We start from the raw sequence: 230,686 nt of genomic DNA on the forward strand, positions 1-230,686 counted from the left end.
GAGGAGTGATTTGACTCATATATAACCTTCAATAATGTCATACCCGTTATTTTTCAAGTTACTGCTTTGTGAGCTACACTCACCCCTCAATCATTACCCTAATCACAATTTTCCTAACCGCGTAGTCATGATCTATGTGCTTTTAGATTTTTTCCCTGTCGCCGCGAGGTAACTCGAACATTCTTCACCGGTTTTGAACTTGATTGTTATGGACAAAGTAACGCATTTATTTCAGATGGAATGTGAGAAGAGCTTGTTATTCATGTAACCGGTTTCATGAAGTGTGAAAATGTGACTTTAGTTGCTTTTTTTATCTTGTTGATCACTGGAAAAAATCAGCACCGTAGGATCACGTTCCCAGTCGGTGCTGGTTATCCGATTTGCAATAATTACACTTTGCTTGTAGTGAAACGCCGTACCCACAACAAGACCAGACTAATACTGTCAGTGGCAAGCCGTGGAATAAGTTGTGGCTACGTAGCTGGTAGCTCGCCAATCGTGCGCCACTGAATGACTATTTTCCTGGCTTGACATTATTATTCGCTCATTTGTTATTCAGGAATATGCCGGAAAGTTACCAACAACAAATCCCGAAATGCCGCATTTGTAGGAGATATTTGTCGAACATTGCTTGCCCGATGATAAAGTTGTTTATCGTCTATTGCGAGTGTTTCAAGAAAATGTCCCATTGCGGTGTGTAATAAGGGCGGAGATTTATTTAAGAAGAGTACCAAAATGACTGAAGTACAGTTCAATTTTTTATTGAATAAAATGATATGTTTGATTTGAGTTATAGGAAATAAAAACAGAAAGTAAAATGGATGAATGTTTAATAAAAACACTCATCCATTATTAGAGATTATTTAGCCAGATATTTCTCGATACTATTTTGAATACCCGCCGCATCCAGCCCTAAATCAGCATGAAGTTCTTGTTGCGTTCCTTGTGGAATAAAGTCATCCGGTAAACCCAGATTCAATACGGGAACTGACAACTTTTCCTGCATCAGCAGTTCGTTAACACCACTGCCTGCACCGCCCATAATGGCATTCTCTTCCAAAGTCACCAGCAGCTCGTGGCTGGCTGCGATTTCCAGCACCAGCTCTTTGTCCAGCGGTTTGACAAAACGCATATCTACAACGGTTGCGTTCAGGGTTTCAGCCGCTTGCAGCGCATAGGATAATAGTGTGCCAAAGTTCAGGATCGCAATGCGCTCTCCCTGACGGCGGATTACACCCTTGCCGATTGGCAATGTTTCCAGTGGCTGGAGTTCAGCACCTGTACCTGTACCACGAGGATAACGAACAGCAGCAGGGCCTGCTTGATAATGATATCCGGTATGTAGCATCTGACGGCATTCGTTTTCATCGCTGGGTGCCATAATCACCATATTCGGGATACAACGCAGGAAGGAAAGATCGAATGCCCCTTGATGGGTCTGACCATCTGCACCGACAATGCCGCCACGGTCGATGGCAAATAAAACAGGCAGGTTTTGGATGGCGACATCGTGGATCACTTGATCATAAGCGCGTTGCAGGAAGGTGGAATAAATGGCAACGATAGGTTTATAGCCGCCAATAGCCAGACCTGCGGCAAAAGTGACGGAATGCTGCTCGGCAATCGCGACATCAAAATATTGTTCAGGATATTCGCGGGAGAAGCGCACCATACCGGAACCTTCGCGCATGGCTGGGGTGATCGCCATCAGTTTTTTATCATGGGCGGCTTCTTCACACAGCCAGTCACCGAAGATTTTGGAAAATGTCGGACGAGTATCTGCGCTTTTGGGCAAAGAACCCGCAGAGGGATCGAATTTGGGGACGGCATGCCAACTGATAGGATCTTTTTCCGCTGGTGCATAACCACGACCTTTTTTAGTCATGATATGCAGGAATTGTGGCCCTTTCAGTTCACGCATATTTTTCAAAGTTTGGGTTAGCGCCAGTACGTCATGGCCATCAACAGGCCCGATATAGTTAAACCCAAGCTCTTCGAACAGCGTTCCAGGAACAACCATGCCTTTCAGATGCTCTTCCGTTTTTTTCAATAACTCTTTGATAGGAGGCAGGTTGGAAAAAACTTTTTTACCACCTTCACGCAGGGTTGTATACAGCTTGCCTGACAGGATCTGTGCCAGATGGTTATTCAATGCTCCCACGTTTTCAGAGATAGACATTTCATTATCATTGAGAATAACCAGCATGTCGGGATCGATATCGCCGGCATGGTTCATAGCTTCAAAAGCCATACCCGCAGTAATGGCTCCATCCCCAATGACGCATACCGTTTTGCGGCCTTTGCCTTCATGTTCGGCAGCAATAGCCATACCTAAGCCAGCGCTGATTGATGTGGATGAGTGGCCGACGCACAAGGTGTCGTACTCACTTTCTTCCCGCCAGGGGAAGGGGTGAAGGCCATTTTTTTGCCGAATGGTATTAATGCGATCACGACGTCCAGTTAAAATTTTGTGCGGGTAGGCCTGATGACCAACGTCCCAGACTAAATTGTCAAAAGGGGTTTTATAAACATAGTGGAGTGCGACGGTTAATTCGATAGCGCCAAGGCCGGAAGCAAAGTGACCACTGGAGCGGCTGACACTGTTCAGCAAAAATTGACGCAGTTCATCGCATAACTTTGGCAAGGTTTCTTTGGGTAGCAGGCGAAGCTCTTCTGGAGTTTCTGCCAATGCCAATGTTGGATATTTCGCTATATCAATGCTCATGCTATGCCTGTGTAAAATGCTATATCCGTTAGAAGTTGAATATTAAGAACCCTGTTATTATCAGTATGTAATTTCTGGGTTCACCCCATAAGGCGCTTTACCGGTTTTTTAGCTGTTTCTCTCAATGATAAAACCAGCCAATTTCTTCAAGGTTGCGGTGTCATATGACCGTTTTTCCAGTTCTGTAAGGGCAATGAGCGCTTCTTCATACAGATCCCTGGCTTTTTGTTGGGCTTGTTCTAAACCTAATAATGCAGGATAAGTATTTTTGCCGAGCTGCTGATCGTTGCCCTGACGCTTACCAATCACTTCAGTATTGCCAATGATATCCAGAATATCGTCATGTACCTGAAATGCCAGACCGATGGCTTGGGCATATCGCTCCAGCAAAGGCAGTACTTCACGGCCCCGTTGTCCTGCACTATAAGCAGCCAATCGAACGGATGAGCGTATTAGTGCACCTGTTTTATGTCGGTGGATCTGTTCCAGTGAAGCGAGATCGATCTGTTTACCTTCTGCTTCCAAATCCAGTGATTGCCCGCCACACATGCCGGCAAAGCCACTGGCGCTTGCCAGTTCAGCGATCATGGCAAGACGATCGGATAAGGCCACATTGGGCATATCCTGTTTTGCCAAAATCTCAAAGGCCAGTGATTGTAATGCATCACCGGCTAAAATAGCCTGGCTTTCACCAAATTTGATATGACAGGTGGGCTGCCCACGACGTAAATCGTCATTATCCATTGCGGGTAAATCATCATGGATCAATGAATAGGCATGGATGCACTCTATCGCGATGGCTGCGGCATCAAGACTCTTTTTGGGGAGGCCAAACATTTCTCCCACGCTGTAAACTAAAAATGGACGCAGCCGTTTTCCACCCAGTACTGCACCATATTGCATTGCTGTACCTAATGGGCTGTTTAAAAAGGGCAATGAAGCAAATATTGCCATCAGTTTGTCATTAGTATGTTGCTGACAAGCGAGCAATTTTTCTTCAAAAGGAGCCTTATATTGTTCAGACATAAATTTACTCAGCATCGGACGAAAATTCATCAAGAGGCGATTGTGCATCATGGTTCAGTAAAATTTGCACTCGTTGCTCCGCTTGTTGAAGCGTTTTCTGTCCTTGTCTTGCAAGTTGAATACCACGTTCAAATTCATTCAACGCATCTTCTAATGGGAGTTCCCCGGATTCCAGCCGAATCACAATTTCTTCCAGCTCTTTAAGAGAGGTCTCGAATGCTGGGATTTGTTCGGTTGCTGATGTTTGATTTGCTTTAGACATAATGACTTAACATATGGTTATTTAACGAATTACAGCAAAGCAAGTTCGTTACAGAATTGCAGAGTACCCTACTACACCAAGAAAAATAAATCATGTGTTACCACTATTTTTTTATAATCGGTTTTTGCGGTCGATTTTTTACAGGTGATAAGCCAGATGGTGTTATACTCTGCGCCCTATCCAACTGAACACTTAAGAACAATCATTGATGTTGTTGATGATAGTTCAACATTGAATGACTACTATATCTTACTATGAAGTTTATCATTAAATTATTCCCAGAAATTACGATTAAAAGCCAGACCGTTCGGTTACGCTTTATTAAAATTCTTGCCAGCAATATCCGCAATGTGTTGAAGACCTTCGGAGAAGGCATTGCTGTTGTTCGCCATTGGGATAATATCGAAGTTCGGGTTAAGGATGATAACCTTGGTGCGGAAATTTGTGACGCACTGACACGCATTCCAGGTATCCACCATATCCTGCAAGTAGAAGAGCGGGATTTTCGTGATCTGCATCATATCTTTGAGCAGGCCTATGAAACTTACGGCCATTTACTGCATGGTAAAACATTTTGTGTTCGCGCAAAGCGCCGTGGTAAACACAATTTTACATCCAATGAAGTTGAACGCTATGTTGGTGGCGGCTTGAATCAACATATTGAATCAGCCAAGGTGAAACTGACTAAGCCTGATGTCACCGTGAATCTGGAAATTGATCAGGATAAGTTGATTCTGGTTAAAGCCCGTCATGAAGGGATTGGCGGGTTTCCTATCGGTACACAGGAAGATGTTCTGTCATTGATTTCCGGCGGATTTGATTCCGGCGTTTCCAGCTATATGCTGATGCGTCGAGGCTGCCGTGTGCACTACTGTTTCTTTAATCTTGGTGGCGCAGCCCACGAAATTGGCGTAAAGCAGGTTGCCCATTATTTGTGGAACCGGTTTGGCAGCTCGCATAAAGTCCGTTTCGTTGCTGTTAATTTTGAACCTGTCGTGGCTGAAATTCTGGAAAAAGTTGATGACGGGCAGATGGGGGTTGTGCTGAAAAGAATGATGGTCAGAGCGGCTTCCAGGGTTGCAGAACGTTATGGTGTACAGGCGATTGTAACCGGTGAGGCTCTGGGGCAGGTATCCAGCCAGACCTTGACTAACCTAAGGTTGATTGACAATGTTTCAGATACGTTGATCCTCCGTCCCCTGATTTCCCATGATAAAGAGCACATTATTAAGCTGGCCCGTGAGATTGGCACTGAAGATTTTGCCCGCACTATGCCGGAATTTTGTGGGGTGATATCAAAAAGCCCGACAGTGAAAGCCGTTAAAGCCAAAATTGAAGCAGAGGAAAACAATTTTGACTTTGAGATCTTAGAACGCGTGGTTAGTGAAGCCCAGAATCTGGATATTCGCCAAATTGCGGAGCAATCCAGTGAGCAAGTGGTGGAAGTGGAAATGGTATCTGCACTTTCCCCTAATGATGTGTTATTGGATATCCGTTCCCCCGATGAACAGGATAATCGTCCGTTAAATATAGAGGGTATTGAAACTCAGTCATTGCCTTTCTATAAACTGGGCACTCAGTTTGGTGATTTGCCGAAAGAAAAAACTTATCTGCTTTATTGTGAGCGTGGTGTGATGAGTCGTTTACAGGCACTTTATCTGCGAGAACAAGGCTTCGACAATGTGAAGGTATATCGGCCTTAATGTGTTCTTAAGGAACCAGGCTGCTTGCGGAACTGATCCGATAGGCAGCCTATGTTGTATCTCACCTTTATAAGGTGAGATGATTATTGAATGTTTTGGTAATTATTAATACCGGGTGGTAAAACGAGTTGGGCGGCAATTTCTGCGGCTTTTTCTTTTCCTTTCAACAATTCAATCAGTTTCAAGGCAAAGTCAAAAGCTGTGGCAGGTCCTTGGCTGGTCAGTAAGTTAACCCTTTCGTCAAAATAAACTCGTTTATCAATCCATTTTTCTGGTGCAATCTTATCTTGCATACTGGGATAGCCAGTCATATTTCCGACAGGAAAAAGTTGATGATATTCCAATACAATGGCCGGAGAAGCACAGATTGCCGCAATGATTTTCCCCTGACTTTGTGCGGTTCGAATTTTTTCTACTACCAGTAAGCTGTCACGAAAACATTCTGCGCCTTTTATTCCTCCCGGCAGAATAATGGCATCAAAATCTTCGTCAACGACATTAACCAAGGGGACATCAGCAACGATTTTGACGCCGCGTGAGCAGGTTAATGTGAGGGAACCATCGGTTTCCGCACTGGCTACGGTAACATTAACCCCTGCCCTAACGAGTAAATCAATCGTTGTGACAGCCTCGGTTTCTTCACTACCGTGGGCGAGACAAATAAGGGCTGAGGCGCTCATATTCTTCCTCTTTGCGTTTAATGTAATGATAAACAGCGGTATTTTCTGCAATTGACAAACCGTGAACACGAGCCCGACGCATTAAAAAACCGGTAATGTAGTCTATTTCTGTATGTCGCTGTGCCCTTATATCTTGCAGCATGGATGAGTAATTTTCAGAGGTTTGCTCAATCACGTTCATAACGTAATCAATCAATGTTTGTTTGGTTGTATGGATACTGTCATGTTCCATAACTTGGTAAATTTCGCCACATAATGCCTGAATTTGTGTCTGATGATGCCGTAAGTCACCATTTTTGCAGTCATAGATGACGGTAAGGGGATTAATGACACAGTTGACGGCAAGTTTCATCCAACTGATAGCATGTATTTCATTGTGCCATGCTACATCGGGCAGGGCACTGTGTAAAATATCGGCCAGATTGCTGAGTTTGGCGGCATTGGCGGTTATGGCACCGATGTGAGTCATCCCTTGTGACTTATAATGCACAATACTATTTTTTCGATAGGCTCCATGCGTAGTTACGCCAAGTAAAATGGGGTTGGGTAAAGACCTGAATTCTTCTTGGGTTCCCATTCCATTATGTAATAACAGGATTGGGCAATGGGGAGGAAGTTTGTCAGCAAGGTGATTGATTGCGTCGGAAACTTGCCACGATTTTAAACAAACGAGGAGTAACTTACTTTCAGCAAGGTGTTTTTCGCTGTTGGCAGGAAATTGTTGATTAAAAACCTGGCCATTAAAGTTTTCGATCTGGACGGAAATAACAGGCTGTGGAACCCTTAGCCATCCCTGAACACTATGATTTTGTTGGGATAGGGCGGCAAGCCACAGTTTACCGATAGCGCCACAACCAAGAACGGTTATTTTCATATTTCTTCCTGATCTGAAAATAGGGTAGTTGCAAAAAGATCGCTGAACTTCCCGAGTATAGAGCTTTTGCCAATAATGGAAAGCGGTTATCATGCCGATTTATTGATTAGCTGGAGGTGACGGGTAATGCCATCATTTGACATTGTTTCTGAAGTTGATATGCAAGAAGTGCGCAATGCAGTAGAGAACGCACAGCGGGAGTTAAGTAACCGTTGGGATTTTCGTAACGTCCCCGCGAGTTTTGAATTAAACGAAAAGAATGAATCGATCAAAATTGCCAGTGAATCTGATTTTCAGGTGAACCAACTCGTCGATATTCTGCGTGAAAAGTTTGCTAAACGTGGAATTGATGGCTCTGTAATCAACATTCCTGAAAATATGGTTCATAGCGGCAAAACGTACAGTGTAGAAGCGACCTTACTGCAAGGTATCGATACGCCGTTAGCGAAAAAGATTGTGAAGCTGATTAAAGACAGTAAGCTGAAAGTACAGGCTCAAATTCAGGGTGAGCAAGTGCGGGTAACTGGTAAGGCACGCGACGATTTGCAAAGTGTTATTGCATTGGTTCGTGGTGCAGAATTGGGGCAGCCTTTCCAGTTTACTAATTTCCGCGATTAATTTCCGTTATTATTCTAATAGTGAATAATTAATCATAGTACGGTGTCTGGTAACACCGTACTTGTTATAAATACTCAAGCTATTTATGGGATAATACAAGTTGTTCTAACTGTTTGCGATTGGTTAGTTTAGTATCGACTTTGATATACGCACTGTGTTCTTCTAGTGCGATGACAACATCTTTTATACCAGCTTGCGCCAATATCTTTTTCTCCAAAACTTCAGCGTTGCTTAGTTGTTCTGGCAAAATAAGCCTGATGCTGCTGACATAGGGTGGTTGCTGTAAGGTCAGGCTGATAATAAACCAGAGTGCGGTCAGCGCGATGCCTCCCATAAAGACGAGTGATGCACCTTGCCATTCGTAAAGTATTCCCCCAAGGAAACCTCCCAAAGCAACGCCAAGGAATTGACTGGTAGAGTAAACGCCCATAGCAGTGCCTTTGTAACCCGCAGGTGCTTCTTTGCTGATGAGTGAAGGCAAGATGGCCTCCATGATATTAAATGCAAGGAAGAAAATTTGAATGCCTGCAAAGATCCCCCAGAGATGCGATCCCTGAGACCATAAAACGGTTTCAGCGATGAATAGCATACCTATACACAGCAAAAATACCTGTTTCATGCGACGTTTTGTTTCTGCGTAAATAATGAAAGGCAGAACGGCGACAAAAGAGATAAGTGTAGTAATTAAATACACTTTCCAGTGTTGTTGTGGAGGAAAGCCCACTTTTTCCATAATCAGGGGAAGGGCAACAAAGCTCGACATCAATAAGGTATGCAGGCAGAGAATACCAAAATTGAGTTTGATTAGTTGGGGATCGAAAAGCACACGTTTGAAGCTGCCGCGTGCGATACCTGACTCACGATTTAATAAATGCTTGTGTGTATTTGGTACAGCAAACAGTGTGATAAGTATTCCGCAGCCAGCAAGGATTGCAATTGCTCCAAATAGGCCATTTAAACCGATTTGGTGGGTGATAATAGGGCCGACGACAATTGCAAAAGCGAATGTAATGCCAAAGCTAATGCCGATAAATGCCATTGCTTTTGTTCGATTCTGCTCACGGGTCAAGTCTGAAAGTAATGCCATGATAGCAGCGGATATTGCCCCTGTGCCTTGCAAGGCTCGCCCGATAATAATTCCCCAAATAGAGTCGCTTAAGGCGGCAATAACACTGCCTAACGCAAAAATAAGAAGCCCGCCGATGATTAAAGGTTTTCTGCCAATTTTGTCTGAAAGAAGCCCAAATGGGATCTGGAATATTGCTTGTGTTAAGCCGTAGATGCCAATGGCAATTCCAATAAGCGCTTCAGTCGCATCACGTAACGCTAAACCATAGGTCGTCAGAACAGGCAGAACCATGAACATGCCTAACATGCGCAGGGAGAAAACAGAACCTAAGCCCCATGTTGCCCGAAGTTCAAGCGGAGTCATTTTATTATCGTTCATGGATACCTCAAAAAATCTGGTATGACATTTCAATTAGGTGAGAACAAACGAAAAAGAAGCGTTTGTAACCGAATAAGTTGTCATCGAATAGAGATAAAAGAAAGGAAAAAGATGGCAGGGTTTACCCTGCCATCTAAATATTACCAGACGTAAGTCAGTAGGTTTTCTGGAGATGCCGTTGAATCTACAGACATCATGACGCTTAATGACATGATAGCGACGATAGAAAACAGAAATAACTTACGGGCCCAAATACGGTCATCAGAGGTTTTATAACCTGATAATGCCATACCCAACCACCAGATGCTCACTGCGGCAGCTACGATAAGGTATTTATAACCCGCATAACCACTGATGGTCAGCATCAAAGTGGCAACCATAAAGGCCAGAATATACAGAGTGATGTGGTTTTTCGCGACGGAAATACCTTTAATCACGGGTAATACTGGGATGTTGGCCGCTTGATAATCTTTGAACCGAAAAATAGCAATGGCATAAGAGTGGGGCATTTGCCACAGGCTGAAGATCAGCAATAAGATCAACGCGCCTGTATCAAAATGCCCTGTTACTGCACAGTAACCAATCACGGGAGGTGCGGCACCTGACAAGCTACCAACCAGCGTGCCATAAACAGATTTTCTTTTCATGTAGAGGCTATAAACCCCAACATAAACGATAAACCCGATGAGAGCTAACTGCATTGCTAAGACATTGGCCGCTACATAAAGCAGCACTATGCCAACAATACCTAACACTGAGGCGTAAATCAGGCTGATTTTCGGATCGATAAGCCCTTTCACAAGGACTCTTTCTTTCGTTCTTTCCATGATACGGTCAATATCGCGGTCGATATAGTTGTTGAATACACAACCTGATGCTACCACCAGCGATACCCCGGCCATCGTTGCAAAGAACAAGGGGTAATCTATTACGCCCTTGGAAGCGAGTAGAAAACCACCAATCGCAGAAATTAGGTTTCCGAAAATAATTCCTGGTTTGGTCACTTGCAGGTATTGCTTAATCATTCAAATCAACCCTTAATCAACCATCATATTGATGTTCAGGTTGTACATAATCCACAGGGAGCCAACAACAACGATAGCGATGACCACTAATGTGAATATTAAGGCAACGAGGTTCCAACGCTCTTCAGACGATGTATTCATGTGCAGGAAGCAGATGAAATGAACAAAAATCTGAATAACAGCCATAGCGACTACTGTCACTAGAATTGTGCTGTGTGAAGCAGTGCCATCCATCACCATCCAGAATGGGATCACGGTCAGTATGACTGACAGAACAAAACCAATCAGATAGGTTTTGAAGCTACCGTGGCTTGCGCCGGAATGAGAAGTATTTGGATGACTCATTACATAGCCCCCATCAGATAAACGACAGTAAATACACAGATCCATACAACGTCAAGGAAGTGCCAGAACAGGCTCAGGCAGTTCAGACGCATACGGTTCACATCAGTCAGGCCACGGCGTGAAACCTGAATCATCAGGATGACGATCCAAATCAGACCGCAGGTTACGTGTAGACCGTGAGTGGCAACCAGTGCGAAGAAGGCAGACAGAAACGCACTACGGTCAGGGCCAAAGCCTTCTAGGATCAGTTTATGGAATTCATAAACTTCCATTGAAACGAAGCCAAGGCCAAACAGGAAGGTAATGAATAGCCACAAATTAACCTGACCAGCTTTACCTTTGTTCATGCTCAGCATGGCGAAACCATAGGTGATACTACTAAATAGCAGCAAAAAGGTTTCTACCAGTACAAATGGCAGTTCAAAAATATCCTTACCAGACGGGCCACCCGCAGTGCCGTTAACTAACACTGCGTAGGTAGCGAACAGACTTGCAAACAGAATCAAGTCACTCATCAGGTAGACCCAGAAGCCAAATATCTTGTTGGCTCCTGTATCGTGGTGCCCATGAGCATCATGGGCGGCTGTGTTGTTAAGGGTTTGAGTCGACATTATTTCACACCTGCCTTTCTCAGATCTTCATAACGCTGATTTTCAACTTTCTCGACTTCAGCTACAGGAACGTAATAATCAACGTCTTCGTCAAAGCTTTTCACGATGCAACTGATGATGATGCCAGCGAAGCTTGCAATAGCCATCCACCAGATATGCCAGATCAAAGCAAAGCCTAAGGTCAGACAGAAAGCACTGATGATCACACCTGCACTGGTATTTCTAGGCATATGAATTTCTTCATATTTCGCCGGGCGCTTATATTCAGTGCCTTTTTCTTTCATATCCCACCACGCATCACGAGTCTGGATGTGTGGAACTTCCGCAAAGTTATAGAACGGAGGTGGAGATGAAGTTGACCATTCCAGAGTACGGCCACCCCATGGATCACCGGTCAGATCACGGTTCTGCTCACGGTCACGGATACTGACGTAGAACTGGATAACCTGACACAGAATACCAAGAGCGATAAGAACAACACCGCCTGCTGCAACAACCAGCATAGGGTGGAATTCTGGGTTGATATCCTGGCTCAGACGACGAGTCATGCCCATGAAGCCCAGCGCATACAGCGGCATAAAGGCAACGAAGAAACCCGTGATCCAGAACCAGAATGCACGGACGCCCCATTTCTCATTCAGCGTGAAACCAAATGCTTTCGGGAACCAGTAAGTAGTACCAGCGAAACAGCCGAATACCACACCACCGATGATAACGTTATGGAAGTGAGCGATCAGGAACAGACTGTTATGCAGAACGAAGTTTGCACCTGGTACTGCCAGCAGAACACCCGTCATACCACCAATGGAGAAGGTAACCAAGAAGCCAACAGTCCACAGCATTGGGGTTTTGAATTCAATACGACCACGGTACATAGTGAACAGCCAGTTGAAGATCTTAACCCCAGTTGGGATGGAGATAATCATCGTGGCGATACCAAAGAAGGCATTAACGTTCGCGCCGGAACCCATGGTAAAGAAGTGGTGCAACCATACGATGAACGACAGAATAGTAATAACGATTGTCGCCCACACCAGTGAGGTATAACCAAACAGGCGTTTTTTCGAGAAGGTTGCAGTGACTTCGGAGAAAATACCGAAGACAGGTAGGACCAGAATGTAAACTTCAGGATGGCCCCAAGCCCAGATCAGGTTGATGTACATCATCATGTTGCCGCCCATATCGTTGGTAAAGAAATGGGTGCCCAGATAACGATCCAGGGTTAGCAACGCGACGGTTACTGTCAGGATTGGGAACGCAGCAATAATAAGGATGTTGGTGCACAGTGAAGCCCAAGTGAAGACTGGCATTTTCATCATGGACATACCTGGAGCACGCATACGCAGGATGGTCACGAAGAAGTTAACACCGGTCAGCAATGTACCGACACCAGAGAGCTGAAGACTCCATATCCAGTAGTCAACACCGACTCCTGGGTTGTACTCCAGACCGGATAGAGGCGGGTATGCCAACCAACCGGTTTGTGCAAACTCACCCACTCCCAGAGAGATGTTGATCAGTGCGACACCGACAACAAATAACCAGAAGCTCAAAGAGTTTAAGAATGGGAATGCAACGTCGCGTGCGCCGATTTGCAGAGGAACAACAATGTTCATCAGGCCGACAACGAAAGGCATCGCCATAAAGAAGATCATGATAACGCCGTGAGCGGTGAAGATCTGATCATAATGGTGCGGGGGTAGGAAACCGGCTTCACCAGCGGAAGCTAAGGCTTGCTGTCCACGCATCATGATGGCGTCAGCGAAACCACGGAGCATCATCACCATGGCAACGACGATGTACATGACACCAATTTTCTTATGGTCAACGCTGGTTAACCATTCACTCCAAAGCCATTTCCATTTACGGAAATAAGTCAAGGAACCAACAACTGCCAGTCCCCCAAGCAAGATCCCAAGTAATGTCACCACAATAATGGGTTCATGTAATGGGACCGCATCCAGTGTTAATTTTCCCCACATGCCTTTATTCCTCAACACCTGAATGAGCCGGCTGACTCATATTCATATTATGACCCGCAGCTTCACCATGTTCTGTTTTGCCGTGACCTGCCATACCATGCATACCACCATGGCCCATGTCACCCATGAATTTGGCGATAGTCTCTTGGAACAGTTTTGGTTTCACGCTTGAGAAGTATTCAACGGGATTGTTTTGGCTAGGTTTAGCCAAGTCATTGAATGCTTGTACGGTATCCAGGGTTTTCGGTGATGCTTTCACTTTCTGCACCCACTCTTCAAAACCTGCACGATCATCAGTCGCTGTTGCAGTGAATTTCATGCCTGAGAAGCCATGACCACTGTAACTTGCTGAGAATCCATCGTATTTACCCGCTGAGTTAGCAATCAGGTGCAATTTTGTCTGCATGCCCGCCATTGCATAAATCTGACCACCTAACTGTGGGATGAAGAAAGAGTTCATCACAGAGTCTGAGGTGATTTTGAAGTTAATTGGAACATCTTTAGGGAATACGATTTCGTTTACAGTTGCGATACCCTGTTCCGGATAGATGAATAGCCATTTCCAGTCAAGGGAAATAACTTCAATTGTCACCGGTTTTACATCACTGTCCAATGGCTTATATGGATCGAGTTCATGCGTCGTTTTCCATGTAATCGTCGCCAAGGTGATGATAATCAGGATAGGCACAGTCCAAACGACAAGCTCAATTTTATTTGAGTGTGCCCAGTTTGGACGATAAGTTGCAGATTTATTGGCTTCCCGGTAACGTAAGGCAAAAATGATTGCCATTACAATAGCCGGTATAACAACGATCAGCATCAAACCAAACGCTGTTAGTATCAGCGTTTTTTGTTCGACGCCGATCGCCCCTTTGGGATTCATCAATACCATATCACAACCACTTAGCATTAAGGTGGCTGCGAGTAATGACGATAACCCAATAGTTTTTTTGTATTTCATAAGTCTCATTGAGCGACCCCAGATAACAAAAGCTTTATTGTCGTTTCATCAGTGCGGGCATTCTACGGTAAGGTTACCGGAGTGTAAACAATTGTAATAGAAGCAGGTTGGCTTGTGGGCTTTTTATGTTAGAGGGATCACATGTGATTCTAAATTTAACAAAACGTTAATTTCGGTTAGTTATCTTAACCAAAAAATCAAAATAGACAATTAATTTCAAATAACTCGCTATTATACAAGGAAAAACTTTGGTAAAAATCAAAGAAAAAATCCAAAATTATGCTTTGTTATCGATAGGATAACTATTATTTATTGGTTTCAATGAGCAGCATCAGGCTGCTCACCGATTAAATTAATTATTAGAAATTATATTTTACACTGTAAACAATACCATCCTGCAAGAAATCTTCTCCCAGTTTGTTATCCGCATAACGGTACTGAACCCCGGTGGTAAAAGAAGGATGTGGAGTCCACCATAATGCGATAGCGCCATTAATGCCTTCACGTCCGCCGTTGCCGTAGCGTTCATTGCGGTTCAATTCAATTTCATTCCAGTTTGTAACACTGAATTTTTGCTCCCAAAGGTTGAAATCGTATCCTGCAACCCAGCCTACGACATAACCGTTATTGCCTGAATAAAAAGTTTGGTCAACATAATGCAATGCGACAAAAGGCTTGAACCACAGGCCTGCAATATTAGCATTATAGCCTAATCCATAGAGTGTATTGACTTCATGGAAGTTTCCACCATTTGCTTTGCCTGGTAATGAATAGGTTCCATAAACATGGCCATAAAGGTTAAAACCTGTTTCACCCAGATAGAAACGGCCTGTTGTCTTGAAAGTATAACGTTGGTTATCACCCGGTTGGGCTGTTTTACTGTTAAAAGGATTCTCTAAATCAGCGAAACCATAGAGTTCGCCCCAGCTAAATCCTGCTCCACCTTCCAGTTCTAAATAAGCAAAATCATCCTTATGTGAGGTTTGTCCGGTTTTATGAGTGGTATGCTTGCTCCAGTCAAGGTAGTTCATGCTGACATTGCCGAACCCCCACTGGTATTCCGCACTGGCTGAAGCAGAAACTAAAGCTGCGGCAACTGCGGTGAGTGTCAAAATACGTCTTTTCATAAATTCCCTTTATATGGTTTTAAGGTGGTTAACGATATTTCGAATAGTTCGAAATAATATGCGTTCAAATAATAATATTTGTTAGTTCAAATATAAATAATTCCACTTTGAAAAAATGTTTTTCAGGCCACATAATTGTAGGTTTTTACTCTTCTTGTGAAGTTTGTCACTATATAAACCAAATAAGCCAGCAATATAAACTGGTGACAGAAGGTTGAGCTTTGTCAACCTTCTGCTGTAGACAGGAGTGAAAAAATGTTGAATGGGAACATTAAACTAAGCGAGCCGACTTTTCTTTAAAGCCAAATAATCTAATATTCCACCTAAAAGAAAGCCCAAGGTTCCAATGATTACACTCCAGGATAACAGTGGGGATATCCATTCACTGATTTCATGCAGATATAGCATGTATTCTGGCGACATAGTGTATACCAGAGAAACTAAATGAATGATGATAAACAGTACGCTGCTGATAATTAACCAAACTATAAATATCAAGGCGGCCAATATCATGATAGTAAAGGCAAATTTATAAGCGTTCTTGAATAGTGTTCGAGGCAGAAAGTCATCATTTTTCTCGGTATAAGCCAGTGTTTTACGGCAGATAAACAACAATACAAGCCCCGGCAATCCGATAATAACAGAAAATAGATAAAACATTGGCCAACCATAAGCTTCTGCAAACCATCCTGCTACTGGGCCAACATAAACTCGGCCAACTGCTGATAATGCAGAAAGCAACGCGAACTGTGTTGCTGAAAATGATTTATTACATAAGGTCATTAGAAGAGCAACAAAAGCCGCTGTTCCCATGCCGCCACAGATATTTTCCAGAAAAATCGCCGAACCCATTAGGTAGATGTCTTTAGGGGTAATGGCAAGTATCCAATAACCGAAGTTTGAAACAGTTTGAAGGATGCCAAAGATCATCAGGGCACGGAACAAGCTCAAGCGATGCATCAAATAACCGCCGTACAATGCACCGACAATGGTTGCAGCGAGTCCGAGGGTTTTGTTGATCATACCGACTTCGGCCGGATTGAAACCGACACCACGAATAAGGAAAGGTGTGCTGAGTGAGAGTGCAAAAGCATCTGCCAGTTTGTACAATACAATCAGTAGCAGGATAAGCCAGGCATTGTTGCGGTTGAAAAAATCAAACAATGGCTCGAATACCGCCTGATGTAATGTTTTTGGTGGTGCGGTATTGATTTCTGGTTCTTTGGCTATAAGCGTGGCATAAACGCCGATCAGCATCAGGCCAGCCATAACCCAATACATATTTTGCCAGCCAATATAGGTGGCGAGTAACAAAGCCAATCCACCAGAAACCAGCATAGCTAACCGATAACCCAGTACAGAAATGGCGGCACCTGAGCCTCGTTCTTCCTGTGATAACAAGTCGGTTTTATAGGCATCAAAAATAATATCTTGGGAAGCTGAGAAGAATGCAACAACAACAGCCAATGCAGCAAGCCACCATAAATGCTGGGAAGGTTGTAGGAACCCCATTGCTGCAATACTGGCGATCAATAAAAGTTGAGTAGCGAGCATCCACCCCCGGCGGCGTCCTAAAAAGGAGGGAGTATATCGATCCATTGTGGGTGCCCAGAGAAACTTAAAAACATAGGCTTGACCAACCAAAGTGAAAAAACCGATAGTTCGGATATCGACGTTTTCGACAGTCATCCATGCTTGTAACGTTCCAGCCGTGAGCGCAAGAGGCAGACCTGAGGCAAAGCCTAGTAATAGAAGAGTTCGATAGTTGCGTAATGCAGATAGGTTTAAATAACGGTGGTTAGTCATGGGCCTCCCAAAACTTTCTGCATATTATCTAATTTTGTCAGAATTAGGCAGAAAGTTTGTTCATTATCCTGTTAGTGGACGTTTTGTTTGATAAAGGTGCTGATTGACGCATCCTGAGCCATGTCTGCGATCACATCAGATAAGACAGTATTGACTGCATCAGCAATTTTTGTGTTTGTTGCTGCCAATGGTCCCTGAGCATTGTAGCTGGTACGATAATTTTTGATTTGTTTACTACCGTCTTGAGCATAAGCAATGATAGAGATTTCAGCTTTGGCTGAAATATCATGACGAAGACTGCCTTCTTTCACATTGGCGTAGAGTTGATTTACAACGACCTGCAAATTGGCATTGGCGGGAGAGCCAATCATATAGCCGCGAGCCACCATTTGTTTTTCCAGTGCTTCTTGTAGTAAAAAGCGTAAATCACGGGAAGGAACCAAGGTAACTAATCGCGCATTACGATTAATTTGGGCCAGGGCTTGAGATTGACGCTGGTCGACCCCACTAATACTGACTGTGATCGCTTTCATGGTTGGATCTGTTGGTGGTAGGGTAATTTTAGGCTGAATGGCTAATGTGTTACCTGAGTCTGCACAGCCAGATAAAAAGAAAAGCGTAATCAATGGAATAAATATTTTCTTTAGCATGTAGGTTTTCTCAATTCAAGATTCGGATACTCAATATTAATACTGATAATTTAAACCGTAGTTTAAACCGCCGTAATCATAGCATCGCCATGGGTAGCGGCATATCCCTGATGATTGAAACATGATTTGAAATATCGAGGGAAATACCTGACGTAAATTCTGTGAAGGATATTTGGTTACCCCGATGTTATAAATCACGGGAAATAATCTAAAATCAATGACGTGGTTGATAAATAACCTTTGGTGATTTAGGAGAATGGGATGGTTCGTCAAGAAATAGAAACAAAGTTACAGGCGGCATTTAAGCCTTCTCATCTGGAAGTGACCGATGAAAGTTATCGTCACAATGTGCCAGCGGGTTCTGAAAGCCATTTTAAAATTGTTATCATAAGCAATGAATTTGTTGAACAAAGAATGCTTAGTCGTCACCGCTCAGTATATAGCGTCTTGGCTAAAGAATTAGAGGAAGGTGTACATGCTTTGGCACTGCATACTTATACGGAGAAGGAGTGGACAGAACTAGCAGACACTGTTCTGGCCTCTCCGGCATGTCGCGGTGGAAGTACAACGACATCAATCTTGTGATTTTTCGAGTTAATCTCATAGCTTGTTTGTCTCTATTTTATTAATCTGGATTTAATTTTAGCCAGCAGCCTTCGGGCTGTATTTTTGTTTATATGCATATTGCATAAACAGTATCATCATAAACAATATTGTGACGTAGTCATTGAGCAACGTTTATCACATAAGTCAACGAATCATGCATGCTTTTGTTTGCAATTCTCGACTCATACTGTCTGCGCCGCTATAATGTTGCGTCTAAATTTTTAGAATGGTTTCGGGACGCTTCTGATCACAGGGATTCTCGGTTTTTAAATGCGACCGCCCCGGTTCTTAAAGAATACTGCAATCAGCTTGTTTTAAGCCTTGCAGCCATTCTGAAGTTGACCGAGCACTATGATTTTTTTGAGGTAACAAGATGCAAGTTTCTGTTGAAACCACTCAAGGCCTTGGGCGTCGTGTGTCAATCACCGTTCCTGCTGCCGATATCGAAAAAGCAGTTGACAGTGAACTGGTTAATGTAGCAAAGAAAGTCCGTATCGACGGCTTTCGTAAGGGCAAAGTGCCAATGAAGATCGTTAAGCAGCGTTATGGCGCTTCTGTTCTTCAGGATGTTCTGGGTGATCTGATGCAGCGCAATTTCATCAATGCGATCATTGAGCAGAAAGTCAATCCAGCAGGCGCACCAAGCTACAAACCTGAACAGTTTAAAGAAGGTGAAGACTTCACTTACGCAGTTGAATTTGAAGTTTATCCAGAAATTGAACTGAAAGGTCTGGAAGAAATCGAAGTTGAAAAACCTGTTGTTGAAGTAAAAGATGCAGACGTTGACAACATGCTGGACACACTGCGTAAACAGCAGGCAGATTGGAAAGAAACCGCTGAAGCAGCGGCTGCGGAAGATCGTGTAACTGTTGATTTCACTGGCTCCATTGATGGTGAAGAATTCGAAGGCGGTAAATCAACTGATTTCGTTCTGGCAATGGGCCAGGGCCGTATGATCCCAGGTTTTGAAGATGGTATCGTTGGTCACAAAGCAGGCGAAGAATTTACTATCGATGTGACTTTCCCAGAAGATTACCATGCAGAAAACCTGAAAGGTAAAGCGGCGAAGTTCGTGATCAACTTGAAAAAAGTTGAACAGCGTGAACTGCCAGAGCTGACTGAAGAGTTCATCAAGCGTTTTGGTATTGCTGATAGTACTGTTGACGGTTTGCGTGCCGAAGTTCGCAAGAATATGGAACGTGAACTGAAAAATGCTGTTCGCAACAACATCAAAACTCAGATTCTGAACGGTCTGGTTAAGGCTAACGAAATTGAAGTTCCTGCGGCTGTTGTTGATGGTGAAATTGATGTACTGCGTCGTCAGGCTGCTCAGCGTTTTGGCGGTAGCGAAACACAAGCGCTGGAACTGCCACGTGAACTGTTTGAAGAGCAGGCTAAACGCCGCGTTGTTGTTGGCTTGCTGTTAGGCGAAGTTATCAGCAGCAATGAGCTGAAAGTCGAAGAAGATCGCGTTACTGCGTTGATCGAAGAGATGGCTGCAGCTTATGAAGATCCAAAAGAAGTTGTTGAGTACTACAGCAAAAATAAAGAAATGATGAACAACATTCGCAACATTGCTCTGGAAGAGCAGGCTGTTGAACTTGTTCTGAGCAAAGCGAAAGTTTCTGAAAAAGAAACTGGCTTCAATGAACTTATGAATCAAAATCAATTGGCATAAGTTTCATTTATTGATTGCCTGAGATGATGAAACCTCACTTTCAATGAAGTGAACCGAAGTAAACCCGCAGGCTGTGCTTGCGGGTTTTTTTATTGTTCTTGAAAAAAACAGATTTAACCTCATATCCTTTCTTACTATTATGTAAGAGCTTACTACTTTTTAGAGGGGAAAAGCCCCTTGTTAGTTAACTTTGGATCATGGTCATCATCGCTTATCTCAAGTAGAATCAGTTATGAATGGCACCAGCGTGAGTTCTATTAGGAGACGGAAATGTCATACAGTGGCAAGCAAGATCAATATGCACCTAACATGTCTTTGGTGCCGATGGTGGTTGAACAAACAGCACGTGGCGAGCGAGCATTTGATATCTTCTCCCGCTTATTAAAGGATCGTATTATTTTTCTGACTGGGCCTGTTGAAGATCATATGGCGAACTTGATCGTTGCCCAAATGCTATTCTTGGAAGCAGAAAACCCAGAAAAAGATATTCATTTATATATCAACTCACCTGGTGGAGTTATTACGGCAGGCATGTCTATTTATGACACGATGCAGTTTATCAAACCAGATGTGAGTACTATTTGTATGGGGCAGGCCTGTTCAATGGGAGCATTCCTGCTGACTGCTGGAGCAGAAGGGAAGCGTTTCTGTCTGCCAAATTCCAGAGTTATGATTCACCAGCCATTAGGCGGTTTCCAGGGACAGGCGACTGATATTGAGATCCATGCGCAGGAAATCCTCAAGGTTAAAGCGCGTATGAACGAATTGATGGCGCAACATACTGGACAGCCACTTGAGAAGATCGTTAAGGATACAGAACGCGATCGTTTCTTGTCAGCTGAAGAATCCGTAGAATACGGGTTGGTTGATAGTATATTCACCCAGCGCAGCTAATTATTAATAATTACTTTATTACTCCGATGCTGGCCTTTTCTCTAAGTTTGATGTTGACGCCAATCTAAGCGGAGTAATAGCGTTTTTTCTGTTATGCCGGACAAACTGGGATAACAGTTCATAAAGTGAGGTTGACTGATGACAGATAAGCGCAAAGACGGTTCAGGAAAGCTGCTGTATTGCTCTTTCTGCGGGAAAAGCCAACATGAAGTACGGAAATTAATAGCCGGCCCGTCAGTGTATATCTGCGATGAATGTGTCGATTTGTGTAACGATATCATTCGCGAAGAAATTAAAGAACTGGTACCACATCGTGAGCGAAGCGCGTTGCCTACTCCTCATGAAATTCGACAACATCTGGATGATTATGTTATCGGCCAGGAAACAGCGAAAAAAGTGTTAGCAGTTGCGGTTTATAACCATTACAAGAGATTGCGTAATGGTGATTCCACTAACGGTGTGGAACTCGGCAAAAGTAATATTCTGTTGATTGGCCCGACAGGTAGCGGTAAGACGTTGTTGGCAGAGACATTAGCTCGCTATTTAGACGTTCCGTTTACTATGGCTGACGCCACGACATTAACCGAAGCGGGTTATGTTGGGGAAGATGTAGAAAATATTATCCAAAAACTTCTGCAAAAATGTGACTACGATGTGCAGAAAGCACAACGTGGTATCGTGTATATTGATGAAATTGATAAAATTTCCCGTAAGTCTGATAATCCATCAATTACTCGCGATGTGTCAGGAGAAGGGGTTCAGCAGGCCCTGTTGAAACTGATTGAAGGCACTGTGGCAGCGGTTCCTCCTCAAGGTGGTCGTAAGCATCCACAGCAGGAATTCTTGCAAGTTGATACTTCCAAAATTCTATTTATCTGCGGTGGTGCATTTGCCGGTTTGGATAAAGTTGTCAGCCAGCGTTTGAATATCAGTTCAGGTATTGGTTTTAGTGCTACAGTTAGGGGTGAATCAGAGAAAGCCACAGAAGGTGAATTGCTGTCTGAGGTTGAACCGGAAGATTTGATTAAATTTGGGCTAATTCCCGAATTCATTGGCCGTCTGCCAGTCGTGGCAACGCTGACCGAACTTAATGAAGAAGCACTGATCCAGATCCTACAGGAACCGAAAAATGCGCTGACCAAACAGTATCAAGCCCTGTTTAACCTTGAGGGTGTTGAACTGGAGTTCAGAAAAGAAGCATTGACTGCCATAGCGAAAAAAGCAATGGCACGTAAAACGGGTGCTCGTGGTCTTCGTTCAATTGTTGAGGACGTTTTACTGGATACAATGTACGATCTGCCATCGATGGAACACGTAGAGAAAGTTGTCGTTGATGAAACGGTTGTTGAAGATAATTCCGCACCATTATTGATATATAGCAAGCCGGATGCCCAAGTTTCTGGTGAGTGAAGAAATGGAGTAGGAAGCACCGATTATCAATATGCATTGAAAAAACAAATGAGGGATACTCCCTCATTTTGTTTTTTGCCGGTATAGGCTATTGAATGTCAGATTCCTGTCCCCATATATTTTATATTCTTTGAAGTGAAACTCGTGAAAACCGTGTTTCACGAGATTCCTAAAACTGGCGAAAGCTAAACGAAGAGAGAGCTCTATGAATCCTGAGCGTTCTGAACGCATAGAAATCCCTGTATTGCCTTTGCGCGATGTAGTGGTTTACCCACATATGGTGATCCCTCTGTTTGTTGGGCGTGAGAAGTCGATTCATTGCCTGGAAGCAGCAATGGAGCATGACAAACAAGTCATGTTGGTCGCGCAAAAAGAAGCATCTACTGATGAGCCGGGAGTCAATGATCTTTTCTCCGTAGGTACAGTGGCTTCTGTTTTACAGATGTTAAAGTTGCCAGATGGCACAGTAAAAGTTCTGGTTGAAGGCTTGCAGCGTGCTCGCATTACCACGTTGACGGATAATGGCGAGTATTTCTATGCACAAGTTGAATACTCTGAATCTCCTGACGTTGATGAACGTGAGCAAGAAGTTCTGGTAAGAACGGTTATTAACCAGTTTGAAGGTTACGTCAAACTGAATAAAAAGATCCCGCCAGAAGTATTGACATCGTTGCACAGTATTGAAGATGCGGCAAAATTAGCAGATACCATCGCTGCACATATGCCTTTGAAAATCAATGACAAACAGACGGTTTTAGAAATGTCTAATGTTGTTGAACGCATTGAATATCTGATAGCAATGATGGAATCAGAAATCGATCTGTTACAGGTAGAAAAACGTATCCGTAATCGCGTTAAAAAACAGATGGAAAAAAGCCAGCGCGAGTACTACCTGAATGAGCAAATGAAAGCGATTCAGAAAGAATTGGGTGAGATGGATGATGCACCTGATGAATATGAGACGCTGAAACGTAAGATCGAAGACGCGAAAATGCCGAAAGAGGCTCACGAGAAAGCCGAAGCTGAATTGCAGAAATTAAAAATGATGTCTCCGATGTCGGCTGAAGCAACGGTTGTTCGTAGTTACATTGACTGGATGGTGCAAGTTCCTTGGGTTTCACGTAGCAAGGTAAAAAAAGATTTAGTAAAAGCTCAGGAAGTGCTGGATACAGATCATTATGGTTTGGAGCGTGTCAAAGAGCGTATTCTTGAATATCTTGCGGTACAGAGCCGCGTTAGCAAGCTTAAGGGGCCAATACTTTGTTTGGTAGGGCCTCCTGGTGTGGGCAAAACCTCATTGGGCCGTTCTATCGCGCGTGCAACTGGGCGTAAATATGTGCGTATGGCATTAGGTGGTGTACGCGATGAAGCGGAGATCCGTGGACATCGTCGTACTTATATTGGCTCAATGCCGGGCAAATTAATCCAGAAAATGTCCAAAGTAGGGGTTAAAAATCCACTGTTCTTGCTGGATGAAATCGACAAAATGTCATCCGACATGCGTGGCGACCCAGCTTCAGCATTGTTAGAAGTGCTTGATCCTGAACAAAATGTAGCATTTAACGATCATTACCTTGAAGTTGATTACGATCTCTCCGATGTCATGTTCGTGGCAACATCTAACTCTATGAATATTCCGGCTCCATTGCTGGATCGTATGGAGGTTATTCGTCTATCGGGCTATACCGAAGATGAAAAATTGAATATTGCCAAACGTCATCTGCTGCCAAAACAGATCGAGCGTAACGCTCTGAAGAAAGACGAATTGACTATCGATGATGGTGCAATTATTGGCATCATCCGTTACTACACGCGTGAGGCCGGCGTTCGTAGTTTGGAACGTGAAATCTCTAAATTGTGTCGTAAAGCGGTTAAAGCATTACTGATGGATAAGAAACTTAAGCACATCGAAATTAATGCGGATAACTTGAAAGATTATCTGGGTGTGCAAAAAGTGGATTATGGTCGTGCTGATACAGAAAATCGGGTTGGTCAGGTAACTGGCTTGGCATGGACAGAAGTGGGTGGTGATTTGCTGACGATTGAAACAGCCAGTGTACCAGGTAAAGGTAAATTGACTTATACCGGTTCATTGGGTGAAGTGATGCAGGAATCCATCCAGGCGGCATTGACAGTCGTTCGTGCCCGTGCTGATAAGTTGGGTATCAGCTCTGATTTCCATGAAAAACGTGATATTCATGTTCATGTTCCGGAAGGAGCAACGCCAAAAGATGGCCCAAGTGCGGGGATTGCAATGTGCACCGCGTTGGTCTCTTGCCTGACGGGTAATCCGGTTCGTGCTGACGTAGCCATGACAGGGGAAATTACTCTGCGTGGTTTAGTACTGCCAATCGGTGGCCTGAAAGAGAAACTGCTGGCAGCGCATCGTGGGGGAATTAAAACGGTTTTGATCCCAGATGACAATAAACGAGATCTGGAAGAGATCCCACAGAATGTGATCCAAGATCTGGAGATCCATCCCGTTAAGCGTATAGAAGATGTTTTATCTATCGCTTTGCAGGAACCCGCATTTGGCGCAGAAGTGGTATCACTAAAATAGTACAAAAATAGTGAGCTAACTCAAGAACTATGTATAAAATTCAGGTTGGTGAGCACATCCAGGCTTGCCAGCCTTTTTTTGTGTCATTAAGTTAGATTAGTCTAATTATCTGATTAAAAATTTTGCTGTTCCATGATTTCTTGCTAATACTGGAAAAGGATTGATATGACGGCATAACTGTCGTGTTATCTGTTGTAAATCGGTTTCCGTTACGATAGTAATACTAAAATGGGGATGATAAGAGTGAATAAGTCACAACTGATCGACAAAATTGCTGCTGATGCCAACCTTTCTAAGGCAGCAGCCGGACGTGTAGTAGATGCATTCATTTCTTCCGTATCTGGTGCATTGAAAAACGGTGATGATGTCGTTTTAGTGGGGTTCGGTACGTTTACTGTACGTGAGCGTGCTGCGCGTACAGGACGCAACCCTCAAACAGGCAAGGAAATCAAGATCGCAGCAGCAAAAGTACCTGCTTTCCGAGCTGGGAAGGGGTTAAAAGACGCGGTTAATGGCTAATGAGCAGGAAACAGACCCTAGTTTTTGTTATTGCCATAAACTTCAACTGACTGGGGCGTGTTGATAGGCTAGAATATAAGCGCATCAATTGATTGGTGCGCTTTTTTTCTCTTAGCGTTTGAATTGTCGTAATATGACAGTTTCTTTTTCACTAAAGCGGAGTTTTACGTCTTTATGATGGACAACCTACGCACGGCGGCGAACGGTCCTGTGCTCAAAATTGTGTTGGCTCTAATTATCCTGACTTTTTTGGTGACGGGTGTAACCGGTTACTTATCAAGCGAAAGTGGTAGTTATGCTGCCAAAGTGAATGGCCAAACCATTAGTCGTGCTCAGCTAGAGCAGGCATTTTTACAAGAAAAAAATGCTCAGCAGGAAAAGCTGGGAGATGAATTCTCAACGTTGTTAAGCGATGAACAGATGCTACAACAGCTTCGGCGCCAATCATTGGAGAGACTTATCAATGCTACTCTGATTGAACAATATGCCCGTAAGCTGGGTTTATCGGCAAGCGATAATCAGGTTGCGCAGGAGATGCGTAATCTACCGTTTCTCCAGACTGACGGCCAATTTGATAACAACAAATATCAGGAGTACTTAAGCTGGCTTGCCCATTCAAACATCAGCCCTGATAGTTTTGCGGAACAGGTTCGTCAGGAACTGATTAATCGTCAATTGAAGCAAGTTGTTATAGGTGCGGAAATTGCCTTACTGCCAGAAATAAAACGGGAAGCGGCATTACTTTTGCAAGAAAGGACAGTACGTTTTGCGACTCTTGAATTGAAGTCAATTGAAGAGAAGCAAACAGTTACCGATGAAGAGCTGAAAAAATACTATGACGCAAATAGTAAGCATTTCACTGTGCCGGAAAAAGTGAAAGTCAGTTACATCAAAATGGATGCTGCCAATGAACTGAAAAATGTCACCGTATCTGATGTTGATGTTGAAAAATACTATAAAAACAACCTGGCAAAATACACTAAACCTGAACAGAAGAAGTATAGCTTTATTCAACTGGATTCAGACTCTGCTGCTAAATCGGTTTTGGATGAGTTAAAAAAAGGAGCTGATTTTAGTCAATTGGCGTCAGAAAAATCGACTGACAAATTTTCTGCTCAAAAGGGTGGTGATTTGGGGTGGATGGAAGAAAGTTCTCTGCCTAATGAGCTAAAATCAGCGAATTTGACACAGAAAGGGCAATTTTCCGATGTGGTCAAATTAGCCAATGGATATGCCATTTTCCGTTTAGATGATATTAAGCCTCAGGAAGTCAAACCGTTGGCAGATGTGCGTTCGGAAATAGAAAAAATTGTTAAGCAGGAAAAAGCAGTTGATGCTTTCTATGCATTACAGCGGAAAGTAAGTGATGCCGCAGCTAATGATAATGAGTCTTTGGCAGCAGCAGAAAAAGCGGCGGGTTATCAAGCTGTGACCACGGACTGGTTTGATCGCGATCAGGTTCCCACTGATATTAATTTCAACCAAGTTGTTCAGGCTATTTTCTCTGGCAATTTGATTGATGATAAAGGCGCAACAGGAATTAACTCTGATGTCATTTCGGTTGAAGGCGATAGAGCTTTTATTCTGCGTGTTGACAATGTTAAGCCTGAGAAAATCCAGTCGTTTGAACAGGCTAAACCTGAAGTTACTGAATTGGTGAAACGCCAGAAAGCAGAAAAACAACTTCAGATTGAAAGTGAAAAACTACTGACTGCCCTGAAAGAAGGCAAAGGTGAGCAAGCATTGAAAACCGCGGGAATTCAGTTCGAGCAACCTACCGTGATAAAACATCTGCCACAAACCAATCAGGCTACCGATGTGGCATTCACTTTACCTCATCCTAAAGAGGGTAAGCCTGTATATGGATTAGCTCAAGATGAATTGGGTAACGCGGTGCTTATCCAATTGGATCAAGTCGTTCCTGGATCTGTTACAGATGATTTGCTCAAACAATATATGGTGGGTTATCAGTATCAGACCGGTAATATCATGCTGGAGTCATTAATAATGAATTTACGTGATGATGCGGATATTAAATTTGGTCAACTTGAATAAAATTGCGAAGTTACTCGCATCTGTTTTTGCAAAATAGTAATTGAAAAAGGCCACTTTCGTGGCCTTTCGCATATCTAAACCTTGCCTGTTGCCCAGAAATATTATTGTGGCAATCTTTCTTTCACCAACAAAACATACACCCATAAAACATGGAGAGATTTACATGAAATATTTAAGGATATTATTTAATTCATTCATGATGGCATTGTGTATCAGCATGCCATTAACTTATGCAGCTACCGTTAATGAATCTACTGATAAAATGGTGAAACAACCTGTTAAAACCACCGTTGAAGACAGTAAGGTGAAAGAAGGGGGAGAGCAAGTTTCAGGTCAGCAATTACAGGGAAAAGATGTTGTTAATATTAATACTGCAAATGCTGAAGAGTTAGCGAAAGAACTCAATGGGATTGGAGCTAAAAAAGCACAGGCGATTATTGAGTATCGTGAAAAATATGGTCCTTTTACAGCAATAGAACAATTACAGGAAGTACAAGGTATTGGTCCGATTTTTATAGAGAAAAATCGAGATAAATTGACTTACTAAGTGTTATGCCCTCTTGTGCATTGCCAGTCATTTAATCAAGAGGGCTGTGATATCGATCAAGAATAATTGATTAAACACTATTGGAATTAAATTGTTTTGCTATTGTTACATCTTGTCTGGTCGGATGAGTGTAAGGAAAAAAAGCAATGAGCACGATTATCAAAGTCAGGGGTTACCATATTGATCTTTTCCAGCATGTGAACAATGCTCGTTATTTGGAATTTATGGAAGCAGCTCGCTGGGATTTACTTACTGAAGATGACACGCTGGAATGGTTAAATAGTAAGAATATTGGTTTTGTTGTGGTGAATATCAATATTAATTATCGCCATCCAGCCGTGATTACAGATGAGCTGGAGGTGAAATCTTCGATGCGAGAGTTACGTAACAAAAGCGGTACATTTTTTCAGGAAATTATACGCAGAGGTGATAATCAAATTATTGCAGATGCTTTAACCACATTTGCTTGTATTGATTTTAAAACTCAAAAAGCATTAGTTTTAGAAGGTGAATTACGAGAAAGGATGGAAGCATATAAAAACAATGCCGAATAACGATAAAATAAAAATGTGGAATGAGAGGTTTCACGAACCTCTCACAGATCACGTTAATGAGATCGTTTTGATTAACTAAGATGGGTTTTGGATTTCATATCTAACATCGTGGCTTGGACATTGTTTAAATAATGCTTTAATCCCTGAGCCCTGAGATGGCAGGCAGCGCATTCACCGCATCCATCACCCTGAATACCGTTATAACACGTAAGGGTTTTATTGCGAACAAAGTCCAATTTTTGATAATAATCTGCCAATGCCCAAGTTTCTGCTTTGTTTAACCACATTAGAGGGGTTTCGAAACGAATATCACGAGCGATACCAAGGCTGACTGCTTTATTGAGTGCTTTGACAAATTCATCACGGCAATCTGGGTAGCCCGAAAAATCTGTTTCACAAACGCCAGTAATAACGACTTCAGCTTCAACCTGATAAGCATAAATTGCCGCCAGAGTTAAAAATAATATATTACGGCCAGGCACAAAAGTACTTGGGAGACCACTTTTTTCACTTTCACTGAAATCGGGTACGGGAATGCTGTCTCTTGTCAGGCTACTGATTGCGAGCTCGTTCAATAAAGTAACATCAAGTACTTTGTGGGCAGCAGTACCCAATTCTTTGCTTATACGACACGCTACATCAATTTCAGCATGATGACGCTGTCCATAATCAAAGGTGACACAGTGAACTTCGTCATATTGATGGAGTGCCTGAATTAAACAAGTGCTGGAATCCTGTCCACCACTGAATACAACAACGGCTCGTTTCATGATACCTACCTCTGTAAATTGAAGGAGATATGTTACTTATAACCATCTAACTTGGGTAGTTGTGTTAGGTACTGTGTGATATCACCGATATTATTTCGAACCCACTCTGGGTTGTAATAAGTATCAAGGTAGCGCTCTCCACTATCACAGAGTAATGTCACAATTGCCCCTTTTTGGTTGTTATCGTGCATTTGCTTGGCGAGTTGTAAAGCTCCCCAGACGTTAGTTCCTGTTGATGCGCCGGTTTTTCTGCCAATTATTTTTTCAAGCCAATAAATGGTAGCAATCGTGGCAGTATCGGGAACCTGGATCATGTCATCGATAACCGTAGGAATAAAAGAAGGCTCTGCGCGTGGGCGGCCAATTCCTTCTATTTTACTGCCAGTACTTCCGCAAATATCGTGGCGGTTCTGATGGTAGCAATCGTAGAAGACGGAGTTCTCTGGATCGACAACAATGAGTTTAGTGTTGTATCCCTGATAGCGGATATAACGACCAAGTGTCGCAGATGTGCCACCTGTTCCTGCACTCATAACGATGTAAGTTGGTTCAGAAAAAGGCTCTAGTTGCATCTGGCGGAAAATACTTTCTGCAATATTATTGTTTCCTCGCCAGTCAGTTGCTCGCTCGGCATAGGTAAACTGATCCATGTAATGGCCATTAAGCTCTTTTGCCAGACGCTCTGATTCTTGATAAATCAAGGCGGAATGCTCTACAAAATGGCATTTACCGCCATAGAACTCAATCTCTTGAATTTTGCGCTTAGCAGTACAGGAAGGCATAACTGCAATAAATGGTAAACCAAGTAAGCGGGCAAAATAAGCTTCCGAAACAGCAGTACTTCCGGATGAGGCTTCAATAATAGGTGTTCCTTCCTGGATCCAACCATTAGTGAGCGCATAAAGGAACAGGGAACGCGCAAGTCGATGTTTGAGGCTACCAGTAGGATGAGTGCTCTCATCTTTGAGATAGAGGTGAATACTCGGAAATATTGGGAGATTAAGACGAATGAGATGTGTATCAGCGCTGCGTTGATAATCAGCTTGGATAGCTTTTATGGCATTTGTAGCCCATAAAGACGACATAAATTGACCCTAAATAATAATACCGTAGTGGTATATAGATTACCCTTACATTCGGAGAAATAGATTATTATTTTTCTGAGAATATCCGTTATATTTGGGAAATATTTCTATAGGATTTAGATATGTTAGATAAAATAGACCGTAAGCTACTGGAACTGCTCCAACAGGATTGTAGTCTATCCTTGAACGCACTGGCTGAAGCCGTTAATTTGACTTCGACACCTTGCTGGAAGCGCCTTAAACGACTTGAAGATGAAGGTTATGTTGTTGGCAGGGTTGCCTTGTTAAATGGGGAAAAACTCGGTCTGAGTTTGACAGTGATAGTGATGATTAAAACCCAGCAACATAGCAGTGAATGGTATGAACAGTTTGTCACCTTTATAAAAGAGATGCCAGAAGTCTTAACATTTTATCGCATGGCTGGTGAATATGATTACCTGATGCATATAGAAGTTGTTGATATGAAGAGTTATGATCATTTCTACAAACGTATGGTAAATGGGGTTTCTGGTTTGATTGATGTTACCTCTAACTTTGCTATGGAAAAGATCAAATATACAACGGCGCTGCCAATACCAGATTCAGTAACATCATAAAGATCCCTTTGGTCGGTAGGTGCTAACTCTTTCATTTTTTACCTTGGGAATAGGTGTGTGAGATTATTTTCACAATTAAGCTGGTATTTTATTCGTGAATGGCGGTGTTATCTGGGAGCTGTCATTTTCCTCGTTTTGATTGCGGTGCTGCAACTCATTCCTCCCCACTTAGTTGGGATTATCGTTGATGGCATTAGCACAAAAACAATGATCTTCCGCCAGCTATTAATGTTGCTGGGGTTAATGCTGTTCATTGCTTTGGCAATCTATGGTCTGCGATATGTTTGGCGTGTATGGTTGTTCGGTGCTTCTTATCGGCTAGCTGTTAAGCTGCGTGGTGACTTCTACAAGCGTTTGAGTAGTCAGAATCCTGAATTTTATTTACGTTATAGAACAGGCGATCTCATGGCGCGCGCAACAAATGATGTTGACAGAGTTGTTTTTGCCGCAGGTGAGGGAGTCCTTACTTTGGTTGATGCTTTAGTTATGGGGTGTTCTGTCCTAATTGTAATGAGCGTCGAGATCAGTTGGCAATTAACATTGTTGTCATTATCACCGATGCCCATTATGGCCTTGGCGATTAAGCATTATGGGAATCAGCTTCATCATCGTTTTAAATCTGCGCAAGGCGCATTTTCTGTACTGAATAACCATGCGCAGGAAAGTTTGACTAGTATCCGTATGATAAAAGCGTTTGGATTGGAAGAACTTCAATCTAATCAGTTTGAAGAAGTTGCTATTGATGCTGGGCGTAAGAATATGCATGTTGCGCGTGTAGATGCGCGTTTTGACCCCACCATTTTCATTGCTATTACTGTTGCAAACCTTTTGGCTGTCGGTGGAGGGAGTTGGATGGTGGTGAATGGTTCCATGACCCTTGGTGAATTGACCAGTTTTGTCATGTATCTGGGATTGATGATCTGGCCTATGTTGGCATTGGCATGGATGTTCAACATTGTTGAGAGAGGAAGTGCTGCTTATACACGCATCCGCAGTTTGTTGCAGGAACCACTGGTAACCGAAGATGGCGTGTTGTCTTTGTCTTCAGAACGGGGGAGCTTGCAGGCAAATATCAACAAATTTACCTATCCTCAAAGTGATAAACCTGTTTTGGAAAATATCCATTTCCAACTAGAGCCTGGTCAGTTATTGGGGCTTTGTGGATCAACGGGGGCAGGGAAGAGTACTTTATTGGCTTTGTTACAACGGCAGTTTGATGTAACTGATGGAGCTATTCTTTTCCAGTCAAAAAATATCTCTGCGCTTCGAATGGAAGAGTGGCGTTCACGCTTGGCTATTGTCAACCAAACTCCTTTCCTGTTTTCGGATACGGTTGCAGGTAATATTGCGTTGGGACGACCCGATGCAACCCAAGAGCAAATAGAAGAAGTCGCTCGCTTAGCAAGTGTACATGATGATATTTTGCGATTGCCTCAAGGTTATCAAACGGAAGTGGGAGAACGCGGTGTGATGCTTTCCGGGGGGCAAAAACAGCGTATATCCATTGCCAGAGCTTTGCTGTTAGAGACGGAGATTTTAATCCTTGATGATGCTCTATCAGCCGTTGATGGTCACACGGAACACCAGATTATGAAAAATCTTAGCCAATGGCGGCAACAGCGCACTGTTATTATCAGTGCGCATCGGCTGTCGGCATTAACGGAAGCAGATAATATTTTGGTTATGCAACATGGCTCGGTTATACAACACGGCCAGCATAAACAGCTTATCACCCAATTAGGTTGGTATTCCGATATGTACCATTACCAACAACTAGAAGCTGCATTGGGTGGAGAAAATGACTAAAACTCATATAGGTAAGCTATGGCCGTCATTAAAGCGCTTGCTTTCTTACGGCAAAAATTACCGCAAACCGATGCTCATTGCTGTATTGATGTTGTGGATTGCTGCATTGGCAGAGGTAAGCGGACCTCTGCTTGTGAGCTATTTTATCGACAATATGGTTGCAACGGGAAATTTACCGCTCGATATTGTCGGTGGGCTGGCCGCAATATTCTTGATTTTGCAGCTTATTGCTGCCGCTTTACACTATTATCAAACATTATTTTTTAATCAGGCATCTGTAGGAGTGGTGCAGAAGCTTCGTACTGATGTGATGGATTCAGCATTACGTCAGCCATTAAGTGCTTTTGATAATCAACCGGTTGGACAACTGATATCCCGTGTAACAAATGATACTGAGGTCATTAAGGATCTGTTTGTTAATGTGATTCCAATGGTATTTCGCTGTGTTGCACTAATTGGTGCCATGCTGATAGCCATGTTTGTTTTAAATTGGCGTATGGCATGTGTTGCAATCGTAATATTTCCGGCAGTCTTGCTTGTAATGTTGATCTATCAGCGTCTTAGTACCCCAATAGTTAGGCGGGTTCGTGGTTATCTGGCTGACATTAATGATGGTTTCAATGAAGCCATTAATGGAATGAGTGTGATTCAGCAGTTTCGTCAGCAAGCCCGTTTTGGCGAGAAAATGTTGGCTACCAACCGAGCTCATTATCAGGCTCGTATGCAGGCTTTACGGTTAGATGGCATCTTATTAAGGCCATTATTGAGTTTCTTTTCTGCCGCAATATTGTGTGGTTTGCTCTTATTGTTTGGTATCAAAGGTACTGAGGTTATTGGCGTTGGTGTACTGTATGCCTTCATTAACTATCTTGGGCGATTAAATGAGCCACTGATTGAGTTGACTTCACAGCAATCGGTATTGCAGCAAGCGGTGGTTTCAGGAGAACGCGTTTTCGAATTGATGGACAGTCCACAACAGCAATATGGCAATGATTTGCGGGCGTTAGAAAGTGGCAGAATTGATATTGAAAACTTAAACTTTGCTTATCGTGGTGACAAACTTGTCTTAAGTGATATTAACCTGCATGTTCCTCCACATGGGTTTGTGGCTTTGGTTGGGCATACAGGGAGTGGAAAAAGCACTTTGGCTAATTTGATTATGGGGTACTATCCGTGGCAAGACGGTGAGATCTATCTTGACCGGCGTTCTATATCTTCGCTTTCTCACACAGTACTGCGTAATGGGGTGGCAATGGTGCCGCAAGATCCTGTTGTTTTGGCAGCGTCATTCCTCAACAATATCACGCTAGGGCGGGATATCAGTGAAGAGAAAATATGGGAAATACTAGAATTAGTTCAATTAGCTGACTTTGTTCGTAATTTACCAGATGGTTTGAATTTCGTTTTGGGAGAACAAGGGAATACACTTTCAGCAGGCCAAAAACAGCTTTTAGCAATGGCTAGAGTTTTAGTGCAAACACCACAGATCCTTATTTTGGATGAGGCAACCGCGAATATTGACTCTGGGACAGAGCAGTCAGTACAGAGAGCTCTGAGAATGATCCGCAAACAGACAACATTGGTGGTGATTGCTCATCGTCTTTCAACCATTATTGAGGCTGATTCCATATTAGTGCTGCATCGTGGTGCAATTATTGAGCAAGGTCAGCATCAACAGCTACTGGAAAAGCGTGGACGCTATTATCAAATGTACCAACTCCAGCAAGTTGGCGAGACGTTGAATGAATCAGTGCACGTTTAGTGTGCATATTTAGGCAGCGTATAGGGAGCAGATGTATTCTCTGTTCCCTTTTTTATCCCTTCTTTAGAGATGTTTTTCGATAACAAACTGATTACACATCATTTTTAACTTTTGGCATATCCCTTGCAAATATTCCCTTGTACTAACGTAGCGAAAAACGGGGGAAATATGAAACTTATTACCATCATCATAAAACCATTTAAGCTGGAGGAAGTGCGGGAAGCGCTTGCTGATATAGGTATACAAGGTATGACTATAACAGAAGTAAAGGGATTTGGACGTCAAAAAGGTCATTCCGAACTTTATCGAGGTGCTGAATACAACGTTAATTTTTTGCCCAAAGTTAAGATTGATATTGCTACCAATGATGAACGAGTTGAAGAAATTATCCATGTTGTTCAGCAGACTGCTTTCACCGGAAAAATGGGGGATGGAAAAATCTTTCTCTTTGAATTGCAGCATGCCGTCCGGATCAGGACGGGTGAAACGAATGATGCAGCACTGTAAATGAGGGGCAAAAATGAAGAATAAATTTTTATCCATAGTGTGTATTGCGGCCAGTTTTCCTTCGCTTGCTATTGCTGCGGAAAGTAATCTCAATAAAGCAGACACGGTATTTATGTTAATAAATACGATACTTGTACTTTTTATGACAATACCTGGCATTGCCCTATTTTATGGGGGATTACTACGCAGCAAAAATGTGTTGTCACTAATGTCACAGGTGATTGTCAGTTTTTCATTGGTTTGTGTGCTTTGGATTATTTATGGATACAGCATGACCTTTGAGATAGGCAACTCTTTTTGGGGTGGTTTTGGTCAGGTTATGTTAAAAAATATATCCATAACTGATCTCACTGGTAATTTTTATCAGTTAATTCATGTCGTTTTTCAAGGTGCATTTGCATGTATTACTGTTGCTTTGGTGGTGGGCGCGTTATGTGAAAGAATTCGTTTTTCTGCATTGCTGATTTTTAGTGTGTTATGGCTGACAGTATCTTATATCCCTATGGCGCATATGGTATGGGGTGGCGGCTGGCTTGCTCAGGATGGAGCTTTGGATTTTGCTGGCGGGACTGTTGTTCATATTAATGCGGCAGCAGCAGGCTTAGTTGGTGCTTACTTACTTGGGAAGCGCTCAGGCTTTGGGCGGGAAGCATTTAAACCTCATAACCTACCAATGACTTTTATTGGAACAGCGATCCTTTATATTGGATGGTTTGGCTTTAATGTGGGATCTGCTGGTGAAGTAAATGCTATTTCGGCGCTGGCTCTAGTGAATACGGTGGCAGCAACGGCGGGAGCAGTGTTGTCATGGGTTTTCTGTGAGTGGCTATTTCGCCAGAAACCTTCGCTTTTAGGAGCATGTTCCGGGTGTATTTCGGGTTTAGTGGTTATTACGCCAGCTGCTGCAACAGTTGGTATCGGTGGTGCATTGGTGATGGGGTTGATTGCAGGTATTGCTGGCTTATGGGGGGTAGTCATACTGAAGAAATGGTTACGTGTTGATGATGTTTGTGATGTATTTGGGGTACATGGAGTATGCGGCATTATTGGTTGTTTGTTGACCAGTATTTTTACTGCATCCGCTTTAGGTGGAACAGGGTTTGCTGAAGGAATGACAATGCTAAGACAGCTCGGTATTCAGGCTATTAGTATATTGGTATGTATAGTTTGGTCATCAATAGCGGCTTATATTTCATTTAAGATCGCTGATAAGTTGGTTGGGCTACGTATTAATCTTGAGTCAGAAAGAGAAGGACTTGATATTACTTCACATGGTGAAAGCGCTTATAACTGAGCACTTTTATTTATTTGCAAATAGGTATGCCGTAGTAACAGAAAAGTTGATTACGGCATACGGTTATTATTGATTTAATTCATCATAGCTTACGAATTACTCCCTCCTGAACCGCAGAAGCGATAAGCACGCCTGCACGGTTATAGATATGCCCCCGGACGAAACCACGCGCTCCTGATGCTGATGGGCTTTCGATTGAATAAAGTAACCAATCATCCATATTGAAAGGACGGTGATACCACATTGAGTGATCAATCGTGGCTATTTGCATATTTTCCGCCATAAATTTTACGCCATGGGGCTGTAGTGCCGTAGGCAGAAAATTGAAATCTGATGCATAACCCAGCAAACAATGATGAATGAATGGATCTTCTGGCATTTTTCCGTTGCTACGGAACCAAACATAACGTACAGGGACTTGGGATGAATGATTAGGTATATTTTGAAGAGGAACGAATTTCATCTCCAAGGGTGGTGTGGCAAAAACTGTTTTTAATTTTGTCGGGAGTGAGTTAGCCATTTTTTTTACAATTTCTTCTTGGGAATCTAACTCTTCGGGAGAAGGGACTAGAGGCATAGTATTTTGATGTTCAAAACTTTCTTCATGTCCTTGAAAGGACGCTGTCATGTAGAAGATAGGATGACCATTTTGTATTGCGCTGACGCGGCGGGCACTGAAACTTTTTCCATCACGCAATACTTCAATATCATAAACAATGGGTTTATGGCTATCACCTGGACGTAGAAAATAGCTATGAAAGGAGTGGATCATTCTATCATCCGCGACGGTTTGTTTTGCTGCATATAGCGCTTGGCCTATTACTTGCCCACCGAAAACTTGAGGAAATCCTAAGTCTTCACTTTGTCCTCGGTAAATTCCTTTTTCTATTTTTTCTAAATGTATCAAGTTAATTAAGTTTTGTAATGCTTGACTCATAACATGCCTTTACTTTTAGAGCATTTGAAAAGCATAAATGAAAGATATGGATAATAAACTTTTATTTATTTGAAAATAAATGGATTAAGTTGTAAATGAAATTATCCTTGAGTTTTTATTTTAGATGTGAATTATCACTGTTAATTTCATCAATGCTTATCAAATAATGCGAATGTATTGTTTTGTAGTTTTATCTTTTGATTTGTATGATTGTTTTTATTTTAAATGCTAAGGGTAGGGAAATTGTTATTTAACTTAGGTTGAAGTTGTGAAATTATGTGGTTTTTATATGACATGGCAATGATTCATTAGTGTTATTAAATATATCTATTGTTGCACCTGTTTACTGTTCGTCTACTGTTACTGTGAGTTATAGCTTGAAAAAAATGCTAAAGGTATTCTGTTAAGTAAAATTATTAAATTTTTGATGTTTTTTACAACGTTATGAGTAATAAATCAGCATTCAAATGAAGTTGCCTTGCTATTTCATAATGTTTGGAAGATAATGACCACCGCTTCGAAATTTGAAGCTAACATCAATGGGGGCTCTGTTGGTTCTCCCGCAACGCTAACTTGTTAACTTGGTCAGGTCTGGAAAGAAGCAGCCATAGCAAGGGGTGTGTGTGCCGGGATGTAGCTGGTAGAGCCCTCACCAATTCCAAACTTATCATAAGATTATACTGTCAGCCGATAATAGCTACCGGCTCAAGTCACTTTCTATCTGAACATTACAGCTTAGCGGACAAATTTCCAAACAGATGATGGGATTTTATCATAGAGTTTATTCATGGTAAGTTCAGCCAAACGGTGATCAGCCGCGGAGTAGAACAATTCAAGTTCATCTTCCGAAAGCTCGTATTTATTTTTTTCAATTACACGTTCCAGTGTTTCAATAGAAGTGCATTTTCTTAAACGCATCAGATAGTCAGTTTTAGTCATAATCGCCTTATCTTATTTGGTATAAAAAAATAGTTAGGAATATATTTATCAGATTTTACTTAGAGAAGCGTTCAAATCATGTAACAGAACGTTAGTTAAGTGTTCGTTTGTTTTTTGCCATTTTGTAAGTTCAAAAAAGCTTATCTTATCACTTCCAAATAAATTATATGTTTCATCTAGATAGTCATCAATTAAGGTGCTCAGAGTGTGGTTGTCTGAGTATTTAATTTTAAAGCTCCAAACAAAAGCTGCAATGTGTTCAATCAATTCGTTTAGTTTTAAACTTTTCTCGGAGGTTAGGTCGTGAATCCAATGATTATCAGTGCGATTCAGGACGGAAAAAGCCTCATGAATTAAATTCTCGCATAAGTATTTTAATTCAGCAATATCATGTCTTCTTGGTGAATATTCATCCATAATCACCTCCGTAAACGATGTACAGCTTATTTGAACTAAGGCTTATACATGCTAATTATTATAGTCATTCTTTTAGAATAGAGCCTATCAAAACATGATTATTATTTATTAATGTTAATGCTCTATTTTACCTATCTGCCAACTAGTTTTTTTAACAATAGCTCATTTACGTTTAGTTATGACAAAAACACTAAATTCTGGCAAAGCCCCGTTTCTGGCAAGCACTAACAGTCTACTATGAAGGATAGTCATATCCACATATGCTGTGAAATATATTAAATTATACTAATACAGTAGATGCTGTAGCAATAGCACAGCAATCATTATAGGCGATTGTATTGAGACTTTCAAAATCAATATGGCGTCATTATTACATATGTCACCATCGAGATGGAACACTTTTTACCATTAAAGGTGTAATCAAGAGAAAAACAAGGAGAGTTACCAACTTATCTTCTATTTATTATAAAAAACAGAAGATGTTGTCTTTTAAATCTACTTTTTCATTCATAAGTATTTATTTTAATTAGACTATGAATGAATTTTAACGCAGATATTGTCATCCTGTAATTTGCTGTTCGAAGGAGTTTTTGCCCGTTAAAAAGGCCACATAAGTGGCCTTTTTAACATAGCTGAATTTAGTGAGAGGTTGAAATGTGTTCAAGCTCCTCATTTTTTTTCGTAAACCGCCGCTTAATGACAACGAAAAATACAGGGACGAAATAAATTGCTAACGATGTAGCTGCGATCATTCCACCCAATACTCCCGTTCCTACGGCATTTTGTGCACCTGAACCTGCGCCATTGCTCAATACCAGAGGCATAACGCCAAGCATAAAGGCTAAAGAAGTCATTAGGATTGGGCGTAAGCGCATTCTGGCTGCTTCAAGAGTTGCTTCTATTAATCCCTTGCCTTCTTTTTCTATCAAATCCTTGGCGAACTCGACGATAAGGATGGCGTTTTTCGCAGACAACCCGATGGTAGTCAGTAAGCCAACCTTAAAGTAAACGTCGTTATCCAGCCCACGTATTGATGTTGCCAGTAATGCACCGATAACCCCCAGAGGGACGACTAACATGACCGAGAACGGAACAGACCAGCTTTCATATAATGCTGCCAGGCAAAGGAATACGACAATCAATGACAGCGCATACAGAGCAGGAGCCTGATTACCGGATAGACGTTCTTGATAAGACATTCCGGTCCAGTCATAGCCAATTCCTGGCGGTAATTGTGATGCCAGTTGCTCCATAAGAGCCATTGCGTCACCAGTACTTTGGCCAGGCGCTGCTTCTCCCACAATTTCCATGGAAGGAAGACCGTTGTAGCGTTCCAGACGTGGTGAACCATAAATCCAAGGTTCTTTCGATGCATCTATGAACGCAGAAAACGGCACCATTTCTCCATGATAGTTACGAACATACAACTGGCTGATATCGCTTGGTAACATGCGGTAAGGAGCATCAGCTTGAATATAGACTTTTTTGACTCGACCGCGGTCGATAAAATCATTGACGTAAACACCGCCAAACATCGTGCTCAGGGTTGAGTTGATATTTGTCGTGGATACAGCCAAGGCTTCTGCTTTTTCCTTATCGATATAAACGCGATATTGTTGTGTGTCATTTTGCCCATTGGGGCGGACACTCGTCAGAATATCTGGGTGTTGTGCAACCATACCAAGCAATTGGTTACGTGCTTCTGTCAGTGCTGCATGCCCCAGATTTCCTTTATCAATCAACTGGAAGTCAAATCCGCTGGCAGAACCCAACTCTACAATTGAAGGAATATTGAACGCAAAGATAAGTCCTTCCTTGATTTGAGCAAAATTCGCATTTGCTCGAGCAACAATGGCCGGAACCTTATCTTTCGAATCCTTGCGCAGTTCCCAATCTTTTAAGCTAATAAATGCCAGACCTGTATTTTGCCCTTGACCACTAAAACCAAAGCCATTAACTGTAAATACAGATTTAACAACGTCTTTCTCTTTGGTATAGAAGTAGTCATTGATCTCATTCAGTACTTTTTGTGTCTGTTCCTGAGTTGAGCCAGGTGGTAATTGGACCATTGCTAGTAAAACCCCCTGATCTTCTTCTGGCAAGAAGGAGGATGGCAGACTTTTAAATATCCAAGCCATGCCAGCGATCAACATGACATAGATCACCAAATAACGCCCTGTACCACGTAACATCCGGCCGATACTATCAGTATAATGATGTGTGCTCTTTTCAAACAGATGGTTAAACCAACCAAAGAATCCGGTGTGAGTTCCATGGTCACCTTTGGCAACAGGCTTAAGCATCGTTGCACACAATGCCGGAGTCAGGATTAATGCCACCAGCACAGACAATATCATTGCTGAAACGATCGTGATTGAAAATTGGCGGTAAATCGCTCCTGTTGAACCTCCGAAGAATGCCATTGGTACAAATACAGCGGACAGCACCAGCGCGATACCGACCAGAGCGCCTTGAATCTGCCCCATTGATTTTTTGGTGGCTTCTTTCGGTGATAGCCCCTCTTCCTGCATGATTCGTTCGACGTTTTCCACTACCACAATGGCATCATCCACGAGCAGGCCTATGGCAAGTACCATAGCGAACATGGTCAATGTATTGATGGAATAGCCAAACGCAGCAAGAATGGCAAATGTACCAAGTAGTACAACCGGAACCGCAATCGTTGGGATAAAGGTAGCTCGGAAGTTTTGCAGGAACAGGTACATGACGATAAACACTAACAGAATGGCTTCTGCCAATGTTTTCACCACTTCGAAAATAGAAATTTTAACGAATGGCGTGGTGTCATACGGATAGACAATAGTCAACCCATGTGGGAAGAAAGGTTGCATTTCAGCCAGTGCTTCTTTAACGGCTTTGGAAGTATTTAAGGCGTTAGCATCAGTTGCCAGTTTGATACCAATTCCTGCTGCCGGTTTGCCATTGAAGCGACCAATGATACTGTAATTTTCCGCGCCTAATTGAATGGTAGCGACATCATGCAAACGAATTTGTGAACCGTCGGGGTTCATGCGCAGCAAAATATTGCCAAATTCTTCTGCCGAATTCAGGCGAGTTTGTGCGATGATCGAAGCATTCAAACGCTGACCTGGAACCGGTGGTGTCCCTCCTAATTGTCCGGCAGCAACCTGATTATTCTGAGCCCTGATTGCACTAATAACATCCTGAGTGGTGATCTTATAGTTGAGCAGTTTGTCAGGATTGAGCCAAATACGCATGGCATACTGCGTGCCAAAGAGCTGTGTTTCACCCACGCCAGCAACACGGCTCAATGCATCTTTGACACTACTTCCGATATAATCAGCGATGTCATCTTGAGTCATGGAACCATCTTGAGAGATGAAACCAGCCACCATCAAAAATGAACTGGTGGTTTTATCAACACTAACACCTTGTTGCTGAACTTCTTGAGGTAATAGTGGCATGACAAGTTGCAGTTTATTTTGAACCTGAACTTGCGCGATGTCTGGATCTGTGTCTGCTTCAAAGGTCAGCATGATATTCATGCTTCCCGCAGAATCGCTGTGGGAAGACATATACACTAGGTTATCGATACCATTCATATTCTGTTCAATAACCTGTGTTACAGTATTTTGTACTGTTGTCGCGTCAGCTCCTGGGTAACTTGCTGAAATGGAAATAGTAGGTGGCGCAATAGCAGGATATTGCTCCACGGGTAATTTCATGATTGCCAACAAGCCAGATAGCATAGTGATAATCGCTATTACCCATGCAAAAATTGGCCGTTCGATAAAAAACTTAGGCATGAATCACCGACTCCTTATTGAGGCTTTTTTGCAGACTCAGCTTGATTAGCCGTAGGATTAGCATTCAAATCTGTTTCCGTTGGCTTGACCGTTATTCCCGGCGCTATTTTCTGCAACCCTGTGACGATTACTCTATCTCCAGCTTTCAGACCTTCTGTCACCAACCACTTGTTACCAATTGCCTGAGTAGCGTTGATATTGCGTAATTCTACTTTGTTATCTTTATCTACAATCAGTGTGGTTGCTTGACCGCGAGGTGTTCTGGTAACAGCTTGCTGAGGAACCAAAATCGCATTTTTGCGCACACCTTCTTCTAACTTGGTGCGAACAAACATACCTGGCAGTAATTCTTCATTCGGGTTTGGAAATACAGCACGCATAGTGATAGAGCTTGTTGTTTCGTCAACCGTCACGTCAGAAAATTCAAGGTAACCTTCTTGACTGTATTCTTGCCCAGTGTCAGTTATTAGGCGGATTTTGGTTTTTTTGTTCTCTTTCTGAACGGTTCCTTTTGCAATTTCATTTTTGAGTCTCAGATAGTCGTCACTTGATTGAGTGATATCAACATAGATAGGATCTAATTGCTGAACAATCGTTAGGGCTGTTGGCTGACCCGCAGAAACCAGCGCTCCTTCTGTGACGGTGGATTTACCCGCCCGCCCAGAAATAGGGGAGGTTACCTTGGTGTATGCCAGGTTGATTCTGGCATTTTCCAACGCAGCCTGAGAGGACTGGACATCTGCTTTTGCCTGAGCATATTCTGAATTTGCTTTATCAAATTCCTGCTTACTCACGTATTGTGTGCCTAGCAAGGATTGATAACGTTCAACGGTTAAGTGGGAAACATTCTCATTGGCTTGCGCTCTGGCTAAGCTTGCTTTGGCTTTACTGTATTCTGCTTGATAAGTTGCGGGATCTATTTGGTATAACGACTCACCAGCAACCACATCACTTCCTTCTTTATAGTTACGTTTTAGTATGATGCCGCCGACTTGAGGACGAACCTCGGCAACACGATAAGCCGATGTACGGCCTGGTAATTCTGTGATGACCGTTAGAGGTTCTGCCTTCAGCGTTACGATACCAACTTCAGGAACATGCTGGCCAGCAGCCCCTTGCTGTGTATTTTTATTGTCATTACATCCTGAAAGAATGAAACTGCCTGAAATTACCAGTAATGTGGCCAGAGGCAAAACTCCCCTGTTCTTTCGCATAAGTAAACCTCAATTTTTCAATGTTGATTCGCTAATCTAACAAGTGAAATCATTACTTCGTTGGTTAATGGGTGCTATAGTACAAACATACATGAATGTATGTAAATCAGCCTCCGTCAAAAACAAAGTTTATGGCACTAAAATGGCACGAAAAACTAAACAGCAAGCAAATCAAACTCGTCAGCAAATCATAGATGCTGCGATAAAGACCTTTTCTGAGCGTGGAGTTTCTGCTACCTCGCTATCCGATATCGCAACTGCCGCTGGTGTAACGCGCGGAGCAATTTACTGGCACTTTAAAAATAAAACAGATCTACTTTCTGTTGTTTGTAGAATGCCAGAGCATAAAATAGACGAACTAGAGAAAGAGTATCAATCAAAATATCCTGATAATCCACTTATTGCGTTGAGATATTTATTAATTTCCATGTTAAAAATGATGATTGATGATTCTCAGGTTCGGCAATTAATGGAAATTTTTTTCCATAAATGTGAATTCGTTGGAGAAATGTCTCCATTAGTAGAGGATATTAGGGAAATGTGTATTTCCGATTACAAGAAAATTGAAAAAATGTTATTTTCTTGTATTCAATCTGGAGAGCTACCCTATAATCTTGATTTCAAACGTTCTGCCATCATGTTGAGAGCATTGATGACTGGGATATTTGAGAATTGGTCATTCTCACCGGACAGTTTTAATATTCAAGAGCAATCTGCTTATTTGGTGGATAGTTTCATTGATACACTTAAATACAGCCACCATTTGCGGAACATTGAAGAAAACGAATCTTGAAGGAAGCCCGCAGCGAACTGAAATTGTTCTTGATGTCTAAGCTACAGTTGCTGGTTTGGCCGGGCAAACGTCTAAAGAAGACTATAATTTAAAACAAATGCTGGAAATTTTGACGGCACAAGGTGTCGAAGTTAAATTGTGCAAAACCTGCACTGATGCCAGGAGAATGAGTGAACTGGCATTGGTTGATAGCGTGGCAAATGATGAGTAGATGAGTTCATGGTTTCAGTTAACCGATATTTGGGTGTTTTACCCAATAAGGGGAGTTTGTGTAACAAATTCTCTGCGATACGTTTCTCCACAATACTGTTTTTTCTCCTGTCACCTTTCTTTTTTTCGGTCAATGCGGCTGCCGGCAGCGATGTTCCAACCCGTAATAATATTCAAAATCAGCTTAAGATTCTGACGGAACGTAAGGAGCACACAGTTGAAGAAAAGGTATCGATAGCTGATTTGGAAAAGGCGCTCTCTTTCTTTGACAAAATAGATCAACTGAAACTGGATTTCGATCTACTTAGGAAAAATGTGCAAAATGTGCCACAAAAATCACATCAGGTTACGACTGAACTAGAGAATTTGAAAAATAACGATCAGCAGGATGCATATAAACAAACTCTGGAAACACAGTCTTTAAAGCAGCTCGAATCGAAACTGAATAGTACATGGTATAACTTGCAGCGGGCACAGGAAAATCTTGCCAGCTACAACAGTCAGTTGATTGGGCTGCAAACTCAACCAGAACGCGTGCAGAATGTGCTATTCCGTAACATGCAGAGATTGCAGCAAATTCGCAACCAACTCAATAATGTATTGACTGAGCAGTCAGAATCGAGTTTTACCCAGATAGAGTTATTGCAGGTAGAACAACTTTTTCTGACTCAGCAAAATGAGTATCAAAGAGAATCTCTACAGGCGAATACTCAGTTACAAGCACTTTTACAGCGGCAACGGGATTACACGATTCTCCAAATTGAGCAGTTGGAACGTCATGTTCAGTTTATTCAAAATGTGATGAGTGGAAAGCGCTTGGTTCTTTCTGAAGAAACCGCGAAAGAAGCGCAAACTAAGGATGGTAAAAATTTACATATTCAAGATAACTCATTAGTTCAGGCAGAGATTGAACATAATCGTGAATTGAGTAAACGGTTAATTGCAGCAACACGTGATAATAACCAACTGGCGCAGAAAAGTATTCGCGTTAAGAACTTTCTGGAGCGGACCATCCAATCAGAGCGTAATCTTAAAGAGCAAATTAAGGTGTTACGTGGCAGCTTATTGTTATCACGCATTCTGTTTCAGGAACAGTTGAAAATACCACAGGATGTGTTGACAAAAGATTTACCAACGAAAATAGCAGACTTGCGCCTGGAGCAATTTGAAATTACTCAGGAGCGAGATCGACTCTGTCAAGGGAATGACTATTTCAATAATTTATTGAGTAATAATCGTAATCAAATTAAAAATGTATCCAATGAAATGGTGGATGAAATCCATAATGCTATCAAGCAGATCCTGGAAGTTCATTGTGAGCTTTTAGAGCAGCTCAATAATCAGTTGGGAAATCAAATTACTTATGCCATTAACTTGCAAATGGATCAGCAGCAGTTGTTGGATGTCTCTGAATCACTGGAACAAACCCTTGTCCAGCAAATCTTTTGGGTTAACAGTAACAAGCCAATGAACGTGGCGTGGTTGAAATCCTTGCCTGAACTAATTCAAGAAGAACTGAGTCATTTGGATATTAGTTTAACGTTTAATGGACTGATTACGGGGCTGAAAAACTCTATCCATTTCGTTATTCCTCTTGTGTTAGTCGGCCTGTTTTTACGCTGGCAAACCAAAGGCATTAACGAACAGTTGAAAAAAATAGCGGGCGAAGTGGGGCAGTTTCGCCGTGACAGTCAACTACATACCCCATTGGCACTGATACTGACATTAATAAAAACATTGCCACTCGCTTTTATCGTGTTGGCGATAGGTTATTGGTATTCGAAATCAGGTGATGATTTTGGGGATTTGATTTGGGGATTCTCCCGTCAGTTGGCGCTTTTTTGGATTATGTATAGTTGCAGTTACCAGATCCTGGTGAAAGGTGGGATTGGAGAACAGCATTTTTCTCTGGACAGTGCTGTTTGTCACTTATTCCGTAAAAATCTTGTTCGCCTGTCGATGACACTATTACCCATTTTGTTCTGGATAACATTGGGGGCTAAATATCCTTTACGGCTGTCTGATGATGTTATTGGACAATGTACAGTATTGATCTGCCTGTTCTTTGTTTTTCTATTTGTTTTTCCATTCTGCCGTTATGTATGGCGTGAAAAAAGCTCACATATGATCCGTACCATCGTAGTGACGGTATTAACTTTTGCTCCGTTGGTTCTGATGGTGTTGATGATATCGGGTTATTTCTATACAACTTTACGTCTGGCAGAACGTTGGCTCTATAGTTTGTATTTACTGTTTCTCTGGCATATCAGTTATCAAGTCTGTTTGCGGGGATTGGGAATTGCGGCGCGCAGCATTGCCTATCGACGTGCTGTCGCTCGTCGTCAGTCCCTCACGAAAGAAGGGGCAGAAGGCGAAGTGACGGAAGAACCGCCAATGGCTTTAGATCGCATTAATCAGCAATCATTGCGTTTAACTACTATGGTGCTGTTTTTGATCTTTTTAGGTGCATTTTATTGGATTTGGTCTGATCTGGTGACGGTATTTTCTTATCTTGATGGGATCAACTTGTGGCAATACAGCACTACAACAGAACTGGGCAATGTCCTGAATCACGTGACTTTGAAAGATTTGGTACTTTCAGTAGCAATGTTGGTTATTTCTTGGGTCATGATGAGAAACTTGCCAGGTTTGCTGGAAGTGTTGGTGTTATCCCGCTTGCAGTTGCAACAAGGTTCGTCGTATGCCATTAAAACGACACTGACTTACCTAATCATTGGCATTGGCGGAATTACAGCATTAGGAACATTGGGTGTTTCGTGGAATAAATTACAATGGTTAGCGGCGGCACTTTCGGTCGGTTTAGGTTTTGGTTTACAGGAAATTTTCGCTAACTTTGTTTCGGGTTTGATTATTTTGTTCGAACGTCCCGTCCGGATTGGCGATACAGTAACGATAGGAACTTATTCCGGTTCTGTCAGTAAAATCCGTATTCGTGCGACGACAATTACAGATTTTGACCGCAAAGAAGTGATTATCCCTAACCGGGCATTTGTGACGGAGCGTCTGATAAACTGGACACTTTCCGATACCATTACGCGGATTATTATTAAGGTTGGCGTCGCATACGGCTCTGATCTTGATAAGGTCAAAGAGGTTTTGTTAAAAGCGGCAAGCGAAAACGCCCGTGTAATGAGTGAGCCAGGGCCGCAAGTCTACTTTATGAATTTTGGCGCCAGTACACTGGATCATGAATTGCGGCTTTATGTCCGAGAATTGGGGGATCGTAGCCGTACTGTAGACGAAGTTAACCGCAGTATTGATAAATTATGTCGGGAAAACGACATCAATATTGCATTTAATCAGCTGGAAGTTTACTTACACAATGGGCAGGGTGATAGTTTGCAAGAAGTACAGAAGCCATTGAATGATGGGAGCCAATAACCAGATAAATGAGGAGTAAGCATTCGTTGGGTTTATTCCTCAGATTGCCGGGGCTGCTTTTTCAATTTCCCCTGAAAATCGTGTTTAACGATTTCTAGTGCTGCCAGCGCGATAGCAGGAGAAATTTCGTTACATTCAAGCAGATAAATAAGATCTACTGCGAGTTGTACTTCAGGTGGTGCTTGTTCCAGAGCCATAGCTACTTCTTCCTTTGTGATTAATCTGAATGCTCTTGCTTTTCTATCGATTTCTCGATTCGCATTAATGCTTGACGGCAGCGGGTGAGTCTGCCAGCCAAGGCTGCAATTTCTTTTTGCAGTTTGTGCTTATTGGCAAGTGTAGTTTGCTTATTTAACTGTAATTCCCTGTCATCAATCATTGCCATTAAACGACGTTCATAATCTTGATGTTCTGCCAGACGTTGATAAAGATCCTGTTTTTGTGATCGACGCTCAAATTTATCTTCCTGTTTTCGTAGATCTTTGGTCAATATCTCGCGTTTAAGTGCCTCGATTTGTGTTACCAAACGCTCGGCAAGGAACTTCACTTGTTCAATCCGATAATCGCTTACACAGGCTTTCAATTGTTCCAGATTTTGTCTGATCTCTTGCAGGTATCCACCGAGTTTATTGCTGCGGTGGTGAAATAACACTTTATCAAAACGGGCAGTGGAAAAAGGGGGATCAGGCAGTAAAGCGAGTTCTTTTTCCAGAGTACTGACTTGTTTTTCAAGCGCACTTAATAAATTTTGTATGCCCATTAGCATCTCATTATCATTAATAATCTGTCTGTTAAAGCCCTTTCATTGGCTTGGCAGTTGCTTTTTTTCGGTAGTTTGAATAAATTTTACTGTTTTCTTTTTAAACCTGGCTGGCATCAATTATGACCGCTAACGCACAACAACTGCAATTAATTAAAGATAGTATCGAAACAATTCCTGATTATCCAAAGGTGGGAATACTTTTTCGTGACATTACCACATTGCTCGATAATCCAGCCGCCTACCAAGCTACGATAGATTTATTGGTAGCTCGTTATCAGAATAAAGGCATCACGAAAATTGTTGGTACTGAAGCACGTGGTTTCTTATTCGGAGCGCCTGTTGCACTGCAACTGGGGGTTGGTTTCGTTCCTGTTCGTAAAAAAGGTAAATTACCGCGTGAAACGCTGAGCGAAACTTACGATCTGGAATATGGTACAGATACATTGGAAATCCATAAAAGCAGCATCAAGGAAGGGGATAAAGTTCTGGTTATTGATGATCTGCTTGCAACGGGGGGCACCATTGATGCGACGGTTCGTCTGATTCGTCGTCTGGGTGGTCAAGTTTCCGAAGCAGCATTCGTTATTGGATTGCCAGATTTAGGTGGTGTTGAACGTTTGAAAAAACAAGGCGTTGACAGCTACACTATCGTTGAATTCCCCGGTCACTGATTATTCTGTTTTTTGCATTATTGATACATCAGCCTCGCCGTTAGTGGTGAGGCTGTGCTAGCATGTTAGACAGTCATGTTCAATTTCCTCGGTATTCATGAGCTATCAGGTACTTGCCCGTAAGTGGCGCCCACAAATATTTTCTGATGTGATTGGTCAGCAACATGTGCTGACTGCATTGGCGAATGGTCTCGAACACCAACGCCTTCATCACGCTTATCTTTTTTCCGGCACTCGTGGCGTGGGAAAGACCACTATTGCACGTCTGTTGGCAAAAGGACTGAATTGCGAAGCGGGTATAACCAAGACTCCGTGTGGTCAGTGTACCAATTGTCTTGAAATTGAGCAGGGGCGGTTTGTGGATCTGATTGAGATCGACGCTGCTTCCCGAACAAAAGTAGAAGATACCCGCGAGTTGTTGGACAACGTCCAGTATGCGCCTGCCAGAGGTCGTTTCAAAGTTTACCTTATTGATGAAGTTCACATGCTTTCTCGCCATAGTTTCAATGCATTGTTGAAGACATTGGAAGAGCCACCAGAACATGTGAAATTCCTTTTGGCAACAACAGATCCACAGAAACTGCCAGTGACTATTCTTTCACGCTGTTTGCAATTCCACTTGAAAACACTTGATGTGGATCAAATTAGTAGCCAATTGGAACATGTCCTTAATGCAGAGCAAATAGAAAGCGATGCTCGTGCCCGTCAGCTACTTGCCCGTGCAGCAGATGGCAGTATGCGTGATGCCTTGAGTTTAACGGATCAAGCCATTGCTCTTGGTGGAGGGAAGCTGACATCGGATATCGTCAGCCAGATGTTGGGAACGCTGGATGATGACCAACCATTAGCGATGATTGAATCGTTGGTGCGTGCAGATGGTCAACAAATGATGGCATTGGTGGAACAAGTGGCAACTCGTGGTGTAGATTGGGAAAATCTGCTGGTTGAAACATTGTCGCTGTTGCATCGGATTGCCATGCTCCAGCTATTGCCTCAGCAACCTGAAAGTGAGCCTTCTTCAACAGAAGGGCGCTTGCGTTTGCTGGCAAGGGCAATTTCCCCGACCGATTTGCAGCTTTATTATCAAGCGTTACTGGTGGGACGCAAGGAACTTCCTTATGCACCAGAACGACGGATGGGGGTGGAGATGGCGTTATTGCGCGCCTTGGCTTTTCATCCCAAAACAGTCATTGAGGAAATATTACCACCTGCTGCTGTGGAAAACCCTGTAGCGCCAATTGGGGTAGCACCATCTTCGGCCCAGTTATCTTCAAATCAATTTACTTCAAATAAAGAAGAAAATGAGTGTCGTGGGCAGACAATACCGCAATCAATGGGCAGTGAGTCTTCCGTTGCAAACAGTCCAACAGCGAAACTACTGCAAGCGAGAAGTTCGCTGACTCGTCAAGGAAATACGCCACCAAAAAAGCCTGAGCCGGCAGAGTCTGCGAAGGCGAAGCCGGCAAGTTCGGCGCTGGAGCGACTGGTAGCGGTGGCAGAACAACGGTCTCAATCTCATATCCCTAAAACACGGGAGCCTAAGCCGGTTAATTCGGTAAAAAAAGAAGCTTATCGCTGGCGGGCAACAAATACTGGAGAAGAGAAACAGCGCCCGACTGCGACACCAAAAACGATCAAAGCGGCGCTGGAACACGAGAAAACAGCAGAATTGGTAGAAAAGCTGGCCATTGAATCGAAACAAAGGGACCCATGGGCTGCGGAAATTGATAAACTGCATATTCCAAAATTGGTTCAGCAGGTAGCACTGAATGCATTTAAAGAACAGATTGATGAAAATCGTCTTTGTCTGCATTTACGTTCAAAGCAGCGCCATCTTAATTCAGCATCGGCTCAGAAAGTGTTGACCGAAGCATTAAGTGCATTGCATGGAAAACCTATTGAACTCAATATCATTGAAGATGATAATCCTGCGGTAAAAACGCCTCTGGAGTGGCGACAAGCCATTTATGAAGAAAAATTGGCACAAGCGCGTCAATCCATTATTTCGGATAAAACGATTCAAACACTTCAGCAACTATTCGATGCAGAATTGGATGAAGAAAGTATCCGGCCTGTTTAACTGCCGTAGTGTATTTTATGCTGTGGCTATAGCGAAGAGAGAGAATTATGTTTGGTAAAGGTGGTTTGGGCAATTTGATGAAACAGGCCCAGCAGATGCAAGAAAAAATGCAGAAAATGCAGGAAGAAATTGCAAATCTGGAAGTTACAGGCGAATCTGGCGCGGGCTTGGTAAAAATCACTATTAATGGTGCACATAACTGCCGTCGGGTTGAAATCGATCCAAGTTTAATGGACGATGACAAAGATATGCTGGAAGATCTGATCGCAGCGGCATTCAATGATGCAGCTCGCCGTATTGAAGAAACCCAGAAAGAAAAAATGGCCAGTGTTTCCAGCGGAATGCAATTACCACCTGGGTTTAAGATGCCATTCTAATGCAAACCAGTCCTCTTCTTGAATCTCTGATGGAAGCCCTGCGCTGTTTGCCCGGCGTAGGCCCAAGATCTGCACAACGGATGACATTTCATCTATTGCAGAGAGATCGCAGTGGTGGGATGCGATTGGCACAGGCACTGACACGAGCGATGTCTGAAATTGGTCACTGTGAGGATTGCCGGACATTCACGGAACAGGAACAGTGCACAATTTGTGCTAATCCCCGTCGTCAGCAGAATGGTCAGATTTGTGTAGTGGAAAGCCCTGCAGATATTCATGCCATCGAACAAACGGGTCAGTTTGCGGGACGTTATTTTGTCCTGATGGGGCATTTATCGCCACTGGATGGTATCGGGCCAATGGATATTGGTTTAGATCGTTTAGAAGAACGCTTATCTTCTGAAACCTTGTCAGAAATTATTCTGGCAACTAATCCAACTGTCGAAGGAGAGGCAACGGCAAACTATATTGCAGAAATGTGCTCTCAATATGGTGTGACAGCCAGTCGAATTGCTCACGGTGTCCCTGTGGGTGGCGAGCTTGAAATGGTGGATGGCACAACACTGTCTCATTCGCTGGCTGGCCGTCAAAAAATCACGAACTTGTGATTTTGTTCCCAATTAGTAGGTGATTTTATGGATGGTGTTGCTGATTATGCCGCCATCCATAGCTGATTTACCCGATTATCAAACTAATTTTACATTCTTCTTGTTATCTTAGCTTGAAACTCTCCGTATCTATCCCCATTTGATGATCATCGTCCGATTGTACATATCTGAACTGGATTTAGATTGAGGTAATAAATGAGCATGAAAGATCAGGAAACCCGTGGATTTCAGTCTGAAGTCAAACAACTGTTGCAGTTGATGATCCATTCTCTCTATTCCAATAAAGAAATTTTTCTCCGTGAACTGATTTCAAACGCATCTGATGCGGCTGACAAATTGCGCTTCCGTGCATTATCTGCCCCTGAGCTGTATGAAAATGATGGTGAATTGCGTGTTCGTCTGTCTCTTGATAAAGAACAGAAAACTATCACCATCAGCGATAATGGTATCGGTATGTCCCGTGATGAAGTGATCGATAATCTGGGAACGATTGCAAAATCTGGTACTAAAGCATTTCTTGAATCCATTGGTTCCGATCAAGCAAAAGACAGCCAATTGATTGGTCAATTCGGTGTAGGCTTCTACTCTGCCTTTATCGTCGCTGATAAAGTCACCGTACGTACTCGTGCAGCAGGAACTCCCGCTGAACAAGGTGTGTTCTGGGAATCAACGGGAGAAGGTGACTACACGGTTGCTGATATTGAAAAAGCAGGTCGTGGTACAGAAATTACCCTGCATCTGCGAGATGGGGAAAGCGAATTCCTTAATGACTGGCGTCTGCGTTCTATCATTGGCAAATATTCTGATCATATTGCCTTGCCAGTTGAAATTGAAACCCAAACTAAAAACGAAGAAGACGACTCAGTTACCGTTACATGGGAAAAAATCAACAAAGCCCAAGCCTTGTGGACTCGTAATAAAGCTGAAATCAGTGATGAAGAGTACCAAGAGTTTTATAAGCACATCTCCCATGACTTTACTGACTCTTTGATTTGGAGTCATAACCGCGTTGAAGGTAAGCAGGAATACACCAGCCTGCTATATATCCCTTCCCAGGCACCGTGGGATATGTGGAACCGCGAACATAAACATGGCCTGAAACTATACGTACAGCGTGTATTCATCATGGATGAAGCTGAACAGTTCATGCCAAATTACCTGCGTTTTGTCCGTGGTCTGATCGATTCCAACGACCTGCCATTGAACGTTTCCCGTGAAATTTTGCAAGATAGTTCAATCACACGTAATCTGCGCAGCGCGCTGACTAAACGTGTATTGCAAATGTTGGATAAACTGGCAAAAGACGACGCAGAAAAATATCAGACCTTCTGGCAGCAGTTCGGCCTGGTGATGAAAGAAGGTCCAGCCGAAGATGGCGCAAACAAAGAAGCTATTGCTAAGTTACTGCGCTTTGCTACGACTCATAATGATAGCTCCGCTCAAACTGTTTCTCTGGAAGATTACGTTGGCCGCATGGCAGAGGGGCAGGAGAGGATTTATTACATTACTGCGGATAGTTATGCTGCGGCGAAGAATAGCCCACACTTAGAGCTGTTCCGTAAGAAAGGCATTGAGGTTCTGTTACTGTCTGACCGCATTGATGAATGGATGATGAGCCACCTGACTGAATTCGATGGTAAGTCATTCCAGTCTGTCAGCAAGGCTGATAAATCCCTCGATAAACTGGCGGATGAAAACAAGGCTGAGCAAGAAGAAGCAGACAAAAAACTGGAGCCATTTGTTGAGCGCGTGAAAACTCTGCTGGGTGAACGCGTGAAAGAAGTGAAGCTAACTCATCGTCTGACAGATACTCCCGCTATCGTAACCACTGATGCCAATGCGATGAGCACCCAAATGGCGAAGCTATTTGCAGCAGCGGGTCAGACTGCGCCAGAAGTTAGTTATAACTTTGAACTGAATCCGGAACATCTTCTGGTTAAGAAAGCGGCTGATATTGATGATGATGCTCAATTTGCTGATTGGATAGAATTGCTGTTGGATCAAGCACTATTTGCTGAACGTGGCACATTGGATGATCCAAACCAGTTTATTCGTCGGATGAATCAATTATTATTAGCTGAAAAAGCTTAAACTTATTGAGATAATGACAAAAACCACGCCTCAACGAAAAATGAGGCGTGGTTTATTTTTTAGTTAATGCGGAAACGTTTACCTGTTTTCTTGAGCCATCCCCTATTCAAATGGTATGGTGGTACGTTTTCTTTAAAAAATATGAAAAGCAAATAGCAAGGGGATTTACGCAATGCGTATTATTCTACTGGGCGCGCCAGGCGCCGGTAAGGGGACTCAGGCACAATTTATCATGGAGAAATATGGGGTTCCCCAAATTTCTACAGGTGACATGCTACGTGCTGCGGTAAAAGCTGGCACCGAATTGGGTTTGCAAGCAAAAGAGCTGATGGATAATGGCAAGCTGGTAACTGATGAGCTGGTCATTGCATTGGTTAAAGAGCGCATCAAACAAGATGACTGTCATAGTGGCTTCTTGTTGGATGGGTTCCCACGCACTATTCCTCAGGCCGATGCCATGAAAGCAGCTGGTATCAAGGTTGATTATGTGCTGGAATTTGATGTTCCTGATGAAATCATCGTTGAACGTATTATTGGTCGTCGTGTGCATGCGCCGTCCGGTCGTGTTTACCACATCAAATTCAATCCACCAAAAGTGGAGAATAAAGATGATGTTACAGGTGAAGAGCTGACTACCCGTAAAGATGATCAGGAAGATACTGTCCGTAAACGTCTGGTTGAGTATCACGCACAAACAGCACCTCTGGTTTCTTACTATCAGCAAGAAGCACAGGCCGGTAACACAAAATACTTCAAACTTGATGGTACTCGTCAAGTAGCGGAAGTTAGCACAGAGCTGGCTAATATTCTGGGCGAATGATTTCGTGTTCTCTTGAGTTGTTATAACAGGCGGCCTTCATACCGCCTGACTTTTTTGTAGTTCACGCTAACCTAGAGAAATTTACTCCATGAAATGTTACATGTAACTATCATTCATGTTTTATACTAGATTGTCAGTCATGTTAATGGAGCTCTGAGGAATGAGTAGCAAGAAGTATGGTGTCCTATTAGTGAACCTTGGTACACCTGATGCGCCAACACCAGCAGCAATAAGATGTTATCTGGCAAAGTTTCTGAGTGACAGAAGGGTAGTTGATATCTCGCCATTGATTTGGAAACCTATCTTGAATGGTCTTATTCTTCCTTTCCGTGCTTCTCGAATTGCTAAGCTTTACCAAGAAATTTGGATGGAAGAAGGTTCCCCTTTATTAGTGTATAGTCGTCGTCAGCAGAAATTGCTGGATGAAAAGTTGGCGGATATCCCTGTTGCTTTGGGAATGACTTACGGCTCCCCTTCTTTATCTCAGGCCGTAGAGAGTTTGTTACAACAGGGCATTGAGGCTCTCATTATACTGCCACTTTATCCTCAATATTCCAGTACAACTTCGGCAGCAGTTTTTGACAGGATCAGTAAAATATTGCAGGAGTATCGGACAATTCCTACCCTGCATTTTGTTCGCAGTTATGCCACACATCCTGCCTATATTGCGGCATTAAAGGAAACCATTGAGCAGAGTTTTGAAAAACATGGTCAGCCTGATCGGTTAATTATTTCCTATCATGGTATTCCTGAACGTCTGGCAAAGATGGGTGATATTTATCCGCAAGATTGTCAGGCGACAACTGAACTGTTGAGTCAGGCACTGGATTATCCCACAGATAAAATTATGATGACATATCAGTCGCGTTTTGGTTGCTTACCGTGGTTATCTCCTTATACAGATAAAACCATGGCATCATTACCCAGGCAAGGTGTGGAACATGTTCAAGTGATGTGTCCAGGGTTTGCGTCAGATTGTTTGGAAACGTTGGAAGAGATTAAGCAACAGAATAAAGTTATCTTTTTAGAGGCTGGTGGGAAAAAGTTTGAATATATCTCTGCACTTAATGATAATAAAGCCCACATTTCTCTGCTTGAACAATTGGTAAATAATGTCATGAAATAACATGCAATTGCTAGTTATGAGACATTATCACACATGATGAATAGCCGACATTGATTGTCGATCGTCGTATGATTTTAAGGATATGGTTTTTTAACCAATGAATACGATAAGCGAGAGAAAGGGCTTGCATATCAATGAAAAGCAAAATTATTTGGATTGGACATATAGATAATGAGTAATAAACCTATTAAACACCCTGATTTTTACCAAGAACATGCAAACTATTATCCTCCAGCGCGGGAGGATGAAATTGATTTGTTTGAACTATTCTCTATATTCTTCCAATCAAAATATTTGATCATTGCAGTATCTTTTGTCTTTGCAATTATTGGTTTCGGTATCGCGTCATTTTTACCACAAAAATGGACCAGTACAGCGGCTGTAGTGAAACCAGGGCTGGAGGAGTTTCAGCCATTGAAAAATACATTAACGGATTTACATGTTCTGAGCATAGATCCCAAAGTCACAGAAGGGTCACTGTATAAGCGGTTTATTGAAAATTATAACTCACGTGTATTACGTGAAGAATATTTGGTTAATACCGATTACTTCAAGACTTTGCTTGCTAAGAATCAAGAGAGTTCTGAGCAGGAAAAAAGAAAACTAATCGAGAGAATTGTCAATAACAACATTGTCATATCTTTACCTAAGAAAGAGAAAGATGATGAAGTTGTCGATGAAGCCAGACTCTCTTTCAGTGCTGATAATGCAGAAGATGCTTACAATCTATTAAGTGGCTATATCAAATTCGTTTCTTCGGTGGTTCGCGATCAAGTGAAAGAGGAGCTGAGTGATATGGTTCATGAGAAACTGGAATACTCGCAAAAGCTTTATGCTCTCGATTTGGAACGTATCGCTAATATGCGCAGTGTAGATATTGAGCGATTGAAGTATGCGATTTCTCTTGCTAATTCTGCCGGAATTAAAAAACCAGTATCAAATGGCGGGGCTATGATCAAGGATGACCCGGATTATTCGATTGCGCTGGGTTCTGATGCACTGCAACGTAAGTTACAGATTACTGAAGAAATTACTGATTCAACTAAGATTGATGCAGACCTGCGTAACCGTCAGTTGTATATCAAAAATTTGGAAAAAGTGAATGTGAACACCGTTGATTTTGTGCCATTCAAGTATATGCAGGAACCTTATGAGCCAACTTCAAAAGATTCACCTAAGCGTTTGCTGATTTTGATTGGAGCTGGCTTTATCGGATTTATTTTATCCATCATGTATGTTCTGTTTCGCCACATGGTACGTAGTCGCCAGAAACAAGAGGCTTAATATTCTTTATAACTCGAATATGTTATAGATAATGCTCTGATAGCTAACGTATTGACAGCCAATGTTGAAATAACATTGGCTGTCTTCATTTTTGTCGCTGTATTTTTTGTTTCTCTTCGGTATTGTGACACACTGTATTATGCTAACATGCTGCATATTTTAGCTCTACCGCAACAATTAATTATGAAATTCCCTGGTAAACGTAAATCTAAACACTATTTTCCTGTCAGTTTAAGAGATCCTCTGCTCCAACCCATCAAAGAGATGATGGATACCGAAAATAATCAAGCCTATATTGTTGGTATTGACCAGACATTGGTTGATATTGAAGCCAAAGTTGATGAGGATTTTATCCAGCGTTATAACCTAAGCCAGGGACATTCGTTAGTTATTGAAGATGATGTAGCTGAGGCTCTTTACAAGGAGCTGACAGAGAAGAATCTTATCAGCCATGAATTTGCGGGTGGCACTATCGGCAATACTTTGCACAACTATTCTGTGCTGGCTGACGATAAATCCGTCCTGCTTGGTGCGATGTGTAATAACATCCAAATAGGAAGTTATGCGTATTGTTATCTTTGCAATACCTCCAGTCGTATGGATTTAAATCACCTTCAGGGGGTTGATGGCCCAATTGGCCGCTGTTTTACCTTAGTAACGGAAAACGGTGAAAGAACATTTGCTATCAGTCCGGGGTTAATGAATCAGCTTCGCCCAGAAAGCATTCCTGAACATATTATTGCGGAAGCGTCAGCTTTGGTGATTACTGCTTATTTAGTGCGTTGTAAACCGGGTGAGCCAATGCCGGAAGCAACAATGAAAGCCATTGAATATGCGAAGAAGCATAATGTGCCTGTTGTATTGACGTTAGGAACAAAATACGTCATTGCTGATGATCCGCAATGGTGGCGTGATTTTTTGGCTGAAAATGTTTCTGTTGTTGCAATGAATGAAGATGAAGCTTGTGAATTGACAGGTTTCAGCGATCCTTTATTAGCGGCTGACATGGCACTAAATTGGGTGGATTTGGTGTTATGTACCGCTGGACCTGCTGGATTATATATGGCGGGTTACACTGAGGAGGAGCACAAGCGCCAAACATTGCATCCTTTGCTACCGGGTGCGATTGCAGAATTTAACCGTTATGAATTCAGCCGGGCGATGCGTAAAGTGGATTGCCAAAATCCAATGCGGGTTTATTCCCATATTGAACCTTATATGGGAGGGCCTGAAAAAATCATGAATACTAATGGTGCTGGGGATGGCGCGTTATCTGCATTGCTGCATGATATTACTGCCAACAATTATCATCGCATGAATGTACCTAACTCCAGCAAACATGCGCGCTCTTATTTAACCTATTCTTCTTTGGCTCAGGTATGTAAGTACGCTAATAGAGTGAGTTATCAGGTATTGAGTCAGCATTCTCCGCGTCTAACCCGAGGGTTGCCGGAGAAAGAAGATAGTCTGGAAGAGTCTTACTGGGAACGTTGATTCTGCTAGCCTGAGATATTGTCTTAATTGTTTTTATGGGAATATCCCCACGTTATGGGGGATATTCCTTGGCTCGTCAGTTATGTTGGAGATGAAGTCGCTGGTGAATGTAATGATGGTGGCTCTATTGGGCAACCCTCTTCATATTCAGGTAATGCATCAGCCATTGCCCGTGCTATTTCATGTTCACCAATGATAATGTGATTAGTGCCACGTTCCGTAATGTAAGTGACTTCATCATCATAATGGGCTCGAACAATAATATTGATATCTGGCCTGATTTCTCTGGCATTTGCAACAATCTCACCCGCTTCATAACCATTAGGGATTGTCAGGAATAAAATACAAGCGCAATCGAGCCTTGCTAGAGCCATGATTTCTTTATTGGCGGCGTTCCCCATTACGGCACTGATACCCATTTCGCCTAACTCTTCAAATCGGGCACGTGTATCTTCAATGATCACAACTGGAAAATTTTTTTCTTGTAAACGCTGACAAAGCTGATGCCCTACTCGGCCATAACCCACCACAATAGCATGACCACAAATATCGACAGGGATCTGGGTTTCTTCTTCCAGTGTTTCTTCGAGTAATTGTTCTTCAATGGTTTCTGTTTTTTCCAAATAGCGATCCAGTAAGCTGAATAGAACAGGATTTAACATGATTGAAATGATGGCGCCAGCCAGTACAAGGTTACGGGCTTCCCCATCCAGGAATCCCAGCGTGACACCAAGCCCAGCGAGAATAAAGGCAAATTCACCAATTTGGGCGAGACTGGCTGAAATGGTTAGGGCTGTACGTCGTGAGTGCCCAAACATCCTGACTAGTAGCAAAGCAGCTAATGACTTACCAATGATAATAATGGCAAGGGTTCCTAAAATCGCCAGAGGCTGTTGGAGTAAGACCATAGGGTCAAACAACATGCCAACGGAAACAAAGAAAAGAACCGCGAAAGCATCCCTTAGCGGTAAAGTATCTTGCGCTGCCCGATGACTCAATTCTGACTCATTCAGTACCATACCAGCGAAGAAGGCACCGAGAGCAAATGAAGCATCAAACAGTGTCACCGCCCCATAAGCAACACCTAATGCAATGGCAAGTACAGCCAGCGTAAACAGTTCACGGGAACCTGTCCCAGCAGTTTTCGCCAGTAACCAAGGAATGACACGCCGTCCGACGAAAATCATCAACAAAATAAAGGCAACAACTTTTCCAACTGTGATAGATATCTTTAACAACAATTGCCCAATGTTTGCGTTTTGACTGTCCATAATTCCTGCTGCCGCAGGAAGTAATACTAACGTCAGTACCATAGCCAGATCTTCAACAATTAACCAACCAATGGCAATTTGTCCTCTCTGACTATCAACGAGCTGTCGTTCTTCTAATGCCCTGAGCAATACTACCGTGCTGGCGGTAGACAGGCAAAGACCAAATACAATGCCGTTGAGTAACCCCCAACCGAGCAGCATTGATAATCCGGCGCCTAATAAGGTTGCAACTGCAATTTGGGCGATAGCACCAGGAATGGCAATTGATTTGACGGCTAACAAATCTTTAAGTGAAAAATGTAGACCGACACCAAACATCAGCAAGATCACGCCAATTTCTGAAAGTTCTGGAGCTAAAGATGTATCGGCAACAAAACCAGGAGTGAAGGGACCCGCTAGTACACCTGCTACGAGGTATCCTACCAGAGGTGAGATTCTCAGGCGCTGCGCAAGCATGCCAAGCAGATAGGCAAGAACAAAACCGCCAACAATGGTCGTGATAAGAGGTGTCGAGTGCTCCATCAAGGCTCCTTCTGGGTAGCGAGTATATAAATTGTGTAGTTAGGTGAGGTAATAATATATTTTATAAATAGTTAAAGATTACAAAAAAATATATTGAGTGGTAAAAACGAGAGTGATCTACATAAATACTATTTTAATGTAATTTTATGTAGATATTGCCATTATTTACGCTAGTTTACAAAGAAAAATAGTCTAATAATTATGGTGTTTATCCAGGATTTTCCTTGTCTTTTTTAAGCGTTCTTTTCTATTTTTGGCAAAAACAACGTAAAAATACCAAGAAGTGGCAGAAAAGCACAAATTTTGTAAACCAATTCTATACTGGTTTTATCTGCGACATAACCAAGTACGGCAGCCCCAATGCCCCCCATACCAAAGGCCAGGCCAAAGAACAAACCTGCGATCATGCCTGTTTTACCGGGAATTAGCTCTTGGGCATAGACTAAAATAGCAGAGAACGCAGAGGCCAATATTATACCAATAATAACCGTTAGTATGCTTGTCCAGAATAAGGAGGCATAAGGTAACAGCAGGGTAAAAGGTGCAACGCCAAGAATTGAACCCCAAATGACATATTTCCGACCTATCTTATCTCCGATCGGCCCTCCAATCAGGGTACCTGCCGCTACGGCAAATAAAAAGATAAATAGGTGGATCTGGGCGTTTTGCACTGACAAGCCAAATTTCTGCATCAGATAAAAGGTATAGTAGCTACTGATACTGGTTAGGTAAAAGTACTTGGAGAAAACCAGTAACAGAAGAATGGCAAAAGAATTTATGATAGTTTTTCTAGGTAGCTTTGGCAGGGAATTGGTATGAGAAGATAGCGGGGTTATAACCCGATGCTGCATCTTATACCACTGGCTGACTTGCAAGAGGATTACGATAGCTAACAATGCTGCCAGAGAAAACCAACCGACGTTTCCTTTGCCGTAAGGCGCAATAAAAATAGCTGCTAACAGTGGACCTAATGAACTTCCTAAATTTCCCCCTACTTGAAATAAAGATTGGGCCAGGCCATGACGTCCACCTGAAGCCATGCGTGCGACTCGTGACGATTCTGGATGAAAAACGGATGACCCCGTACCGACCAATGCGGCGGCTATTAATATAATTGAAAAACTTTCAGCGTAAGCTAATAGAAGCAAACCAGATAAGGTAAATCCCATACCGATAGGCAATGAATAGGGTTGCGGATGTTTATCAGTATACAAACCGATAAGGGGCTGCAATAGGGATGCTGTTACCTGATAGGTTAGAGTTATCATTCCAACCTGAATAAAACTGAGAGTAAATTCAGATTGCAGCAGTGGATAAATAGCCAGAATCAACGATTGAATCATATCATTCAGCATATGGGATAAGCTGATGGCACCAAGAATTGAAAAGACTGTCTGATGTGTTTTTGTTGGTGATGTTGGAAAAGAGGTCGTTTTACTTTTTTCACTCATATTTATTCGCTTATCAATGTCATTATCAATAAAGTTTGCAGGGGTAATTTTTTTAGGTTTGTTGATTTACTGTTTAATTTTTACACCATAATACATCTTAGATAATTAACAAAATTTTTATTTATACCTATATAATTTGACCGCAATCTCAAAAAGGTGAAATCTTTTAAGCAGCGGCTTAAAAGGGATAAACCATTATCATCATATAACTAATAAAATTTTGAAATACATGGAGATACCCCATGAAATTATCGTTTAAAGCGTCAATTTGCGCCCTTGCAGTTTCGCTGTCACTGGCACCGTTAATTGCAAACGCCTGGGAAAAAGATAAAACCTATGACATTACCATCTTGCATACTAACGATCATCATGGTCACTTCTGGCATAACGATTATGGTGAATACGGTTTGGCAGCCCAAAAAACGGTGGTAGATTCCATTCGTCAGGAGGTTGCCAGGAAAGGGGGGAGCGTATTGTTATTGTCAGGTGGTGACATTAACACCGGCGTACCGGAATCAGATATGCAAGATGCTGAGCCAGATTTTAAGGGTATGAATCTGGTGGGATATGATGCGATGGCATTGGGGAACCATGAATTTGATAAGCCCTTAAATGTATTGTTCCAGCAACAAAAATGGGCAAATTTCCCATTTCTCTCTGCCAATATTTACCAAACCAGTACAGGCAAGCGTTTATTTAAGCCATATGCCATTTTTGATGAGCAAGGTGTGAAAGTAGCGGTTCTTGGCCTGACAACCGATGATACAGCGAAAATAGGTAATCCGGCTAATTTTCCGGATGTCGAATTCCGCGTTCCTGCTGAAGAAGCCAAAAAAGTTATTGAAGAGCTGAAAAAGAATGAAAAGCCAGATGTAATTATTGCGGCAACCCATATGGGGCACTATGACGATGGGCATCATGGCACGAATGCGCCAGGAGATGTTGAAATGGCACGCAGTTTGCCTGCGGGTTATTTAAATATGATCGTGGGTGGCCATTCACAAGATCCGGTATGTATGTCTGCGGAGAATAAAAACTATAAACAAGTGGATTATGTTCCGGGCACACCTTGTTCTCCCGATCGCCAAAATGGCACATGGATTGTTCAGGCTCATGAATGGGGGAAATACGTAGGTCGGGCTGATTTTCAATTCCGTAATGGTGAATTCAAGTTGGTTCATTATCAATTGATCCCTATTAATTTAAAGAAAAAGGTGACAAAAGAAGATGGCAGTACGGAACGTGTTTACTATACGCATGAAATTAAACAAAATCCTGAAATGCTTAAGTTGCTGACACCTTATCAGGACAAGGGCAGCCGGATACTTAATGTAAAAATAGGCTCAGTAGATAAAAAATTAGACGGTGATCGCAGTAAGGTACGTTTCGTTCAAACAAATATGGCACATCTTGTATTGGCTGCCCAGATGGAACGAACAAACGCTGATTTTGCAGTGATGAGCGGTGGTGGGATTCGTGACTCAATTGAAGCAGGAGATATCACTTACAAAGATGTCCTGAAAGTTCATCCATTTGCTAACCAACTGGTTTATGTGGACTTCAAAGGTAGCGAAGTTTTGCCATATTTGACGGCTGTTGCAAATATGGAAAAAGATTCAGGTGCCTATGGGCAGTTTTATAAGGTGAGCTTTGTGAAGAATGGTAAGAATATCAGTGATGTAAAAATCGGTGGTAAGCCATTAGATCCAAATAAAACTTATCGAATGGCGACGTTGAACTTTAACGCGATTGGAGGGGATGGTTATCCACGGATTGATAATTTGCCTGGTTATGTTGACACGGGATTTATCGATGCTGAAGTATTAAAAGGATATATTGAAAAACATTCTCCATTAAAAGACTCTGATTATGAACCGAAAGGTGAAATTCGTATAAATAATAACAATTGATCAATAGATTGCTGCTAGTTATCTGTATAAAAAGACCATCTGAAAGACAGATGGTCTTTTGTTTACTATCAATAAGGCGTGTTATGCATAATCTATAATAGGAACGGTTAAGACTGAATAATAATCTAATTATTAAATGGCATAGTAATTAATGAATTGTTTTCTCCTTTGGTTGGTTGTTTTTCAAGTCCATTTTTTCATATAAGGTGATAATTTTTTGAATTGCTTTGGTATTTCAAAAATAGTAATTCTTCCTCCTGTTAACTCTTGATTTTTTTCAATGGTGACATTGATATGAAATAAAATATCTTTAAGTTTTATTGGGTTTTTACGTAATAAAAAGTTTTTGGCTATTTGACCAATTAAATAAACTTTTAGAGAATTTTCATTTTTACTAATACCGTTAGATTTTTTTATCTTTGTCTTTGAAATGGCAAAATTGCTTGTTGATATCTCCTTAAATGTTAAAGAAAAATAAGCCAGTAAAAATCCTTCTTTATCTACAATCAAATAGGTTCTTGTTGCGTTTTCTTGTTCAAATCTAATTGATTTTAAATGTAAAAATGATTCTACGTCATGGTTAGATGGACAGGAGAATGAGAGCAAATATTCTTTTGTTCTGTCACTACCAAAGGCTGCAAGAATTTTACTTAGAGTGAGAATTTTCGTTTTAATATCTCTATTGCCTCCTTTTGCTGTGCTTCAAAGTCTATTTTTCAAAATCATCTTTTGGTTGTTTCCTATTAGCCTTTCTCAGCATTTTAATTGCTTTGGGATCAGTAATAACAATTTGTCGAAAAAATGATGAGGTGGCCATTTCATTCTTCTTCTATTTAAATAAACTAAGTTAATTGAAATAGTAATTAGTGATTTTTGCGCCATGAGGGAAGTATATCGGCATTATTGTTTATCACAAGGCCCTGTTTTAAAGAAAACAGAGCCAGCTCGAAAAAATTAAGCGGGAATTACAATTTATTTTCAAATTTTAGCAATGTCAGAAAATGAACAATTAAGTAATTGGCATAAGTCTATGGGGGACAATTCAATATCTAAACCACGTTTACCACCAGAAATAAATAGGGTTGGCAAGGTTTGCGCCTGACTGTCAATCACGGTAGGTAGACGTTTTTTCTGTCCCAACGGGCTAATGCCACCCACTAAATAACCCGTTACCTTTTGTGCCAGTTGAGGATCGGCCATATCTGCTTTCTTGGCCTTGAAAACTTTAGCCACTTTTTTCAAATCGAGTTGCCCAGAGACAGGCGTAACAGCGACAGCAAGATTTTTAGGATCACTATTCAATGAAACCAACAATGTCTTAAAAACCTGATTAGCATCTAAACCGAGTTTTTTCACCACTTCATCACCAAAATTATGTTCATTGACATCGTGGTCATAAGAATGAAGTTTGAAATTAATTTTTTGTTTTTCCAGCAAGACAATAGCGGGAGTCATATTTTTTCCTATAACGATCAATTTATAACTGCTTATCTGTAATAGTTAGCTTTCAGTATGAAACAGGTGAAGTTGCTATGCTTGTATTTTTGCCAGCATCTGCCGTAAGTTATTCTTGCCGTGAAGGTGTAAGGCGCCTACTGCAACCAAATATTTTCCTGCCGGTAAGCGATGTAATTGCTCACTCCATTGACGGTTGCGTTCAGACATTAGGGTTTGATAAATCTCTTCGCAGAATGTCATTGGTATTACCTGATTTTGTTTCTCAGGTTTGTAATTCATCCACCAGCTAATCATAGTCTGTAAAGCACGGGCATTGGTATGCCAATGAGTGATGGTATCTTCCAATAGTGAGATCCCACCGTTTGGCAAATTGGTGAGAAGGCTAACTTGTGCATCAGTTCCTTCCAGCTCGATAATGGGTTTATTGATAGCTTTTGCACTGTTCAGTAATTGGCAATCGATACCATATTGAGGTTGTAACCCCAAATATTGGGCTTGGGCTGCCTGTAATATCAATGCAACTTGCCACGACGGCAATGAATCCAGCAACGTGACTGGATGTTGAATTTCTCGGCAATAGTGTTGTAAACAGGCAAAATGTTCGGGAGATAAACGTTGTGATAGTTCGGGCTGTTCAGGAAACGTTTCCTTGAAAGGGGAATTGACCTGAGTGATATCTGCCTCGACAATCAGCGCATCCACTTGCTCTAGTTGTTCCAACAATACCTCAGAAAGTGGATACATGTTTTTAGTACCCATATGAATGCTGCCAACAATATGTAATTGTTTGTTTTTATTTAAATTGATGTCAAAAGCAGGATAAGGGTAATACTGTTGGGAATTGAACCCTAATATATTACTGAAATATGACATTAATTTTCCCATATTGCATACTCCAATAGCTGGCATTGGGTGGTATGCTAACCTGTTAATGGCTAACAAGAAAGAGAGAAAAGTGCGGGATGAAAAGCTAAACATATTCCGTTTAGCTTTTCATGGGGGGAAAATAAAATTTCCTGGATGTTAGGTCAGGACTTAGGCTTGAAGCGCAATAAGCGATTGGCGTTACTGACAACAGTAATAGAAGACAATGCCATGGCTGCACCTGCAACGACAGGGTTTAATAAAGTGCCTGTGAAAGGGTATAAAATGCCGGCTGCAATTGGAATGCCTAAAGTATTATAGACAAATGCACCAAATAGGTTTTGTTTCATATTACGCAATGTACCGCGGGATAATTCAACTGCATCAGCAACCCCGTGCAGGCTATGGCGCATCAGGGTAATTGTTGCGGTTTCTATGGCGATATCACTACCGCCTCCCATTGCAATGCCAACATCCGCTTGTGCCAATGCAGGAGCATCATTTATGCCATCACCGACCATCGCCACTTTCCTGCCTTCTGATTGAAGTGACCGAATGGCCGCTGCTTTGCCATCAGGTAAAACACCAGCAATTACCTGGTCAATACCCGCTTCCTGGGCGATAGCATTCGCTGTGGTGGGATTATCTCCGGTTAACATAACTAAACGATAGCCTTGGTGATGTAAGCGTTGCAGGGTTGAAACGGTATCCTGGCGCAAGGGATCACGAATGGAAAACAAGGCAGCGATTTTCCCATTGGCTGACAGAATAACGGGGGTAATGCCTTTTTCTGCCTGTGCCACAATAAATGGCTTTAACTCTGCGGTTGCAATCTGATGCTGCTCAAGTAATTTTTGGTTACCCAATAACAGAATAATATCGCCGACTTCCCCTTTAACACCCAATCCCGCCAAGGTACGGAATGCTTGTACTTCAGGTAATTTGTGTCCCTCAACCTTAAGTAAAATAGCTTTTGCCAAAGGGTGATTAGAGCCATTTTCTAATGCACCGGCCCACAGCAATACTTGCTCTTCGGTGAAACCATTAAAGGTGTGGATCTCTGTGACTTGTGGCATACCTTCAGTTAAGGTACCTGTTTTGTCAAAGACAATCGTATCCAGTTGACTGGCATGTTGCAGAGCATCAGCATCACGCACCAATACACCTAATTCGGCTGCCCGTCCTACCCCTGAGATGATGGACATGGGGGTTGCCAATCCAAGCGCGCAAGGACAGGCGATAATCAAGACTGTTGTTATGATGACCAGTGCGTACATAATTTGTGGGGCAGGGCCGACAACATACCAAATCATGCCAGCAATCAGGGCGATAGCAACAACAATAGGTACGAATATTGATGATATTTTATCCGCCAATTGGCCGATTTCAGGTTTACTGCTTTGTGCCTGACGCACTAATTTGATAATGCGTGCCAGGGTTGTTTGGCTGCCAACCGCATTGGCTTTAAACAGTACCGTACCATCCTGAACTACAGTGCCGGCATGGACGGTATCGCCAGTTGTTTTTTGCTGAGGAATGGGTTCACCTGTCAGCATGGCTTCATCCAGCCAAACTGTACCCTGAGTAATTTCACCATCAACCGGAACACGATCTCCTGTTGTCAGGCGCAGTACCATATTAGGCATCACATCGGCCAGTGGCACTGTTTTTTCACCTTCAGAGGTAACTATCCGCGCTGTTGGCGGGGTGAGATCCAATAATCGCTCAAGGGCCTTGGAAGAACGTTGACGGGCACGTTGTTCCAAGGCATGGCCGAGATTGATCAAACCAATGATCATGGCACTGGCTTCATAATAAAGATGGCGCGCTTGGGGTGGAAAAATTTCTGGCCATAAATTGACGCTCATTGAATAGAGCCAAGCTACGCCAGTACCCAGAGCGACAAGGGTATCCATTGTTGCACTGCCATTTTTTAGGCTTTGCCACGCATTGCGATAAAAATGCCCACCTGCAAATACCATGACACCCAGTGTTATCAAACCAATAGTTAGCCAAATGGCGTGGTTTGCCGGTGTAAGTATCATATTGTCGCCTATCATTCCCCACACCATGACAGGCACCCCAACCACTAACGCAAGGGCTGATTGCCAGCGAAAGCGGCGCATATTAGCTTGTGCTACTTGTTGCTGGCGTTCACGGCGTTCTGTTTCATCCTGAATGATTTCCGCACCATAACCGGCCTTGATGGCTGCTTCAACTAAAGCGTTTGGTGATGCGTGGCCTGTGACCAATGCGCTTCTTTCCGCGAGATTGACTCTGGCATGTTCCACGCCATCAACGGATTGCAGGGCTTTTTGTACCTTGCTGACACAGCTTGCACAGCTCATGCCATCCAGCAGGAGCTGAATACTGTCATTATCACTCGCATCATTTTTGTTGTTGTGCTCAACAGAAACTGTTTCTACCGGAGTCGAAGATATTGCCGCTGCCAAAGACTCCGGAGTCTGTGGAACATATATTGCCAGCGGCTCAGTTTTTGGGCAATCGGCTTCCGTGGCTAATTCAGCGTGATATCCGGCTTGTTCGACAGCATGAATTAAAGCACTGTTCTCTGCTTTACCATAGATTTTTGCTGTTTGGGTATCAACTTCTGTGGCGATAACACCTTCTACTGTTTCCAATGCCTTTTGTGTCTTATTTGCACATTTCATGCAGTTTAAACCTGACAGGCGCAATACAACATCGGGCAGGGTGGCAACAGTGGCTTGATAATCTTCGGTAACAATGGCGGCAATCAATTCATCAGATGAAACATTACTGATAACTTTGGCATAATTGAGGTTCACATCCGTCAGCTCAACGCCGGGTATTCTTTCCAGCGCTTTTTTAACCCTGCCGACACAATGCATACAAGTTAGGCCTTGAAGTGCGAGAATGGTGGTTGTGGACATAACAATATCTCCTGATACAGAGTGATATACTTATCATTAAGGCTAAACCTTCCTGCAAGGGGAAGGTCAAGGGGAAATAATGAATATCAGTGAAATTGCCCGTAAGACCGGTTTAACCAGTAAAGCAATTCGGTTTTATGAAGAAAAAGATCTCATTACTGCGCCGGAGCGGGGAGATAATGGCTATCGTTATTACCAGAAAAGGCACATTGACGAACTGATGCTTTTGCGTCAGGCGAAAGAAGTTGGATTTACATTGGAGGAATGTCGCGAATTGCTGCGATTATTTCGCAATCCTCACCGTCACAGTGCCGATGTAAAAATGGCGACCCTGCAAAAAGTGGCGGAAATAGAAAAAACGATGCTGGAATTGCAAAAGATAAAGGAAAAATTACTGGTATTGGTGGCTGAATGCCCGGGAGATGATGGGGCTGATTGTCCCATCATTGAGCATTTATCTGGCTGCTGTAAGCATCACGGTTGATGGGGAATAGGTCTCACCTTTAATGTGATTCCGTCAACGGCGATAACTTCAACTTCGGTATTGGCTGGAAGCTCTTGGTTACAATAAACGCGCCAACTGCCATCGGCCAGTTTGATTCGGCTAAAACCGTTTTCAGTATCCGTGATTAAACGGGCACGCATTCCAATTAACTGGTGGTTTTTCTGATTGAGCGTCTTATCACTAGCCTGACGTGGGCGATGGCGTAGCCAGCTACGCCATGCAATAACAGAAAGCAAGGTCAAGACAGCAAACAGCGTGCCTTGCAGTTCCCAGCCCATATTAGGGAAAATCCATGTGATCAGGGCAACAACGACAGCTGCACTTCCTGTCCACAACAGATATCCTCCCGTTCCCAGCAATTCTGCAATCAGAAGCAGGCCACCAAAACAGAGCCAGAACCAGGCTGGCTGAGTGGCGATCTGTTCAATCATAACAATTTATCCTGTATGGCTATTTATCCTGTTTGCTCTTCTTGCTTTCGGTAATTAATTCGGCAATACCACCAATGGCGCCCATCAAATTGCTGGCTTCCAGCGGCATCATAATAACTTTGCTGTTATTTGAGGCACCAATATTGGTGAGGGCATCGGTATATTTTTGGGCAATAAAGTAGTTAATTGCCTGCATATCGCCATTAGCAATAGCGTCAGAAACCATTTTGGTTGCACGCGCTTCTGCTTCGGCGGCACGTTCACGGGCTTCCGCCTGAAGGAAGGCTGATTGGCGCTCACCTTCTGCTTTCAGGATTTGCGACTGTTTTTCTCCTTCCGCTTTCAAAATGGCTGCCTGCCGAATACCTTCTGCCTCAAGAATATCTGCACGTTTGGTACGCTCTGCTTTCATCTGGGCGTTCATTGCGGAGATCAACTCTTTAGGTGGACGCACATCGCGGATCTCAATACGCGTGATTTTGACACCCCATGGGTTAGTGGCTTCATCGACGATTGCCAGCAACCGGCTGTTGATGGAATCGCGTTGGGACAGCATTTCATCCAGTTCCATTGAACCCAACACAGTACGGAAGTTGGTCATGGTCAGGTTGATGATGGACAGCTCCAGATTGCTGACTTCATAGGCAGCACGTACGGGATCGACAACCTGAATAAAGCAGACAGCATCAATGGTGACATTGGCATTATCGCGAGAAATGATTTCCTGCGATGGTATATCCAGAACCTGTTCCATCATATTGATTTTACGACCGATACGATCAACAAATGGCATGATAATGTGCAGGCCTGGTGTTAATGTACGGGTATAACGTCCAAAACGCTCAACAGTCCATTGATAACCCTGTGGAATGGTCTTAACACAAGTAAAGACGATAGCAATCGCAATAACGATTAAAATCGGTACAGCACCAAAAGAGAGTAAATCCATAACAATTCCCTTACTTAGCTAATTATGGAATATATAAGTTTTCTTTACTTAATAGAGTAAAGAGTATACATGACGACGGTATTTAGATGCCAGAGCATCTCCAGTGCCTAGTGCAGAGAGAATCTCCATCATCGTCTTTTTCACTGCACCCTCGGCAGCAGAAAGATCCTTTTTCAGAAAACTAAATAATAATTCCAAGGCTTCTTCATTACGGCCAACTTCGTGTAATTTCGCAGCCAGTTGTACGGCTAATTCTGCATTCTCTGCTTGAGTTGCCAACTCTTGTTGCAGTTGTCGAATCTCAGGTGAATCAGCCGCCTCTTTCTGGGACTTAAGGCATTCAAGCAATTCATGATAGCGTTCATCTTGTGCTTCTAATGGAATGGTATCCACTATTTTTTGGGCCTCTTCAAGATGATTGAGTGAAAGGTTCACTTGGGCTAGCAATAGGGTAATCTCTGTATCTTGCGGGTTTTCTTGATGGATTTCTTTCAATAAAGGTAATGCCTCCTGATCCTTACCTTCTACAAGTAGCTCGTTAACTTGCTCTAATGGTGATTTTTCCATTTGAGGAAGGAGAGTGGCAAAAATTTTTCTGATAGCCTCATCGGTCTGGATACCTTCAAAACCCTGAACAGGACGAGCTTCTTTTACAAACAGTACGGTAGGCAAGCTACGTACACCAAATTGTGCAGCAATATGGTAAAGTTGGTCACAATTGACTTTGGCCAGAGCAAATTGCCCTGCATATTCATGGGCTATTTTATCAAGCGTGGTTTCTAATTCATGGCAATGTAGGTCCTGTGGAGACCAGAAGTAGAATACGACAAGCTGGTTGAGAGAGTGCTGTACAACTTCGGCAATATTCGATTCATCAATATTAATGATATGGGCAGTATTGTTGTTTGTATTTACGGTTGGTTCCATGGGATTTTTCTCTGAGTCGTTGTAAGGTGATTACATGAATAAATAAGACTTGTTTGTCCGTTTTTCAATGTCTATTTACTTTGCCAGCGCAAGATTCTATCGAGCCATCGCTCAGGGAGTAGACGGCGCATCATTTTTACTCCATGAGTCAATAAGGTAACGGAATAGCGTAATTTCGGGTTAGGGCTTTCCAGTGCATGAATGAGTTTAGAAACGACATCCTCAGGCATCAACGTAAAACGACGAGCAAGGCCTGGATTCTCAACCGGACGATCCTGCTGTGTTTGATTGACATTCTTCGTAAAACGGGTATGGATTGGACCAGGTTCTATCAGGCTGACTTTAATGTCTGTTTTTGCCAATTCTCCACGTAAGGCATCCGACCATGCTTCAAGGGCATATTTACTGGCAGCATACGCCCCACGACCTGGTGTCGAGATCAATCCCATAACAGAGCTGGTTTGGACAATCCGCCCTGCGCCATAAGCGCGTATAGCTGGCAGTAGCAGGCATGTCAGTTGGTGGGTGCCAAAGAAATTGGTGGAAAACTGTTTTTCCATCTGTTCGCGGGAGATACTTTCTAATGGACCGTAGACACCAAATCCCCCATTATTGAATAGCCCGAACAAACGGCCGTCGGTTAATTTGATGACTTTCCTGGCGGCGCACTCTACGCTTTCTTTATCATCTAAATCCAATTCGATGGGTTCGAACCCCAATTCATGCATATGTGCCAAATCAGAGGGTTTGCGGCAAGCTGCGAGTACGCGGTAACCACGTTGGTGGAGCGTTTTAGCCGCGACTAACCCGATCCCGCTAGAACACCCAGTAATAAAAATAGCTTTTTGCATAACTTTACCTGTTCACCTGCATCAATTTATGGAAATAAATGATTTACTATTAAGAAATATTTTTACTTAAGGAGAGTTGATATATACCGACAATTTGTTGGACATCCAATCAGCGATAAAGGGTTGTGCGGCTTGATTGGGGTGCAACCCATCATCTTGCATCCATTCTGGTTTGATAGCAACGTGCTCCATGAAAAATGGCAGCAGAGGAATTTGGTTGTGTTCAGCAAGCTCAAGATAAATTTTGGCAAAGGATTCGGTATATCGCTTTCCATAATTAGGTGAAATTCGGATTTGCATTAACAACGGTTGTGCGCCGGCTTGTTTAATCAAAGTAATGCCCTGTTGCAAATCTTGTTCTATGTTTTGAATGGGAAAACCACGCAGTCCATCATTCGCACCAAGCTCTATCAAAACCCATTTTGGATTGTGCTGTTTCAATAATTCAGGCAAACGTTCAAGCCCTTGTGCGGCAGTATTACCACTAATACTGCCGTTAACAATGACTGTTTTTTTGCCGGTTTGTTGCCACTGTTTTGCCATCAGTGCAGGCCATGATTGCTCAACTGGCAAACGATATCCGGCACTGAGGCTATCACCTAATATTAGCAGGGTATCTGCTGCCGCTGCTCTGGCACTGCATAGCACCAACAATAAAAGGAAAAATACATGGCTGTAGAAAGTATTCTTGAAGTTCATCATCTCACTAAACATGTCGGTCAAGGGGAACAGGTAATTAATATATTGCAAGGTATTGAGTTAGTTGTCGAGCCAGCACAGACAATTGCATTAATTGGTGAATCAGGCTCCGGTAAATCAACGCTTCTGGGTATTATTGCCGGATTGGATGATGGTAGTGGAGGAGAAGTTCATCTATTGGGACAAAATATCAGTCGCATGAATGAAGAGCAGCGCGCGCAGTTAAGGGCAGAAAATGTAGGTTTTGTTTTTCAGTCATTTATGTTGATCCCCACTTTGAATGCATTGGAGAATGTCCAGCTTCCGGCATTATTGCGTGGTGAATCAGAAAACCAAAGCCGTGAACAAGCCATTGATCTACTGGGGCAATTGGGGTTAGGGAAACGCCTGAAACACATGCCAGCCCAGCTTTCAGGGGGAGAACAACAGCGGGTGGCTTTGGCTCGGGCATTCTGTACTCGTCCCAAAATCCTGTTTGCTGATGAACCAACGGGTAATCTTGATCGCCAGACAGGAGATCGCATCGCCGATTTGCTGTTTTCCCTGAATCATGATTACGCCACCACGTTGATTTTAGTCACGCACGATAATCAACTTGCGGCGCGTTGCCAGCGTCGCTTACGCCTGGTAGATGGAAAATTGCGGGAGGAAGCATGATCTGGCGCTGGTTTTGGCGTGAGTGGCGTACACCTTCTCTCCTGATTGTATGGTTATCCCTGACCTTAGCGGTGGCCTGTGTGCTGGCATTAGGGCGTATTAGTGATCGCATTGATCAAAGTGTGCATTATCAAAGCCGTGATTTTTTGGCGGGTGACCTTGTTTTAAGGGCTTCGTATCCCGTTGATGAAACCTGGTTGCAAAGGGCACAAGAGCAGAAGTTAACACTCAGTCGCCAAATCTCATTTTCGACCATGACGTATGCGGGAGACATTCCACAACTGGCTCAGGTGAAAGCCGCAGATGAGCGCTATCCTTTGTATGGAGAACTGGAAACCAATCCGCGTGGGTTAAAGCCAGAAAAAGGTTCTGTATTGGTGGCTCCACGATTATTGACACTATTGGGCGTTAGGATAGGAGATAATATTGACGTGGGAGATACCACGTTGAAGATTCGTGGGGAATTATTGCAAGAGCCTGACAGCGGTTTCAATCCTTTTCAGATTTCTCCCCGAATTTTAATCAATATTGAGGATGCTCAGGCTACCGGGGCGATTCAACCCGGCAGCCGCTTGACTTACCGTTATATGTTTGGGGGTTCTCCTGCCGCCATCCAATCATTCCAGCAATTCGTTGAACCGCAACTAAAAGCGGATCAACGCTGGCTGACATTGAAACAAGATAATAGTGTCATGGCGCAATCCATTGAGCGTGCCCAGCAATTTTTATTGCTATCAGCTTTGTTAACATTACTACTTGCTGTAGCGGCAATGGCAGTTTCCATGGCGCATTACTGCCGCAGCCGACATAACCTGATTGCTATCCTGAAAACATTAGGTGCAGGGCGCTGGGCCTTGCGTCAATGGATCATTGGACAATGGTTGGTGATATTGCTTGCCGCCATAGTGGTAGGTTCCATTTTGGGGTTGGTTTTTGAATCTGCATTGATTCGAATCCTGGCAGGAATGTTACCTAAGATGTTACCGGCTGCGGGAATGTGGCCGTGGGTATGGGCGATAGCTGCTCTGTTTGGTATTGCCGTGTTGGTAGGTATTCGTCCTTATCGCCAACTCATGGCTACCCAGCCTTCACGGGTATTGAGAAGTGATGTAACGGTATCCATCTGGCCATTGCGTTATTATTTACCCATGGTGGCATTAATCATAACAGGAGGATTGGTCTTACTGGCAGGCACTAAGCCGTTGTTATGGTCACTGTTAGCCGGAGTGCCGATTGTCGCGTTGTTTTTGGCACTATTGGGATGGGGAGGATTATGGCTACTGCGCCGCGTGACGTTCCGCCAGTTAAGCCTGCGTCTGGCGGTCAACCGGTTACTGTGTCGGCCATTTCAGACCATGACCCAATTGGCGGCATTTTCCCTGTCATTCATGTTATTGGCTTTGCTGATTATGGCAAGGGGAGATTTATTGAACCAGTGGCAACAGCAATTACCACCGGATAGCCCTAATTATTTCCTGATTAACATGACCCAACCCCAAACGGCTCAAATTAATGACTTATTGGCTAAATATCAGGTAGAACCTACCGATTTTTATCCCGTAGTGCTGGCACGTTTGACGGAAGTGAACGGACAATCTGCGCTGGAATGGGCGAATGAAAAACACCCTAATAGTACTACCGTGCGTCGCGAACTGAACTTAACTTGGAAAGAAGAACTGCCGCCTTTTAATACCCTGGTTGCGGGGACATGGCCGCCAAAATCGAACGAAGTTTCTATGGAACAAGGTGTCGCTGAACGGTTAAACATTAACCTGGGAGACAGGCTCACATTCACCGGAGATACCCGAACGTTTCATGCCATAGTAAGCAGTATTCGCAAGGTGGATTGGGAGAGCATAAATCCGAATTTCATTTTTATTTTCGTCAAAGAGACGTTAGAAAATCAGCCCAGAATGTGGTTAACCAGCTTTCATTATCAAGGGGATGGAAGGCTGTTAACGGAAATTAACCGCCATTTCCCGACCGTTAGTATGCTGGATATTGGTTCGATACTCAAACAAGTACAAGGCATCTTGCAGCAAGTTAGCAAGGCATTAGAAATTATGGTTGTTTTGGTAATGATTTGTGGCGGGTTACTGTTATTGGCACAAATTCAGGTAGGTATGAGCCAGCGACAACTTGAATTGGTGGTATACCGCACATTAGGGGCGAGCAAAAAGCTTTTGCGGCGTACATTATGGAGTGAATTTGCCCTGCTTGGTTTTATGGCGGGTTTGGCAGCGGCATTTGGTGCAGAAATCGCACTTTGGTTGTTACAGACTCAGGTCTTTGACTTTCCGTGGCAGCCACAATGGCAGATGTGGTTTCTGCTTCCCATCATCAGTAGCTTACTGCTTTCACTATGTGGTGGCTGGTTGGGAGTCAGGTTATTACGAAAGCAAGGGCAATATCGGCGCTTGCCTGAGTAATCTCTACATCTTTGATAAACCTCGTTGGTTTAAGCGAGGTTTATCAGCGATCTATTTGACCAGATATTATCAGGCAAATTCTTCTCTTAACTTGGGCAGTATCCGATCGCCAAAAATCTTTAACCCTGTTATGTAATCGGGGAAAATCAACATAACGCCATCCAACTCACAAGTACGCATTAAACCTGTTAGTTGCTTGTAGCAGGTATCTGGCGTACCGATGGCAGTATGAGTCATAAAGGCGTTTTGGGAGCCTTCTACCATCGCATTGCTTTTTCCATCCGTATTGACGCCAAAACTATGCATCATATTTTTGACAGCTTCCACATCCAAGCCCTGGCGATAGAACTGTGCGAGGGTTTCAGCATAGGCATCTGTTTCAGCGTAAATGACAGTACACATGCAGAATGTTTTAGTTGACGCACACTGAAACGTAGCCCTTGTTCGGATTGGCAGGCACAAACGAGATTTGTTCAAATTCGTCTCGGAATGAACCGGAAACAATATTCAGCCTCGCACGTCCCTGACTAATGTGATCCAGCGTGGCGATCATTTTGGTCGTAACCGCCGGATTATGCAGCCCGGCATGAACAGTTGCGATTAATTTTGCGCGGTGGGTCACTTCGGCAATCCCCGCCAAACCCGCACCATTTTCCCATGGACATAATGAAATCAAGGCCAATCTGGTCGGCCAAAATAGCAGCCTCTCGGTTCTGTTTATAAGACGCATCCAGTGGTGGTATGTTTTTGGAGATGATCCACCCACTTTTGGCGATGGGCAGAAATACATCGAACGCTTTCTTTGACATCACTATTTCCTTGTTTGTACGTTATTTCAGTTCATTTTTACCTTATTCAGTAGATTGGGTGTTTTCTCATTTTATGAGCAGGTGGTTTCATCATTAATGTTACGACAAGAACAACAAATACAGGAATGGCAATAATCAGGAATGCAGAGGTAAAACTGCCTGAATAATCTTTGATGGCACCCGCAAAAAAAGGCGCCAGACAAGCCAAGGTAGATATCAGGTTCATGATAGAAAACAGTTCCAAATAAGGCTTGCGGCCAAAATAGTTAGCCAGCAATACACTGGATGCAAGGAAGGTCATGCCATATCCCATTCCGACACACAGCGTGAACGCAATCAAGAACGGCCATGACGAGGCGATACTCAGTGCAATCAAGCCAAGGATAATAATAAACAGGCTGATAATCAGTAACTTTTTGGGTTCTACCCACTCTCCCACTGCACCGCCGGCTAATCTGGAAAATGCATTGATAAAAGCCATTGTGCTCAGTAATCCAGCGGCGATAGCTTCGCTGAAACCATTTTCGATAATATGAGCAACCGCAAAACTGTTGACGGTAATGCCACACCATAAAAATGCGGTGTAAGTTGCAGCAATCACATAAAACTGCCATGTCCGTAGTGCTTGACGTGCGGTCCAATGTTGCTTGGTACGATAAATGCTGGGAGTATCCTGATTGTTATGTTTCTGGTTTACGGCCTTGGCGTGGGCGATTTCCCGTTTACCTTCCTGAAGAATAATAATCGTCAGGATAACGAAGATGGAGAGGATAATGGCGGAAATCATCCAATGCATTCGCCATGTTCCCCAAATACGGGTCGCCAGAAAGTAGATCCACGGGCCAATTACCCCACCTAGTCCACCTATCGTGAAATAGAAACCAAAAGCAAGGGCCTGTTTCTCATATAGCCGTGAAATCACATAAGTGCCTGGTACTGTTGCCAAAAAAGTAAAACCGATACCAATTAAAGCCGTACCAATAAAGTACGATGAAATAGCGTATGTGTGATAAAGATTGTAGAAACCTGCCAGAAAAATCAGCAGGCCAATAGACAGGGTAAAACGAACGCCAACTTTACGGATAAATACTGTTGGCAGAAAACTGGATAGCCCGCAAGTCAGGCCAAGCAGTGTGAACCCCAAACCTGCATTTGTCCAACTCCAGCCCAGTTCATTAATCATACTCGGCAGGACAACACCCAATGATGTAAAGGTTGTTGCTGTGGATAAAAAATAGACCATGCCTAAAAGTATCAGCAAAAACCACTGATAAGTACGCCCAAATTTGTCGTGTTGAATAGACATTGTGACTCCATCAAGGATGTAAACGATTAAAAGCAGCACTATTTTATGTGTTTATTAGAAAAAGCTATATCGAATAAACATGCATAAAGAAAATGGCGGGCACAATCTTTATGGGCATATAGAGGGTATGGCAGAAGTAGCAGAGTTTACTGCAACCGGTGAAACTGGATGAAGAAAATAAGACAATTGCTTTAAACCTGATCCCGGAAACATTAAGAATGACCAATCTCAGCAAGATTAAGGTCGGTGATTTCCTCAATGACGAGATAGATCAAACGACAAGAACCATTGTGGACACATTATCCCGAACGCTGTCAAGAATGCGATAATCTCTAACAGGAATGGGAAGTGGTAGTTGATTTTAATCATTACCACTGCCCAGAGTTGGTTATCAAAAATAACCGATCAGCTTAATTTCTCTTGTGCCCACTTAAGGCTGCTTTGATATTCTGTTGGTAATAATGAAGCTAACGTTTGCAATGTCGTTTTCAAGGCTTCTTTATCCGCATGAGTCACATTTAAGTGACCTACCTTACGTGCAGGACGAACTTCTTTTTCATACCAATGTAAACGAACCAGCGGCAAACTTAGCCATGCGGGATTTACCCCCGTGCCGATCAAATTGATCATGACGGATGGTGCAAAGATTTCTGGTTGTGGCATAGGAAGATTCAAGATCGCCCGCAAGTGAAGTTCAAACTGGCTGATGGAAGCGCCGTTTTGCGTCCAGTGACCGCTATTGTGAACCCGCGGAGCCAATTCATTGATCAACAAATTATTGCCAACAATAAAACACTCCATCGCCATAACACCAACATAGTTCAGGTGATCCATGATGGTGGATAACATCTGCTCTGCTTGCTGTTGAAATGGCTTATCGGCACCATTATCAGGCAAAGCAATACTGGTGCGTAAAATACCTTCCTGATGCAAATTATGAGTTAGCGTATAGAATACAGATTCACCTTTGGCATTACGGGCTCCAACCAGCGAGACTTCCCCCGAAAATGGAATTCCCTGTTCTACAATACATTCACCGTAAATTTCAGATGGAAGAGTTGTTTCATCACCCGGCCGGATACGCCATTGACCACGTCCGTCATAGCCCCCAGTCCGTCGCTTAACAATGATAAAATCCCCTAATTCCGCAAATAGTTGTGGCCATTGTTCGGGAGAGGAAAGTAATTTCCATGGCGCAGTTGCCAGGCTCAACGTCTCCATGAGCTGCTTTTGTGGCAAGCGATCCGCCAGTTGCGGAAAAATATCGCGATTGATAAAAGCCTGATGATGAGCCAGTTCGCGGGTTAATGCGGTTTCGGGCCAACGTTCAATTTCTGCGGTGATCACGCTGCTTTGGTAAGGCACTGCCTCCGGTTCAGCATCCAACCCAACAGGATAGACAGCGATCCCCAAAGGTTCACCGGCTTGACGCAGCATTCTGCCTAACTGACCATTTCCCAATACACAAACGGACTTCATGCATCCTCCCGTGGATCTGGGTTATCCAAAACAGCCTGGGTTTGTGCGCTGCGCCAATCTGATAAACGTTGAAACAGTGCACTATCATGCAACGCTAGCACCTGGGCCGCCAGCAATGCGGCATTTGCTGCTCCTGCCTTGCCGATAGCCAGTGTACCAACAGGAATGCCCTTTGGCATTTGGACGATAGAATACAGGCTATCAACACCACTAAGCGCCGCGCTTTGTACAGGCACCCCAAACACAGGCACTAAGGTTTTGGATGCCAACATCCCCGGTAGATGTGCTGCTCCACCTGCACCAGCGATAATGACATCAAAACCATTTTCTTTCGCCTGTTCTGCAAAACGAAAAAGTTTATCTGGCGTTCGGTGTGCCGAAACAATTTCAACATGAAAAGGAATAGCGAGATCGGTCAGGATATCGGCCGCATGTTGCATTGTTGCCCAGTCGCTTTTAGAACCCATGACAATGGCGATTTTAGCGTGGTTTTGGGGTTCTATTTCTGTTGGAAAAGTCATTGTCGGAGTAATAGCTATTGTGGGATCAGAGCTGGACGTCATAAATCAGATGCTCCTGTATTGGGTATCTACCAGAACAAAGATGAAATTTCAGATGGCGGATCATATCACGCTAATTGCATAAGGAAAACGTTTGCGTCGTTTGATCTGTCGATTTTTACAAAATAAGTAAAGGAGCTTAGAAGGGAAAGGATATCAACTCAATAGCCGTTTCTGTAACTTTGAACATCGAACCTTGGTCATGCCATGCTCCTAATACACCACGATGCACGGTTTTATCGCCAAACTGAATATCGTGTATTGCGGGGCAGTGAGTATGCCCGTGAATTATCCAATCTGCCTGATATTTTTTAAAATGTTCGATAACAGCCTCTTGATTGACATCCATAATAGATGTGGATTTTTGGCTGTTAGCATATTGGCTACCCGCTCGCATTTTAGCGGCAATTTTCAAGCGGATAAATAAAGGGAGAAACAGGAATAGCCGTTGTATCCAAGGAGTATGCACTCGCTTACGATATTGCTGATAGTTGATATCATCGGTGCATAGTGTATCGCCATGCAAAATCAAAATACGTTTACCATACAACTCCAGCACTTTTTCCTGTGGTAGCAGAATCAAGCCGCTCTCTCTGGCAAAATGGGAACCGAGCAAGAAATCACGATTGCCATGAATGAAATAACAGGGAATACCTTGTTGTTTCAATCCATTAAGTGCCTGGGCGATTTTAGTATGCAATGGGTTGGGATCATCATCACCAATCCAGTAATCAAAAAAATCACCGAGGATATAAAGACTTTCAGCGTGGATTGCATCCTCACGTAAAAAACGCAGAAAACCGGCAGTAATTGCCGGCTCTTGTTCACTGAGATGCAAGTCTGCAATAAACAGTGTATTCATGTAGCGTTTAACAGCAATTATTCGCCAACAGTAACACGTTCAATGATCACATCTTCATGTGGTACATCTTGGTGCATACCGCTGCGACCAGTGGAAACACCTTTAATTTTATCAATCACGTCCATACCTTCAACAACTTCGGCAAATACGCAGTAACCCCATCCATCTGGACGCTCTGAACGGAAGTTCAGGAAATCGTTATCTACAACGTTAATGAAGAACTGGGCAGTTGCAGAGTGCGGATCATTGGTGCGTGCCATAGCGATAGTGCCACGGCTGTTTTTCAGGCCATTGTTGGCTTCGTTTTTGACAGGAGCCTTAGTTGTTTTCTGCTTCATGCCTGGTTCAAAGCCACCGCCTTGAATCATGAATCCATTGATAACACGGTGAAAAATTGTGTTGTCATAAAAACCTTCCGAGCAGTAACTCAGGAAGTTTTCAACAGTTGCAGGTGCTTTATCAGCGAAGGTTTTGATTACGATATCGCCAAAGTTGGTGTGGAAAGTCACCATAATAAAAATCCTAGTAATAGTTTTGATTGACCCTGTATTTAGGGGATTCGGAACAATCGCTGTTATATCATATCTCAGATTTTGAGTCAGTACTCTGGGACGTATCAATACAACGCGGTTTACGGCACTTGCAAAGCATTGCATATCAAGGTGAAATATCTCATCTGGCTTCTCTATATTCTCGTTTATTTATCTTGCTGATAAAGAAGCCTATAATCAGCCAATTCATTTGATTTTATTACACGTACATTAATTTTTACGGAAACCCACTGATGCTAAAAATTTTCAACACTCTCAGCCGTCAAAAAGAAGAATTTAAGCCGATTCACGAAGGAAAAGTGGGCATGTACGTGTGTGGCATTACCATTTATGACTTGTGTCATATCGGTCATGGCAGAACATTTGTGGCATTTGATGCGATTGCCCGTTACCTGCGTTATCTGGGATATGATCTGACATATGTCCGTAACGTCACAGACGTGGATGATAAAATTATTAAACGCGCCATCGAAAATAACGAAAGTTGTGACGATTTGACCGCACGCATGTTGGCAGAAATGCACAGCGATTTTGATGCATTGAATATTCTGCGTCCTGATTTAGAGCCTCGTGCAACGCAACATATCCCAGAAATCATTGCAATCACGGAAGAGCTGATTAAGCGCGGGCACGCTTATGTTGCTGCTAATGGTGACGTTATGTTCTCCATTGACACCAATTCTAATTATGGCCTGCTTTCCCGCCAGGATTTGGAACAATTGCAGGCTGGCGCCCGTGTTGAAGTGGCAGATGTAAAACGTAACCCGATGGATTTTGTATTATGGAAAATGTCCAAACTGGGTGAGCCGAGTTGGGAATCTCCGTGGGGAGCAGGCCGTCCGGGTTGGCATATTGAATGTTCCGCCATGAACGGTAAGACGCTGGGTCACCACTTTGATATCCACGGTGGCGGTTCTGATTTGATGTTCCCGCACCATGAAAATGAGATTGCTCAATCCACTTGTGCCCATGATGGTCCTTACGTCAATTATTGGATGCATTCCGGCATGGTTATGGTGGATAAAGAGAAGATGTCCAAATCATTGAATAACTTCTTTACCATCCGTGATGTGCTGGCGTATTACGATGCTGAGACCGTGCGTTATTTCTTGCTGTCAGGCCACTATCGCAGCCAGTTGAATTATACGGAAGAGAACCTGAAACAGGCGCGCACTTCCCTTGAACGTCTGTATACCTCCCTGCGTGGTACAGATAAATCTGCCCAACCTGCTGGTGGAGAAGCATTTGAAGCCCGTTTCGTTGAAGCAATGAACGATGATTTCAACACACCGGAAGCGTATTCAGCCTTATTTGATATGGCGCGTGAGCTGAATCGGCTGAAGACAGAAGACATGACCATAGCTAATGGTCTGGCGGCAAGACTACGTAAATTGGCAGGTATTCTTGGCCTTTTGGAACAAGATCCAGAACACTTTTTGCAAGGCGGAGCACAGACTGATGGCGATGTTGCCCGAATCGAAGCATTAATCAAACAGCGTAACGATGCTCGTAAAAACAAAGAATGGGCATTGGCTGATGCGGCGCGTGACCAGTTAAATGACATGGGAATTGAGCTGGAAGATGGCCCACAAGGAACAACATGGCGCCGTAAATAATCGATTTTTGATTTATTGAACACCAGAACCGCCCCTTAGATGGGCGGTTCAGTTTTTAATATCTTTGCACTTTCATAGCAAGATTTTTTAGTTGTAGTGCTTGTTATATAAATGAGCGGAATAAAAACCGACAAATTTATTGATAACGACTTAAGTGCTTAGGATAGAAAGCGTTTCCAGCGTGATACGTGATTTTTCCAGAAACTGCATCCCGTTTCATGGCAACAAAAGAAGAATTACTCAGATGCTCTGGTATTTGATGTGTGCTATCACTGGAAGCAGGATTAAGAAGAGAAATTTTTACTCTACGTTTAGAATTACTTAATTTATAAGACAAACCCAACAACCTTCTTGCAGCTCTATTACTTAACATAATTAACTCCGTTTCAGTTGTACATAAGCTTCCCAGTATAGCGACTTATTAGAAAATTGATATGATTGTTTGTCAATATATTGTCAATTTCACATATCTTGCGAACTAAGATCAGATAACTCTGTAACCAGAAAAATGATATTATGGTGCTTATTTTTATCTGCTTGTACTATGGGACTCTTGGGGATCTTTATATTAGAATCAGTTGTAAATCATGATGGTAAGGATAACTGCCAATAATATTGGCCTTATTATTGACATTATATTGTCTAATATTTATATATCACCTTATTCTGGTTTATATAAATCAGTGATAAAAAATAATAAAATTATATTTATGAAATAAAAGACAATACCTTAATACACAAGGTACTGTCTTTCTGAAAAGTATTAGTGGTAATGTTTACCTACTGATTTATTCTTCAACGCGAACAGATTCGCCATTAAAGGCAACAACTTTCCCGGCAGTAATTTTGCAGCGTTTGCGAGTTTCGAGTTGGCTATCAACTTGTACCAAACCTTCTGCAATCACGGATTTCGCCGTAGCACCACTCTCACACCATCCTTGAAATTTCAGCAAATCACATAACTCGACATAAGGGTGGCCATCTAAATAAAAAATTTCCATCAATAACCTTCAGTTGTATCTACATCATGATATTCCTCGCAAGCTTGCAAGGTATTTTGAATCAATGTTGCAACGGTCATCGGTCCGACACCACCAGGCACAGGGGAGATCCAACTGGCGCGTTCTGACGCCTTATCGAAATCCACATCACCGATGACTTTGCCATTTTCCAGTCGATTAATGCCAACATCAACTACAATTGCACCCGGCTTAATCCATTCACCAGGAATAAAGTTTGGCTTACCAACAGCAACGACCAATAAATCTGCCTGCTCAACATGCTGACGTAAGTTTTTGGTAAAGCGATGCGTTACTGTAGTTGTACAGCCTGCCAACAGCAATTCAAGGCTCATCGGGCGCCCAACGATATTAGAAGCGCCAATAATAACTGCATTTAGCCCATAGGTATTGATATTGCAGCGTTCAAGCAGGGTTACAATTCCACGGGGAGTACAAGGGCGCAGTTTCGGGGCGCGCTGGCACAGACGACCGATATTATAAGGGTGGAAACCATCCACATCCTTATCGGGATGAATGCGTTCCAGTACTTTGACATTATCAATGCCGGCAGGTAAAGGGAGTTGAACTAAAATACCATCGATTTGCGTATCGGTGTTCAGATCATCTATCAGGGAGAGTAATTCAGCTTCGCTGGTAGTATCAGGTAGGTCATAAGAACGGGACATAAACCCGACCTCTTCACAGGCGCGGCGTTTGCTGGCGACATAAATTTGAGAAGCAGGGTTTTCTCCCACTAAAACGACGGCAAGACCTGGCGCTCGTTTTCCGGCGGCAACACGCTGCCTGACTTTTTCTGCAACTTCGTTTCTGATTGTCTGCGCAATCGTTTTCCCATCAATAATTTTTGCTGACATGTATTTAAGATTCCACTATCAAGTATAGGAATAGGGACTATTTTGTCAGAACATGAACCGCCTGTCAGTTTTATTAATAATCATAAAATGAACATATGAGCGAAAAGGGCATTGACTCATTCCATTATGCCCGTATAATCCGGTGCTGCATTAAGGCATTAATAATGTTTCTTATTCTATATACCATAATGCGCCCTTAGCTCAGCTGGATAGAGCAACGGCCTTCTAAGCCGTAGGTCACAGGTTCGAATCCTGTAGGGCGTACCATCCATTCATATCGTAACGTCTTCCGAAGTCTACAAAATCCCAATAAATACGCAGTGTTGGCCTTTTTCCGTTCTCCTATAGTCTAGTAAGGTATGTTGAAATCTACGATCTTATAGGGGTATATTTAGGGGTACATTCAGGTTCAATGAAGTGAGATACCCCCATGAAGCTAACAGCCCGACAGGTGGACACTGCAAAGCCGAAAGAAAAACCCTACAAACTTGCAGATGGTGGCGGACTATATCTATTGATTAACCCTAATGGCTCTCGTTATTGGCGGTTAAAGTACCGGATCGCAGGTAAAGAAAAATTGCTCGCATTAGGGGTATACCCTGAAATCTCCCTTGCCGAAGCGCGAACCAAGAGAAATGATGCGCGGCGGACATTATCGGGTGGTAATGATCCGATAGAGGAAAAGAAAGCGGAGAAGGCAGCCAAAGTATTTGCGGTCAACAATAGTTTTGAATCTATAGCTATTGAGTGGCACGAGTATAAACGCCCAAACTGGTCACAAGGGTATGCCGAAGACATTCTAGAATATCTGAAAAAAGACATCTTCCCGTATATTGGTAAACGTGCTGTTACCGAGATTAAACCTGCTGAAATGCTGGCTGTGCTCCGAAAAATGGAGCAACGCGGCGTTTTGGATAAATTGAAAAAAACCAGACAGGCCTGTCGGCAAATCTTCACCTATGCCGTTATTACCGGACGGGCAGAGTTCAATCCCGTTACTGATCTTGCCAGCGCACTCAAAGCTCCCAAGCAAAAACACTTCCCACACCTTTTAGCCGACCAGATGAATGATTTCCTCATCGCCTTGAGTGGTTATAGTGGTAGCCAAGTGACGCAATCAGCGACCCGTATGCTGATGCTGACCGGAGTACGTACTATTGAGCTGAGAGAATCGGAATGGACTGAATTCGATTTTGATAACGATCTCTGGCAAATCCCCGCCGAGCGAATGAAAATGCGCCGCCCTCATATTGTCCCACTGTCAAATCAGGTTAAAGGCATTCTTATTAAACTGCATGAGATTACAGGACGCGGAAAATACGTTTTCCCCGGTCGTAACGATGCGGGTAAGCCAATGAGTGAGGCAGCTATCAATCAGGTTATTAAGCGAATTGGTTATGACGGACAGGCAACAGGCCACGGCTTCCGCCATACCATGAGTACCATCCTACATGAACAAGGCTATAACACAGCTTGGATTGAAACTCAGCTTGCTCATGTTGACAAGAACAGCATTCGTGGTACTTACAACCACGCTCAGTATCTGGATGGTCGCCGGGAAATGCTGCAATGGTATGCGGATCATATGGAGATGCTGGAACGAGGCGAAAATGTGCTGATTGGAAAATTTGGCAAAAGGGCGTAAATATATGATGTTTTTTTACGCAAGTGTGACCGTGACACACGAGCTTATTTTTTATACATAATGCCAATTCAAAGCCAAAATTTCCTGAAAAAATAAATTCAACAAATTGGAAAAACAATTAACGCTGTTCATTTAGTCTTGCTTTTTAAATAATCCGCCTGTCATCAAATAACGTCCACAATGAGCGCCCAAGGACTCGGTAACAGGAGAAAAAATATGACAATGACAGCACCGAAGGAAAACCTTATCCGTTTGCCGGAAGTTCAACGCAGAACGGGTTATAGCAAAGCGTGGATCTACAAACTGATTAGTGCCGGAGAGTTTCCTAAACAAGTCAAACTCGGCTCCCGCTCCGTCGCCTTTATTGAATCAGAAATTGATAACTGGATTGCGCAGCGGATCGCGGAATCGCGAGCGGCATAACATAGAAAAGAACATGGCATAAGAAAAGTAATATAAAAAGCAACGCCCCAGAGTGCGCGAACACATCTGAGGCGTCTGACCAACAACCGTTAAATGAGGTAACGATGATGGCTGATATACAGCATACCCAAACTCACCCTAAATTTATATCCTCAGATATCACAGGCAACCAGAAACCGCTTGATCTGATCCAGACCGTGAAAAAATCCGCTATGTATCATTGGGAAAACCTATTGCCTGCCTGTGGCATCAATATCCCGGCAAAGGGAAAACATGGTGCTTGTCCTGTCTGCGGTGGCACCGACCGTTTTCACTTTATTGATGATCACCATCATGGCAACTGGCATTGTCGCCAGTGTGATACCCCGAACTATGGTGATGGACTGGATTTAGTGGCAAGAACCAAAGGAATTTCCATCACTGAGGCAGCAAAAATCATTGCAGGCGTACTGGCATTGCCTTTGCCAGAACCCAAGTCCGCCAGAGAAACCATTCAAACTACGCAGTCAATTGCCGAAAAAGTGGCATCACTAATGGCGCAAACTGTCGCTGGTCAATCGCCCTATCTGGCTGCAAAAGGGCTGGATTTTCCTAATCAGCGGCTATTGCTCAATAATTCGACTTTGTTGGCACTGACAACACTGGATAAAAAAGTAACAGGTGCACAAATTATCGAACCCAATGGAGAGAAAAAATTACTGTCCGGCAGCCAGAAAAAAGGCGCATTTATTGCTCTGTCAGAGCTGGAAGCGTTCCCTGACACAGTGATTATTACCGAGGGCTATGCTACGGCACTTACAGTTAGCCAGCTTTATAAAGGCACTGTTCTGGCAGCATTGGATGCTGGCAATTTATCTTCGGTTGCCAACGCTGTTCGGGAACGTTGGTCAGGTACAAAAATTATTATTGCAGCAGATAATGACTGGCATCATCCCGACGAGCTGGATAAGAATGGTAAACCGAAAGTGAATATCGGCAGGATTTCAGCAGAAAAAGCTGCTATTGCGGTTAGTGGTTGGGTTACGTTACCACCGACAGAGTACAAAGCTGACTGGGACGATTATCGACGACAACATGATGTGGAAAGGGCAAAGCTGGCCTTTTCTCAGGGGCTTTATCGACCAACATCAACCAAGAAAAAAACAGCCACTCAGCCCAATGATAGTGAATCTTCAAAACTGACATTATGCCAAATGGGAGCCAGTCAGCGCGGAGAAGTATTACTGGCGCGTTATGATAGTGATTTAGCGCTGGATGGCGCTTCGGAAACCGTGCATCACTATGACGGCATTGTCTGGCGTCCGGTCAGTGACCGCGATTTAAAACGGGAAATGGTCGCAGCCTTTATGGAAGAAAAATTGCCGTACTCACCACATGGTATCAGTTCTGCGGTGGATGCCCTGAAATTGCAGCTTCCTATGATGCAGCCACCAGAATGCCATTTAATCGGATTCAGTAACGGCGTGTTTGACCTGAAAACGTGCCAATTCCGGCCTCATCGCAAACATGACTGGTTGCTACTGGCGAATGACGTTGAATTCAATTCCCCTGCTTCGGGGGAAACTCTGAAAAATCATGCCCCGCAGTTCTGGCGCTGGCTCAATCGAGCAACAGCCAATTGTGAGAATAAGTTTGAGCGGGTACTGGCAGCCCTGTTTATGGTTCTGGCAAACCGTTACGACTGGCAGTTGTTTCTGGAAATCACCGGTGCTGGAGGCAGTGGCAAAAGCATCCTTGCTGAAATCTGTTCAATGCTGGCCGGCAAAGGCAACACTGTTTCTGCGAGTATGGCTGCACTGGAAAACCCACGGGAACGGGCACTGATTGTGGGATATTCGTTGATTATCCTGCCAGATCAAACTCGCTATGTGGGCGATGGCTCCGGCATCAAAGCCATTACAGGCGGGGATGAAGTCGCTATCGACCCGAAGCATAAACAACCTTATTCAACCCGCATTCCTGCTGTGGTACTGGCGGTGAATAATAATGCCATGAGTTTCAGCGATCGCAGTGGTGGCGTATCACGGCGTCGGGTAATCTTCAATTTTTCCGAAGTCGTACCGGAGAGTGAACGTGATCCATTGTTGCGAGATAAAATCGCAGCAGAATTGCCCGTGATTATCCGGCATCTCCTGCATCGGTTCGCTGACCCACAAACTGCAAGGCGTTTACTGACTGAGCAACAGAAGTCAGAAGAAGCACTGGATATCAAACGTGGCACAGATCCACTGGTCGATTTTTGCGGCTACCTGATTGCATCCGATGAAGCTGACGGCCTGTTAATCGGTAATGCAGAGATTGTGCCGTTCAATCCCCGCAAGTACCTTTATCATGCCTACCTTGCCTATATGAAAGGTAATAACCTGAATAAACCTGTTTCCGTAACCCGCTTTGGTATGGATATGCCGGGCGCACTGGCGGAGTACAGTCAGCATTACCTGCGTAAGAAAAGCAAATACGGCATTCGTAGCAATCTGAACCTGAATATCGACACGGCTATTGAATGGATGCCAAAACTGGCAAGGGATAACCTGCCAGAAGAATAATTTCTTTCTTTATTGATGATAATTTTCAAAGAAATATAAAAAGTATTCACTACTGTTCACCTTGTAATTTAAACATATATATCAATACATTATAGGGTGAATAGTTATTTTTAAACTGTTCACAAGTCTTCATCACTATTCACCTTTTCCTGATTTGAAGGTGAATGGTTGGTGAAGAGTGGTGATGAGTTTGATTTCAAGTTATCACCATTTAACAACATGAATTTAAATGAAAATATTAATAGGTGAATAGGGTGAACAGTTTTATCCCTAATTCTTTAGGGGATGGGGGTAAGTGAAAAGTTTTTTCTGGCAGGTGTTTTTTCAGCTCTCTGGGTTATCGGGGTAATGCATTAGCCCGGTAACCCGGAGAAGACAAGCGCAGCGCGTCAGGATGATTTTAATCTGTTGTATTACGTGAAATTAAAATTATGTAATTAACTGATTTTATTTTAGAAGAGAAGTTAATCACAATTTTCCTTATAGACTCTTATTCGCTCTGGAATGCGTAAGTGGTGACGTTATATTCTGCTTCATTAATGTGCTAATAACATGTCCCTATCATCAATGAGGCAAGGAAATATGGAAACACGCTCGCGTTGTCAGTTTACTGAAGGCAGCATCACCATACCGGAAGGTTATCAGGAACAGACCGTCAATATTATCATCGCGCACAATGTTCCCGCATTGAATATCAGCCGCGACCAGTTAAATGAAGGGGAAGATTTAGCTGGTTATATCACCCGCCAGAAAACGTTGTTGAAAAACGGTCTGCGAGACTGGCAGCTCCTTGAAGAACAACCCGCCATATTAGGTGACAACTTGCTGCAAGGCCATTTGTTGCTTTCACGTTATCGCCCCAAGAAAGGGCAACAGGTCTATCAGTGTCAGGCGGTATTTCTGCGGGATGAGAAAAAGGTGCTGATTTTTACCCTGTCATCCCAGCAGGCATTTACGGGATCACAGCGGCAGTGGCTGGATGACTGCCTGAAAAGTTTTCAGTTCTAGGGAGAGAATATTATGCCAGAAGCGGCAAGGCTTGGGGATACGATAGGTCATTCCAGTGCAATGGCCGGGTTAGTTGCAGGTACGATTATTGGTTCATTGATTTCAGCCGCAGGCGGGATTGCCGCAGGTTTTCTTTTTGTGGCTGGAGTAGCCGCCTCCTGTGTCGGGGTTGGTGTTTTGTTGATCGGCCTTTCCATTGCGGTGGGAATGGCAGCAGGTTCGTTAGGGAATATGGCACGCGATGCCTGTGTTTCGGCAGGTGCTTCGTCACGAAGTCCCAGCGGAACCATTACCAGTGGTTCCACGAATGTTCTTATCAATAATAAACCGGCTGCAATCGCAAAACGAAGTATGGTGGTTTGTAGCAAAGAGATCGGTCCCCGCCAGATGGCACAAGGCTCTGATTCCGTCTTCATTAATGGATTACCTGCCTCACGGGTAGGAGATAAAACGACCTGTGATGCGGCCGTAATGACGGGTTCTTCAAATGTTATTATTGGTGGAGGAACAAAGACAGAAGCAAAAATTACTCCAGAAATTCCCCAATTGGCTTATAACATCTCAGACGCAACTATGTTTTTGGCTGGATTTACCAGTTTCGGTGGAGCAGCATATAAGGCATTAGGTGCATTGCCAAAGCTGTTCAGTAAAATCCCGAATGCAGCCAAAATTAGTAAGACTCTTTGCCGATTAAGTAATTTAGCGGTTGGTGCTTCACTTGTAGGTATCATGTCAAGACCAGTTGAAGTCATTGCCGGTCAGAAATTCCTTAATGACGACGATGAATTGGATTTTGTTTTTGAAGCTGAATTCCCGTTGTACTGGCAGCGTAGCTATTTGAGCAGTTATCAGTATGACAGTGTGCTGGGGCAGGGCTGGAATCTGTTCTGGGAAAGTCGATTAACTCGCGTGGAAGAAGGTATTCTCTGGCGTAATTTATCCGGGGATATTATCCCGTTCCCGGATGTACCGGAAGGCCATTGCTGTTTCTGCCCTGATGCACAAAGCTGGCTGATACACACCGAAGGCGGAGAATGGGAAATCCATGATGCAGGTGAGCTGGTTTATTACTATATCGCCTTTGATAATGATGGTATCAGCCGGTTAAGCCATATCCGTGATAATGTCGGCAATGAACAGCGGTTCCATTACAACGACCAGCATCAGATGATTAATATCACGGGGTGCGGTGGAATGAATCTGCACTGTGATTATGCAGTCATAGAAATCGATGGCAAAACGGTTTCCCGATTAAGCAGGGTCTGGCGGGAGCTGTATAACGGTCAGCGCATTCGCCTTTGTCACTATGATTATGATGACAATGCCCGTCTTGTTGGCATCAATCACCGCAGTGACCATTTCCAACGTCAATTCGGCTGGACAGATCACGGCATCATGGCGTGGCATGTGGACAAACGTGGCCTGCGCTGTGATTATGAATGGGAACTGACCGAAGATGGGCTATGGCGCGTTATCAGCCAGAAAACCAATGAGGGTGCAAGTTACCGACTGGATTATGATGATAAAAATCTGATCCGCACCGCACACTGGTATGATGGTTCCCACTCCATCTGGGCACTCAACGAAGAACATCAGATTATTCACTGTGTTGATCGTAATGGGACTGAGCACCATATCTTATGGGATGAATTCGGTCTGCCAAACGGATACAAAGATGCTGAAGGTCATACCCGGCAGGGAGAATGGGATAAATTCGGCCGTCTCCTGAGTCTGACCGATGGCAACGGTGACAAAACGCAGTGGCAATATCAAAATGACACTGACAGATTGACTTTTATTTTCTGGCCGAATGGTGCAGAAATGTCGCTGGATTATGATGAATTCGGTCGCCTAATCAGTGAAACCTCACCACTTAAGCAAACCATTCTTTTTCATTACAGCCCAAATACCCTACGGCCTTATCAACGCATTGATGCCAAAGGCGGAGAAAGCCGTTTTATGTGGAATGGTCAGGGGCAGTTGATCCGCCATACCGACTGTTCAGGCCAGAGCAGCGACTGGCAGTACGACAATGAGAATCGGCTGAGCCGCTTTACTAATGCCCTGATGGAAGCTGTCCGCTATAGCTATAACGATGATGGTCAGTTGGTGCTTGTTACCTATCCCGATGGTTCAACAGAGCAGATGAACTGGGATAGTGCCGATCAACTTATTCATCACCAGCGTAATGAGAATGTCTCTCATGCTTGGGAATACAACACATTAGGACAAATCGTCTGTACAACAGACCGCCTGCAACGGCAGGTTCGTTACCAATACAGTCCCGAAGGGCATCTGGTGCAGATTGAGAATGCTAATGGTGGCCGTTATCTGTTGAATCGTGATGCTGAAGGGCGCTTGATTGAAGAAATTCGCCCTGACGATACATTGATCCAGTATGAATACAATATTGCTGGTTTGTTGAGTACTGAAAAACGGATGGGAGATCGAGTATTTCGGCAACCAGTGCGCCCGGTTTATCTGCATTACGATGCGGCGGGTAATCTTATCAAAAGGGAAACTGATACCGACAGCTACCAGTATCAGTGGGATAATATGGGGCGTTTGTTGGAAGCGAATCGTGTTCCTAATGCCTCCGGGAAACAGTTAGGATTGCTTCCGAATACGATTAGCTTTGAATATGATATGCTGGGGCGCGTGATTAGGGAGCAGAACGGCGAGGACGTGACCCAGTTCAGTTATGATGAAATGGATAATCTGACTGAATTGACTCTTCCGCAGGGTGATACTCTGCGTTGGCTCTACTATGGTTCCGGTCATCTCAGCGCTATTCGCCATAATCAACAGATGATTACGGAATTTGAACGTGACAACCTGCATCGTGAAACCTGCCGGACACAAGGTAAATTATTTCAGTTTCGTGAATATGATCCATTAGGACGTCGCATCAGCCAATACAGCGTCAGGGATAAATCAGCATCCATCGAACAGGGCAAACCGTGGCGGGCATGGCATTATGACAGGCAGGATGATCTGTGTCTGATGGAAGATCATTACCGTGGTTGGGTGGAATACCTGTATGACTCTGAAAGCCGACTGAAAAAAGTCACCAGCGTAGACAGTTTTGAGGAAATGCTGTGGTACGACCGTGCAGATAACCTGCTCGAACATCCACAATCTATAATGGAAAAAGAGGCGGAAGAGAATAAACACCTGACACCACAAGGCGACAGGCTGACGCAGTGGAATCAGTGGCGTTATGAGCATGATGCACATGGAAATGTTATTACTCGTGGAACAAGCATCGGTAACAAGCAAACGTATCGTTATGATGGCGATAATCGTCTGATTATTGCCGAAGGCAACGGAATGAAGGCCTGTTATCATTATGATGCACTGGGTCGGCGTATTCGCAAGGTAGTCACTACATGGCCGACAGGTACGCTTCAGCAAGAACAAACGGATTTTGTTTGGTACGGCCTGAAATTGTTGCAGGAACACAACGTCAACACAGGCAAAACCCAGACCTATTGCTACGAATCCGATGGTAGCTACATGCCATTATCCTGTATTGTTGTTAAAGGTTCTGTGTGTAATTATTTTTGGTATCACGCGGATGTTAATGGTGCGCCATTGGAAGTCACCGATGAAGAAGGCAAAATTGCGTGGTCAGGTAAATATGATGCCTTTGGTGCGGTTAACAGTATCACGGTAGCATTTTTTACTGATAAGGAACGTTCACCGAAAAATTTTGACCAGAATCTACGTTATGCCGGGCAATATTTTGACAAAGAGACGGGGCTGCACTTCAATACTTATCGGTATTATGCGCCTGAAATTGGTAGATTTATCACGCCTGATCCTATTGGTCTAAACGGTGGGTTAAATGTTTATACATATGCACCGAATCCAATAAACTGGATAGATCCTTGGGGATTAGCTAAAGATAAAACCTATACTGTTACCCGAAATATGAATGCCGCAGAAGCAGAAAAAACAAGAAATGCGGGAGGATTAGTTCCGGGTGAAACAAATGGAGTTCCTGATAGAAGAGCTAAATGGGTTAATATTGATGGCGCTAATTATGATAGAACGACGAATCCAAAACCAACACATACAGCAACTCTTGAAGTCACAAAAGAGGGATATGATATGTTGAACAGCAAAGATGTTGTTGAAGCTGGACAAGAATCTAAACAGACAGGAAAAATACTACATAAACCAACAAATGAACCCGGTGCAAGGGGAATAGGTCGTGACTTATTAGATAAATTTAATAAAACGATAAAGAAAATAAGTGTAAATCCTATATCAACTTGTGGCGGTAATAAAAAGAGAAGGAAATAAAAATGGAGCTAGCACCATTTTTTCAGCAGTACATTGATTTTAAATGTAGTGAATCCCCTGTTTCTAGTAAACTTGATAAGTTTGAATATTACCAATGTGAAAGTGGCGGGACTGAACTGTTCTTTATTGAAAGTGATGATATTGTCTTTCCAGAATGGAACTATCACTTATTTCCAGAAGATCCTCATTACTATAAAGAGTGTAACTGGAAACCTATTTTATCTGAGAGATTTGGAAATGTAAATTTATATGATGAACAAGTCTTCTTATATCTATTATTCACTATAAATAGTGTTACATCTATTGTTGAAATAAATCCCAATAATAGATCTAGAGATTTTGTGAAAAATTATTCATTTTTACAACTTTCTAAAATAAACAGTTTTTCATCTATTTCCAAAAGAGATAAAAATAAATTAAGAAATTTATTTTTTTATTCATTTTTGTATTCACATCCTGTTAACTACGAAACCTTATATGCGTTTTCAATTAGAAATGGTGATGTTTTTCATATTAAAAGTGGTGTGTTAGTTAAGGATTATTTTGATGCCTATTATGACTTCTTTGTTAATAACTATGAAAAGTATAAAAGCAAAATCCCAATTACAATTGATGAACTAATAAGTTGTAAGAAATTAACTGCTTTATTGTTGGATAATGTTGAAGGGAAATGTAATGGACTTAACTTACCAAGTGGATATAACGATAATGGAATTATTGAGGTCATTAATAATTTTGATGGTCTTATTAAGATTTACAACCAAGATAAAGGAATGTTTTATGATGAGTTAAAAAAACATTTATTGAACAATAATAGAGAAAACATCTTTGTTGATTTTTTATTGCAAAATTATGTTTGTTATATTCTTTATTCTGATATGGATGAAATTAATAATTTCTTAGACTGCTTTTCAAAAGAGTTTGATTTATGTGGTGTTTTGATAAATAAAATTTTTTACAATCCAATTTTTATAAAAAAAATACTCATCGATCAAAAAAAAGAACTTATCTTCATATGGCCGAGTGCTTTGTTTCTTAGATGAGGAAACGATTAACATATATAGTCATGATTGAGTTTTGATTTATCCTTTATCTTTAGCGACTCACTATTTTTCCATTTAAAAATATGAGTCGCTATAAATTTTAGAGATAATAGTCTATCGATACCTTTTTAATGTCAAAAATTTCTCTTGTCGCAATTCAAAAAAATCGCTAATCTGAACCGACTACTCACCATCACAGATGGTTACTTAGCTGTAATGGCAAAAAACTCCCGTAGCCTGAAAGGGAGAGCAAGATTGCGGTACATCTGCGCACTTTTGGAAGCAGATATCATCAAACATAAACCCCTTGTTTGACGATGAAAATCCCTTAAACTAAAAAAGACCTCAGAAGGGTGTTTTTATCTTGTCACCCAAGTGTATTGAACGTTGGGTCATGCACTTATTTTTCATACCAACATCAGGCTATGCCTCCGTTTGGCTTTGACCTTATGAGCGATGTTTTGATCCCATTTCATGTCATAAACATCACGTGGGTTTCACGCATCTGGTTCATATTCTTACTATCTCTGCTTGAATGATTCAGCGGACAGATTTTCTACACACAAACAATTAATCCATAGCTACCGTTTGACATCGGATCCTGCACCGTTTTGCTGTGCCTATCGGCATTTCAACGTCCGCACGACTTTTGCTGACTATTTGCTGAATTTAAGGCGTCACTTTTTGTCGGTTTACCGCTGAAAGTGACGCCGCAGCCAAAGAACCACACAACCATTACAGGCTCATGCCTGCTTAACCACACAGTGAATCTGACACTGCATTTTTAGATTGAAAAAGGAGAACTTGACGATATAGAGGCTGGCTTTTTTGCCAGTGGGGATGACCTGTTTATACAGGCGGCAGTACCGCGTACTCAACCGATACCCCGCAATACCTCAACCTGCGTTCACTCTGGCGCACAGATATCCGTCAAGGGCAAGGCAGATACTTTTTGTTTTGCCGCATTGTCGCGCGCCAGAGACCGTAGGTTGTCAGATATCAGTAAGGGGAAGCTAATGAGCCGATTGATTAAGGAATTAAAATTTTTTGCCCGGAAAGGTGGAGGCAGTCATAAGACCTGTCACGACCGTATTCGGATCGCCGGGCGTTTGGGTGCGTTGTTATTGAGCCTGAATATTCAGGTGAAAAGCCTCAGTAATTTGAAAGCCAAACATGTAGAACAGTATGTTGATGCTCGCTTATCTCAGGGGATTGCCAAACGAACGGTGCAAAATGAAATGTCCGCACTGCGTAATATCTTCCACATGGCAGGCCGGGAAAAATTGGAAACTTCGCCCCGTTTAAGTAATCAAGCATTGGGATTAAGCGGAACCAGCCGCGCCGGAACGAAACAGGCGCTCCCTGATGCTACGTTTCAGATTGTTTATCTGAAAGCGCTTGAGCGTGATGCCGGATTTGCCATCACATTGAAACTTGCCCGTTTGATGGGATTACGTTCTCAAGAAGCGGTGCAATGCAGCGCTTCATTGAAAAGCTGGCGAAAACAATTAGATCAACCAGAACCGAAACTTCATATTGTTTTTGGTACAAAAGGAGGCCGGCCAAGGCAAACACGCGTATTGGATATCGCAGTAGTAAAAGAGGCTATTGAACAGGCAATTGTTGTTGCAGAGCAACGAGGTGGCAGACTGATTGATAAACCCGACCTCAAGCAGGCCATGAATTACTGGCGGACACATACCACAAGGATTGGTTTAACAGGCTGTCATTCTCCCCATAGTTTGCGCTATGCGTGGGCGCAAGATGCGCTGAGTTTTTATCAACAGAATGGCTTTAGCCAGCAGGAAGCACGGGCACTGGTTTCAATGGATTTGGGGCATGGTGATGGTCGCGGGCGTTATGTAGAACGTGTTTATAGTCGTTAAACTTAGCCGTTCAGTTATTGAGTAAGCTAAAACAATCAGTTAAAGTATTCCCGCCATTAGCAAAATCTAATGGTCAAGGCGTCGCGGCCTTGTGTAACTATACACTGGTAGGAAGTTTCTACCAGTGCGCCTGTTATCACCTTTTCAATGGTGGTTCAGGCAGGGAAGGCTTCGGCCTTGCCGGTCATAGTTACCCGGTCCGCGAACCCTGTCTGAATCGCCACCATCAATATTAATTAATGGAAGGGGTAGCAGGAATGAATAACAACATTAGAAATGACTGGCATCAAGCCGATATTATTGCTGCATTACGTAAGCGTGGTACAACCTTAGCGGCGGTTTCCCGTGAAGCGGGACTCAGTTCATCGACACTGGCAAATGCTTTCAGCAGACCATGGCCGAAAGGCGAATGGATAATTGCGAATTATCTTGGTATCCATCCCTCTGAAATTTGGCCGAGTCGGTATTTTGATAAGAAAGGTCAACTTATTGAGCGTAAGGTTCGCAAAGCTTCTACTGAATAGTTTGATGCCAATGAAATAAGCCATGAGATAAAATGATCTTTGCGGTTATTGGTTTTATGCTCATGGCTATATATTTTTGTTAAGTTATTTTATAAATATAAATTATTAAGGAATGTATTTTGAAACGTTATCAAAGATCACCCGCATTCTCAAAAATAAAACGGATAATAAAAATTATGCTAGAAATATGAATAATTGGTGGGGAAGTTTACAGAATTATTCAATTGCGCAATGGTCATTATTAGTTGGTATAGGATGTTGGGGAGTTCTAAATAAAAAATTCAAATGGTTGCTTTCCTATTTAGCTTGGTGTTCTTCTTTGATAAGGTTTTTCCATTGGTTATAAATCTAATTTCAAAAAAATAGAAAAGAACATAAAGGGAAAATAATAAATTCATATATATCTGATTGTGAAAGAGAAGTTTTATTTAAAAAATTAGATAATGTAAGAATATTTAGAAGTGCTTGAAATTCTCGGTATGTATTTAAACAGAACTGGAAATTTATATTAGGATATGCTTTTCTTGCAATTTTATTTACCAATTGATTGTGAATTATTTAAATGAAAATATTGATTATGTAATTAATGTGTTGAAGTATATGATTTAAGTGAAAGTTTATGATTGGATTTTTACTAAAATTTATATGCACTATTGCATTCACATAATAAGTACAATGCATTATATATTTTGAATGTTTGAATATATATTTAAATTGGAAATTTTTGGTTGTTTTTATATTATAATAATTTCAGTTTAATGGAGGAGATCAAATTTTTTGGATTCTAGTAGGAATCCCAAGTCATAGATTAATAAAACTCTGTTGTTGTATCCAGAGTAAATTAGGAAGATATTTTTACGTGAACTTTGCCATCATCCTTTATAGAAAAATCCCTATTGAAACTTGCACGTTTAAATTCCAGCAATAAAATATTGGAATTTTCCTGATCATTGAGATTCAGTGTGGCTATTTTCTTATTAGTAAAAATTTTGCTAAATTATTTTTCATTTAAATATTCAATAAGAACCGCAATGTTTTCGGTCATGTATTAAATAGTTAGATCTCTTATTAAAAATAGTTCTCACGCTCAATGAAAGTACCAATCACTTTATCGTGCATTTCCTCTGATTTAGAATACCCTATCGTTTTTCGATTCAGTCTTTTTATCCGAGTTCGATGCGTTAAATTGTTTCGTTCTAAACGTTGGGTGAATGTCTTCCCGGTCAGGTATTCTTCTTCTGGGAGGCTGTCATACACAGCATAATCATCCGTACAACAGGGCGCGATCACACTATTTTAGGTGCTTTTCGAAGATGATTGTTTCTTAAATATCAAATTTAATAGTGTTTTTATCGAGTGAAATTTAATCACAAAAGTAATTCATTACACTCTTTTAGCAAACAAAAATGTTATCCCCGTCTCAAGAGGAAGCGTCGTCACGTTTCGGAGGGTAAGTTTTTAGCGTTGTCATGCGGTGCTTGTGGCCACTTTCAAGACATGGGCGGTGTCGCGGATCCCTCCGTTATTCATTGCCATATCGATAGTCTGTTCTTTAACACCGAGTTTACAGGCTTGATGGGTGTATTCCAACTGAAAGACCTTACAGCAGGCATAACAGCGATAACGGGGATGGCCGCCATTTCCTTTTCCATGCCCTTTGACATGTTCTGATGTGTGACAATAAACGTCAACTTTAGCCATACTCCACCATTAAAAAGTTAGAGCATATCACAATAACTAACTATTCAATACATGACCGAAATAAGCATGCCCCTCCATTATTTTTAATTTAATTTATGTTCTAATTTATTTATATCTTCACTATTATAACTACGACTTAGAGCATTTAGCAGAGTAGCGTTTATAACTTTAAACAAACTATCCTTATGATCTAACTCACTTAGTTCCAATCCAACGCATTGTAACGATGGGGTAACTGGATCAGCGCTTAACACATCATGCTCAAAAGAATGGAAGCTATAGAGATTACCCTGCGAATCTGGGTATAATATTGTAAATGCATCAACAACCGTTGAACCACTCCCTTTCAAGTGTATTCCGTGAACATATTTCATCGTACACTCAGGCAAATACTTCTCCACAGCCAATTTATCACTAGTATATTTAGCATCTAAAACAAGTAGCTTACGTGAACCATTTGGTAATTTAATTTCAATAACTATATCTGGGCTTCGATGAGAGTATCTATGTGAATGTTCTCGCTTTCGAATGCCTGTTTTCGTGGAAATAAGACCTTCAGTATTAATAAAGTTTGAATCTGCCACATTGCGATTTTTACTCATCCAATAAATAGGCTCACGAAATAATGTTATTTCATTTCCAATACTATCCTCCCAGTAATTACCTATTTTATGTTTACCATCAAAAATATCAGATAACGCTTCAGCTACTCTATAAAAAGAGTATGACTCAAATAAAATAGGAATACTTTTGATAGCAAATAAATTCTCATAAACTGACCAATCAGGAGAGCTTTTTTCAAACCAATTGATAAAATTAATAAAAATAGAACGATAAGAGGTATTTGCCGCAGCCTTTGGTGTAAGGATAGGTCTTTGTTTCAATACCTGACTAACTGGAAGATAATTATCTAAATGAAATTTTAACTTTGTAGCAGAACTAGCTAACTTCTCACACCTTGTTATTTGACTATTTAATAGATTCTTTCTAAATTTGTTAATTTGATCAAAAAATGAAGAGTATCCTTCTGGTTTTGGAGTTGATAACTTAGATGATTGAGGAAAAATATTATTGTATGAGGAAATTTGATTGGAAATTTCAACAATCAGAAGGTCTAAAAAACCATGAACGACCCAGTTTTCATAAACATCAGGATTTTCTTCGAGTTCTGACACTTGAAGCGAAGATGCTCTATACATTCTTGTGCCATATATTAAATGGGATTGATTTATATCATCGCACTCATCCAATACAGAGAGATTTGACATTAGCCAACCTAATGATGAATCATCAAAAATATTATAGTCATTAGGACTAATTATCTTCTGAACAGGTAAAAGTTTAGTTATAGGTTTTTTCAAAATCTCCGGTAATAAAGCGCAAACAAGTTGGAATGTATATTCCAATCGCTCCAAGTTACTTCGAGGAGAGTTTACTCCGTCTTTAAAGCCAGAATTATATTTCGTAGTTTGGAAAATAGAATGGAGTTCATCATCATTTAATTTTGCCAGATAAGATAACATATATTCTACATTTTGAGAATTAGCTTTAGATGCAAGTACTTCTATAGGCTGAAAGTTTATGAAATCAGGGTCATTGTAAGAATGACTAAAAAGTTTTACCGTAAACTCTGCAATGCCAAAATAATTAAAGAATAAGTACTCATACTGTTCTCCCCACCTACGTTTAGGTTTCCAAACAAAAACCGTACGCCCTTCTTCTTCGAGGATTTCCGTTGCTATGATCTGATGATCATACAACACAATCTCAGCTTCTGAATACGAACCTGTAACTTCTAGACGCAACTCTAATGCTTCATTTTCCTTTACCCACGAAGTAATGGAACTGTGTGAGCTTAGCTCACCCAATTGTATTACTAACCCACTACGACTACCTGAAAGTACTACAATCTCAAGTTGCATATTCACGTCCCGCATTTAAAAGTATGAGAAAGAGCTCGTAAACTCATTTCCACTAGTAATAATTCTTTCTAGTTGTGCGGATGACCTAGGGTAAGAACGCCCAAGAATATCCGAGAGTTCTTCTAAACGTTTCTTGAAGCCCTGACCATATCCCTCTATATGAGGTAATATATGTTGTTCAATTGAGAAGTCCATCGCAATCTCATTATCTAAAATAGGGCTAACAACGGAACAGTAATTCGTAATAGCATTAACCTTTCGCTTACTAATATGGACTAAATTGCCTAGTTTTGAGTCTCTTTTTGATAAATGTTCAATAATGCGATTCAATATTAAGTCATTTGCTTTTGATAATTCAACTTCTTCTCTAGGAGAGAATAGTTTATTTAAAGTCTCGGATCTTATTGTTCCTTCTAATATTTTTCCTGAGAAATTGTGTGCCATCTTATTCGAAATATCTAAATTTATAATAGGAGCCCTATCAATCAATCTAGGTGATAATCTTTCAGTTGTTGAATCATTATTTATAGTTGCAATAAACTTAACGGAATTATCAATTTTTATAAATCTTAGATCATCTTTTGGTATACCTGTATCTATAGCCCTTGAGCAATATTCGGCATCACATAGTCCAATAAAATCGGACCAATAATGCTCCATTGACGATAAATTTGCTTCATCTAGAAGTATTAACTTCTGAGCACCATTACTCTTATGCTGTAAAAAACTGTATAGCCCTGTACGCGATTCTTGGTAGACACCTTTAAGAGAGTTATAAAAGCCCAAAATATCTCGGCTTGATACCCAGCCGCGCCCTACAGGTACAAACAAAAAGTTTTTATCGCCCGCAGGGTTCCCTAAATGTAGAGACTCAGCAAGCCTCGTAGCAGTAGATGTTTTCCCCGTTCCAGGAGGGCCACTTAGAACTGTAAGGAAAGACTGATTAACTGAAACTATAAGATTGGTCATTTCCTCTTGAGAGAAATCTCTACCACCATCCTCGGAAAACTTAGAGCATAAACAATCAATCAGGTCTTCGGCTCGCTCAGGTTCATTACTAGTAAATACAACAGGCTTAGCATCAAACATTGTAGTATCTAGATATGACTGACCATTTAACACTTTATTAATAGCTTCCATTTCACCAATTTTTTTAGCAAGATCTTGGTTGTTTGTAGCCCTTAAAATATCTTGATATCCATCGGCAGTAGATTTGAGAACCATATTATGTTCTTCAAGATAATCTTTTCTTTTATTTAATTGTACAGCCTCATCAGCGACATTAAGTATATTAGTTCTTTTTTCGATATCTATGTTTATCTGGGCTAGCTTTTCTTTAGCCTTGTCAATTTCAGTTGAAAGTTTTAATTGTTTTTCTTCTAGTTTCTTCTTTATAGCATCTTCTTTTTCAGCTTCAAATTCAGCAATCTTATTCTCAACTTCACGCTTCTTGCTTTCAATTTTTTGTTCATATTCATGTAACTGAGTTTCTTTACTAATTAATGTTTCCTCAAGGCGACTCAGGCTGGAACGAATTCGACTTTCCTCTTGTTCAACATCATCTCTTACTTTTTCCAAATGTTCTTGCAAGAGTGAAGACTTATTATCCTCAATATACGTTTCTAAAAAACGCACTCCAGCATTTGTATTTAAATACTCTTTAATCAATGAATAACCAATATCAGACTCTGATAAGTACCGATCTAGTAAATTTTTTAAGCGCTCAATTCTTTCATATTGTTTAAAAATCTGATTGTTTTTTTCACTTTCAGCAATTATTTGTTGGAGACGCTGGGCTTCTTTTTTTCCTAAAGCTTGAGATTTCTTGCCAAAACCTTGAGCATTAACAACTTTAATTAATTGATCGTCAGAAAGATAATCAATACTTTTTGATTTATATTTTGAGATAGCTTTGAAAGACGATACATATAATGTTTCAACATTATTTTCAATAACTGTAACAAGTGCTTTATCTAAATCATCAACATCGAAGCACCCTAAAAAACCTTTTCCATAACTTAGTAATGAATGGACATGAGGTTCAATTATATAACGTTTGTCGTCATTTTGAGTACTCGTTAGCGGACCATATAAATCATTACCATCAAGAATAAAAAATGGCTGTTTTAACGGAATAACCTCCTGCGGTAGCATTCCATCTTGTTTATCCGGCAGGCTAGTTACTAATATTGGTAATAGCGTATTTTGAGCAAGATTTTCTGCATCAGAGCCCATAGCCCAGTATCGTGATTTTCCATCCTTTATACTTTTCGTCTCATCGTAAGAGTGGGTAGCTAATACGAATAAATCAGTTACTCCAAAACGCTCGTCAACACTGGGGAAACCCTTTGTAATCAGTATATCACTTGGATAATCCTGCCTACTTACAGGTCTAAAAACATCTGATTCAATTTCTACCAGAAGTGGGATTACAAACCCCTGATTCTCGTTTAACGCCGTTGATTTTTTTACGATAAGTTTTGGCAACGGATCTTGATGTCCCATAGGTAGCCTCATTAAATTACATAAAATACCAATTTTATACATTAGCTGATGTACGAGGAGATTCGCAAGTATTCGTTAATAATTTGACCCATGTTTTCAAAACGTTAAAAGGTAAAAGCCTGTATGTTATTCAATAAGAAGTCCATTAATTGCATTGTACCTGTTGCAGGCTACTTGATTGGGCCACATATCCTAGAGGTATCCAATATGCTCCCGAAGATAAATACCCAATCAACTCCTAGAATCATATGGCTAAAGATTGAACAACCGTTGGATTTGTAGGCATTACCATTCTTTTGTTGCACATGAACAAGCCGTCTGTACAGGATGCCATACTGAAGCAGTATACTGTGCAACTAGGCTGCGTCCCTTAATTATATAACCGCTTGTAAAAGAGTCGAATACAGCCTAATTTCACCATGGACAAATAGTTTCGGGCGGTTTTTTCGTAACAGGTTGCAATACGCCGATTTCCTTTCAGAAAACCGAAACAGCGTTCGACAACATTGCGGTCATGATAAGCCTGTTCATCAAATTGCGTGCGACTATCAGTACTGCCTTTTTCATTGATTTTATACGGAATAATGCTCTTGATCCTCAATTTACGCAGATATCTTGAAGTTATCATTGCATTTTTAGCAACATTTATGTTTTTGATGATATTTTTGCAATATTAAACGCAAAGCCTACTCTCAATTAATACTGATCAGAAAGCAATCTGGTAGACAGAGGCAAAATAATATGGGGGTATAGTTGGGGGTATTGTAGATAATTGAACAAAATAAAATTCATTAAAAATAATTAGTTAAATTACATTATCTAATCATGTAGGGGTACCATTTAAAATCAACATGTTACGCCAATCTCAGACCCGCTTGATTTTTTCCTTGTGTCGTATTTGTGTCGTTATCTTCAAAAAGTACATCAATTTTGCAGGCATGCTCACTCAAATGGTTGGGCGCTAAATGTGCATATCTTCTAACCATTTCGATTGATTCCCATCCGCCCATTTCTTGCAGTGCGGAAAGTGGAACCCCTGATTGTATCAACCAGCTTGCCCATGTGTGGCGTAGGTCGTGAAAACGAAAATCTTCTATGCCTGCTTTCTTAAGGCCAATATTCCAGGCACTATTGTCATCAACCCTCATTTTTCTCACTGCTGGGGTTAATGTTCCGTCTGGTCGGTGCTTGGCTTTGGTATGCACAAATACCCATCTTGAGTGCTTACCTATCTGATCCCGTAACACTCGGCATGCGGTATCATTCAGAGCTACGCCTATCGCTTTCCCCGCTTTTGCGTTCTCTGGATTTATCCATGCCACTTTTCTTTGCATATCGACCTGCTGCCACTCCAGATCGATGATGTTAGAACGCCTAAGTCCGGTTGCTAACGCAAAGATAACAATCGGCTTTATACTTTCAGGCATACACTCTATGAGCCTTGCGGCTTCATCTTTTGTCAGCCATCTTATGCGCTTACTGACGGGCTTCTTAGTTTTGATAACAGGCGCTGATTTAATCCAGTTCCACTCATTAGCAGTTGCCCTTAATAGCGATCTGATGAATGATAAATGCTGGCTTTTTGTTGCCTGACTAACAGGAATGGCCTCATACACAGGAGGTTTTTCCCCTTTTTTCAGCGCTGCATCTCTTTTACTCTCCCAGACTTGATAATGTTTACGATTCTTCATATTTGAAACTGCATCATAAATTTCATCTGCCGTTATTGTTGAAATATCGCGACCTGAAAAGTGTTGTAGGAAAAACTCAATCTTCGTTTTGTCATCATCAAGTGACCTTTTATGCTCTTTTTCCCTAAGCCAGCGAATGCAACACTCTTCAAATGTACGAGTTGGCAGATCATCAAGTTGGTCAACTCTCCAAGCCTCAGCTCTTAATTTGTCATACAACTCCTGCGCTTGCTTTTTGTCCCTCGTGCCAAGAGATTTCCTAACTCTCTTTCCTGACGGTGTAAAGAAATGACAGTGCCATATTCCGTTTCTTTGGGTGATTGACATGATTTACCTCCATTACGATCACCCTTGCTCGCTCCATGAGTTTGCATCGGGCTTTTAATATAAGCAAGAACAGCGGATTTTGTTGTTTTATATCCTTTGCCGATCCGTTTACCGTCTATAACTCCTGTAGCGATTAAACTGGCAACAGTTCTTGATGAGACGTTAAGCTCTTTCGCTGCCTTTTTTGTATCCCAAATGTCATCATCAATACCCATTATTTATCTCCTTCTGCAAATTCACTATATATTGACGTAACCAGTTCTTAGTTGTTGATTTTGCTCGCTGATGGTCAGTCATGATTAATTGAAAGTCGGGAACGTATTTATCGAGAATTGTGGTAACTGCGGTGTCGTCGTATTTAGGTAGGTTTTTAAGTTCATTCAGGCATTCCCTCGCCACAGCTCTCCTTGCGTTCTCGAATTCGTTAGTTATCGGTAAGTGTGGTTTTTATTTCCGAAGCTGGAAACTCAATATCATTTAATGCGTCCTGTACAATATCAGTTATGGACAAAACCAAACTTTCATCAGATAACTTGTCATCATCATAAAAATCACAAAACTCTTTAGCTGATTTACGAGATATTTCAATTGATATTTTTGGTATATTCACGTTATTTTCCTTATTTCGTTATTACCTATATTGAATAGGTGTTCTTTATCAACAGTGGTTATTAATTTTCGTGGGGTAATAAAAGAACGCCAAATTAAAAACATGGAGCCTTTTGTATTGGAATTTCTCTTTCTTTGTTCTACTGGTATAAATTGAACTCTTCCACCAGTTATTAACCGACCTCATCAACCGTCTCCAGCGCCAATTTAAACCAGCCCACAGAGGTATCAGCGGGAACCAGCATCACAATAGACTGGCATTGCTTCCTGCATTCGATAGCCGCTTTCTCTACCCACGGCCCAATATCAGAATACGGTGGATTGCACCAGATAGAGCCGTAACTCACCCAATCACATTCCAGTGCATTATCTCGTTCCGTGAGATAATGTTCACACAGGGTATTTTGAGCAGATGCAGCCGCATCTAGGGTGAATTTAAATTCGAGGTCGAGTGCTTTAAATAATGGGAGTGGAGTTTGCCATAAATCTTTAAATTCTGGCGGTGTATTACTTCCTCCGAAATCGCTCATAATCCTCCCCGCACTCCCGGCTACAGAATGCACCACATGTCGCTGGCTCCGTCTCGCACCATCGGCACATCCCGTTAATACTGGTTAATGCTGGTGGCCGGTTCCGGGTATTTGTAATGGCAACAGCGAGACAGTGGTTCTGGCTCATTATCGCATGGCAGGTATTAGTGGCATGGGAATGAAGCCGCATGATCTATTTGGCGCATGGGCCTGCTCTGCCTGTCATGATGAAATAGACCGCCGAACGACACTGACCGATATCGATTATGCACATCTCGCTCATCTGGAAGGGATGATCAGAACACAATCCATATTGTTATCGGAGGGCAAGATTTGACGTGAAAATCTATGACATCTTGCCTGTTCCCAAACCACGGATGACACAGGCAGACAGATGGCGAAAACGAAAGCCGGTATTAAATTACTACGCATTTAAGGACGAAATCAGGCTCAACAGCATTACTCTCCCTGAATCGCATTACCACATCACCTTTGTTATCCCGATGCCACCGAGCTGGAGCAAGAAAAAACGCACAGCGATGAACGGCAAGCCACACCAGCAAAAACCTGATAAAGACAATCTCGAAAAGGCATTGTTAGATGCTGTTTTTGATGATGACTCACGTGTCTGGGATGGTCGGGTGACGAAGGTCTGGGGAGAGAAGGGGCAGATCATTATCAGGGAGTTAGATGCATGACCTTCATTGAACTACACACAAGTACAGTATTGCCGGGGATAAAATAAATGAACCTAGAGAGCGCATTAAAATACCATTTCGCGAAATCCCCTTCATTGACCGATTCATCCAGAGCGACATCCAGTGAAACATTAACAGGCACTGATGTGATGGCGGCCTTCGGGATGTGTCAGAGTAAGGTGTCATTCGGCTACGCCGCGTTTACAGGAAAGATGGGGCTTAGCCGGAACGACAAGGAAAAGGCGATCAAACTACTGACTCAATATGGGATGAGGCGGTGCGATAAGGTGGCAGCCTTACGCAAGCTCAGTCCCAAGATTAAAGTCAAAGTCGTGCAAATACTGGCAAAATTCGCGTTTATGGATTATTCGCGCTCTGCGGCTAGCGTTACTGAATGTGAAAAATGCCGGGGTGTGGGGATTATTTACGCCAAAAAGGACGTTACAAAACATCCGGGCATTATTCGTCAAGATGGTAAAGTGATTATTGAACCTTGGGTTGAAACAGAGCAGGTTGGTGAGCTTTGTCAGAAATGCAGTGGGAAAGGATCTATTTCTTGCGCCTGTAAGGATTGCAAAGGGCGAGGAACGGCAATGGTTCAGGAAGAAACCGAAAGGCAAGGTGTGCCTGTTCGTAAGGCGTGTAAACGTTGCAGTGGTCGAGGATATGAACGAATCCCAGCTTCTAAAGCATTTAGGGCTGTCAGGGCGGTTACTGATGGTATCAGTGTTGCCACATTAGAAAAAACAGTAAAACCATTTTATGAAGACCTCATCCAAGAATGTGAAAGAGAAGAGACGAAAGCCAATAGCATGTTAAAGAAAGTTACCAGTGATTTTGGCGATGTTTGATAATCACAAACGGTTTCGTTTGACAAATTTCCGAAAACTGGGTAAATTTGACGCTAATAATGGGATACTCTGTCTTATCAAATAGAAGCCTCGCTCTTGCGAGGTTTTTTTATACCTGAAATAAACATAAGACTTGCTGTTGTCGTTGGTCAGAGTTACATGTGTGTTCACGCCGAATAACTGACCAAAGGTTTAAAATTATCATGCTAAAACATGAAGATATGACAACAACAGCCTCCTGCGTTTTAGAAACAGTGCCTCTGTATGACTGGGCGTCTGTTTCAGACATTTCTACCTTAACGGGGCTAACAAGGCCACGTTGCCAATTGCTTTTAACTCAATTTTGTCTGGCTGGTCTGATGGAAAGCCGGGACAATGAGACGTTTTTCAAACGTTGCCCATGATGGGGCAATGTCTTAAGCGGTGAAATGTAGGGCTGGTGATGCAATAACGCCAGCCTTCACCCTGTGGCTTTCCTGAGAATCAGTCAGCGTCGATGTATGGAATAGCCAGTGAATTTAAGTAGTACCACATTAATTAACGACGACTCTCTGAAATTTATCAAAACCCTGCCGGATAACTGTATCGACCTTATCGCGACTGACCCGCCTTACTTTCGGGTAAAAGACTGCAGCTGGGATAATCAGTGGAACGATGTGACGGCGTACCTTACGTGGCTGGATGAACTCCTGGCTGAATTCTGGCGGGTCCTGAAACCTAACGGTAGCCTGTATATGTTCTGTGGCTCTCGTCTGGCCTCGGATACCGAGCTGCTCGTGCGTGAACGCTTTAATGTGTTGAACCATATTATTTGGGCGAAACCATCCGGCCCGTGGCGCAGGCAGAATAAAGAAAGCCTGCGGATGTATTTTCCGGCTACGGAACGCATTATTTTTGCCGAACATTACCAAGGCCCTTATCACCCGAAAGGCGATGGCTACTCCCGCCAATGTCGGGAATTGAAACAGTCGGTGTTTAAGCCGCTAATCGATTATTTTCGTGATGCCCGGAAAGCGTTAGGCGTCACGGCAAAAGAAATTCACGCCGCCACCGGAAAGCAGATGGCCAGTCACTGGTTCAATGATAGCCAGTGGCAGTTACCCAATGAAGCGGATTATCAAAAACTGCAGGTGTTGTTTGACTGTATCGCTAAAGAAAAGCACCAGCGTGGCGAACTGAACAAGCCATACCCTGAGTTGGTTGAATCTCATCTTACCCTGTCGCGTCAGTATGACGAATTGCGGCAGGAGTACGGCTTAATGCGCCGTTCGTTCTCAGTCACGGCTGATGTGCCTTATACCGATGTCTGGCAGTTTGCGCCTGTGCAGTATTATCCGGGCAAACATCCCTGCGAAAAACCTGCTGATTTGATGACGCACATTATTCAGTCCAGTAGTCGGGAAGGGGATCTGGTCGCCGATTTCTTTATGGGTTCCGGAGCAACACTGAAAGCGGCGCTGAAACTCAATCGTCGTGTGTTGGGCGTGGAATTGGAAGAAGATCGGTTTCAGCAGACTGAGCAAGAGATTAACGATTTGTTGTTAACTTAGCGTTTACTACTCAATTATTGTAATTCCCCCGAATTCGAGGGAATTACAACTCATTGGAGCTACCCGATAGTTTGGAAATACCGAACCATTTAACCTTACGAGTGAGCGAATATCGGCCTGATTTCAGGACGCTGTTGTTGGGAAGCCTGCCACAACTCATATTGGGATTGCATATTCGTCCACATTTCGGCACTGGTTCCCAATGCGGCTTCTAAACGGAGTGCCATATCTGCTGATATGCCTGTGTTGCCATTTAAAATACGGGATAACGCTACACGGGTTACGCCCAGTGCTTTTGCTGCTTCTGTAACAGAAATGTCGCCTAAATATTCGCGCAAAACAAGGCCGGGATGGGCGGGGTTATGCATTCTGTTCATGGTGTTATTCCTCAGTGATAATCTTGATAATTAACCAAAATGGCATCTTCGCCTTCAAAGCGAAATGTCATCCGCCAGTTTCCGTTGACAGAAATGGCCCAGTGGCCTTTTAAATCAGCGCCTTTTAATGGATGTAATTTCCAGCCGGGCGCGTTCATGTCATCGGGTTTTTTGGCGGCATTTAACGCGGTCAATTGAATATTCAGTTTTACAGCGTGATTTGTTTGAATACCCGCTGTAGAGCCTGTTTTAAATAATTTTTCTAACCCTTTATGTTTAAAACTTTTGATCATTGTGTACCGACGTATATTGTATAGATACAGTATATATTTGATGTATGCAATGTCAATCGAATTTGCCACCGCAATCACTCACAGAACCTCAGTATCTCCTATTGCGGCTGGCATCTTATTAACTCACTAGCGAGGTGAATGGTGGAAAAGCGTATTGAAGAACTGGAAAGAAAGGTTGTTGAGTTGGAAAAACAGCTCGCTGACGCTCAAATGACAATGAGCTATGAATTACAAGATTTAAAATCTCAAGTGGCCATGATTCAATTTATGATTAACCGTTAGTCGATTGAGCAATTAGCAAAACTGTTTTTTGCGTACATATAGAGAGGTGAATAATGAAGATTGAAGTGGCTTTTCCTAAGATGAATTCGAGGACGAAATTTAAGAAGAATGAAGGCATAACACAGCAAAGTATATTGTCTTTTTCGTCTGAGCGAGTCGCAGTGCTAGAAGCTGATGTGTATGTTTATCCGCAAGAAAACGATGAAATGCCTTCTAATAAAATCCCGCACGTAAAACTCTTTTATGTTGAGCAATACAATGAAAAATCGACATTTTCAGAGTTTGAGCTTAGAGCAACGGAGTGGGCTAAGAGTAAGTTATTAGAATTTGCGGGTTGCCTTAATTCTTAATAAGGTGCAATTACTTGCACCTTGTCTTTCTATTTCAGAAGATTAATTAAATCTTTGTCGGCATGTTCTCTTACATGACTTGAGACGTGTTTTAATACCATCTTTTCTAATTTTTTCTTTGTCTCTTCTGGATTGGCGGATTCAGAGATAAGAAACTCAATTATTGCAACAGTTAATTCATAGTTTAATTGGGATTTGCCATAAAGGAAGTTTTGTTCTGGTGACATTTCATTCCCGCCGAAGCTCATTGTATTTTTTCCTTGTTCAGAGGTAATCAGCCATCCCTCCATTGGTTAGTTAGTCTTTGGCTGATCTAGTAGCATACCTTAATTATTAACTTATTACATTTATCATAGGGGCGAACCTATTTCACCCCACGGACCCCCATTGTGCTAATGGGATGGAATAGGCGTATGGACAAATACACCAGCCCCTCTGCCTACGGATGGGGCGCATTTACTGCCATGCTTGGTGCGTTATCTCTGAACGACTGGGCGATCATCATCGGCATCATCTGCACAGTAGGTACTTTTGCTGTGAACTGGTACTACAAGCATCGGGAATTCAGCAAACATGAAAAAGACGAGTAAGCTCACGGCTGCGGTCATGGGTCTGATTATTTCCGGTGCAGGTGCGACAGCCATTCTGTCTCAGTTTTTGGACGAGAAAGAAGGTAACCGGTTATCAGCGTACCGGGATGCGGGCGGAATCTGGACAATCTGCCGGGGAGTTACCCGAATTGAGGGTATTCCAGTTCGGCAAGGCATGAAACTGACAGAGAGTCAATGTAATGACCTCAACGCTAAAGAAGCAGAGCAGGCCATTGCATGGGTAAGAAGCAATATCAAAGTGCCATTAACCGAACCGCAAATCGCGGGAATTGCCAGTTTCTGCCCGTACAACATTGGCCCCGGTAAATGCTTTTCTTCCACGTTCTACCGGAAGTTAAGCACCGGAGACAAGAAAGGGGCTTGTCAGGAGATTAAGCGCTGGATATTTGATGGCGGCAAAGATTGCAGGCAGACCAAAGGCCAAGCTAATGGCTGTTACGGTCAGGTAGAGCGACGTGCTCAGGAATCAGAACTAACGTGTTGGGGGATGGATGAATGAAGTTCAATCTCACCTATGGCGTTGCCATTGCTTTGATTGTTACTTCCGGGGCTGCTTACCTCTATCGTTCTGGGTATAAGAAACAGCTCAGCATCAACAGTGACCAAGCAACCGAAATCCGGCAACTGACCGACACCATCAACTACCAAAACACCCACATTGACATGCTGCATGAGATAGACACCAAACACACTCAGGAACTCGCCAATGCCAAGACTGAAATTGACACTCTTCGGGCTGATGTTGCCGCTGGTCGTCGCAAGCTGCGTATCAAGGCCACCTGTCCTGTGTCTGAAACCTCTCCCTCCGGCAGCGTGGTCGATGCAGGAGCCCCACAACTTACAGAGCAAGCTAAACAAGATTATTACGATCTCCTCAGAATGATGGCGGAAAACAGGCAGCAGACTGAGTATTTACAAGACTATATCAACACTGAATGCAGAGGAAATGATGGAAAATCAACACCGTAAAATCACTGGTTACCGTGAATTATCCCAAGATGAAATTGATTGCATGAACAAGATTAAGGCGCAGAGTGAGGAATTAGGTCAGCTCTATGATCATCTCGTAGTAACACATACACAAACCGGAAGCCACCAAATTGATATTCGTTGGTTGAACGAAGGTCGCACTGACTTGCAAAAAGGGATTATGTGCTGGGTTCGCGCGGTGGCTCAACCAACTACATTCTGAATAGCCACCTCAGAATAAATGATTCTGGGATTGCAGGAGTATGTTAGGACACAGAGTGTGAGATGAAAGCCCCTACAATGAGGGGCTAACTATTAGATAACTGAAAGTGATAGCTTTTTACCTACAGCGGCAAGTGCCCGGCTAATAGTATCAATTTTAGTTGTGTGGCGTGGTGCGAGTATTCGTTGGATTTCAGGAGGACGAATACCGGTTAAGCGCGATAATTCAGCTTTACTGACTTTAGCCGTTAGAAGCTCATTATTGAGTAAAATTTTGGCATACACGCTATCAGGTAAGTATACCCAATGTTCATCTTCTTGAAGCTCAGATGCGGGTGAAGGAAATGCCTTATCCATATCGAAGTAAATTTCAACACTGGAAAGTAAAACATCTTCGGCCATTTCCATTGCTTCAGGGATATCTGCACCACAAGTGATAGCTTCGGGGATACCTCTAAATGTTACTGTATATCCATTATCTTCTTTCGCAAATTTTGCAGGATAGTACATGTTGACCTCTTTAATAATCTATCGGTGCAGTGATAGCCCTCGCATTGAGGGCTAGAGTTTATTTTAAATCTAATTGTTTCTTGACTCCTTCGACCAACCCCTTTGTCAGTTCCTGACTTGGGTGTCTGGGGAGGTGGCTTATTTTACCTTTGTAGTAGAGTTTCAGATGCTTTTTGCCATTTTCTGCCTCGACTCCTTGAGCTTTTAGCCACTTTAAAAATTCACTTTGTTTCACTGCACCTCCGTTTCGTTAACTTGAAATCATTGTATGCAAAAATGCTAATAATAGCAAGTTAAAATTAGCATTTTTGCATATAAATGTTATCGCGCATTAGCACGCGCTTATCTAATCCAAGAGCCTACAGAAAGTGAACCTGAGAAAACCGTTAATTATGTGGCGTTCTTGGGGCGGCTTTTCTGTGCTAACAGGTTCACTTTCTATAGGAAACCACATAATGAAATACCCAACAGTCACTATTAATGGCATCTCTGTTCGTGTCGATAACGAAGGACGTTATAACCTAAATGACTTACATGCTGCTGCTGTTGCTAACGGAGAAGCAACCGAATCTCAAAAGCCGAGCAAATTTATTCGCAGTGCTCAGGTCAAGAGGTTTATAGAGGCACTGACCAAAGGACAAAAAAGTCCTCTGGAACAAAATCAACCACTTATAATCAATAATGGCGGTGATAATCCAGGAGTATGGGGTGTTGAGTTATTAGTAATCAGATATGCGGCTTGGCTTAAACCTGAATTTGAAATTCGGGTTTATAACACCTTTCGTGATGCTGTCCGGAACGAGTTTGATGTAATGACCCGTCTGAATCGCTTAGATCTGACCATTGAAGCAGAGGCAAGGGATATCAGTGCTTGTGCTCGCAAAATGAGTAATTGGGGTGTGGGAGGGAGAAAGCAGTTATTGCTTGCTGCCCGTGAACGAATGATTGAGCAGGTTCAACCATTCTTACCGGGGGTGCAGTCGATGCCTCCTCAAAATTGAGTTTACTGATTTTATTAGTAAAAGTGACGATGGTTAGCAAAGTAAGGAACAAAAATGGCTAAACCAGATTGGGAGGCCATCGAATCGGCTTACCGGGCTGGTTTGCTGTCTCTTCGGGAGATTGGAGGCCGGGGCGAAGAGGGATGGTATATCGTCTGGGTCGCGTGCCAATTTATGACATCATTGTGATTGCCAGAGAACTGATAACACACGGTGTTATTGGTCGGGTCAAAATCAGAAAACTCCAGCGCCATGAAGGAACAGATACCTATTCCGACCAATTTAACGCGATTGAATACATTAATGCGGCGCGGACGCATTTTGGTATGTCGCGTGAGGAAGCGGAACGGTTAACTATGACCGAGTTCCAGATGATGTTGAAAGCGAAGTTCCCGGATGAAAAAGGTTTTACCCGTGAAGAATACGATGCGGTGATTGAGGCCGATGATAAGAGAAATAATAATCAGAAAAGCCGCCCGTTAGATATTATCCGAACAGTGAAAAAATCAGCCATCAACCACTGGCAAAGCCTGTTACCTGCTTGTGGCGTTGATGTTCCCGCAAAGGGTAAGCACGGTGCTTGTCCGATATGTGGTGGCACTGATCGTTTCCACTTTATCGACGATAACCATCATGGCGACTGGCATTGTCGCCAGTGTGATGAGCCGAATCACGGTGATGGGTTGGATTTGGTGGCAAGAACCAAAGGGATCACCGTCTTTGCAGCGGCTAAGCTGGTGGCGGATGTGCTGGCAATGCCTTTGCCGGAACCCAAGATCGCCAAAGAACAATCTAGAGCAGCAAAACCTATTGCTGAACGCATCATGGCACTGGTTGCCACCGCTGTTAAGGGCGAATCTCAATATCTGCTGAAAAAGGGGCTGCAATGCCCCAATCAGCGGTTATTAAAAGATGGTTCGTTGCTGCTGGTGACTCAAACGCTGGACGGCACAATCACGGGCGCACAAACCATCAAGCCGAACGGTGAAAAACGCCTTGTTGCAGGTACGCAGAAGAAAGGCAGTTTTATCCCCATATCCAAAATTACCGGAACGCCGGACATTTTCATTATCACCGAAGGTTACGCCACCGCTTTAACGGTCAGGCAGTTACATAAAGGCGTTGTGCTGGCGGCGATTGATGAAAGTAATTTACTCACGGTTGCCGAACAGGTCAGAACCCAGTGGCCAGATGCGAAAATTATTCTTGCTGCTGATAACGATTGGCACGAACCGGAAGAGCGGGACAAAAATGGTAGGTTAACGGTAAAAAGCAATTCCGATCCGTTGTATCGCTTTTGCGGTTAGGGGGTATCTCTGGCAGGCAAATAAAAGCCGGATGAGTCTGGGATAATAAATTTAGTGCATAATTTTTTTATTATGGTATGACTGAAATTAAAATTAAGTAATTGTCTGATTTTGCTTAAGAATAGAGATTCATCACAAATTTAAAGGAGGATCTTTTCCATGCTGGAATGGGTAAGCATTGTTGTTATATCCTGCTTAATTGATGCTAAATCGGAAATCTTGACACAAGTCAATCAATTATTAATTTGATATTGAGTGCTACGGAGAATTGAGGAATGACACATAAGAAATATAATCCCACTTGGGATGGCTATATGGGGGATGTTTTAAGGGGGAATGTGGGAATTAATCAGCTAAAGCCTCAACATGAATTTTTTGATGCTATTGGTCTAGATGCTGTCGTCATGAGATTTTCAGCCAAAGGACAAGGCAACGGATTTGCACTGCGGCAAGAAAAGACGCGCTATTTTTTGCATAGCGAGTGGCTATACCACGCCAGCGCTTAAGATGAAGGAAAGCATTTTCAACCAAATGGCGAAGCCGATAGAGTTCACGATCATATTCTCTGGCGACCTTCCGATTTTTCCGGCTAGGGATCTGGACTTGCATGCCCTGTTGTTTCGCTTTTTCTACTATTGCATTGCTATCATAGCCCCTGTCCGCCAATAGATGCTCTGCATCGAGTCCTTTAATTAAGGCCTCAGCTTGTGAACAATCTGCTGGGGTACCGCTTGTAATAACAATTCTGACCGGCATACCATGCGCATCCACGGCCAAATGTATCTTGGTATTGAGCCCCCTTTTGTGAGCCCCATCTCCTGATTACCCCCTTTAGCGCCTGTCGCATCAGGATGAACCTTAATATGGCTGGCATCAATCATTAACCACTCGAAATCGGGGTCATTAACCAATTGTTCGAGCAGTTTTTCCCATATCCCTTTATCTCTCCAGCGACAAAAACGGCGGTGGGTATTTTTCCAGTCACCATAATCAGTATGTAGGTCTCGCCAAGGCGCACCCGTCCGTAAAATCCAAAACACCCCATTGATAAAACGCCGATTATCTTCAGCTACACGCCCCCAAGCGCCTTGACGTCCTGGCAAATGAGGTTCAAGTAGGCTCCAGACGCGATCTGAAATATCGTGGCGGCGGTGTGCAGGTGTACTCATGGTTAATCAACTCTTATGATGGAATGATGGGGCATTATTATTGCACGAAATTTCTCATGACGACACCATCTAGCCCCCCTCCTAATTTTTTACTCCATGAATTCACACTTCTAAAATCTGAATTTGCTCCATCAGGCATAAATTTTTGCACAATATAATTATCTTCATCCAAAAATTGAACAAAACTAATACTGGCGGGGAAATATTTTGGAGTAATAAATTGGAATCTCCATTTTTCATAAGGCAATGGCTCACTGTGGCGTACAATAGGCTTGTAATTTACTATCCGTTTGCCGGATAGATAAGACTGGCAGGCCGTTAATCCCACTATCACACTTAGACCCAATAACAGGACAAATAGTTTTTTGTTTCTCAATTTGAAATTTCCTTACCAGTAATATCAAAAATGGTTCGGTGCCATTATTCACAAGGGTGGTTCACAAAACTGACTAACTCTACCTTCCTTATGTTTTATTTATCCATCAATATGCTCGTTAAGGGCAACTTTTTGATTCTCAGTCAGAAAATACTCAAGGGTTAACTTGTCCAGTTTACCGTTTTCGTCTCTCGCCTGTTTCAACCATGCGACAAGTCTGTGCTGAAATTGTCCTTCCGGCTGATTATCAATATTGGCTCCTATCAACATCAGAAATCATAAATAAATTAATTGGCTTCTGATATTGGGATGACTTCAAGGTAATTGTTTACCACTCCCCGTAGGGGTATTTCTTCCCTTTGATAAAGTTCTTGATATATTCGGGATAATCATCTCCATAACCACTGGAATGCTTTGTTTTTCCCTGACAAATCGTCATATTTTCGCCGAAAACTGACTCACCGGTGGCAATTAATATATTGTCACCGTTATTTTTATCATAACCCCGTAGCCAAGCCCGGGCAGTTCCACCGGGAGCTAGCCCAGCAATTATTCTATTCCGATAAAATATATGCCCCTGAACTGCCCGAGAATTATAAGGCTCACGCATTAGTTGCCAGACTTCGGGGGTAAATTTAAAGGTTGTCTGATAAGATTTTTTATCAATCACTGAATCCCAACAGACGGTCAATGAACGTGGTAGTGCTTCCCCATAATTTCTGATCCCACTACTTGTTGTGCCTAATTTTTTATTCCAACTCACTAAGCTACGGAAATTTTGATTAGCACCATCCGGCATAAATTTTTGCACAATATAATTATCTTCATCCTGAAACTGAGCAAAGCTAATGCTAATGGGAAAATATTCAGGTGTATAAAACTCAAACCACCATTTCTCATAAGGCAACGGTTCGCTGTGGCGCACAATAGGCTTATAAGTAACCATCCGTTTTCCCAATGGATAAGACTGGCAGGCAGTTAATCCCACCATCACACCTAGCCCCAATAACAGGACAAATAGTTTTTTGTTTCTCATTTTGAAATTTCCTTACCAGTAATATCAAAAATGGCTCGGTGCCATTGTTCACAAGGGCGGTTCACAAAACTGACTAACTCTACCGCATTCACACCACCTTGAATCTGTTCATCTCTTATTACCACACTATTCCAGTGTGATGAGCAATGGACGTATTTAGTCTGGATCAAGGCTAACTCTTCTGCGTTAAAAGGAATTAATGACTGGCCTTGTCGAACAGCACGCCCTTGATTGATTGCTTTTTCTGCCAATGCAGTAAGCTCTGAGGGTAGTTTATAATCGTCATCTTTATCGCTGGGTTTACTAAAAATCACACCAGACTCTTGTGCGGCATCCTGCATGACCAGCATGACTACTTTAGACCAATCATTGGTGATTTCCCGATACAACACTGTCGCCGATGCTACTTGTTTTTGAAAACGTTCCAGCTCGTTACGCGGATAAAACTGGTTATTTTGCCACGTTTCTACTTTCACCTCGTTGTTGTGCAATAACGGGGCAATAGCCGGATAATCGGTCACCACCGGAATAATATTCTGCACATCAAGATGGGACGGTGCACTTTCCGGCGTTACGGTAATTACGCCTTGTTCCAGCCTCAGTGCCTGCTCATGGTAGCCGATGAAATGGCACGAGACGGCAATAGCCGGTAAGTCGTTGGCGGGTTTGCCGGTCAAATCAAAAAAGTTCAGCCGGTGCTGAGTTCTGCCGAGAAAATCGTACTCAGCCTGAAGCTGGTAGTAAAACGTGTCGGGTGGGGCATCCTCATCCAGAAAATGCCCGGCGGGGGTAAACTGTTCAATCGGCAGCCAGTGGTAAGGTGTACCCGTTGCTCATCGTCATCGGGCTGTTGCACCACCTGAATCTCCCGCAATCGGAATAACTGCACCGACTCCCCCAATAGCAGGGAATAACGGTGATTGTCGGCTTCCAGCGCAATGGGGGGACTGGTTTGATTTTCCAGATGAATGGCGGGCACACAGCCCAGCAAAAACGCTTCATCGACATTATCCAGCGGCAATTCGCCCTCGAAACGAAAAATCAGCTCAAACGTGCCGTCCGCATTCAGGGGCACTGTGGTGCAACTTTTGCTGATATCCAGTGTGACAAAGTTATACAGTGGGGGCAGCGCATAATATTCCACCAAAGGTTGCAGGCCGGAATACGTATTTTTGGGCACAGGCAGCACCGGACTATCAAGCAGATCATGCCAGCCATAAGGAAAACCGCGCAGCTTTCGCTGCTTGCCCTGCGTGTTCAGGCTGACCTCACAAATATGTTGATCCAGCCACAGGCTGAGCTGGGCGGCGCGCTCCGTATCGGTGCCAAGGAAAAAAGATAAAGCTCCGCTTTGCCAGAAAGAAGACGCCGAACCGGTTTGGCATAGTGTCAGGATGATTTCACTGTGAGTACCCGTTTTCCTGACTGCGCGCTCCTGGACAATTAACGGTTCAATATGTAAAGGACGGCAGGTTTTAAAGTTGATCAATTGCCCGTTAAGGCTGGCAGACACCGATGTACTGATCGGGATCTCGGCAGTGCCCTGATGTTCATCATCCGTGGGCGTAAATTGTACTATCGTCGTCGGTGGAATAGGAGACAGGGCTAACGGCCAGATACGGGAGAGAATGCCGTGAACAATTTCGGGAAAATTATCTTCCAGCTTGTCCCGCAGATTGGCAATCAAAAACGCAAAGGCTTCGAAAACACGGGCAATATCAGGGTCATGAGAGGAAACCAGAAATTCAGCCAGATGCGGCGACTCTTTCGCGATGTGCTCAGCCAGCTCTCTCAGGTAAGCGCGCTCTTTTAGATAAAGCGATTCTTTGTTGTTTTTCATTGAATTTAACTTGTGTTTTATCAATTAGGCTTCAGTATCATGCTGAATCTCAGCGAGATAAAATGCATAGCTGAACAGAAAAGCACATTTATTCTACACATTAATCAATCAAATTAATTAACGAATTAAATCCAGTTTTTGGCTGGTGTTGGCAGAATATAGGGGGATCATCGGAATATGCACGGTAATTCAGGCAAAAATCAGGCTGGCAGGAATCCTTAACGATTTGACTCTCGCCTGTCTGACCGTTAATATCTTTCTCTACAAAAATGATCCCTCGCCTGTCAGGATCGCCTTCGGGTGGCGAATGAAAACTCTCGTAGCCTGCAAGGGAGAGCAAGCATTGCGGTACATCTGCCCACCTTTGGAAGCAGATATTGTCAGACATAAACCCCTTGTCTGGTAATGAAGGTTTCTTAAACTAAAAATACGCCCAAAAGGTGTTGTTATCTTGTCGCCGAAGGGTGTTGAACGTGGGTTCATACACTGACTTTTCAAATCAACATAAATCCTGTTTATCTTCAATGAACAACAGGATGGCTTTTACGCATCCGTTCATACTTTTATCTATCCCTGTCTGAATTATTCAACAGACAATTTTTCTACCGCTAAACCATTAACGCATGACTACCATTTGACATTGAATCTGGCGGCGTTTTGCTGTACCCGTTGGTATTTCAACGCTTGCATAGCCTTTGCTGATTGTTCGAAAACTCAAGGCGTCACTTTTTGCGGGTTACCGCTGAAAGTGACGCCGCAGCCAAAGCACACCACAACCCTGACAGGCTCACGCCTGCTTCACCACTCAGTGAATCTGACACTGCATTTTTAGATTGAAAAAGGAGAACTTGACGATATCGAGGCTGGCATTTTGCCGGTGGGGATGACCTGCACGCGCAGGCGGCAGTACCGCGTACTCAACCGATACCCCGCAATACCTCAACCTGCGTTCACTCTGGCGCACAGATATCGATCAAGGGCAAAGCAGGTTTTTCTGTTTTGCCAGAATGGTCGCGCGCCAGAGATTGCATGTTGTCAGGTATAGATCACGGGAGAAGCTGATGAGTCGATTGATTAAGGAATTAAAATTTTTTGCCCGGCAAGGCGGCGGCAGCCATAAAACTTGTCATGATCGCATTCGGATCGCCGGACGTTTGGGCGCGTTGTTGTTAAGTCTAAATATTCAGGTTAAAAGCCTTAATAATTTGAAAGCCAAGCATGTGGAACAGTATGTTGATGCCCGTTTGTCTCAGGGGATTGCCAAACGAACAGTGCAAAATGAAATGGCTGCGCTGCGTAATATCTTTCGCATGGCAGGCCGAGAAAAACTGGAAACCTCGCCGCGTTTAAGCAATCAGGCATTGGGATTAAGTGGAACCAGCCGCGCCGGAACAAAACAAGCGATACCTGATGCCACGTTTCAGGTTGTTTATCAGAAAGCACTAGAACGTGATGCTGGATTTGCCGTCACACTGAAACTCGCCCGATTGCTGGGATTACGTTCTCAGGAAGCTGTGCAATGTAGTGCTTCATTGAAAAGCTGGCGTAAACAGTTAGAGCAATCAGAACCGAAACTGCATGTTGTCTTCGGTACAAAAGGCGGCCGACCAAGACAAACCCGCGTATTGGATGTTGCAGCAGTAAAAGAAGCTATCGGGCAAGCCATTGTTGTTGCAGAACAACGTGGTGGCAGGTTGATTGATAAACCCGACCTCAAACAGGCCATGAACTACTGGCGGACACATACCACAAGGATTGGTTTAATCGGTTGCCATTCTCCCCACAGTTTGCGCTATGCGTGGGCGCAGGAGGCGCTTAATTTTTACCAACAAAATGGTTTTAGTCGTCAGGAAGCACGGGCACTGGTTTCAATGGATTTAGGGCACGGTGATGGTCGCGGGCGTTACGTTGAGCGGGTTTATAGCCGTTAAACTTAGCCGTTTAGTTATTGTATCAGGTAAAACAATTAGTTAAAGTATTCCCGCCATTAGCAAAATCTAGTGGTGAGGTTTCGCAGCCTCGAAATATGGTGTCCCACTGGTAGGATGTTTCTACCAGTGCGTCTGCTATCACCCTTTCAATGGTGATTCAGGCGGGGGAGGCTTCGGCCTCGCCGGTTGGACACCACCGGTACTGCGAACCCTGTCTGAATCGCCACCATCAATATTAATTAATGGAAGGGGTAGCAGGAATGAATAACAACATTAGAACTGACTGGCATCAGGCCGATATCATCGCAGCATTACGTAAACGTGGAACAACCTTAGTGGCTGTTTCTCGTGAAGCGGGACTCAGTTCATCGACACTGGCAAATGCATTTAGTAGGCCTTGGCCTAAAGGCGAATGGATCATCGCAAATTACCTTGGCATCCATCCCTCAGAGATCTGGCCCAGCCGTTATTTCGATTCTTATACTGGAGAATTATTAGAAAGGAAAGCCCGCTCTAAGCCACAGGAATAACCCGCTGTAATTTGTGATCGATGTCGTAAAAATGAACATTTTTTATCTTAAGCCCTGAGCGTAAAATGGCAGCCCAATTTGACCATTTTTAACCCTCACGGCTTTTTTGCTTTAAGATGGTTTAAAAGTGCTCTATTAATGATATAAATAATAAAAATCAGTCGTATAGTAAAATAAAAGTAAGTAAAAAATCCGGGGGCATTAAAAGGGGCACAAAATCAAACATAGATAATATATCCTTTATATTCAATTAATTATATTTTTTTCTGATTCCTGATACTGCACGCAGAATTCGCGCTCCGGGTGCGGGTGGCGCAGGTTGAACACCACGTCGCGGATGCTGTGCTCTTTGAGGATTTTGGTGATGATGCCGGTGATATTGAGCTGCTGGAAGATGCGCGAGTTCTGCCGCAGGGTGGTGCGCCACAGGTCGGGGCGGATGCTCATCCGGTAGGTGGTCTGGTGTAAGCCGGTGTTGCCCTGTTCAAAGCGGGTGACGATACCGGTGACGCTGCGCTGTTCGACACCATTGTGCAGGACAGTGAGCGTTGCCGTACGGTCAAGTACCAGCGGGAAGGCAATGGCGGAGTCGGCGCTTGCCAGCCCCACTTCCAGGGTAAAGGGGCGCGAGAAATGTTCGGTCAGGCTGAAGTCGGTGACAACAAAGGTCTGTGCCGGCAAGCTGCCCGCGGTCAGGGTGAACAGCAGGCCGCTGGGATCGGCTCCGCCACCCAGCCCCAGTTTCTGGCCCAGTTGCTGCAACATCTTTTCTGCCCCGAGATTACCCGCCGCGGCTTTGGCTGCCAGCCCCGGCGCGCCAAGTGCCTTGCTTGCCCCGCCGGCAAAACCCCCGCCGGGGATCAGGCTGCCGGCACCGAGACCGCCCACCGCCTTGCCTGTCCCACCGGCAAAGCCCCCACCGCTGATCAAGCTGTCGGCACTGAGACCGCCAAGTGCTTTGCTGGTTCCGTCAGTCAATCCGACCTTGCCGGTTATTCCTGTTACGGAACTGAGGATGTCGCTGGCATTACCGCTCGCATCCGCTAACAGCGCTTTAGCCTGTTTTGTTATTGCTTCCTGTCCCTGTTCTAACAGCGCTTTTCCTTCCTGCAATTTTGTGAGGTGCTTTTTCTCTTTCTCTGACATTGTCTGTCTCCCTGAAGTCATGCCGATGGAATATAGAATGGCAATGGGCTTAATAGGGGCATCGCCATATTCGGCAGGAAGGGAGAGCCTATTCTGCGCACATACTTTTCCAGTCTGACAATAAGCTGAAAATAGGGGGCTTCCTGTTTTGAATAAGGCAAAAATGTCCGATTAAGCCAGAATGACTTGTTCCATTCGTGATAAAAAATTCTGTCGAAAATAATAAGGAGCAGACAATTAAAAACCAAATAAAATCAAGTAAAGGAAAAAGGGGAATTGTAAAATCACAGAGTAAAAAATTAAAAACATTGCCGTTGTAAAATAAATTTTCGGAAGATTAACTCTGGTTAGTGCATCATGCTGAGTCATATTGTATTAGTATCGAGAGGGTTTTTATAACACAATGAATTTCCGATAGAAAATGTATCTAATTTTTAGAATAACCATGATCATTCTTATTTTATGAGCTTGCTCACAAAAAAGGTTATTTTTGGAAATGAGGTTTTTTATTTCCAGCCTTTTTCGGGTTGTAATAATTTAGTTTAATTATTATATTTTGTGATTATAATTTAGGAAAATATTCTTAAATTTCTCAATGGCTGTTTTCTGTTTATCGAAATTTATAAAATATGGGGATTGCCATTTTTTTGTTTGGAGTGCTTGTTTTGATGTAGGGAATACCCAGGTAGGATAAACACGAATAGCTCTTTTACCAGCTTTAGTTTGACTTGAGAAAACACCTTGTTTTATCAGAATATGTGAGTCAAACAGAAACATGCCTTTTTGATGCTCAGAAAAAGTCGCTATTAGACAAAAATCAATTTTATCACTTTTTTCAAAAGGCATTATTTCTGAATCTGGAGCCGGCCTTTTCCAAAGAGTAACAAATTGTCCTTGTTTATTAGGTGTTATTTTAGCTTGACGAAAAACTATCGATTTACCATCCAGTTGAAACCACATGGCACTATAATCGCGGCTTTCTGTTTCGAGATAGGGAGTAGAGGTTAATGGGAATGCAGAAGGGAGTAGGTGATACTCTTTTATTTCGATAAAGGTATTAGGTAGATTATTTATATTTTGTTTTAATGATGACAATTTGCATTTCCTCTTTCTTGATTCTAATTATCATTTTATTGTTAATGCAATAAAGTCCCTGTCCTTTGGGACAGGGAACGATATATTGGAGAGGATAAACTCCCTTAATTAAGGTAAAGCGTCAGAGCTATACCAGGTTTTATCTCTTTGATTTTTAGGTTTTTATTCCAACTAATTAAATCATTAAGATTCACACCATGACGTTTAGCGATACTGAAAAATGAATCCCCTTTGCGCACTTGATAGGTGACGGGGCCACTACTATCGATTTTCAGCACTTGGCCGATCTTAAGCCGATCAGCCGTTTTTAAGCTGTTCAGTTTTTGCAACTCTCGGTGAGTGGTCTTGAAGCGCTTTGCAATCGCGGACAATGTATCACCGGCACGAACGGTATAGTGACTTTGTTGCTGTAATTTGTAGGTATTGTGTTTAACCGCGAGGCGGATGTCATTCAAGACGTTTTTATTTGCCAAGGACGCCTTAAATTGATTAACGTTCTTCATTGGTAGCAAGATGTAATGCGGTCCATAAGGAGACGTCATACCTTGTTTATAGCCCGGGTTATATGCTCTGATTGATGTCAATGATAGCCCGGATAATTCAGCCGCTTGTGACAACATGATCTGTTGCCCTACTTCAACCTTTGCCAGAGCGTGTTGGTTGTTAGGCTTAGGAAGTTTGAAACCAAACTGTTCGTTATGGCGAATGATATTACTCAGTGCCAATATCTTGGGAACATAGTGCATTGTTTCCCGTGGCAGTGACAACGACCAGAAATCTGTTGGTTTCCCTTGTGCTTTATTGTCTTTGATAGCACGTATAACCCTGCCTTCGCCACTGTTGTAAGCGGCAATGGTCAAAAGCCAATCCCCATTGAATCGTGTGTTGAGATATTCAAGCATATCAAGAGCGACGGTTGTTGATGCCGCAATGTCACGACGGGCATCGTACCATTTATCTTGTTTCAGGCCATAATGACGGCCAGTACTTGGGATAATCTGCCATAATCCTGCCGCCTTGGCGTAGGAAGTAGCATGGGGGTCAAAGGCACTCTCCACTATGGGCAGCAATACCAGTTCCATTGGCATATGTCGATTATCAAGTTGCTCAACTATCCAATAAATGTACGGTTCTGCACGCAATATTACATTTTGGATATGGCCCTTGTGTTTCAAATAGTAACTTTGTTGTTCGCGCACCCTGCTATTATCAGGAGCTTCCATCTTCAACTCATCGCGAATATGTCCCCACAAATCTTGTTGGGCTGTCGGACTCACCTTCCAGTTTGCAGGATCATCTGATTCTGCAATACCGTTTGCTTTCTGATTCGTTGAAGACATCTTCTGTGCTTGTTGCTGGGAAGGAGCCTTTGTTTGCAGGCTCGATTGACACCCAGCAAGAAGAACAGAGGTGAACAAGATCGTTTTTGTCTTCATGTTCTTTTCTAATGCTTGCCTAAAAGGTGAGCAATGATACTGGCCTATTACGTAGAAGACAACCCAATAAAATTAAAATCGATCTTTATAAATCCTTAATTGCTGAAAAATAGAAGAAAGTGGCATTGAATTAGGTTTGATACCGATATTTTTTTGTAAATCAATATCGTGGCAATTTAAGAAAACATTGATTTTTTTCTCTGTTTGTAAATCTGTTGGGATTGTTGCTTGGTTATTTTCACGTAATTTAAGAATTTCTTGATAATAATCGTGAATAATCTGATTGTCAGGTAATACTGCTTTTGCAAATTTCATATTTGCCGCCGTGTATTCGTGAGCACAGCAGATCAATGTATCATCGGGTAATGATGAAATTTTCTCCAGAGAGGAAAACATTTGTTCGGCTGTACCTTCAAATAGTCGTCCACAACCGCCAGAAAACAGAGTATCTCCACAAAACAGATAGGGAGCCTGATAGAATGCAATGTGGCCAAGTGTATGTCCTGGTAGTGCTATGATCCGAAAAGAAAAACTTCCTATTTCAACGGTATTATTTTCATGGACAATATGAGTTATTCCTTTGTTTTGTGTCTCTTCAGGGCCATATACAGGTAATTCAGGATATTGTTTGAGTAGTCCGGGAACCCCGCCAACGTGATCATAATGGTGGTGCGTCAGCAGTATCGCAGCGGGAGTAAGTTGATTTGCTGCTAAAATATCAATGACAGGCTGTGATTCAGCAGGATCGATAATGGCACAATGCTTGTTTTCATCACAAAGTAACCAAATGTAGTTATCTGAAAGGGCCGGTATCCTGATAAGATCCATTATGTGCCTCATTTTCATAGTAGGTTTATAAGTAGGTTGAAAGGAAGATGACATGCGATCAGCACGTTCAATTAAGCAAATAACCCTCCCTGCTTCTTGGGCCGAGTTACCGTGGGGGGAATATTACCGTGTTGCCTTGGAACGTCAATTGGAACCGTGGTGGCCCAAAATCTTTGGTTTTCATTTAGTGAAAATCGGTAACTTAAGTGCCGAAATTGATACTCGTTCCTGTTTGGTCAGCCATCAAGTCAATATAGGGTTACAAGGGCAAAGTATGGATGTCATTACTGATCCCAATTATCTCCCTTTTGCAACTAAATCTGTTGATGCCTGTTTGTTAGCACATATGTTGACTTATAGTATTGATCCACATTGGCTTTTGAGAGAAGTCGATAGGATTATGATAGACGATGGTTGGTTGGTTATCAGTGGTTTTAATCCAATGAGTATATTAGGTTTCAGGAACATGATTGCCCCAGTTTATCGTCGACAATCTTGCAGAACTCAAATGTTTACAATACTGCGCCAATTGGATTGGCTGCGTCTTCTTAATTATGAAGTTATCCATCATGCCAACTTCCATGTTTTACCGTGGCAAAGCGGAAAGCGTTTTGATAACTCCTACATGTCAATATTTGGTTGTCTGAATGTGATTATTGCCCGCAAACGGACAATACCGTTGACATTAAACCCCATGCGGGCAACATTGATGAAACCAAGATTCAGTAATGCACTGGGAGCGGCGAAAAATATTCACCGACGTTATTAGCTGGTGGGTGAATTTTCGCTTTCGGTATAGCCATCATCCGTTTGAGTAGGGTTATTAGCGGCTGTGCGAGCTAGCTCATCACACTGTTCATTCTCCCGATGTCCGGCGTGGCCTTTGACCCAGCGCCAATCAATGTCATGCAGCGAGATAGCTTTATCGAGCCGCTGCCAGAGATCGACATTGACGACGGGAGATTTGTCCGCTTTTTTCCAGCCGCGTTTTTTCCAGTTATGTATCCATTGGGTGATCCCTTGACGTACATACTGGCTGTCCGTCGTCAGGATCACGGTACAGGGACGTTTGAGAGCTTCCAATCCTATTATGGCTGCTATTAATTCCATACGGTTATTGGTTGTGTGAAAATAACCGCCACTCAAGGTTTTTTCTTGTTGTTGGTAGCGAAGTAAAACGCCATATCCGCCAGGACCAGGATTACCGAGGCAAGAACCATCGGTGAAAATTTCTACCTGTTTGTTCATTTTTGGTAGACTCTTCCTATATTGTCTTTAATCAAAAATCTAAGTCTGACACAAAAAAACATTATGAGCACTGCTATTACCCGCCAAATAGTCCTCGATACCGAAACAACTGGTATGAACAAGTTAGGTGTTCACTATGAGGGACACAACATCATTGAAATTGGTGCCGTGGAGGTTATCAATCGTCGTCTGACAGGACGCCATTTTCATATTTATGTCAAACCAGAACGTTTAGTTGATCCCGAAGCGTTTGAAGTTCATGGGATTAGTGATGAATTTTTGCAGGATAAACCGAAATTTGCTGATATCGCTGATGAATTTATTGAGTTTATCCGTGGTGCTGAGTTGATTATTCATAACGCAACGTTTGATATCGGCTTTATGGATTATGAATTCAGTAAATTGAATCGAGATATTCCACCCACTGCTGAGTTTTGTACCATTACAGATAGTTTGGTATTGGCGAGAAAACTTTTCCCCGGTAAACGTAATAATCTCGATGCGTTATGTGACCGTTACCATATCGATAACTCAAAACGTACTCTTCACGGGGCGTTGCTCGATGCCGAGATTCTGGCAGATGTTTATCTGTCAATGACAGGTGGTCAGACATCATTGGTTTTTTCGATGGAAGGAGAAACGTCAGGCAGTACGCAGGTGGCAGAAATCCAAAAGATTACTCGTCCACAGTCAGGGCTGAAAATTGTTTATGCTTCCGATGAAGAATTAATTCAGCATGAATCTCGTTTGGATTTGGTGGAAAAAAAGGGGGGAAGCTGTCTTTGGCGTATAAAATCTGAACAGATACATTGAGAAACAGCGGCAAAATGGTGGTAAATGCATAATTGAGGCGAAAAACTGTGCAGATGAACTGTTTTGTTATAAAAAGCGATTGACGGATTTTATCGTAGCCCGTATTATCCATCGCGTTCTCAACCAGAACGCCATGCGGTGCGGTAGTTCAGTTGGTTAGAATACCGGCCTGTCACGCCGGGGGTCGCGGGTTCGAGTCCCGTCCGCACCGCCAGAATTTATAAGCCCTGAGTTTTTGACTCAGGGCTTTTTGTTTTTTGCATAACATTTCAAATGGATTTATAAAAATACGTTGTCCCTGAAAATTCCCCGTTGGAATCGATGACAAAATTGGGGATCTGCCCGACTTCAATAAAACCACATTTTCGGTAAAGTGTAGAAGCTGAATCGTTAATGCGCGTGTCCAATACCAGTAAATGACGTTGATGCTGTTTTGCCAAATGCTCAAGTTCATTCATCAACTTTCTACCAAGCCCACGCTGGCGATAAGCGGTATGTACCATCAGTTTTTCCACGTCGGCGCGGTGCAGGCCATTCTTTTTCTTGCAGAGGGAAAGTTGCACTGAACCTGCGATGTTTTCACCTTCTGGTGCGACAAGGAGCAATCGATGATCTGATATAAGATCTGCTTCGACATCTTGCCAGTATTGTTCTGCTTCATTTTCTTCCAGTGGTGCAATAAAGCCGATGGAGGCATTACTTTCGACACAGTCATATAGTAAATGAATAAGTTCATCGCGTTTTGTATTGATGGAATCTAGTTGCATGATAGTTAGTGTCGGTATTGGATTGAATGTTAGGTTAGATTTAGGCATTTGTAGTTAGGTTTGAAATAAAATGTGATTTACAACATACAGATAACTTAATATCTAGTCTATAAAAACATCAATTATAATCCTTTGTGTAATTATATTTTTTGTGTTTTAAAATATTTTTTATTTATGATTTTTATATGCAAAAAAATAGATATATAAAATTTTTGTTGTTTTATTTTTGGTTTTATACCATTTTGTGTTGTGGCTATTTACGATTGAGATTATATTGTTTTCGTGAATAGCCACATTCTACGATTAAATCTTAGTTTTAGTACTTGATGAAACTTATTTTGGCCTTTAGATTTATTTTTTTGTTCTTTATTTTAATCGTTAACGATTTGATCTTCTGGATTATAAGTAAAAGTAGCATCTTGATTGTAATCAGTAGGAAGATCTATCCGTATAATCGGTATTATTTTTCTTGTGAGATTATAAAAGTCCCTTTGATCATGTTGCGCACCATTTAGCCCTCCTTGAAGATAAAAAAAGGCTTCGACAGGTAATTCATTGGGAATATTTTGAGGCCAGGTAGCCAATATTAACTCATTATTGACTGTTAACGAGAGCTGCAAACGTGCCTGAACTCCCTGTATGAAGGCATCAGCATGATTTTCTCCTGGTTTAATGCTCACATCAAAACCACATTGATTCTCTTCATCACTGCCATTTTCTATCCACTGTTGCGCAGTGGTAATTCCCTGCTGTTGACAAGGAGCACTGTGAGGTATACCAGGAATAGCACCACATCCTTTGTCATCTCTGTCGGCAGAGATTGCATTGAGAGGGAAATAGCAAAGAGCTTCAGGGTGTTGTTTATTATTTACTGATGCGGATAAATAAGGAGAAAAAATGAAACCATTTGTGTAATCAGCATCTAATGTAACAAGTTTAGAATCAGTTCTCAAATAAGAAAACGAGACACCACCGCTTCTTTGTGAACGTGGACTGGGATCCCAGGAATGATAGTCATCTGAAGGAATTGTTCCTCTTAACATAATTCCAGAGCATAAAAATGCAGGATGATCCCCATCTCCACAATCATTTCTAGTATCGTTATATCTTTGAGTTAATTCTGTCGCAAGCTCGTAACCAGAGTTTGTATTTATTGAATTAACGTCAGCAAAAGTTATTTGTAATCCCAATAAATATAAATAAATAAAAATAATTATTTTCTTCATGTTATTTCCTTAATTATTTTTGAATGTTGTTAAATGATGATAAGTTTATAAGTTCACCTTTTTATAGCGTGAATTCAAATTACTTTTTTTTATCATCTAATAATTAAATTTTATTGAGTTGGTGGCATATTTTTATGGGTTACTTTTATATTTAGTGATAATTTATTTAAAATAAAAATAGAATAATGATAGCTATCCATGAATGGTTTATTCATAAATTTTTATTTTGTTTTTTTATTTTTTATAGAGAAATTAGCTTTCCCAGCAGACTTTCAGGCCATGGCATATAGCAAGGGAATGTATCTCTGGAACAGAAAATATCACCAAAATTGCAGTTGACATCAAAATATATTACAAGTGAATTTTGTTCATTATCCTAATTTGGCAGAAAAATGGGTCTTTTTAGCCTTGATTAACCTATTGGGTATCGTGTCTAATATGTAGTTTTCTATTGCGCAAGTCACGCTAGGAAATTATTCCCCATTTGCGCAAGAGCACCTTTAGTTGTCAGCATGGTCTTGACAGAGAACCAAAACAACGAGGTAAATCAAATAATTATTGTCAAGGAGAAATTAAGATAGTTTTTCTTATCATCCGGCATTAATTATCTGGCATTAATGATTGCGGTTTGTATGCTGCGCTGCGAAAATTAATCCTTAGTTCACTAACGCTTTTATCCGAATTGGAGTAAAGAATGACCACTCGTAAAACCCTTGCTAATGCTATCCGCTTCTTGAGCATGGATGCTGTGCAGAAAGCAAAATCAGGGCATCCTGGTGCACCAATGGGAATGGCTGACATTGCCGAAGTGCTGTGGCGTGATTATTTGAACCATAACCCTTCGAATCCTGGCTGGGTTGATCGTGACCGTTTCGTGTTATCTAATGGTCACGGCTCCATGCTGATATACAGTCTTCTACATCTGACGGGTTATGATGTTTCTATTGATGATTTGAAGAATTTCCGTCAATTGCACTCTAAAACTCCGGGCCATCCAGAATATGGCTATACTCCAGGTGTAGAAACCACTACTGGCCCACTGGGACAGGGTATCGCCAATGCAGTAGGTTTTGCGATTGCAGAACGCACACTGGCAGCGCAGTTTAACCGTCCAGGCCATGATATCGTCGATCACTACACTTATGTGTTCATGGGTGACGGCTGTATGATGGAAGGGATCTCCCATGAAGTTTGCTCTTTGGCGGGTACACTGAAACTGGGCAAATTAATCGCATTCTATGATGATAACGGTATCTCTATCGACGGTGAGGTAGAAGGTTGGTTCACTGATGATACCGCTGCGCGCTTTGAAGCCTATGGCTGGCATGTTATCCGTGGCGTAGATGGTCATGACTCTGACGCTATTGCGGCAGCTATCGAAGCAGCACGCAAAGAAACAAACAAACCATCCCTGTTGATGTGCAAAACCATCATCGGCTTTGGTTCACCAAATAAAGCAGGCAAAGAAGAATGTCACGGTTCCCCGCTGGGCGATGCTGAAATTGAAGCAACCCGTAAAGCGCTGGGTTGGGAACATCCTGCGTTTGAAATTCCCCAGAACATTTACGCTGGCTGGAACGCCCAGGAAGCTGGCAAAACCAAAGAAGCAAGCTGGGAAGAGAAATTTGCTGCATATGCGCAAGCTTATCCAGAACTGGCTGCTGAATTCAACCGTCGTACCAGCGGTGAGCTGCCAGCGAATTGGGAAGCTGAATCCAAAGCATTTATTGAAAAACTGCAACAGAACCCAGCCTCCATTGCTAGCCGTAAGGCATCACAAAATGCACTGGAAGCATTCGGTAAAGTTCTGCCGGAATTCATGGGTGGTTCTGCTGACTTAGCACCAAGTAACCTGACCATGTGGTCTGGCTCCAAGCCTCTGAACGAAGTTCAGGACGGTAACTACATTCACTACGGTGTGCGTGAATTCGGTATGTCTGCCATCATGAACGGTATCGCATTGCATGGTGGTTTTGTGCCTTATGGTGCAACATTCCTGATGTTCGTGGAATATGCCCGTAACGCTGTACGCATGGCGGCACTGATGAAAGCGCGTAGCATCTTCGTTTATACCCACGATTCCATCGGCTTGGGTGAAGATGGCCCAACTCACCAGCCAGTCGAGCAGATTGCTAGCCTGCGCGTAACGCCAAACATGAGCACATGGCGTCCATGTGACCAGGTTGAATCTGCGGTTGCGTGGAAATATGCGATTGAGCGCAAAGATGGTCCAACTTCACTGATCTTCTCCCGTCAAAACCTGGCACAGCAGGATCGTACTGCTGAGCAATTGGCGAATATCGAGAAAGGGGCTTACATCCTGAAGGATTGCGTAAGCCAGCCTGAATTGATCCTGATTGCAACAGGTTCCGAAGTGGAATTGGCAGTGAAAGCGGCTGAGCAACTGACTGCCGAAGGTCGTCAGGTTCGCGTGGTTTCTATGCCATCTACCGATGCTTTCGATAAGCAGGATGCTGCATACCGTGAAGCGGTACTGCCAGCGGCGGTTTCTGCACGTGTTGCCATCGAAGCGGGTATTTCTGATTACTGGTTCAAATATGCTGGTATCAATGGCGCTATCGTCGGTATGAACACTTTCGGTGAATCTGCACCAGCTGATGTTCTGTTCAAAGAGTTTGGTTTCACTGTTGAAAATGTAGTAGCCAAGGCAACAGCTTTGCTGAAATAATCGGCAAATAATCCCTATTAAGCGCATTCGCATCAATTTTAGGGCGAATGCGCTCTTTTTTTGTTCAACTTTTCCTCCATAATGTGACGAATGGCGCTTGCCATCACTCTTTTTTTCTCGTAATCTGCTTTCATGGTTGCTGAACCGTTTCAGTTTAAGTGCATAAATGAGATAATAAAATGTCTTGTCTGTCACAATCTGATTAATTTTGTGATGAATTATCAGTACAAGTAGACATTGCTCAGTTATCCTAAGCGGTCGCGTAACTACAGAGAAATTCAGGGAGTAACATGACTATCAGGGTAGCGATTAATGGTTTCGGAAGAATAGGGCGCAGCGTTTTGCGTGCTCTTTACGAATCCGGGCGTCAAGCTGAAATTTCAGTGATCGCTATCAATGAGTTGGCAAATGCACAAGGTATTGCTCACTTGTTGAAATACGATTCCAGTCATGGGCGTTTTGCATGGGATGTACGCCTGAATAATGATTTATTGCAAATAGGAGACGATAGCATCCGGCTGTTTCATCAACCGAATATCTCGGCTCTGCCGTGGAAAGAGTTGGGCATTGATATTGTTCTTGATTGCACAGGTAAGTATGGTGAACGGGCAGACGGAGAGTCTCATATCGCCAGCGGAGCTAAAAAAGTCCTATTTGCGCATCCAGGAGGCAATAATCTGGATGCTACCGTAGTATATGGTGTTAATCACCATTCATTGGTTGCCGAAGATCGCATTGTTTCTAATGCATCCTGTACAACAAACTGCATCATTCCAATCATTAAAATGTTGGACGATGCGTTCAATATTGAATCTGGTACGGTGACAACCATTCACGCATCGATGAATGATCAACCTGTGATTGATGCTTATCACTGTGATTTACGTCGAACCCGGGCGGCCAGTCAATCCATCATTCCTGTTGATACAAAACTGGCTGCGGGGATCACTCGTATTTTCCCTAAATTTAATGATCGGTTTGAGGCGATTTCTGTTCGGGTACCTACTATCAATGTGACAGCCATTGACTTGAGCGTAACTGTCTGTTCGCCAGTGAGTGTGGAAGATGTGAACCAACTCCTGCAAAAATCAGCGGCCAGGGCGTTTCATGGTATAGTGGATTACACTGATCTGCCGTTGGTTTCAACGGATTTTAACCACGATCCCCACAGTGCTATTGTGGATGGCACACAAACGAGGGTTAGCGGGAAGCACCTGATTAAAACCCTTGTGTGGTGTGACAATGAGTGGGGCTTTGCCAATCGTATGATTGATACGACACTGGCAATGGCCGCAACCGGTTTCAAATAATCATTTGTTGTGTCACAAACAGCACACAGCAGAAGATTGAGTAATTTTATAAAGAATCAATGAGAGGATTCACCATGTCTGTAATTAAGATGACTGATTTAGATCTGGCGGGTAAACGCGTATTGATCCGTGCTGATCTGAATGTGCCTGTAAAAGATGGCAAAGTGACTTCTGATGCACGTATCCGTGCGTCTTTGCCGACAATTGAGGCTGCGTTGAATCAGGGAGCCAAGGTCATGGTTACTTCTCACCTGGGACGCCCAACTGAGGGAGAATACAACGAAGAGTTCTCACTGCAACCTGTCGTTGATTATTTGAAAGAAGCACTTTCTTCTCCTGTTCGTCTGGAAAAAACCTATCTGGATGGTGTTGAAGTGTCGGAAGGCGAATTAGTGGTTCTGGAAAACGTTCGCTTCAACAAAGGTGAGAAAAAAGATGATGAAACGTTATCAAAACAGTATGCTGCACTGTGTGATGTGTATGTAATGGATGCTTTTGGTACTGCGCACCGTGCACAAGCGTCAACTCATGGTGTTGCTAAGTTTGCCCCTATTGCTTGTGCTGGCCCACTGCTATCTGGTGAACTGGAAGCTTTGGGTCAAGCATTGCACAATCCTGCCCGTCCAATGGTGGCGATTGTAGGGGGATCTAAGGTTTCAACCAAACTGACCGTTCTTGATTCGCTGTCCAAAATTGCCGATCAGCTGATCGTGGGTGGTGGAATTGCTAATACATTTGTTGCCGCAGAAGGACACAATGTTGGTCGTTCGCTGTACGAAGATGATTTGATCTCAGAAGCGAAAAAACTGATGGAAAGTTGTGACATCCCAGTTCCTACCGATGTTCGTGTTGCGACAGAATTCTCTGAGACTGCGGAAGCAACGCTGAAATCCACCAGCGAAATTCAAGATGAAGAGCAGATCCTTGACTTGGGTGATGCTTCTGCCGAACGTCTGGCTGAAATCCTGAAAAGCGCCAAGACTATTTTGTGGAATGGTCCTGTAGGTGTTTTTGAATTCCCTAATTTCCGTAAAGGAACCGAAATTATTGCCCGTGCAATTGCTGAGAGTGATGCTTTCTCTATCGCAGGGGGCGGTGATACCTTGGCGGCAATCGATCTGTTCGAAATTGCCGATAAGATCTCTTACATCTCTACTGGTGGTGGTGCTTTCCTTGAGTTCGTTGAAGGCAAAAAACTGCCAGCTGTGGTGATGCTGGAAGAACGTGCTAAAAGTAATTAAGTTGTAATAAACAGGCAGCATTGGCTGCCTGTTCAATGTCAATACAGGACCACGTAACATGTCTAAAATTTTTGATTTCGTAAAACCGGGTGTCATCACTGGTGATAATGTTCAAAAAGTCTTTGCTGTCGCTAAAGAAAACAATTTCGCGTTACCAGCGGTTAACTGCGTCGGTACTGATTCCATCAACGCGGTGTTGGAAACGGCGGCAAAAGTACGTGCTCCGGTCATTATCCAGTTTTCTAACGGTGGTGCCTCTTTCATTGCCGGTAAGGGTCTGAAAGCAGAAGGTCAACAAGCAGCGATTATCGGTGCTATTTCTGGTGCCCACCATGTTCACCAGATGGCAGAACATTATGGTGTGCCTGTTATCCTGCATACCGACCATTGTGCACGTAAACTGCTGCCATGGATCGATGGCCTGCTGGAAGCGGGTGAAAAACACTACGCGCAAACAGGTAAGCCTCTGTTCTCCTCTCACATGATCGACCTGTCAGAAGAATCTCTGGAAGAAAATATCGAGATTTGCAGCCAATATCTGGCACGTATGGCGAAAATCGACATGACACTGGAAATCGAACTGGGTTGCACTGGTGGTGAAGAAGATGGTGTTGATAATTCCCATCTGGACAGCTCTTCCCTGTATACACAGCCAGAAGATGTGGCTTATGCGTATGAGAAACTGAACGCTATCAGCCCGCGTTTCACCATCGCGGCTTCTTTCGGTAACGTTCATGGTGTATACAAACCTGGCAACGTTAAACTGACGCCAAAAATTCTGCGCAATTCACAGGACTACGTTTCTGAAAAATTCAACCTGCCACACAACAGTCTGGATTTTGTCTTCCACGGTGGCTCTGGCTCTACCGCAGAAGAGATTCAGGAAGCCGTGAGTTACGGTGTAGTGAAAATGAATATCGATACCGATACCCAGTGGGCAACTTGGGAAGGTATCCTGAACTACTACAAAAAGAATGAGGGCTACCTGCAAGGCCAGTTAGGTAACCCTGAAGGTGCAGATAAGCCTAACAAGAAGTTCTATGATCCACGTGTTTGGTTGCGTGCTGCTCAGGCTTCCATGGTTGTTCGTCTGGAGCAGGCTTTTAAAGAACTGAATGCAGTTGATGTGCTGTAATAAATTGTTATTTATATAAAATTTATTACTTAGCTAATATAAAAGCTGGCTAAGTTCTTTTTTGAATTAGCCAGCTCAGCTTGGTATTTCCCACCCGTTATTTGACTTATCAACGAGCGGAAAATTTGTTTAATCAAGCAGGATTAGACAGGTTACGCTTTCATAATCTTGTTCAACCACGGCACCATAAAGGCCATAATCACAGCGACAATCAGGGTTGCAATCCCAATTTTACCGAATACGTTAGTATAAATTGGCAGGGTTTGCAGTGGATTAGTCACGCCTTCTGGTGCGGCAGTAAAGGTTGCCACATAACTACCCAACACTGATGCTGCGGCTTGTGACAAGAACCACATACCCAGAATAAAACCAGTCAGATAGCTAGGAACAAACGTTGCTACCATTGCCAGTCCCAATGCGCTGATCATTAACTCTCCGACGCTCTGGAACAGGTATACCAGCACGATAAACCATGGGGATGTAATACCATTTTCATCGGCAAATAAACCAGAGGCTGCGGCGGTCAGGAACCCCAGAGAACACAAGAACATGCCGAAGGTGAATTTTGTTGGCATGGAAAAATCTTTACCTTTGTTACCCAGTTTAGTGTAAACCACGGCCAAGATAGGGCTGACGACGATGATCCAGAATGGGTTAAGTGCCTGAAAACTGATGGGATTGATATTAAAACCCAGAATCTGGTGATGAACATTGTTGATGGCGAAGAAGTTGAGGGAAGTTGGCATCTGGTTATACAGGATAAAGAACACGATAGCCTGAAGCATCAGAATCAATGCCACAAACATCTTATTGCGGCCGACTCTATCCTGTTTGAATGCCTGCCAGAAGAAAATGACCACAACGATGGTTGAGATCGCCATAAGGGCAATATTGGCAATTTTGATGTTGTGCAATAACCATGCACAGATGCCAATCATGACAACTGTACCGATTAAGACCGAAAACAAGGTGATATAGCTCAAAGGGGCATGATCTGGCTCTGAACCGATGTTATGTACCATACGACGGCTGGCGATATAAACCAACAGGGCAATAATCAGACCGATACCGCAGATATTATAGGTGATGGCATAACCATATTTTTCGGCAATGACGGGGGCAAGAGAGAGGGAGACCAGAGAGCCAAGATTGATAGACATATAAAATAGCGTAAATGCACCATCCAAACGTGGATCTTGCGGTTGGTAACATTTTGCCAGCAGACTGGCTGGGTTAGCTTTGAAAAGGCCATTACCGACAGCGACGGTTCCCAGGGCATAAAAAATCAGCTCAGGATTTATGATGGAAAGGCCAATCATGAAGTAGCCTATCGCCAGTACGATAGCACCCAAAACAATGGTTCGTTTTGTCCCCAGTAAGTGATCACCAACATAACCACCGATGGAAATTAGGCCGTAGACCAACGCAGTAAATGCGCCAAAAGTGATAAATGATTGTGTTTCTGAAAAACCAAGTTGTTGAACGAAGTAAACAGCCAGAATGCCTTGAACACCGTAGTAGCCAAATCGTTCCCATAGTTCTACAAAAAATATCATGAAGAAAGGTTTGGGTTGATCCCATAAACCGATCGGAGCGGTTTTACTCATAGTGATGCCTCTGTTTGCTATCATTAGATGGGCAGTACACTCAGATAAAAATATATTCAGATAATTATACTGTTGTTAACATATTTGTAACTCAAATGTATCGCACAAGTTGTGATTTTGTTTATTTATTTAAGGTGACCGTGAAACGAGGGAGGTTAATACACTGGTATGATATCTTCTCGACGGTTGATCACACTAACTAAAAAAAGTAATACCAGATCTGACAGGATATTCACTAAATTAATATCAAAAATTATTAATAAGTGGGTTTTGTGCTCGCAAATAAATCAATTTGATTGCTATTTAATCTCTTTCGTTTGTTGTTTGCTGAAAAGAGGTAGATGAAATAAAAATGGATATGAAATGGAATCACTTTCATCTATATATGAAGTTTTTATTATGTATTTTGGAGTGATATTGAGGATTTTCAGACTGAAATTTTTTGCTGATATTCAGAGCAAAGTCTATTAAATATCAATTAAAAAGATATTGATAAAAATTTAGAGATGAAGGCTCTTTGTTAAAGAACCTTCATGTTAGGAGGCTATGTTGAGAATATTTCTGTTTTAATGCGCTTTTTTAAACAACGGTTGCCATATTTTTATCCATCACTGGATGAAAACTACGCTTAAAGTAAATAAGGCCATGACCTTCTTCACGAACAATAATCTGTTTTATTTCTACTAGATATACATAGTGAGTACCGACTTCCTGTACTTGCTTAATACATCCCTCTAAATTGGCGAGTGTCCCTTGTAGCAAGGGTTGTCCCAGTATGCCAGTTTTCCAGATATCCCATTTAAAGCGCTCCTCCATGCTGACACCAGTCATGCCAGCGAAATGGCGTGCCATCAATTCCTGTTCATGATTCAGAATATTGACACACAGCTGGCCATTTTCCTGAAATACCGGATTCATGGCGCTATTGCGATTAATACATACCATCAGAGTCGGAGGGGTATCTGTCACAGAGCACACCGCCGTTGCAGTCATACCGCAGCGCCCCGCAGGACCATCCGTGGTGATGATATTCACCGCAGCGGAAAGGCTTGCCATCGCATCCCTGAAACGCAAGCGATGTTTATTTTCTACAGACATAATAGGCCTCCTGCCACTGATTTATTTCAGTAGCTTATCTAACAGGTTAATATCACAGTTATTGTGTAAGTGGGGACTGGTCCAGCCATTCACATCATAGTCAGAAAGACAGTGATCTACCAATTCCATCATTTTCTTCATATTGCCAGAGCCATAGGCATGACGCAGACATTGCAGGCGAATTTCATCCTGACTGCCGGCATAATTGATTTCGTATAATTCATGGCGACCGCCGAACTCACTGCCAATGGCATCCCACATTAATTTCAAAATCTTGATTCGTTCCACATGATCAATACCATTAGAGCCACGGACATATTTTTCAAGATACTTATTGATCTCAGGATTATTCATATCACGTACACTGGATGGCAAATAAATCAAGCCGCTGGTGACATTGCTTTCAATAATATTCTTGATTTTTGTGTAAGCTATGGGAGCCATTACGCGATAAGTCTGAATCGCCTGAGTATCAGGCAGGTAAGCGCCATTTTCCCACGGCTTGGCTTCTGCCCACATCGCATCTGTCAGTGACCAGAACAGATTGCGCCATGCAACGACTTCTCCCAAATCAGCCTGAACACCGCGGAATTCCACCACGCCAGTACATTCAAGGCTTTTTTGCAACAGTGCCGTAATGAAATCGAGCTTAACGGCAAGGCGTATACAGGCTTGCATGGGGAACAGCCGTGCAAAACCACTTTGCACCGCCCAATTGCGAGCACGATCAAAATCGCGATAAATTAACACGTTTTCCCACGGAATTAATACCTTATCCATGACCAGAATGGCGTCATTTTCATCAAACCGACTGGAAAGGGGGTAATCGAAGGGGGAGCCAGTAGCGCCGGCCACCAATTCATAAGAGGCGCGGGAGATTAATTTCACGCCATTGGCATCCATTGGTGCAACAAACATGAGGGCAAAATCAGAATTATCCCCAATAACCTGTGCAGAGCCAAACCCGATGAAATTATAGTGAGTCAGGGCTGAATTGGTTGCGACGACTTTAGCGCCACTGACAATCACTCCGGCATCTGTCTCTTTTTCTATCTTGATAAAAACATCTTTGACCTGATCTGCTGGCATATGGCGATCAATCGGTGGATTAACAATCGCATGGTTGAAATAGATGCAACTTTCCTGAATGCGCTTATACCAGATACGAGCATTGTCAGCGAATTGTCCATAATATTCAGGATAAGCACCCAATGAGCAGCAGAATGCAGCTTTATAATCGGGTGAACGTCCCATCCAGCCGTAGGTCAGACGTGACCATTCGGCAATGGCATCACGCTGTTGGCGGATATCATCAGCGCTGGTGGCGAAACGGAAGAATTTATGTGTGTAACCACCACTTCCGGTATCGGTATCCCAGCAGAGTACATCGCGGGTTTCCGGGGCATGAAGGGCATCATACAGTTGACCAATTGAAGCAGCCGCATTGCGGAAAGCCGGGTGTGTTGTGACATCTTTGACCCGTTCACCATAGATGTAAATTTCGCGGCTATCCTGAAGTGAACTCAGGTATTCTTTACTGGTAAATGGGCGTTTATGATCAGCACGCAAATTTTCTAGTCTCATAGCAACCTCATGCTCCAAAAAATCCCCTTATTTTGATTTGTTATCCATATGGGGATGGTTGTTAATTTTATGTTTCTTTCACTGTTTGATTGAAGCGACTAAACGGCGCCTCTTGAAGAGACTTTCGGAGGATTTACTGGTACTTTTCGATAAAAGCAGAGAGTTTGTTGCGTAAATGTGATCGGCTTTGTGTTTTGGTAATAATTATTTTTCTGCTTGCTCATCCCAGTTATATAGTTGGCTATATTCCCCAATTACATTCCTCTCCCGCCAAACACTCGGTGAGTACCCCACCAACCGATTAAAAAATCGGGTAAAGTAAGCAGGATCTTTAAACCCAAGCTGATACGCCACCTCAAATACGGGACTATCACTAAACAGCAATAACCGTTTTGCTTCCCGTAGTAGTCGGTCAAAGATCAGTTTTTTTGGTGGACGATTGGCAAAGCGTCGGCACATATCCTTTAGACGAGATTCCGTAATTCCCAATTTTTCTGCATATTCTGGCACGGCAAGATGTTGGTGATAGTATTGATCAATCAATTGGTTAAAGCGCTGAAACAGTTTCAATTCTCCTCTGATACCACCGGAATGATGATCGTCAAGGGGAATACTACGCAGCAAAAAGGTAAACAGAGATTGAGCCAGGAAAGTCAGCGATTGTTCTCGTCCGGTAAATTGGTTGGCAGACTCACGCCCAATCAGTGCCCAATAATGGTTGAATGTTTCCAATTCATCGTATTTATCCGCGACGGAAAGACAAATAGCCGGAATATCAACCAGTTCTCGATGGGTGGGATAAAGCGAATTGAGCAATGGTGTGATCAGCTCCTGACGGACGGTCAGTACATAACCGTCAGTATCTTCCTGCGTAAAAAAAGCATGAGGAACGGAAGGTGGAGTCAGGATAAACAGAGGGGCTTGTACGGAATAATGCTGTTCGTCTAATTGCAGTTCGATCCGTCCTGTCACCAGATAATGTAGTTGGAAAAAACCGTCATGGCGATGCGCCTGCATATTACGCCCGAAAAATGCTGCCATGCGACCGAAAGTTTGATAGTGAATATCATCCGATCCCTGAGTTTCATCATAGTCCTTGCTGATATCGATATTGGTGATGATGGATTTATTGGCTTTGAGCGCATTGGATACAGTCATCGATTTCCTCCTGTATCTTAGTTGGCTAAGGTATATCAATAGCTGTTCGTTATTTACGAGCTTGCCTGTGGCCGTGAATGCTTCATTGGGATCAGGAAAACAATTAATGCACCGATGATCAGTAATCCAGCTACGAAATAAAGTCCAGCACTGAAATTACCTGTTTGATCTTTTAACCAACCGATCAGCAGAGGGCTGACGGCTGAACCCACATTACCAGTCGCATTGATCACGGCAATCCCCACTGCGCGGGCACGCAAGCTAATCGATTGATCCGGCGTTGTCCAGAATACTGCCATAGCGGTAAACGATCCGGTGGAAGCCATAATGATCCCGAGTAATTGCACCATGCTGTTATCAGTCAGTGAAGTTAAAACCCAGCCTGCGGCGGCAAACAGGTAGGGCAAGGCTGTGTGCATTTTGCGTTCTTGCAGGCGGTCTGAGCGGCGGCTCCAGTAAATCATGCCCAAAATCGTGCAGAATTGTGGAATGGCAGTCAAAATGCCGATCATTACATGGCTGCTGCCCTGATTGAAACTCTGCATAATCTGTGGTGTCCAGATATTAATGGCACTTAAGGTGTTGGTCAGACAGAAATAAGCGCAGGTGTACATTAATACAATTGGGGTAAAAACCTCGCGCCATAAGCTGGTTTTTTGTGGTTGGATCTGCTCATTGGGCTGTGTGATAGCCAGCTTGTCGTTTTCTATCATCTCTTGAAGGCATTGCCTATCTTCACGAGTTAACCATTTGGCCTTTTTGGGTGAATCATCCAGATAAAACCAGACAGCAAAACCGAGCAAAACAGAAGGGAAACCTTCCAACAAAAACAACCACTGCCAGCCACGTAGATCCCAGATGCCATCCATTGCCAGAATATAACCGGAAATGAGTGAACCAAACGCCATTGTTACGGGCATAGCAATCATAAACAGCGCATTAGCACGCGCGCGATAATAGGCCGGAAACCAATAAGTCAGGTAAACCAAAATACCCGGCAAAAAGCCTGCTTCCGCAATCCCCACCAGCATACGTAAGATATACAGGCTCGTGGGACCAGTGGCAAACATTGTGGCGGTGGAAGCGATCCCCCATAACACCATAATGGTAGCGATCCAACGACGAGCACCCACAATGCTCAACATTACATTGCTGGGAATGCCGAAAATGACGTAAGTGGCGTAAAACAGCGTAGCGGCCAAACCAAACATGGTGGATGTTAAACCGAGATCTTTTCCCATCGTCAAACCCGCAAAGCCAATATTGATACGATCCAGAAAAGAGAAAACGAACAGAACAAAGAGAAAGAGGATCAGGCGCCGGAATAATTTATTGATGACACTTTGCTGTTGAGCGGTCAGCTTTTTATGTTGATGAGGGGGATTTTCGGATTTTGGTATAGCGTCAGGTGAAATGCTCATTGGTGTTTCCTTTTTATTATTTTTTTATCTTCCCCTCTTTTTCTATTCCTTGTTTTGTGAATTGCTTGGTTTTCCTTTTGGCGGGGATTTAAAATCTATTAGCTATATATGATTGTTTGCACAGCAATTAGGAACCTCAACTGCAATGGCAGATGTCGCGAGCAACATCAGCCATTATTGAGTTATCATTTTTGTCGAAACACTATTGTCGATTATTTGCTGAAATGCCTTGCCAAAGTGTTGGCTGCTCCGGTCAGCAGGATAGTGTCAACCCCTACGGCAACAAATAGCGCACCCAGATCGAGGTAATGTTTAGCTGCATCAACATTGGTCATCAAAATGCCGGCAGACTTGCCGGAAGACTGGATCTGAACAATGGCTTGTTCAATGGCAGACTGGACCTCAGGATGTTGTGGGTTACCGATGTGTCCCATATCTGCACTGAGATCTGCCGGGCCGATAAATACGCCATCGACACCTTCGACAGCCGCTATTTCCGGTAGATTTTGCAGGGCTTCACGGGTTTCTGCCTGTACCAGTACACATATTTCGTCATTAGCACGGGACAGATAGTCAGGAATGCGGTTCCAGCGAGAAGCGCGCGCCAGAGCACTGCCTACGCCACGAATACCTGCGGGGGGATAGCGAGTCGCCCTGACCGCTTCACGCGCTTGCGCCGCATTTTGAATCATCGGGAACAATAATGTCTGGGCACCAATATCCAGCAATTGTTTGACGATCACCGGATCATTCCATGCCGGACGAACAACCGGTTGGCTTGGGTAAGGGGCCATGCCTTGTAATTGGGCAAGAATGGTGGAAATATCATTGGGAGCATGTTCACCATCAATCAACAACCAATCAAATCCCGTTCCTGCCAGTATTTCCGCGCTATACCCACTGCATAGCCCAAGCCATAATCCGATTTGTGGGCGTCCTGCTTTCAGGGTATGTTTAAATTTATTTGTTAGCTGATCCATGGTGTTACCTCAATAGACTTAAACAAAGTGACAGCTAATTGAACCTAACACGCCATAATCCACATGAAAGGTATCACCTTTACGTGCAGGGACAGGGCGGGTAAAAGATCCAGCCAGAATAATCTGGCCTGCTTCCAGTTGAACACCATGCGGTGCCAGTTTATTGGCAAGCCATGCCACACCATTGGCGGGATGATTGAGAACTGCTGCTGCCACGCCGGATTCTTCAATCACACCATTACGGTAGAGCAGGGCACTAACCCAGCGCAAATCCAGTTCATCTGGCTTGATCGGCCGCCCCCCAATAATCACACCGCCATTGGCGGCATTGTCAGAAATAGTATCGAATACCTTGCGTGGACGCTGTGTTTCGGGATCGATGTTGTGACAACGGGCATCGATAAGTTCCAGTGCGGGAATAACGTAATCTGTCGCGTTATACACATCAAACAGCGTACAGTTCGGGCCAGTCAAGGGTTTTGCCAGCACAAAAGCCAGTTCGACCTCAATACGGGGCACAATAAAACGTTCGCAAGGAATGTCACCACCGTCTTGAAAAAACATATCATCCAGCAGGGCACCATAATCCGGTTCATTAATCTGTGAACTGGCTTGCATGGCCTTAGATGTCAGGCCAATCTTATGACCCTTGAGAATTCGGCCTTCCTTGATTTTTAAATCTACCCATTCACGTTGAATGGCGTAAGCATCCTCAATAGTTATCTCTGGATAGTCCAGTGATATTTGTCGGATTTGCTCACGGCTTTGCTCTGCCTGATGTAAACGGCGTGCGACCCGTGATACGATTTCTTGCTGTAGCATAGGGGTTAAGCTCCTTTAGCTTCCAACCCTCCAAAACAGAGGTATTTCACTTCCAGATAATCCTCAATACCGTAACGTGAACCTTCACGTCCCAGCCCCGATTGCTTGATACCGCCAAATGGCGCAATTTCGTTGGAGATCAGACCTTCATTGATACCTACCATGCCACTTTCCAACGCTTCCGCCACACGGTAAATTCGGCCAATGTCACGGGAATAGAAATAAGCAGCCAGACCAAATTCAGTGCTGTTAGCAATACGGATGGCCTCGTCTTCATCACGGAATTTGAACAATGGCGCCAAAGGGCCGAAGGTTTCTTCGTGGGCAACTAACATAGACTCGGTAACATTTGTCAGTACCGTTGGCTCAAAGAACAAACCACCCAGAGCGTGGGATTTTCCTCCCGTCAGAAGGTGTGCGCCGTTGGAAACCGCGTCACGGATATGCGTTCGTACTTTTTCTACTGCCGCTTGATTAATCAATGGGCCTTGCTGTGATGAGCTGTCAGTGGCTGGCCCAACACGAAGCTGTTTCACCGCGTGTGCCAGGCGTTCTGCAAAAGCCTCATAAATACCTTCCTGTACCAGAATACGGTTGGCACAAACACAGGTTTGCCCGCTATTACGGAATTTTGCAGCCACTGCGCCCTCTACCGCAGCATCAAGATCGGCATCATCAAACACGATAAAAGGCGCATTGCCACCCAGTTCGAGGGAGAGTTTTTTCACGGTATCGGCACTTTGTGCCATTAATAACTTGCCAACCCGTGTAGAACCGGTGAACGAAAGTTTGCGCACGATAGGGCTGGAGGTCAGTACTTCACCAATTGCTTTGGCATCCATTCCCGTGACGATATTGAGGACTCCAGCCGGAATGCCAGCCTGTTCCGCGAGAACGATTAAAGCCAGCGCGGAAAGGGGAGTTTCAGCAGCAGGTTTCAGAACCACTGTGCATCCCGCAGCCAGCGCAGGTGCAACTTTGCGGGTGATCATCGCATTGGGGAAATTCCACGGTGTAATGGCTGCAACGACACCAATCGGTTGTTTGATGGTAGCGAGACGGCGGCCCGGCATTGGGGAAGGCAATGTTTCGCCATAAATGCGTTTGCCTTCTTCCGCGAACCATTCGATAAAACTGGCACCGTAAGCAATTTCTCCCATTGCCTCGGTGTGGGATTTGCCTTGTTCCGTACTCAGTATTTCTGCTAAGGCGGTTTGGTTTTCCATCACCAGATGGAACCATTGCCTGAGCGTTTGGCTACGCTGTTTTGCTGTCAGTGATCGCCATGCAGGAAGGGCATTTTTGGCGGCCTCAATGGCAGACTGTGTCTCTTTGGCGCCAAGATCACTGACATTGGCAATGACTTTACCATTGGCAGGGTTAATGACTTCAAAAGTCGCTTTATTTTCCGCATCAACCCATTGACCGTTGATATAGGCCTGTTGACGCAACAATGGTGTATCCAGATGATTTGTCATAGTTTCTTCTCACTAAAATCGTTACTCTTTTGCTTTAAACAGGCTATGAACATTATTGGATTTATAATTCAGCACCGGATCGAGTTCTTCCAGAGTGAAAGAGAGGCCCAGATAACGCCGTGCCATCAATTCACTGAAATGTGCCTTGATTAAGTCAAACAATATTTCTCCGACTTTTTGCCGATCTTCAAGGCTGCGTCCGGCACCAATCTTTAGTGTCATATGAACGAAGGCATAATCTTGTTTACCATCCGCCATTTGCCAGGTATCCAACCAAATGGCACGGCTGCGGATACCGCCCAGCGGAAAAAATGCCCGTATCTGCCAGCGCCTGGTTCACTTTGGTAAATAACTCTGGCAACCTGGCCTCTTCACGGATATTTTCAGTACACTCAGCATAAAAATGTGGCACAGTTTTCTCCTGTCAGGCATTAATTTTATTTTGATTAACAATATAATCTGGCAGCGGGAACACCGCGTTAACCTGTCCTGTCCCTGAGCTGGCAAACAATTCCGTCAAAAACTCCACTTTGCCGTCATATTTGTCCCATCCGAGCAGGCCCAGTAGCATCACGGTATCATGCATGTTGCCTTCTCCCCGACAATATTGCGCATATTCCGGTAGCATTTTGCAAAATTCCCTGAATTTGCCTTCTTTCCAAAGCTGTACGACACGGCGATCCATCTGTTCATCAAATACTCGGGTATAGCTGTTCATGCCCTCTTCAGCCCGTTGATCTTCAATGAAACTGTGTGACAGCGAACCGCTTGCCAATATTGCAACCGTGCCATCGTATTTCTCAATCGCCCGTAAAATAGCCTCTCCCAGTTTGCGGCTGTCTTCAAATGCATGGACAGTACAAAAGGCTGAAATTGAAATCACCTTGAAATGGCGGTCGCCGTTCATATAACGCATTGGCACCAGCGTGCCATATTCCAGTTTCAGGCTTGGGATCTCGTGCGATTGGGCACGAACGCCCATCTGGCGTGCTTCTTCCGCAATCATCCTGCCAAGCTCTGGATTGCCATCATACTCATAGGTCATATCGCGGATAAAATGTGGCAACTCATTACTGGTATAGATGCCGGAAAAATGGTTGGAACAGTTAATATGGTAGGCGCTGTTAACCAGCCAATGTGTATCGAAGACAATAATCGTATCGACACCCATCTCACGACAGCGTCGGCTGATCTCTTTGTGTCCGTCAATAGCACCTTGCCGGCAACCGTGATGCTTGCCTGGTAATTCAGACAGGTACATAGAAGGTACATGTGTAATTTTCGCTGCTAACGCTAACTTTCCCATAAACCCTCACTTGGTATCAGGATGGCAGTTATTCAAACACCCCAACGAGGAATAGGGTGCTCTCCCATTGAGATACAGACGTTCTTCACTTCAGCAAATACTTCAAAACTGTATTCCCCGCCTTCACGTCCCACACCGGAAGCTTTTATACCGCCAAATGGCTGACGCAGATCGCGAACATTCTGGGAATTAACAAACACCATGCCTGCTTCAATGTTACGTGCCAGGCGCAAAACTTTGCTGACATCTTGTGTCCAGATATAAGAGGCAAGGCCATATTCCACGTCATTGGCCATCCGCAGCCCATCCTCTTCGCTCTTGAACGGCAGCAGACAAGCGACAGGGCCGAAGATCTCTTCCTGTGCCACGCGCATGTGGTTATCCACATCTGCCAGGACTGTAGGGCGCAAAAAGTGACCATTTTTTAGATGAGCAGGTAAATCGGCAGGTTTATCGGGACCTCCGGCCAGCAGTGTGGCGCCTTCTTCGATCCCCAATCGGATATAATTGGAGACTTTTTCCCAGTGTTGCTGGCTGATTAAGCTGCCAACCTGAGTTTGCGGATCTTGGGGATCACCGACACGTAACCGATTAGCGCGTTCAGCAAAGCGTTTGACGAATTCGGGGTAGATACTTTCCTGGATGAAAATGCGGGAACCTGCCGTACAGCGTTCGCCATTAAGGGAGAAAATGGTGAACAGGGCGGCATCCAGTGCGCGTTCAATATCTGCATCTTCAAAAATGAGGACAGGGGATTTTCCGCCTAACTCCATCGAGTATTTTTTTAGTCCGGCATTTTGCATGATCAGGCGACCCGTTGCTGTCCCTCCCGTGAAAGAGACCGCGCGCACATCATGATGTTTTACCAACGCATCGCCTGCGGTGTTACCGTAGCCCTGTACCACATTCAATACTCCAGCCGGAATGCCAGCTTCCAGCGCCAATTCGCCCAGACGGTTAGCCGTCAACGGGGAAAGTTCGGACATCTTCAAAACGGCTGTATTTCCCAGAGCCAGGCAAGGCGCAACCTTCCACGTAGCCGTCATAAAAGGCACGTTCCATGGGGAAATCAGTGCGCAAACACCAACGGGCTGGATTAATGTATAGTTAAGCATTGTGTCATCAACGGGATAAGTACGCCCGTTCATCTGCTGGCAAATTTCAGCAAAAAAATTGAAATTTTGCGAAGCCCGTGGGATCAAGACATTTTGTGTCTGATGAATGGGAAGACCCGTATCCTTGGTTTCCAGCGCAGAAATATCGGGAACATTTTGGTCGATTAATTCACCCAAACGACGCATCAAACGAGCGCGTTCTTTCATTGGGGTATTTGCCCATTTGGGGAAAGCCTGTTTGGCCGCCGCAACGGCTTGGGCGATCTCTTCCTGCCCGCCTGATGCAACCTCAGCCAGCACCTCGCCTGTTGCAGGATTGGTCGTTGCGAAATAGGTTTTGCTGCTGACATTCTTGCCGTTGATCCAATGGTTAATCATGGTCATGACAAACTCTCCTCATATTCTTGCTGGCTGACAATGCGATTCACTAAGCGCCCAACACCTTCGACTTCTACGATGACTTCATCCCCGGGAACAACATTGGATAACCCTTTGGGTGTTCCTGTAGCGATCATGTCACCTGGTTGCAATGTCATGAAATCGCTGAGATAGGTGATTAAGAAAGGAATATCGAAAATCAAATCGGCAGTTGTGCCTTGTTGACGGAGTTCACCGTTCACCCATGTTTTCAAGGTTAAATTGTGCGGGTCAGCGATCTGCTGTTTCTCTATGATCCACGGGCCGATTGGGGTGAGTGTATCGCGGCTTTTTACTCGCAGATTAGGACGATAGTAATTTTCCAGATAATCACGAATGGCGTAATCGTTACAAACGGTATAACCCGCAACGTAATTCATGGCCTCTTCTCTGGAAACTTTGTGAGCGGGTTTACCCATCACGACAACCAATTCTGCTTCATAATGCATATATTCCACATTATCAGGACGGACAGAAACCTGACGGTGTCCGGTTAAGCTATTGGCTGCCTTGATAAATACCAGTGGTTCTTCTGGTGGCTTAAATTCCAGCTCTGTTGCGTGATCGGCATAATTTAGCCCCAATGCGAACAGCGTTCCGTTGGCGGGGGGAAGCCATACAATCTCTTCACCGCTGACCCTAGTTCCATCTGGCAAGAGGACATGCTCCTGTTCGTCAACCGTGACATTGAGATCCTGGCCCTGATAATGAATTTTGGCGTATTTCATGCCTGACCTCCTGCTAATACAACGCTATTTTCCAAATCAGGGAAACCCTTAGCCTTGACCGTGACTTTATCGGCAGGATGAAGGGTAATGCGCTGGTGGGGCGTTCCCAATAGAATTGCATCACCCGCTTTTAAGGTGGCGAATTCGCTCAATGCTGCTAATAATTCTGATGCTGAACGGACGAGGTCTTCGGTAGACCAACGATCAACTTCCTGGCCGTTGATTTCAGTCACAATATCGAGTGATTCTACCGAGTTGGTCTTGATCATTTGGCCTATCGGACAAAAACCGTCCCGACATTTTGCTTTAATGGCAGGACGGTAGAATGACGTTTCAGGCAGGCTAACTTCGTTTGCCAATGCGTAACCAGCAATATACTGTTCGGCATTCTGAACTGAAACTTTGCGTGCTGTTTTTCCAATCAATAGCGCCAGAGTTGCGCCGCTTTGTACCGTTTCCCCGATAGGATGCGGAATAACATCCCCTGAATTAATCACGGTATTGCGGGGTTTGATAAACCAAATAGGTGTTTTGGGGGGTGTTTTATACGGTTCTTTGTTAAATGCCTCATGCCAGAAGCTGATCTGGCTACTGTGGTTGAGGGCAACGGCAAAGACAGTGCCTTTCATGGACAACTCCTTGAAACCTGAATGACGTGTTGCAGGATCTCTTATTAATATATTAATAAACCATGTATTGGCAATCTTCAATATGTTAAGAGGATTGTTAATTTTAATTGTGATCTATGTAACAACACTTTATTGTTGATCATTTTTACTACATAAAGATCAGCCTGTTATATTTTCAATCAAGGTCATTTGAGATTGGATTTAACTTTTATTTAACTTTTTGTGGGTGGGATAGTTTTATTTATTTGTTAATGTTGAAGTCTTTCCCCTTTGTGGATGATTTTGAGCGTGTTAGGCTTTTTGGTGTTCATGTTGTCTATAATAAACAGCATGGGCGTTAAACTTATAGAGAATGACTAGCGATTAACTAAAGAGTCACTTTTACTTATGCATGAATCCTTGACAATTGCATTGCTTCAAGCGAGAGAAACCGCTATGGGTTTTTTTCGGCCTATTTTGAAGAGCTATAATTTAACTGAACAGCAATGGCGTATTATTCGTGTACTTGCGAGTAGTCGTTCTATTGATTTTCATGACTTAGCTTGTCTTACTTGTATCTTGCGTCCAAGCCTGACAGGCATTTTGACACGTATGGAGCGTGATGGGCTTATCTTCCGCCTGAAGCCTATGAATGATCAGCGTAAGCTGTATGTTTCTTTGACTCCGGCTGGCCAGGAACTCTATGAGCAAGCAAAAGGGCAGATTGCTGAGGGATATAAGGCGATTGAGAACGCTTTTTCTCCAGAAAAATTGTCCCAACTTTTAGGGTTATTGGATGAATTTATTGCTATCGGAAACCTCTCTCAAGCAGATTTGGATGAAGAACGCGAACTGTAGATTGAAGGTTTATTAATATATTAATTAGTTAACTAATCAAGTCAGTATAAAGGCCGCCATAATGAATTGCATAAGCGCATTGGTGCAGTGTATTGCGGCGGCTTTTCTGTATCAGTCGAATGACAATTTCATAGTTTAGCAGGAAGAATTGTCGGATTGCCCTCTTCCTGCTATACCCACTATGCTGACAAGACAATTTTCAGTGCTTTCTCTTGCGCTGCATTACCAAATATTTCATAAGCGGTTTCTATTTCACTCAATGGATAATGATGAGTAACCAGCTTCTTAGGTGCAATTTTGCCGGATTGAACGCTTTTCAGCAGCATGGGAGTACTGCTTGTGTTTACCAGTCCAGTGGTAATGGTAATGTTTTTGATCCAGAGGCTTTCCAGATGCAGGTCAACGGATTTGCCGTGGACACCAACATTGGCAATGGACCCACCTGCTGCAATGATGTCCTGACATGTTTTGAAGGTCGCGGGGATACCCACACACTCAATGGCGGCGTCTACACCAATACCGTCAGTCAGTTTATTGATAGTTTCTACGACGTTTTGTCTTGCCGGGTTGATAACCGTGTCAGCACCAAACTGCCGGGCGACGCTAAGGCGGTTATCATCAGTATCGATCATGATGATATGTGCCGGGGAGTAAAATTGTGATGCCAGTAATGCTGATAGCCCGACGGGTCCCGCACCAATGAGGGCGATAATCTGGCCCGGTTGGACCTTGCCATTGATAACACCAATTTCAAGGCCGGTTGGCAGGATATCGCTGAGCATTAATGCGGATTCTTCATCGACACTTTCTGGCAGGCGATGCAGGCTATTATCAGCGTGGGGAATACGCACTTTTTCTGCTTGTGTACCATCAATTTTATGCCCCAAGATCCAGCCACCATCTTTGCAGTGCGCATAAAGCTGGCGTTTACAATAGTTGCAACTACCGCAGACGGTGATACAGGAAATAATTACCTTATCACCGACTTTGATATTGCGGACCGATTCCCCAATTGATTCAACGATCCCAATACCTTCATGGCCCAATATTCGGCCTTGCTCGACAGTAGGAACATCGCCCTTGAGGATATGCAGATCTGTACCACAGATGGTGGTTTTGACGATGCGGACGATAGCATCTGTTGGTTCAATGAGTCGGGGTGATGCCTTTTCTTCCCAGCGTTTTTTTTCCGGCTCCATGATAAACAAGTGCTTTCATATAACCCCCTTCACAGGTCATGGTTGTGATTTTACGGTGTTAAGAATGACAGTAATCCAGAGCACACGATTGACGTTATCTGTTGCCTAAAGTTTAGCAGATGTAAACATTCTCGATTTTCAGAGTGCTTTCTAGAGTTAGTCGTGAAGTAGAATATGACGGATAGGCAGGGCTGGCTGGGCCAAATAGGTGCTGGTTGGCGCTTTATTTATTTTTTTCTTTCTTGAATGTGATCTTCTGCAATAAGAGCAATGAGCACAAAATAATAGAACTATGGTGGAAACTCTCAAGTAAGATTGGCTTTCTAAACAGTAAATTATCAATAAATCTGACTGACAGAGTGACGGTTCCTCATCCAGCTTTGATAACTGATATAAGGAAAGCCAACATGATGTTTAATGACGTTAACAGATCGAATGCCTTGCAAGGTAAACGAGTGGTAGTAACAGGTGGAGGACGTGATTTTGGACAAGCGGTTTCTGTTTGGCTGGCACGAGAAGGTGCATATGTTGATCTCTGTGCCCGCCAATTAACCAGTGCAGAAGCAACGTGTGAGATTATTCGCCGTGAAGGTGGCATCGCCAGAGGTTATCAATGCGATATGAGTAATATTCAATCCGTTAGCGATTGTGCTACTCAGTTGCTGCAAGACAATCAACCCATCGATATTTTGATCTTAAGTGCGGCTCAATGGCTGGAAGGGCATTTGGGGGAAGGTGATAATGACGCTGACATTGTCAGTACGGTGAATTCAGGTATAACAGGTTCTATCCTGCTGACCAAGGCGCTATTGCCGAGCCTGCGCCAGTCACAAGGTGCCGATATTGTTGCTATGGTATCGGTTTGTGGTATTCCCCAATTTACCGAATCTGTCGCTCATCCGGCATTTTTCGCTGCCAAACATGCCATGAATGGCTTTAGTCAGAACTTAGCCCATCACTTAAGCAAAGAAAATATTCGCGTGACCGGGCTTTATCCACCTGACTTTGAACTTAATGGCTTTGATGAAATTCTGGATAACCAGAAAAAAATGGGGGAGCAATTGCTTAATGGCCGTTCAGTATGGGAAACCATCCGGTTTGTTATCACTCAACCCCGTAGTTGTCACATTAAAGCTGTTTATTTCCAAGGTCCGACTTTTAAGGATTTTGAATAAGTGGTGGTAAATAAACAGTAGTAATAATTTGGCGTGATTCATATGCCTGATTAACATAATGGTCACGCCGTTGTTTTACCTAATTGTTAACTTAACTCGCCTCTTTCAGAAAATCGTAGTTCTCTGTCCCCAGATATTCCAACTCTCCATTTGGCAACCAGCGTACTCGTTCGCCAGTGCGATAGAGCCATTTATCCTTGGTATATTGAACAAACGGATTGGCAATAAGCTGTTTTTCTGCCAATGTTGATTGCTCCAAATATTTATTGCCTAATTCTGGCCCAGAGAGATAAAGTTCGCCCTTTAACCCCATTGGCACCATCTGTAATCGTTCATTCAACACATAGGCTTGGATGCCTGATGCTTCAGCGAATTGTGATTGCCCGATTGCCTGTTGATAATGTTTCCGTATCAAATCGATCACCAGAGAGGAGTGTCGTTCTGATCTTGTGTTGCCTAGTTGTTGTGGACTACCATATTCCAGTAATGTCTGTGCCTGATCAGGTGTTAGCAAAGGAAACTGTGATATTGGTGTTTCGGGATAAGACAGGGCATTAACCAACAATTGCTGGAATTGTTCACCTAACGCTTTGATTTGTTTTGCTTGGAAAAGGTTGGGATGATAGCGGATACGAAAAGCCCAATGCTCCTCTTCCAGATGATATTCCAGTATCCACTCTGTAACGGCTAAATCGTTATTGAAACGACTACCGTAATGGACCTCACATCCGTCTAATTCCAGATTAAGATCCTTAAAACTGGCCTGATTGATACCGACATTGAGCTTATTGATAAGATTGGTGGGCACAGCTTGGAATATAGGCAAACTTGAAAAACGCAGATCAGGTTGAGCTTTCAATGATGTACTATAGTTTAACGTGGCCTGATAGAGAGAATTAAAACTATCCATCTCATTAAAACGCAGGGGAAAAACGACCGCATTGATTTGTGCACCAAGCGAAACAGATGCCCCGCCAGCGACAGCAACGGGATAGATAAGGTGAACGCTATCAGTTGCAGTATATTGGGCTACGAGCGTTGCCCATAACGTTTTAAACACAAGGAACGGCTTACAAGGGGATAAAGATTTTGTGAGATTCTTCCAATCTTCCAATGGCAAGTTGAAACGAAATTCATTAGGTAATTCAGGCTCACTTATCGCTTGTTGAGGCAAATAGGGTAATGGATTACTGGTAGTCATTCCTGACAGGCACTTTTTCCAGTATTGTTCGGGGTTATATTTGCCCAATAATTGTAAAAGCTGACGATCTTGTTCAAATTTCTCTGACGCTTGTTGCAGTGTCATGGGGGAATGGCGCACAGGACGTTGGTTGTACAGATCAGAGATATTGTGGAAAAATTCTTCTATACCCTGTCCATCACCGATGATATGGTGCAGTACAATGAATAAGTGAAATTGCTGTTCTGCCTCTTTGATTAAACCAAATCGAACGACTGGCCCTTTTCTGAGGTCAAATGGCCGCAGAGCAAACTGATTCAATTGTTCTTCATTATTAGAAAGGTATGTAAACTCAATATTATCTGAGCCAAATATCCAATATAACTCATCATTTTCTTCTTCAATCCGATATTTGAATAAAGGATAAAGATTAATAAATTCTTGCAGAGTCCATTTTAATCTACTTTCATCTAAATTCCCCTTAATACTCTGTTCTATAACGATATTGTATTTAGGTGAGTGAGGCTCGAGAATCCATGATTTCCAAAAGAAATGAATAAATGGAGATGCCAGAATCTTATCCATGTGAATACTCCGTTATGATTCTAAATTATATTCAATACAGCCTGAGATCTGCTTTTGAAGCAGACTCATTTTGTATTTTTGTTAGATGAAAAAACAGATAGTTAAATCCATTCCAATAATGAAATTAATCACTATTGTAGGAAGCCATTTATTGATATTAAATATCATTGTTTCATGACATTCTACATTCTAATAATTTGATTATTTTGTCTGGCAAAGGAGGGGGGATGTCAGTGTATTGATTTATAATAAACTTATTCATTGATGCAATTGTGCCATTATTAGCTATTTGTTTGGAAAGGATACCTATAGATTGAAAGCGATTAAAGATTATTTTAAGTAAATCAATAACCATAAAATATTAAGAACTAAAATTTTAGTGGCTGTTATTTAATAGCTGGGTTGATCATGATAGGCGTGATCAATATGCCTTAATATCATATGATCACGCTTACACTTATTTCGGGTTTTATGGAAACTGTGTGATCTGAATCCTTTATTATCCCTGCCGATATGCCAGCGCTACCGTTAAGGATTGCACCAAACACAAAGTGGCAGATTGAGAACGGAACGCATCAACCTGGGCTTCTTTCACCACAAAGCAAATATCGCTAAAACTGGCGAGCGGGCTAATTTGGCTATCAGTAATGACAATTTGTTTTGCACCAGCGTGTGCAGCTTTTTCACTGACCATCACCGTTTCTTCGGCATACGGCGTAAAACTGATAGATACCACGACATCTTGAGGGCTAATCATACTCATCTGCTCGTGGAACATACCACCTAAGCCACTGATGAGCAGAGGACGGCATTCCAGATGACTGAGGGCATAGGCAAAATATGAGGCAACACTGAAAGAGCGGCGCAGGCCGATAATGTAAATATTGTGGGCATTCGCCAGTAAACTCACTGCCTTATCCAAATCCTCTGCGGGGGTGCGAGCTGCGAGTTGCTGCATGGCTTGAGCATTGGAATGGGCAAACTCCTGCAAAATATGCTGAGGATCTTCCGGTCTCTGATGATCACTATCCAGCTCTTTAAACAGCCGTGCCCGATCGGTATAGCTGGCGGTTTCTTCCACCAAATTCATGCGAAACAGTTGTTTCATTTCATTGAACCCACTGAAATTAAAGGCATTGGCGAAGCGGATCAAAGTGGAAGGTGGAACATTGGCTTCTTTGGCAATAATGGCAACAGTATCAAATGCGACACTATTAGTATTATCCAGTACATATCTTGCAACTTGTTGTAACCGTTTACTTAACTCACCATAACGGGATCGTACTTGTTCTTGAAGTTCATTCAGATTAGACGCAGCAGACATCAGGCCCCCATATGCATAAAAATAGCGTGTTGATCACATTAATTAAAGAGTATTTCAAATTCAATTGAAAATGAAATATATATTTCATATATCTGTAACATTGTGATTAAACGCTTATAGTTCAATAGCAACTTGCCAGTTCAACCTTAATTGAATTTAGAGAGGCTCAGAATGGAACAGATTAAAAACTTTATTGGCGGGCAACTCGTTGATAGCCAAAGTGATCACATTTCACTCATTTTCAATCCAGCCACAGGACAGGAGATTCGAACGGTTGCCTTGAGCACAGCTCATGAGGCTGAACATGCCATTGAATCTGCCCATCTGGCCTTTAAGGAATGGTCAAAAACTTCTCCATTGAAACGTGCCCGGATTTTGTTCAAATTCAAATCATTGCTTGAAGAAAACCAGGGCAGACTGGCGAGGCTGATTTCTGAGGAGCATGGAAAAATTTATTCCGATGCTGTGGGGGAATTAACTCGTGGCCTCGAAGTGGTCGAGTTTGCTTGTGGTATCCCTCATCTGCAAAAAGGGGAACACTCTGCCAATGTAGGAGCGGGAGTTGACAGTCACTCTCTGATGCAACCATTGGGTGCCTGTGCTGGTATCACGCCATTTAACTTTCCTGCTATGGTGCCAATGTGGATGTTTCCTATCGCATTGGCGACGGGAAATACCTTTGTCCTGAAACCTTCTGAAAAAGATCCCTCTCTTTCGATTGAACTGGCGAAATTATTGCAACAAGCCGGTTTGCCGGATGGCGTGTTTAATGTTGTGCAAGGGGATAAAGAAGCTGTTGATGTGCTACTGACCGATCCTCGCATTCAGGCGGTGAGTTTTGTCGGTTCAACCCCGATAGCAGAGTATGTCTATACCACTGCCTCAGCGCACGGAAAACGCTGTCAGGCATTGGGAGGAGCAAAGAACCATAGTGTCTTGATGCCAGATGCGGATATGGACATGGCTGTAAATGCCATCATGGGGGCGGCATTCGGTGCGGCAGGAGAACGCTGTATGGCATTGTCGGTTGTCGTGGCGGTTGGGGATGAAATTGCAGATATATTGGTAGAAAAACTCCGGCAGCAAATAGCCCAAATGTCGGTTGGTCCTGGTATTAACCGAGAAATGAGTATCCCCAATGGGAAAGAAAACGATATGGGGCCAGTGATTTCTGCGCAGCACAGGGCAAAAATCTGTGACTATATTTGCAGTGGAATAGAGCAGGGAGCAAAATTGCTGGTTGATGGGCGAGAGTATCAGGTGGCAGGCCATGAAAATGGCTATTTCGTGGGGCCTACCTTGTTTGATTATGTCATGCCAGATATGAAAATTTATAAGGAAGAGATTTTTGGCCCTGTGCTTGCCATTGTCCGCGTACCGGATTATGACACTGCATTGAACTTGATTAACCAGCATGAATATGGCAACGGAGCGGCAATTTTTACCTGTGATGGTGAAACGGCGCGCCAATTCAGTGAAGACGTTCAAGCGGGTATGGTCGGTGTGAATATTCCCATCCCAGTACCGATGGCATTTCATAGCTTCGGTGGCTGGAAGCGTTCCATTTTTGGGCCACTGAATGTACATGGTAATGATGGGGTGCGCTTCTATACCCGCATGAAAACCGTCACCAGCCGTTGGCCCGCCAGTGTGCGTTTAGAACATCACGACAGCCATTTTGTGATGCCAACGATGGAGTAGCTATGTCATGAAAAACAGAGCAATAAAGACCAAGAAAATGACGATGGCTCAAGCCTTGGTCAAATTCCTTAACCAGCAATATATCAATGTTGATGGGGAAAAATCCCCTTTTATTCGAGGTGTATTCACAATATTTGGTCACGGTAATGTGGTGGGATTAGGGCAGGCATTGGAGCAGGGGACTGGGCATCTTCGCGTTTATCAAGGCTGTAATGAACAGGGGATGGCACATATTGCGACGGGATTTGCCAAACAGAAAAAACGTCGGCAGATTTTTGCCGTAACTTCTTCTGTTGGGCCTGGAGCAGCCAATATGGTGACGGCTGCCGCAACGGCAACGGCGAACCGTATTCCATTACTATTATTGCCGGGAGATACCTTTGCTTGCCGCCAGCCTGATCCCGTTTTACAGCAGATTGAACAATATGGCGATGGTACCATTAGCACCAATGATTGCTTCCGTCCGGTATCCCGTTATTGGGATCGCATTTCGCGGCCGGAGCAATTGATGACAGCCATGCTCCACGCCATGCGAGTATTAACAGATCCGGCAGATACTGGTGCTGTCACGATCTGCCTTCCGCAAGATGTTCAGGGAGAAATATGGGATTACCCAGATTACTTCTTCCAGAAACGGGTTCACCAGATTGAACGCCGTCCAGCTTCTCAGGTGCGTATTCAAGAGGCAATTACATTGATTCAGCGCAAGAGAAAACCGTTGTTGATTTGCGGTGGTGGTGTACGTTACTCCGAAGCTCATGAGGCTTTCCGCCATTTTGCTGAAACCTTCCATATCCCATTTACTGAAACTCAGGCGGGAAAAAGTACAGTTGTGGCTGCCCATCCACTGAATTGTGGCGGCATTGGTACGACAGGTTGTTTGGCGGCGAACCAGCTTGCTAAGGAAGCCGATTTGATTATTGGTGTTGGCACCCGTTTTACCGATTTTACGACGGCCTCAAAGTCACTGTTCCAACACCCGGAAGTGGAATTCCTTACCATCAATGTAGCTGAGTTTGACGCCTGCAAACTGGATGCCGTAGGTGTACTGGCAGATGCCAGGGAAGGGCTTAATGCCATCACACAGGAATTGTCAAAAACAGCATGGCGTTCAGAGTGGCAGCAAGAAATTGTTCAGGCGAAGGCAGATTGGCAACGGGAATTGGAACGATTATTTTCCATTCAATATCAGACTGGATTTAAGCCGGAGATTGCGGGGCATTTGGATGAAAAATTGGAAGAGTACAGCGAAACGTTGCAAACCAATCTGACTCAAACCCGTGTGCTTGGCTTGATGGATCAGTATTTGGAACCCAACGCTATTATTGTGGGGGCTGCGGGTTCTCTGCCGGGAGATTTACAGCGCGTTTGGCAACCGAAAGTGCCTGATACTTATCACCTTGAATATGGCTATTCCTGTATGGGATATGAAATTGCTGCATCATTGGGGGCAAAACTCGCGTGTCCTGAACAGCCGGTTTACGCAATGGTCGGTGATGGCTCATATTTGATGTTGCACAGTGAATTACAAACGGCTATTCAGGAAAATATTAAGATTACTGTGCTGCTGTTTGATAATGCAGGATTTGGTTGCATCAATAACTTACAGATGAGCCAAGGCATGGGAAGTTTTGCCACGGAAAATCGTTATCGCAATCAGCAAAACGGCAGATTGGATGGCGCCTTAATACCGGTGGATTTTGCCAAGAATGCGGAAAGCTACGGTTGCAAAAGTTATCGAGTATATGATGAACAACAATTAATTGCAGCTTTGCAGGATGCGCAGAAGCAACGATGTGCAACGTTGATCGACATTAAAGTACTGCCAAAAACTATGACGCATGATTATGAATCGTGGTGGAGAATAGGAACCGCACAGGTTGCTGATAATCCCCAAATTGCTGCATCAGCGGAAAAAATCAGGGAATATGTGGAGAAAAAAGTGCGTCAGTATTAACCGTGATACTGGATATTTTCTATAAGGAATACCTGAACAGTAACTTTGGAGCTTAAATCCATGATACGATGTTTCATTGGGCTTTACTGGTTGTGATATCAATTTATTGATCATGTATAATCTTTCTATTTGGAGAACATTCAAATGGCAAAGATTGATGTAACCTGCCCCGCTTGTCGTGCGTTTAAAGGGATCCATCGCAATGGGCGCTCACGTTCTGGTCATCAGCGTTATCTTTGCCAATCCTGCCGTCATTCCTGGCAACTTGAGTTCACTTATGCCGCATGTCGCCCCGGAACCCATAAGCAAATCGTCGATATGGCCATGAATGGCCTGGGATGTCGGGCGACAGCGCGGGTGATGGGGATTGGCCTAAATACCGTGCTTCGCCACTTAAAAAGCTCAAACCCAAATCGGTAACAGAAGCCATTGCACCCGGCACCGAAGTAATTATCTGCTGTGAAATGGATGAACAATGGTCGTACGTGAAGTCAAAGAAACCGCCGCGCTGGCTCTTTTACGCCTACGACAGGACAAGACGAAAAGTGATCGCACATGTTTTTGGTTCAAGGACAAAGAAAATATTAATGCGCCTGATGGCCTTGCTGGCACCTTTCAATATCGTTATTTATATGACAGATGGCTGGAAAAGTTATGAAAAAGCATTGGCAGGGAAACTGCATGTGGTCAGTAAGCGTTATACCCAACGTATAGAGAGGCATAATCTGAACCTTCGTCAGCATTTGGCAAGACTGACGCGAAAAACATTATCTTTTTCAAAATCCATAGAAATGCATGACAGAGTTATAGGATATTATCTGAACATTCATCACTATCAATAAATTGTAGTCATAACCCACGATGATAGTACTTATGAAGCCAGTAAGATTGAAACAAATAACAATGCAACTCTGACGAGTACTCACGGCAAGGTAAACTTTAAAGCCGTTAAAGATAGCGCTTTTGAACAAACTATTAGCCAATCTAAAGGGTTTTTTATTCAGAATGGGAATAGTGGCTATAGTGCAGAAACATGGGTACTGCCTTCTGTTCATATTGGCGGAAAATTAACGATTGATGCCGCAAATGGAATCAATGCTGACATCAAAACACAGAAAGGCCAGTCTTTACAAGCTGCATTAGCAGCTCTTGGCGATACCCCTGAAACAGCCTGGTTAAAAGGATTAAATCAGCGTCAGGATGTGCATTGGAATGAAGTGCAGGATGCTTATGAAAGTTGGAATTATCAGGACCAGCATTTAAATCCTGCTGTTTCTGCTGCTATCGCTATCGCCGTTGCTGTCGTCACAGCAGGAGCAGGAGTAACTGTTGCTGCTGCTGGCTATTCTGCAGGTGCTGCTACTGCCGCTGGAGCCAGTGCTGCAACAGCCGCTGCGGTGGGTGGTGCTGTGACTGCAGGTACCGTTATAACTATACCGAACACCAGTGGGATCAGATCTTTCAGGAGAATGGAAGAGATATAGCAGCAAGTAGGGACAAAGCTGCAGCTGAACGTGTAGCAGCACGACAGGATGGGGCTCTTCTTCCTTAAATAAAAGGCGGTGTCACATGCCATCCCCTGCCAAAATCTGGGAACAAGAACTGCTGACATTACATGCCCGTCTGGCTCCCTTATTTCACTCTACCGGCCCACGACAACGCAGCCTCGCCTATCTTCGGGGATTGCTCAGTGATGTTGAACGTAAGAATAGCTGTCAACTGGCTGAATGGATGGGGGAAAGTACCCCGATGGGATTCAATATTTGCTGGAACGCGCTGATTGGGATGTCGATATGGCCCACAGGGGTTACGCATGAAATTTTGGTAGGCTAAAATTGATTAAATAGCAGCGCTTCCATATAGCCATTATCCCACCCGGCTGATTTCCTTCGGGCACTTAAACTCAGTTTACTGTTGGTATCTCGTTTAATGATATTGAGTGCCATTTTACGTAATTGGGCAAATACTCTTGTGGCGATCCGCTCTCTCATCCGTGAGTCATCTTCTCGAAAAGTGACATCCAGTACCCAATGTAAACTATTCTCTATAGCCCAATGTTTTCTTATGGCACCTAGTTGAAAGGTGGGAGAATCATGACAACTACTTAAATAATAACGAAAATCAGAGGTCACCGTGTCAGAGTAGTGTTCTTGCCGTATCGTTTCCGTTACCAGAAGGACCTGAATATTTGGCCAAGCACTTAGGTATTTTGTTTCTGATGTCAGCGGCAGAACCCATCCACGTCGTCTGACGGTACGTCCATGACTATCATCGAATTCATCATAGTCAGGTTTAAGGTAAGGTTTTTGGGTTATCTGTTGCTGTTGAAAATAATTAACAGCTTCCGAAAAAGTTTTTCCCTGATTGCCTTTAAGCAACAAAATATAATCGGCTTCACTCTCACGTAATTGCTGAGCAATCGTGCGTTGGCAGCCCATCGCATCAATCATCACGAGATGTCCTTTCAATGAAAGCATCGATAATAATGCGGGGATGGCCTTAATTTCGTTTGATTTTCCGTCTACTGCACACTGACATAAACTGAGTCCTTTCTCAACCGAGAATGCACTCACCACATGTAGTGGGCTTTGTTCAATTTTCTTATCAAACGAATGGCGTAAACTTTTACCATCAATCGCAATGATCGCTCGCTTTTCTGAAGAGACGTCACGAGAAATCCACTGATAAAAATGACGTTCAAAGAGGCCGGGATTTAATAAACTAAAACAGTGACGGAATACCGCCTTTGAGCAGAAGAAATGAACCCAGCCAATCCTTTTTTAGCTGGCCGTACTGTTCAATATCGGTCCAGGCGTTAGCCCCGGCAATGACAGCGCATACCGCGATCACTAAGATATCAATAAAACGGTGTTTAACCTTTCCCTGACAACTTGGATCTGGAAAATCAGAAAAGACCTCCACTCATTCTTTCATCTGCGCCCCTCTAAAAATGAAGGAATTATCCACTAAATATTTTCATGCGTAACCCCTGACATAAAACCCACTCTTGGTGGACACAGTCCGCCAAAACCTCGACCGCAACCTAAACCTAATCCAAAACAGAATAACCTTACTATTAGCGGCTGACATAGCAGGCCGCTATACAACTGTAGTGGTTATGCGCAGCCCTGAAAACAACATCGTATTTTAATCGTATTTATGTTGACATAATACGATTTAAACCGTATTATCTAATCATCCCAAACGGATATGCTCTTTAACAAATGAGGAAATGATGGTTACGGTTCAATGGACGAGGAAAGCACGAAAACAGTTGCTTTCAATCGATACCAGATACCGGAAAGCTATCAGTGAGAAGGTTAACCAACTTGAAACCTTCCCGGCAGTGACACTGGATATTAGGAAGCTTCATGACCTTGATAATCAGTACAGACTATGGGTTGGCGAATACAGGATAATCTTCGAAATCACTGACGGCGAACCGGTTATCTGCTCGATAACGGCAGTCAAACGGAGAACATCAACAACATACTAGGCGGGGTAACCCGCCATTTCCTCATTATTAAATTCACCGCGACTCTTAGCCACCCGGATGAATACATGAAAATGCAATACATAAACGATGAGACAGGAAAACCACAATATGTTGTCCTGCCAGTCGCTGAATACGAAAAACTTCTCAGCACAAAGGGAGATTGGGAGGATGTGCCATACACCCCGTCAAAATACGATGATGTGACCGTGCCTAACGGCGTCGTATCTATCATGGTTGACCAGGATGTTTCTATTCTGGCAGCTTGGCGCATCTATCGTGGGCTGTCTCAGTACGATGTAGCTGAAAAGCTCAACACAGCTCAATCAACCGTGTCTCAGTGGGAGGCATCAGATCGACCACAGAAGCGCACACGAGAAAAACTGGCGGCGCTATACAACTGTACTCCAGAACAACTCATTCCATAACCCAACGACCCCGTTTAGGGGTCGTTTACTTTGGCTAAAATACAAAAAAGCCACGCCATTGAAATATTCCTCTGAATATTCCAGATTCTTGCGGGATTTTGAACTACTGCATTTTTTGCAGGAGTTGGATTTACGACGGGTGGATAGCAAAAAGCCCCACTGGGTTAGTGAGGCTTTAACTGCTTTCGGTTTTACTACCCGAGCATAACACAAAATATACATCTAAATTTCTCAAAATCAAGTTAATTTAGAAAATATTTATATTTAGTGATATGTTTTGCAGTTTTCTTTTCCAATTTCTCGCTTGATAGCGTAATACATTTCCTCTTCTAGTAGCTCCTCTGACCATACAGTACGTTTCCTAGCCCACTGAACATCACAGCCAGTCAGCCTTGATAATTCACGAGCGATCTTTTGCGGGTATTTGCGTTCGCAATATCGTTTAATAGCGATATCCCGAATAGGGTTGCGGGCTGTTATTGATATCTTCAGGTGTATCAAATTCATCTTTGATGGCCTGTAGTGCAGCAATTGGTGCATGGTCATCAAGCCAGTCTGCAAATTTTTCGGGTTGGCAAAATAGTAACGCTTCAAATTCATGCAATAACAGATTGGGAATAAAATTAGCCTGTCCGATATCATTAGCGAAAGCCTGCTCCAGCTTCACGACCCGTTCGTTAGCCGCATTATCCCGTTGTTCGTTATAATCAGGGAAATCAGTTGGCAGACCATAGTAGTCGATAAGTGTGGTGACGAATGCACCGGGATCTTGTCGGCATAAGCGGGTAATTTGGTGTTTTACTTTGCCGTAACTCGTGATCCCCCCTTTCTGGCTGGAACTCGTCTGGGCTAATATGGGTGTCAGATAGATATGTTGTGCAAAAAAATAAGGTGCCAGCACATCCCGCACGAAAGTTTCTTCCGTTTGCCCTTCAACAAAAACGTTGATACGGATCATCGTTGTGGCCTCCCGCCAAGTAAGTTTTTCTTCCATAATTCACCCAGGCTATAGTCTTCAAGCCATTCTGACAGGGCTTCATTATCCAGGCGCTTAAAGGTGGAGGCGCCTTGTTGTTTGTCGACCACAATCAGGTCATCAGCATCAAACTGGTTAACCAGCTCGACCGACTGAGTGGAAATAATCAGTTGATGTTTATTGCTGGCATTTTTAATCAAACCGGCCAATACATTGATGGCATAGGGATGGAGTCCGAGTTCAGGTTCATCAATAATAATAGAATCGGGCATGTAATCTTCGGGTTGCAGTAGCACAGTCGTTAGTAAAATAAAGCGCAAAGTACCATCAGAAAGTTCACTGGCTTTAAAAGGAATATCCTGATCTTTTTCTGTCCATTCGAGTTGAATGTAGTCGGCATTATCCGGTGTGGATCGTAAATAAAAATCACCAAAAAACGGCGCGACCATCTGGATGGCTTTGATAATGCGTGTGTAATGTTGTTGGTGATTTTTTTGCAGGCGATACAGAAATGCCGCTAAATTAGCCCCATCTTCCCGCAGATAATCATTGTCATTAATACGGTGGGTTTGTTTAACTTTTGCACTGTCACTCGTGTCATGAAAATGATATACCCGCCAACGAAGCGGGGTCGGTAAGGTGTCATTTTCAAGGTTCATATGATTAACCTGTGATTCAAAATGTCCGGCACCAATATCATATTCTCTTTTACTGTCACAAAAGAGTGATTCATGGCGAAACATCATGCGGTTATCATTAGTCGGTTCCAGTTCAAATTTATAACCATTGTGACCAAAAGAAAGTTCGGCCCCCATAAACTCGTTTTTTTTTGCGACCAAAGTGTAAGAGGGTATCGGGTCCCCCCATTTTACCAACAAGAGATTGTAAGCGCTGATCGAGCAGGACGGAGGACAAACGAAAGAAACTGATGAAATTGGATTTTCCGGCACCATTGGCCCCAATAAGGATATTCAGGCTTCCCATTTGTAAATCACATTTTGCGATAGATTTGTAGCCTGTTATCTTAATTCTGCTTAAGTGGTCATTATCAGTTATTGGTTTCATAATCTTGCCTTTTCAGCATCATGTGACTCAATTTTGCCTTATTATACACTTTTCTGATGACGGCTTGATGGATATAATCTTGCTCAAGTACACCTGCCACGCTGAGTCTCTTGTTTAGAGGATGCGCAAATAGGCAGGTTTTTTTATTCTTTAAATCTGAACTGAAGACATCATCCTATAATTTTATTTACTTGTTAAACTTACATATTCGATTATTGAATTCGATAACTCAATCAGTTAAAGTAAAAAAGCTATCGGCAAAATCCGATAGTGAGGAATCTCAGGCCTCGTAAGATCAACCCACTGGTAGGATATTTCTACCAGTGTGCCTGCTATCGCACCTTCTATGGCGGTTCAGGCGGGGGAGGCTTCGGCCTCGCCGGATTGGTTGATCTCCGGTACCTGAGAATCCCTGTCTGAACCACCACCATCAATAATCAACAGAAGGGGAAGCAGGTATGACTCACACTCAACAAGACTGGCACCCAGCCGAAATTATTTGTGCATTACGCAAGCGTGGTACGACACTCGCCGCTTTATCCCGTGAATCGGGACTCAGTTCTTCTACACTGGCAAATACCTTATCCCGCCCATGGCCCAAAGGGGAGTTTATCATCGCTACCCGTTTGGAGCTGGCGCCGTCTGAAATCTGGCCCAGCCGTTATTTTGACCGCCAGGGTAATTTGATTGAGCGAAAAGCACGCAAATCGTTTGCTGGATAATACTCTGCTATTATCTATGACATTCAATACGATAATACCGGTTCAGGGTTTATCCGTTATTCTCTGTTACGACACCTTTATTTTCAGCAAACACAGTTGAGTTGTTCATTGAATACATCACCGGGTTCCTTGCATAGTCAGGATTATTTTACGACTGAGCAGGAACCTATCTAGCATGAAAATAAACGCGTTAATCGGCTTAATGGCGGTCATACTGACGGGATGCGCGACTCCCGTAAAACAACCGCTATCTCAGCCTTCCCAAAGTCGTTTTCCTTCCGTTACGCTGACACGCAACATTCAGCCTGTTTCGCTAACTTTGTTGTACGTAGCAAATGAACCGTTTGCTATCGGCGCACTCACAACCCAATACTGGTTCTGGTATTGCAGTGATATCACGTTATCAGCAAGCAGAAGGGGAATTCCGTATTGGTTGAATATTCCCCAATGGTTGCCGAACAGCGTATTTATCAATGCAGCACCGCCTAGTACTACAGCCGTAATTGCTCTGTCACCATAGGGTTATTCCGACGACGGTAATGACATTGTTGTGCATAGTATTGGTGTCGCCGCCGCCAGTCTGACCAATGTAAAATCTGTTCGACTGCCTCTCCCGTTTTTTCCATCAATTTTGACAACAGCTTACGCAGTTCCGGGATACTCAGGGCTACCAATCCTGCCGGTGTTTTTTTTCTCCCGTATCCGCAAGACCGCCAGCACCGCATGAGCTAATAGCGATAAGGTAATGTGCCGATACCAACTGTGCCATTGCCGCACTTCATAATGATCCAGGCCACATTCCCCCTTCGTTTCCTCAAAACCACTTTCAATTTCCCAGCGATGCCCTGCCACCTGAATCAGGGTTTTCAGGTCAGCCTGTTCTCTGCGGGCATAGACGATATAATAAGCCCGCTCTTGTTTCTCATCCCGGCTGCGCCGAACCAGCAGATAATGACCATAATCCCGCTCTTCCTCACTGAGTTGTAAACGCCAAAGCGGCACCCGGACCCAGTCGTACCAACGTTCTCCCTTTGTCCCCAATCCCGCGGAATGTTTTTCCCAAAACGAAGATGGCAGACTGTCCACAACCTTGTCGGCGCTGGTATATCTGGGCCCTTGCCTCCACACACGTTCATTTTTGGGGATCGCCAGTACAAACGGTTGATATCGGGATTCTAACCAGCACCGCAGACGACGATCTTGACCATACACCGTATCGGCGGTCACCCAACGACAAGAGACGCCGGCATCTAATGCGCGTTCCAACATCTGTTGGGCAAGTTGGGGTTTGGTGGCAAAGGTGACCGAGTCAGGAATGCCAGCGGCTTTACAGCGGGGCCGGTTATCTGTCCATTGTTCAGGCAGATATAAGGCCCGGTCAATAAAGGCATGGCCGCCCTGACCGGCATAACAGAGAAAGACGCCTATCTGACTGTTTTCTATCCGTCCGGCAGTACCGCTATATTGGCGTTGGACGCCAGCAGAATGGGTCCCTTTTTTGATAAAACCGGTTTCATCGATGATGAGGATGCCTTGCTCATCACCGAGATGGTCAGTCACATAGTCGCGTAAAATATCGCGAGCCGCTTCGGCATCCCAACGGGCGCGTTCCAGAAAATATTGAATGCCATCAGGCGAGTGTTCACCCAACCATTCCGCCAGTTGCCAGCTATTTTTACGCTCAACATCACTGAGTAATCCCCTGAGATAGGCGAGGCTGCGTTGCTGTGGACTGGCATGGTGAAATAACGGTGTCAGACGCGTGTGTAATGAGAGCAGTTCTTGTTCCCAAAGGTTGACAGGTGAGTGCATTGAACACCTCCCCCTATCTTCAGGAAGAATATATCATGAGCTATCATGCCACAATGGAGCGTACGACTGTAGTACTAGGCTAATCCCTGCGTCCAGTGCGGCGCTGGGGATCCCCTTCCAGTTCGGTATATCGGGCATTTTGGGCAGGTCTGGCACTCCAAACATAGGCACCTCATTTTTGGACGTAAAAAAACTGCAGTTAAGCGGCCTTAGAAATGAAAAACCCGCCGAAGCGGGTTAGTTAGTTATTCGGGAGAGCTATTCTCGATATTATGGCTAGCCTATTCATGTAATGTTCTGCATTACCCCATAACCAAGACTGACAGTAGCCTACTTCATCTTCATTAGATATTTGTCTAACCTCACCACTCATTACGTCGTAGCCGTAGACATACAATCTATATTGTAATGCTTCATACATTCTAGCTTGCCAGAATGACATACCCTCAGTTGTTTGATTTACATCAGAAGCTACAACGTCATAGCTTTTAATCAGGTAATGGAAGAATATTTTTGAAGCTAAGCCAATTAGCGCAGCGTTGTGCGTAGGTTTTTTCGTGCGCCAAATCAATACTTGTGATACGGGTCTACAATTTAGCTCTACGTCATTGGTTATTATCACTTTATTATAATAAACCACTTCATTAGTGATATCGCATAGCAAAGCCAATTCAAAATGAGTTCTACCTAATGTTAACCTGTTATCAACCCGAATTAGTCGATATCCCGGAGGTAGAATCAGTTCGTCAACGTCCTTTACTATCTCGTTAGCCAATGGATTAAGAACATCATACAGAGCACGATTGCGCTCAGACTCATTAAGGTGACTGAAATCAGCAGCAACTTTATCTATACTTTCAAGATGTAACGGCATACCGTCCCCCTCACCAAAAGATTCAATATTTAGCTCATTGATAAATATTCCTTGAGGTGATATTAGTCTACTTGAACCTAAGGTTCAATAGCATTGGCTATATTGCTCAGGGCAAACGGGTCTAAATTATACTGACGTAAAACCCACCGTGAGGACTTTCAGCATGTAACTATTATCCCATCCTGCTTTCTGACGCTTAGTTTTCACTCCTACCTTTACGGTTTTCTCATTTTTCAGCAGGTTAAGGGCTATTTTATTTACTAAAGCGATATTTTCAGCAGCATGACCGCTTCTCAGACGCTGGCTGTCTTCACCAAAACTCACATCCAGCTGCCAGTGCAATTTATTTTCAATATGCCAATGGCTACGTATCGCTCCCGCAATAAAGTCCGCCGATTTATCACGATGACTGGTAATATAATAACGTCGGGCGTAACTCTCGGGTTTTCCCTGCTCTTCACGCCAAGACTCCACCACCGCGATGCCACCCAGTGTGTGCCACTGAGGATGTCGTTCCCGTAACCAGTGAATATCGTTAACCAGCCACAACTGACGCTGTTCGATACGACCGTGATCGCCTCCTGTACTCCGGGTTTGAGCGTGGGGGATCCCCCTAAAACTTTTTGCTAGCTGAGTATCTAAAAAGTATTTGATATCGTCATGAAATTCACCCTGATTGCCTTTTAATGCCAGAACATAATCAGCCTGCTCCCCGACAATCTGATCAGCAATTTTGTACTGACAGCCCATTGCATCAATCGTGACAGTGGAACCTTCAATATCCAACAAGGCCAGCAAGTTGGGGATTGTGGTAATTTCGTTCGATTTATCTGAGACTTTCACCTGACCAAAGCAAAGTTGATTCTCAACTGACCAGGCGCTAACCAGATGAAGCGCCGGTGCACCATTCGCTTTGTCAAGCGTACCCCGCAATGTTTTGCCATCCAAGGCGATAATGTCATCAGAGAATGTGGCTAAGCTCTTCACCCATTGGGTAAATGCGAGTCCAAATTCTTGGGGATCAAGCCGGTTTATCACATCGTTAAAGGTATCATGACTGGGAATGCCATTAGGAAGAGCCAGAAATTGCCGGAACCAATCTTCTTTAGATTTACCGTATTCTTCAATCGCATTGAAACCTTCACAACCGCAGATTACGGCACAGATCGAGATAGTCAAAATGTCGATGAGTGAATATTGTTTAGTCCGGTTAACACGCGGATCAGTGAGGTGTCCAAAAGCATTGCTGAGGGTTGTGGCTTGCATGGCAGTTTCTAGGATTATCATTGATGAGGTGCTAATGATAAATCACAAACGGCGATTATTCCTATTTCTCTGTACTGAATATACTCCGCTAATCATATTGAGCAATTTAGACCCGTTTGCCCTGCGCCCGTGTGGAGAGTCCCTATCAAGCCTTTGGTAGGCTAAATCATGACTAACCCGAAATTATCGGGGCAGTTCTTATCAATTTGCACACCGATATCGCCGGTACGCAAATCTAAATCTGCATATCGATATTTCCATATTCAAATTATATCCATCATCTATCTCAGGATAGCTGATTATCTATTTGTTTAACTAAACAAATATTAAACAGGTTAATGAAATTTTTAGGCATTGAGAGTGAACGCGCTGAGAGGTTAATTCAGGCGCCGGAGCGGAAAGGCAAAATAAATAAAAACCTCGAAGGGCGCAACCAACGAGGCTTCTGAAATGCAACTTGAACGGGGAATTTAACGGCTCCCAAAAAACAACATTTCACGAGGTAATTATGTATCACAAATCATCAAAAATCAATGATAGGGAGGTCGTATGAATACAGCGGAGGTTTTTGATTTCAATACGGCTAAAAAAATCAGGAGCAACAGGGTGGAGAACCAGAAATCTGGTTTTATCCCGTTGTACCGGAGCATCAGAAATAAACCGTGGGCTAAAGACGTTTTTCTCAGAACGCTGTGGGAAAATTTGCTTATGGATGCAGCCAGACAACCTTATACCGCTAATTTCAAAGGGAAGATATGGCACTTACAACCCGGGCAATTAGTCGTAACAGCGGCTGATCTGGGGCTATCTCTGTGTGACCGCAACGGGAAGCCAACCAGTCGTGATGCAGTAGAACGGATGCTGGCATTTTTTGTTAAGGAAGGGATGATTTCCATCGAAGGAGAGAAGCGAAAAGGCAGAGTGATCACCATCACAAACTATAGTGATTATGCTGAAAAAATAGACAATTCACCCGCACATAAAGCCGCACATAGAGGCGCACATGACGAGACCAGCAATGACGCGGCCTCAGACACTATATCCGAGAAGGCATCATCAACGACCGGGAAAAACTGATATATTTGCAGGAATATGTTAAGGCTGAATGCAGAGGAAACAATGGAAAACCAACACCGTAAAATCACTGGCTACCGTGAATTAACCCAAGATGAAATTGATTGCATGAACAAGATTAAGGCGCTTGGGGAGGATCTGGGTACGCTTTATGACTATCTTGTCATCACAAATACACAAACGGGCAATCACCAAATTGACATGCGTTGGCTGAACGAAGGCCGCACTGATCTACAAAAAGGGATTATGTGCTGGGTTCGTGCAGTGGCTCAACCAACGACATTTTGATTGGTTGCCCCCCAGATCAAATGATACTGGGGTGGCAGGAGTAGGTTAGGACGCAGTGTCGGTGAGTGATGAGAGGACGGCAAAAGTGTTACCGTCCTACTCAATATAATTATAAACACAATACGTAATTCCATACCCCCGGGTGCACCTTTATGCATTGAGCTAAGCAGCTACCCCAGGCTGAGCTGGCCGGAGGAAACATCGAGCAAGTCATAGCATAGATTTGCGTTGAGGTTAAAAGAGTCGTACCTGCTAACAGGCAAAGAAGAATGAACTTTTTCATTTTACTCACCCCATTTCACTGACAACAACAAAGACCAATTAACCCATTAAACCTATTTTCACCCAACAACAAGCGAATAATGCTTAACAATTAGTTACCCTCTGAAACTAAAGTCAATATTTCTTTGCCCATTCCCTGAGTGGTTAAAGGAATATTGATAACCCATGCTGCCACCCGTTCCCATCGCGTACCCAACGCACACGGGATGGTGGCATTTCTGTTTTCACTGCGCACCGCAGCGCCAATCTAAACATCGAGCCTTTATTTAGGAATGAGCCTTTGAGGGATCAGCTAAAACTGATGCTACTCGATGGGCTGATTTCCTATGCGGCAAAGGTTCATTACCTAAGTAAGGATAAGCATCGTGAGTAACATTATTCATTTTGAATATGAAGGTCATCCTGTATTTTTTAATGAAGAAGGCTGGATTAATGCAACGGATATAGCTTCCAAATACGGGAAAAAGCCCGCCAAATGGAAAGAGCTTCCTAGTACCAAAAGTTACATAAAATCCCTCGCGAACGCCCTAAATATGGGCAATGTCCGAAAATCGGACTTTGGTCTGATAGTGACGAAAAGAGGTAATACCGCTCGCTTAAGCAAATCAAGATAAGTCATAATCGGCCTCAACTGATTGTTTGAGGCCGATTTTTATGTCTGAATTTTCTCGTGAACTCCAAGCTACTGCGGAATTTAATTACCCCGAATCTCTGGATGCCTTTAGCCAAAACATTCCGATGGCATGGGTGACTAAAGTGGTTAGAGAAACCGGCCGAGCCACGGTGCGAAAACGTCGATTTCCCGCCGAACAAGCCGTGTGGCTAGTGCTGGGCATTGGGCTCATGAGAAACCGTTCTATCAATGATGTGTGTGACAAATTAGACCTGGCTTTTCCTGACGCCAAGGGGGAACTGCCATCATTAGCGTCAAGCCGTATCTCAAAAGCCAGACACCGCATTGGTGTTGAACCCTTGCGGCTTCTTTTTCATACCACCGCCACCGAATGGGAAAAAGAGGACACAACGTATTCTGTGTGTGGCCTGAAAATTTTATGTGTGGATGGCACCCAGTTTAAGGTGCCTGAAACAGGCGATAACCAACAATTGGGTTATGCCTCCGGTAAAGCCACCTTTCCTTCCGTGTTAGCGCTGACGCTGATGTCCGCACGAACACACCTTATCTCTGATGTGGCGTTTGGCCCCATCACCCAAAGTGAAATGAGCTACGCCCAACAATTGGTTGGTTCTGCGCCCGAAAATACGCTGACGTTGTTTGACCGGGGTTTTCTCTCTGCGGAATTATTTCAATCGTGACGGGGAGCCGGCAAAAATACCCATTGGCTGACGCCGATAAAAAGCAAGATGCGTTATGACATTGTTGAGGAATACAGCCCTTATGATAAATTGATCGAGATGCCGGTTTCTCCCCAGGCCCAACAAGCCCATCCTCACCTTGGAAAAACCTGGCGGGCACGTCTTATCTTAATTCCGGATCCGAAAGGTGAAATTAAAGGGTTTATCACTTCAATGGAATGCCCGGTAACCTATCCGCTCAACGCTATCCTGGGTGTGTACTGGGAACGTTGGGAAATTGAAACCGGTTATGGTGAACTGAAACAAAGGCTACTCAATAACACCGCCATCCTGAGGAGCCAGACACGGGCCGGTATTTATCAGGAATTATGGGGCATCTTGATTGCCTATAACGTGGTTCGGCTGGAAATGAGCCGGATGGCAAAAGTCTATCGTGTTGAACCGCTTCGGATAAGCTTTATCAATGCGTTACGGCTGATACAGGATGAGTTTTTATGGTGTTCGGGACGTAGCCCCGGTACGATCCCACAAAAATTAAAAGCGCTCAGGGAGAATGGCAAGAGACTGATCTTACCGCCGAAGCGAAAACGCCCATCCGTCCCACGGCAAATACTCTGCAAACATCACGTTACCCTTATCAAAAGAGAACCGCTCACGCTTAAGTGAGCGGTATTACGAAAAGAGGTGGTTTTAATGCCGGGACATGGATTCATCCAAAGTTGGCCGTCTCTTTTGCTAGATGGTTATCTGATGATTTTGCGGTTTGGTGCGATTTGAAAATTGATGAACTAATTCGAAGTCATCAACCCACATTCACTGACCAGCGCATCAATGCCATCTTTCTTCTTGATAAACCCGCTACATGGGAAAAGCAGTTTCAGCAACCCTTTTATCAGGCACTCAGCCGTAGTCAGGGTTGCCCTACAACGGCCATGTCGGCGGTACTCCGTCACTGTTTGGGATGATCACATCCAAGTGGGTATATCAGGTTGTGCTGCCTGATTCGGTTTATGCTGAAGCAAAAGAAGCTACCAAAGGCAATGGAGAAAAGATTCACCAGTATCTTAAGCCAGAAACCCTGAAACTGGTCAAAAAACAACTGAAAGTGGTCACCGTACTGGCTAACGGCTGTGTGGACTACAAGGACTTTGAGGCACGTTGCGTTCAGTCATTTGGCAAGTCAGGCGAGCAAGGTATGTTAATCCTACCGGTAGAACGGGAATTCAGTTACTCAGCGGTCAGACATTGAGCCAAAGTGCTTTTTCACACTTTGGGATGAAAGCACGGGCAGGATTTGAAATCCGCCCCTTTGATGCGGTAAGCGATTGATATTATCGAGGTCCTCAGTTTGGTGTTGGGTTCGCCAATCTGACGGTTAGCGATGAAATCAATGAGTTACTGCACAAGGCATGGGCAAGTCAGTATTCAATTGAGAAGCCGAAGAGCAAGAGGGCTTGATGCAATTGCTCCGCAATTGTACCAGAGCAAATAGAACGAACATTAAACTGAATACAAAATTCTGCAAAGCATCCAATAAACGGGTGCTGGATAGAGTTTTATATAGGTTTTGGGTATTGGTGGTCTCGCCGGAATAGCGGGTTATATAAAACAGATCAGTTGAATATGCTGAATGAGGTAAAAAACGATGATGATACTTATCAAAGAAGATGGCAGCACATCTATAACGCCCTGTCGTATTTATCTATATCCATCTCACATCTCCCCGAAGTTAATCAGCCATCCCTTCGGTTGGTTGCTTTGGGCTGAGATGCAACCATAAAGCAAATGAGAATATATGCTTATGTGTAGATCACATTACGACTTGTAACTGTCCATTTTGCTTCATTTTGCACCATACTTTGATTAAGATTCATGTATCTGATTAAAGTGGGGGGTTGTGATGAAGAAGTTATTATTGGTTTTTGTTTGTTTATTGCCTTTTGCTGCAACTGCGAGTGAATATCAAAATCTTGGTAAATGGTTTATCATAAAAGAAGTAAATAAACTCACAGATCAAGTAGATTATTTTGCTTCTTTGTCGCCAGAGGATGGAGAAGGAGCGTTAGTATTACGGTGTGGTAAAAATACAACTGAAGCCTATATTGCAACAGATGAATATTTAGGAAGTGAAGATTACACCAAGGTGACATTTAGAATAGATAAACAAAATGTAATAACTGAAAATTGGGAAATAGGCGGAAGTAATGACACAGCTTTTGCTCCAAAGCCACTGAAGTTTATAAGAAAGATATACGGTAAACAGAATATCATTGTTGGGTACAAACCATATGGCAAGATTCAAATAGTCGCCGAGTTCAAAATAGACCACATAAATGAGGTTGTAAAAGAAGTTTCCAAAGCTTGCGGTTGGAAATTATGAATTTTACTTTCGTGAAAACCCCTCTTTCTGGGTTTTCCTCATTTGGCATCGTATATTGAGTGATGTTAAAAGTTAACTTAATGAGGGTCATAGTCAGATGGAGCCTATTTGGGGATTTTTGATTTATGTGTTAGTCGTGTTCATTGTTAGTGTGGTTGTTGGCAAAAGAACGAGTGCGCTAGATGCTGTCGTCATGAGATTTTCAGCCAAAGGACAAGGCAACGGATTTGCACTGCGGCAAGAAAAGACGCGCTATTTTTTGCATAGCGAGTGGCTATACCACGCCAGCGCTTAAGATGAAGGAAAGCATTTTCAACCAAATGGCGAAGCCGATAGAGTTCACGATCATATTCTCTGGCGACCTTCCGATTTTTCCGGCTAGGGATCTGGACTTGCATGCCCTGTTGTTTCGCTTTTTCTACTATTGCATTGCTATCATAGCCCCTGTCCGCCAATAGATGCTCTGCATCGAGTCCTTTAATTAAGGCCTCAGCTTGTGAACAATCTGCTGGGGTACCGCTTGTAATAACAATTCTGACCGGCATACCATGCGCATCCACGGCCAAATGTATCTTGGTATTGAGCCCCCTTTTGTGAGCCCCATCTCCTGATTACCCCCTTTAGCGCCTGTCGCATCAGGATGAACCTTAATATGGCTGGCATCAATCATTAACCACTCGAAATCGGGGTCATTAACCAATTGTTCGAGCAGTTTTTCCCATATCCCTTTATCTCTCCAGCGACAAAAACGGCGGTGGGTATTTTTCCAGTCACCATAATCAGTATGTAGGTCTCGCCAAGGCGCACCCGTCCGTAAAATCCAAAACACCCCATTGATAAAACGCCGATTATCTTCAGCTACACGCCCCCAAGCGCCTTGACGTCCTGGCAAATGAGGTTCAAGTAGGCTCCAGACGCGATCTGAAATATCGTGGCGGCGGTGTGCAGGTGTACTCATGGTTAATCAACTCTTATGATGGAATGATGGGGCATTATTATTGCACGAAATTTCTCATGACGACACCATCTAGTGAAGTTCATGAGACATTTATCAGAAAAATAAAGTATTGGAATAATGAATTGGCAGATAATCGCAATAAATAACAGCCCCAATCAGGGGCTTTAAGCCGTCCTTGGTTTTATATGACTTTTGTAACCCTCTTCACACTTTCTGGATGTGCTAATCAAATAATCAGTAACACTTATCATTAGCTCAGTGGTTAAATATGAGAAATGTTTAATATTGGGTGATGTTATGGATAAGCGGGGTAAAATTATGTTTACCTATGTCTCATCGGATGCTGATGAAATGCTTGGTAAGCCAGCAAATTATCTGTTGATGGATAAAAAGTCACAACAAATTGATTTTTCTTGCATTGTTGGTGTTAATGTAGATCTGGATTGCAACTTTCATTCAAAGTCATTTATTTATCATGCGGACGGTAACCAGAAAGTAGATTTCATGGATGATGGCATAGCAGAGGCAGGCATAGATAACATGTCTGGAATATTTTTCTCTGAAAATAACGTTTCCTTTGTTCTTACTGAAAGATTTAAGAAAGTTACTTTTGATAAAAGTGGTCTATATCTAATTAAAGTGTGCCTGTACGACGGTCTTTTAGAAGATAAAAATAGCAATCATGAAATAATTGACGAAAAAGACGCATACTTTTATGTGGGAGAATTCCGTGAGGAATATTCTTATGAATAGTGATAAAGTTATTAATATAGACACTGCTAAAATTATCAAAGCAAGAAATCAATTCCAGTCTAAAAAAGTAACTTCCGAAAAATCGGTTAAACAAGGGGAGGAAGGTATGTCAGAAAACTTCACCAAGACTGAACTTGAAGCCCTATTAAAAGCCAACAAAGCCGAGGTTGATGTTGTCGCCGCGACCATGAAGAAAGATATGGCGGAGTGGAGAGAGCAGCAAAATACTCAACTTGCTAATATCAACTCTGCAATCCAATCTTTATCAGCGAAAGTTGACGGCAAGATTGATAGTGTTGAAGGCAAAATTGATGGTTTAAAATCAAGCATTTCCACGGACGACATCAATAGGGTTGGCTCTAGTAACAGTTATTATGTCTGCTGTAGTGCTTGCATCCAGTTGGATAATATCTAGTAAAGGCGCTACATCACAGCCCCAACCAACCGTAACCCAGAGCCAGCCAGTAGAGCCATCCCATAAATAGCCCCATAAGGAACTTTTACTATCCAAACCTTCTCGTCATACGCCATTGACTTATACGATAAGAGTGTTATTATCATTCTATACATACACCAATGGCGTACTGAAACATGATATTCATTGAGACCTCTATATTCACCGAAGACTGTAAAGAGCTGTTAAGTGATGATGAATATCGCGAGTTTCAGCAATATCTTGCAGACAATCCCGCTGCGGGTGATGTTATCCAGCACACTGGGGGCTTACGTAAAGTTAGATGGGCATCCAGAGGTAAAGGTAAGCGTGGCGGTGTACGCGTCATTTATTATCACAAGGTCGATGTCTCACATATAAGACTGCTGCTGATTTATAAAAAAGGCATTAAAGATGACCTTAGCGAGTCAGAAAAGAAAGTCTTGATAGCATTAAATGAGGGATGGTAACAATGGATAGCAAATTATTTTCCAGACTCACTGAAAGCATGACACAGATGAACGAAATCATGAATGGCGAACGTGCTGCTTCTCGTGAAACAACTATTGAGGCAGTGAAGGTAAAAAACATTCGTCAGACAACCGGCTTAAGCCAAGCGGGATTTGCTAAATTAATCTCTGTTAACGTTGGAACCCTTCGTAATTGGGAACAAGGAAGACGAGAACCAACAGGGCCAGCAAAAGCATTGTTAAAGGCGATAGAGAAAGATCCGCTTCATGTCTTAAAGGCGTTATCTATGTAGCTTACGAAGCCCCATCACGGGGCTTTTTTGTTGGTACCTACGAAAGTTTTGTAGGTCAGGTTTAATTCCGGTGAATCGACGGAATTGAATAAAATCAGTAGGTTGATAGATGCGCTCAAGTTTGAGCATATAGTACTGAGTGTAAATCTGCATATTTTCTTTCTTAACTACCGAGATCACGGCAGTTACCTTTGACCTAAGGCGGAATCCTGCCTTAGCCCTACCGCTAAATTTGTCGGTAGCTAAATAACCTGTTGATTATTATTAACATCCACCAATGGTGGAAGCCGAAAACAATACCTACGGGAATTTTTTGTTATAATGAGGAGGTAACGCATCAATCAATTTTTCAATAACTTGCGATTGCTGACTGATTTTCATAAACCTATCAGTTTCTGATAGTTTCAGCGATCCGTATAGTTCTACTATTTCTTTTTTTAGTTTGTTTATCTCTTCATTTTTTCGTCCACAGAATTAGCTTTTCTCATTAGCTCTGCAATGTAGTCATATATATCACCTTTGATATCACCTTTATTTTTATTGGCTGATGAAATAAGTGATTCTATCTGTTGATACCTTTCTAGCCGGAAAAGAATTTCTTGCTGCAAGCTCCTCACTGAGGATTGTGCTTTATCTTCTAGGTTGCTCCTCATTTCAGGTGGCATCCTTAGCGGGTATGGCGCTATGCGTGACATGATATTGATTCACCCTAAAGAGGGTAAATACCAAACGCTAACTTGACAAGGAAATCCATAGGATCCGCAGGGCAAACGGGTCTAAATTGCTCAATATGATTAGCGGAGTATATTCAGTACAGAGAAATAGGAATAATCGCCGTTTGTGATTTATCATTAGCACCTCATCAATGATAATCCTAGAAACTGCCATGCAAGCCACAACCCTCAGCAATGCTTTTGGACACCTCACTGATCCGCGTGTTAACCGGACTAAACAATATTCACTCATCGACATTTTGACTATCTCGATCTGTGCCGTAATCTGCGGTTGTGAAGGTTTCAATGCGATTGAAGAATACGGTAAATCTAAAGAAGATTGGTTCCGGCAATTTCTGGCTCTTCCTAATGGCATTCCCAGTCATGATACCTTTAACGATGTGATAAACCGGCTTGATCCCCAAGAATTTGGACTCGCATTTACCCAATGGGTGAAGAGCTTAGCCACATTCTCTGATGACATTATCGCCTTGGATGGCAAAACATTGCGGGGTACGCTTGACAAAGCGAATGGTGCACCGGCGCTTCATCTGGTTAGCGCCTGGTCAGTTGAGAATCAACTTTGCTTTGGTCAGGTGAAAGTCTCAGATAAATCGAACGAAATTACCACAATCCCCAACTTGCTGGCCTTGTTGGATATTGAAGGTTCCACTGTCACGATTGATGCAATGGGCTGTCAGTACAAAATTGCTGATCAGATTGTCGGGGAGCAGGCTGATTATGTTCTGGCATTAAAAGGCAATCAGGGTGAATTTCATGACGATATCAAATACTTTTTAGATACTCAGCTAGCAAAAAGTTTTAGGGGGATCCCCCACGCTCAAACCCGGAGTACAGGAGGCGATCACGGTCGTATCGAACAGCGTCAGTTGTGGCTGGTTAACGATATTCACTGGTTACGGGAACGACATCCTCAGTGGCACACACTGGGTGGCATCGCGGTGGTGGAGTCTTGGCGTGAAGAGCAGGGAAAACCCGAGAGTTACGCCCGACGTTATTATATTACCAGTCATCGTGATAAATCGGCGGACTTTATTGCGGGAGCGATACGTAGCCATTGGCATATTGAAAATAAATTGCACTGGCAGCTGGATGTGAGTTTTGGTGAAGACAGCCAGCGTCTGAGAAGCGGTCATGCTGCTGAAAATATCGCTTTAGTAAATAAAATAGCCCTTAACCTGCTGAAAAATGAGAAAACCGTAAAGGTAGGAGTGAAAACTAAGCGTCAGAAAGCAGGATGGGATAATAGTTACATGCTGAAAGTCCTCACGGTGGGTTTTACGTCAGTATAATTTAGACCCGTTTGCCCTGAGGACGATTATGACTTATCTTGATTTGCTTAAGTGAGCTGTATTAGTACACTACGGTGTCTTGAATGTTCTATTTGAGAGATGTTTTTCAGCTGATCAATCACTGTCTCGATGAGAAAACGCTGCCTTAACATCAGCCTGTCCCAACGCGATAACGCTTTGGCTTTCATATTATTACGAATATTTGTGACTAAGGTAATCCCTTCTGCGGCAAGCTCATCACACAGTGCCTGTGAAAGATAACCTTTATCGCCATATACATGTCCGGTTACCCCCTTCAATAGTGTCTTAACCGGTTGACGATCATCCGTATTACCGGGCGTCAATTTGACCGCTAAAAGTGCCCCGCAATCATCGATAAGCAAATGAAGTTTAAAACCATAAAACCAGCCAGTACTGGTTTTTCCCCGGCGGGCTACGCCGTCAAAGACCCGGTTTCGGGGAATACGCAGGTTATGGCAGACCGCTATTTTGGTTGAGTCAATAAACGCAAGGCCTGCGGTTTGGCTTTGACGTGATGACAGGAATGTGCACAGGGGAATAAGTGCTCTTTTTTTCAACGTAAGCATACGGGTATAACTGACTACCCCCGGGAATTCCTTGTGCAGATAAAGGGATAAAGGGTGACATGCTCAAGATAAAAGCCTTTAAAATTCCGGTAATGGCTCATATGAAATAAAATGAGGATCGTCATGACCTCGCTGAGAGAAAGGGAAGAGGAGCGCTTACGTTGACGTCATCCATTCTCGATAAGTTGTTGATGCCAGAGAGGGATAAATTTTTGGCAGAAGTCATCGACGCAGCAATAAAGTTCTTCTAAAGTAGTCATAGCCTGAGGAGTCCTACGATTCTGTTTTCTTTGACAAAAACTTTGATCGTACCTCAGGCGCTTTAGTTCCCTTCTTAAACGAAGCTCAGGTTAATTATATTAGCAGGATTTTATGTTCTTCCCACATATGTTCAGGATCAATATGCGGTAGTCACTTTCTTCTGCCAGAATTTGGCAAGTTTTGAGGATAAAAAAGCCATCATTAAGATGGCTAATAATAGTGAGACTTAACTGTTGCGCCGATAGCTGAAATCGAGCTGAAAACCGCAGGCTTTTGCATAATTTACCAGCGTATTCAAAGTTGGGTTGCTTTTTCCTTTTTCCAGCCGGGAAATGTTGCTTTCTTTCGTTCCCATTCGATCAGCAACTTGCTGTTGAGTTAATTTCGCCTCAGTTCGCATACTAAGCAATGTGTTGATGAGTTGGAACTCATCATTTAACTCATCATAAGCCTGTTTCACTTCTGGGTTTTGTAATGCTTTAGTTTTCAGGGCTTGTAATTGACTCATTTTTTCACCTCTTTCATACGGATTTTGGCTAAGTCTAAATCTTTCTTAGGCGTTTTCTGGCTCTTCTTAACAAAAGCATGGAGAATGCAGATATTCGAGCCATCAAGGTAACAGAATAAGCCGCGTCCAATACCTTCTTGTGCTTTTGCTCGTAGCTCAAACAAGCCATTACCCATAGGTTCAGTATGTGGTGACCCAAGGTTAGCACCATGCCGTTCCATTAATTCGAGTAATTTTAGTATTCTTGCTTGAATTTTAGGGGGCATATCCAGAATGCTATCCATTACTCCGTGGTAAAAATCAATATTCCAGCTCATGTTTACCTTTCGTATTTGTCATATATGATAGGTATTCGAGATTCAATATTACTTTATCATTTGTGATAAGATGTTTGTTATCGTATATGATAAGTTACATTGAGTCAACTGGGTGATGAAAACACCTACTCCATGAGGAACGGATACGCATATGCCTTTGTCCCTGATATCCATTGGTAAAGTGGACTACCACATTACTCCCGATATCCTATCAATGTAGTCAGCGAACTGTTGCATTGTAGAGGTGGCAGTTTTCCTCTCTCAATTAGAAAATGCATAGAAATGATTAGCAGTAAGCAAACAATTCCTGTTCATTTTACGTTCTCTTTATTTCTAATTACGAAGGAAAAATACTCGTAACCGATTGGTTTTTAAGGGTGTTAATGAGGGTTTATATTAGGAGTAAGTAATTTAATCTATTGATTTTATTTAAAATAACAACGAATTCAAAATCCCTCGGCCTAAAGGCTGTGCGGGTTCAAGTTCCGCCCTGATACGAAATAAAACTCATTGAAAATAGTGAGTTAGGAAATAGAAAGAACCATCTTTCATACTCTCTCCAGCCATCGGTCATATAACCACAACATTGAAAGGGATCAGCAAGGCCATCAAATGTATCAATGTCTTCTTTGTTCTTGGGCCAAAAACGTGGGCGATCACTTTTCGGCTGATTTTGTTGTAGGTATTGCGGAATAACTGAATTCAAGGTGCCAAGTATGCTGAAGAGATATTTTCTCCCATAGTGGCTATCTTATTCCCACGTAAAACGATATCCCCTTCCTTAGACAATACTTTTTGTCACTGATCTTATGTCATGTAAGGTATTTTTATTGAAATCTATCTTACCAATATCTTCTCCCCATACTTCGTCATGACCTGAAAAATATTCTTCTGCCAATAATGTTCCTCTTTGGCTAACTAATAACGCATGTATATGTTCAAAAAATTTTATTTTTTGCAGATAAACTCATTTTTTCTATATAAGAAATCTTGTATACATCGCCTTAGAAAATATTTTTATGAAAAATGGCAATCTAGCTTTTTTAATTTATTAAAAATCATATTTACGGGAAAATACTATAATTTACCTAAATTGATAAATATTGGAAATAAATCATGAAGGAAATTGTTGGCAAGGTGCTCCCTGATGAAAGTTATATGAGCCAGCTCTAAAAAATAAAATTTTCAAATAAAACAAAATTGAAATAAATATTTTATTTGATATGTTTTCATCCACACCAAAAAGCAGATACTAAGGTATCAAGGAGCATTCATGTTCAATATTGCATTATTTGGCGCTGGGCGAATTGGGCAGGTTCACGCTGTTAACATTGCCAACCATAAAGAAACTTGCCTCTATTCTGTGATAGATCCACATCTGACAAGTGCTAAGGCATTGGCAGACCAATATCAGGCTAAAATACAGACCACCGAAGAAGCGATGTCAGATCCTGATGTTCATGGTGTCCTGATTGCATCAGCAACGGACACCCATGCCGATCTGATAGAACTGGCCGCTCGACACAATAAAATGGTTTTCTGTGAGAAACCGGTTCACCTTGATCTTGAACGGGTTCGCCAGTGCCTTGCTACGGTAAAAGCGTGTCAAGTTCCTCTGTTTGTCGGGTTTAATCGTCGCTACGATCCACAGTTTCGTCGGCTGAAAAACCTGTTTGATGCCGGAACCGTTGGCAAGGCAGAATCTCTGCTTATTATCTCTCGTGATCCTTCTCCTCCACCCACTGAATATGTTCGTGTATCTGGCGGTATGTTCAGAGATATGACCATTCATGACTTAGATATGGCACGTTTTATCATTGGAGAAGAACCATGTGCTATTTATGCCCAGGGAAGCAATCTTGTTGACCCAGCTATCGGTATGGCGGGTGATATCGATACTGCGTTTATTGTTATGAAATTTCCATCGGGGGTAATGGCAACCATCACTAATAGCCGTCGTTCTGGTTATGGTTATGACCAACGATTGGAACTGCATGGCGAAAAAGGGCTCCTGACTGCCGGAAATATAAAGGAAAACAGTGTGGAATTCTGGGGAGAAAACGGTTGTACCACCGCGAAACCAGAGCATTTCTTTTTACAACGTTACCGTGACGCATACATCGCGGAATGGAGCCATTTTGTTGATGTCATGACTGGCAGGGTAATGCCTGAGACGAGTGGTATTGATGGAGAACGGGCTTTATACCTGGCAGACAAGGCGCTCGAATCCCTGCAATCCGGTGAAGAAATCAAACTATAACGATAAGGTTCAATAACAAACATTACTGGAACATTTATTTCATAAAAATCACATATCTGTTCCGGCAGCCATAACCGTGGCAGACCGTTTTGTATCCAAAGATTTCAGGAGGCGGTGGCAAAGGAGCCAATCCTCAGGGGAGGTAACTATATGGCTCTAAACGGTTAATCAGGGGGAGGGTATATGTTAGCTTTTCTTTCTTTTATTGGTTTTACCTTATTGGTAGCCGGGTTTGCTTATTATAAAACGCGAAACAAACACTTAAGTGATTCGACCGAAGGTTATTTTCTTGGCGGGCGTTCCTTAACTGGAATATATATCGGTAGCTCTATGTTACTCATGAATCTGTCTACAGAACATCTGGTCGGCCTGAATGGGCTGGCGTTCAGAACTGGATTCATTGTTATGGCCTGGGAAGTGATTGCGGCTTTAACTATTGTCCTATTTGCTATTTATTTTTTGCCGAAATATCTGAAATTAGGTATTTCGACCATTCCAGAATATCTTGAACGTCGGTTTGATAAAAACATGTTGCTAATTACCTCAATCCTATTTTTGGCGATGTATGTGATCTCATTATTACCTATCGTTCTGTATACCGGAGCGATTGCTCTGGAAAGTCTGTTTCAGGTTTCCCGGGTTTTTCAGGTCGATAAAACCACAGCACTCTGGATCATGGTTTGGGGAGTGGGAGGATTGGGGGCAATTTACGCAATCTTTGGTGGGATCAAAGCGATTGCAGTTGCTGATACCATTAATGGCGTAGGCTTGATTGTGGGCGGTTTGATGGTAACGGTGTTTGCCCTGTTGTATGTGGGAGATGGCAGTGTATGGAAAGGATTAACTGATGTCTATCAGACTCACCCAGAGAAGTTTAATTCTATCGGTAGTGAAGATTCACTTGTTCCATTTTCGACCCTGTTCACGGGGCTGCTTATCTCCAATATGTTCTTTTGGTGTACCAATCAATCCATTGTGCAAAAATCACTGGGCGCCAAGAATCTGGCGGAAGGGCAAAAAGGCGTAATGTTATGTGCTTTATTTAAGCTCATTATTCCTACCATTATTATCTTACCAGGGATAATTGCATTCCATATTTTCAATGGCCAAATAGATAATCCAGATAATGCCTATCCTGCGTTAGTGCAACTGGTATTGCCCAAAGTTCTGGTTGGCTTTTTTGCCGCGGTGGTTGTGGGAGCTGTATTTTCGACATTCAGCGGTGGCCTCAACTCTTCCGTGACATTATTTACCGTCAATATTTATAAGCCGCGGATCAGCCCGAATGCCACTGAAGCACAAGCTGTGACAGCCGGTAAATATTTAGGCATCGGGCTTGCATTGGCAACGATGCTCATTGCCCCACTTGTCGCTAACGCACCTGATGGTTTGTTCTACTTGATCCAGCAGCTACAGGGGATCTTTAATGCTCCGATCCTCAGTGTAGTTCTGGTTGGGCTAATGACAAAACGGGTTCCCCCGATCGCGGCAAAATTGGGGTTGTTGTTTGGTATGTCGGCTTACATCATTTGTCACTTTATCTTGAACTTCAATATTCACTTCTTCCATCTGGTTGGCATTCTGTTTGTCCTGAATATCATTTTCATGTTGACGATTGGGTATTTTTTCCCTGCTGAATCTTATCAAGAAGTGTATACAAAACAGGTGGATATTACACCTTGGTCGATGGTTAAACCGGCAGGATACCTTATTACACTGATTGTTGTTTCCATGTATGTTTTCCTTGCTAAGAACGTGCCAGCTTATGTGATGGCGCTCTATTATGTATTTGCCGCCAGCATATTGGGTTATGTTTTCTACCAGATAGGCAGGGAGTTATTTAAACATCCAGTAGTGGCAAGTACATCAGACAAAACAGGTGCATCGGAGAAATAAAAACTGATTTTCCCTATAAGGCATTCAGTAAAATAGCATATCCGGTAAGAGGTGAATCAATGGAACAGCATAGAAAATTGGATGTGATTTGCATGGGACGTATTGCGGTTGATCTGTATGGTCAACAAATTGGTTCCCGTTTGGAAGACATGGCAAGCTTTGCAAAATACTTAGGTGGCTCTTCAGGGAATGTCGCCTATGGAACAGCGCGTCAGGGATTAAGATCCTCAATGCTGGCAAGGGTTGGTGACGAACATATGGGACGCTTTTTGCGTGAAGAATTGGAGCGGGTGGGTTGTGATACCAGCCATTTGATCACTGACAAAGAGCGGCTTACGGCTTTGGTTTTACTCGGCATTAAAGATAACGAAACTTTCCCACTGATTTTTTATCGCGATAATTGTGCTGATATGGCGATCACCCGAGATGATTTCAGCGAAGACTATATTGCATCTGCCCGTTGTCTGGCGATCACCGGAACTCACCTTTCTCACCCACAAACTCGTGATGCTGTTCTGACTGCACTGACTTACGCCCGCCGCAATGGTGTCAAGACTGTCATTGATATCGATTACCGGCCGGTATTGTGGGGATTGACCTCATTGGGTGACGGTGAAACTCGCTATATCACCTCAGAGCAAGTGACTGCACAATTGCAGGAAGTGCTCTCCCTATTTGATTTGATTGTGGGAACTGAAGAGGAATTTCATATTGCTGGTGGCTCTACGGATACTGTCGAAGCTTTGCGTCGAATACGAACACTGACGGTTGCAACTTTGGTTTGCAAACGTGGTGCATTAGGGTGTTCGGTATTTACTGCCAATATTCCCGATACCTTAGACGAGGGAGTCACTGTACGGGGCGTCGAGGTAGAAGTCTTGAATGTTTTGGGGGCTGGGGATGCCTTTATGTCTGGTTTATTGCGTGGCTACCTTAATAACGAAAGTTGGGAACAGGCTTGCACTTATGCCAATGCTTGTGGAGCCTTGGTTGTTTCCCGTCATGGGTGCGCGCCCGCTATGCCAGATAAAACGGAGCTGGATAACTATTTAATGCGAGCAACGGAAGTACTATATCCAGATTTAGATCCACATCTCAATCACCTGCATCGGGTTGGTAGTCGCCACAAACAATGGAATGAATTATGTGTCATGGCATTTGACCATCGTATCCAGTTTGTCGAAATGGCACGCAAGGTGAATGCCGGTCTTGATCAAATTCCGCAACTGAAAAAACTACTGTTCCGTGCCTGTCAGGAAGTCAGCATTGAAGCCCATTTGGCAGGAAAAGCGGGGATATTATGTGACAGTAGTTTCGGTCAAGATGTACTGAATGCTGCAACAGGGAAGGGATTATGGATTGGCCGTCCGATTGAACTGCCTGGCTCCCGACCGCTTTGTCTCGAACATGGTGATATTGGTTCCCAATTAGTGAGTTGGCCGCAGGAACATATTGTGAAATGTTTAGTATTCTTTCATCCAGAAGATGATCACCCATTGCGTCTGGAACAGGAAAAAACTGTACAAGAAGTCTATGCTGCCTGTTGTCAGTCTGGTCATGAATTATTGCTGGAAGTTATCTTGCCAGTAGATATGCCTAATTCTGATGAACTTTATCTGCGAGCGCTCCAGCGTTTTTACAATCTTGGCATTAAGCCAGACTGGTGGAAATTGCCACCGATGCAATTTGCAACCTGGGATCAAATCGCTGCATTAGTTGAACAGCGTGATCCTTATTGTCGTGGGGTTGTGATCCTTGGCCTTGATGCACCGGAAACGATCTTAAAGGCCAGTTTCAATGCCGCGGCGGGTAAATCTATCGTCAAAGGTTTTGCCGTTGGCAGAACGCTATTTGGTCAACCGTCACTGCAATGGCTGGCGGGAGAAATAGATGATGAAACGTTTATCCAGAAAATAAAAACTAACTATCACAATTTGATTAATTATTGGCGTCAGCGTGGATAGCTGAATAACAAAGGGAATAGAACATCACTTTTTTCATCTTACAGGAGAATCTTCATGGCTGTTCAACTTGGCATCAACCCCTTGACATGGACCAATGATGACTTGCCATCCTTGGGGGCAGAAACACCGTTGGAAACTTGCCTGACAGAAGGGCGACAAGCAGGATTTGCAGGTTTTGAGCTGGGCAATAAATTCCCTCGTCAGGCACAGATTTTAGGCCCCATTTTGGCCGCTCATGATTTGAAACTCGTGTCTGGCTGGTATTCCGCTGAACTTCTGACACGTAGTGTTGAAGAAGAGATTGCCGCCGTTCAGTCGCATTTGACCCTGTTGCGGGAATTGGGGGCTACAGTGATGGTGTTTGCCGAAGTGACCCATTGTATTCATGGCAATCAGGGGAAACCAGTGCATCTTCGTCCACTGTTTCCGGCAGAGCGTTGGCAGGAATATGGTGAAAAACTGACAGAATTTGCCCGTTATACTCAATCACAAGGTGTACAGGTTGCGTATCATCATCACATGGGAACGGTGATTGAACGTGCGGAAGATATCGATAACCTGATGGAAAATACAGGTGAAGAAGTGGGATTGTTATTGGATACCGGGCATTTGACCTTTGCGGGGGATGATCCATTAACAGTGGCAAAACGGTGGTGCAAACGTATTAATCATGTGCATTGCAAAGACATTCGTCCTGACGTGTTAAAAGATGTCAAAAACCGTAAAACCAGTTTCCTTGATGCGGTCTTGAGTGGTGTTTTTACCGTACCAGGAGATGGTTGCGTCGATTATCCGGCCATTTTTGCGATCTTGAAAGAAAATAACTATCACGGTTGGTTGGTGGTTGAAGCAGAACAAGATCCCGCTGTTGCCCATCCACTGACTTATGCCACGCTGGGATATCTCAATTTGCATAAATTTGCCAGAGAAGCGGGATTGGTTTAAACGCGGAGATTGGGAGGAAGTTAAATGTCTAAACTACTGTCAAAATACCACGTACCAGATCAGGACAAACGAACGCAGCATATTACGCCGGAAACAGCAGACTGGGGATATGTGCATTTTGCTGTTTATGAACTGAATGTAGGGGAAATTATCACTTTACCCGCTTCGGAAAATGAAACGTGTTTGGTGCTGGTGGCAGGAAAAGCTACGGTAGTGACGCCTCAGCAACGGTTTGAAAAAATTGGGGAGCGCATGGACCCATTTGAGCGCAAAAAGCCTTATGCTGTCTATGTTGCACCTAATGAAACGATGGAAATCATTGCTGAAACTCAACTTGAACTGGCTGTATGTCAGGCGAAAGGAAAAGGCAGTTATCCCACCCGCTTAATCGCCCCACAAGATATTGAGGCTGAACAGCGTGGTAATGGTAATAATCGACGCTATGTTCACAATATCCTGCCAGATGATCAACCGGCGGATAGTCTACTGGTTGTTGAAGTCTATACTGATGAAGGATGCACCAGTTCTTATCCTAGCCACAAGCACGATACTGACAATGAGCCACAAGAAACTTATTTGGAAGAAACATACTACCATCGCCTGAATCCACCACAGGGTTTTTGTGTCCAGCGAGTCTATACCGATGACCGTTTATTGGATGAAGTCATGGCGGTTTATAACAAGGATGTGGTGATGGTGCCAAAAGGGTATCATCCCGTGGCGACCATCGCGGGTTATGACAGTTACTACCTCAATGTTATGGCTGGCCCGACACGCAAGTGGTTATTTACCTGGGAAAAAGATCATCAATGGGTTAATGGCAAAGAATATGCGGAGAAACATGCTAGCCGTTAGGTATTGCTCCCGTTTAGGGAGCAATATCATAGATACATTATGCTAACTGCGTTCACAAACTGACTTAAATAGCCCATAGGCTAAACTCGCTAGCAATAATGAATTAATTGCTGGAACACCCCATTCTGCCTCCAGACCAATCACGCTGCCGATAACACTGGCAATAATGGCAGCCCAGCCGATAGTTGGTGTTTCATACGGAAGTGCGTCTTGTTCTCGGCTCTTATCTAATATCTTGCGATGGGAACGCAGAATATAGTAATCAACCAACATAATCCCAATAATGGGTGGAAAAACAACGCCCAACACAGTCAGGAAATCCACAAACCGCTCCAGGATACCCAGAATAGAAAGTAGCGTTCCAAATATTCCAATAACGATGGTCGTTGGAGGATAACGGAGTTTTTTGCCAGTAATACCCTCTACGGCGCTGATAATGCCTAATGATGAAGAATACAAGTTCAAGTCGTTGACCCTTAATGTGGAGAAAACGACAACCAAAAGACCTGCTCCTCCAGCCAATTGCGACATAATAGTGACAACATCTGACGTATTCAGGGCCTTTGTGATAAGAATAGCCAGGCCATTAATCACAAATTCTCCTGCAATAATGGTCAGCAAGGTGATCCCAAAAACATGCTTGCCTGATTTGGTGTAGCGAGTCAGATCAGGCGTCATTAAACTTGCAACAATCGCACCACCTACGACGATCGTGATACCCGCACTAATGGTTAAGGTATCACCAGAATGAGGTAATTTGATAATTTCATGTAGCTGTTGACCAGTATTACCTGACAGTACGGTAGTGGAGACATAAGCAATCAGCAAAATAAACAGAGGAACAGCGATTCTGGCGGTAAAACGCAATGCCTTAAAGCCAAAGGCGATCAGTATTGTCAACAAAGTGCCAGAGAACGCCGCAGCCCAGCCAAACCTGAGTTTATCGCCGGAGGCAAAATTAAGGGAATGGGCGAAAATTGCGTTTTGGATACCAAACCAGCCTAATAAGCTGATTGCAACCACGAGGCCAATTAATACAGACCCTATGCGGCCAAAACCACACCACCTCGCCAATAGGCTGCCGGATAAGCCTTCACGCATTCCTGCAAAACCGAGTCCAAACGTGACAATGCCAAAGATCAGGCTGCCGATGCAAATAGCAATAAAGGCATCGATCAAAGCCATAGAGTTACCGAGTATAGCCCCAAGCATAAACTGATCCAATGCCGTCAACATGCCCATATGCACAATAGCCACGCTTAACAGTGATACACGTTGTGTTTGTGGCACCCGCTTCAGTGGACAGTGCTCAATTTTTAGTATTACCATCACCTTTTTGGACTTCTTTTAGAGAAATAGAATGCCTTTTTCAATTAGACGTTCTGGTATGTAGCTATCTAATTGTAGGTGTCTACAAAACTCCTCAAATTGCTGGAGTGAATGAACGTTCGCTTTTTGATAGATGTTATAAACTCTATTTTCTATCGTTTTGTGGCTAACGTTGTATATTTGAGCAATTTCCTTATTTGAGCGTCTTTGCAGCATGAAGAAGATAATATCCAGCTCACTACGAGTAAACAGGTCTGTGGTCGCTTCTGTAGTGAGTATGCTGGGTTTGTGGCGATTAATGTATTTTAAGGGAGAGAAGCTACTTAATGGCTTAGCATTCCAAACTATCCCGATACACTCTTTTTCATCGTTATACACGGGAAATTTTTCACTGATGAAAGGGGCCAAACTGTTTTTTCCGTACCAATAATGTGTTTCGATAATGGAAACCCTATCTTTTGATTCCTCAGTTCTCCGGTCATGCTCTTTGAGATCTTGTGAAAATTGGTCGTCAGACCAATCAGTTGGAAATTCACAGTCTAATTTACCTTCAATGTCAAAGTATTCTGGTGTATTGGTGTAAAGATAAGCCGCTTTATTCATATAGATATGTCTGGAGTCCATATCCTTAATACCCCAAGGATCGCTGAGATGTTCCATCATGGCAATTAGTCCCTTGAAATAGGGTTCATTATTTTTATAGGATAAACTCATCTCTATCTCAAATAATTGTTAGTTTATTCATTGTAAATAAGGACGTTTGTATTTATGTTTTTACTTGTATTGATTCCATGTTCATCAAGGCTAATTTCCCAAGGTAATTGGTAAGTTGAAATTTAAAATATCGGTTTAAGTCATATTTCATCTGTTTTTGTCTGCTTTTATGCTATTTATTATCTATTTTTGTTAACCTATCCAAAAATATAACTTACTCAATTAATATTTTCTATATTAAATAATTGTATCCAAGAAAAAACTGTTATCATTTTTACTGTTCAATAGCAAGAGTGTTTTTCACCCTTTCCTGCTCTTATAAAAAGAGTTTAGTCTAAAAAATCATATAAATTAGCTAGTTATATATTTTTCTGGGCGTGAGTATGTATAAGAAGCAAAAAATGGAACACCTGAGAAAAAACTTGCAATATTTACTCGATTCCAGAGGGGAAACAAGAGTATCGCTCTGTGAGCAAACAGGTCTTAATCGTACAACTGTTTATAATATCTTAGAAGATAGGGTTCAAAACGTTCACTCTTCCACAATACAGAAAATCTCCAATTTCTTTGGCATATCATATAGTGAAATAGAATCAACTGATATCGCAGAAAAAGAGCGTTTGGATGGGATCGTTTCTTATGAAGGGAATATGAATCCCTGTGCTGTTCCATTATTTATGCAATCTGAATGTATTACTTCTGAATTTTTGGACGGTAAGATAGGCTCCCTAATTATTGGAAGGAAACTGACCTATTATTTTGGCACAGGGCCTAATATTGTTGCCGTTTTACTTGAGGATGATTTATCAGATAAACATAATTCAGGAGACTTATTAATAATCAGGAGAGGTAATTACCAGAATAACAATCCTAAATTATGTTTCGATCCAAAACAGCAGCAGTTTCATCTCAAAGAATCGAATAGAGAGAGTCTGGATAATTGGATAATCATTGGGGATATAGTGGAAGAACGGTTTAGATATGGGAGAACTCCCTTGTCACATAGATTTATCATGTGAATATTTATACAACTTAGTGGTTAATAACCATGCTATATGTGAGGTAAATAATATTATTGGTTTTTGCCTTTCTGTTGAAAACGGATATCATTGTTTAAGTAATATTTAATAATATCAATAGGTTACTTTTATTTGTTTGTTTTTTGTTTATTCATCATTAAATAATGACACACTTATTCACCATAAAAATCAACATTTGTATTTTTATATGTTGATTTTGATATTTGTCTGGTGTATTAATTTCGTTATCAAAACATAAGATAAAATTTATATTTTGTCTGGTCGTTAGATTAGGGAAACACTTCTCCTTCTATGCGGACAAATTATTTTCATTATTTTGAATTAAAATGTTACTCGCCTACACCAGGGCAATGTATAGTAACCAGCCTCTTAATCGGAGGCATCTGATTAAGAGACTGGAACTATCATCAAGCCAATATATACAAGCTAACTTACAAGACGTCTTACGCTAGAGGCAGATAAATATCAGTGACAGCTTCGGCTTCAGTCACAGTTGGAAACAACTTTACCCGTTCAAAAAATAGCGGAAAATCCCGAACTTCTTGATTGTGTTCCGATAACCAATTTGTATACAAATAATTAACTATGGGGGTTATTCCATCATCTGAACCAGTGTATCTGATATAAGCACATTTTCCAGATGGAATTGTTTTTAGTATGATTTTTGCGTGCTTAACCTCAAACTTCGGCGAAACCTCTACACACAAATCAAACTGATACTCTTGCGGATCAATGTTTGCAGGATCTGCATAAACAAGATTAAAAGTTCGGTAACGCTCTGGGGATAATTTGTGACTTATTCTCCACTCCTTGAACTCCCTAATTGTGTTGCCAATATTTGATGGTGAACCTTTGTATTCCATAACTGCTACCGGGATTTCTGGAAAGTTGACGATTTTTACTTCAACAGGAGATAATTTCTCATTCATAATTTTAGTCCTAATATTGTTTATGATTTGATAGTGGCTGTGCCAGACAGACCAATCAGGTTTTTTTCTGAATTCAATAGGACTTTGACCAACTGAACTTTTGAACGCCCTGGAAAAGGCTTCAGGACTTTCATATCCACATGCAAGAGCAATATCGATTACTGAATTATCGTTATACGCCAGCTCATAAATAGCTCTTTTCAATCGAATTTGCCTGATATATGCAGCAGCACCGATACCATAAGTTGCGGAAAATAATCTGTGAAAGTGGTACTTGGAACAAGCTGCAATATTACTCAAACTTTCTCCATCCATATATGTATCGATATGTTTATCAATGTAATGGAGAAGGGCATTTAATCGTTGTTTAATCATCGTCATATATCCAACCTATCTGGTACAAGGGGATGTTATATAGTCTCCTGTAGCAGGACATGACAATTATTGCTGACTTATATCTTTCATGGATGTTTCTGCCAATAAATAGTCTTTTTTCGAGGTTTATTTATTGCACCATATTTAGATACAAAACAGGCGGAAATAAAAAACAATCCAATAACAAATATTGCTATTTTAAATTAATTTATTGATTTAAAAGGTAATTATTTTTCTGGATTGACGTTGGTAATAATTATAGTATTGATAATTATCATCAATGGTGATCATACCTTTGAGTTATCTTGATTATGAAAAATTTTTTCCACAGCCATATAGATATCGTTAGTTAATATGGATTAACCATCTTACTAATATGTTTTTTTTCCAATAATATGAGAATGGAATCACATGATGGGTGCTGCGATTGATAAGGACAATATATCTGCCGATACGGTGTCTTCTGCCCTTGACTGTTGTCAATTATTGTTGCAGTTGATTAAAGGTGAAGCTCAAGAAACGCCTTCTTTATCCTCTGATAGCAAGCTGAAATTTGCAGTAAAAGAATACGGTAAAGTACATAATGTTGATATGGCCTTATGCCGTTTAAAATTCCATAAGCTAACGCCAAAACAGCTACCTTTAGCCTTTCGAGATAAACAGGGAGGATTTGTTGTATTAGTACGCCTTGCTCCTGATCAGGCTCTGATCCAGTCTCCTTATTCTGCTTCACCTGAAATACTTCCTATTGAGGAGCTTGAAGCCAGATGGAGTTGTGAAGTGATCCAGTTGCGGGAAGGTTGCCACAGGTTCGATGTTTCCTGGTTTATTCCTGCCTTTATTCATCACCGCCACCTCCTCGGTGAGGTACTGATTTTCTCCCTGATGCTGCAACTACTCGCTCTTGTGGCGCCTTTGCTTTTTCAGGTAGTGATGGACAAGGTGTTGGTACACAGGGCATTGTCCACCTTGGATGTGCTGGTGATAGTGCTAATAGTGGTAGGGGTGTTCGAGGTGATACTCCGAGGGTTGCGTGAATACCTGTTTGCTCACACCGCTAACCGTATCGATATTGCCTTGGGCGTTAAACTATTCCGGCATTTGCTGGGTTTGCCTTTGCTCTACTTTAAGCACCGCCAGGTGGGCTCTATCATCACTCGGGTGCAAGAGCTTGACAGTATTCGTGACTTTTTGACTGGCTCTATGCTGACTTTGTGCGTGGATGTCGCCTTCACTTTTGTCTTCTTCGGGGTAATGGCCTGGCTGTCATTACCTCTGACTTGCGTGGTGCTGGCGTTATTACCCTTCTATTTCTTGTTGGCCTGGCTGAGTTCCAAACCGCTGCAACAGCGGATTGAACAGCAGTTCCAGACTGCGGCCTGCAATACCTCCTTTCTGAACGAATCTGTTAGCGGTGTCGAAACCATCAAGAGCCTGGCAGTGGAGCCAAATATGCAGCGACGTTGGGAGTCCCAGACTGCAAATATGGTTGAAGCCAGTTTTCGTACTCAGGTTCTTAATAGTTTCGTCAGCCACGGGGTAATGTTGCTACAGAAGGTTACGAGTGTCGGGATTATCTGGTTAGGGGCGAATATGGTTATTGCTCTGGAGCTGACCATTGGTCAGCTAATCGCGTTCAATATGATGGTGTCACATATCAGTCAACCTATCGCTAAGCTGATTGACCTGTGGCAGCAGTTTGTCCTGACCAGAGTCGCTGTTGACAAACTGGGCGACATGCTCAACCTGCCTGTTGAGCAGACACAGGGGGATATTTATCCCCAGACGCCGCTCAACGGTGATTTACAGCTGCGTAATTTGGTGTTCCGTTATCAACCCGATCAAGAGCCTGTATTGAAAGGAATAACTCTGCATATCAGGGCTGGCGAGTCCTTGGGAATAGTCGGTCCTTCCGGTTCAGGAAAAAGTACCCTGGCCCGCTTGCTACAGAGACTTTATGCTCCAGATGGAGGAGAGATCTTGATCGATGGCATGCCTCTACATCAACTAAATCCTACCTGCTTACGTAGCCAGATCGGGGTTGTGTTACAGGAGAATTACCTGTTCAACCGCAGTGTGCGCCATAACATTGCACTCAAGAATCCCACTGCTTCGTTGGAGGAAGTGATAACAGCCGCCAAATTAGCAGGTGCTCATGATTTTGTCCTCCAGTTGCCTCTGGGTTATGACACTGTGTTGGCTGAAGCGGGTAGCTCTCTGTCCGGGGGGCAGCGCCAACGTATTGCTATCGCTCGGGCGCTGATGGCTAATCCCAAAATTTTGATTTTTGACGAGGCGACAAGCGCCCTTGATGATGAGTCTCAAGCCCTAATCCAGGCCAATATGGCTGAGATTTCCCAGGGACGCACCGTTATCACCATTGCTCACCGCCTGTCTACGGTGCGTGATTGTGACCGCATAATCACTTTAGAACAGGGCCAGATCACTGAATCGGGCAGCCATCACCAGTTGCTGATTAAGGGAGGTTGCTACGCCAGACTATGGCAGTTGCAACAGGAATTACGGAAGGAGGTGGTGTGATGTCATTCAGGCACCTGAAAGCCGCACTTTTGGCCTGGCGTCAAGAACGTTATGCACCCAAGGCACCAAAGCGTACCCGTGACGAGTACGAGTTTCAACCCGGCTATCTGGAGATAGTTGAACGCCCTCCGGCACCTTGGGCAAGGCTCACTGCGGGGGCACTGACTCTGTTACTTCTAATCGCTTTGATCTGGTCGATTGTTGGTCGCCTGGATATCCATGCTAATGCTGTAGGGAAATTACTTGTATCCAGCAATTCGAAGGTAATTCAGCCCTTTGAAGTCGGTGAAATTGCGGAGATATTGGTCCGCGACGGCCAGAGAGTAAAAACGGGGGATGTACTTATCAAACTCAATACCATAGGCGTTGAAGCTGAATTGAAGGAGTTGCAGGAGCAGCTGAACTTCAAACAGTTGGAACAGGCGAGGTTACGGGCCCTGTTGACCGATACCCCTATTGAGAGTTTTGTGGTTCCGCAAAGTACGCCGCCAGCACAGGTCATGCAGGCGAGAGAGCATCTGGCGAGTACCTGGAAAGAAGTGATTGCCAATCTAAACAGTCTGGATGGCGAAATGAAGGTTAACCAAGCGAACCAGTATGCTCGTCGTGCCGATATCTCTGCGTTGGAGGGTCTTGCAGCCAATATCAAGGTGCGCCTTGAAGCGCACCGGATTCTGGCCACCAAGAAATTGCTATCAAAAGTTGAGCTACTGGGGCAAGAGAGAGAAAGGCTGGAGGTAGAGCGTTCCCTTTCTCAACAACATGCCGAATTGGCTGTCCTTGAAGAGCAATATCAGGGATTGCAGGAAAGCCGAGAGCGCTACCTGGCTAAGATCAACCGTGAATATTATGATCAGTTGAATGAAGCGCAGGCTGCAATTGCTGTTATGGCACAGCAATTAATTAAAACCCGCGAGAGGTTGCGATTGTATACTCTGCGGGCACCGGTCGATGGTGTGGTGCAGCAATTGGCGATCCACACGCTGGGGGGCGTAGTGCAATCGGCCCAACAACTGATGGTGATCGTACCTGATGATACGCGCTTTGAAGCCGAAGTGATGGTGTTGAACAAGGATGTGGGATTTGTGCACGCAGGTCAGCCGGTGGAAATTAAGGTCGATGCTTTCCCTTATACCCGTTATGGCACCGTACGGGGCAAAGTGGCTCATGTCTCTAAGGATGCAGTTAAGGATGAGCAACTGGGGCTGGTATTCCCGGCACGGGTTAGAATGGAACGAACCTCTATCGCAGTGGATGGGCGTGAAGTCCCATTACAAGCAGGTATGAGTGTTACCGCCGAAATCCGTACCGGGGATAGACGGGTGATCGACTACCTGATCAGTCCGCTGCAACAGTACCAGTCCGAAGCATTGAAGGAACGATAATGCCAACTATTGAATCTACCCTATCAGAGCCATCTAACGGAGATGAGTCCACAGTAGTAGATAGTGGTCTTTTGGCTCTGGCCTACGCCGCCCGCCATTTCAATGTGGCGGTGGAGCCGAAGTTGTTGAGTCACCGTCTCGGGCGTACTCAGGGGAGCACAGACTACCAAGATCTTTGCCGTTGTGCCCAGTGGATCGGTTTGAGGGCTCGCTATATCACCACAGATATGAGCCGTCTCGAACATCTTTCCCTTCCTGTCTTACTGGATACAGAACAGGGTTGGTTAGTACTGGAAAGGGTTGAAGGTGAGTTTGTTGTCCTGTATCAGCCAAACGTGGGTAAAGAGAAGCACTATCCTCGGACTATTCTCGCCGACCATTGGCAAGGCAGGGTGGTGTTGCTGGCGGAAGCGACTGAACAACCGAAACGACAGAAGTTCGGCTTTGGCTGGTTTATGCCTTCCATTCGTAAACATGCCGCCCAGTTCAGAAACGTTCTCCTCGTGTCTTTGATGCTACAGTTGATCGCCTTAGTCACCCCCATGTTGTTCGAGAATGTGATCGATAGGGTTCTGGTCAGTCGCAGCTTGTCAAGTCTACAGGTGCTAGGATTTGCCATGCTTATCCTGGCCGTGTGCGAGCCAGTTTATAGTTTTCTCCGCTCCTGGCTGTTCGCTAACCTTGCCAGTAAAGTCAATGCTGAACTTTCCAGTCGTCTCTATCAGCACTTAATCGCCCTGCCAATGGACTATTTCCGGCAGCGTCAGACGGGAGAAATCATCGCCAGAGTGCGCGAAATGAGCCAGATACAACAGTTTCTTACCGGTTCGGCACTGACGATGGTACTGGATTTGGCTTTTGTCGGCTTGTTTGTGGCTGTGATGTTCTTCTATGCACCTGAGCTAACATGGTTGGTACTCGGCTCTCTGGTGCTCTATTTCCTGTTCTGGATGGTAGTTGGACCTGTGCTGCGTTCCCGTGTGTTGCGGGAATATGAGTTAAGGGCTGACAACACCGCTTTCCTGATCGAATCAGTTACCGGCATTGAAACGATTAAGACCAGTGCTACTGAGGCGGGTTTCTCGCGCCGTTGGGAGCACCAGCTATCTGCGTTTGTTCGTTCCTCGTTTCGCGCCAAAGTGGTAGGACTCCTCGCCGGACAAGGGATAGGGCTGATCCAGAAACTGACCTCCGCCCTGCTACTGTGGTGGGGAGCTATTATGGTGATGGAGGGAAAGCTCAGTCTGGGGGAGCTGGTGGCCTTTAATATGCTTTCTGAGCACGTTACCCAACCGATCCTGCGCTTAGCTCAGGTCTGGCAGGACTTTCAACACACTTTAATCTCACTGAACCGGCTCGGTGACATACTCGATGAAGAGGGAGAAAGCGGTAGCGGAGGTCTGGCTTCAATCCCCAGATTACAAGGTGGGGTGAGCTTCAGAGGTGTGCGCTTTCGCTACAATGAGGAAGGTCAGGAAGTATTACGTAACCTCAATATCGAAATGAGTCCCGGTGAATTTGTTGGTATTACAGGGCCATCAGGTTCGGGCAAATCCACCCTGACGCGGTTGTTACAGCGCCTTTATATTCCCCAACACGGGCAAGTATTAGTGGATGGGATCGACCTGGCGATTGCAGATCCGGTGGAGCTGCGTCGCAACATGAGTGTCGTACCACAAGAGAGTTTACTGTTTTCAGGCTCTGTTGCAGAAAACATCCGCCAATGTCGGCCGCAATCCAGTGATGCTGAAGTTATTCAGGTAGCAACTTTGGCTGGGGCAGACGAATTTATTCGCAGCCTGCCACAAGGATATAACACCCAGGTTGGTGAGAAGGGCGTGCTCCTGTCTGGTGGACAGCGTCAGCGCATCGCTCTGGCCAGAGCCTTGCTCACTAATCCCGGTATTTTGCTGCTGGATGAGGCCACAAGTGCCTTGGATTATGAATCGGAAGCGGCGGTGATAGCTAACTTGCAGCACATTGCTCAAGGCCGCACTGTGATCAGTGTTGCTCATCGCCTCAATACCTTGCGCCATGCTGATCGGATTTTGGTACTCGATCAGGGGCAAGTCGTTGAGCAGGGTAGCCACGAGCAATTGCTCGCCTTAGGTGGACTCTATGCCCGACTGTGGGCCTTGCAGATGAAAGAAAAAGTAACCCCGTAAAGATCATCAGTAGGATTTTTTTATAAGGAGAATTGCTATGCCTAATAACAGCTACCAATCGCTGCTTGTGTCTGCTCAGGCGGTACCCCGTCAGGGTAGCGCTGATATCCAACAGTTTGCTATCAATCCTGAGTTATTTGCGAAATTCAATACTATCAGTGCCGAGACACTGGTTAGAGCAGGGCGACTCCCGGCAGAAGGAAATGCCAAATTGGTGAAAGTTAAGTCAGGCTTATATGAGATTGAATACGCTGATCGAAGCCCGAATGAGATAGCCGGGAGTGATGCTAACAGCGTACCAGCCTATTTCCTTGGCTATAACGGTGCAAACCAGGCTAATACGTTGCCGGCCTATGTAGATATTCCCAAGCATACAATTCCGGGAAGTTTTCTGTTCACTGGATCGTTGTCAGGATGTTCACTGGTGGTGACCGATCTTGATGCTGATACTTACCGAGTCTATCACGACGGACGAGTCAACAGTTCGCTGCTATACGATAACGTGGTCATGGCAGTGGATTTTAAGGATTATCAGGTAGCAAATACCGCTGAAGGTCTCGCCGCGGCATACATGCAATACGTTGAGGGTAAATGGCAATTGGTGTTCCAGCGTCAGGAGTATCAGCGGGAAGGTCTGGATATCTGGCCGAAATTGCGTGGTGGTGAGGAACCAATATTGATTCAGGAGGCTGACAGTCAAGCGACTGAGCGTAGCAAGGCCCAATTCTCCACTTATCGTGAGAAGATTCATCAAAAACTGAAAAAGGCGGCTGCACAGTTTGGCGTGTCAGTTGAAGGGATCTCTGATGGTATATATGAACAGGGAGAATTTTCTCCTCATCATCCAGCAATTGCTGCGTGGATTAGGTTGCGTGACCAGATTCAGGCTGCGATCAGAACCGAAACTCAGCCGTTGGTGGATACCCGAAATACACTCTATGAGGATCGACGAAACACCAGAGACAGTTCTAAGATTGCTCAGATTGATGAACAGATAAAGTATATCAATATCACGCTGGAGCACTACAAGGAGCAATACGATTCAGTCTTGCGTGAAGTGTTTTCCGTGGAACAAAGCTGGTTATGGCAGCAGATCAAGTCCAGAAACGGTATAGATGCAGTGGTGCGGATTGATGATACAGCTATCCAAGGCGGCGGGCAGGAACGCGATTATAACGTGGGCGAGCGTTATGCTATTGCCGAAGCTTACCAGCGAAGTGGGCCGAGAAGTACTGAGTTTACCGATGGTTTACAGAGCTTTCAGGATATCACCATTCCAGGTTTTAACGATGGGATGTCAATTCTGGAGATGAAAAAACTGTTTCTTGATAGCCCGCTTACCCCTAAACAGCAGGGAGCCTTGAGTGGTCGTATCACTGAAGTTAGCCAGGCTGAATATATCGACAAAGTATTGAAGCAGACAGCGGTGTTCAGCGAGGACTTTCAGTATGCCGGTAGCAGCTTCAGTCGTCTGATACCACAAGATTTTTATTTGTCGTTGGTTGGAGATGCATCTGGTGGTCGTTGTTATCCCCTGGTCAGGGCTATGGCGGTAGCACTAGCCAACGGTGGTGAAGCAAGTATCAATAGCTTGGTGGAAAAACTCTTTTTTGCCGCAGCCTCCCCTCAAGCTGGCAGTTCCACACTGCTAAAAAACAGTCTGGTAAGACTGCACTCCAATGTTGAGGCTAACCAAGCGTCAAAAGCTCTGGAAGAGAAGGTTACCTTGTCTGAGGTTGTTTCTTTGTTGAAGGAAACGATGGGCACTTCGACGTTCGCCCTCAATACTCAAAACCATGCCATGATGGTGGGGAGCACTGTTGGAGCTAAAGGGCGTCGTTACTATTTCTATGATCCAAATTTCGGAATTTTTGCATTCGACAATTCGGGTAACCTCTTACATGCTATGGAAAAACATTTAGTCAAACGTGGTTTGGCTGTTCACTATAGTGCGTTTGGTAGTAAGTCTGTCCCTACCTTCAATCTGGTGGAGATCGATCCCGCCAGGATGGCAAGAGTCCCTGTAGGCAATGGCTTAGATGTTGCTGACTTGATCCGTCCTGACGAACTTGCCACTGTGATAGAACAACGACAGTGGGTCAAGCAAGCGGTCAATGCCGAAGTGAAAATTGCCGAGGATGCTCAGTTACGCACCACATTGGCTACCCTTGATGCTGAACAGTGGGGAGCAAAATTCGATAAGGCCATTACAGCGCTTACTCAGGAAAATAAGCTTGACCAGCGTTGGATGCCAGTCATTGGCAGTATTGAGGAACAGGGGGAAGGTCGTTACAGTATCCAATTCATCAATCGCGATCACCTGGAGGAGACGCGTTTGGTGAGCAGCAACGATGCCACTTTTTTCAAATTCCGTCGTTTCGTTGATGAACATATCCTCACTCTGGGCAAGCATTTTAACCTTGAACGCGGCCAGTTACAGTTCAATGGAGTACACGGTGAGGCAGCTCCGATTGATGGGCTGAATGCTGGATTTGCAGTGCAAACGCTAATCCAGTGGTTTGCCGACAAGAAGCGCAACGATGCGGCACATGGGAGTACTTCGCCTGATCTGGCCACCGCACTTAAAATCCATAGTTACCTTAACTACGCCCAGATGATTCACGGAAACGTGAACGATGTCACCAACGTTATCAAGTTGGTGCGCACGGCGTTACGCGGTGAAGTGATGGTTGCGGAAACTTCGCTCAATCAGTTTTCTTCAACTCTGGCTCATACCGCCAATGAAGGCATAGGTGTGCTTCTTGGTGGTGCCTTGGTTGGGTTGGATGCCTATGAGCTAGCCCATGCCGAAACGGATACACAGAAGGCCGTGTTCGGAACCCAGCTGGCATTCGATTCAGCCAGCTTCGTTACAGGTGCTGCCGGGGTTGGTGCCGGATTGGTTGGCGCCTCGACGGCCTCTGCTGTACTTGGTGGCGCAGGCGTGATCCTTGGCGGGCTCGCAGTGGGCTTTACTGCTCTGGCTCAAGCTTTTGGTGCCGTTGCTGAGGATGTCAAGGCGGTGGGTCGTTACTTCGATATGCTCGACAAGGCTTACAAGGGCAATGGCTATCGGTATGACAGCGAGAATAAAGTATTGATACCATTAGCCGGGGCTGTGATTAAGACTCTGGATCTGCGTAATAATCAGATTAATTTTGACAGTCAGTACATTTATCGCACCCATTCAGGTCCTACTGGTTCAGGGAAAATCAATTATTTCTTCTGGGTCGGTGATTTTCCAAAGATGGTTCATGACCGCAGCCAGGCGATAGAGGTACGTAGCGGAATTGGCTACAAGGATGCCTCTCATAAATTCGATCATAGTGACAGTAGCGTATTAATCCTGCCGGGGACACCTAAATCCTTCATCAGGTACGAATATATGCAACTTCCTGGTGCAACAACGCGTCACGATACGGGTTTTGATGTTATTCGCAGACTTGAAGAGGATAAACGCTTCGATTACGATTTCTACATCTTCCCAGGTGAAGCGACGATCCGCAGGATCCATCAGGAGTATGTAGCAACGCCGATCGAAGTGGTGCTCGATCAACGCAACAGGAAACTGATAGTGCCTGAGCTCCCCAAGGAACTGCACGGCTATCTGCATTACGAAATCAAGGGGGTTGGTGGTGAATACCTGATCGGGTTGAATGAAGGCACCAGCGTGAAGCTCATCAGCGACGTCACCAACGCGGATGGCAGTAGTAATGTACCGTCGCGCTGGATCATCGATAGCAGTCAGCTCGCCAGTGATACTATCAATGTCTCGAAAAACCGACTGGTAGTCGGTGGCGTAGTGGTCGAACTCGATCCCGCTCAGAACGATCAGGTATTGGTAGTCAACGGCAAAAATGAAGTTAGTAAAGTCGATTTTTCCAATCTGACAACTCAGGTGATAAGCGAAGATGCGAACAAGTGGCAAATGCCCGGCCAGCAAATTGAGCAACACCTAAATGATCTGGCCAAAGCGCATCAGTTGCACGGACAGTATGTAGTAGTAGAGAACTACAATCACAACGGGCATGATGTTGGCCGAGCTTTCTATGACGTCTCCAACAAGCGAATGCTGTTCACCGATACTCCTCACGAACAAGCTAAACATGCCCAATTGGGTGCGGTGATGGGTGACCATGCTTATTTCTACGATGCCGATAATGCGGTAGCGTGGCGGGTAGATATAGCCACTGGACAAGTCAACGCGCAGTTTGAGCCATGGTTCAACCAGAATGCAGGCAAGATAAGTCGGTTATGGCAAGAAGGAGATGCAGTCTACTTGGCGCGCCGTTATCAGTTGGAGGAGAGAGAAGCTGAGTTGAGTTACCGGATCGCCGGTGACCGAATGGAGTTAGTGAGTGTAGTGGGTGATGATGAGTTACTCCAGCTTTCCGCACGCACAGATCGGCATGGTGACGAACTTAAGACTGTACTTCGGGGTTACAAGAGCAATAGCACTCAACGTGAAACTTCGGTGTATACATTGGGTGATCGGCTGATCGAACCGACCAGTGCCGAGTTGGTCACCATATTTGGTACGGATGCAGCCGGTGTGGCACACCGCTATTGGATACGTACCAGCGATGGAACACTGATTAAACCGAATCTGGCACCACCGAAAGAACAAACCTTGTACTCTAAAGAGCACGAACAGACTCGCAGTGCCTGGCAGATCCCGGCTGACCTTGTGTTAGCGGGTAGTATTTCCCGTCCCGCTGGCACGGAAGTGTTTTTCTTCTACAGTAAAAAGCAGAATGCTTTGTTCCGTCAGGAAGGCCCGGGTCAGGCTGTTCTTGACGCTAATCAACCCACTGCTTTGCGTATCAACACACCACCGTTAGCCAACGTAGTTAACCTGAATGGTAGCCTGCTTGCCATCACTGAGGATGGACGTGTAGCACAACTTGATGCATTGGGGCAACTTAACTACGAAGCAGTTAACGAGCATTGGCTCAAGGGACATCCCCACTGGTGGCAGGATCTGGCTAGTGTCACAAATGGCGGGGCCACTCTGGCGGTATTTGGAGTCAAGGGCACCGATGGCAAAAGCTTGTTGCCCGTGTGGTACCACAATGGACAAGTTGTGATGGCTTCAGCCATGCTACAGAGTAAGTCACTACAATTCCTGGGGTTCGAAGCTGATGGTACTTCTGCGCGTCTCTTTGAACCTGAAAGTGGTAAGCTATATCGCCAGCCAACTATGGCTACGAATGCATTGGCTGATGCTTTTGATTCCGGCTTCGTACTTAATGCTTCGGCACAACTTCCTGTTGCCAGTGAGTTGACACCTGAGTTGTCTCTTAAGGCGGCGCAACAGGTAGATGCTGGTATACGTCTGATCACAGTCAAGGGCGAGATCCTGATACGAGCTAATAACGGTGAATTGCGGTTAATCGGTGTTGACAAAGATTGGCACCAGAATAATGTTGCTCATTTGTCACAGGCACTCACTGAACTTGCCAATCAGTGGCAGGCCAAAGGGGTTCTGACCTTGCAGAATAACAATATGCAAGATTGGTTTGATGTTGACAGCGGTCAGATATTTTCCGGGAATGGAATTCCTGCCTCAGGCAATTTGCGTTTTCTGGGAATCGATGCCAAAAATAAGGCGGCGTATGTGTATAACCAACTGACTCAGGAGTTATACCAGAGTGATAGTAGTGGGGTAAAAATACTCAATAAATCCATTGGAATAGAGCGAATCAATTCATCTCTATTACTCCAAGGAGGTGAGGCTAATGATAATCTAAAGTTGCCGATTATTGATGGTATCGATAGTCTGGTACTGTATGGTGGAGCCAATCACGATACCTATCGATTCAGTGAAGAGATGTGGACCCACTACCGTACGGTGATCATCGATAATGACGATCCGGAACAGTCTTTAGATCGTCTGATCTTACCGATAGCCAATCCGAAAAGTCTTCTCGTTAGCCGACACGATGACGACCTGATGTTGACCGACTCCGGCAATGGAACAGCATTGGTGGTGCGTCAGGTATTTGGTAACCAGGCCAAATCTCATCAGCATTTGCATATTAATCTGGCGGGCGCTACTTCGGTGATTGACGTGGCGCATCTAGTTGAGAATATGAGTAAACAAGGAGATACTCATAATATGCTGGTGGACTTATCCTGGGCCAGTAGGCAACCAGATATTGCCGCTCATACCGTCATTCCTGTTTTAGAGGTGGAAAGCCCGAGTCTGGTGAAGTTGAGCGAGGCTATGGCTTCATTCCCTGATATCGGCGGTGCTTATGAGCAGCTACGGCAAAATATACAACCTGTTAAGATTGAACAGCCGCTTTTGTTGCCTAATTCCAAATCTGTCATAGGGTAAAAACGAGAAATAATAGGAGGGGCTAAATGCCTCTCCTGTTTCTTTCTGTTTTCCACGTGCTTTTAGTTGATGACATCAGAACAATTGACCAAAGTTGCATATCTATCATTCAAAGCCGCCATCGCCGCTTTATGTACTGAATCTGCATCAACTAATGAACCATCAATATATTTTAAGTCACGGCTGGCACAAGCATCGGCACAGACAAAGTTTTCATATCCCAATTCTAGTGCTTTGATAGCTGTGGCAGTGACGCACATATGGCTCATAAAACCTGCCAATATAAGTTGCTTGCGACTAGCGAGTGACAGTAAGTCACTTAACTCTGTATTGTAAAACGAGCTAGGTAATGATTTAGTGATAATTTTTTCCTCTTTATTCGCTTCTAGCTCCTTAATTAACCCGAATTCTGTTTAAGCTGTTATTGAAAAATCGTTTTCCGAATAGAAAATGTTCAGTGATGGCTTTTTCCATTTAAGGCAGTAAGCAATCAGCCCACCTAAAACAGTCAGCAAAAATCCGTTTACACTTCGGTGGCGCGAGTGTTCTATTTGAGAAATTATTTTTAATTGTCCATTAATCGTTTCAATAATAAAACGCCTTGATAACATTATCTTATCCCATGCAGCTTGCAGATGGGCTTTCATGTTTCGGCGCTTTTGGGTGATGAAAGTCACACCGGTTTTGCCTAAATCGTCCGCGAGCTCTTGACTGAGGTAACCTTTATCACCGTAAAGAGATCCCGTTAATTCTGTTGTTAATTCGCGAACGGGCTCCCGATCATCCACATTACCGGCAGTCACTTTAAGCGCCAGAATTTCCCCCTGATGATTGACGACCAAATGTAACTTAAAACCGTAAAACCAACCCATTGAAGTTTTTCCGCGTTGGGCTATCCCCTGAAAGACCTGATGGCGGGGAATGCGGATGTTATGGCAAACTTTCAAACTGGTGGAATCAATAAAAGCAATGCCTGTGGGTTTTCCTTTTAATTTAGTCAGATAACTGCACAGAGGAACCAAAACGGAAGGCGCGACACTGACGAAACGGGTATAACTGAGCAAGGTGGGGAAATCAGGGTGATTATACACAACTACCAACGGGTTGGATACGTGACCCTCCGTTAGTGTGACAGTGAAGATAACATTATCAATTTTGGTTGCTCTATAAGCGCCGGTTTTTTGTTTCGGATACCCTATACAGAGTAAAAGTAATGAAAACAAAACAAATCAAGGCAAGAATGAAAAGTCCCCACATTAAACCCGCTGCTGTTGTTGTATGCCCACTAGAGAAAAACCATAATACAATGGCTGCCCCGGCCATTTTTAGTGCTCCTTGTAAAGCACTGCCTGTTCCGGACAATTCTGGATATCCATGCAAACTTATCCCAAGTAATAATGGAGAAGACAGTCCACATCCTAGCCCTACCGCAAAACTATAAATAATGATAAATTCAATCGATAATATCTGAGTAAAATAAATAAAAATGAGCGCCATCGCTGTAAACAACACTAATAACGGGAGTGAAACTTTCAGAATTCTTTCAGGTGTGGAATGTGACAACCACTTTTTTGTCAGCAATGAACCTATTACGATCCCAGCAGAATAAACTATAAACAGATATCCATTCTGTGATGAAGATAATTCAAATTGTGTCTGGAATACGAAAGGGCTGGCAGTAAAATAACCAATGGTAATAGCAAACAAAACGGCAGAAACAACACTGTATACAACAAAATTAATGTCAGATAACAGAATTCGAAAACCTGTTATCCGGCCATTGTCTGTTGATTTCATCGGTGATGTTTCCGGCAACGTCATTTTTACAAAAAATGCACCTATCAGCATCATTATGGTAAGAGCTATAAAATTAAACTTCCACGGCAGATATTCTGTAATATACCCGCCAATGACAGGTGCGAAAGCAGGCGAGACTTGTGATGCCATCGAAAAAATAGCCAGCGATTTAGATAATTCTGTCTTATCCCTGAAAGTATCACTGAGTATAGCTCTGCTAATAACCGGACACCCACCTGCACCAATACCGGTCAGAAGCCGGAAAAGAGATAGTGTGTGAAATGATTCAGCCGTAGAAGTCAGATAATTACCGATAGCGGAAAATAATAAGGAAAATACAATAACAGGAATGCGTCCGTGTTTATCGGAGAGAGGTCCATAAAAAAGTTGGGATACAGCGAAACCAATGAGATAATAAACAACAAGGCTTTGTGCCTGATTGTCAGTAATTGCGAGTGCGGTTTTTATTATAGGTAGTGCTGGATTATAAAGATCTATAGAAAATAATCCTAATACCAGTATAACGCACGAATTGATGATAATGAGTTTTGACTTCATGCCTTTTCACCTTTCATACGAGTGGGAATGCTTTTATGCGTTTGTTATATTCTTTATTTGGCGTTGTGTGTTGATTTTCACATTTAATTTCGATCAAGAATAAGCCGTTCTGTTGCATAATTTCGGCAATACATTTTTGTAATTGATCAGGCGAACTTACACAAACAGTTTAACCCTAATCCTCTTGCCAATTGATATCAATCATAATCAAGAATTTTTGTCAGATCTGTTTTGTTATCTTTATTATTAAAATAACCCGAATTCCGCTTAAGCCATCACTGGAAAATCGTCTTCTGAGTAGAAATTTTTAAGTGATGGCTTTTTCAATTTAAGGCAGTAAGCAATCACACCCCCTAAAACAGTCAACAGAAATCCTTTTATACTTCGGTGGCGCGAGTGTTCTATTTGAGAAATGATTTTTAATTGCCCATTAATTGTTTCAATAATAAAACGCCTTGATAACATTATCTTATCCCATTCAGCTTGCATATGAGCTTTCATATTTCGGCGCTTTTTGGTGATGAAAGTGAGCCTCGTTTTAGCTAAATCGTCAGCCAGTTCCTGACGGAGATAACCTTTATCACCATAAAGAGGATCCCTTAATTCTTTTGTTAATTCATGAACAGGTTTCTACCGCGATTTTGGTCAGTAAGAGCCTACGGTAAGCAGACAATCGGTTCAGGAAATCAGGTAAACATTCATGGGGCATGGGCGGGATGGTAGTGAGAGCACCTGCCATGTCGTTCGCCGGGTTGGATTCCAAAATATCATTTTGGACGGCATAACGCATGATGGGGGTAACACGCTGACGCAGCCGCTGGGCGATATCATGTTTGCCCTGTTCAAGGTGCTCAGGTTTACATTGAAGGCCAGTTGCAAACACGCAAGTGGCAGGACAACCAAGAGCAGGATCGCTATTCAACGGAAGTGGTGGTCAATGTGAACGGCACCATGTAGATGTTGGGTAGCCATGGCGATGCAAAGCCAGTGGCTATGCAGCAGACCGCACCGAAATCAGTCCAGAAGCCACAGTCCTCTCAGGGCGTTAAAAAGGAGCGCACGCCCACTCAGATGGCATAGCATTCAACTTTGCCGGAAGAAACGGAGGAAATGGAGTGGGATGAGATCCCGTTCTGAGTGTTTTTTTATTATTATCAACAGATCGCCCTGCTTTAACAGGGCTTGTTTATTTATTAAGCCAATAGATTTTTTTATCCATAATAACTATATAAAAAATATGAGATCCTGACCTGACTCATTTAAGGCGTTGGGTTATGACTACAATTTATTGATAGTGATGAATGTTCAGATAATATCCTATAACTCTGTCATGCATTTCTATGGATTTTGAAAAAGATAATGTTTTTCGCGTCAGTCTTGCCAAATGCTGACGAAGGTTCAGATTATGCCTCTCTATACGTTGGGTATAACGCTTACTGACCACATGCAGTTTCCCTGCCAATGCTTTTTCATAACTTTTCCAGCCATCTGTCATATAAATAACGATATTGAAAGGTGCCAGCAAGGCCATCAGGCGCATTAATGTTTTCTTTGTCCTTGAACCAAAAACATGTGCGATCACTTTTCGTCTTGTCCTGTCGTAGGCGTAAAAGAGCCAGCGCGACTGTTTCTTTGACTTCACGTACGACCATTGTTCATCCATTTCACAGCAGATAATCACTTCGGTGCCGGGTGCAATGGCTTCTGTTACCGATTTGGGTTTGAGCTTTTTAAGTGGCGAAGCACGGTATTTAGGCCAATCCCCATCACCCGCGCTGTCGCCCGACATCCCAGGCCATTCATGGCCATATCGACGATTTGCTTATGGGTTCCGGGGCGACATGCGGCATAAGTGAACTCAAGTTGCCAGGAATGACGGCAGGATTGGCAAAGATAACGCTGATGACCAGAACGTGAGCGCCCATTGCGATGGATCCCTTTAAACGCACGACAAGCGGGGCAGGTTACATCAATCTTTGCCATTTGAATGTTCTCCAAATAGAAAGATTATACATGATCAATAAATTGATATCACAACCCCATCCCTTCAAATACGCGATGACGGAGAATACGAAGATTGTGACAAACAGCAATTTTGGTAGAATCAATAAAAGCAATCCCTTGAGTTTGCGCCTTACGTGATGAAAGAAAAGCGCATAAAGGAATAAGCGCCCTTTTCTTCAGGGTGAGGATACGAGTATAGCTGACTAATCCGGGAAAATCGGCTGTAAGATATTGTTTTACATGTTCAATATAAAATGTTTTAAAATCACGATAATGACTCATATGAAATAAAATGAGGATCATCATGACTTCACTCAGAGAAAGGGATGCCTCACGGTGCCGTTTACGTAATCCATTTTCAATGAGTTGTTGATGCCAGAGAGGGATAAATTTTTGGCAAAAGTCATCGACGCAGCAGTAAAGTTCTTCTAAATTATACATACCTGAGGGTCTCCACTATTTTGTTTTCTTTAGCAAAAACGTTGATCGTGCCTCAGGCACTTTAGTTCCCTTCCCTTAAGCGAAGCTCAGGTTAATCAATATTATCATTGCGGTATTTCGCCATTGTCAGCCGCTGACGGATGTCTTTCACCACACTGCGTACATGGGTTTGTGAGGAAGGTGAAACAGGACGCTCAATATGTTGAGTGAATTCAACAGGTGCCTTGGCCGGAGCAGGCGTGGTCACAGCCGTTTCAGGTTGTCCATATAATCTCCCGTCCCGTGCCCGTTTCATCATCGTCAGTAACCAGCCAACCGGATTGCCGATTTTCCCTGCCCGCAACGCCTTGCCCAGACAATTCAACACGGTCTGCGCCTGTTCAACGGGTAACGCCCGCAACTGACTGGTCAGCATCGTCACATCTTCCGGTTCCAGTTGTCGGCACAGCTCTCTTTCGAAAATCTAAGCTGTAACCCATCTCATTTTATGCCTTGTCACCTTAGGTTTAGATATTATGTCATATTAATATGATTTAGCTATAAGTTTTTGCAGGAGTTCGCTACGTGCTCAGCACGGCGGTGGCATACTCCCCGTTCAGTGCCTGATTCACTCAGGATGAACGCCTCATTATCTTGACGTGATGAATTTCTCCTTCATTTTTACTGCATCAGCCTGCAATCAGGCAATGGGTTGAAAATCCGATAAGACGATCGTTTATCAATCAAACAAAATGGCGGTTAGTGGTCTGTTATGAGTGGTTTCACTGAGTAATGCGGGGTTCAAATCGGCCGTAAAGTCAGGCTCTACGTGCTCTGGACGTTGGACGCCTGGCGGCGTCACTTGGTCATCGCTGCGCTTCAACACAAGTGACGCCGCGCCGTTTTCGGGACGTTTATCGTGATAAATGCAAAATGCAGGTGAATGTTGTACCGGTTAAAACGGTATCGATTAACGTAAGGCAGAGCATGTTCTGCTCGGTTATGTATGTGAATAGCCGATGATGAATACCACCGGGAAACTTTCATCCCCAGACGGAGGGTTAGGTGTCCGAGGATATCTGCTTCCAAAAGTGCGCAGATGTACCGCAATTTAGCACTCCCTTGCAGGCTACGGGAGTTAATGAGATGGTCTTCCCCACCTTGTGAACCATACTCTTTATAGAGTATTTTTTCTGGAGAGTCCATCATGCAAAACGTCACCCTTATTGGTATCGATCTCGGCAAGCATTCTTTCCATATCCATTGTCAGGACAAATTCGGCAAGACTATGCTGCGTAAAAAATTTACCCGCCCAAAATTAATGGAATTTTTAGCTGGGTGTACATCGACTACCGTCGTGATGGAAGCTTGTGCGGGTGCACATTTTCTGGCTCGTCGGATCGCTGATTTAGGCCATGATGCGAAGCTGATATCTCCGCAGTTTGTTCGTCCTTTTGTCAAAAGTAACAAAAATGATTTCGTTGATGCAGAGGCGATATGTGAAGCGGCATCACGCCCCTCAATGCGTTTTGTCCAGCCGAGAACGGAGACGCAACAGGCGATGAGAGCACTGCATCGTGTCAGAGAATCACTCATCAAAGATAAGGTAAAGACCACTAACCAAATGCACGCCTTTTTGCTGGAGTTTGGTATCAGTCTGCCAAAAGGCGAGGCGGTCATTAAACGGTTATCTCTGGTTCTGGCAGAACACGACGTGCCCGATTATCTGAGCCGTTTACTGATGAAATTACATGCCCACTACCTTTATCTTGTCGAGCAAATAACCACGTTGGAATTAGAATTAAAACAGTCCATCAAAGCGGACGATGCGACTCAACGCATGATGACAATACCGGGGGTAGGACCCATTACCGCCAGCCTACTTTCATCCCAGCTTGGTGACGGAAAACAATTTTCATGCAGCCGGGATTTTGCGGCTTCGATGGGGCTTGTTCCCCGACAATACAGTACAGGGGGAAAACCGACTCTGCTGGGTATCAGCAAACGCGGCAACAAAAATTTGCGCCGATTGCTGGTTCAATGCGCCCGGGCGTTTATGATGCGGCTTGAGCATCAGCATGGGAGACTTGCCGAGTGGGTTCAGGCACAACTGAGCAAGAAACATTCGAATGTGGTTGCCTGTGCATTGGCTAATAAGCTGGCAAGAATAGCCTGGGCAATCACTACTCGACAAAATGAGTATCAGGCCTAATAGAGGCTGGCTGATTCAATAACTTGATGATTAAACAGTGAAATACACGTTACCTATCTGGTTTTGCGAAGACTGATTATTGATGACATGAACGGCCAATCGGCCTGATGAATAACCTAAGAAACAAAATGGCTCATTGAAGCCGGGGAGTTTTTAAGGTTCATCAGGCGCAGAACTCATCGTGGCGCGGGTATCCATACTCATAGAGACGCCGGATAGATTTAAGCAAGCCAACCATACATCAAAATGAGTGTTGCAAAAACGGGGAAGACCATAGATTTGTTTCGCCGCTCAACGCTGATCCTTGCAGGCAATGGATCATTTAAGATACGAAATTAATGTAGCGATTGAATCAGGAATAGTCAACCAGGACGAGATCTAACATTTTTTCATATGTTTATTATGAGTAAAAATAACACTCTTTCCATTCAATAAACACACAGTTAAATATAGATATCTATCAATAAAGTCGCATTGAATGTACAAAATTATCAATATCTGGTTACTGATTGATTTTTAATCAAAGCGGGATCCTTTCCTGTGTATGTGATAGATTATGCTTATTATACCAATCGCCATTGAAGATGCTTGATTTCTTATCCAAATCAGATCATGCATGCAACCATGAAAATTCATCTGACACCAGAACAAAAACACGCCCTTGAATTGATGCATGATACTACTCGCGACAGTCGAGTCTGTGATCGCATTAAGGCGGTGCTTTTGGCCTCAGAAGGTTGGACTGCTCAGATGATTGCACAGGCCTTGCGTATTCATGAAAGTACGGTCAGCCGTCACCTGAAAGATTTTATCGCGCAGGAAAAGCTCACCCCAGAAAATGGCGGCTCTGAAAGCCATCTCTCTGCCGAACAAACCGCCGACCTGATTGATTATTTGACCGCCAATTTGATGCATACCACAACCCAAATTGTGGCCTATGTCCAAGCCCGTTGGCAGGTTTCTTTCAGCGTGGGCGGAATGACAAAATGGCTTCACCGCCAAGGTTTCAGCTATAAAAAACCCAAGGGTGTTCCTCATAAATTCGATGCGCACAAACAGCAACAATTTATTGATGACTACAAGGCGCTGAAAGAGGAAGCGGGGCAGAATGAACCGATCCTATTTATTGATGCGGTGCATCCTTCACAGTCCACAAAGCTCAGCTATGGCTGGATGAAAGCAGGAAAAAATCAGGTAAAAGGGATCGAAACCACCGGCAGTCGTACCCGTCTCAATATTCTGGGCGCCCTGAATTTACAACGGATTGAAGACACCGTGATCCGTGAATATCCGCGCATCAATGCCGAAAATATCGCCTATTTCTTCGGTGCGCTCCGAGAAACTTACCCGCTTTCGCAAAAAATCCACATCATTTTGGATGGAGCGGGTTACCATCGAGCCGAGTTGGTGAAAGATATTGCGTATGTCCTGAATATTGAATTGCATTACCTCCCGCCTTACAGCCCAAACCTCAATCCGATAGAGCGATTGTGGAAGTATATGAATGAGCAAGTGCGTAACAATATCTATTTTCCGGATGCGAAGACCTTCCGTGAAACTCTTCGTCACTTTTTTCATGTCACTTTGCCAGAAAAAGCGAAAGAGCTCACGACTCGACTGACTGATAATTTTCAGATTTTAAAACCTGCATCTTCAAGTTAGATTGGTATAGATGAACCTGAGATATCTAGCCATACTTTCTTATCGCAAAGGGTATTTAAATTAAAATTAACATCTGGAAGTAATGGTTCAAATAAATGTCTAGTTGTTTTATAGGGAAGAATTTTTTTACTCTCTATTTCTCGTGATAAATTATCTATGCAATATAGTTTATCATTCTCCCAATTATATACTTTCACTCTATGATCATTATATTTTAATCTTACTACAGGTATGAATAACAATCCTAGCCTGTACGCAACATTTAATCTGTGATTACCATCCATAATCCATCTTGATTCATATTCAATAGGTAGAACACTTTTCCATGCTCCCTCTGATTTAATGTTTTCTAGCAATTTTTCAACCATGAATATATTTACTTCTTCAGACTGAATTAAATTTTCAACAAGTTCAAAATCAATATGATAAGATTTTTCTGAGATTGTTTTTGATTTCATTCTATTTTAGAATCCCGTATTGGTGGATGTGTATTCGATATATTTCAGATTTTCAATCTGAAATATAATATGCATCTTTAAGTTGGATTAATATGTTTTTCATTATCTCATTTTTGTCTAATCACCTGAATTATTATTCGATTTTTTTATGAATTGTTATAGTACAAGAAGTTAGCGTTATACATAATATACTGTTACTTTCTTAAAAAGAGAGCCGCTCGCGTTTAAGCGAGCGGTACTATCCTCATAGAGGATAATTTTTTGAATCAGCTAGTTATTCAGTTTTTCCAGTCCTCTAAGAATTGGTAACTGTTCAAGTAGTAGTTGCGCAACTGCTTCTGGTTCAGACTTAATAAAGTAATGTCCACCTTTAGGCAGAACCTTCACTATCAATTCTTCAGCTAGACAACTCCAGTTATTTGCTAGTTCCAACCAGTCTTTGGTGAGCGGATCATCTTCAGCTAATAAGCATAGCACACGCAGTGAGGTTAGCGTGGATGTGGCCTTCCACAGTTGAGTCAGAGCTAGGTTACCTTCAATTGCATCATTACGGTAAGCTGCCGCCATTCGTGTAATTGCTTCTGATGGCAGGTCGCGATCTAGATCTAGTCCGGTAGAATCACGTAACCAATTAACAATTTGGTCATCTGACATTGCGCGTGTTTCATCTATTTGCTTCTGTAGTACTTCTTCAGGTCTCAGCAACTTACCGGAGAGGATAACAGCTTCAATGTTGATGTCATATTGCTGTGCCATTTGCATGAATAGAGTTACACCACCAACACCAGAGCAGTGACCCCAAACGATTACGCGATCGATACCTTTCTGTTTTAGTTCTATGCAGCAACGTGTTACCAGCTCTTGTAGTGAGATAGGAGTATCCTGTTGTGACAGATCGTTGCCCGGAGCCTCTACTGCGAAAACTTGCAAAGGTTGATATTGAGTCATAGCATCAGCAACTGACCTGAAATTGATTGCATTACCCCCCGCATAAGTGAAGCACAGTAAAGGTAATCCTTCGTTAGCAGCGGTAATCGTTTGTAATACTGGGCGGATGCCAGACGTTGGCTTCAACTCAGCCAATCGGCGCAGAGTGCGGTGGGTGAAAATATCCGCAAGAGTAAAGCGGCCATCTGAGTGGATGGCACAAGACATCGCCAGCAGCGAATGCCCCCCTAAATGGAAAAAGTCGCTGTCACGCCCGATACTTTCAAACGGCACTTTTAGTATCTGGGACCAGAATTGTGCCAGCGTGCGTTCACTTTCTGTTTCTAATGGTTTCAGCTGTGTTATCTGCGTTTGCACAAGGCAAGAGGCCAACGAACGAAGCTGCTTTTTATCCACTTTACCCGCTGCGTTAAGTGGGATTTGATGACAATGGATCAGCGCCTGCGGTAGCATAAAGTCAGGTAATATTTGGCTGATATGTCTCATTATGGCATCCGTATCATCGCTACCCTGAACAAATCCCACTAGTCGATCACTGCTATCACGTGTATCTAGCACCACTGCCGCATTATGCACTCCTGAAGCAGTCATAAGTGTATTTTCGATTTCTCCAATTTCAATACGCATACCGCGAATTTTTACTTGTTCATCCTTGCGTCCTTCATAAACTAGGTTACCGTCAGTCCGCCATCTACCGCGATCACCAGTGCGATATAAACGTCCATTAGACCAAGCCGCCAGTGGATGGTTGAAGTCAAACGCCAGCTGAGTTTTCTCAGCTGTGTTAATATAGCCGCGCCCTACGCCCACACCGGTAACGCAGATTTCACCACTAGTACCGAAAGGCACCAGATTATCCTGTTCATCCAGAATATGAATCCACATGTTCTGCACTGGTCGACCGATAGGCACAATGGCATCGGCGGGTGGTGCAGTGAATATGTGGTGAGTGATATCATCTGAAGCTTCTGTAGGACCATAGGCGTTAACCAGCGTAATATTGGGATAGAGCTCGAACCAGCGAGCCACCTGCTCATTTTTAAGAGCCTCGCCAGTCTGAATCAGCATACGCAAGGCACCTAAAGAACGCGGCGATTGCTCTAGATAGTCCAACAATACGGCAAAGTAAGACGGCACGATCTCTAGCAGAGTTACACCATCCGTCATCAGCTGCTGACAGAACTGAGCTGGGTCCAGCTGCTGCTCTTTGCTGTAAACTACAGTGCGAGCATTGACCACTAAGCCAGTTAATGCTTGCCAGATGGAAATATCGAATGTAACTGGTGCAGTTTGTGCTAGCACATCGTCTGCTGTTATCTGTAAATCGTCACGCTTCGCCATCATATGGTTCATCATTCCCGAATGCTCAAGCAATGCTCCTTTTGGTTTGCCAGTAGAACCGGAGGTGAACAATACATAGGCTAGGTCATTCATCACCGGCATCGAAGGAAGCGTCAGCGGCGACATTACTGTTACAGTGGCAAAATCGATGCAGATGACAGAATGCTGTACCTCCTGCGCCAATTCTTCTAGGCGTCTTAGAGAGGAAACATCCCCAATAATAGCGCTTACCTGCCCCTCAATCAGTAGTTCTTGTAAACGGGCATCAGGATTATCAAGATCGAGTGGCATATAGACACGTCCTGCACGCATGATACCTACCATTGCAGTTATCCAACGGACACTGCGTGGCAGAGCCACCGCAACCACCACCTGAGGTGGAACAGTGCTATCCAGTGCTGAAGCCAGTGCCGTTACCTTCACCTCTAACGTGGCGGCATTTAATGTCGTTTCTACATCCTGAAGGACAATTTTTTCCGGCGTCAGTTGTGCATGTGTAGCGATCTGCTCTGGAGCGCTGCAAATTTGCAGCGGGCGACATGGCCCCTGACCAATAACCTGCAACTGCTGGTGCTCATCAAGAGATAGCAAATCTGTGTTTAGATAGCTAATTTGAGGTGTAGTGACCATGCTGTTGAGTGCTGCATGATAATAGTGACCTATCCGCGCTATATGAGCCACATCAAATTCGTTGGTATGATAATGTAAACTCAGCTGTATCTGATCAGTGTAGGCGTTTTGCGAAAACTCTGCGCGCAGCGGGAATTCAGTTTCGGCTCTCACGCGCACATCCAGTTCCTGCATGCCTGGGATTTTTTCCAATGCTTTAAGCATATGGAAGTGAGTAAAGTTGAATACCGCTTCAAACAGAGTTTCAGTCACGTTCAGCATAGACTTCATATCTGCCATCGGATAGCGGCGGTGAGGCAACATGTTGGCTTCCAATTGGTGCACTCTCCCTATGAGCCCAGACCAGCTCTCTTGCGTGTCAAGCTCCAGACGGAATGGTAACGAGTTGAGGAACAACCCGATAGCCTGCTCGACTCCTTCTTCTTCTGGGCGGCCACTGTGTTCATAGCCGGTGATTACCGTCTGACTATTGCAAATTAGTCCTAACACTCGAAGGTGCGCCGCCATCAGCACGTTTTTCACTGGCACATTCAGTGAAATCGCCAACGCACGCAACTGATTTGACAGTTTTGTAGAGATATGAATATCGTGGTAGGCGATCTGTGGAATATCGCCCTGTTTTACTCTCAAGCGTGGTAACGGAATTGGCTCATAGTCTGCCAACTGTTGCCGCCAAAAATCGCGAGTAATCGTGCTACGACGTGTCTCCTGCTCCATAGCTATATACTTACGGAGGAAATTATCGGTGAAAGGTACATCAATAATTGCGTCTTTCCGCTGATACTGGTGATAATAGGTTAGTAGTCGGGTGTGGAATAAATTAATGCTCCAGCCGTCCAGAGCTGAATCGTGGAAGCTGAGGATGTAGTCGAAATTATCATTTTTTTTCAGTGCGATATGTACCCTAATCAGTCCCGGTTGAGTCCAGTCAAATTGGTAGTGACTCTCTTCATCAAGAAACTGTTCAAGGCGGGTAGACTGGCTGTCACTGTCCAGTTCCCTCCAGTCGTGGATCCACAGAGGGAGGGGAATCTCTTTGTGAACGAACTGCACAAACTCACTGAATGCTTGTAGATGATAGCTGGTACGCAATATCGGATGTTCGCGTACTATGCGGTGTAGAGCTAGAGTGAATGCTACTTCATCGAATTGACTGAATAGAGAGTAAACCTGAATATCGTGATACCAAGAAGCTCCTTTCTGTAACTCGCTCTGGAAAATCAGCCCCGCCTGAAGCAAAGACATGGGATAAGCATCTTCCAATCCATCAGGCAATTGTTCTTTATCCTCTGCGCGCAGCAGGCTGAAAGGCTGCCAGCTGCTCTCTTCGCCTCCAGTCACCTTCTCGATATGTGGTAGCAGACTGGCAATGGTTGGATACCTGAATATTGTTTGGAAACCGATTACCATACCGGCTTTACGCGCGCGACTGATCACTCCCAACGAGGTGATGGAATCGCCTCCGAGGCTAAAAAAGTTGTCGTGGATGCTAATCTTTTCTAGATTTAGCACCTCGCACCAGATGGCTGCCAATAATTTCTCATCCGCAGACTGTGGCAGGACGGTGGTTTGGTTAACAGCGTACTTCAGAGGATTAGGCAACAGCGCGCGATCCAGTTTACCGTTCGGAGTTAGTGGAAAAGCATCCAGTATAATAAACCACGGTGGCACCATAAACTCAGGCAGAACTGCTAACAGTTTCCGGCGTACCTGTTGTTCATCGTAACCAACAGTCGGTAGTATATAAGCGGTGAGGTATTTGCTGCCATCTTCGCGTGCCAACGCGACAACACGAGCATCTTTCACTCCTGGAGCGGAAAGTACCGTATTTTCGATTTCTCCCAGCTCGATTCGATAGCCTCGAATTTTCACTTGATGGTCAATACGGCCTAGGTATTCAATCATACCATCCGGTAGCCAACGTACTAAATCACCAGTGCGATAAACTCGACAGTTAAGTGGGGCAGGAAGAGTACAAAATTTTTCTGCTGTTAGCTCTGGTCGGTTAAGGTAACCGCGTGCTAAGTTAACCCCAGCGATACATAATTCGCCCGCTACACCCATTTGCACAGGTTGAGAGTCAGTATCAAGAATATAGATATCAGTATTCTGGATCGGACGACCAATAGGAATCGAACCACGCGTTTCTTCTGGCTGGCACTCATAATAGGTGACGTCGACAGTAGCTTCAGTTGGACCGTAAAGATTGACCAGACGCGCACTATTTTGTGGCGTTACAATCGTGAAAAAGCGCGAAGACTGATGCAATGTTAAAGCTTCACCGCTGGTAAACACTACCTTCAGAGATGATAACTGAGCTGCGGATTTGCCAGCTTCCAACGTATTCAAGAACGCGTCTAACATTGAAGGTACAAAGTGCATATGAGTAACACTATCACGCTCTATAGTCTCCAACAGAACATCTGGTTCTTTCTCACCACCTGGCTGTAACAGGGAAACGGTAATTCCCGCCATCATCCACCAGAATAGCTCCCAGACGGAGACATCGAAAGATATTGGTGTTTTCTGTAGAATCACATCTCCTGATTGAAGTGGAAAACAGTTTTGCATCCACTCTATGCGGTTAAACACCGAATGGTGTTCAATCATCACACCTTTAGGATTGCCAGTCGAGCCAGAAGTATAAATCATATAAGCAAGGCCGTGCGAATCGGCATCAACTTGTAGATCTAACATATCACCAGTTTCATTGATAAAATCACCGACTTCTAGCGCACCGGGATTAAATTCTCCCTGTCCTGTGGCAATCAGCACCTGCTTCGCCTGACTATCGCGAATAATATAGTCGCGTCGGTTAGCTGGATAACTAGGATCAACTGGCACATATGCCGCACCAGCCTTGAGTACACCGTAAATCGCCGCCATCATTTCTGGTCCGCGTGGCAACATCACGGCAATCGCGTCACCAGATACCACACCACGCCGCCGTAAATTATGGGCGATGATATTAGCCTGTTCATTCAATTGGCGGTAACTCCAGCGTGTTTCGCCAGCAATCAGAGCTAATGCCTCAGGAGTATTATGAGCACGTTCCTCCAGTACCTGTTCAAGACGAAGTGAATTGGTATAGGGTCGCTTTTCTCCTTGAGCAAAGTCCAGAACGCGATCTTGTTCAATGGTACTCAAAGTAGGCAGTTTACTCAGGATTTCTCTGGGATTAGCTACCATCGATTCCAGAGTTATCACTAAGTTATTCAGCAAAGAATCACGCCAAGAGGAGGGGTAGTGGCGAGCATCAGCATTCAATGTTAGCTTATCAGACTGCGTCTGGCAGTAACCAATCTGCAGCGTGTTAGCGTAACGCGTAGCCAGACAAGTCTCATCAGCCCGTACTAACAATTGCACACTTGGCAGCGGTGGTGCTCCAGGCGAAGCAGCAAGGATCGATTGTATATCGGCGAAACGTGCCTCACCCAATTGCAAACAGTCGGTGATTTTACTACGCGTAGCCACTAGCGCCTCAACTACAGTTTGCTGGAGATTATCGCCAGCATCAGTCAGTAAAAAATTCTGAGTCTGGGTGAACCCTGTTTGCGCTAGAGAATAAGCCAGACTGAGAGGATAGTCAGCCTGAATATAACGATGCGCAATTCGAGTCAGCGCAACTGAAAGCAGTGCACAGAGGTTGATAGTATCTCCTTGGCTAACCTTATGCAGCGCATTCTGTAATGTGGGGGAAAGTGTTAATACGCTTTCTCCATCATCCTGTGGATAACCCGGCATCGGCCGAAATAATGCTGGATGGCAGTGGGTAGAGAATAATTTTTGATAATGTTTTGCAAGGGGAAGGTTAACTCCCGTTTGTTCAGATGCCATAGTCATATAAAGTCCATCTCTCAGAAAAAGTTAAAATCTACAGTCGTGACGTTTGACAATGCCGACGTAGTGGTGTCTTCGTCATTAATGCACTGAATTATAGGAAGATGTGTAGGGTGAGTGACCAGTGCCTGCAGAATTGCTTGATAGCGGCGAAGTAGACTAGTTACCAGCGAACTACTGAAACATTCTGGTGCGTGTTCCCACTGGATTTCATAGCCTTGCTGCTGCCGATCAAATACATGAATTACCATACCGAACTGTGCCATACGCTTTGCCTCGTAAAATGTACGGAACTGCCCTCCTAGAAAATCAATATTCTGATAATCAATATTCTGAAAGGCGAAAAGCGCATCTAGTGGGCTTTCTGTTTCGTCATCCTGTAATAGCTCACGCTGAGCAATGAATGGATAGTGCTGATTCGCAAGAGCCTGCTGTGTCTGCTGCGAGAGAGCTGCCAGAGTATCGGCAATACTCTGTTGTGGCTCAAGATCCACTGGCAATAGCAATGTATTAACGAACATACCGAAAGTTTCTTGCCAAGCGGGAGCATGCCTCCCTGAAACCACGAGGCCGACTCGACCCTGCCAGCATTCGGTTACGTCACTTTGCAACAATGCCCAAGCTAACAGAAACAGAGTGAAAGGTGTGACCTCCTCAACTCTAGCTCTGCTGCGGATCGTCGAACACAGCTTACTATCAAGATGCACCTGCTGTACCGCATAACCAAAACCGTTGCTTTTTGGTATCTGCTGTAGTGGCCAGCGAGGCTTTTTTGGCGCTGGCGAAAGTCGCTTATGCCAAAAATGTTCTGCTTCTGCCCGTTCAATACGGTACTCTGCTTGCTGCATCCAACAGCTCCAGGCAAACAAACTAGGTGTCTCTTCTGTCTGCGGAATAGAAAGCAAAGCAGCTCGTAACTGGCGCAGGAAAAAACCGACTGACAAACCGTCAGCAGCTATATGACAAAAATCGAGCATCAATAGTGTTTGTTGCCCGTCCCATGGAACAATGGCGGCACGCAGCAAAAGATCTTTATTTAACTGGTAGGGCTGTACGAATATTGCACTACCCTGTTGCAGGTTGTCGTAACGTTGCAGTGGTACTGTTTGAGTACCAGTGTAACGGAACAGCAGTTGTCCATTCTCATCGTAGAAGCGGCAAAACAGAGCTGGGAATCTTTCGGCCGCCTGCTGCAGCGCTTGCTGAAAACGCTGGGGTGCAATTGCCTGAGGAATGACAGCAATGAGAGGGATGTTGTAGGCTGTTGTATCGGGCTGGCGAAACAGTTCCAGATAGATCATCTGCTGGGCATCGGTCTGATGAAAGATCTCGCCTTCCTTGACCGACTCTTTCTCTCGTGGAGACTGCCGTGGTTCTGTTGGCAGTAGCGCTAAGATATCGGCGCAACACTTCAAGTCCAGCAGGCACTTGACCGACAGACTGATATCCCAAAAATGCCAAATTCGAGCGGCCAGAAGAGCTGCTATAATGGAGTCTGCGCCAAGTTGTAGCAGGTTCTGCTGTAGCAGTTTCTCTGGCTCAACTTCTGGGAAAAACTCCTGTAAGAGACGGAGAAAATCTGGTTGACTAGCATTCATTAGTTAGCTCCCCATCAACGCACGTAACGCGAGAAACACCAAATAACCCACCAAAATGACGCCGAAGAAGTTTTTCATCCGCGTTGCAATGATGACAGTTATCAACGTAGCCAGCATAAAGGTATTACCCAAAGAAAGATTCAGTGCTGCTGTCTGTGTGTCTATCATCACACCGTTAGCGATAATAACGGTTAGAATGGCTGGCGGCAGTAGTTCAAATGCATCCTTAATTATCGGTGGCAGAGTAATATAATTAGCGAAAATAAACGCTATGCTGCGCACAGCAAACACTGTGACACCCATGGCTAGGATCACCATCATGGTATGACTCATTGTTTCACCTTCTTTATCATCTTCCGCTGGCGCAGCTCTTGTACCAATTTAACAATAGTCACCGAAGCAACACAGGAGATCAGAATGCCAAGGTTATAAGGTAGACGAGCGCACAACACCCATACCGCCAGCGCAACCAATGAAACAGCCAGATTGCGAGGCACCTTCAGATAGGGAACTAGCATGGCGACAAATGTGGCGTAGGCAATAAACTCCAGCCCCCAAGCAGACGCAAAAGCTGACAACATATCGCCGAGAAACAGCCCGATAGCGGTGCCTATGATCCAGTTAAAATAAAAAATCAGCACACAACTCATAAAATAGATATTTTTATCTGTCTGTTGCCCTGATTCACTAAAGCGTTCTTTTGCCATCACAAATACGGCATCGATCAGGCCAAATGCCAGCATAATGCGCCAACTGAGTGGGATTGCCTTCACCTCATCAATCAACGAAATAGCGTAGAGAAAAAAGCGTAAACTCAGTAGCAAAGTAGTGATCAGTGCTACCATCAGTCCGGTATGCGACAGGATTAACTGCAGCCCAACAAACTGGGCAGCGCCGGAATAGATAAAACCAGACATTACTAGGCCATCTTTGATAGTCAGGCCACCCGATATGACCAGAGCTCCAAACACTACTCCAGAAAGGGTTGATGAAATTAGAAGAGGTAAGGAGCGCCTAAAAGCCAGCATCACTTCACGTTTAATCACGCTACTCATGTGTCGATCAACTCCCGCTATATGCGTCAGGGAAGAAGTTATAAATGCATACTTTATCTTCTGCATTGAGTGTCTCCAGCAGCTGTTGTGCTACTGCTAGATCGAGGATTCCCATACCAAATGGCGAGAATATACGCGGTCGGTTATTGTCTGGAACAACGCGCTGTTCGATTAAATCAGCGATTCCCCCTGCCATAAAATCATGATGACCTACCTGTTGACTAGCGAGGTGGGGTGAAGTCTGCGCTTTCAAGCAATGGCTGACATCATCCGCTACGTTCTGTCCCGCCAGAATTATTTCTGGTGCCAGATCACGTAATGACATGTGTAGCACAGTCGGCGCATGGCTAAACCAAGCGGGAGAAGTAATATAGGGTTGGCTAGCTGAAGTGGCAATCAGTACCATATCTGATTCACTGATGGTGGATTCCAACGATGCACTGCAACTGGTTCCAGCCCAACCAATGGACTTATCGCGAAACATTTGGCTACGGGTTTCACTGAGATCGCACACACAGAGTGTATCGATTTCCCATCCCATTTTTACCAGTAATCCTAGAGTACGGTATGCAATAGGACCGCATCCTACCACGCCAAGCCGTTTGATCTTTTTTGGTGTTGGATGCAAGTAACTGGCACCGAGTA

The 230,686-nt window shown here is 43.4% G+C and carries 204 protein-coding genes, 2 tRNA genes, 1 other RNA gene and 19 pseudogenes (2 of these 226 running past the window's edge); 104 read left to right on the top strand and 122 right to left on the bottom strand.

What is annotated here, in order from left to right; translation table 11 throughout:
• From BDE27_RS02470 to xseB, 5 genes are all read right to left on the bottom strand, one after another.
• Positions 1-19: the 5' end (the start) of a helix-turn-helix transcriptional regulator gene (locus BDE27_RS02470; protein WP_099132471.1), read on the bottom strand. The gene continues 656 nt to the left of window position 1, outside the view; only the first 19 of its 675 coding nucleotides appear in the window; its start codon is at positions 17-19; the stop codon falls past the left edge of the window.
• 532 nt (positions 20-551) lie between these two features.
• The gene (locus BDE27_RS19735; protein WP_244208660.1) at positions 552-842 is read right to left on the bottom strand and encodes a 2OG-Fe dioxygenase family protein; all 291 of its coding nucleotides are present in this window, start codon (positions 840-842) and stop codon (positions 552-554) included.
• A gap of 17 nt (positions 843-859) precedes the next feature.
• Positions 860-2,725, bottom strand: a complete 1,866-nt coding sequence (gene dxs, locus BDE27_RS02480; protein WP_099132472.1) for a 1-deoxy-D-xylulose-5-phosphate synthase — start codon at positions 2,723-2,725, stop codon at positions 860-862.
• Between the two features lie 108 nt (positions 2,726-2,833).
• Complete coding sequence (ispA, locus tag BDE27_RS02485) at positions 2,834-3,751, bottom strand: (2E,6E)-farnesyl diphosphate synthase (protein WP_099132562.1); 918 nt, start codon at positions 3,749-3,751, stop codon at positions 2,834-2,836.
• Positions 3,752-3,755: 4 nt separating this feature from the next.
• Positions 3,756-4,013 carry an exodeoxyribonuclease VII small subunit gene (xseB, locus tag BDE27_RS02490; RefSeq protein ID WP_099132473.1) on the bottom strand — a complete coding sequence of 86 codons (258 nt, stop codon included), beginning with the start codon at positions 4,011-4,013 and terminating at the stop codon, positions 3,756-3,758.
• Positions 4,014-4,267: 254 nt separating this feature from the next.
• Between xseB and thiI the strand changes: the two genes are divergently transcribed.
• Positions 4,268-5,716 (top strand): tRNA uracil 4-sulfurtransferase ThiI, encoded by a 1,449-nt coding sequence (gene thiI, locus BDE27_RS02495; protein ID WP_099132474.1) that lies wholly within the window; start codon positions 4,268-4,270, stop codon positions 5,714-5,716.
• Positions 5,717-5,799: 83 nt separating this feature from the next.
• Here thiI and yajL read toward each other — a convergent pair whose 3' ends face one another.
• The gene (gene yajL, locus BDE27_RS02500; RefSeq protein WP_099132475.1) at positions 5,800-6,396 is read right to left on the bottom strand and encodes a protein deglycase YajL; all 597 of its coding nucleotides are present in this window, start codon (positions 6,394-6,396) and stop codon (positions 5,800-5,802) included.
• Positions 6,359-7,270: a 2-dehydropantoate 2-reductase gene (panE, locus tag BDE27_RS02505; protein ID WP_099132476.1), complete on the bottom strand. Its 912-nt coding sequence runs from the start codon at positions 7,268-7,270 to the stop codon at positions 6,359-6,361. Before panE ends, yajL begins: the two co-directional genes overlap by 38 nt.
• Positions 7,271-7,396: 126 nt before the next feature.
• Between panE and BDE27_RS02510 the strand changes: the two genes are divergently transcribed.
• Complete coding sequence (locus BDE27_RS02510; protein ID WP_074022857.1) at positions 7,397-7,888, top strand: YajQ family cyclic di-GMP-binding protein; 492 nt, start codon at positions 7,397-7,399, stop codon at positions 7,886-7,888.
• Positions 7,889-7,967: 79 nt separating this feature from the next.
• On the opposite strand, the gene BDE27_RS02515 is transcribed toward BDE27_RS02510, so the two are convergent.
• The 9 genes from BDE27_RS02515 to BDE27_RS02555 all read right to left on the bottom strand — a co-directional run bounded on the left by BDE27_RS02515 (position 7,968) and on the right by BDE27_RS02555 (position 17,842).
• Positions 7,968-9,335, bottom strand: coding sequence for an MFS transporter (locus tag BDE27_RS02515; protein WP_099132477.1), 1,368 nt, complete (start codon positions 9,333-9,335; stop codon positions 7,968-7,970).
• Between the two features lie 140 nt (positions 9,336-9,475).
• Positions 9,476-10,360 (bottom strand): heme o synthase, encoded by an 885-nt coding sequence (cyoE, locus tag BDE27_RS02520; protein ID WP_099132478.1) that lies wholly within the window; start codon positions 10,358-10,360, stop codon positions 9,476-9,478.
• A 12-nt stretch (positions 10,361-10,372) separates the two neighbouring features.
• Positions 10,373-10,705 carry a cytochrome o ubiquinol oxidase subunit IV gene (locus tag BDE27_RS02525; RefSeq protein WP_074019286.1) on the bottom strand — a complete coding sequence of 111 codons (333 nt, stop codon included), beginning with the start codon at positions 10,703-10,705 and terminating at the stop codon, positions 10,373-10,375.
• Positions 10,705-11,316 (bottom strand): cytochrome o ubiquinol oxidase subunit III, encoded by a 612-nt coding sequence (locus BDE27_RS02530; RefSeq protein ID WP_099132479.1) that lies wholly within the window; start codon positions 11,314-11,316, stop codon positions 10,705-10,707. Before BDE27_RS02530 ends, BDE27_RS02525 begins: the two co-directional genes overlap by 1 nt.
• On the bottom strand, positions 11,316-13,298 hold the full coding sequence (cyoB, locus tag BDE27_RS02535; RefSeq protein ID WP_099132480.1) for a cytochrome o ubiquinol oxidase subunit I: 1,983 nt from the start codon (positions 13,296-13,298) through the stop codon (positions 11,316-11,318). The genes BDE27_RS02530 and cyoB overlap by 1 nt, the downstream gene beginning before the upstream one ends.
• Positions 13,299-13,302: 4 nt before the next feature.
• A complete protein-coding gene (cyoA, locus tag BDE27_RS02540) occupies positions 13,303-14,268 on the bottom strand; it encodes a cytochrome o ubiquinol oxidase subunit II (RefSeq protein WP_099132481.1) in 966 nt (321 codons plus the stop codon).
• A gap of 350 nt (positions 14,269-14,618) precedes the next feature.
• Complete coding sequence (locus tag BDE27_RS02545; protein WP_099132482.1) at positions 14,619-15,386, bottom strand: nucleoside-specific channel-forming Tsx family protein; 768 nt, start codon at positions 15,384-15,386, stop codon at positions 14,619-14,621.
• 276 nt (positions 15,387-15,662) lie between these two features.
• Entirely contained in the window at positions 15,663-17,192 is a 1,530-nt protein-coding gene (gene ampG, locus BDE27_RS02550) for a muropeptide MFS transporter AmpG (RefSeq protein ID WP_099132483.1), read from the bottom strand.
• Positions 17,193-17,263: 71 nt separating this feature from the next.
• Positions 17,264-17,842, bottom strand: coding sequence for a lipoprotein (locus BDE27_RS02555; RefSeq protein WP_099132484.1), 579 nt, complete (start codon positions 17,840-17,842; stop codon positions 17,264-17,266).
• Positions 17,843-18,103: 261 nt separating this feature from the next.
• On the opposite strand from BDE27_RS02555, the gene bolA reads away from it, so the two are divergent.
• The 9 genes from bolA (at position 18,104) to BDE27_RS02600 (ending at position 28,665) form a co-directional block, all read left to right on the top strand.
• A complete protein-coding gene (gene bolA, locus BDE27_RS02560; RefSeq protein ID WP_099132485.1) occupies positions 18,104-18,427 on the top strand; it encodes a transcriptional regulator BolA in 324 nt (107 codons plus the stop codon).
• Positions 18,428-18,821: 394 nt separating this feature from the next.
• A complete protein-coding gene (gene tig, locus BDE27_RS02565; RefSeq protein ID WP_099132486.1) occupies positions 18,822-20,126 on the top strand; it encodes a trigger factor in 1,305 nt (434 codons plus the stop codon).
• Positions 20,127-20,396: 270 nt separating this feature from the next.
• A complete protein-coding gene (gene clpP, locus BDE27_RS02570; RefSeq protein WP_099132487.1) occupies positions 20,397-21,020 on the top strand; it encodes an ATP-dependent Clp endopeptidase proteolytic subunit ClpP in 624 nt (207 codons plus the stop codon).
• A gap of 138 nt (positions 21,021-21,158) precedes the next feature.
• On the top strand, positions 21,159-22,430 hold the full coding sequence (gene clpX / locus BDE27_RS02575; RefSeq protein WP_099132488.1) for an ATP-dependent protease ATP-binding subunit ClpX: 1,272 nt from the start codon (positions 21,159-21,161) through the stop codon (positions 22,428-22,430).
• A 205-nt stretch (positions 22,431-22,635) separates the two neighbouring features.
• Positions 22,636-24,990 carry an endopeptidase La gene (gene lon, locus BDE27_RS02580; protein WP_099132489.1) on the top strand — a complete coding sequence of 785 codons (2,355 nt, stop codon included), beginning with the start codon at positions 22,636-22,638 and terminating at the stop codon, positions 24,988-24,990.
• A gap of 243 nt (positions 24,991-25,233) precedes the next feature.
• Entirely contained in the window at positions 25,234-25,509 is a 276-nt protein-coding gene (hupB, locus tag BDE27_RS02585) for a nucleoid-associated protein HU-beta (protein ID WP_167450523.1), read from the top strand.
• A gap of 174 nt (positions 25,510-25,683) precedes the next feature.
• Entirely contained in the window at positions 25,684-27,564 is a 1,881-nt protein-coding gene (gene ppiD / locus BDE27_RS02590; RefSeq protein WP_099132491.1) for a peptidylprolyl isomerase, read from the top strand.
• Between the two features lie 163 nt (positions 27,565-27,727).
• Positions 27,728-28,111 (top strand): ComEA family DNA-binding protein, encoded by a 384-nt coding sequence (locus BDE27_RS02595; RefSeq protein ID WP_099132492.1) that lies wholly within the window; start codon positions 27,728-27,730, stop codon positions 28,109-28,111.
• A 146-nt stretch (positions 28,112-28,257) separates the two neighbouring features.
• Positions 28,258-28,665, top strand: coding sequence for an acyl-CoA thioesterase (locus BDE27_RS02600; RefSeq protein WP_099132493.1), 408 nt, complete (start codon positions 28,258-28,260; stop codon positions 28,663-28,665).
• Positions 28,666-28,736: 71 nt separating this feature from the next.
• Here BDE27_RS02600 and queC read toward each other — a convergent pair whose 3' ends face one another.
• Entirely contained in the window at positions 28,737-29,435 is a 699-nt protein-coding gene (gene queC, locus BDE27_RS02605; protein WP_099132494.1) for a 7-cyano-7-deazaguanine synthase QueC, read from the bottom strand.
• Positions 29,436-29,467: 32 nt separating this feature from the next.
• Entirely contained in the window at positions 29,468-30,520 is a 1,053-nt protein-coding gene (locus BDE27_RS02610) for a PLP-dependent cysteine synthase family protein (protein ID WP_099132495.1), read from the bottom strand.
• Positions 30,521-30,642: 122 nt separating this feature from the next.
• Here BDE27_RS02610 and BDE27_RS02615 point away from each other — a divergent pair, with 122 nt between their 5' ends.
• From BDE27_RS02615 to amtB, 5 genes are all read left to right on the top strand, one after another.
• Positions 30,643-31,116: an Lrp/AsnC family transcriptional regulator gene (locus BDE27_RS02615; protein WP_099132496.1), complete on the top strand. Its 474-nt coding sequence runs from the start codon at positions 30,643-30,645 to the stop codon at positions 31,114-31,116.
• Positions 31,117-31,173: 57 nt separating this feature from the next.
• Positions 31,174-32,922: a SmdA family multidrug ABC transporter permease/ATP-binding protein gene (locus tag BDE27_RS02620; RefSeq protein WP_099132497.1), complete on the top strand. Its 1,749-nt coding sequence runs from the start codon at positions 31,174-31,176 to the stop codon at positions 32,920-32,922.
• A complete protein-coding gene (locus tag BDE27_RS02625; protein WP_167450524.1) occupies positions 32,915-34,684 on the top strand; it encodes a SmdB family multidrug efflux ABC transporter permease/ATP-binding protein in 1,770 nt (589 codons plus the stop codon). The genes BDE27_RS02620 and BDE27_RS02625 overlap by 8 nt, the downstream gene beginning before the upstream one ends.
• Positions 34,685-34,852: 168 nt before the next feature.
• Positions 34,853-35,191 (top strand): P-II family nitrogen regulator, encoded by a 339-nt coding sequence (gene glnK, locus BDE27_RS02630; RefSeq protein ID WP_047766799.1) that lies wholly within the window; start codon positions 34,853-34,855, stop codon positions 35,189-35,191.
• Between the two features lie 13 nt (positions 35,192-35,204).
• Positions 35,205-36,485, top strand: coding sequence for an ammonium transporter AmtB (amtB, locus tag BDE27_RS02635; protein ID WP_099132499.1), 1,281 nt, complete (start codon positions 35,205-35,207; stop codon positions 36,483-36,485).
• An 82-nt stretch (positions 36,486-36,567) separates the two neighbouring features.
• On the opposite strand, the gene tesB is transcribed toward amtB, so the two are convergent.
• A complete protein-coding gene (tesB, locus tag BDE27_RS02640; RefSeq protein ID WP_099132500.1) occupies positions 36,568-37,422 on the bottom strand; it encodes an acyl-CoA thioesterase II in 855 nt (284 codons plus the stop codon).
• 549 nt (positions 37,423-37,971) lie between these two features.
• Between tesB and ffs the strand changes: the two genes are divergently transcribed.
• Positions 37,972-38,068: signal recognition particle sRNA small type (gene ffs, locus BDE27_RS02645), an RNA gene on the top strand.
• Positions 38,069-38,157: 89 nt separating this feature from the next.
• Here the strand turns inward: ffs and BDE27_RS02650 are convergent.
• The 4 genes from BDE27_RS02650 to BDE27_RS02665 all read right to left on the bottom strand — a co-directional run bounded on the left by BDE27_RS02650 (position 38,158) and on the right by BDE27_RS02665 (position 43,780).
• Positions 38,158-38,361 (bottom strand): HHA domain-containing protein, encoded by a 204-nt coding sequence (locus BDE27_RS02650; protein WP_047766794.1) that lies wholly within the window; start codon positions 38,359-38,361, stop codon positions 38,158-38,160.
• Between the two features lie 48 nt (positions 38,362-38,409).
• Entirely contained in the window at positions 38,410-38,778 is a 369-nt protein-coding gene (gene tomB / locus BDE27_RS02655; protein ID WP_099132501.1) for an Hha toxicity modulator TomB, read from the bottom strand.
• Between the two features lie 638 nt (positions 38,779-39,416).
• A complete protein-coding gene (locus BDE27_RS02660) occupies positions 39,417-42,566 on the bottom strand; it encodes an efflux RND transporter permease subunit (RefSeq protein ID WP_099132502.1) in 3,150 nt (1,049 codons plus the stop codon).
• 14 nt (positions 42,567-42,580) lie between these two features.
• On the bottom strand, positions 42,581-43,780 hold the full coding sequence (locus BDE27_RS02665; protein ID WP_099132503.1) for an efflux RND transporter periplasmic adaptor subunit: 1,200 nt from the start codon (positions 43,778-43,780) through the stop codon (positions 42,581-42,583).
• A gap of 142 nt (positions 43,781-43,922) precedes the next feature.
• Here BDE27_RS02665 and acrR point away from each other — a divergent pair, with 142 nt between their 5' ends.
• From acrR to mscK, 3 genes and pseudogenes are all read left to right on the top strand, one after another.
• Positions 43,923-44,573 carry a multidrug efflux transporter transcriptional repressor AcrR gene (gene acrR, locus BDE27_RS02670; RefSeq protein WP_120211324.1) on the top strand — a complete coding sequence of 217 codons (651 nt, stop codon included), beginning with the start codon at positions 43,923-43,925 and terminating at the stop codon, positions 44,571-44,573.
• Positions 44,570-44,784: pseudogene (locus BDE27_RS19310) on the top strand (DsrE family protein); the annotation flags it as partial. The gene acrR and the pseudogene BDE27_RS19310, both read left to right, overlap by 4 nt.
• 8 nt (positions 44,785-44,792) lie before the next feature.
• A complete protein-coding gene (gene mscK, locus BDE27_RS02680; protein ID WP_099132505.1) occupies positions 44,793-48,185 on the top strand; it encodes a mechanosensitive channel MscK in 3,393 nt (1,130 codons plus the stop codon).
• 32 nt (positions 48,186-48,217) lie between these two features.
• Here the strand turns inward: mscK and rsmS are convergent, their stop codons facing one another.
• A complete protein-coding gene (gene rsmS, locus BDE27_RS02685; protein WP_099132506.1) occupies positions 48,218-48,382 on the bottom strand; it encodes a pleiotropic regulatory protein RsmS in 165 nt (54 codons plus the stop codon).
• Positions 48,383-48,402: 20 nt separating this feature from the next.
• Positions 48,403-48,945: a primosomal replication protein PriC gene (priC, locus tag BDE27_RS02690; protein ID WP_099132507.1), complete on the bottom strand. Its 543-nt coding sequence runs from the start codon at positions 48,943-48,945 to the stop codon at positions 48,403-48,405.
• A 122-nt stretch (positions 48,946-49,067) separates the two neighbouring features.
• Here priC and apt point away from each other — a divergent pair, with 122 nt between their 5' ends.
• From apt to BDE27_RS02735, 9 genes are all read left to right on the top strand, one after another.
• Positions 49,068-49,619: an adenine phosphoribosyltransferase gene (gene apt / locus BDE27_RS02695; RefSeq protein WP_099132508.1), complete on the top strand. Its 552-nt coding sequence runs from the start codon at positions 49,068-49,070 to the stop codon at positions 49,617-49,619.
• A gap of 97 nt (positions 49,620-49,716) precedes the next feature.
• Positions 49,717-51,699: a DNA polymerase III subunit gamma/tau gene (gene dnaX / locus BDE27_RS02700; RefSeq protein ID WP_099132509.1), complete on the top strand. Its 1,983-nt coding sequence runs from the start codon at positions 49,717-49,719 to the stop codon at positions 51,697-51,699.
• A gap of 47 nt (positions 51,700-51,746) precedes the next feature.
• A complete protein-coding gene (locus BDE27_RS02705) occupies positions 51,747-52,076 on the top strand; it encodes a YbaB/EbfC family nucleoid-associated protein (protein WP_038219125.1) in 330 nt (109 codons plus the stop codon).
• Positions 52,076-52,684, top strand: a complete 609-nt coding sequence (gene recR, locus BDE27_RS02710) for a recombination mediator RecR (RefSeq protein WP_099132510.1) — start codon at positions 52,076-52,078, stop codon at positions 52,682-52,684. Before BDE27_RS02705 ends, recR begins: the two co-directional genes overlap by 1 nt.
• A 201-nt stretch (positions 52,685-52,885) precedes the next feature.
• Positions 52,886-54,775, top strand: a complete 1,890-nt coding sequence (gene htpG / locus BDE27_RS02715) for a molecular chaperone HtpG (protein WP_167450556.1) — start codon at positions 52,886-52,888, stop codon at positions 54,773-54,775.
• A gap of 172 nt (positions 54,776-54,947) precedes the next feature.
• Complete coding sequence (gene adk / locus BDE27_RS02720) at positions 54,948-55,595, top strand: adenylate kinase (protein ID WP_099132512.1); 648 nt, start codon at positions 54,948-54,950, stop codon at positions 55,593-55,595.
• A gap of 160 nt (positions 55,596-55,755) precedes the next feature.
• Positions 55,756-56,721 carry a ferrochelatase gene (gene hemH / locus BDE27_RS02725; RefSeq protein ID WP_099132513.1) on the top strand — a complete coding sequence of 322 codons (966 nt, stop codon included), beginning with the start codon at positions 55,756-55,758 and terminating at the stop codon, positions 56,719-56,721.
• A gap of 171 nt (positions 56,722-56,892) precedes the next feature.
• Positions 56,893-58,005 (top strand): LPS O-antigen length regulator Wzz(fepE), encoded by a 1,113-nt coding sequence (gene wzz(fepE), locus BDE27_RS02730; RefSeq protein WP_099132514.1) that lies wholly within the window; start codon positions 56,893-56,895, stop codon positions 58,003-58,005.
• Positions 58,006-58,188: 183 nt separating this feature from the next.
• Positions 58,189-59,499, top strand: coding sequence for an inosine/guanosine kinase (locus BDE27_RS02735; protein ID WP_099132563.1), 1,311 nt, complete (start codon positions 58,189-58,191; stop codon positions 59,497-59,499).
• An 80-nt stretch (positions 59,500-59,579) separates the two neighbouring features.
• Here BDE27_RS02735 and ybaL read toward each other — a convergent pair whose 3' ends face one another.
• The gene (gene ybaL, locus BDE27_RS02740) at positions 59,580-61,292 is read right to left on the bottom strand and encodes a YbaL family putative K(+) efflux transporter (protein WP_099132515.1); all 1,713 of its coding nucleotides are present in this window, start codon (positions 61,290-61,292) and stop codon (positions 59,580-59,582) included.
• A 233-nt stretch (positions 61,293-61,525) separates the two neighbouring features.
• A complete protein-coding gene (locus BDE27_RS02745) occupies positions 61,526-62,743 on the bottom strand; it encodes an MFS transporter (protein ID WP_099132516.1) in 1,218 nt (405 codons plus the stop codon).
• A gap of 242 nt (positions 62,744-62,985) precedes the next feature.
• On the opposite strand from BDE27_RS02745, the gene ushA reads away from it, so the two are divergent.
• Positions 62,986-64,653: a bifunctional UDP-sugar hydrolase/5'-nucleotidase UshA gene (ushA, locus tag BDE27_RS02750; RefSeq protein ID WP_099132517.1), complete on the top strand. Its 1,668-nt coding sequence runs from the start codon at positions 62,986-62,988 to the stop codon at positions 64,651-64,653.
• A gap of 183 nt (positions 64,654-64,836) precedes the next feature.
• Here ushA and BDE27_RS19570 read toward each other — a convergent pair whose 3' ends face one another.
• The 4 genes from BDE27_RS19570 to copA all read right to left on the bottom strand — a co-directional run bounded on the left by BDE27_RS19570 (position 64,837) and on the right by copA (position 69,887).
• Positions 64,837-65,163, bottom strand: a complete 327-nt coding sequence (locus BDE27_RS19570; protein WP_208638550.1) for a C2 domain-containing protein — start codon at positions 65,161-65,163, stop codon at positions 64,837-64,839.
• Positions 65,164-65,631: 468 nt separating this feature from the next.
• Positions 65,632-66,108, bottom strand: a complete 477-nt coding sequence (gene ybaK / locus BDE27_RS02760; RefSeq protein WP_099132518.1) for a Cys-tRNA(Pro)/Cys-tRNA(Cys) deacylase YbaK — start codon at positions 66,106-66,108, stop codon at positions 65,632-65,634.
• A 75-nt stretch (positions 66,109-66,183) separates the two neighbouring features.
• A complete protein-coding gene (locus tag BDE27_RS02765) occupies positions 66,184-66,996 on the bottom strand; it encodes a TraB/GumN family protein (protein ID WP_099132519.1) in 813 nt (270 codons plus the stop codon).
• A gap of 143 nt (positions 66,997-67,139) precedes the next feature.
• Positions 67,140-69,887 carry a copper-exporting P-type ATPase CopA gene (copA, locus tag BDE27_RS02770; protein WP_099132520.1) on the bottom strand — a complete coding sequence of 916 codons (2,748 nt, stop codon included), beginning with the start codon at positions 69,885-69,887 and terminating at the stop codon, positions 67,140-67,142.
• Between the two features lie 79 nt (positions 69,888-69,966).
• Between copA and cueR the strand changes: the two genes are divergently transcribed.
• Complete coding sequence (cueR, locus tag BDE27_RS02775; protein ID WP_099132521.1) at positions 69,967-70,371, top strand: Cu(I)-responsive transcriptional regulator; 405 nt, start codon at positions 69,967-69,969, stop codon at positions 70,369-70,371.
• Here cueR and BDE27_RS02780 read toward each other — a convergent pair.
• The 5 genes from BDE27_RS02780 to tesA all read right to left on the bottom strand — a co-directional run bounded on the left by BDE27_RS02780 (position 70,362) and on the right by tesA (position 74,249).
• Positions 70,362-70,823: an NfeD family protein gene (locus BDE27_RS02780; protein ID WP_099132522.1), complete on the bottom strand. Its 462-nt coding sequence runs from the start codon at positions 70,821-70,823 to the stop codon at positions 70,362-70,364. The genes cueR and BDE27_RS02780 overlap by 10 nt on opposite strands.
• A gap of 19 nt (positions 70,824-70,842) precedes the next feature.
• Positions 70,843-71,772 (bottom strand): SPFH domain-containing protein, encoded by a 930-nt coding sequence (locus tag BDE27_RS02785; protein WP_099132523.1) that lies wholly within the window; start codon positions 71,770-71,772, stop codon positions 70,843-70,845.
• A gap of 48 nt (positions 71,773-71,820) precedes the next feature.
• Positions 71,821-72,699 carry a co-chaperone YbbN gene (locus BDE27_RS02790; RefSeq protein ID WP_099132524.1) on the bottom strand — a complete coding sequence of 293 codons (879 nt, stop codon included), beginning with the start codon at positions 72,697-72,699 and terminating at the stop codon, positions 71,821-71,823.
• 71 nt (positions 72,700-72,770) lie between these two features.
• Positions 72,771-73,550, bottom strand: a complete 780-nt coding sequence (locus BDE27_RS02795) for an SDR family oxidoreductase (RefSeq protein ID WP_099132525.1) — start codon at positions 73,548-73,550, stop codon at positions 72,771-72,773.
• A 66-nt stretch (positions 73,551-73,616) separates the two neighbouring features.
• Entirely contained in the window at positions 73,617-74,249 is a 633-nt protein-coding gene (gene tesA / locus BDE27_RS02800; protein WP_208638561.1) for a multifunctional acyl-CoA thioesterase I/protease I/lysophospholipase L1, read from the bottom strand.
• Here tesA and ybbA point away from each other — a divergent pair.
• A complete protein-coding gene (gene ybbA, locus BDE27_RS02805) occupies positions 74,220-74,906 on the top strand; it encodes a putative ABC transporter ATP-binding protein YbbA (protein ID WP_099132526.1) in 687 nt (228 codons plus the stop codon). The genes tesA and ybbA overlap by 30 nt on opposite strands.
• Positions 74,903-77,335, top strand: coding sequence for a putative ABC transporter permease subunit YbbP (gene ybbP, locus BDE27_RS02810; RefSeq protein ID WP_099132527.1), 2,433 nt, complete (start codon positions 74,903-74,905; stop codon positions 77,333-77,335). The genes ybbA and ybbP overlap by 4 nt, the downstream gene beginning before the upstream one ends.
• Positions 77,336-77,404: 69 nt before the next feature.
• Here the strand turns inward: ybbP and BDE27_RS19740 are convergent, their stop codons facing one another.
• From BDE27_RS19740 to ppiB, 7 genes are all read right to left on the bottom strand, one after another.
• On the bottom strand, positions 77,405-77,737 hold the full coding sequence (locus BDE27_RS19740) for a hypothetical protein (RefSeq protein WP_244208661.1): 333 nt from the start codon (positions 77,735-77,737) through the stop codon (positions 77,405-77,407).
• Positions 77,738-77,747: 10 nt separating this feature from the next.
• Positions 77,748-78,011 (bottom strand): LLM class flavin-dependent oxidoreductase, encoded by a 264-nt coding sequence (locus BDE27_RS19745; RefSeq protein WP_244208662.1) that lies wholly within the window; start codon positions 78,009-78,011, stop codon positions 77,748-77,750.
• A 179-nt stretch (positions 78,012-78,190) separates the two neighbouring features.
• The gene (locus BDE27_RS02820) at positions 78,191-79,450 is read right to left on the bottom strand and encodes an MFS transporter (RefSeq protein WP_187651472.1); all 1,260 of its coding nucleotides are present in this window, start codon (positions 79,448-79,450) and stop codon (positions 78,191-78,193) included.
• A gap of 405 nt (positions 79,451-79,855) precedes the next feature.
• Positions 79,856-80,929, bottom strand: a complete 1,074-nt coding sequence (purK, locus tag BDE27_RS02830; RefSeq protein ID WP_099132528.1) for a 5-(carboxyamino)imidazole ribonucleotide synthase — start codon at positions 80,927-80,929, stop codon at positions 79,856-79,858.
• Positions 80,926-81,450 carry a 5-(carboxyamino)imidazole ribonucleotide mutase gene (gene purE, locus BDE27_RS02835; RefSeq protein WP_244208705.1) on the bottom strand — a complete coding sequence of 175 codons (525 nt, stop codon included), beginning with the start codon at positions 81,448-81,450 and terminating at the stop codon, positions 80,926-80,928. The genes purK and purE overlap by 4 nt, the downstream gene beginning before the upstream one ends.
• A gap of 178 nt (positions 81,451-81,628) precedes the next feature.
• Entirely contained in the window at positions 81,629-82,351 is a 723-nt protein-coding gene (gene lpxH, locus BDE27_RS02840; protein ID WP_099132530.1) for a UDP-2,3-diacylglucosamine diphosphatase, read from the bottom strand.
• Positions 82,352-82,368: 17 nt separating this feature from the next.
• Entirely contained in the window at positions 82,369-82,863 is a 495-nt protein-coding gene (ppiB, locus tag BDE27_RS02845; protein ID WP_099132531.1) for a peptidylprolyl isomerase B, read from the bottom strand.
• A gap of 272 nt (positions 82,864-83,135) precedes the next feature.
• On the opposite strand from ppiB, the gene cysS reads away from it, so the two are divergent.
• The gene (cysS, locus tag BDE27_RS02850) at positions 83,136-84,518 is read left to right on the top strand and encodes a cysteine--tRNA ligase (protein ID WP_099132532.1); all 1,383 of its coding nucleotides are present in this window, start codon (positions 83,136-83,138) and stop codon (positions 84,516-84,518) included.
• A 136-nt stretch (positions 84,519-84,654) separates the two neighbouring features.
• On the opposite strand, the gene sra is transcribed toward cysS, so the two are convergent.
• The 3 genes from sra to folD all read right to left on the bottom strand — a co-directional run bounded on the left by sra (position 84,655) and on the right by folD (position 86,394).
• Complete coding sequence (gene sra, locus BDE27_RS02855; protein WP_099132533.1) at positions 84,655-84,891, bottom strand: stationary-phase-induced ribosome-associated protein; 237 nt, start codon at positions 84,889-84,891, stop codon at positions 84,655-84,657.
• Positions 84,892-85,306: 415 nt separating this feature from the next.
• Entirely contained in the window at positions 85,307-85,519 is a 213-nt protein-coding gene (gene ybcJ / locus BDE27_RS02860) for a ribosome-associated protein YbcJ (protein ID WP_099132534.1), read from the bottom strand.
• Positions 85,519-86,394, bottom strand: a complete 876-nt coding sequence (gene folD / locus BDE27_RS02865) for a bifunctional methylenetetrahydrofolate dehydrogenase/methenyltetrahydrofolate cyclohydrolase FolD (protein ID WP_099132535.1) — start codon at positions 86,392-86,394, stop codon at positions 85,519-85,521. Before folD ends, ybcJ begins: the two co-directional genes overlap by 1 nt.
• A gap of 190 nt (positions 86,395-86,584) precedes the next feature.
• Here folD and BDE27_RS02870 point away from each other — a divergent pair.
• The 10 genes from BDE27_RS02870 (at position 86,585) to BDE27_RS02910 (ending at position 99,777) form a co-directional block, all read left to right on the top strand.
• Positions 86,585-86,661, top strand: a tRNA-Arg gene (locus BDE27_RS02870).
• Positions 86,662-86,824: 163 nt separating this feature from the next.
• Positions 86,825-88,039 carry a tyrosine-type recombinase/integrase gene (locus tag BDE27_RS02875; RefSeq protein ID WP_099132536.1) on the top strand — a complete coding sequence of 405 codons (1,215 nt, stop codon included), beginning with the start codon at positions 86,825-86,827 and terminating at the stop codon, positions 88,037-88,039.
• A 216-nt stretch (positions 88,040-88,255) separates the two neighbouring features.
• Complete coding sequence (locus tag BDE27_RS02880) at positions 88,256-88,462, top strand: helix-turn-helix transcriptional regulator (protein ID WP_099132537.1); 207 nt, start codon at positions 88,256-88,258, stop codon at positions 88,460-88,462.
• A gap of 107 nt (positions 88,463-88,569) precedes the next feature.
• The gene (locus BDE27_RS02885) at positions 88,570-91,008 is read left to right on the top strand and encodes a toprim domain-containing protein (RefSeq protein ID WP_099132566.1); all 2,439 of its coding nucleotides are present in this window, start codon (positions 88,570-88,572) and stop codon (positions 91,006-91,008) included.
• A gap of 582 nt (positions 91,009-91,590) precedes the next feature.
• Positions 91,591-92,016 (top strand): DcrB-related protein, encoded by a 426-nt coding sequence (locus BDE27_RS02890; RefSeq protein WP_099132538.1) that lies wholly within the window; start codon positions 91,591-91,593, stop codon positions 92,014-92,016.
• 12 nt (positions 92,017-92,028) lie between these two features.
• On the top strand, positions 92,029-96,324 hold the full coding sequence (locus BDE27_RS02895; RefSeq protein ID WP_244208664.1) for an RHS repeat-associated core domain-containing protein: 4,296 nt from the start codon (positions 92,029-92,031) through the stop codon (positions 96,322-96,324).
• 2 nt (positions 96,325-96,326) lie between these two features.
• Positions 96,327-97,367: a hypothetical protein gene (locus BDE27_RS02900; protein WP_120211299.1), complete on the top strand. Its 1,041-nt coding sequence runs from the start codon at positions 96,327-96,329 to the stop codon at positions 97,365-97,367.
• Between the two features lie 1,016 nt (positions 97,368-98,383).
• Positions 98,384-99,253, top strand: coding sequence for an integrase domain-containing protein (locus BDE27_RS02905; protein ID WP_099132540.1), 870 nt, complete (start codon positions 98,384-98,386; stop codon positions 99,251-99,253).
• Positions 99,254-99,270: 17 nt separating this feature from the next.
• A complete protein-coding gene (locus BDE27_RS19200; protein ID WP_143707524.1) occupies positions 99,271-99,489 on the top strand; it encodes a hypothetical protein in 219 nt (72 codons plus the stop codon).
• A 21-nt stretch (positions 99,490-99,510) separates the two neighbouring features.
• The gene (locus tag BDE27_RS02910; protein WP_099132541.1) at positions 99,511-99,777 is read left to right on the top strand and encodes a helix-turn-helix domain-containing protein; all 267 of its coding nucleotides are present in this window, start codon (positions 99,511-99,513) and stop codon (positions 99,775-99,777) included.
• Positions 99,778-100,845: 1,068 nt separating this feature from the next.
• On the opposite strand, the pseudogene BDE27_RS20340 reads toward BDE27_RS02910, so the two are convergent.
• The 8 genes and pseudogenes from BDE27_RS20340 to BDE27_RS02955 form a co-directional block, all read right to left on the bottom strand.
• Positions 100,846-101,478: pseudogene (locus BDE27_RS20340) on the bottom strand (IS1 family transposase).
• Positions 101,479-101,561: 83 nt separating this feature from the next.
• Positions 101,562-103,400 (bottom strand): hypothetical protein, encoded by a 1,839-nt coding sequence (locus tag BDE27_RS02925; protein ID WP_099132567.1) that lies wholly within the window; start codon positions 103,398-103,400, stop codon positions 101,562-101,564.
• Positions 103,401-103,415: 15 nt separating this feature from the next.
• Positions 103,416-105,905, bottom strand: coding sequence for an ATP-binding protein (locus BDE27_RS02930; protein ID WP_167450526.1), 2,490 nt, complete (start codon positions 105,903-105,905; stop codon positions 103,416-103,418).
• Positions 105,906-106,275: 370 nt separating this feature from the next.
• A pseudogene (locus BDE27_RS02935) lies at positions 106,276-106,515 on the bottom strand (IS5 family transposase); the annotation flags it as partial.
• A gap of 244 nt (positions 106,516-106,759) precedes the next feature.
• Positions 106,760-107,917 carry a tyrosine-type recombinase/integrase gene (locus tag BDE27_RS02940; RefSeq protein WP_244208706.1) on the bottom strand — a complete coding sequence of 386 codons (1,158 nt, stop codon included), beginning with the start codon at positions 107,915-107,917 and terminating at the stop codon, positions 106,760-106,762.
• On the bottom strand, positions 107,800-108,138 hold the full coding sequence (locus BDE27_RS19755) for a helix-turn-helix domain-containing protein (protein ID WP_244208665.1): 339 nt from the start codon (positions 108,136-108,138) through the stop codon (positions 107,800-107,802). The genes BDE27_RS02940 and BDE27_RS19755 overlap by 118 nt, the downstream gene beginning before the upstream one ends.
• Positions 108,139-108,347: 209 nt before the next feature.
• Positions 108,348-108,533: a hypothetical protein gene (locus BDE27_RS02950; protein ID WP_099132547.1), complete on the bottom strand. Its 186-nt coding sequence runs from the start codon at positions 108,531-108,533 to the stop codon at positions 108,348-108,350.
• A pseudogene (locus BDE27_RS02955) lies at positions 108,530-109,062 on the bottom strand (phage N-6-adenine-methyltransferase). Before BDE27_RS02955 ends, BDE27_RS02950 begins: the two are co-directional and overlap by 4 nt.
• Before the next feature lie 88 nt (positions 109,063-109,150).
• Between BDE27_RS02955 and BDE27_RS02960 the strand changes: the two are divergent.
• The 5 genes and pseudogenes from BDE27_RS02960 to BDE27_RS02980 all read left to right on the top strand — a co-directional run.
• Positions 109,151-109,399: pseudogene (locus BDE27_RS02960) on the top strand (DUF1364 domain-containing protein); the annotation flags it as partial.
• Position 109,400: 1 nt separating this feature from the next.
• On the top strand, positions 109,401-109,760 hold the full coding sequence (locus BDE27_RS02965; RefSeq protein ID WP_099132549.1) for a RusA family crossover junction endodeoxyribonuclease: 360 nt from the start codon (positions 109,401-109,403) through the stop codon (positions 109,758-109,760).
• A 47-nt stretch (positions 109,761-109,807) separates the two neighbouring features.
• Positions 109,808-110,611, top strand: coding sequence for an antitermination protein (locus BDE27_RS02970; protein WP_099132550.1), 804 nt, complete (start codon positions 109,808-109,810; stop codon positions 110,609-110,611).
• 203 nt (positions 110,612-110,814) lie between these two features.
• Positions 110,815-111,015 carry a hypothetical protein gene (locus BDE27_RS02975; protein ID WP_099125736.1) on the top strand — a complete coding sequence of 67 codons (201 nt, stop codon included), beginning with the start codon at positions 110,815-110,817 and terminating at the stop codon, positions 111,013-111,015.
• A 108-nt stretch (positions 111,016-111,123) separates the two neighbouring features.
• On the top strand, positions 111,124-112,161 hold the full coding sequence (locus BDE27_RS02980) for a DNA-methyltransferase (RefSeq protein WP_099132551.1): 1,038 nt from the start codon (positions 111,124-111,126) through the stop codon (positions 112,159-112,161).
• A gap of 95 nt (positions 112,162-112,256) precedes the next feature.
• Here the strand turns inward: BDE27_RS02980 and BDE27_RS02985 are convergent, their stop codons facing one another.
• Complete coding sequence (locus tag BDE27_RS02985; protein WP_099132552.1) at positions 112,257-112,538, bottom strand: HigA family addiction module antitoxin; 282 nt, start codon at positions 112,536-112,538, stop codon at positions 112,257-112,259.
• A gap of 11 nt (positions 112,539-112,549) precedes the next feature.
• Positions 112,550-112,831 carry a type II toxin-antitoxin system RelE/ParE family toxin gene (locus BDE27_RS02990; protein ID WP_099132568.1) on the bottom strand — a complete coding sequence of 94 codons (282 nt, stop codon included), beginning with the start codon at positions 112,829-112,831 and terminating at the stop codon, positions 112,550-112,552.
• A gap of 138 nt (positions 112,832-112,969) precedes the next feature.
• Here BDE27_RS02990 and BDE27_RS19315 point away from each other — a divergent pair, with 138 nt between their 5' ends.
• Positions 112,970-113,113 (top strand): hypothetical protein, encoded by a 144-nt coding sequence (locus BDE27_RS19315; protein ID WP_167450527.1) that lies wholly within the window; start codon positions 112,970-112,972, stop codon positions 113,111-113,113.
• Between the two features lie 53 nt (positions 113,114-113,166).
• The gene (locus BDE27_RS02995) at positions 113,167-113,463 is read left to right on the top strand and encodes a hypothetical protein (protein ID WP_099132553.1); all 297 of its coding nucleotides are present in this window, start codon (positions 113,167-113,169) and stop codon (positions 113,461-113,463) included.
• 29 nt (positions 113,464-113,492) lie between these two features.
• Here the strand turns inward: BDE27_RS02995 and BDE27_RS03000 are convergent, their stop codons facing one another.
• Positions 113,493-113,753, bottom strand: a complete 261-nt coding sequence (locus BDE27_RS03000) for a hypothetical protein (RefSeq protein WP_143707525.1) — start codon at positions 113,751-113,753, stop codon at positions 113,493-113,495.
• Between the two features lie 123 nt (positions 113,754-113,876).
• On the opposite strand from BDE27_RS03000, the gene BDE27_RS03005 reads away from it, so the two are divergent.
• Genes BDE27_RS03005 through BDE27_RS03020 form a run of 4 tightly spaced genes read left to right on the top strand, consistent with a single transcriptional unit; the run spans position 113,877 to position 115,266 of the window.
• Positions 113,877-114,053 (top strand): phage holin family protein, encoded by a 177-nt coding sequence (locus tag BDE27_RS03005; RefSeq protein WP_099132555.1) that lies wholly within the window; start codon positions 113,877-113,879, stop codon positions 114,051-114,053.
• The gene (locus BDE27_RS03010; protein ID WP_099132556.1) at positions 114,037-114,573 is read left to right on the top strand and encodes a lysozyme; all 537 of its coding nucleotides are present in this window, start codon (positions 114,037-114,039) and stop codon (positions 114,571-114,573) included. Before BDE27_RS03005 ends, BDE27_RS03010 begins: the two co-directional genes overlap by 17 nt.
• Entirely contained in the window at positions 114,570-115,043 is a 474-nt protein-coding gene (locus tag BDE27_RS03015; RefSeq protein WP_099132557.1) for a lysis protein, read from the top strand. Before BDE27_RS03010 ends, BDE27_RS03015 begins: the two co-directional genes overlap by 4 nt.
• A complete protein-coding gene (locus BDE27_RS03020) occupies positions 115,021-115,266 on the top strand; it encodes an Acb2/Tad1 domain-containing protein (RefSeq protein ID WP_244208666.1) in 246 nt (81 codons plus the stop codon). The genes BDE27_RS03015 and BDE27_RS03020 overlap by 23 nt, the downstream gene beginning before the upstream one ends.
• 92 nt (positions 115,267-115,358) lie before the next feature.
• Here the strand turns inward: BDE27_RS03020 and BDE27_RS03025 are convergent, their stop codons facing one another.
• Entirely contained in the window at positions 115,359-115,775 is a 417-nt protein-coding gene (locus tag BDE27_RS03025; RefSeq protein WP_099134131.1) for a type II toxin-antitoxin system HicB family antitoxin, read from the bottom strand.
• 58 nt (positions 115,776-115,833) lie between these two features.
• Complete coding sequence (locus BDE27_RS03030) at positions 115,834-116,010, bottom strand: type II toxin-antitoxin system HicA family toxin (protein WP_099108575.1); 177 nt, start codon at positions 116,008-116,010, stop codon at positions 115,834-115,836.
• Between the two features lie 220 nt (positions 116,011-116,230).
• On the opposite strand from BDE27_RS03030, the gene BDE27_RS03035 reads away from it, so the two are divergent.
• The 4 genes and pseudogenes from BDE27_RS03035 to BDE27_RS03045 all read left to right on the top strand — a co-directional run.
• Positions 116,231-116,776: a KilA-N domain-containing protein gene (locus BDE27_RS03035; protein WP_099134132.1), complete on the top strand. Its 546-nt coding sequence runs from the start codon at positions 116,231-116,233 to the stop codon at positions 116,774-116,776.
• 54 nt (positions 116,777-116,830) lie between these two features.
• A pseudogene (locus BDE27_RS20255) lies at positions 116,831-116,902 on the top strand (hypothetical protein); the annotation flags it as partial.
• 17 nt (positions 116,903-116,919) lie between these two features.
• Positions 116,920-117,147: pseudogene (locus tag BDE27_RS19760) on the top strand (DUF6246 family protein); the annotation flags it as partial.
• A gap of 141 nt (positions 117,148-117,288) precedes the next feature.
• A pseudogene (locus tag BDE27_RS03045) lies at positions 117,289-118,038 on the top strand (primase-helicase zinc-binding domain-containing protein); the annotation flags it as partial.
• Between the two features lie 447 nt (positions 118,039-118,485).
• Here the strand turns inward: BDE27_RS03045 and BDE27_RS03055 are convergent.
• The 7 genes from BDE27_RS03055 to BDE27_RS03075 all read right to left on the bottom strand — a co-directional run bounded on the left by BDE27_RS03055 (position 118,486) and on the right by BDE27_RS03075 (position 122,892).
• Positions 118,486-119,252 (bottom strand): IS5 family transposase gene (locus tag BDE27_RS03055; RefSeq protein WP_099134150.1). Its coding sequence is split into 2 segments (ribosomal slippage): positions 118,486-118,877 and positions 118,877-119,252, totalling 768 coding nucleotides; the frame shifts between segments, so codons are not numbered across the junction.
• Between the two features lie 37 nt (positions 119,253-119,289).
• On the bottom strand, positions 119,290-119,628 hold the full coding sequence (locus BDE27_RS03060; RefSeq protein ID WP_244208667.1) for a DUF2931 family protein: 339 nt from the start codon (positions 119,626-119,628) through the stop codon (positions 119,290-119,292).
• Between the two features lie 99 nt (positions 119,629-119,727).
• Positions 119,728-119,898: a hypothetical protein gene (locus BDE27_RS19320; RefSeq protein WP_167450528.1), complete on the bottom strand. Its 171-nt coding sequence runs from the start codon at positions 119,896-119,898 to the stop codon at positions 119,728-119,730.
• Between the two features lie 58 nt (positions 119,899-119,956).
• Positions 119,957-120,664, bottom strand: a complete 708-nt coding sequence (locus tag BDE27_RS03065) for a DUF2931 family protein (protein WP_244208668.1) — start codon at positions 120,662-120,664, stop codon at positions 119,957-119,959.
• Positions 120,661-121,341 carry a hypothetical protein gene (locus BDE27_RS19325; RefSeq protein WP_167450529.1) on the bottom strand — a complete coding sequence of 227 codons (681 nt, stop codon included), beginning with the start codon at positions 121,339-121,341 and terminating at the stop codon, positions 120,661-120,663. The genes BDE27_RS03065 and BDE27_RS19325 overlap by 4 nt, the downstream gene beginning before the upstream one ends.
• An 11-nt stretch (positions 121,342-121,352) precedes the next feature.
• Positions 121,353-122,504 carry a type VI secretion system baseplate subunit TssF gene (locus BDE27_RS19330; RefSeq protein WP_167450530.1) on the bottom strand — a complete coding sequence of 384 codons (1,152 nt, stop codon included), beginning with the start codon at positions 122,502-122,504 and terminating at the stop codon, positions 121,353-121,355.
• Between the two features lie 100 nt (positions 122,505-122,604).
• Positions 122,605-122,892 (bottom strand): hypothetical protein, encoded by a 288-nt coding sequence (locus tag BDE27_RS03075; protein WP_099134071.1) that lies wholly within the window; start codon positions 122,890-122,892, stop codon positions 122,605-122,607.
• A 673-nt stretch (positions 122,893-123,565) separates the two neighbouring features.
• Between BDE27_RS03075 and BDE27_RS03080 the strand changes: the two genes are divergently transcribed.
• Both BDE27_RS03080 and BDE27_RS03085 read left to right on the top strand, forming a co-directional pair.
• Complete coding sequence (locus tag BDE27_RS03080; protein WP_099134070.1) at positions 123,566-124,435, top strand: integrase domain-containing protein; 870 nt, start codon at positions 123,566-123,568, stop codon at positions 124,433-124,435.
• 260 nt (positions 124,436-124,695) lie between these two features.
• Positions 124,696-124,965, top strand: a complete 270-nt coding sequence (locus tag BDE27_RS03085) for a helix-turn-helix domain-containing protein (RefSeq protein WP_099134069.1) — start codon at positions 124,696-124,698, stop codon at positions 124,963-124,965.
• A gap of 246 nt (positions 124,966-125,211) precedes the next feature.
• Here the strand turns inward: BDE27_RS03085 and vgrG are convergent, their stop codons facing one another.
• The 4 genes from vgrG to gloB form a co-directional block, all read right to left on the bottom strand.
• A complete protein-coding gene (gene vgrG, locus BDE27_RS03090) occupies positions 125,212-126,111 on the bottom strand; it encodes a type VI secretion system tip protein VgrG (RefSeq protein ID WP_120211301.1) in 900 nt (299 codons plus the stop codon).
• A 549-nt stretch (positions 126,112-126,660) separates the two neighbouring features.
• The gene (locus BDE27_RS03095) at positions 126,661-127,206 is read right to left on the bottom strand and encodes a MepB family protein (protein WP_099133801.1); all 546 of its coding nucleotides are present in this window, start codon (positions 127,204-127,206) and stop codon (positions 126,661-126,663) included.
• Positions 127,207-127,310: 104 nt separating this feature from the next.
• On the bottom strand, positions 127,311-128,642 hold the full coding sequence (gene mltD / locus BDE27_RS03100; RefSeq protein WP_099133802.1) for a murein transglycosylase D: 1,332 nt from the start codon (positions 128,640-128,642) through the stop codon (positions 127,311-127,313).
• A gap of 72 nt (positions 128,643-128,714) precedes the next feature.
• The gene (gene gloB / locus BDE27_RS03105) at positions 128,715-129,470 is read right to left on the bottom strand and encodes a hydroxyacylglutathione hydrolase (protein WP_099133803.1); all 756 of its coding nucleotides are present in this window, start codon (positions 129,468-129,470) and stop codon (positions 128,715-128,717) included.
• A 52-nt stretch (positions 129,471-129,522) separates the two neighbouring features.
• Between gloB and BDE27_RS03110 the strand changes: the two genes are divergently transcribed.
• Positions 129,523-130,239 carry a class I SAM-dependent methyltransferase gene (locus BDE27_RS03110; RefSeq protein ID WP_099133804.1) on the top strand — a complete coding sequence of 239 codons (717 nt, stop codon included), beginning with the start codon at positions 129,523-129,525 and terminating at the stop codon, positions 130,237-130,239.
• On the opposite strand, the gene rnhA is transcribed toward BDE27_RS03110, so the two are convergent.
• Positions 130,236-130,718 carry a ribonuclease HI gene (gene rnhA / locus BDE27_RS03115; RefSeq protein ID WP_099133805.1) on the bottom strand — a complete coding sequence of 161 codons (483 nt, stop codon included), beginning with the start codon at positions 130,716-130,718 and terminating at the stop codon, positions 130,236-130,238. The genes BDE27_RS03110 and rnhA overlap by 4 nt on opposite strands.
• A 63-nt stretch (positions 130,719-130,781) precedes the next feature.
• On the opposite strand from rnhA, the gene dnaQ reads away from it, so the two are divergent.
• Positions 130,782-131,531 carry a DNA polymerase III subunit epsilon gene (gene dnaQ / locus BDE27_RS03120; RefSeq protein WP_099133830.1) on the top strand — a complete coding sequence of 250 codons (750 nt, stop codon included), beginning with the start codon at positions 130,782-130,784 and terminating at the stop codon, positions 131,529-131,531.
• A gap of 137 nt (positions 131,532-131,668) precedes the next feature.
• Positions 131,669-131,745 (top strand) — tRNA-Asp (locus BDE27_RS03125).
• Positions 131,746-131,800: 55 nt separating this feature from the next.
• Here the strand turns inward: BDE27_RS03125 and BDE27_RS03130 are convergent.
• Together BDE27_RS03130 and BDE27_RS03135 are read right to left on the bottom strand one after the other, a co-directional pair.
• Positions 131,801-132,346: a GNAT family N-acetyltransferase gene (locus BDE27_RS03130; protein ID WP_244208669.1), complete on the bottom strand. Its 546-nt coding sequence runs from the start codon at positions 132,344-132,346 to the stop codon at positions 131,801-131,803.
• A gap of 323 nt (positions 132,347-132,669) precedes the next feature.
• Positions 132,670-133,524, bottom strand: coding sequence for a hypothetical protein (locus BDE27_RS03135; RefSeq protein ID WP_099133806.1), 855 nt, complete (start codon positions 133,522-133,524; stop codon positions 132,670-132,672).
• Between the two features lie 694 nt (positions 133,525-134,218).
• Here BDE27_RS03135 and tkt point away from each other — a divergent pair.
• From tkt to fbaA, 4 genes are all read left to right on the top strand, one after another.
• Positions 134,219-136,213 carry a transketolase gene (tkt, locus tag BDE27_RS03140; RefSeq protein WP_099133807.1) on the top strand — a complete coding sequence of 665 codons (1,995 nt, stop codon included), beginning with the start codon at positions 134,219-134,221 and terminating at the stop codon, positions 136,211-136,213.
• A 290-nt stretch (positions 136,214-136,503) separates the two neighbouring features.
• Positions 136,504-137,523 (top strand): erythrose-4-phosphate dehydrogenase, encoded by a 1,020-nt coding sequence (epd, locus tag BDE27_RS03145; protein ID WP_099133808.1) that lies wholly within the window; start codon positions 136,504-136,506, stop codon positions 137,521-137,523.
• A gap of 74 nt (positions 137,524-137,597) precedes the next feature.
• Positions 137,598-138,764: a phosphoglycerate kinase gene (gene pgk / locus BDE27_RS03150; RefSeq protein WP_099133809.1), complete on the top strand. Its 1,167-nt coding sequence runs from the start codon at positions 137,598-137,600 to the stop codon at positions 138,762-138,764.
• A 58-nt stretch (positions 138,765-138,822) separates the two neighbouring features.
• On the top strand, positions 138,823-139,899 hold the full coding sequence (gene fbaA / locus BDE27_RS03155) for a class II fructose-bisphosphate aldolase (RefSeq protein WP_099133810.1): 1,077 nt from the start codon (positions 138,823-138,825) through the stop codon (positions 139,897-139,899).
• Positions 139,900-140,051: 152 nt separating this feature from the next.
• Here fbaA and dtpB read toward each other — a convergent pair whose 3' ends face one another.
• The 13 genes and pseudogenes from dtpB to BDE27_RS03220 all read right to left on the bottom strand — a co-directional run bounded on the left by dtpB (position 140,052) and on the right by BDE27_RS03220 (position 154,242).
• Positions 140,052-141,506, bottom strand: coding sequence for a dipeptide/tripeptide permease DtpB (gene dtpB / locus BDE27_RS03160; RefSeq protein ID WP_099133811.1), 1,455 nt, complete (start codon positions 141,504-141,506; stop codon positions 140,052-140,054).
• Between the two features lie 579 nt (positions 141,507-142,085).
• Positions 142,086-142,604, bottom strand: coding sequence for a 4-hydroxyphenylacetate 3-monooxygenase, reductase component (gene hpaC, locus BDE27_RS03165; RefSeq protein ID WP_099133812.1), 519 nt, complete (start codon positions 142,602-142,604; stop codon positions 142,086-142,088).
• A 21-nt stretch (positions 142,605-142,625) separates the two neighbouring features.
• A complete protein-coding gene (hpaB, locus tag BDE27_RS03170) occupies positions 142,626-144,188 on the bottom strand; it encodes a 4-hydroxyphenylacetate 3-monooxygenase, oxygenase component (RefSeq protein ID WP_099133813.1) in 1,563 nt (520 codons plus the stop codon).
• 204 nt (positions 144,189-144,392) lie between these two features.
• On the bottom strand, positions 144,393-145,346 hold the full coding sequence (gene hpaA, locus BDE27_RS03175) for a 4-hydroxyphenylacetate catabolism regulatory protein HpaA (protein ID WP_099133814.1): 954 nt from the start codon (positions 145,344-145,346) through the stop codon (positions 144,393-144,395).
• Positions 145,347-145,399: 53 nt separating this feature from the next.
• Positions 145,400-146,767 carry a 4-hydroxyphenylacetate permease gene (gene hpaX / locus BDE27_RS03180; RefSeq protein ID WP_099133815.1) on the bottom strand — a complete coding sequence of 456 codons (1,368 nt, stop codon included), beginning with the start codon at positions 146,765-146,767 and terminating at the stop codon, positions 145,400-145,402.
• 212 nt (positions 146,768-146,979) lie between these two features.
• Complete coding sequence (gene hpaI, locus BDE27_RS03185) at positions 146,980-147,747, bottom strand: 4-hydroxy-2-oxoheptanedioate aldolase (RefSeq protein ID WP_099133816.1); 768 nt, start codon at positions 147,745-147,747, stop codon at positions 146,980-146,982.
• An 18-nt stretch (positions 147,748-147,765) separates the two neighbouring features.
• Positions 147,766-148,569: a 2-oxo-hept-4-ene-1,7-dioate hydratase gene (gene hpaH / locus BDE27_RS03190; RefSeq protein WP_099133817.1), complete on the bottom strand. Its 804-nt coding sequence runs from the start codon at positions 148,567-148,569 to the stop codon at positions 147,766-147,768.
• A 5-nt stretch (positions 148,570-148,574) separates the two neighbouring features.
• Positions 148,575-150,047, bottom strand: a complete 1,473-nt coding sequence (locus tag BDE27_RS03195; protein ID WP_099133818.1) for an NAD-dependent succinate-semialdehyde dehydrogenase — start codon at positions 150,045-150,047, stop codon at positions 148,575-148,577.
• A 21-nt stretch (positions 150,048-150,068) separates the two neighbouring features.
• Positions 150,069-150,459, bottom strand: a pseudogene (locus BDE27_RS03200) (5-carboxymethyl-2-hydroxymuconate Delta-isomerase).
• A gap of 12 nt (positions 150,460-150,471) precedes the next feature.
• A complete protein-coding gene (gene hpaD, locus BDE27_RS03205) occupies positions 150,472-151,353 on the bottom strand; it encodes a 3,4-dihydroxyphenylacetate 2,3-dioxygenase (RefSeq protein ID WP_099133820.1) in 882 nt (293 codons plus the stop codon).
• Positions 151,354-151,385: 32 nt separating this feature from the next.
• Positions 151,386-152,852: a 5-carboxymethyl-2-hydroxymuconate semialdehyde dehydrogenase gene (gene hpaE, locus BDE27_RS03210; protein ID WP_099133821.1), complete on the bottom strand. Its 1,467-nt coding sequence runs from the start codon at positions 152,850-152,852 to the stop codon at positions 151,386-151,388.
• A complete protein-coding gene (locus BDE27_RS03215; protein ID WP_099133822.1) occupies positions 152,849-153,613 on the bottom strand; it encodes a fumarylacetoacetate hydrolase family protein in 765 nt (254 codons plus the stop codon). Before BDE27_RS03215 ends, hpaE begins: the two co-directional genes overlap by 4 nt.
• Positions 153,610-154,242 carry a fumarylacetoacetate hydrolase family protein gene (locus BDE27_RS03220; protein WP_099133823.1) on the bottom strand — a complete coding sequence of 211 codons (633 nt, stop codon included), beginning with the start codon at positions 154,240-154,242 and terminating at the stop codon, positions 153,610-153,612. Before BDE27_RS03220 ends, BDE27_RS03215 begins: the two co-directional genes overlap by 4 nt.
• Before the next feature lie 387 nt (positions 154,243-154,629).
• Between BDE27_RS03220 and hpaR the strand changes: the two genes are divergently transcribed.
• Complete coding sequence (hpaR, locus tag BDE27_RS03225) at positions 154,630-155,079, top strand: homoprotocatechuate degradation operon regulator HpaR (protein WP_099133824.1); 450 nt, start codon at positions 154,630-154,632, stop codon at positions 155,077-155,079.
• A gap of 179 nt (positions 155,080-155,258) precedes the next feature.
• On the opposite strand, the gene BDE27_RS03230 is transcribed toward hpaR, so the two are convergent.
• Positions 155,259-156,278, bottom strand: coding sequence for a zinc-dependent alcohol dehydrogenase family protein (locus tag BDE27_RS03230; protein WP_120211302.1), 1,020 nt, complete (start codon positions 156,276-156,278; stop codon positions 155,259-155,261).
• A gap of 407 nt (positions 156,279-156,685) precedes the next feature.
• On the opposite strand from BDE27_RS03230, the gene BDE27_RS03235 reads away from it, so the two are divergent.
• Positions 156,686-157,453, top strand: coding sequence for an SDR family oxidoreductase (locus BDE27_RS03235; protein WP_244208670.1), 768 nt, complete (start codon positions 156,686-156,688; stop codon positions 157,451-157,453).
• Between the two features lie 91 nt (positions 157,454-157,544).
• Here BDE27_RS03235 and BDE27_RS03240 read toward each other — a convergent pair whose 3' ends face one another.
• Positions 157,545-159,218 carry a condensation domain-containing protein gene (locus BDE27_RS03240; RefSeq protein WP_099133826.1) on the bottom strand — a complete coding sequence of 558 codons (1,674 nt, stop codon included), beginning with the start codon at positions 159,216-159,218 and terminating at the stop codon, positions 157,545-157,547.
• A 499-nt stretch (positions 159,219-159,717) separates the two neighbouring features.
• A complete protein-coding gene (locus tag BDE27_RS03245; protein ID WP_099133827.1) occupies positions 159,718-160,542 on the bottom strand; it encodes a MurR/RpiR family transcriptional regulator in 825 nt (274 codons plus the stop codon).
• Between the two features lie 171 nt (positions 160,543-160,713).
• On the opposite strand from BDE27_RS03245, the gene BDE27_RS03250 reads away from it, so the two are divergent.
• From BDE27_RS03250 to BDE27_RS03270, 5 genes and pseudogenes are all read left to right on the top strand, one after another.
• Positions 160,714-162,243, top strand: a complete 1,530-nt coding sequence (locus BDE27_RS03250) for a CoA-acylating methylmalonate-semialdehyde dehydrogenase (protein ID WP_099133828.1) — start codon at positions 160,714-160,716, stop codon at positions 162,241-162,243.
• Between the two features lie 22 nt (positions 162,244-162,265).
• Positions 162,266-164,200 (top strand): 3D-(3,5/4)-trihydroxycyclohexane-1,2-dione acylhydrolase (decyclizing), encoded by a 1,935-nt coding sequence (iolD, locus tag BDE27_RS03255; protein ID WP_208638562.1) that lies wholly within the window; start codon positions 162,266-162,268, stop codon positions 164,198-164,200.
• A 144-nt stretch (positions 164,201-164,344) separates the two neighbouring features.
• Positions 164,345-165,042, top strand: a protein-coding gene (locus BDE27_RS03260) for an IS1 family transposase (RefSeq protein WP_244208671.1) whose coding sequence is annotated in 2 segments (ribosomal slippage) — positions 164,345-164,594 and positions 164,594-165,042 — 699 coding nt in all. Because the reading frame shifts where the segments join, the coding sequence is not laid out codon by codon here.
• A gap of 360 nt (positions 165,043-165,402) precedes the next feature.
• On the top strand, positions 165,403-165,684 hold the full coding sequence (locus tag BDE27_RS20345; RefSeq protein WP_187652383.1) for a hypothetical protein: 282 nt from the start codon (positions 165,403-165,405) through the stop codon (positions 165,682-165,684).
• A gap of 85 nt (positions 165,685-165,769) precedes the next feature.
• Positions 165,770-165,999: pseudogene (locus BDE27_RS03270) on the top strand (transposase); the annotation flags it as partial.
• Between the two features lie 30 nt (positions 166,000-166,029).
• On the opposite strand, the gene BDE27_RS03275 reads toward BDE27_RS03270, so the two are convergent.
• Both BDE27_RS03275 and BDE27_RS19580 read right to left on the bottom strand, forming a co-directional pair.
• The gene (locus BDE27_RS03275; protein WP_208638563.1) at positions 166,030-166,974 is read right to left on the bottom strand and encodes an ISAs1 family transposase; all 945 of its coding nucleotides are present in this window, start codon (positions 166,972-166,974) and stop codon (positions 166,030-166,032) included.
• Entirely contained in the window at positions 166,922-167,122 is a 201-nt protein-coding gene (locus BDE27_RS19580; RefSeq protein WP_208638551.1) for a transposase family protein, read from the bottom strand. The genes BDE27_RS03275 and BDE27_RS19580 overlap by 53 nt, the downstream gene beginning before the upstream one ends.
• 313 nt (positions 167,123-167,435) lie before the next feature.
• Between BDE27_RS19580 and BDE27_RS03280 the strand changes: the two genes are divergently transcribed.
• Both BDE27_RS03280 and BDE27_RS03285 read left to right on the top strand, forming a co-directional pair.
• The gene (locus tag BDE27_RS03280) at positions 167,436-167,696 is read left to right on the top strand and encodes a type II toxin-antitoxin system RelE family toxin (protein ID WP_099134076.1); all 261 of its coding nucleotides are present in this window, start codon (positions 167,436-167,438) and stop codon (positions 167,694-167,696) included.
• 65 nt (positions 167,697-167,761) lie between these two features.
• Positions 167,762-168,121: a helix-turn-helix domain-containing protein gene (locus tag BDE27_RS03285; protein ID WP_099134075.1), complete on the top strand. Its 360-nt coding sequence runs from the start codon at positions 167,762-167,764 to the stop codon at positions 168,119-168,121.
• Between the two features lie 466 nt (positions 168,122-168,587).
• On the opposite strand, the pseudogene BDE27_RS03290 reads toward BDE27_RS03285, so the two are convergent.
• From BDE27_RS03290 to BDE27_RS19770, 3 genes and pseudogenes are all read right to left on the bottom strand, one after another.
• A pseudogene (locus tag BDE27_RS03290) lies at positions 168,588-169,079 on the bottom strand (DUF4276 family protein); the annotation flags it as partial.
• Positions 169,076-169,912: an AAA family ATPase gene (locus BDE27_RS03295; RefSeq protein WP_244208672.1), complete on the bottom strand. Its 837-nt coding sequence runs from the start codon at positions 169,910-169,912 to the stop codon at positions 169,076-169,078. The gene BDE27_RS03295 and the pseudogene BDE27_RS03290, both read right to left, overlap by 4 nt.
• Positions 169,875-170,162 (bottom strand): AAA family ATPase, encoded by a 288-nt coding sequence (locus tag BDE27_RS19770; protein ID WP_244208673.1) that lies wholly within the window; start codon positions 170,160-170,162, stop codon positions 169,875-169,877. Before BDE27_RS19770 ends, BDE27_RS03295 begins: the two co-directional genes overlap by 38 nt.
• A gap of 458 nt (positions 170,163-170,620) precedes the next feature.
• On the opposite strand from BDE27_RS19770, the gene BDE27_RS03300 reads away from it, so the two are divergent.
• Both BDE27_RS03300 and BDE27_RS19210 read left to right on the top strand, forming a co-directional pair.
• Complete coding sequence (locus tag BDE27_RS03300) at positions 170,621-170,884, top strand: helix-turn-helix domain-containing protein (protein WP_120211303.1); 264 nt, start codon at positions 170,621-170,623, stop codon at positions 170,882-170,884.
• Positions 170,885-171,059: 175 nt separating this feature from the next.
• On the top strand, positions 171,060-171,404 hold the full coding sequence (locus BDE27_RS19210) for a hypothetical protein (RefSeq protein WP_143707558.1): 345 nt from the start codon (positions 171,060-171,062) through the stop codon (positions 171,402-171,404).
• Positions 171,405-171,526: 122 nt separating this feature from the next.
• Here BDE27_RS19210 and BDE27_RS03305 read toward each other — a convergent pair whose 3' ends face one another.
• The 3 genes from BDE27_RS03305 to BDE27_RS03315 form a co-directional block, all read right to left on the bottom strand.
• A complete protein-coding gene (locus BDE27_RS03305; protein WP_120211290.1) occupies positions 171,527-172,696 on the bottom strand; it encodes an IS701 family transposase in 1,170 nt (389 codons plus the stop codon).
• A gap of 241 nt (positions 172,697-172,937) precedes the next feature.
• Entirely contained in the window at positions 172,938-173,570 is a 633-nt protein-coding gene (locus BDE27_RS03310) for a hypothetical protein (protein WP_099134146.1), read from the bottom strand.
• Positions 173,571-173,696: 126 nt separating this feature from the next.
• Entirely contained in the window at positions 173,697-174,836 is a 1,140-nt protein-coding gene (locus tag BDE27_RS03315) for an ISAs1 family transposase (protein WP_120211304.1), read from the bottom strand.
• Positions 174,837-175,385: 549 nt separating this feature from the next.
• On the opposite strand from BDE27_RS03315, the pseudogene BDE27_RS03320 reads away from it, so the two are divergent.
• From BDE27_RS03320 to BDE27_RS03355, 7 genes and pseudogenes are all read left to right on the top strand, one after another.
• Positions 175,386-175,865, top strand: a pseudogene (locus tag BDE27_RS03320) (replication protein); the annotation flags it as partial.
• A 90-nt stretch (positions 175,866-175,955) separates the two neighbouring features.
• Complete coding sequence (locus BDE27_RS03330; RefSeq protein ID WP_099134129.1) at positions 175,956-176,198, top strand: Acb2/Tad1 domain-containing protein; 243 nt, start codon at positions 175,956-175,958, stop codon at positions 176,196-176,198.
• Positions 176,199-176,845: 647 nt separating this feature from the next.
• Positions 176,846-177,094 (top strand): KilA-N domain-containing protein, encoded by a 249-nt coding sequence (locus BDE27_RS03335; RefSeq protein WP_099134130.1) that lies wholly within the window; start codon positions 176,846-176,848, stop codon positions 177,092-177,094.
• Positions 177,095-177,134: 40 nt separating this feature from the next.
• A pseudogene (locus BDE27_RS20260) lies at positions 177,135-178,460 on the top strand (IS4 family transposase).
• The gene (locus BDE27_RS03345; protein WP_120211306.1) at positions 178,457-178,759 is read left to right on the top strand and encodes a KilA-N domain-containing protein; all 303 of its coding nucleotides are present in this window, start codon (positions 178,457-178,459) and stop codon (positions 178,757-178,759) included. The pseudogene BDE27_RS20260 and the gene BDE27_RS03345 overlap by 4 nt, the downstream one beginning before the upstream one ends.
• Positions 178,756-179,043, top strand: coding sequence for a hypothetical protein (locus tag BDE27_RS03350; protein ID WP_120211307.1), 288 nt, complete (start codon positions 178,756-178,758; stop codon positions 179,041-179,043). The genes BDE27_RS03345 and BDE27_RS03350 overlap by 4 nt, the downstream gene beginning before the upstream one ends.
• Positions 179,044-179,694: 651 nt before the next feature.
• The gene (locus BDE27_RS03355) at positions 179,695-180,174 is read left to right on the top strand and encodes a hypothetical protein (RefSeq protein WP_099134128.1); all 480 of its coding nucleotides are present in this window, start codon (positions 179,695-179,697) and stop codon (positions 180,172-180,174) included.
• Between the two features lie 191 nt (positions 180,175-180,365).
• Here BDE27_RS03355 and BDE27_RS03360 read toward each other — a convergent pair.
• Positions 180,366-181,132, bottom strand: a protein-coding gene (locus BDE27_RS03360) for an IS5 family transposase (RefSeq protein WP_099134150.1) whose coding sequence is annotated in 2 segments (ribosomal slippage) — positions 180,366-180,757 and positions 180,757-181,132 — 768 coding nt in all. Because the reading frame shifts where the segments join, the coding sequence is not laid out codon by codon here.
• Positions 181,133-181,429: 297 nt separating this feature from the next.
• Between BDE27_RS03360 and BDE27_RS03365 the strand changes: the two genes are divergently transcribed.
• From BDE27_RS03365 to nadS, 4 genes are all read left to right on the top strand, one after another.
• The gene (locus tag BDE27_RS03365) at positions 181,430-181,885 is read left to right on the top strand and encodes a hypothetical protein (RefSeq protein WP_099134105.1); all 456 of its coding nucleotides are present in this window, start codon (positions 181,430-181,432) and stop codon (positions 181,883-181,885) included.
• Complete coding sequence (locus BDE27_RS03370; RefSeq protein ID WP_099134104.1) at positions 181,878-182,300, top strand: hypothetical protein; 423 nt, start codon at positions 181,878-181,880, stop codon at positions 182,298-182,300. Before BDE27_RS03365 ends, BDE27_RS03370 begins: the two co-directional genes overlap by 8 nt.
• Before the next feature lie 176 nt (positions 182,301-182,476).
• Positions 182,477-182,788, top strand: coding sequence for a toxin HigB-2 (locus BDE27_RS03375; RefSeq protein WP_099134103.1), 312 nt, complete (start codon positions 182,477-182,479; stop codon positions 182,786-182,788).
• 2 nt (positions 182,789-182,790) lie between these two features.
• The gene (gene nadS, locus BDE27_RS03380; RefSeq protein ID WP_038243532.1) at positions 182,791-183,081 is read left to right on the top strand and encodes a NadS family protein; all 291 of its coding nucleotides are present in this window, start codon (positions 182,791-182,793) and stop codon (positions 183,079-183,081) included.
• Between the two features lie 446 nt (positions 183,082-183,527).
• Here the strand turns inward: nadS and BDE27_RS03385 are convergent, their stop codons facing one another.
• Positions 183,528-183,776, bottom strand: a complete 249-nt coding sequence (locus tag BDE27_RS03385; protein ID WP_099134101.1) for an Arc family DNA-binding protein — start codon at positions 183,774-183,776, stop codon at positions 183,528-183,530.
• A 191-nt stretch (positions 183,777-183,967) separates the two neighbouring features.
• Here BDE27_RS03385 and BDE27_RS03390 point away from each other — a divergent pair, with 191 nt between their 5' ends.
• Positions 183,968-185,107 (top strand): ISAs1 family transposase, encoded by a 1,140-nt coding sequence (locus BDE27_RS03390; protein WP_120211304.1) that lies wholly within the window; start codon positions 183,968-183,970, stop codon positions 185,105-185,107.
• A gap of 62 nt (positions 185,108-185,169) precedes the next feature.
• Here the strand turns inward: BDE27_RS03390 and BDE27_RS03395 are convergent.
• The 4 genes and pseudogenes from BDE27_RS03395 to BDE27_RS19775 all read right to left on the bottom strand — a co-directional run.
• Positions 185,170-185,954, bottom strand: a pseudogene (locus BDE27_RS03395) (IS982 family transposase); the annotation flags it as partial.
• A gap of 227 nt (positions 185,955-186,181) precedes the next feature.
• A complete protein-coding gene (locus tag BDE27_RS03400; protein WP_099133893.1) occupies positions 186,182-186,463 on the bottom strand; it encodes a helix-turn-helix domain-containing protein in 282 nt (93 codons plus the stop codon).
• Complete coding sequence (locus BDE27_RS03405; protein ID WP_099133894.1) at positions 186,460-186,780, bottom strand: type II toxin-antitoxin system RelE/ParE family toxin; 321 nt, start codon at positions 186,778-186,780, stop codon at positions 186,460-186,462. The genes BDE27_RS03400 and BDE27_RS03405 overlap by 4 nt, the downstream gene beginning before the upstream one ends.
• A 478-nt stretch (positions 186,781-187,258) precedes the next feature.
• Entirely contained in the window at positions 187,259-187,486 is a 228-nt protein-coding gene (locus BDE27_RS19775; RefSeq protein WP_244208675.1) for a hypothetical protein, read from the bottom strand.
• Between the two features lie 567 nt (positions 187,487-188,053).
• Between BDE27_RS19775 and iolG the strand changes: the two genes are divergently transcribed.
• From iolG to iolB, 5 genes are all read left to right on the top strand, one after another.
• Positions 188,054-189,040 carry an inositol 2-dehydrogenase gene (gene iolG, locus BDE27_RS03415; protein WP_099133896.1) on the top strand — a complete coding sequence of 329 codons (987 nt, stop codon included), beginning with the start codon at positions 188,054-188,056 and terminating at the stop codon, positions 189,038-189,040.
• Between the two features lie 183 nt (positions 189,041-189,223).
• Positions 189,224-190,936 carry a solute:sodium symporter family transporter gene (locus tag BDE27_RS03420; protein ID WP_099133897.1) on the top strand — a complete coding sequence of 571 codons (1,713 nt, stop codon included), beginning with the start codon at positions 189,224-189,226 and terminating at the stop codon, positions 190,934-190,936.
• Between the two features lie 59 nt (positions 190,937-190,995).
• Positions 190,996-192,900 carry a bifunctional 5-dehydro-2-deoxygluconokinase/5-dehydro-2-deoxyphosphogluconate aldolase gene (locus tag BDE27_RS03425; protein WP_099133898.1) on the top strand — a complete coding sequence of 635 codons (1,905 nt, stop codon included), beginning with the start codon at positions 190,996-190,998 and terminating at the stop codon, positions 192,898-192,900.
• Between the two features lie 54 nt (positions 192,901-192,954).
• A complete protein-coding gene (iolE, locus tag BDE27_RS03430; protein ID WP_099133899.1) occupies positions 192,955-193,845 on the top strand; it encodes a myo-inosose-2 dehydratase in 891 nt (296 codons plus the stop codon).
• Positions 193,846-193,869: 24 nt separating this feature from the next.
• Complete coding sequence (gene iolB / locus BDE27_RS03435; protein WP_099133900.1) at positions 193,870-194,700, top strand: 5-deoxy-glucuronate isomerase; 831 nt, start codon at positions 193,870-193,872, stop codon at positions 194,698-194,700.
• Positions 194,701-194,742: 42 nt separating this feature from the next.
• On the opposite strand, the gene BDE27_RS03440 is transcribed toward iolB, so the two are convergent.
• Entirely contained in the window at positions 194,743-196,023 is a 1,281-nt protein-coding gene (locus BDE27_RS03440) for a cytosine permease (protein WP_099133908.1), read from the bottom strand.
• 24 nt (positions 196,024-196,047) lie between these two features.
• Complete coding sequence (locus tag BDE27_RS03445; RefSeq protein ID WP_099133901.1) at positions 196,048-196,743, bottom strand: helix-turn-helix transcriptional regulator; 696 nt, start codon at positions 196,741-196,743, stop codon at positions 196,048-196,050.
• A gap of 383 nt (positions 196,744-197,126) precedes the next feature.
• Here BDE27_RS03445 and BDE27_RS03450 point away from each other — a divergent pair, with 383 nt between their 5' ends.
• Positions 197,127-197,762, top strand: a complete 636-nt coding sequence (locus BDE27_RS03450) for a helix-turn-helix domain-containing protein (protein WP_099133902.1) — start codon at positions 197,127-197,129, stop codon at positions 197,760-197,762.
• A gap of 464 nt (positions 197,763-198,226) precedes the next feature.
• On the opposite strand, the gene BDE27_RS03455 is transcribed toward BDE27_RS03450, so the two are convergent.
• Positions 198,227-199,093 carry an AraC family transcriptional regulator gene (locus tag BDE27_RS03455; protein ID WP_099133903.1) on the bottom strand — a complete coding sequence of 289 codons (867 nt, stop codon included), beginning with the start codon at positions 199,091-199,093 and terminating at the stop codon, positions 198,227-198,229.
• Between the two features lie 405 nt (positions 199,094-199,498).
• On the opposite strand from BDE27_RS03455, the gene BDE27_RS03460 reads away from it, so the two are divergent.
• Genes BDE27_RS03460 through BDE27_RS03475 form a run of 4 tightly spaced genes read left to right on the top strand, consistent with a single transcriptional unit; the run spans position 199,499 to position 211,518 of the window.
• Positions 199,499-201,628, top strand: a complete 2,130-nt coding sequence (locus tag BDE27_RS03460) for a type I secretion system permease/ATPase (protein ID WP_099133904.1) — start codon at positions 199,499-199,501, stop codon at positions 201,626-201,628.
• A complete protein-coding gene (locus tag BDE27_RS03465) occupies positions 201,628-203,013 on the top strand; it encodes an HlyD family type I secretion periplasmic adaptor subunit (RefSeq protein WP_099133905.1) in 1,386 nt (461 codons plus the stop codon). Before BDE27_RS03460 ends, BDE27_RS03465 begins: the two co-directional genes overlap by 1 nt.
• Complete coding sequence (locus BDE27_RS03470; RefSeq protein ID WP_099133906.1) at positions 203,013-205,178, top strand: type I secretion system permease/ATPase; 2,166 nt, start codon at positions 203,013-203,015, stop codon at positions 205,176-205,178. The genes BDE27_RS03465 and BDE27_RS03470 overlap by 1 nt, the downstream gene beginning before the upstream one ends.
• Before the next feature lie 37 nt (positions 205,179-205,215).
• Positions 205,216-211,518: a TcdA/TcdB pore-forming domain-containing protein gene (locus BDE27_RS03475; protein ID WP_099133907.1), complete on the top strand. Its 6,303-nt coding sequence runs from the start codon at positions 205,216-205,218 to the stop codon at positions 211,516-211,518.
• A gap of 62 nt (positions 211,519-211,580) precedes the next feature.
• On the opposite strand, the gene BDE27_RS03480 is transcribed toward BDE27_RS03475, so the two are convergent.
• The 5 genes and pseudogenes from BDE27_RS03480 to BDE27_RS03500 all read right to left on the bottom strand — a co-directional run.
• Positions 211,581-211,916 (bottom strand): isochorismatase family protein, encoded by a 336-nt coding sequence (locus tag BDE27_RS03480; protein WP_274540014.1) that lies wholly within the window; start codon positions 211,914-211,916, stop codon positions 211,581-211,583.
• Between the two features lie 15 nt (positions 211,917-211,931).
• A pseudogene (locus tag BDE27_RS03485) lies at positions 211,932-212,606 on the bottom strand (IS982 family transposase); the annotation flags it as partial.
• A 76-nt stretch (positions 212,607-212,682) separates the two neighbouring features.
• Entirely contained in the window at positions 212,683-213,873 is a 1,191-nt protein-coding gene (locus BDE27_RS03490; protein WP_099134110.1) for a multidrug effflux MFS transporter, read from the bottom strand.
• Between the two features lie 267 nt (positions 213,874-214,140).
• Positions 214,141-214,503, bottom strand: a pseudogene (locus BDE27_RS03495) (transposase); the annotation flags it as partial.
• A pseudogene (locus tag BDE27_RS03500) lies at positions 214,502-214,711 on the bottom strand (phage integrase central domain-containing protein); the annotation flags it as partial. The pseudogenes BDE27_RS03495 and BDE27_RS03500, both read right to left, overlap by 2 nt.
• Positions 214,712-214,716: 5 nt before the next feature.
• Here BDE27_RS03500 and BDE27_RS19780 point away from each other — a divergent pair.
• Positions 214,717-214,953, top strand: a pseudogene (locus tag BDE27_RS19780) (single-stranded DNA-binding protein); the annotation flags it as partial.
• A 205-nt stretch (positions 214,954-215,158) separates the two neighbouring features.
• On the opposite strand, the gene BDE27_RS03510 reads toward BDE27_RS19780, so the two are convergent.
• From BDE27_RS03510 to BDE27_RS19215, 5 genes and pseudogenes are all read right to left on the bottom strand, one after another.
• Positions 215,159-215,856, bottom strand: a protein-coding gene (locus BDE27_RS03510; protein WP_244208676.1) for an IS1 family transposase whose coding sequence is annotated in 2 segments (ribosomal slippage) — positions 215,159-215,607 and positions 215,607-215,856 — 699 coding nt in all. Because the reading frame shifts where the segments join, the coding sequence is not laid out codon by codon here.
• A 57-nt stretch (positions 215,857-215,913) separates the two neighbouring features.
• Positions 215,914-216,318 (bottom strand): annotated as a pseudogene (locus tag BDE27_RS03515) (transposase); the annotation flags it as partial.
• 91 nt (positions 216,319-216,409) lie between these two features.
• The gene (locus BDE27_RS03520; protein ID WP_244208678.1) at positions 216,410-216,733 is read right to left on the bottom strand and encodes a hypothetical protein; all 324 of its coding nucleotides are present in this window, start codon (positions 216,731-216,733) and stop codon (positions 216,410-216,412) included.
• A gap of 303 nt (positions 216,734-217,036) precedes the next feature.
• The gene (locus BDE27_RS19335; RefSeq protein ID WP_167450533.1) at positions 217,037-217,183 is read right to left on the bottom strand and encodes a hypothetical protein; all 147 of its coding nucleotides are present in this window, start codon (positions 217,181-217,183) and stop codon (positions 217,037-217,039) included.
• Positions 217,177-217,506, bottom strand: coding sequence for a hypothetical protein (locus tag BDE27_RS19215; protein WP_147423939.1), 330 nt, complete (start codon positions 217,504-217,506; stop codon positions 217,177-217,179). Before BDE27_RS19215 ends, BDE27_RS19335 begins: the two co-directional genes overlap by 7 nt.
• On the opposite strand from BDE27_RS19215, the gene BDE27_RS03525 reads away from it, so the two are divergent.
• Both BDE27_RS03525 and BDE27_RS03530 read left to right on the top strand, forming a co-directional pair.
• Positions 217,505-218,509 (top strand): IS110 family RNA-guided transposase, encoded by a 1,005-nt coding sequence (locus BDE27_RS03525; RefSeq protein ID WP_099134140.1) that lies wholly within the window; start codon positions 217,505-217,507, stop codon positions 218,507-218,509. The two genes, BDE27_RS19215 and BDE27_RS03525, sit on opposite strands and share 2 nt — an antisense overlap.
• Positions 218,510-219,133: 624 nt before the next feature.
• Positions 219,134-220,171 carry an IS630 family transposase gene (locus BDE27_RS03530; RefSeq protein WP_120211325.1) on the top strand — a complete coding sequence of 346 codons (1,038 nt, stop codon included), beginning with the start codon at positions 219,134-219,136 and terminating at the stop codon, positions 220,169-220,171.
• Here BDE27_RS03530 and BDE27_RS03535 read toward each other — a convergent pair.
• From BDE27_RS03535 to sbnB, 6 genes are all read right to left on the bottom strand, one after another.
• Entirely contained in the window at positions 220,168-220,629 is a 462-nt protein-coding gene (locus BDE27_RS03535; RefSeq protein WP_099133979.1) for a ParB N-terminal domain-containing protein, read from the bottom strand. The genes BDE27_RS03530 and BDE27_RS03535 overlap by 4 nt on opposite strands.
• Positions 220,630-220,899: 270 nt before the next feature.
• Positions 220,900-227,391, bottom strand: coding sequence for a non-ribosomal peptide synthetase (locus tag BDE27_RS03540; protein WP_099133980.1), 6,492 nt, complete (start codon positions 227,389-227,391; stop codon positions 220,900-220,902).
• A gap of 14 nt (positions 227,392-227,405) precedes the next feature.
• On the bottom strand, positions 227,406-228,803 hold the full coding sequence (locus BDE27_RS03545) for a condensation domain-containing protein (protein ID WP_167450534.1): 1,398 nt from the start codon (positions 228,801-228,803) through the stop codon (positions 227,406-227,408).
• Between the two features lie 186 nt (positions 228,804-228,989).
• Positions 228,990-229,319: an AzlD domain-containing protein gene (locus tag BDE27_RS03550; protein WP_099133982.1), complete on the bottom strand. Its 330-nt coding sequence runs from the start codon at positions 229,317-229,319 to the stop codon at positions 228,990-228,992.
• Positions 229,316-230,041: an AzlC family ABC transporter permease gene (locus BDE27_RS03555; protein ID WP_167450535.1), complete on the bottom strand. Its 726-nt coding sequence runs from the start codon at positions 230,039-230,041 to the stop codon at positions 229,316-229,318. The genes BDE27_RS03550 and BDE27_RS03555 overlap by 4 nt, the downstream gene beginning before the upstream one ends.
• A 7-nt stretch (positions 230,042-230,048) precedes the next feature.
• On the bottom strand, positions 230,049-230,686 hold the 3' portion of the coding sequence (sbnB, locus tag BDE27_RS03560; RefSeq protein ID WP_099133984.1) for a 2,3-diaminopropionate biosynthesis protein SbnB. It continues 379 nt past the right edge of the window; only the last 638 of its 1,017 coding nucleotides appear in the window; the start codon falls outside the window, past its right edge; the stop codon is at positions 230,049-230,051.

The organism is Xenorhabdus ehlersii (genome assembly GCF_003610465.1).
Lineage (GTDB): Bacteria > Pseudomonadota > Gammaproteobacteria > Enterobacterales > Enterobacteriaceae > Xenorhabdus > Xenorhabdus ehlersii.

Excerpts from the sequence above, each read along its gene's own strand:
- dxs (WP_099132472.1), bottom strand. The coding sequence starts at position 2,725 with ATGAGCATTGATATAGCGAAATATCCAACATTGGCATTGGCAGAAACT.
- ispA (WP_099132562.1), bottom strand. The coding sequence starts at position 3,751 with ATGTCTGAACAATATAAGGCTCCTTTTGAAGAAAAATTGCTCGCTTGT.
- xseB (WP_099132473.1), bottom strand. The coding sequence starts at position 4,013 with ATGTCTAAAGCAAATCAAACATCAGCAACCGAACAAATCCCAGCATTC.
- thiI (WP_099132474.1), top strand. The coding sequence starts at position 4,268 with ATGAAGTTTATCATTAAATTATTCCCAGAAATTACGATTAAAAGCCAG.
- yajL (WP_099132475.1), bottom strand. The coding sequence starts at position 6,396 with ATGAGCGCCTCAGCCCTTATTTGTCTCGCCCACGGTAGTGAAGAAACC.
- panE (WP_099132476.1), bottom strand. The coding sequence starts at position 7,270 with ATGAAAATAACCGTTCTTGGTTGTGGCGCTATCGGTAAACTGTGGCTT.
- BDE27_RS02510 (WP_074022857.1), top strand. The coding sequence starts at position 7,397 with ATGCCATCATTTGACATTGTTTCTGAAGTTGATATGCAAGAAGTGCGC.
- BDE27_RS02515 (WP_099132477.1), bottom strand. The coding sequence starts at position 9,335 with ATGAACGATAATAAAATGACTCCGCTTGAACTTCGGGCAACATGGGGC.
- cyoE (WP_099132478.1), bottom strand. The coding sequence starts at position 10,360 with ATGATTAAGCAATACCTGCAAGTGACCAAACCAGGAATTATTTTCGGA.
- BDE27_RS02525 (WP_074019286.1), bottom strand. The coding sequence starts at position 10,705 with ATGAGTCATCCAAATACTTCTCATTCCGGCGCAAGCCACGGTAGCTTC.
- BDE27_RS02530 (WP_099132479.1), bottom strand. The coding sequence starts at position 11,316 with ATGTCGACTCAAACCCTTAACAACACAGCCGCCCATGATGCTCATGGG.
- cyoB (WP_099132480.1), bottom strand. The coding sequence starts at position 13,298 with ATGTGGGGAAAATTAACACTGGATGCGGTCCCATTACATGAACCCATT.
- cyoA (WP_099132481.1), bottom strand. The coding sequence starts at position 14,268 with ATGAGACTTATGAAATACAAAAAAACTATTGGGTTATCGTCATTACTC.
- BDE27_RS02545 (WP_099132482.1), bottom strand. The coding sequence starts at position 15,386 with ATGAAAAGACGTATTTTGACACTCACCGCAGTTGCCGCAGCTTTAGTT.
- ampG (WP_099132483.1), bottom strand. The coding sequence starts at position 17,192 with ATGACTAACCACCGTTATTTAAACCTATCTGCATTACGCAACTATCGA.
- BDE27_RS02555 (WP_099132484.1), bottom strand. The coding sequence starts at position 17,842 with ATGCTAAAGAAAATATTTATTCCATTGATTACGCTTTTCTTTTTATCT.
- bolA (WP_099132485.1), top strand. The coding sequence starts at position 18,104 with ATGGTTCGTCAAGAAATAGAAACAAAGTTACAGGCGGCATTTAAGCCT.
- tig (WP_099132486.1), top strand. The coding sequence starts at position 18,822 with ATGCAAGTTTCTGTTGAAACCACTCAAGGCCTTGGGCGTCGTGTGTCA.
- clpP (WP_099132487.1), top strand. The coding sequence starts at position 20,397 with ATGTCATACAGTGGCAAGCAAGATCAATATGCACCTAACATGTCTTTG.
- clpX (WP_099132488.1), top strand. The coding sequence starts at position 21,159 with ATGACAGATAAGCGCAAAGACGGTTCAGGAAAGCTGCTGTATTGCTCT.
- lon (WP_099132489.1), top strand. The coding sequence starts at position 22,636 with ATGAATCCTGAGCGTTCTGAACGCATAGAAATCCCTGTATTGCCTTTG.
- ppiD (WP_099132491.1), top strand. The coding sequence starts at position 25,684 with ATGATGGACAACCTACGCACGGCGGCGAACGGTCCTGTGCTCAAAATT.
- BDE27_RS02595 (WP_099132492.1), top strand. The coding sequence starts at position 27,728 with ATGAAATATTTAAGGATATTATTTAATTCATTCATGATGGCATTGTGT.
- BDE27_RS02600 (WP_099132493.1), top strand. The coding sequence starts at position 28,258 with ATGAGCACGATTATCAAAGTCAGGGGTTACCATATTGATCTTTTCCAG.
- queC (WP_099132494.1), bottom strand. The coding sequence starts at position 29,435 with ATGAAACGAGCCGTTGTTGTATTCAGTGGTGGACAGGATTCCAGCACT.
- BDE27_RS02610 (WP_099132495.1), bottom strand. The coding sequence starts at position 30,520 with ATGTCGTCTTTATGGGCTACAAATGCCATAAAAGCTATCCAAGCTGAT.
- BDE27_RS02615 (WP_099132496.1), top strand. The coding sequence starts at position 30,643 with ATGTTAGATAAAATAGACCGTAAGCTACTGGAACTGCTCCAACAGGAT.
- BDE27_RS02625 (WP_167450524.1), top strand. The coding sequence starts at position 32,915 with ATGACTAAAACTCATATAGGTAAGCTATGGCCGTCATTAAAGCGCTTG.
- glnK (WP_047766799.1), top strand. The coding sequence starts at position 34,853 with ATGAAACTTATTACCATCATCATAAAACCATTTAAGCTGGAGGAAGTG.
- amtB (WP_099132499.1), top strand. The coding sequence starts at position 35,205 with ATGAAGAATAAATTTTTATCCATAGTGTGTATTGCGGCCAGTTTTCCT.
- tesB (WP_099132500.1), bottom strand. The coding sequence starts at position 37,422 with ATGAGTCAAGCATTACAAAACTTAATTAACTTGATACATTTAGAAAAA.
- BDE27_RS02650 (WP_047766794.1), bottom strand. The coding sequence starts at position 38,361 with ATGACTAAAACTGACTATCTGATGCGTTTAAGAAAATGCACTTCTATT.
- tomB (WP_099132501.1), bottom strand. The coding sequence starts at position 38,778 with ATGGATGAATATTCACCAAGAAGACATGATATTGCTGAATTAAAATAC.
- BDE27_RS02660 (WP_099132502.1), bottom strand. The coding sequence starts at position 42,566 with ATGCCTAAGTTTTTTATCGAACGGCCAATTTTTGCATGGGTAATAGCG.
- BDE27_RS02665 (WP_099132503.1), bottom strand. The coding sequence starts at position 43,780 with ATGCGAAAGAACAGGGGAGTTTTGCCTCTGGCCACATTACTGGTAATT.
- acrR (WP_120211324.1), top strand. The coding sequence starts at position 43,923 with ATGGCACGAAAAACTAAACAGCAAGCAAATCAAACTCGTCAGCAAATC.
- mscK (WP_099132505.1), top strand. The coding sequence starts at position 44,793 with ATGGTTTCAGTTAACCGATATTTGGGTGTTTTACCCAATAAGGGGAGT.
- rsmS (WP_099132506.1), bottom strand. The coding sequence starts at position 48,382 with ATGGCTCTGGAACAAGCACCACCTGAAGTACAACTCGCAGTAGATCTT.
- priC (WP_099132507.1), bottom strand. The coding sequence starts at position 48,945 with ATGGGCATACAAAATTTATTAAGTGCGCTTGAAAAACAAGTCAGTACT.
- apt (WP_099132508.1), top strand. The coding sequence starts at position 49,068 with ATGACCGCTAACGCACAACAACTGCAATTAATTAAAGATAGTATCGAA.
- dnaX (WP_099132509.1), top strand. The coding sequence starts at position 49,717 with ATGAGCTATCAGGTACTTGCCCGTAAGTGGCGCCCACAAATATTTTCT.
- BDE27_RS02705 (WP_038219125.1), top strand. The coding sequence starts at position 51,747 with ATGTTTGGTAAAGGTGGTTTGGGCAATTTGATGAAACAGGCCCAGCAG.
- recR (WP_099132510.1), top strand. The coding sequence starts at position 52,076 with ATGCAAACCAGTCCTCTTCTTGAATCTCTGATGGAAGCCCTGCGCTGT.
- htpG (WP_167450556.1), top strand. The coding sequence starts at position 52,886 with ATGAAAGATCAGGAAACCCGTGGATTTCAGTCTGAAGTCAAACAACTG.
- adk (WP_099132512.1), top strand. The coding sequence starts at position 54,948 with ATGCGTATTATTCTACTGGGCGCGCCAGGCGCCGGTAAGGGGACTCAG.
- hemH (WP_099132513.1), top strand. The coding sequence starts at position 55,756 with ATGAGTAGCAAGAAGTATGGTGTCCTATTAGTGAACCTTGGTACACCT.
- BDE27_RS02735 (WP_099132563.1), top strand. The coding sequence starts at position 58,189 with ATGAAATTCCCTGGTAAACGTAAATCTAAACACTATTTTCCTGTCAGT.
- ybaL (WP_099132515.1), bottom strand. The coding sequence starts at position 61,292 with ATGGAGCACTCGACACCTCTTATCACGACCATTGTTGGCGGTTTTGTT.
- BDE27_RS02745 (WP_099132516.1), bottom strand. The coding sequence starts at position 62,743 with ATGAGTGAAAAAAGTAAAACGACCTCTTTTCCAACATCACCAACAAAA.
- ushA (WP_099132517.1), top strand. The coding sequence starts at position 62,986 with ATGAAATTATCGTTTAAAGCGTCAATTTGCGCCCTTGCAGTTTCGCTG.
- ybaK (WP_099132518.1), bottom strand. The coding sequence starts at position 66,108 with ATGACTCCCGCTATTGTCTTGCTGGAAAAACAAAAAATTAATTTCAAA.
- BDE27_RS02765 (WP_099132519.1), bottom strand. The coding sequence starts at position 66,996 with ATGGGAAAATTAATGTCATATTTCAGTAATATATTAGGGTTCAATTCC.
- copA (WP_099132520.1), bottom strand. The coding sequence starts at position 69,887 with ATGTCCACAACCACCATTCTCGCACTTCAAGGCCTAACTTGTATGCAT.
- cueR (WP_099132521.1), top strand. The coding sequence starts at position 69,967 with ATGAATATCAGTGAAATTGCCCGTAAGACCGGTTTAACCAGTAAAGCA.
- BDE27_RS02780 (WP_099132522.1), bottom strand. The coding sequence starts at position 70,823 with ATGATTGAACAGATCGCCACTCAGCCAGCCTGGTTCTGGCTCTGTTTT.
- BDE27_RS02785 (WP_099132523.1), bottom strand. The coding sequence starts at position 71,772 with ATGGATTTACTCTCTTTTGGTGCTGTACCGATTTTAATCGTTATTGCG.
- BDE27_RS02790 (WP_099132524.1), bottom strand. The coding sequence starts at position 72,699 with ATGGAACCAACCGTAAATACAAACAACAATACTGCCCATATCATTAAT.
- BDE27_RS02795 (WP_099132525.1), bottom strand. The coding sequence starts at position 73,550 with ATGCAAAAAGCTATTTTTATTACTGGGTGTTCTAGCGGGATCGGGTTA.
- ybbA (WP_099132526.1), top strand. The coding sequence starts at position 74,220 with ATGGCTGTAGAAAGTATTCTTGAAGTTCATCATCTCACTAAACATGTC.
- tesA (WP_208638561.1), bottom strand. The coding sequence starts at position 74,249 with ATGAACTTCAAGAATACTTTCTACAGCCATGTATTTTTCCTTTTATTG.
- ybbP (WP_099132527.1), top strand. The coding sequence starts at position 74,903 with ATGATCTGGCGCTGGTTTTGGCGTGAGTGGCGTACACCTTCTCTCCTG.
- BDE27_RS19740 (WP_244208661.1), bottom strand. The coding sequence starts at position 77,737 with ATGTGTACTGTCATTTACGCTGAAACAGATGCCTATGCTGAAACCCTC.
- BDE27_RS02820 (WP_187651472.1), bottom strand. The coding sequence starts at position 79,450 with ATGTCTATTCAACACGACAAATTTGGGCGTACTTATCAGTGGTTTTTG.
- purK (WP_099132528.1), bottom strand. The coding sequence starts at position 80,929 with ATGAAGTCCGTTTGTGTATTGGGAAATGGTCAGTTAGGCAGAATGCTG.
- purE (WP_244208705.1), bottom strand. The coding sequence starts at position 81,450 with ATGACTTTTCCAACAGAAATAGAACCCCAAAACCACGCTAAAATCGCC.
- lpxH (WP_099132530.1), bottom strand. The coding sequence starts at position 82,351 with ATGAATACACTGTTTATTGCAGACTTGCATCTCAGTGAACAAGAGCCG.
- ppiB (WP_099132531.1), bottom strand. The coding sequence starts at position 82,863 with ATGGTGACTTTCCACACCAACTTTGGCGATATCGTAATCAAAACCTTC.
- cysS (WP_099132532.1), top strand. The coding sequence starts at position 83,136 with ATGCTAAAAATTTTCAACACTCTCAGCCGTCAAAAAGAAGAATTTAAG.
- sra (WP_099132533.1), bottom strand. The coding sequence starts at position 84,891 with ATGTTAAGTAATAGAGCTGCAAGAAGGTTGTTGGGTTTGTCTTATAAA.
- ybcJ (WP_099132534.1), bottom strand. The coding sequence starts at position 85,519 with ATGGAAATTTTTTATTTAGATGGCCACCCTTATGTCGAGTTATGTGAT.
- folD (WP_099132535.1), bottom strand. The coding sequence starts at position 86,394 with ATGTCAGCAAAAATTATTGATGGGAAAACGATTGCGCAGACAATCAGA.
- BDE27_RS02875 (WP_099132536.1), top strand. The coding sequence starts at position 86,825 with ATGAAGCTAACAGCCCGACAGGTGGACACTGCAAAGCCGAAAGAAAAA.
- BDE27_RS02880 (WP_099132537.1), top strand. The coding sequence starts at position 88,256 with ATGACAATGACAGCACCGAAGGAAAACCTTATCCGTTTGCCGGAAGTT.
- BDE27_RS02885 (WP_099132566.1), top strand. The coding sequence starts at position 88,570 with ATGGCTGATATACAGCATACCCAAACTCACCCTAAATTTATATCCTCA.
- BDE27_RS02890 (WP_099132538.1), top strand. The coding sequence starts at position 91,591 with ATGGAAACACGCTCGCGTTGTCAGTTTACTGAAGGCAGCATCACCATA.
- BDE27_RS02895 (WP_244208664.1), top strand. The coding sequence starts at position 92,029 with ATGCCAGAAGCGGCAAGGCTTGGGGATACGATAGGTCATTCCAGTGCA.
- BDE27_RS02900 (WP_120211299.1), top strand. The coding sequence starts at position 96,327 with ATGGAGCTAGCACCATTTTTTCAGCAGTACATTGATTTTAAATGTAGT.
- BDE27_RS02905 (WP_099132540.1), top strand. The coding sequence starts at position 98,384 with ATGAGCCGATTGATTAAGGAATTAAAATTTTTTGCCCGGAAAGGTGGA.
- BDE27_RS02910 (WP_099132541.1), top strand. The coding sequence starts at position 99,511 with ATGAATAACAACATTAGAAATGACTGGCATCAAGCCGATATTATTGCT.
- BDE27_RS02925 (WP_099132567.1), bottom strand. The coding sequence starts at position 103,400 with ATGCAACTTGAGATTGTAGTACTTTCAGGTAGTCGTAGTGGGTTAGTA.
- BDE27_RS02930 (WP_167450526.1), bottom strand. The coding sequence starts at position 105,905 with ATGGGACATCAAGATCCGTTGCCAAAACTTATCGTAAAAAAATCAACG.
- BDE27_RS19755 (WP_244208665.1), bottom strand. The coding sequence starts at position 108,138 with ATGGGTATTGATGATGACATTTGGGATACAAAAAAGGCAGCGAAAGAG.
- BDE27_RS02970 (WP_099132550.1), top strand. The coding sequence starts at position 109,808 with ATGAACCTAGAGAGCGCATTAAAATACCATTTCGCGAAATCCCCTTCA.
- BDE27_RS02975 (WP_099125736.1), top strand. The coding sequence starts at position 110,815 with ATGCTAAAACATGAAGATATGACAACAACAGCCTCCTGCGTTTTAGAA.
- BDE27_RS02985 (WP_099132552.1), bottom strand. The coding sequence starts at position 112,538 with ATGAACAGAATGCATAACCCCGCCCATCCCGGCCTTGTTTTGCGCGAA.
- BDE27_RS02990 (WP_099132568.1), bottom strand. The coding sequence starts at position 112,831 with ATGATCAAAAGTTTTAAACATAAAGGGTTAGAAAAATTATTTAAAACA.
- BDE27_RS19315 (WP_167450527.1), top strand. The coding sequence starts at position 112,970 with ATGGTGGAAAAGCGTATTGAAGAACTGGAAAGAAAGGTTGTTGAGTTG.
- BDE27_RS02995 (WP_099132553.1), top strand. The coding sequence starts at position 113,167 with ATGAAGATTGAAGTGGCTTTTCCTAAGATGAATTCGAGGACGAAATTT.
- BDE27_RS03000 (WP_143707525.1), bottom strand. The coding sequence starts at position 113,753 with ATGGAGGGATGGCTGATTACCTCTGAACAAGGAAAAAATACAATGAGC.
- BDE27_RS03005 (WP_099132555.1), top strand. The coding sequence starts at position 113,877 with ATGGACAAATACACCAGCCCCTCTGCCTACGGATGGGGCGCATTTACT.
- BDE27_RS03010 (WP_099132556.1), top strand. The coding sequence starts at position 114,037 with ATGAAAAAGACGAGTAAGCTCACGGCTGCGGTCATGGGTCTGATTATT.
- BDE27_RS03015 (WP_099132557.1), top strand. The coding sequence starts at position 114,570 with ATGAAGTTCAATCTCACCTATGGCGTTGCCATTGCTTTGATTGTTACT.
- BDE27_RS03020 (WP_244208666.1), top strand. The coding sequence starts at position 115,021 with ATGATGGAAAATCAACACCGTAAAATCACTGGTTACCGTGAATTATCC.
- BDE27_RS03025 (WP_099134131.1), bottom strand. The coding sequence starts at position 115,775 with ATGTACTATCCTGCAAAATTTGCGAAAGAAGATAATGGATATACAGTA.
- BDE27_RS03035 (WP_099134132.1), top strand. The coding sequence starts at position 116,231 with ATGAAATACCCAACAGTCACTATTAATGGCATCTCTGTTCGTGTCGAT.
- BDE27_RS19320 (WP_167450528.1), bottom strand. The coding sequence starts at position 119,898 with ATGTTGATAGGAGCCAATATTGATAATCAGCCGGAAGGACAATTTCAG.
- BDE27_RS03065 (WP_244208668.1), bottom strand. The coding sequence starts at position 120,664 with ATGAGAAACAAAAAACTATTTGTCCTGTTATTGGGGCTAGGTGTGATG.
- BDE27_RS19330 (WP_167450530.1), bottom strand. The coding sequence starts at position 122,504 with ATGAAAAACAACAAAGAATCGCTTTATCTAAAAGAGCGCGCTTACCTG.
- BDE27_RS03075 (WP_099134071.1), bottom strand. The coding sequence starts at position 122,892 with ATGTCTGACAATATCTGCTTCCAAAGGTGGGCAGATGTACCGCAATGC.
- BDE27_RS03080 (WP_099134070.1), top strand. The coding sequence starts at position 123,566 with ATGAGTCGATTGATTAAGGAATTAAAATTTTTTGCCCGGCAAGGCGGC.
- BDE27_RS03085 (WP_099134069.1), top strand. The coding sequence starts at position 124,696 with ATGAATAACAACATTAGAACTGACTGGCATCAGGCCGATATCATCGCA.
- vgrG (WP_120211301.1), bottom strand. The coding sequence starts at position 126,111 with ATGTCAGAGAAAGAGAAAAAGCACCTCACAAAATTGCAGGAAGGAAAA.
- mltD (WP_099133802.1), bottom strand. The coding sequence starts at position 128,642 with ATGAAGACAAAAACGATCTTGTTCACCTCTGTTCTTCTTGCTGGGTGT.
- gloB (WP_099133803.1), bottom strand. The coding sequence starts at position 129,470 with ATGGATCTTATCAGGATACCGGCCCTTTCAGATAACTACATTTGGTTA.
- BDE27_RS03110 (WP_099133804.1), top strand. The coding sequence starts at position 129,523 with ATGCGATCAGCACGTTCAATTAAGCAAATAACCCTCCCTGCTTCTTGG.
- rnhA (WP_099133805.1), bottom strand. The coding sequence starts at position 130,718 with ATGAACAAACAGGTAGAAATTTTCACCGATGGTTCTTGCCTCGGTAAT.
- dnaQ (WP_099133830.1), top strand. The coding sequence starts at position 130,782 with ATGAGCACTGCTATTACCCGCCAAATAGTCCTCGATACCGAAACAACT.
- BDE27_RS03130 (WP_244208669.1), bottom strand. The coding sequence starts at position 132,346 with ATGCCTAAATCTAACCTAACATTCAATCCAATACCGACACTAACTATC.
- BDE27_RS03135 (WP_099133806.1), bottom strand. The coding sequence starts at position 133,524 with ATGAAGAAAATAATTATTTTTATTTATTTATATTTATTGGGATTACAA.
- tkt (WP_099133807.1), top strand. The coding sequence starts at position 134,219 with ATGACCACTCGTAAAACCCTTGCTAATGCTATCCGCTTCTTGAGCATG.
- epd (WP_099133808.1), top strand. The coding sequence starts at position 136,504 with ATGACTATCAGGGTAGCGATTAATGGTTTCGGAAGAATAGGGCGCAGC.
- pgk (WP_099133809.1), top strand. The coding sequence starts at position 137,598 with ATGTCTGTAATTAAGATGACTGATTTAGATCTGGCGGGTAAACGCGTA.
- fbaA (WP_099133810.1), top strand. The coding sequence starts at position 138,823 with ATGTCTAAAATTTTTGATTTCGTAAAACCGGGTGTCATCACTGGTGAT.
- dtpB (WP_099133811.1), bottom strand. The coding sequence starts at position 141,506 with ATGAGTAAAACCGCTCCGATCGGTTTATGGGATCAACCCAAACCTTTC.
- hpaC (WP_099133812.1), bottom strand. The coding sequence starts at position 142,604 with ATGTCTGTAGAAAATAAACATCGCTTGCGTTTCAGGGATGCGATGGCA.
- hpaB (WP_099133813.1), bottom strand. The coding sequence starts at position 144,188 with ATGAGACTAGAAAATTTGCGTGCTGATCATAAACGCCCATTTACCAGT.
- hpaA (WP_099133814.1), bottom strand. The coding sequence starts at position 145,346 with ATGACTGTATCCAATGCGCTCAAAGCCAATAAATCCATCATCACCAAT.
- hpaX (WP_099133815.1), bottom strand. The coding sequence starts at position 146,767 with ATGAGCATTTCACCTGACGCTATACCAAAATCCGAAAATCCCCCTCAT.
- hpaI (WP_099133816.1), bottom strand. The coding sequence starts at position 147,747 with ATGGATCAGCTAACAAATAAATTTAAACATACCCTGAAAGCAGGACGC.
- hpaH (WP_099133817.1), bottom strand. The coding sequence starts at position 148,569 with ATGCTACAGCAAGAAATCGTATCACGGGTCGCACGCCGTTTACATCAG.
- BDE27_RS03195 (WP_099133818.1), bottom strand. The coding sequence starts at position 150,047 with ATGACAAATCATCTGGATACACCATTGTTGCGTCAACAGGCCTATATC.
- hpaD (WP_099133820.1), bottom strand. The coding sequence starts at position 151,353 with ATGGGAAAGTTAGCGTTAGCAGCGAAAATTACACATGTACCTTCTATG.
- hpaE (WP_099133821.1), bottom strand. The coding sequence starts at position 152,852 with ATGACCATGATTAACCATTGGATCAACGGCAAGAATGTCAGCAGCAAA.
- BDE27_RS03215 (WP_099133822.1), bottom strand. The coding sequence starts at position 153,613 with ATGAAATACGCCAAAATTCATTATCAGGGCCAGGATCTCAATGTCACG.
- BDE27_RS03220 (WP_099133823.1), bottom strand. The coding sequence starts at position 154,242 with ATGAAAGGCACTGTCTTTGCCGTTGCCCTCAACCACAGTAGCCAGATC.
- hpaR (WP_099133824.1), top strand. The coding sequence starts at position 154,630 with ATGCATGAATCCTTGACAATTGCATTGCTTCAAGCGAGAGAAACCGCT.
- BDE27_RS03230 (WP_120211302.1), bottom strand. The coding sequence starts at position 156,278 with ATGGAGCCGGAAAAAAAACGCTGGGAAGAAAAGGCATCACCCCGACTC.
- BDE27_RS03235 (WP_244208670.1), top strand. The coding sequence starts at position 156,686 with ATGATGTTTAATGACGTTAACAGATCGAATGCCTTGCAAGGTAAACGA.
- BDE27_RS03240 (WP_099133826.1), bottom strand. The coding sequence starts at position 159,218 with ATGGATAAGATTCTGGCATCTCCATTTATTCATTTCTTTTGGAAATCA.
- BDE27_RS03245 (WP_099133827.1), bottom strand. The coding sequence starts at position 160,542 with ATGTCTGCTGCGTCTAATCTGAATGAACTTCAAGAACAAGTACGATCC.
- BDE27_RS03250 (WP_099133828.1), top strand. The coding sequence starts at position 160,714 with ATGGAACAGATTAAAAACTTTATTGGCGGGCAACTCGTTGATAGCCAA.
- BDE27_RS03280 (WP_099134076.1), top strand. The coding sequence starts at position 167,436 with ATGGTTACGGTTCAATGGACGAGGAAAGCACGAAAACAGTTGCTTTCA.
- BDE27_RS03285 (WP_099134075.1), top strand. The coding sequence starts at position 167,762 with ATGAAAATGCAATACATAAACGATGAGACAGGAAAACCACAATATGTT.
- BDE27_RS03295 (WP_244208672.1), bottom strand. The coding sequence starts at position 169,912 with ATGGGGGCCGAACTTTCTTTTGGTCACAATGGTTATAAATTTGAACTG.
- BDE27_RS19770 (WP_244208673.1), bottom strand. The coding sequence starts at position 170,162 with ATGAAACCAATAACTGATAATGACCACTTAAGCAGAATTAAGATAACA.
- BDE27_RS03300 (WP_120211303.1), top strand. The coding sequence starts at position 170,621 with ATGACTCACACTCAACAAGACTGGCACCCAGCCGAAATTATTTGTGCA.
- BDE27_RS19210 (WP_143707558.1), top strand. The coding sequence starts at position 171,060 with ATGAAAATAAACGCGTTAATCGGCTTAATGGCGGTCATACTGACGGGA.
- BDE27_RS03305 (WP_120211290.1), bottom strand. The coding sequence starts at position 172,696 with ATGCACTCACCTGTCAACCTTTGGGAACAAGAACTGCTCTCATTACAC.
- BDE27_RS03310 (WP_099134146.1), bottom strand. The coding sequence starts at position 173,570 with ATGCCGTTACATCTTGAAAGTATAGATAAAGTTGCTGCTGATTTCAGT.
- BDE27_RS03315 (WP_120211304.1), bottom strand. The coding sequence starts at position 174,836 with ATGCAAGCCACAACCCTCAGCAATGCTTTTGGACACCTCACTGATCCG.
- BDE27_RS03330 (WP_099134129.1), top strand. The coding sequence starts at position 175,956 with ATGGAAAACCAACACCGTAAAATCACTGGCTACCGTGAATTAACCCAA.
- BDE27_RS03350 (WP_120211307.1), top strand. The coding sequence starts at position 178,756 with ATGATCACATCCAAGTGGGTATATCAGGTTGTGCTGCCTGATTCGGTT.
- BDE27_RS03355 (WP_099134128.1), top strand. The coding sequence starts at position 179,695 with ATGAAGAAGTTATTATTGGTTTTTGTTTGTTTATTGCCTTTTGCTGCA.
- BDE27_RS03365 (WP_099134105.1), top strand. The coding sequence starts at position 181,430 with ATGGATAAGCGGGGTAAAATTATGTTTACCTATGTCTCATCGGATGCT.
- BDE27_RS03370 (WP_099134104.1), top strand. The coding sequence starts at position 181,878 with ATGAATAGTGATAAAGTTATTAATATAGACACTGCTAAAATTATCAAA.
- BDE27_RS03375 (WP_099134103.1), top strand. The coding sequence starts at position 182,477 with ATGATATTCATTGAGACCTCTATATTCACCGAAGACTGTAAAGAGCTG.
- nadS (WP_038243532.1), top strand. The coding sequence starts at position 182,791 with ATGGATAGCAAATTATTTTCCAGACTCACTGAAAGCATGACACAGATG.
- BDE27_RS03385 (WP_099134101.1), bottom strand. The coding sequence starts at position 183,776 with ATGTCACGCATAGCGCCATACCCGCTAAGGATGCCACCTGAAATGAGG.
- BDE27_RS03390 (WP_120211304.1), top strand. The coding sequence starts at position 183,968 with ATGCAAGCCACAACCCTCAGCAATGCTTTTGGACACCTCACTGATCCG.
- BDE27_RS03400 (WP_099133893.1), bottom strand. The coding sequence starts at position 186,463 with ATGAGTCAATTACAAGCCCTGAAAACTAAAGCATTACAAAACCCAGAA.
- BDE27_RS03405 (WP_099133894.1), bottom strand. The coding sequence starts at position 186,780 with ATGAGCTGGAATATTGATTTTTACCACGGAGTAATGGATAGCATTCTG.
- iolG (WP_099133896.1), top strand. The coding sequence starts at position 188,054 with ATGTTCAATATTGCATTATTTGGCGCTGGGCGAATTGGGCAGGTTCAC.
- BDE27_RS03420 (WP_099133897.1), top strand. The coding sequence starts at position 189,224 with ATGTTAGCTTTTCTTTCTTTTATTGGTTTTACCTTATTGGTAGCCGGG.
- BDE27_RS03425 (WP_099133898.1), top strand. The coding sequence starts at position 190,996 with ATGGAACAGCATAGAAAATTGGATGTGATTTGCATGGGACGTATTGCG.
- iolE (WP_099133899.1), top strand. The coding sequence starts at position 192,955 with ATGGCTGTTCAACTTGGCATCAACCCCTTGACATGGACCAATGATGAC.
- iolB (WP_099133900.1), top strand. The coding sequence starts at position 193,870 with ATGTCTAAACTACTGTCAAAATACCACGTACCAGATCAGGACAAACGA.
- BDE27_RS03445 (WP_099133901.1), bottom strand. The coding sequence starts at position 196,743 with ATGAGTTTATCCTATAAAAATAATGAACCCTATTTCAAGGGACTAATT.
- BDE27_RS03450 (WP_099133902.1), top strand. The coding sequence starts at position 197,127 with ATGTATAAGAAGCAAAAAATGGAACACCTGAGAAAAAACTTGCAATAT.
- BDE27_RS03455 (WP_099133903.1), bottom strand. The coding sequence starts at position 199,093 with ATGACGATGATTAAACAACGATTAAATGCCCTTCTCCATTACATTGAT.
- BDE27_RS03460 (WP_099133904.1), top strand. The coding sequence starts at position 199,499 with ATGATGGGTGCTGCGATTGATAAGGACAATATATCTGCCGATACGGTG.
- BDE27_RS03465 (WP_099133905.1), top strand. The coding sequence starts at position 201,628 with ATGTCATTCAGGCACCTGAAAGCCGCACTTTTGGCCTGGCGTCAAGAA.
- BDE27_RS03470 (WP_099133906.1), top strand. The coding sequence starts at position 203,013 with ATGCCAACTATTGAATCTACCCTATCAGAGCCATCTAACGGAGATGAG.
- BDE27_RS03475 (WP_099133907.1), top strand. The coding sequence starts at position 205,216 with ATGCCTAATAACAGCTACCAATCGCTGCTTGTGTCTGCTCAGGCGGTA.
- BDE27_RS03490 (WP_099134110.1), bottom strand. The coding sequence starts at position 213,873 with ATGAAGTCAAAACTCATTATCATCAATTCGTGCGTTATACTGGTATTA.
- BDE27_RS03520 (WP_244208678.1), bottom strand. The coding sequence starts at position 216,733 with ATGCTGACCAGTCAGTTGCGGGCGTTACCCGTTGAACAGGCGCAGACC.
- BDE27_RS03525 (WP_099134140.1), top strand. The coding sequence starts at position 217,505 with ATGCAAAACGTCACCCTTATTGGTATCGATCTCGGCAAGCATTCTTTC.
- BDE27_RS19215 (WP_147423939.1), bottom strand. The coding sequence starts at position 217,506 with ATGATGGACTCTCCAGAAAAAATACTCTATAAAGAGTATGGTTCACAA.
- BDE27_RS03530 (WP_120211325.1), top strand. The coding sequence starts at position 219,134 with ATGAAAATTCATCTGACACCAGAACAAAAACACGCCCTTGAATTGATG.
- BDE27_RS03535 (WP_099133979.1), bottom strand. The coding sequence starts at position 220,629 with ATGAAATCAAAAACAATCTCAGAAAAATCTTATCATATTGATTTTGAA.
- BDE27_RS03540 (WP_099133980.1), bottom strand. The coding sequence starts at position 227,391 with ATGACTATGGCATCTGAACAAACGGGAGTTAACCTTCCCCTTGCAAAA.
- BDE27_RS03550 (WP_099133982.1), bottom strand. The coding sequence starts at position 229,319 with ATGAGTCATACCATGATGGTGATCCTAGCCATGGGTGTCACAGTGTTT.
- BDE27_RS03555 (WP_167450535.1), bottom strand. The coding sequence starts at position 230,041 with ATGAGTAGCGTGATTAAACGTGAAGTGATGCTGGCTTTTAGGCGCTCC.